Genomic DNA, 230,686 nt, shown 5'->3' with positions numbered 1-230,686 from the left:
TGCGTTCAGCAAGGCTTCCATGATTTCAATGTCACCAGGAACATCCACTTCTGGAGAATCCCAAAGGCTTTCCACCACTTTGATTTTGTGGCCAAACTCTAATGCGCGCAGTTGTTCCAGCTTCTCAATGTTTTCCAAGCGCCCCATTGGCAGCTGGTTAAAAGCATCTACAAAACGCTTGGTATAGGCATAGACCCCCAAATGTTTAAAGGAATCATGATCCCAATAATCTCTACCATGAGGAATGGTTGCGCGTGAGAAATAAAGTGCAAAACCGTTCACATCTGTGACGAGCTTAACGTCTTTAGGGCTAGTGATTTCCGCTTCATTGACGATTTTGAAAGACAGGGTAGACATTTCAAAGCTGCCATCATAGTTGCTGTCCATGAATGGTGAGATAACCGCTTCAATCGACTCCGAGTGCACCAGTGGTTGGTCACCCTGCACATTCACAATCAAATCATCTGGTTGAAGCTGTAGCTGTGCTGCTGCCTGAGCAATGCGGTCTGTTCCTGATTCCGCTTCCGGAGGGGTCATAATGACTTTGCCGCCGAAATCTTCTACGGCTGCTTTGATGCGGTCATCATCGGTTGCGACATAAACCGCTTCAATGCCTTGTGCCTTGGAAATGCGCTCGAAGACATGCTGAATCATCGGATTGCCGTTGATCAGTTTGAGTGGTTTGCCTGGTAAACGGGAAGAACCATAACGTGCTGGGATAAATACATAGGTTTTCATATTGAGTTCTTTTATTGAAAAGTTTTAATTTTTAACACATTCGTTTAGAAGCTTGGCAAGGTAGGCCTAAAGGAGTTGAGTTAATCTCAATGGCTAAAGGCCTAACAAAGCTAAGTAGGAAACGAGTAAGTTAAATTTACATTTTCTCGTAAAGACCGCGTAACAACTCTGGTGTTACTTTCTCTTTCCAGCTCGGGCCGTAAACGTTATCCCAAAGAGGCGCCATGCCTGAACAAACTTGAATCATCTTGTTCATCTGTTCATCGGTCAGGTTTGCACAAACATTCGTCGGTAGATCGATATTGTGTTTTTCCATCATTTTGCGGAAAGTAGCGACGCCTTCTGGGTAGAAATCATCCAAAACGTTAAATGCTATACAGTTACCAATACCATGGTGGTAGCCTAGTACATAAGATAGACCGTATGAAAGTGCATGACACGCACCTACTTGGCTGTAAGCGATAGATTGTCCGCCCATGTATGATGCCATCATCAATTTTTCTTCAGATTCAGGGTGATCTTCTAGGAAGACTTCATGACAAAGTTGGCTTGATTGATCGCCAAATGCGCGCGCAAATTCATTGATATAAGTACCGTTTAAGGCTTCTACGTTATGAATGTAGCAATCCATACCTGTGTAGAACCATTGGTTCTTTTCAACGCCTGCAACCAAGTCTGGATCCATGATGATTTGGTCGAAAACGGTATAGTCCGAGTTCATACCCAGTTTCTTTTCAGGGCCAGTCAGTACTGTTGTACGAGACGCTTCGGCACCCGTTCCGGAGATAGTCGGAATACCAACATGGTGAACCGCTGGATTTTTGATTAGGTCCCAACCTTGATAGAGTGCTGCACCACCTGGGTTTGTCAACAATAGCGCAACGGCTTTAGCGATATCCATTGAAGAACCACCACCAAGGCCGATAATGCTTACCGGATCATTACCATCATTGTGTTCACGGCAGTAAGCTTGCACTTGCTCTGTCAGAGCATCTACATAAGTTGTTTTTGGCTCGTCAGTAACGTCCAACCAAATCAACATGTCTTGATCATGTTTAGGGATACGTTGACCTAAAGGTCTGTCTTTATGAATTTCATCAACTAAAAAGACCACTAGATCTTTGGATGACTTACGCTGTTCAGCCAGCACTTCGTCCAACTGGTCAAATGCGCCACGACCGAAAATCATTCTAGGAACGGTCTTAAAGTTGCGATGTTTCATGTGTGTTATCCCTTACGTTTTAGTACGTTTTAAGTTGTAGATGGTTTGGGGGTAATTCAAAAATCAAAGTTTAACGAAAAATCTTAGCAAATGCCGCGATGCGCTCATTAATTTGCGCTTCTGTCCAAGATAGATTGATTAGCATGGACAAGGTTCTGCTCATAATGGCATCCGATTTTGGTGTTTGCACTTTGCTGTAATCTGGGCGATCGGCAATCAAGTCGATAGGCAGTTTAGCCGGCCCTTTCATTTGGTGAATATGATGCCAGTTTTTCAGATAATGCCAGTTGTTCGCATACCAGTAGAATACGCCAGGAATACCTTGTTCTGCCAGTGCTTTAGCGACTTCTTGTGTACGTTCTTCTGTCGGTAGCATAAAGCTTAGGAACCCTGCGTTGTCACCGGATTCATCTGGAATAACGCGGAAAGAAATCTCTGGGTAACTCGATAGCGCATCTTTCAAAGCTTTTTTGTTACGGCGTTGGGTATCTAAAATACGATCCAATTTTTTCCATTGCGCAACACCGACAGCAGCATTCATTTCCGAAATGCGATAGTTGCTTCCCATAATCGGGTGGGTTTCAGCACCGCGATCCATGCCAATATGATCATGCCCGTGATCAGAATATTGGTGAGCGAAATCATAGATTTTGCTGTCATTGGTTAGGATTGCGCCACCTTCACCGCAAGAAATGGTCTTAACCGAGTCGAAAGATAAGGCACCAACCTGACCGATCGTCCCGAGAGCTTGACCTTTGTAAGTTGCGCCGGTTGCTTGGCAAGCATCTTCCAATAGGATGATGTTGTGTTGATCACAAATCGCTTTGATTTCATCCATTTTACCCATCGAACCACACATGTGGACGAAGTTGATGGCTTTGATGTCAGGATGTGTTTTCAATGTTTCTTGAATGCCTTCAGGAGACAGTGTTAACGTTTCGTCAATTTCCGAAAAAATAGGAATTGCGCCAGCCAGTACGATGGCTTCTACGGAAGCAACAAATGTAAATGGAGGTACGATGACTTTATCACCTGCGCCGATACCTGCAGACGCTAGAGCGGTTGATAGTGCTGTTGTACCACTAGAAACCAAATGGGCATGCTTAACTTGCAAAGTTTCGCAAATCATCCCTTCCAGTTCTCGCGCTTTCCAAACGTCATTACGCATGCCGTCAAAGTTATAGCGAAAGGTGAAGCCTTTCTCCATGACTTCTTGAACTTGTTGTTTTTCACTGTCGTCAAAAATTTCAAAACCAGGCATTTATATGTCCTTTTCTGGAGAGCTGTTTTCCAGCAATTCGTTAATCATATTTCGGTGTTTTTGGTGCTGAATATGGCGGCGAAGGCGGTTTGCCAAAAAGATGCTGTGCAATTCCGCTAAAGCCGTTTCAAAATGGTTGTTAATCACAACATAATCAAATTCGTTGAAATGTGACATTTCATTCACCGCTTTTGCCATGCGGGATGCAATCACTTCCTCACTGTCAGTTCCTCGGCCTTTTAGACGTTTGTTTAGCTCTGACATACTCGGGGGCAAGATGAAAATGCTGATGGCATCCGGAAAAAGTGATTTGACTTGTTGCGCGCCCTGCCAGTCGATTTCTAGGATGACATCTTTGCCATCGGATAACTTGGATTCGACGATGGATTTTGAAGTACCGTAAAAGTTATCGAATACTTCAGCATATTCAAGAAAGTCATTTTGAGCAATTTTCTGTTTGAAAGCGTCAACGGTCACAAAAAAATAGTTTACACCATCTTCTTCACCCGGGCGTGGTTGGCGAGTGGTGGTCGATACGGAAACCTGAATATGCTGGTCGCGTTCCAGAAGTTTGCTGACAAGAGAAGATTTCCCTGCGCCAGAGGGTGCGGAAATGATATATAGCGAGCCTGTCATGTCTTGTTGTGTTTCCAGTTTTTTAACTAAAGTCTCCCATTTCACTGAAATGTGAGGGAATCTTTGTATGTAATTTGGTAGTATTTTTAATTTTGTAGCAAGTTGGGCATTTTAACAGAGTTTAACCAAAATTTAACCATGCTATCTGTAACATACAGCTAAAAAAATTCCTTTCATTTTTGTGCAGTTTGTCGGATTAACGCTTGGTCGGTTGGTAAAAGTGCACTCCATATAATTTTTAAACAAAATTTTAAGTCGTTTCCAGTAGTGGGCTAAAATAACACCATGCATAAAGAAAGTATTTTTTTGGTCGGTCCGATGGGGGTTGGAAAATCCACCGTTGGTCGTTTTTTGTCGGAAAAACTGCACTATGATTTTGTGGACAGCGATCACGAAATAGAGGCAAAAACCGGCGCAACTATTCCGATGATTTTCGACATTGAAGGTGAGGAAGGCTTTCGTGTCCGCGAAGCGAATGTTATTGATGAACTGACGCAGCGCACGGAGACGGTCTTGGCAACAGGTGGCGGGGCAGTGTTAGATCCTGAAAACCGAAGACATTTACGCTCAAGGGGCTTTGTTGTTTATCTCAAATCTTCAGTGGATGCGTTGGTGCAACGTACCAAGCATGATCGCAATCGCCCTCTGCTACAAACGGATAATCCTGAGCAGGTATTGACGGATCTCATGGAAAAGCGCGATCCTCTGTATATGGAAGTTGCGGATTTGGTGATTGAAACCGAGCAAATTCCTGTGCATAGAGTGGTTAAACAAATCGTCGAAAAACTGGAAGAAGAGAACTTGGCATAACTAAGCCAAAGGCCATCGGACCAAATACACTTGCCAGCTAAAAGTTTTAAAGAATTGAGGACAGACTATTGAAAACGCTAAATGTCGATTTAGGAGAAAGAAGTTACCCGATTTTTATCGGACAGCAACTGATTAATGACCCTGAGTTGATTCGCCCTTACGTTCAGGGAACCCAAGTGCTTATTGTCACCAATACGACAGTGGCGCCACTTTATTTAGAACAGGTGGAGAAAACCTTTTCGGATTATGAAGTTCGCGTTGCGGTACTTCCGGACGGTGAAGAGTACAAAAGCCTAGAAGTCCTGAACAAGATTTTTGATGTGGCGCTTGCCAACCGTTTTGATCGAAAGTGTACTTTTGTGGCGCTGGGCGGCGGTGTGGTTGGTGATATGACAGGTTTTGCAGCAGCAGCCTATCAGCGAGGTGTTAATTTCATCCAGATTCCGACGACGCTATTGTCTCAAGTTGACTCTTCAGTCGGCGGAAAAACAGGTGTAAACCATCCGTTTGGTAAAAACATGATTGGTGCCTTTCATCAACCGGAATGTGTTGTGATTGATACCGATGTATTGAGTACTTTGGAAGATCGAGAGCTATCAGCAGGTTTGGCAGAGGTTATCAAGTATGGTTTGATTTCAGATTATCCATTCTTCGAGTGGCTTGAACAGTATATGGATGAATTGCTTGCTCGTGATCCTGTCGCTTTAACTGAAGCGATTGAAAGATCCTGTCAAAATAAGGCGAAAATCGTTGCGTTGGATGAAAAAGAGTCTGGATTGCGTGCTTTGTTTAATCTTGGTCATACCTTTGGTCATGCGATTGAAGCGGGAATGGGTTACGGTAAATGGTTGCACGGTGAAGGTGTTAGTGCTGGTTCCATGCAAGCCATTTACTTGTCCAAATTGATGGGGAATATTTCCCAAGCTGACTTCGATAGAATCGAAAAAATCTTTAAACATGCCAAGCTCCCAACGCTACCGCCAAGTGTTAATGAAATGTCTAACCAACGTTTCTTGGACTTGATGGCGGGTGATAAAAAGGTACAGGCCGGTCACATTCGTTTAGTGTTACTAAAGCGAATTGGAGAAGCCTACGTTACGGGTGATTACTCTCAGTCGATGTTGGAGCAAACCCTGACCGAGTGGCGATAGTTTCAGTCATAATTCCGTTGCCCGCTTTGTCGGCACACCCAGTAAGGAAACAGCATGATAGACGCACTTGCCCAACAGTTTGATGCCGAAGGCGTCTCCTTTTCAATGCAAGATCATCTGATGATGATTGAGATTGATAATCCTTTTGCAACCGCGAAAATCACTACCCATGGTGCCAGCTTGTTGAGTTATGTACCAAAGCAAGGCGCTTCTGCAGGAAAGGACTTGATTTGGGTGTCAGAGTCAGCGGTCTATGATGGCAAAAAACCTGTCAGAGGCGGTGTCCCGATTTGTTGGCCTTGGTTTGGTAAATCTGATGAAGAGGGTTTGCCAGCTCATGGTTTTGTGCGCAATCGTGTGTGGCATTTGGAGAAAGTCCATACCTACGAAAGTGGCGTAACGGAAATTCTATTGGTTTGTGATTCAGATGCAGATTCTCATGCGCTTTGGCCGCATGCCTTTCATTTATCCTTACGGATTGAGATTGGCGAGAAGTTATCCATGGCACTCACCACTCATAATTTGAATTGTTACGATTTGAGTATCACCGAAGCCTTGCATACCTATTTTACCGTTGCTAACCCTCAAGGCATCAAGATTGAAGGATTAGAGGGTTCCACGTTACTTGATAAATTGACCTATGCAGACGCCGTTCAACAGCAAGGCGTGGTTGTGGTTGAACCACCTATGGATAATGTCTATTTGAACCAGTCGGGGAAAGTCAGTTTTGAGGATGTGGGGTTGAATCGTCGCATTGTTATAGAGAAAGATAGTAGCCTATCAAGTGTAGTTTGGAACCCCGGTCCTGAAGGCGTGAAAGCGTTTGGGGATATGAGTGATGATGCCTGGCAAACGATGCTGTGCGTTGAGTCAGGTAATGTACTCGACAATGCGGTTTTGATTCCAAGCGAATCTAAGCATACCTTAACCATGATATTGTCAGCTGAAAGTTTATAGATTGGTTTTTGAGGGAGTATTTGATGGCGAATAAAACCGAAAAACCCCAGTGGTTAATCAATATGTTGTCGATCTTGACGGCGATGTGCGGGCTGATTGCATTTGTGCTGTTTTTACCAGCATTGTTTGTGGTGTTCGGGTTGAATGAAGTTAAGCCTGGCGCGACAGAGTTCAATGCGGCGATTACTTGGGGTGTGCCTCTAGTGATATTTGCCAACTTGTTGTCGTTATTGGTGTTGAAGGGTAGTACGAGTGCTATGCGCGGCATGGTGCAAAAGCTCGGTTTTCTCTTAACCTTGATAGCGGATGCCTGTATTGTTTTGATCATTGTGATGCGATTTATCTAACGCATCATCAAGTGTTTAAAATCGGCCATAAAAAAAGCCCCAACATAGGGGCTTTTTTATTGTGTTGAGTGATGCTTAAGCTTGCATGTTAGCACGCATTTTCAATAAAGCTTGTTGTTCAATCTGACGGATACGTTCCATAGAAACACCGTAAATTTCAGACAACTCTTTCAAGCCGACTTTATCTTCGGTTAACCAGCGTTTGCGGATAATGTCTTGGCTACGTTCATCCAAGTTCGCAAGCGCAGATGTCATCATGCCCATTTCATAAGCACTTTGAGATTCGTTGACCAAGTGTGTTTCTGGATCCAACTCTTGGCTGACCAAGATAGGATAAGTTTTACCTGAGTCTTCTGAATCATCAGAACTCATATCTACCGGTAAATCCTGACCGTAAAGTCTGGTTTCCATTTCCAATACATCACGTCGGGTAACGCCAAGTTCTTTTGCAACCGCATCGGCATCTTTGTCGCCAAACCATTCCAACGATTTTTTTGTGCTTCTTAGTTTGAAGAACAATTTACGTTGCGCTTTGGTGGTTGCTGTTTTAACGATACGCCAGTTTTTAATCACATATTCGTTGATTTCAGCACGAATCCAATGCACAGCAAACGTCATTAGACGAACATTTTCGTTTGGATTAAAGCGTTTTACCGCTTTCATTAGACCGATGTTACCTTCTTGCACCAAGTCTCCTAAAGGTAAACCATAACCTTTATAAGAACGGGCAACAGGCACGACATAGCGCAAGCTCGACAAGATAAGTTGTCTGGCTGCTTCTAGGTCTTGTTGGTAATAAAGTTTTTCAGCAAGCGAGCGTTCTTCTTCTGCACTTAAGACAGGCAGAGTTTGAACGGTTGCCAGGTAGTGTTCGATGTTTTGTCCTGGAGTAAGGCTCGCGCTAAACGGAATCATTTGATTTGTCATACAATCCTGCTCCTGTTGAGTCATCTTTTTCATTAACTCTAATATACAGAAATTAGCACTCAAGTCAAGAGAGTGCTAATCATTTTTTGCGATATTCATTGTATCGACAGACTTTATTAAAACTTTAGAAAAACAAATAGTTATTTTTACTATTTAAAATTTTTCTAGGTTTTAAATGGGCTTATTCTGGCTTAGATGAAGAGCGACCCAATATGCGGTTAAGCACGTCATCTTTGTAAACTAAATGATGTTTCAAAGCACCTGCAATATGTACCATCAAAATGAACGTGATGAAGAACCCGCTGTAAACATGAAGCGGTTTGGCAATGGCTTTAATGTCAGGGTTTTCGCCAACTAAGTTCGGTAATGTAAATAGATTAAAGAAAGGGATGTCGTGTCCGCCTGCGCTGACCATCATATAACCGGAGATCGGCATGACAATCAATGAAAGGTACAAGAAGCCTTTGACGATGTGGCTCAACACGATTTCCATACGATTTTCACCGATGTCTTCTGGGTTGGGTGACATCTTCAACCAGATGACTCGAAGAATCATTAGTAGAAATAAACTGATCCCCAATGAAAAATGCAAATGGAACACGGCGGTTCTTGCCTCACCTTTTGCCATAAATTCTTCGGCAGCGAAAGCGGTGATAAGCGCTAGGATAAATGCAAAAGCTGAAATCCAGTGATTTGCGCGAGAAACTAGGCCGAAGCTATTAGGAGTGTTTTTTAGGCTCATTGGGTAGGCTCTTTGTTAGGTTGAAAGTGCAGAACGATTTAGTCTATAGAGGATTATACAAAGAAAACAGATAAAAAAAAGACCAGCTAAGTAACTGGTCTTGGGAGTAAGTAAAGCCTTCGAGTTTGAAAGGAAAGAAAGCCAAACTTAGTTGCATCAGGCAAGCTAAGCGAGAATTAAGCGTGATCGCCGAGCTCACCTGTTTGATGCATCATTTCCAACCAAGCATCTCTTAGCTCGGTAAGAATCTCAATAGCGCTGTCTAGATAGAAAGTATCTTTTTCAAAGACAGCTTCTTGAATCGCTTTATCAGCATAGTGATAAAGTTCTTCCAGATCGTACGCAATCGGAGTGTGTTCGGTCAAACTCAAACGGTCACGAAGTGCGTCAAGAATCGTTGTCATACGACCTAGGTGGAATCCTTTTTCAACCAAAGCGTTGGATTGATGGCATACTTTTGCCAAATTTCCTTTATCAACAACACCTTGTAATAGTAACAAAACAGTTTTTCTTGGGTTTTCAGCCAAGTGTTTTTCAGTTTGTGGGTTACGGTTGTAATCTTTAATCAGTGGCGCTTTCGCTTCTGATGTCATTGTTAAATTAGTGGTCATGGCTGTTTTCCTTTCTAGTCGAAAAAATAATTAAAGTTTTTCTTTACTTAGCCAACAGCATTGTCCGTGCCAATATAGGTAAAAATTACCAAAATTAAGGTTAATATATTGATTTTAAAAGGTTTTATGGGGTGGAAAAAATTGCCACGTAGGCATGAAAAACCAATGGAAAACTGGCAATTATTGCTGATAGTCAGAAAATTGACGGGGTTTGATGTGGTGATTATGCCCCCAACCTGGCAGATTCTTGACAAATTTCTGCCAGGTTGGGGGTTAATAAAGTATTTATTTAACAAAGCTTTTAAAAAGTAACGGTAACGGCCTGAGAAGCGCGTTTTGCTTTTTCTAGTGCTTCTTCAATAGAGTTTCCTCTGGCGAGCGCAACGCCCATGCGCCGTCTACCGGCGATTTCAGGTTTACCGAACAGTTTGATTTGTGTGTCCGGTTCGCTGAGTGCCTGATATAGGTTTCCGAAAGCCGTTTGTGTCGATTGACCGGTAGGCAAAATGACGCTGGAAGCCGAAGGACCATGCTGGACAATATTAGGAATTGGTAGCCCAAGGATCGCGCGTACATGTAATGCAAACTCGGAAATATCCTGGGAAATCAATGTCACCAGACCCGTATCATGTGGTCGTGGTGAGACCTCACTGAAAATGACTTCATCACCTTTGACAAAGAGTTCAACACCGAATAGTCCGCGCCCACCGAGCGCGTCAGTGATGCTTTTTGCCATCTGCTGTGCTTTTTCCAACGCTGTTGATGTCATTGGATGCGGCTGCCAAGACTGACGGTAATCGCCGTCTTCCTGCAAGTGGCCGATTGGCTCACAGAAGCTTGTGCCGTCAATGTGACGTACCGTCAATAGCGTGATCTCGTAGTCGAAATCAACAAACCCTTCGACAATGACTTTACCCTTGCCGGCGCGTCCGCCTTCTTGGGCGTAATCCCAAGCTTTATCAATGTCTGCAGCGGTTTTGATGACACTTTGTCCCTTACCTGATGAGCTCATGATTGGCTTCACAACGCACGGAATACCAATGTTGTTTACGGCCTGAACAAAGTCTTCTTTATTGTCTGCAAAAGCATAAGGTGAGGTTTTCAAGCCTAGCGTTTCTGCTGCCAAGCGGCGAATGCCTTCACGGTTCATTGTCAATTGCGTCGCTTTGGCAGTTGGGACAACGTTAAAGCCTTGTTGTTCAAGTTCTGCCAAGGTGTCGGTCGCAATCGCTTCGATTTCCGGAACGATGAAGTCAGGCTTTTCTTTGAGGATAATGTCACGTAGTGCGTCACCATCAAGCATGCTCAAAGTGTAGCTTTTGTCCGCAACTTGCATGGCTGGCGCGTTTTCATAGCGGTCAAGCGCAATGACTTCTATGCCAAAACGTTGTGCTTCTAAAGCGACTTCCTTTCCTAATTCCCCTGAGCCACATAATAAAAGCTTGGTTGCGGTAGGTGAAAACTTGGTTCCAATGGTGACAGTGTTCGTAGCCGAATCCTGAGACATGGCATTTCCTTTGCTAAGTGTTTATTAAATTGTTGTTAACTTATTGACATCAAACACTTTAGAATAACGTTAAGAGTCAATTTCGGACGGAAGTCGTTCAAAAGTGTTTACGCAGTTGTAGGCATATTATAGTCAAAGCCCTGTGCAAAAGTGACTAGACAATCGCCAATTACAACCGGGAAATAGAGAGAAATTAGGAAATTACCATGGTAAAAGACGACATGAGCCCTCTTTCAGAGGTTACGCTAAGCGATGCATCCATCGAAAGGCTAGCAAATGAAAGTCGTTTGGCGCATGAACAGCTGGGTGGCCTTGCAAGGGATAACGAGGCATCACTTCAAGCCAGATTGGAGATGGGAAATGTCAAAAATCTGTTGTCTGACTTACGTTATAAATTCTCTGGACGTCAGCAAGATGTCGAAAACCTTATAGAGGCAGAAGTGAAAGCCCGTACGGAAGAACTCTACCGAAAAGCGCATTATGACGCCTTGACGCACTTGCCGAATCGTAGCTATTTCCATGACTTGATGGAGCAGATGGTTCAGCGTGCCACCGAGACCAATACCAAGTTCACCTTGCTCTTTCTTGATTTGGACGGCTTTAAGCAGGTTAACGATAATCTGGGCCATCATGTCGGAGATGAGTTGTTACGCCATGCTGCGGCACGTTTGGTTTCTTCGCTTCGTGAAAACGATATTGTTGCCCGTTTGGGCGGCGATGAGTTTGTCGCTTTATTGACCGATTCAGAAGACAATCGCGATATTGTCGAAGGCATTTGCAAACGCATTATCAACGAGATTTCACGCCTTTATTACTTTGAAGGGCATGAAGTCAGAATATCTACCAGTATTGGTGTCAGTCGCTTCCCTCATGACGGACGTATTGCTTCCGAGCTGTCTGAAAACGCAGATAAAGCGCTATATGTCGCTAAGAACTTGGGGAAAAAACAATTCCGCTTTTATGAAGATGCGCGCACATCGCCAGATTTCCTGAATGAAAAGAGAGAATCTGATATTCGTGCCGCCTTGGAAATGGCGATTGGTAAGGATGAATTGATTAGTTGCGTTCAACCACAAATCGATTTAAAAGAAAGCCGTATCGTTGGTGGGTGTCTGTCCATTGCTTGGAAGAACCCTTTCTATGAAACTTTCTCGGCCAGCGAGTGGCAAGAAAAACTTGAAAATGCCTTGTGGGCGGATACAGCCGGTGATTGGTTGTTGGATACTGCTTGCCACTACTTAAAAGATTGGCAGGTATTGGATCCAGAGTTTGTGGTGACCTTGCCAGTTTTGAAACCTTTGTGGAATGACGCTTTGCAAAAGAAACTCGACGAGGCGGTTGAACGCTACGACATTCCAAAGAACCAGCTACAGCTATCCTTTTCGCTGAGAAGTCTGCAACAAGAAGGGACTGAGGTTAAAGAACTGTTGCAGGCACTGACCGATGCAGGTTATCAATTGACGCTTTCCGATGTTGGGTCGCAGCCTTTGGATTTGAACTTCTTGATGGGTTTGACGATTCAAGAGTTCCGCTTTGATCCGATTTGGTTGGATAAACAAATGCAGTCCGAGCAGGGTAAACAGTGGGTGAAAGCCATTATTCAAATGGTACAAAGTTTGGATGCCTGCATGATTGCCGGCGGAATTCACTCAGAACAGCAAGCGGAAGAGCTGAAGGATTGGGGTTGTGCTTATGGGCAGGGATCTTATTGGTCAGAAAGAATCGAAACCGAAAACTTCAAAACGCTGATTGGGTGATGCACAGTTTTCAAAGTCTTTAAGTGCAATGCCGTTCTAGGCATTGCGACTCATTTTGCATGATTAAACCGCTTCCAATAATGCTTCTTCAGCACGGTTCAACGAAGTCGATTTATTATCATTGTTAGCCATGTCTGGCGCCGCAACTACCTTAACATCTGTAATCCCGATAAAGCCTAAAACCGTATTCAGATAAGGGGTCACGTGATCAAATTGATTATAGGGCGATTCCGTGTAGTTTCCGCCGGAAGTCAAAATCACAATTGCCTGCTTGCCTTCCAACAACCCTTTAGGGCCATTTTCTGTATAAGTGAAGGTTTCGCCAACGCGTACGACTTGATCCAAGTAAGCCTTCAAAGAAGAGGGAATGCCGAAGTTATACATCGGCGCGCTAATCAATAAAGTGTCGGCTTCGCGCATATCTTGTAGCGCTTGGTTTGATTCATTCAGCTGTGCGTTTTGGTCTGCACTACGGCTTTCTGCAGGTGTGTACATAGCCTGAATGGTGGCTTCGGACAAATGTGAAGGTGGGTTAACGCCCAAATCGTGATGGATAACCTTGCCTTGTGGATGGTTGCCCAGCCATTCCGCTTGATATTGATCTGCCAGATATTTGGAATTAGATCCTTGTGATAAAGCGCTGCTGTCGATTCTAAGTAGGGTTGCCATGTGAAATTCTCCTAGAGGGTAATTCAAAGTGAACCCTTATTCTAAGGAGAAGATTAGTGGTGAAAAATAGCGTAATGTGAAAAATACTATTGCAAATACAGCAATAGTATTTGTGAGCATTAGGTGCTCGGGTGTATTTTTTCAGGTACTTAATAGGATAGACGAAAATTGCTGTTGCACTTGTGATTACGCAATTCTGAGATCTTGAATAAGGCCAGACTCTAATTTGATTCGGTACTTAAGCGTAATAGGGCTTCCTTCAAATTTTCCATTAACGGATGCGGTTAAAAGTGCTTCTTTATTAGAAACCTCAATGTTCAAAGGTTTGGTTTGGTGTTGATATCTTTGCTTGTTACGTAAGAACCACTCAATTATAGCTTGCTTGCCTTGTAATTTTTGCCCCTCGTCCAGCACCGTTGCATCTTCCTTGAAACAGGAAGAAAAAGTTTCAATATCATTGTTGTTTGATGATTGGATGTATTTTTCAATTAAATCTAAAGTTTCTTGTTGCGGCATGATTCACTCCTTTTTGCAGTTGAGTTTTTAATTCATTTCTGTATTAAAAAATAGTATACACTTTTAATGCAGTTGTGTTTTAAAATTTCATTGGTACAGAAATTTAAAGGAACTCAATTGAAAACCAAAAAAGGTGAAAAAGAAAAACTGCGCTCAGTTATTTTGGAAAAAGCCATTGCCTACCTAAAAAAACATGGGCAAGGAGGCTCTGGGACTGAGCATATTATGAAGTACATGGGATTAACACGTGGTGCTCTGTACAGTCACTTTCATTCGAAGGCCGACCTTTTTGCGCAGGCAGTTTGTTATGATTTGGCAAAACTTGAAGACAGTCTTTTAATGAGGTTTCAGCGGGATGGCGACGACGCAATAAAAAAAATTATTGAAGACCATTTGTCTGAAAGCAGTTTATATAATGTGGAAACGAGTTGTGCATTTACATCTCTTAGCACGGATATGCAGCGTAGTGATGAAGAGTACCGCAGTCAATATGAAAAATATATGGACAGGATTTATGCTCTCTTCGCGCGCGCGTTAAAGGATCAGTTTCCTAATGACACTGAATTTCAGAGTCATGAGAAGGCGCTAAACTTATACTCAGGCTTAGTAGGGACACTAACAATGGCAAGGACTATGAGCGACCCGAAAAAGGCGAAAGAAATTCTAGAGTCGGGCAAAAAGTTTTTAATCAGTCAATTTATGAAGAATTGATTTTACTGGGCTACGCAACGCAAAAACATCAATTCGAGTTATAAGTTGTAACTTAAAGATTACAACTTATAACATACACTGAGTCTTTGTCCCGTTTGCAGCCTCTATTTAGAGGGTTTTTACAGGTTTTTGGGTTACTTCAATGAGGATAAAATCGCTTTTTCCACGTCATCGATTTTTTGTGTACCGTCTACTTTGATGTACTTGATTGAAGTATCGTTGGCGGCTTCTTTTGTGTAGTAGTCGACCAAAGGTGCAGTTTGATCGTGATAGACTTTCAAACGATCCAATACAACATGTTCTTGGTCATCATCACGTTGAATCAAGTCTTCACCAGTTTCATCATCTTTCCCTTCTATCTTAGGAGGGTTGTAAACCAAGTGGTAAGTTCTACCTGAATTTGGGTGAACGCGACGTCCCGCCATACGGTTAACAATTTCAGAATCTGGCACATCGATTTCAATAACAGCATCGATAGCAACACCAGCAGCTTTCAATGCATCCGCTTGTGGAACAGTGCGAGGAAAGCCGTCCAACAAGAAACCGTTGGCACAGTCCGCTTCCTGAATGCGCTCTTTCACCAAACCGATGATGATTTCGTCTGTTACCAATTTACCGGCATCCATAAAAGACTTAGCTTGTTTTCCTAAGTCCGTTCCCGCTTTGATGGCGGCACGTAGCATGTCGCCAGTAGAGATTTGAGGGATGTTGAATTGCTTGGTTAAGAACTGTGCTTGTGTTCCTTTACCCGCGCCTGGTGCGCCTAGAAGAATGAATTTCATGTGGATTCCTAAATTTTACAGCTTGTATGAATAAGTTTTCGGCAGTGATTTTGTCATCTATGCCTTGCCGCTTTTCTGTTGGAATGGTGTTCAAATTCCAAGATGAATTTCAAGGCGGCTTAAAAGTTTGGGTATTTTATCATAGAGTGTTTTGCGCACCCAATGTGCTTGTAAAAAACTGCCAGGTTGGGGGAGTGATTTAATTTTTAGCGGGGAATTTTCAGCAGGGATTCTATGGTGTGCAGAGACTGTTGCTGATAATGCCCACCGAACAAATTGAAGTGGTTTAGCTGATGGTAGAGTTGATACAAAGGTTTACGCATCTGATAACCTTTGTCGATAGGAAATACGCTATTGTAGCCTTCATAAAATGCTCTGGAGAAACCACCAAACAGTTCAGTCATTGCTAAATCGGTTTCACGGTCACCATAATAACTGGCGGGATCAAAAAACACCGCTTCGCCTGTCGTCAGAAACGCGCTGTTACCGCCCCAAAGGTCGCCGTGCAATAAAGAAGCTTCCGGGTGATATTCCTGAAAAAATTTAGGGAGTTCATCTGCCAACCGCTTACCGGCATCCACTAGTTGGTTGCTGGCACCATTAGTATTTGCCAATTCAAGTTGAGGAAGCAGCCTGGCTTCACGATAGAAACTGATCCAGTCGTTATGCCATGGATTTTTTTGTAAGGTGTGGCCAATGTAGTTGTCTTCAAACCAGCCGAATTGCTTGTCGTCGTTTATTTGATGGTGCAACAAGGCCAAATCTCTGCCGCGTTGATCATCATCTCCTTCCCTAACCATATGAAAATAGGACAAAAGCAAAAAAGCTCTACCATCGGCGATGCCGTATGCAAGTGGCTTGGGTACATCAAGCACGCCTGTATCGAGAATCGCTTGAAGACTGTGAGCTTCTGTTTCAAACAAGGGAAGGCTATCAGTATGGTTTACTTTCAGAAAGTAGGTGTCATCCAGTGTTTTAACATGAAATGCCTGATGAATGTCTCCGCCTCCGATAGGTGAGGCGGTTTCGATATGCAGATTAAGGCCATGTTCAGTGCTTAAAACTTGAGAAAGTGCTGACCAATTCATAGTATCTTCCCTGCGTTATTCAATGAACTATTGAAAGAGCTTTTGCGTCATTTCTTCGATGTTCTTTTCCGATACGTTAGGAACCTTCGGAGCATGCCCTTCTCGGAAAACTTCAAAGAATGCACCGGGGGTGTCTGCCGGAACGGCGTTGCCCGTGGTTTTGTCGATAGGAACATTCACTAAACCATCCGGAATCGCAAAAGGTACATTCGGATAAGGTTTCAAGGCTTCTCTCATGTAGTCAATCCAGATCGGCAACGCCGCACGCCCCGCAAACTCATTACGTCCCAAGGTGCTAGGTTGGTCAAAGCCTACCCAAACACTGGTCGCGATATGTGGGTTAAACCCTGAGAACCATGCATCTTTCTGGTCGTTGGTCGTTCCCGTTTTACCGGCGATATCTTTTCTATCCAATACTCTGGCCGCTTGCGCTGTACCGTGATTGATAACATCTTGCATCATCGTTGTCATGATATAGGCATTTTGTGGCGTGATAATCTTTGGCGCAGTGGTTGGATCATCCGGTGTACATTGCACTGTACAGGCCTTCTGAGGATTCGCCTGATAAATGACGTCACCATCAAAGTTCTGTACTTTGTCGATGATGAACGGGTCAATCAAATAACCGCCATTGGCAAAAGTAGAATAACCGCGAACCACTTCTTCCGGTGTGAACTGTACTGATCCCAATGCCAAAGATAAGTCGCGATGTAGGTTCAGTTGGTCTTTCGGGAAACCGAAACGTTCAATGTATTTGATGGCATATGCAATACCGACATGCTGCAACAAACGGATGGAAACCAAGTTACGTGAATGCATGAGCGCAACTCTTAAACGGGTCGGACCATAGAAACGACCAGAGTAGTTTTCAGGGCGCCAAACATCTTCCAAAGCGGCATCGTGGAATACAACAGGCGCATCATTGATGATAGAGGCAGCAGTCATACCGTCTTCCAATGCACTGGAATACAAAAACGGTTTGATGTTCGAACCGACTTGTCGACGCGCCTGCGTGGCACGGTTGTACTTGCTGCGGAAGAAATCATAACCACCGACTAAAGCTTTGATACCGCCGTTGTCAGGGTCAACGGAAATCAATGCCGCTTCAGTTTTAGGATTTTGGGCGAGTTGCCAACCACTATCGGTCAACTGTAGGTAAATGGCATCGCCAACATTTAATACATCGGTGATTTTTTCCGGTTCAGGACCTGTCTTGTTGACGTCAATGTATGGGTTTGCCCACTTGATGCTGTCCAGAGAAATATGTGTTACCGTACCGTCTTCCAGCATCACTGTCGCATCGTCATCGGTGGTTTCGGTGACAGCACCGACATCCAAGGAGGCAAAAGTTTTCAGGTCACTAAGTTCTGAAATCAATTGTGCATGATCGGTCATGATAGTGGGGGCGAAGTGGGTGATAACACCACGATATCCATGGCGTTTTTCGTAACTTTGTAGGCCGTCTCGCACGGCTTTGTTGGCAACATCCTGCAGATGTGAATCAATGGTGGTCGTGATGGTTAGACCATTTTTCAGTGCATCATCCCCAAAGTGTTCAATAGCAAAGTCACGCGCCATTTCCGCGACATAACCTGCTTCCACATCAATACGGGAACCGGTTAACTTGGCGTGAACAGGAACTGCCATCGCCTGATTCATCTCTTCTTCAGTGATGTAGTGGTTTTCATACATGCGTTTCAGCACGTAATCACGACGAAGTTTGGCTCGCTCAGGGTTGTAAATTGGGTTGTAGCGAGAAGGAGCTTTTGGCAAACCGGCAAGCATCGCAAACTCATTCAACGACAAGTCTTTCAGGTCTTTCCCATAATAGGTTTGCGCTGCGGCGGCAAAACCGTAAGAACGGTAGCCCAAGAACATCTTGTTCATGTAAAGTGCGAGGATTTCTTCTTTACTGATTTGGTGCTCGATTTTGTAAGACAGCACAATCTCGTTCAGCTTACGCAAATAGCTCTTTTTCTTGGTCAGGAAGAAGTTTCTGGCAACCTGCATGGTGATGGTTGAACCACCTGATTTCTTGTGTCCGGTGGTAATCAGTTCATAGACGGCACGTGCCAAGCCCTTGAATGAGATACCGCCATGCTTGAAGAAGTCTTCATCTTCTGCAGATACCAGGGCTTGAGTCATGCGTTCAGGAATTTGGGTGTAATCCAGCGGGATACGCTTTTTCGTACCGATTTCGCTGATGAGCTTGCCATCCGATGTCAGGATTTTCAACGGTACCTGATAGGAAACATCTCTCAGGCTCGAAGCGTCAGGCAGTGTTGGGTAAATTGTGACTGCGTAGTAGATGACACCGGCTAGAAAGAGGAAGAATCCTGAAAAGAAGCTAAACCAAAAGAATTTTTTAAAGAAACCACGCTTTTTCTTTTTTGGGGGAGTGTTCTCTGGTTCGGATGCTTGACGATCGTAATAATCGTCATTTCGCAATTCATCTGACATAAGTTAAGTAATCGGTTGTTATTCAAGGTAAATTAAGGAGCCATTATACGTGATAACCCACTAGCTAAAAAGCATGGAAAGATGACAATATTGTAAAAAGGTATAAAAAAACCCGACATAAGCCGGGTTTTTCGAAAATGACTGTGAAACAGGAAATCTTATTTTTTAGATTTTGAATAACGCCCTGATTTAATGTCATCGTACATCAGGTATAAGTTTCCACCTACGATAATGACGATCGCAGAAATCACACCGAACATACCGATGTCAACTTGTAGTGATTGAGGAAGGATGCCCGCCCAAATCCCTAAAAGTACTAGCAATGGAATGATAACCGCGATTGTTAGCGTTCCAAGCAATTTCATAAAATTGTTCATTTGTTTTTCCTCAGATAGTTGTAAGTCCTTAACAACAACTCGAACTATACTGTTCTGGACGCAAAAATTCAAATAAAAATATTGATTCGCATCAAGAAAGAAACTTTATTATTTAAGAGACGAAAAATCTCTGTGCAAGCAAGTGCTTGCGTCATTTCCGGCTTATTCAATATTCTGGATTTGAATATTGTATGGGATATTAATTGTGTTAAAAAAGATTAACTTAGATAAAATTATATCGCCTATTTGGTTTTTTACCCACCAATATACCCTCCGTTATGTTGATGTAAACATTAATTCTTTATATTTGATATTGAGGTAATTGGAGGTAGTTTTGATCTATTACTATCAAGATCTAAAGAAATATTCCCTGTTTAGGTAATTATAAGTTAATGAATATCATTTCTATTTAAGTCTACTCAATCTCGCTAGTTTTTTATAGCACTTTGAAGAAGTTCTTTGATCTGAGTATTCTTAAATTGCGTTTCAAATCGGACTTCAAAACCTTTCTTCAGTGAGCTGAACAATTTCTGTGCATGTTTGAGCTTTTGCTTTTCATCATCAAACAGAGCGCGTTTTTCTTTGTCCTTTGTCTCAATGATAAGATTAAGCTGTTTCTGACCTCCATCGTACTCAATAACATAAGCAAAGTCAGGCGAATAAGTACCGCCTCCCGCTACAGGAATGCGTATTGAATTACGTGGAATTTTTGTAAATACAGAGACTCCAGTAATCGACTTTTTAATGTTTTCTTGCTCAAGGGGAGAGTCGTAGAAAACTTCTTCAAACAAGTATTGGTCCGCAGGTTTTGAATCATCAAAGTGACCCCCTAAATTATGAGCGGGGATGTTAGTAAGAGGCTTTCCTTTTTCGTTGGTAAACACTGTAGGATGAACTTTGTTAGATACTTGTTGGTATCCAATATGGAATTTACTGAAAGCGTGATCCAATAAGTATTTGTGGAACTGTGCCTTGATGGTTCGGATGGTTTGGTGACTCAAATAATCGTTAATGTTCAAGTCGTCTTTGACCGCCAAGAATGCTTTGTGTAGCGTTATCATGTTTACACCAAGCAATACGGCCAGCTCTTCAATAAACTGTCTGTAATGAAGGGTTACTATCGGTAAAATTTCATTGTTAAGGTCATCTTCTTCTTGTAATGAAGCAAGCCCTTGGTCAAAGGTTAGTCGCTTAGTTTGAGTTATGCTGCCTCGTGGTTTAAATGTTTCTTGGTTGTCCAGAAGGTAAGACTCGAAGATAGTCTGAAATTTGTATTCATCGTCAATCTTATATTCAAGGATCACACGCTGGTTGATTGCTTCCCAAAGCTCTCGAAGTTCGTTGTATTTTCCAATACGGATAGAAGCCTTTGACTTTGTTTTCCCTTCAACGCGAACCTTGCCTTTTTTCAAGCCGCCTGTCGCTTCAAAGGCGTTTGGGAACTCAGCTTTGATAATGTCTAAACCGCCTTCCTTGAAGTTTCCTGAAAAATCAATCGCCCCAGCCTCACCCAGAGTATTGCGAATGGAATCTGCGGATTGTTCGGGATACTTGGCAACAATTCTTTGCACAACTTCATCGGTCAGCTTAGTGAGTTCTTCAACCGGTGTTTGGCCTGATTTTTCATTAATTTCATTGACTAGCTGTTCAGCAAAATCACGCTCTGAAAAGTCCACATAGTAGTAAAGGTCGAAGGATTCATTTTTAACCCGACTCATAAACTCATTTACTGGTAAACGTAACCCACGGCCAACCTCTTGCAGTTTGGATGTCTGTGAGCCGCTTGAACGCAGTTTACAAATCTGAAAAACATTTGGGTTATCCCAGCCTTCACGCAATGTCCACTTTGAGAAAATAAAACGTCTTGTGTTATCTAAGCTCAACAAGGTTTCTTTATCGTGAAGGATTTCAGCAACTTCTTGCTCGATGGCTTCATCGGACTCGCTATTATCTTGTGCAAAATACCCACCATGACAAACCGAAAGGTCTTTCAGTGAGCTTTCCAGATAAGAACGGTAAAACGGCGTTATATCATCCGTTTTCAAAAGCGTTTCAATATGTTGTTTCAGCAGGGCTTCAAATTTGGTTTTAAGGTCGCCGGTAATCTCATGATTGCCACGATACCCTTCAATGTCATCAATGAAAAACAGGGTCAACGGCTTAATTTTTACATCACGAGAAAGTAACGATTTTTCGATTTCAAAATGACGTTTGACTGCCTTGGCAATCATTTTGTCTTGAATGGTTGATGAATAAGAATAGGGGCTAATTTTTTGGTTACTTTTAAGTTCCAGGCCATTAGAAAGCAGAACTTTTTGGGTGTTTAATTTCTCAATATAGATTCCATTCATTTCCGAGTGGATTACAGATAGACTCTCACCCTCGATGAGTTTGAAGGTTTTTTTCTTGGTGCCGTCAAAATACTCAAATGTCGCTTCTGGGAACTCCTTATTGGCGGTTTGCCCTTTATTTTTGCCGGATATGATTTCCACTTCACGAGTGGCTTTCGCACCATAAGAAAGTAACTTGATGTATTCCTCTGAGCCGTCATCAAACATTTCAATATCCGCAACGACACCTTTAACTAGGTCTTGGTTAAAGGCATCAACTGCTGAGAGTTCGTGGATTAAGTTTTCATAATTGTTGTCAAACGTTGCTCCAAATCGTAGAGTGTATTGAGAGCCAAATTTGAGAATGTTTTGCCACGTTGCATTCTCTTGTTTGAACTTGTGTGGTTCGTCAATAATCGTAATCGGATTGACCGAGGCAATTGCATCAAAAAGATTGTCGTAAGCATCGTTAATACGGGTGTCGAATTTTTTGCTTAGGGTATCTGAGTTTATCATTCCGGCATTGATAACCATTACGTGAATGGTTTTGTCCAGTGCTGGATTCGCGTGTTTTTGAGCTTCAACAAATTCGATAATTGAGTGTGGCATATAGGCTTTTTTGCTTCTATTGCCCTTTTGACTTTCAACGACATGGACTTTTAACTGTTTATCGCTGTAACTTTCCATAAAGTGCCGTTTCGTGGCTTCTGCACGAAGAAAGCTGACCGTTCCGGCTTTGATAGAGAGTGTTGGTACAACGACAATAAACTTAGTCATTCCAAAGGCTTTGTTGAGTTCAAAGATAGCCTTGGTGTAGGTGTAGGTTTTCCCTGTACCTGTTTCCATTGAAATATCAAGAATACGGCTTCTCTTATTCACGGTTGTGATGGAATTGGGTTTGATGATTTGATTGTTTTTTTGAATATCAATCACAGTCATGCCAAATTCAACGTCGCTATTAAAAGATGCAACTGGATTACTCAGCATAGCCATAGCCGGTTGTGGATGAATTTCAACCTTGGCCACTTTGCCAAACACCGCCATAATGGATTGGGCGGCATCGGTTTGGTGAGCTAGATCTTTTTCAAAGTTAAATCCAGCCATCATTAGTACCTCACCACAACACTGACATTTTTCTCTTTTCGGTTTTGGTACTGGCGAACCGCTTCATTGATTTCAAGCTGGTTTTTACTGTTAAAGTTGTAGCCAAACAGCACGATTTTTTCAACATCGAAGTCTTTATCAGTGCCGGTTGTTGTATCCAACTTGGATAAGAATTCTTTTAACGATTCTGTCTTAAATCCTTGGTGCATTAAATACAAAACTTTGTCGTGACGGAAAGCTGTGTAACCGGCCAAATCTGTTTCAACAAGTGGTTGTGTGAGAGGAGTGCCGTCATACACTTTCCATGTGGTCAGCAAATGTTCAAGCTGTTCATCTGAGAGTGTTGCACCATCAAATAGGTCTTGAATATCACCTTGAAGGGTTTCGATATTATCCAAATACCCTTCAAAAATTGGCAGAGTTTCAAAGATTTTGAAGCCTAAATCGCCGTTGTAATCGCGATTTTCTGCACGGATTTTTTCAGCGGCTTTTTTAATTCTTGATTTTGATATATCGAAAATAGTTTTGTAACCGACTTTCCTAGCTTCAGATTGGGGTGATGTGGGTTCTGGAATTTGTATCAAAATAAATTTAAGATTGCTGGATTCGTCGAAATTAAATTGCATCACTGCTTGAGCAGTTGTTGCTGAACCGGAAAAAAAATCCAGAATCATATCATTTGAACTGACTCTAGCGATTTCAATCAAGTACTTTATTAACATTGATGGTTTAGCAAATTCGAATGGAATGCCTAAGTCTTTTAACTCAGCTGAACTATGTCGATTCTCCCATTTAGTAATCAAGTTGCCGGGTGTTTTGCCCTTCTCCTGTTGGTCTTTCAACCAAAGTTTAAAGTAAATGTTATATTTTGATCTTTCCCTCTTTTCATTCAGTAAAGGAGAAGTGTCAGTCTCTTTGAAAAGAATTCTTTTCTCAAGGAAGGCTTCTTTATATGTTTCATACGTCCATCGCCAGCACCCATCTTCCGATGTAGGTAAAACTTTTTGACTTTCAACTACTTCCATAGGAAAGTTTTTTCCTGGAGGAATGGCGAAACTTCCATCGGGGCATTCTATCCAATATCTTTGATTTGGTCTTGGCGTTAAACTGGACAAAAAAAGTCGTTCTTCTCCATATTTCTCACCAGTTCTGGGCCCTGATGTTTCGACTTTATTGTAATAATTTCTGATTTGGTCTTCTGAGATGCTTGTTCTAAAATGTTTAGCTCTTTCTATATTTTTCGCATAAACATGGATAAACTCTACATTAGGCGTTACGAATTTAGCTTTTGCTCCTCCTGATTTCATTACTCTTGAAAAAGTAGTTATGAAATTCGATTCGCCAAAAATTTCATCACATAAAATTTTTAATTGTGAGGCCTCGTTTTCATCAATCGAAATAAAGATAACCCCATCATCTTTAAGAAGTTCACGGGCAATATAAAGACGGGGGTACATAAAGGTTAGCCATGCACTATGGCTATTGGCTTTGCTTTGGGTAAATTCCAGAATGCGTTTGGCTTCCTCTGTTTCAATTCCTGCTAATTCAGCCAATTGTTCAGGTGTGAATTTACGGTCATCTTGATAGACAAATCCATCCGAACCCGTGTTGTACGGAGGGTCAATGTAAATCATTTTGATGGATTCAGAATAGGCTCCTTTAAGGTGTTTTAATACCTCAAGGTTATCACCTTTAATTAAAAGGTTTTGACTGTCTTTATTTTCTGGCTTTTGGTTGTGTGTCTTGTCTTCTGCGAGTAGCGTCAGAGGGTTTTCATTTGCCAATAAACGTGCATAAGACTTGCCAAGCCAGTTCAAACCATAAGATTCTTTTGAGAGGGCAGTACCACTATCAGCAACAATTTCATTGAGTTTTTCGGCAATAAAGTTGCCGTCCTTGTCAAAACACTGAGGAAAATGTTTTTTCAAAGTCTCAACTTGTTGGCTATTGATAGTGACTTCAGAGTTGTCCGCAAGAATTTCAGGTTTGATTGTTTTCATTTGATCCGCTGTAAATTATTCGATTTAAAAACTTTTGCAAGCTTATCAAGTTTGCCGAGCATATCAAGCTTTTTAGGAGAGGATAGTAGTTAAAGTGTATGGGCCGTTCTCAGTATTAGGTAAATAAATTTTTTGTTCTAGGACTGATGTTTTGAACCAGAGATAAGGAGTTCAAAATGAAGCTGATGAAATTACAAAAAGTTATCGAATGCACAGGTTTAGCACGTTCGACTATTTATAAATTTATGGATCAAGGAAAGTTTCCAAAACAGATCTGTTTAGGTGGGCGCTCAGTGGCATGGGTGGAAAGTGAGATTGAAGATTGGATTATAGAAAAGATTGAGCAAAGAGATAATGTAGTAGAAGAACAGTAAGTGAAACTGGAGGCGCTTAGGTCTCCAGTTTCATTTGCCGGTTTTCCTTAATGTAGGAAATGTCGATGTGCAAGAGTTTTGTGATGAGAAAAGTCTTCAGTAAGTTTCCAAAGCGCACGATTTAAACGAACATCTTCAGCAACAGACTTGATTGCTCGAGTTCTCGTCAAACGTCCATTGACGGAACGACCTAATAGTCCGCCCTTCATAAAGTTTTCTTGAACTCGATTGAAGATTTTCCAAAGACTCGGTTCTTTATCCTCATTTCTACGAGGAAGTAAAAGCATTTCAGGAGATACGGGACTCTGATTTTTCCAGTTATCGCCGTAACGCATCATTAAAGCAGCTTCAGCAAAGACCCTCGCTTCTTCTTTTGAGATTAATGTCGATTGAAATTTCTCTACTGATTCAGACAGGTTAGGAATTTCAACAGCCAACTGTAAAGAGCCTTCGATAATGTTCTCAACTACCTGTTTGCCGTGACGAACACGGATATTACCTAGGTCCCCGGTTTGTGTCACCATACCGTTGGAACAGACTAAACGGAATAACCCTAAATCCAATTGGTAAGCCGAGCTGCGATCATGAGAATTAGTTAGTATCAGTTCAGCAATGGAATCACCTACCAGTATCTGACGATCAGGGTCTTGTCTAAAACGAATCATGTGTCGAGTCAAATGGTTACGTGCTTTGTTTCTAGTGTTGGTTTGCAGTGCTTTAACTGGGTACCAGCCTTCATTTTGTAAAGAATGCACTATATTTATGGTTGGAACAAATCCATAACGATCAGAAACAGCACGATCCGGTGAGTTCGCGAATATTGCTGGTGCAGATCTGTACAGTTGTTGTTCAGTAAGAATATTCATGCTCATTGAAATTCTCCTTATAGAGAGTGACGTAGGTCTTGATAAGCGCATGGCACTTTGAAAGCTACGATTTATAAAAAGTTGTGAAAAGTGGGTTAATTTTTGCAGATAGAAAAAGTGTGTTTACAGTCTAAACATTGGTAGTTGTCCAGTACCTTTTCGTCAATGTGTTTTCCGATTTCAGCACCAGCGGAGCCGAAAGCAGATGCCCCTATGAGCATTCCCATGATTGCTCCCGAAATTGAACCCACAGCAATACCAGTTGGCCCTGTGATAGCACCTAGCGAACCGCCAATTCGAGCACCAGAAATAACACTGGAATAGCCAGCCGTGGCACCACAGGCTAAACCAATAGAAGCGCCGATATTTCGGGCAGTATTTTTTATTTCAATATTTTTTGAGCCACATTTAGGGCAAGTTACAGACATATAGACTCCTTTTTATAGCTAGAGAAAAAGACATTTGGTTTGAAAGTGTCACTAGGAATATATATGACGTATTTTTGTTAGAAACAGGGTTTGATCGCTGGCGTAGAGTGTTGAGTTGAGTACTTTTTTAACTGAGTTGCTAATTGTTTGAGCAGATAAGGAAATTTAAGAAAATCAATCAAGGATTTCTGTACAAATTTAGAAGGTCAGATCGGGGTTAATAGTGTTATATGTATGAATATTTTCAGCAGTAAATTTATCTAGTGGCCTATATCTAAGACCTATTAATTATCACAAGATAGGATGGGTAAGAAGATGTCAGTTAGTACTGCTTTCAACAATGAAAATCAAAGATCATTAATGCCTAAAAGGCTATTGGAGAATAAGAATCTTAATCTGCACTATGAGAGCTTATTTCATGATAAGCCTGTGTGCGTTAACTATGGGGCGTTGATAGTAAATTATTTGGAGGGATTGGAGAATACTATTAATCTGCAACTTAATCAGTATTCGAAGGTGTTTGCAGTTAGAGTGGATTTGTTTTTCCCAGTAGAGTGGTCAGATGAACAGCGGGTATCTCATGATTACTTTTCTCAGTTTATGGATTCATTAAAAGCAAAACTGAGGGCTTTTAATCATCGGAAGCAGTTGGCTGGAGATGGTCGATCTAATCGTGTTAGGTTTTGCCGGGTCATTGAATATGGTGAGAATGGCAGGGGGGTTCATATTCACGCCGTGCTATTGTTCAATGGGCATGTATTTAGAAGTCTAGGATGTTATAACGAAGGGCGTGAGAATCTATACCAACGAATCCTTGGGGCTTGGGCTAGTGCGCTCTCTTTAATGCATTCAGATGTGAGATATAGAGGGTTAGTTAACTTCAGTAATGGAGGGTATTTATTGGATAGATCGAGTTCGGGTTTTGCTGCCAGTATTGATCAATCGTTTTTCGATTTCTCTTATCTATGCAAGGTGTATACAAAACATTTTTATTTTCCAATAAAAGTTTTTAGCAAAAGTAGAAGGTAGCACAGTGTGTTTTCAGTGAGGGGGTTAAGCTAATTGCGACATTGCTTAAAATAATCATCAATTTCAAGAATTTGATGATTGTTAAAGCAGGTTTATATGTAAAAACTGTATTTTTTCACCGCAATGTCGCATTAAGTTTATGGGTGAGCTGCTTTTTGTGATATGAAAATACTAAGATTTTGTCATCAAAGACTCTTGAAAACCTATTGTTGTACCTACTGAAATCGTCCAATAACTGAGACGGCCTCTCCCTGCATATTCACAGTCAATTCCAAGTTTCTTGAAAAGTGATCTTGCTTGCTTTAAGTCGGCTCCTATTTTTCTAGCCTCAACGCTGCTGAGGTCAATATTTTCATCTTGAGCGTACGGAAGTAGTATTTTTTTCCATTCGCTGATGGTTCTTTTTATGGATGTCTCAGGGTTTTCACTTGCCCATAAGTACAGCAAAAATGCAGTGTCATTATTTTCTAGTTGCATAAAGGAATTTTCAACTGCCCAGGCTTCAAATTCATGCATAAAGCTGTTTTTATTCTTCCTCAGAAGTTCGCTAAGTTCGCAGCCAATGAGTAATAAACTCTCCATCTCAGGGAATGCATTTTTTCCTATAGTGAAGTTTTTCTCATGCCAACTGGGGGAAAAACAGTATGAAACTGCCTTAGTCAATCTGAGTAATTCAATCCTAGCGTGGTTTAAAAGTTGGTGATCGAGTTTAGGGGGACGAGATTTACTTGTATCTGGTAAATTGATAGTCAGGGTGTGAGATTGAAGTGAATGATTCGTAATTAAAGTATCTGGAGCGCTAAGACTAAAAGGCCGTTTGATAAAACATCTAGTTTTTTCTTTATTTTTATCATTTCCAAAACCTCTTGCGCCATTATTTGTAATCATTTCTAGTAGTGTAGATTGGTATTCGTCTGATAGTTTTCTCGTTAAATTAGAGCGCAGGCTGATTAGGTATTCTTCAAGACCGATACGGAATAATTCGTCATGTTTTTTAGGAATTACTTTAATGGGATCGTTGCTTGGGTCTAATAATTGTTTTATTAGTTCATGAGCATAATGTCTTATGGATGAGTCTTCTCCAATGAGTTCCAGAATTATGTGGTCTGATGATAAAAGACAGTGCGCAAGCCAGGATATAACGAGGAAAGTTCTATCTTCAGGAATGTTAGCCGTTTTGAGCAAAGCTAGTAAATTAGTTGTGTATAGCTCAGGAGCTTGTCTTAAGTCCTGTAGTTTTTGGTCTCCAAAATTGTCACTAAGAGTCATATTCCAGTCCCATTTTGCTTCATTTGGCATGAGAGCAGCAAAACCACAAAATCTTGGTTCATAATTCATGGTTGTGAGCTGAACGGTGTTATTAGGGTTGGCGACGTAGTAAATATTTGGGTAGCCATGGTTAATGACTCTGATACATGGGTTCGAACACTCTTCTGAATCTCTTAGCCAGTATTCGGGAGATTCTCTAAGAATGAGTAATGTATTTTTAATCGCTGTTTGACTTGGTTCTCTTATTAATAGGCTTTTTATAACAAAAGCTTTAAGTTTGTCTTCAAATTCAGGTGAATCAAAAAAGATGAACTGAAAATCTTGGATACAGTAACGGGTGCCAAGTTGATTTGTACGTAGACTAAAGCTGTATTTGTAATAATTCAGATTGAGTAAAGCGCCCAAAATAATGTCAAGTTGCTGTCCTGATTTGCCCTTTCGATATGCTTGGGGTATTTTGGGGGTCTGTAGAGTTGTTGCTATATAGGATTGAGATGGGGTTGTGGCTACAGGATACTGATTCATTTTAATTATTCCGACTTACGAATGATCCATATTTTAACTTTTTGTAGAAACTGATCTATTTGTTATTGCGTTGTATTATTGTTAGAGCGTGTTGATAAATTGCTTCACGCCATTCTTTTGGTGCAAGCACTTCTACCTTGCTGCCAAATCCCATCAACCACCATTGTGTTTGTTCATCATTCGAGACGGTGGCTTTTAGGTGTTGGCGAGTAGGGTCATCTGTTTCGGTGATGATTTGATCTTGGCTAATAGGTGTTTCTTTTAAGTGCCACGCGACTTTGTTATCAATCAAAATTTCTAAAGATATGCTTTGATTGTCTATTGGCATGTCAAAAGCGCCAGACTGAGCATAGTTCGCTATCGAAAAATCATCTAGCACCTTAACGGGCACATTAGTAAGTTCAATTGATTGAATGCGATGTACTGCAAATTGGCGTATTTCAGCATATTCTTCAGCCCATGCAACTAAATAAGTAGTGGTATGACGATCCACCAACCCAAGAGGGTGCAGTTTGCGTGATTTCACTTCTCCAGATTCACGGCTAAGGTAATCCACAATTACAACAACTCCTGATAATACGGCTTCAGAGACATTGTGCCAAATTGCTTCATCAATTTTTGCTGGAATCAAAGCTTTGCCATTTGGCAGAGCTTTGATTTTTGCACGCCAATTGCCATATTGATTGTTCGGTTGTGCATCTAAAAAACGTTTTGCTTGTTCAAAAGTTGGGTTCAGTTTTTCCATGGCTATTGAAGGAAGTAAGTGCCTTAGGTGCTCTTCTGCTAGTACCCACACCAATGCTGCCGTTGTATCAAGAGCAGGCAAGCTGCTTTGAAAGCTCTCTTCAAAGCTCCATTGGTAAGGTTTGCTTGAATCATCGCATATAATAGGAAAGGCATAAGATAGCTTGTCTAAATCACGTTGTAACATACGCATGCTTACGTCAAAGCCACCTTGTTTTAAAATGATTCTAAGATTTGTTGTGCTCTTAGTGTGAGGATAGCGTGGGATTGCCTGCAATAAAGCCAGTAGCCTAAAAGCTGTATCTTGTTTTTCATTCATTATTTAAGCCTTGTTTTTGTAAAACACCAGTGTGATTGCCTTTTCCTGATTTTTATAGTTATGTTTTTGGGGCTTTAAATTAATTTATGTCATAAAGCTTTCATGTCCAAAAAAATGTTAATTGTTGACAGGAATGACGCTATTGGTTAACTATTGTTAACCCCCTTTTTTATCGCATTTTGCGGACAAGCCTTAGCTTCAATGTAAAGTCTGCCACTGGAGCGAGATTAAGTTTGGGTAGTTTTTAGATAAATTAGAAGTTTAATTGAATCATGCGTCAATAGTTGACGCTAAATGGTTTTATTATTTTCGTAAGAGTTATGAACTTGATAAAGGATTTGTTATGGGATTTTTTAGAAAGCTAAGTGATGCGTTAGATTCGGCTATTGATTCGGTTGGTGAAACAGCAGGGGAAACGTTCGACTATGTCAAAGAAACAGCTGGTGATGCATATAAGTCAGCGTCTGATTTTGCCGGTGATACATATGAAACAGTTAAGAATAATCCAGGTAAAGCCGCTGTTGGAGGTGTTGTAGGGGTTGCAGCCGTTGCTGCTGCACCATTTACAGGTGGAGGTTCACTTTTAGGTGGAGCTTCTCTGTTGGCCTCTTTAACAGGTGCTGGAGTAGTGGCTGGTGCAGCAGGTGTAGCCGGTGCTACAGCTGCATCTAAGCTGGGAGAGAGAGTCGAGAAAGGCGCAAAAGATAGAGCTAGAACAGAAGGGTATCTTAAGGCAAAGGCTGAAGCTGACATAGTAGAAAAACAACTTAAAGAAAAGCTAGCAAGTGTATTGCAAGAAACAGATGATTGCTTTAGGGCAATAGTTGCAATGTGTGCAGTAGGAATAAGTGTTGCGGCTTGTGATGGTGAAATAGCTCCAAGTGAAAGGGAAAATATTGAACAATTTATTTCAGGAAAAGCGGCCGAAAAACTCCCAACACTTGTGAAGAGTAGAATTGAAGAAATGTATCTCAATCCACCAAATGTTAAAGAAGCATTTGAGTTGGCAAAGCAAGCAGGTGTGGACATGGAGTTTTTTGATGAAATCATCTTAGTCATTATTATGGCAGATGATATTGAGCATGAAAAAGAGATTGCTTATGCAGTCGCTTGGGAACAATTAAAGGCAGAAGTTGTCTGAGGAGTGATTTATGTCTAAGAATATTGAAGCTTTTATGCGCCAACAACAAATATTGAAAGCAAAGAGAAAACCGCTTGTGAGTAGTCTGGTTGATGCTGGACTAGTTACAGAAATGCTTGAAGGTAAAGTTAATCATTCACCAAGCAAGCCATTTTCATTAATTGCCGAGATTACCTCTGCTGAAGGGATTAGTGAGCAAGAAGTGTATGGACTCTTAGATTCTATTAAAGACCGTTTTCATGATGAAAGGCTGGAAAGCATGGTTGATCAGCTAAAATCTGACGTCATGCACGCAATTGTGGTTCCTTTCGGATTGGGTAAAGTTTTGGCAGCTTATGATAAGACGGGAGGGAATGTTACTACTCTTCATAATTTTGAGAAAGGTGTGGTTGCGACTACAGATGACCAGAAAAGATATGAAGAATGGCAAGATTCTTTCAATAACGGTATAGACCGAAAGGGAAAGCATAAAGTTCACGATGTTATAAAGGATAAATGGAAGAAAGAAGAGTTTCAATCTATAGAAAAGGGTGCATCAGTAACTGACGGATACTCAGGTAAGGAACTTGGAGTTAAAGATGGTAATAATGTAAATAAGCATGTGCGGATTGATGGAGAGCATGTAACTTCTGTGAAAGAATTGGAATTAGATCCGAAAAACCATTTGTATGCACAAGGTACTAATGGTGAAGAAAGGTTGGTCGACAGAGCTCAAGTATCTGGGCATAAAGATAACCTGACATTAGTTGAAGGAACTATGAATAATTCAAAGCAGGATAAGGATTTAAAAGAGTGGGCAGACTCAAAAATAACTCAAGACAATGCAAAAAAAACGGGTGATCCCGATATGACGAATGCAGAATTCTACGACCTTGATTCAAAATTAGTTGAGGAAAAATATAAAAAATCAAAAAAACATATTAAAAATGAACAAATAAAAAAGCAAATCAAAAAACAAGGGCAAGAGGTGTTACTAACAAGTGCAACTGAAGCTGCTAAGATGGGGTGGCAACAAGCTTTTGGAATGGTGTTAGTAGAGCTTTTTTCTAATATTATTCAAGAAATAAAAAACCTAATGAAAGAGGGGATAGATAAAAACAAATGGCTTGAAGAAATCTCTACTCGCTTTAAACGAATTGCAAAAAATGTTCTTAGTAAATGGAAAGATGTTTTGCATGCATTTAAAGATGGCGCTATATCAGGGTTTATCTCTAACATTGTCACAACTCTAATTAATGTCTTTGCCACGACAGCCAAGCGCACAGTAAGGATGATTCGAGAAGGTGTTTTTAGTCTTTATCGAGCATTGAAAATGTTAGCTTTTCCTCCAGAAGGTATGTCGTTTGAAGCGGTTGCTCATGAAACCATGAAGTTGCTTTTCGCTGGCGGTATTGTAATCGGTGGCGTCCTGCTAGAGGAGATTATTGAAAAAGCAATTTTGGCAATTCCATTGTTAGTGCCAATAGCAGGAATGCTTACTGCATTGGTTGTCGGTAGTTTAACTGCTATTTCGATGTCCTTAATGGCTTATATTTGGGATAAGTTAGATTTGTTCGGGGCGATTAAAAATCAAGAAGATGACTTTGTTCTAAATCAACTTGAGAACTCAATTCAAACAAACAGGGCAGATATTGACGATATGTTGGCTAGTTTTAGCTACTGATTAAGGTGCGTGTCAGCATGCCATTGATGTTTCGAATATTGGGCTTTGTTGTGTTCGCAGTTGCAGTAAATAGTTTTTTAAAGGCAGGCAAAAACAAAACAACTGTAAATTTAGTTCAAGGTCTAGTTTTGACCTTGTTATGGCTGGTCAGTGTCTTTGGTTTTATTTTGTTTTTGATATTGGTTTTGAGTAATTTTGGGTAAAGCTTATTGAACCATTCAAAAAGAATAAGGTTTAGTCAATTAGTTTGCTTATGGTTATCGACAGTTTACTTAGGGCTGCTTTACGCTCCTTAAAATAGTCATACTTATCGTAAATACCTTCAACACCTTTTAGTTTGTGATTAAGGCACCTCTCGGCAACATGTCCGGGGGTGCCTTGTGCCGCAAGTAGCGTTCGGCAAGTTCTTCTTAAATCATGCACGGTGAAATGCTTTATGTCTCCCATTTTGTTTGGAGGTTGTTTTTTCTTTCCTGCTTCATGTCCAAAGAGTTTGGTAATTGCTCTGTTTAAGGTGTCAGCTCCCATATAAGGTTTTTTTGATTGTCTTCGACTAGGAAAAACATAGTCAGACTCACATGCCCTGACTTTAAGTTCGTTTAACCAAGCAACTACGACTTCTGATAGAGGGATGGTTATTTCCGAATTTGATTTGCTTCTTTCTTTAGGCAAGTTCCAAGTAGCATTGTCCAAATTAAATTCTGACCATTTGGCTTCAGTTAACTCAGTTTTTCTAACACCTAGCGAAACCAATAATCCACACGCTAGGTAGTTTTCGCGACTAAAGCTTGTGGAATTGTTTTTGGCAACCGTAAAGAAAAATTTTAGTTCTTTGATGGTGAGCGCTCGATCCTTGCTCCCTTCAATGCCTCCCGCATCAGTAACGGTAAAGGCGCTAGCAGGGTTGGCACCGATGACATCTAGTTTAATTCCATGATTAAACATTTGTTTGCAGTACCCCAAGGCATCATTTGCGATGCTAGGCCTTCCTGATTCATTAATTTTTTGAAGAATTTTTCTAACATCCCGTGCTTGAATAGAATCTAAGCGGGCATCACCTATATGAGGTTGAATATCTCTGGTATATATTCGTTTTGGAATTTGAGGGTGTTTAAGTCTTTTTAAATTCTCTTTCTGCCAATCTTCAAATAAATCATCCACTGTAACAATGCTTTCTTCTTGTGCACGTTTCTTTATGAGCAATGGATCAGTGCCTTGGCGGTGCTGATGCATGTTTTTTGCCGCTTCTAATCTAGCTTCAGATAAAGAAAAGTCTATTAGCTTTCCAAGAGTCATTTCTCTACGTTTTTTGTTGGAGGTGTAGCGCAACATCCAAAAAGGCTTGCCTGACTTTGGAATAACTAAATAAAGCCCATTACCATCAGAAAATCGACCTGGCTTGTTTGCCCTTACCTTCGCTTCAATGCCTTTAACTGTTAATACACCCATTTACCCACCGTTAACTTCTTTAGTGATCGATTAAACACCCGCCAATTTAACCACCATTTTAGCATAGAAAGTGGTGGGTGATGGTGGAAGTTGGTGGATCTAAAACAGGAGATAATCTTGAATAATCAACTATTTTAGAGCTTAGATGGATTTGCGTGGATTCTACTCTATATTCTGGATTTGTTCGCGCATTTGTTCGATGAGCACTTTGCATTCAACACTCAATTGTGTCAGTCTCGGATCAATAGCTTTTGAGCCGAGTGTATTCGCTTCGCGATTCAGTTCCTGCATGAGGAAATCCAGTCGTCTTCCGACCAATCCTTTGGTGGTCAGTAAGCGTGATACTTCTGTCAGGTGTGTTTGCAAGCGCTCGATTTCCTCAGTAATGTCGGCTTTTTGGGCAATGATCGCCACTTCCTGATGAAAACGATAGTCATCAACTTGTCCTGCGAGTTCCTGAATGCGTTGCTTTAAGGCTTCAGTATGTTGGCTTAAGGCTTCCGGGTAGATGGCTTTGACTGCATCAACTTCATTTTGCAGGCGCTCAATCTTTTCCGACAGAATCATTGCCAAAGCTTGTCCTTCGCGACCACGGGCTTCGTTGAGTTGTTCCAAAGCTTGTTGCAGACAACCAAGAATGGCATCGTTCAGTTGCTCTGCGGATAAGGTCGATTGTTGGGTTTGTAACACGCCGGGCCACTTCAAAATATCCAATGGACTCAGGTTGGTCGCTTCCGGTAAAGAGAGTTGGACGGCTTCGATGGATTGCACCAGTTGGTTGACCAGATTGATGTCCACATGAAAACTGGTTGCAGCTTCTGTCAGATCTACTTGAAGCGTACCTTCCAATTTCCCGCGCCCGATGGATTGTTTGATTTTTTCGCGGGCGGGCATTTCGACGGACTTCAGGTTTTCCGACATTTTCAGATAGATTTCAAGGTAACGCTGGTTGACACTTCGGAGCTCCCAGCTAATTTTCCCCCAATCCTGTTGTTGTTCTACTCTGGCAAAAGCTGTCATGCTTTTCATGCGTTACCCACCTTCTTCGGCATTGATTGAGCCTTATGTTGAATGTTTGTTGCAAGACGGTTTGAGTGCGACGTCATCGTCTCGTATAATCCTTCCATTCTAATAAAAAGTATTCGATAAGGACAAATCAAATGAGACCAAGTGGCCGTCAAACTGATGAAATGAGAGCTGTAAGACTGACAAAAAACTTCACAAAGCACGCTGAAGGCTCGGTGCTGGTCGAATTCGGTGATACCAAAGTAATTTGTACCGCGACAATAGAAGAAAAAATTCCTCCCTTTCTTAAAGGGCAAGGTCAAGGTTGGGTGACAGCGGAATACGGTATGTTGCCACGCTCTACCGGCACGAGAATGCGTCGTGAGGCGAGTGCCGGGAAACAAGGTGGTCGTACTGTAGAAATTCAAAGATTGATTGGCCGTTCATTAAGAGCTGGAGTTGATTTAGCGAAGCTTGGTGAGCGCAGTATCACAATTGACTGTGATGTTATTCAGGCGGATGGCGGTACGCGTACTGCATCCATTACGGGTGGTTTTGCCGCTATGGCGTTGGCGCTGGATACTTTGATAAAAGACGGTACCTTAACTGAAAATCCATTGATTCAAAACGTGGCGTCCGTTTCTGTTGGGGTTTATCAGGGAACGCCTGTGTTGGATTTGGACTATGCTGAAGATTCTACTGCAGAAACCGATATGAACTTGGTGATGACAGAAGATGGTCGTTTTATCGAAGTGCAGGGTACGGCGGAAGCAGAGCCTTATTCTCTGGAAGAGATGAACGCAATGCTGACGTTGGGTGCGAAAGGCATTAAAGAATTGATCCAGAAACAAAAAGCAATGCTTGCCGAGTAATACGGAGCGAGTGAACAGATGAAGAAGGTTGTTTTGGCAACCGGCAATGCCGGTAAATTGGCGGAAATGCAGCACATCTTGTCTCCATTGGGGTTCCAGGTGCATCCGCAGTCTGAGTTTTTTCAGGAAGAAGCGATTGAAGATGGTTTGAGCTTCATTGAAAACGCCTTGATTAAAGCACGTTTCGCTAGCGAAAAAACCGGGCTACCTGCCATTGCCGACGATTCCGGTTTGGAAGTGCCTGTGTTGCAGGGACAGCCGGGTATTTATTCCGCACGTTATGCCGAAGGCTATAAAGGACAAACTGCTTCAGATGCTTTGAATAATGAAAAACTGCTGGAAACCATGCAGGGTAAAACAGAGCGAGAAGCCTGTTACTATTGCGCGATGGTTTATGTTGAGCATGCGCAAGATCCAACGCCGAAAATCGGGTTAGGGCAATGGTGTGGTCGTTTGTTGGAGGCGCCTCAAGGAACGGGTGGTTTCGGTTATGATCCGTTGGTGTGGTTTGATGCATTCGGCTGTACCGCGGCAGAGCTTTCCAAGGTGCAGAAAAACGAAGTCAGCCATCGCGCTCAAGCGTTACAGCAACTGATGGCGCAGCTTAACGGATATCAGAAGTAATAGTCGACGCCGACAGATACGCTGGATAGACCGAATTTCGATTCATTCACCAAACGATTGTATTCCACGTAGCCCGTCATGTTTGTGGTGCCCAATCGGCTACGAGCACCGAAACCAAACGCGAAATCCGTCGATTCCTTATAGCCTTGAACCAAGGCTCCGCTTTCAACCATCCCCGTATCCAGTTTGGTGTAAGCCGCGCCCAAAAGTCCATAAGCCTCAATCCCTTCCATATTCACGAAAGCTTTGCGTAGGCGGATGGTAAAAAGCGTATCGACCTTTTGATATGCCGACTGTCCACTCCAGTTGACCTTATCGTCCGAGATAGGCGTTGCCAACCCGGCTTCAATGGCAAGCGTATCGTTAAGGTGATGTCCGAGTTTCAACATGACAGATTTTGGCGTACTGGAAGAAACATCCGGATTGGCGATGCTGAACACGTGATAACTTAGCCCCCAATAATCGGTCAAAATTCTTTTTGCCGAAGGGTTGCTTGCCGCCACAGTTTGTTGTGTTTGCAGAGGTGCTTTTTGCACAGGCAGTGGTTGAGGCAGAGGCGGAATGTTGGAAGTTGCCGCATTTGCGATACCGAAAATACCAAGCACCAGCCAGCACAAAGCCGCGCCGAACAAGGGTTTTACATAGGAGCTCGTCAATCTTTCTTGCATCGTTTGTTTCCACTCGATTGGTTGATGCTTATGTTAAGCAAAGAGTGTGCAAACTTGCAAAAAAACAAGAATCAGTTGAATTGATTTTCCGGTAAATTGGCGGCAAAGAAATCTTCTTTTGCGGTTTGAACCATCGGCCAAGGCCCACAAAGATAAACGCGAAAATCTGCCAGGTTGGGGTGGCGTTCCAAGACCACTTGGTGAACCAATCCGGTTAATCCCGTATCGGTTTCACTTGGTTCGGACAAGACTTCAACATAGTCCAAGTTATCATGATGTTTCGCCAAGGCAATCATTTGGTTACGCATGTAGAGGTCTTCTTTGTGTCTCGAACCCCAATAGAAGTGAATGGTGTTTTCGCATCCCGACGCCAGCAACTCATCTAACAAAGCTTTCATCGGCGCAAAGCCTGTACCACCGGCAACGAACAGAATAGGTTTTTTGCTTTGGCAAATGTCCTCATCAAGCTGATATTGCGGTTTTGGCCCCTCGACCAATACTTCTTCCCCTGACGTCAGAGAGAAAAGACGGTCGTTCCATGCATTGTCTTCATGCTTGCGGATGTGTAGTTCAATACGACCATCATTGCGCGGTGAAGAGGCAATGGAAAACGGTTTCAGGTCTTCCTGCTCGAAGCCAAGCATAATGTAGTCACCGGCTTGATAACGGAAAGGCTGGGTCGGTTTGAGAATCAGCTGAAGTGTGTCTGCCGTGAAGTGTTCGACCTGAATAACTTTAAAAATTTGACTCATTTTCATCGCTTTTTTGACTCTGTTGTGGCGCTTTAGCCGCTAGTGAGTAGTTTGTGTCTTTGCCGTGCGTTGCAAGATTATCGGTTATAAAATCAAAAGCGGAATTCGCTCCAAACGGGCGCGTGATCCGATGGCTTTTCCATGCCGCGAACCGCATAGTCCACCCCGCTGTCTACGGTGCAGGCATTCAAAGACTCCGTTGCCAGTAGCGTGTCGATACGAAGGCCGCGTTTCGGGTCATCTTCAAAACCTTTCGAGCGGTAATCAAACCAGCTGAAGGTGTTGTCATCGTCAGGGTGAACGGTACGGTAAGTGTCTTTCAAACCCCAACCGATCAGTTTTGCCCACCACTCGCGTTCTTCCGGTAAGAAACTGGTTTTCCCGGTTTTCAGCCAGCGTTTTTTGTTTTGTTCGCCGATACCGATATCGATGTCTTCAGGTGAGATATTGAAGTCACCCATCACAATCAGTTTTTGCTCAGGCGAGCATTCTGTTTGCAGGTAAGTCATCAAATCCTGATAGAACTTTTCTTTTGCCGGAAACTTCACCGGATGGTCTCGATTTTCACCTTGCGGGAAGTAACCGTTGATCACACGGACTTCATTGCCGGAGGCATCGCGGAAGTCGCCGATAATCATGCGTTTTTGCGCCATTTCGTCATCGGTTTTCCAACCGTATTGTGTGTTGACCAGCTCAACGGTGTCACGATAAAGCAACGCAACCCCGTAATGAGTTTTCTGACCCATAAAAACGGCGTTATAGCCCATGGCTTGAATATCCACCAACGGAAACTCATGGTCTTGTACTTTGGTTTCCTGTAAACCGATGATATCCGGACATTGGCTGTCGACCAGCGCTTGAAGCTGGTGGAGTCTCATACGTACGCTGTTGACATTAAACGAAACGACTTTCATAACTAAACTATTCTGGTTGATTAAAACAAAGGCAAGATTATATCAAAGCATAGGGCTTTAAGCAGTGAGAAATCCGACTAAATTACAGGGTTATTGCGGTAAAGAAACGCTCAGAAAAACATGCGACCCTGTTCTTCTACCGCTCGGCGTACCATTGATTGTTTAAGCACTACCGCTTCTTGCGGTAATCTACCGGAGATAATCGCATCAATCAGATAGCGCGGCTTGGTGTTCATCTGTTTTGCCATTTCAACCAGATCAACATATTCCAAATCGGCGGTCAGTTCCGCGTCGATCATGTGGCCGAGAGCACCAAGGGTTTTTTCCGTTTCCGCAACGAAAGTATTCGGGTTGAAGCTCAGGACTTCATGCGACCCCTGCTGTTCGATTTTCGCTAGATTGAACTTAGTGAACTGCACCAATAGTTTTTGGGTGTGTCCCTTGGTGAACCCTAAAATCTGTTGGCTGATGTCAATGATTTTGACAATCGGCACATGTGCTTGCGCATCATCAACGATTTGTAAAGGTTCCTCTTCCTGTGGGTCGGGTTGTCTCGCCCAAGCTGGTGTAGAGGCTGGCTCAGCTGCCGGTTGAGGTGTTGTTGTGACCGTTTGTTTTTGCGTTTGCAGAAACAACATAATCAAGTGCGCCAGTGAAGACAAGGCATGCCCTAGAGTCGATTTCTCTGTTGCGAAATCGTTCAGCGTCGCCACCCGTTTTATCAAAGAATTGACGATGGCACGAAATAAAGGTGGCAGGGTTTCAATCATTTTGTCGACATGCGCCTTGTCGATTTCATAGACTTCCGCATCGGTTTTCGCAATGGCGGATGCCACACGAGGCGCGGAGGAAATCACTGCCATTTCCCCAAAGCAAGCACCTTTCTTCAAGATGCCCAGAGTCACCGCTTTATCATCCTTTTGGGTGCTGATACGGATTTCACCCGTTTTGATGATATAAATTTTGTGTCCGGGTTCACCTTCGTTGAACAAGATATCTCCTGCCTTGAACTTAATCATCTTGTTTTCGGTGGCTTGATTTGGGGTTTGTTGAGACATGATTTCCAGCTTCTCTACGCGGCGAACATAAAGACATTTTTACATAAATTTCGGCATTGAGGTAGCCATGTTATCGCACAAAGCGGATAAAAACGTTTTTGTGGGCGAAAGGGTTTGATATGATTGCAGGCTAATGTTTTTTACGTCCATTCAGTGTGCAGTTTTTTCCTGTATACAGAAAGCTAAGGCATTTGTTTTTCCAGAGTTTCGGGGTGAGGAAAGCAAAGGTCGAGGAAAGTTTTTTTGGAAAGCTTTGATAGAAAGCTTTTGTGGACTACATATCAATTTATTAAAGGTTAATTTTCATGAGCAGAGTGTTTCGATTAGTGATTTCATGCCCGGATCAAGTGGGTATCGTGGCAAAAGTGGCGTCGTTTATTGCCGATCAAGGCGGCTCCATTGTTGAAGCTAATCACCATACCGAAACCATGGATCAATGGTTCTTCATGCGTCATGAGATTTTGGCCAGCTCGTTGAACAACGACTTGGAAGGTTTCAAAGAAAAGTTCACGCCGATTGCCGAAGAGTTCAATATGCAATGGCAAGTGTTCGACTCGGCTAAGCCAAAGCGCATCGCGTTGTTTGCCAGTAAAGAGTCTCACTGTCTGGCGGACTTGCTGTATCGTTGGCATGAAAAAGATCTACCGGGTGAAGTGGCTTGCGTTATCGCCAATCATGATGACTTACGCTCCATGGTTGAGTGGTATCAAGTGCCTTTCCATCATGTGCCGGTCACGCCTGAAACCAAACCAGAAGCCTTTGCCAAGTCTGAAGAACTGGCTGCCAAATACGAAGCGGATGTCATCGTACTGGCGCGTTATATGCAGATTTTGCCACCGAATATGTGTCGTGATTATGCCGGTAAAGTCATCAATATCCACCACAGCTTTTTGCCGTCTTTCGTTGGCGCCAAGCCGTATCATCAAGCTTACGAGCGTGGTGTGAAACTGATTGGGGCGACCTGTCACTATGTGACGGAAGAGTTGGATGCCGGGCCGATTATCGAGCAGGAAGTCATTCGTGTGAACCACTCACAGGATATTGAAGATCTGAAACGTCTGGGGCGTGATGTCGAGAAAATCACTTTGTCACGCGGCTTGCGTTACCACTTGGAAGATCGTGTCTTGATTCACGGCAACAAAACAGTGGTGTTTGCGCCTTAAAGCATGATCTGAAAGTTACAAAAAAAGCGCTCAATTGAGCGCTTTTTTGCTTTAAAGAATGGCGAAACAATCATCTGTTTTTGTTTTTCATGGTGGCTTTCACCAGTTTGCCGAAGTTCTTGTCTTTCTGTCTTTTCTCAAAATAGGTTAATTCATTGAAAGCCGATTCTTTTTTCATTTTGAGATAGTTTTCATAGCGTTGTTTAGAGAGTGCTCCACTTTCTATCGCTGCCAAAATAGCACAGCCTTTTTCATTGGTATGAGTGCAATTACCAAATTTACACTGTTCGGCCAACGCAGATATATCTGAAAAAGTTTCATCCATCCCTGCATCTATTGATAAATTACCAAGCTCTCTCATGCCCGGGGTATCAATTAGCATTGCGCCATTGTCCAATAGAATTAATTCACGGCTGGTCGTGGTATGTTTTCCTTTGTTTTGTTTTTTGCTAACGGATTGAGTTCTTAGTTGCTCGCTACCCAAGAGGTTGTTTAGCAAAGTCGTTTTTCCGACCCCTGACGACCCGAGCAAACAGTATGTTTGGCAAGGAATTAGAGCCTCTTTCACACCATCAATGTTGTCGCCATTTAAACTACTAAAAGCTACTATCCTGACGTTAGGCGCAATCTCTGTAATGCTTTTCTTGAGCTCATCCACTTCACTTTGAGAAACCAAGTCGCATTTACTTAAGAGAACAACAGGAGTGATGCCGCCTTCATTCACCATCACCAAATAGCGTTCCAATCTTCTAAGATTAAAATTGTAATCTGCGGATTGAATAATGAAGGCAACATCTATGTTTGCTGCAATTAATTGAAGATCAACTAACTTACCGGCAACCTTCCTTTTTAACAGAGTTTTTCTTGGTATTACGCCATGAATGATTGCATGAGTATCTTCGTCATAAAAGTCTGCATATACCCAATCTCCGACTGTGGGCAAGTCAGTAGACGAGTCGGCTGTGTAGAAAAGATGTCCTGATAATTCTGCAAAAACATCCATCTCACCGTTAGAAATAACATATCTGTTCTTGTGTACGGCAACGACTCGAGCGACTTCATGAATTTCGGTTTGAGTTGTATCGAGTTGTTCTTGAAACCAGTCATCAAAGCCAACCTTTTTAAGAGTATTTGTCATTCTACGTGCCCATTGAAATACTGTTTAAACTGTTGCTCTAGTTGTTTTCGGCTTGTCATGCCGCTGGCTTTGACCAAACTTTCCCAAGCGGGATTTTGTAGCACGCGCTTTATCCAAAGCGCACGAAGAGGCGCTTCCATTTTTTGTAGAACATCTACATTGGACAGTGTCCATTGTCGTAATGGGTAAGACACCGCTTCAAAGGGTTGGTTGGTTAAATAACCTTCAGGGAAATCCGATTTTGGCAGCGACGCTTTTGCTAAAACACTCAAGACCAAGTCCACAGATAGTGTTTGGAAACTGTCTGTCAGCAACCATGCAAACTGTTGAATGAAAGCGGCATGTTGTGCAGTGACTCGTTCGCTCAATTCATGGCAAAGGGGCAGCGCCATCAATAACGAATGGGTGCCACTGGCTTTGTCACGCTTCTGCCCCAAATGCAATGCGGTAAATCCATTTTGATGCCAAAAATCTACCAGGTTGGGGGTGGCGCCAAAACTGGTAGTGATGGCGTTAATATCCGCAGAATGCTGTTTTACACTGTTGATAAAGTGAGAGAGTAGCGCGGTGCCGATGCCTTGAGATTGGTTGTCGGGTTGCACGGCAAGGCGGACGATTCGAAGTGTTTTATCAGCCAACCAAGCATCATTAGCGGTTTGCTGTTGCATGAGTTGCGGGAACAAATGCCCTTGTTTTCGACCTTGGTTTTCAAAAGGCAAATTGCCTTCTTCCAAGGCAAACAGCACGCCGAGAATCTTGTCTTCCTGTTCTGCAATATAAAGATGCTGATTGGGCGTTTCGAGCAGTTGCATCAAGTCATTCGGCGCAGTTTGGTAGTGGGCGAATGTCAGCAGTTGGAAAAGTTGTGATAACTTGGTTCGGTCGACTATCAATTCCTCAACGGAGATGGCTCGATAACTTAAATCGCCTGTATTGATTTGCGAGGTTTCGGTTTCGTTAGGGTTGTCATCAAGCGTGGCGAACAACAGGCATTGATTGAAGACTTTTTCCAGAGGGTCGCCATCCGCCCAACGAATCGGGTGATGGAGTTTGGCGGTTTTGGTTTGCGGATAGTGCGCTTTGAGTGTGGATAAGAATCTCAGCGTAAAACCACGGCCGGAGCCTTCATAGCCTTGTTGTGTGGTGGCGAAAATCAGGCGATTATGCTGCGTTGCCAAGGTCATGAGAAGCGGCAGGGGTAGGTGTGCGGCTTCGTCCACCATCAATAAATCGTAGTAGGATTCAGTCCTCGCCGCCAGTTCATCCGGTGCGATGAATTGCAGGTTTTTACGTGCGGTTGTCAACTTGTTACCCTGTTGTACTTCCATCTCGAAGCAGACCCAACCTGGCTGATTTTCAATCATGCGGATGGTGTCTGAATACTCTTCTATCAATTGATTCAGCGTTTGAACTGCACCTTGAAATAGGGCTTGGGTTTGATCTAATCGCGCGGCAGTGATGGCAATGGTTTGTTTGCCCTGCTGTAACAGTCGTATCGCCGCAACACCCAACAGTGTCGATTTGCCGCGTCCTCTATCGGCAGTGAGTACCAATGGGCGGTGGCGATGACCGAAGGCGACGGATTGAATTTGTTCCCACGTGGTTTGCTGATCTTCAGTGAGTTGCAAGGCCGGTTTGTCAGGAGAAACATTTGCCAATGGTGTAGCGCTTGGCAATGTTGGCAGTGTTGAGTCTTGTGAAACCCATAGCACTTCTTGCTGCTCTGCATGTGTTTGAAGACCATCCCAGAAAAAGCGATTAAAGCCTTTCAGGCTGTCTTCCAGCGTGAGTGGATAACTTAAAAATCTGGCATTCGCCGGGTTGGGCAGCGCACACCAGTCGGCAGGTAAACTCAGCCAGCAAATGCCGCCGGCGCGAATCATACCACCGGCTTGCCCGAGCGCATTGGCATCCAAACCCTGTTCGCCACTGAAAATGACAAAGTCGGTTTCTTGTCCGAGCTTATGCGGTAGGGTTTTAGTGGTGACGGCTTCGGTGTGCTCAAAAGCTGGGGCTTCATTAGGTTGTATCACTTCCAAACCGGACAGATTCGGGTGGTGTTGTGCCAGTGCCGTTAAGGCTTGATTGATGGTTGCGTGTCGCCACTTGGCATCCCCAATCAATACCACACAAGCGCGATGTCGCTGCTGGGCTAGATGATTGTGCAGGTCACTACACCAGCGAAGCCAGTTTTCGGTAAAAGGGGTTGAGGTGCGAGTGTCTGACATGGCGTTTGTTAGTTGACCTGAAAAGTGATTCGGGTATGCGTTGGAACATAGTCGAGAACGATTTTATCGCCTTTTCGAGCTTTAATGACCTGAATCTGCAAGGTTTGTCCATCGATAAAGCGAGTTTTGATTTGTGTATATCTTGGTGTCCGGGTCTTGAGCTGACTTTCACGCGGCGCTTTGCAGGCGTGTGGTTCAAAGTAGATATGATGAATTTCACCTACTTTGATTGGCAATGGCGTGTGATTGCCTTGCGACGAGCGGAAGCGTGTCAGATGGCTGAGTTTAGGCGTGTAAAAGCGCCAATGGTGTGTGGTGATTTGCCCGGCTTCGCGGGTTTGTACTTCTGCAAGATACTCGGCATTCCAATCCAGTCGGAGTTTTGGAAACAACGCATACCATTCCGGTTTCTTGCCGCGGCTTTCATGGTTTGGGTCGTTGAGGTTGGTCATGGTGCGCTCGATCTCAACGGGTGTTTTTTGTTGTCCTTCCACTCGGTAGAGTTTGAAGCTGCCTTTAACAAACTCGATGCGTCCCCAATAAATCGGGTTGATTTGAATGTGCACCGGGTAGCCGGATGCATCACACTCCGGAAGCGGGTCAGGCATTTCTTCATAAAACACTGGGGGAACGGTGCTACCGTCCTGCGGCCAGATAATCCACTTCGGATTCTGATGGGCGATGGTATAGCGAGCGCGGTCGAAAGACTGTTTGGGAATCATCACATTGCCGCGACAAATACCTTTATAGGCCAGTTCGCCGGGACGAGGGTCGATAGGGTTTTGGCAAAGTTCCGCCAATTTCAGGTTGCTGGTTTCAGCGGTGAAAGCAGATGAAACCGAATTGGCACCGGGTTTTTTGCCATCAACACGGTAAACCCCAGTACCGATTTGATCTATTGTCATATCCAGTAAGCCGAGGCGGTGATAGATGGCGGACATCAAGTCATCGACAAAAGGCTTTGCACTGTCTCGGTTGAAGCTGATGACTTCATTCACGCCGGCAGGATAACCCACTGCATAGGCTCTGTCGGAGGGTGTTTTGCCCGTAAATTCTGCCAGGTTGGGGGTCTGCACATGTTGTTGTATGTTGTTGACGACGCAATAGCGGGAGTGATTAAGGGCTGCTTCTCCGAGTTTTTCGTTCGATTGCAATGGGTTTAAACCTAGTTGGTGGCGAATCTGATTGATATAACGCAATGCATTTTCGGCAATGCGTTCACTAGGTAGAGCTTTGTGTGGCGGTGCAACGACTTCTTTGGGTGCTTGTTCAACTTTACCCGGTTTGCTGAGAAATTCCGGCGGCGTCAGCAATAGCAGGAACAGCTGGTACATCAAAAAAAGCAGTGCCAGTATGAGGATGAGGAGTTTAAGCAGTCTCATTAGGAATTCAATTTACCGAACTTGATTACAACCATTCAGACAAAGGTTTTGGCTTGCCGAGATAATAGCCTTGACCATAAGTGATACCGATTTCGGTCAGGACTTGCAGGTCTTGTTCAGTTTCGACATATTCCGCTACGGTTTTTTGGTTACGCAGTGCGCTGATTTCCTGAATATAGCGGATAACGGCTTTGTCCGACGGATCGGTATGCATGTCTTTGATGAAGCTGCCGTCTATTTTTACCACGTCAAAAGGTAAGCTTTTCAGGTACTCAAACGAAGACATCCCAGTACCGAAATCATCCAGCGCCAAGCCAATGCCGAGGTTCTTACAATACTGGATAAACTGCGCCGCTTGATTGAAGTTGCCGATGGCGGAAGTCTCGGTGATTTCCAGTTCGAGTTTTTGCCAAGGGAAGTGGAAGGTGGTGACCGCCTGTTTGAGTTTTGCCTGAAAGTCGGGATGGTTCAAACTTGAACCAGCTAAATTGACGTGCGCCAGATGCAGGTTTTCCAAATGTTGGGGATGCGCGCTCACGGTTTCGATAAAGTGCCAGAGTACATAGCTGTCGATTTCGCTCATCAACTGGTAGCGTTCCGCTGTGGGTAGGAACCTATCCGGCGGGATGATATTGCCTTCGCCATTACGTAAACGTAGCAGGATTTCATAGCCGAATTGTTGGCTGGCAGCGTCGTCTTCCTGTAGCGGAACAATGGCTTGGGCGTATAGCTCGAATCGTGCCGCATTGCCAGAGCCATCATTGGCAAGCGCTTCTTTGACCATATTGGCGGTTTGCAACTCTTGGTTGTAAAGTGCGGCTTTTTTGTCGTCCAGCTGGAAGATATGTAGTTTATTGCGCCCCAAAGATTTCGCGGTGTGGGTTGCTGATTCCAGTGCTTTGATGAGCTCTTCCAAGGTGTATTCATTCGGTTTGAAAACCACCATACCGAGCGATGCCGAAACCGAATGAGCTTCACCCTGCCAAGTGAAGCGGAAGTCTGACAGGATGTCGAGTAGCCCGTTGGCAAGGAACATGGCTTGCTGCTCGGAATATTGAGGCAGTAGCAGATAGAAGATGTCGCTTTCGACCCGCCCGATCATGGTATCTTTTGGCAGGTGCTGTAGACAGTGCTGCGACACCATTTTCAACAATTCATCGCCAGCCTGATGTCCTGCAGAGTCGTTAATCAAACGGAACTGATCAATATCAATGGAAATAATGGTGTGGTAGCCAACGCTGTCGTCCTGTAGGCAAGCTTGGATTTTTTGTTCGAGATAGTAGCGGTTGAACAACCCTGTTAACGAATCGTGCTCGGACTGGTAGCGCATTTGTTCGGTGGTGGATTCGATTTTCTGAATCATCTGATTGTAGCCATCGAACAACTTGCCGATTTCGTTTTGTGAACTGGTCTCTACGGTGTAGAAGCGATTGCGCACGACATCGTTTTTTTGCATGGAATCCGCAAGCAAACTGAAAGGTTTGTTGTAGCTTCGGCTGATCCACCAAGCCAGTGCCAAGGCAAAAATGAGTTCAAGCGGCAAAGCCAGTATCAAGAAAATCAGGTGTTTTTCGATTTGGGTTGAGAAGTCTTCCATGTCGATAACGTAAGCTACTGAACCAAAACGATGTCCGCCTTCTTCCAGAGGATGTCTGACATAGAGATCAACGCCGGAAAACTGTGGGGTCTCGGTACTTTTTGCAATCAAATCATGGTAATGATGTGTGCCGTGGCGATAGGTGTAAATGGCTTTGTTGTCGTTATCAAACAGTACCACTCTGTCTATTTGCTGGAACCCTGAGAGCGTGAAATTCAAGTCGGAATAGGTGTCGGCGTTGTTGGAAAGCATGCCTTCCAATAAGTCATGTTTTAGAGCGGTGTTGATTTGGTCTGAGAGTTCAATAGCGAGATTCTGGCGTTGTTTTTTATCCAACCAGAAGGCAACGCCCAACGAACTGATAGCAACGGTAAAGGTAACGACCGAGATGAGAACCATCAACTGGAATTTGATGCTGAGTTTGCGCCACATATCGGTTTAGTTGCTCCGTTCTTGCGTCATGGTTTCAGGTCTAATTTTCGTTATCTTTAGAGAAAGAAGGGTTTGCAATTGGCAGTGCCAAATCGTTGCCCCACTGTTTCCAAGAGGCATCGTAGTTGGCGACATCATACCCCAGCTCTCTGAGAGCAAAGTAGTTGGTTGCCGAAATACGCCCGATGGCACAGTAGATAATGACTTTCTTGTTTTTAGGAATGTCCGAATAGACTTTTTCCAACGCATTTACCGGCTGAAAACTTGCCATGTGGTTTTCAAGTTTCAAGTTGTGCGAGGCGGGAATGCTGATAGCCGTAGGAATATGCCCGAATCGTTTGGCAGAAGATTGTTCGCCTAAATACGCCGGTAAAGGACGGGCGTCGATAATCAAGTCATTGGGATTTTTGGTGGCTAACAGTGTTGAAAATTTGGTGGCGAGTCGTTGGTGTTTTACCTCGGCGATGTACTTGCTTGGCGTGACAAACGGTACGCGATCTGTGGTCGGATAGCCTTTATTGGTCCAATAGTCATAGCCGGTACTGAGCACTTTTACCTTTTGCAGACCATAGACTTCCAGCGTCCAAAATAACCTCGCAGCATCGACCAGTGCGCCGTCGTCGTAAATAATGACAGGGGTGTGAATGTCCAATCCAAGCTTGCGGAACAAGGTTTGCGCTTGATTGGGCTCGATGACCTGTCCGTTGGTTTTCTTGTGTGCATAAGTCCAGTTGACCGGAAAGTTCAGCGCACCGGGAATATGGTCTTGTTGGTAGAGTGCTTCCGAGCGGGCATCCAGCACCACGGCAGTCTGATGTTGTTGCTCAATGGCGGTTACCAAGGTGGAAGCATCTACACGAAGTGAGTCGTCAGCTGCATGTGCGGAAAAAGACAGAAAGCCCGCTAAGGCCAGAATAAACCAAGTGCTAAAAATTTTTGCGAACATAGCCGTAACCAAGGTTTGTTGTTTGTGCAGAAAACGCAATAATTTCCTGACAAAATATAATATATTTCAAGTATATCGGCATATGGTTTAAGATTCAATCTGAGTGGATGAGGTTAATCATCACTCGATGAAAATACAATAAAATAAAGTAAAAACGGATACATAAGCCGTTGTACTGAGCAATCAGTCAGAGGGAGGGTTGGAAATGACATGGGGAATCAGTTACAACAATGTGTCGTTGATGAAAGGGATGGAGGGATTGCATCTCTTCAACGAGGCAACCGTCATGGAGGGGCAAAGCATATGAAATGGTTAATGAAAATGATGACAGCCATTGGATTATGGATGGTGATTGGTCAGTCAGCGTTTGCTGCTGTTGGTGAAAGCGCGTTGAGCATCAACCACTATGAGGCGAAAAACCCTGTTGCACAGGTACTGTGGATACCATCGGAATATGGTTTGTTGCCGCAAGAGAAGAAGCTGGCGAAGCAACTGCAAAAAAAAGGTGTTTCCGTGCTGATGCCGGACTTGTTCGACAGTTACTTTTTACCGGCCGCCCCCAGTAGTATGACGAAAATCCCACCGGCAGTGGTTGCGAATCTGGTTGAAAAATTGCGATACGATCACCCTGAATTACCTTTGTTTGTCATTGCGCCGAATCAAGGCGCGGCATTGGCGGTTAAAGCTTTGGTGAAAGTCGAGCAGTCGCCTGTGCAGAATCTCGGGTTGATTCTGCTAAATCCGAATCTTTATGTGAAAACACCTGATGCAGGGAAAAGTGCCGAGTACTGGTCGAGTGTCCTGCAACTCAATTTACCGGTGGTGGTACTACAAGCAGAGTTGTCGCCTTGGCACTGGCATTTAGAGTCGTTAAGTCAACGTTTGTCACACGGTGGATCGGATGTATTCATCAAAGTGATTCCGAAAGTTCGTGATCGTTATTATTTTCGCCCGGATGCGATGAGTATTGAGCAGCAGACCGCAGCTCACTTAGCGACGGATTTAACCAATGCCATGCGATTGCTTTCCAGCTATTTGGCGGAATCGCGTCAGGCGGGAACCAATGGTACCGTTTCTTTGTTGGCAAAAGAGCAGGCGGCTGAACATCTGGAAGCTCAAGCAGAAGCTGAACATGAGGTAACGCCGCCGACAGATGATGCGCTTCCTGTCTATAAAGGTGAGCAGAATCGACGATTAGTGTTGCAGGACATGGATGGTAAAACCATCAATCTAAAAAACTATCGCGGCAAAGTGGTGTTGTTGAATTTCTGGGCGAGCTGGTGCCCGCCTTGTGTGCATGAGATGCCTTCAATGGCGGCGTTGAAAACACGTCTAAAAGGGCAGGATTTTGAAATTCTTGCGGCGAATCTGGCGGAAGACAAGGCGGCGATCAATACTTTTGTGAAGAGCCACCCGGTCAACTTCCCTATTTTGCTCGACCCAAAAGGTTCGGCGGTGAAAGAGTGGAAAGTTTTCGCCTATCCAAGCTCTTATCTTATCGACAAAAAAGGGCAAATTCGTTATGCCTTGTTCGGAGGGTATGAATGGACCAGTCCAGCGGCGATGCATGCCATTGAACAACTGCTTAAAGAGTAAATTAAGAGTGGTTCATGGCCAAGGTGTCTGATGACGGGTTCGACTTTCTCAACACTGAGGATGCGGTTCCGCCGGTAACGGATGCCTTGAGTTTCGCCGATACTTTTGAAACTGCAGGTTTGGCGGACAGTTTGTCTGACGGGGTGTCAGGCTTTTATGCTCTGTCCTCCCCCGTCGATGCGTTAGCGGCACGTCTATTGATGATCGACCGCGCAAAAACGCGCCTTTGTCTGCAATATTATCTCTTCAAAGAAGACATGATTGGCGCGTTGTTGATTGACCGCTTGCTGAAAGCCGCCGATCGAGGTGTCGAAATCCAGTTGTTGCTGGATGACCTTCAAGGCGCAAGGCGCGGCGCATCGTTTGCGTTGCTGGCGAACCATCCCAAAGTCGAAATCCGTCTGTTCAACCCCAATCTGTTTCGTGGCCTATTCCGCGGGTTGGTGCTGCTGTTCAATATGGAGAAGCTAGGTCACCGCATGCACAACAAAGCGATGGTGGTTGATGGAGAAGTTGCGTTGTTTGGTGGGCGCAATATCGGTACCGAATATTTCCTATCCGATGAAGAGCGCATGTTTCTCGATTATGACGTAATGGCATTCGGTCCAATCGGGTTTCAAGTTCAGCTTGCTTTCGATACCTATTGGCAAAGCGGTGAATCCAAGGCGATGAACCAGCTCGACGCCGCGCTGTATACCATCAAAAACCATCAGCGCAATCGCTGGCGTCATCAGCAAGCCATCTCGCATTTTGATGCGATGCCGATTGCCGAGTTGTTAAAACAAAGTCCCTTACAAAACTTTTCAAATAAGTTGCCATTGGAATTGGCGCATGCTGATTTGCTGGTCGATCCACCGGAAAAAATCAATTCATACTATATGGAAAAGCTGAGTTTGGCTTATCAACTCAGCCATGAAATTGACGTGGAAAAGTCTTTGACGCTGGTTTCACCCTACTTCATTCCCACTCAGGAAGGGTTGGATAGATTTCGCCGTTACCGAGAGCAGGGAGTGAAGATTCGAGTGTTGACCAACTCACTGGCATCCACCGACGTGACTTTGGTTTACTCCGCTTATCAGCATTATCAACAGTCTTTGTTGGAAATGGGGGTGGAACTGTATGAACTGCGTCCCAAAGGATGGCTGAAAAGTTGGACGCAGGCGCTACTTGCCAAACTTCATTGGTCGGATTCTGAGTGGTTGCAATCACACCAATTGTTTCAATACTGGCACCGCCATCAGTTGTCGTTGCACACCAAATTGGCGGTGATTGATGATCGCTATCTGCTCACCGGTTCTGCCAATGCCGACCCACGCTCACGAAAGCTCAATACAGAAATGCTTGCCATCATTGATAGCGAAGCCATGGCGAGTCAGGAAACGGCGCAATTGGAATCGGTGTTGTCCGGAGATATTTTCTACAAACTGGCGTTGGAAGATGGGGAAGTGGTTTGGCACTATGAAGAAGATGGACAACAAAAAACCGCAATCAGCCCGCCGGAAGCCAGTCATTGGCGTAAAATAACGACAAAGATGATGGGTTGGTTGCCGATAGAAGGTTATTTGTAGAGGAGAAAAGACGATGCGAACATTCCCCAAATTGTTCTTATTATCTCTTGTATTTGTTGCGTTTTCGGTGGCGAATGTCGCACAGGCGGATGACTGGCAACTGAAAGAAGCGACTGATTTCTCAGTCTTGTCGGCGCAGTCGAAAAAAGACCATCTGCCAATCGCCATCTATTTCAATATGACAAAAATCAACGCGAGCAAAAGACTGAAAGACATGGCGATTCTGCCCATGATTGAAAACGGTATTTTTGACGGTTATGTGCACATGGTGCAAATCACGGTGGATGAACCGGACGAAACTATCAAAGACTTCTATGGTGAGCCGGCGAAGCCGAAGTTCTTTCAGGAAATGTACAATGTAACGTCTATTCCAAGCATCGTTTTCGTGGATGCCGACGGTAATGAAATCAGCAAACGCATGACGAACTCAGGTGCTTACGATTATGTGCCTTACTACCTGAAACAGCGCATCAACCAAGCGCTGAAAGAGCTTGGCAATAAAAAACGTTACGATCTTCAGTAAAATCTACCAGGTTGGAGGTGAAGTATGGGCATGCATTGGGACTTTTCTTTAATACTCGGCATCGTGTTTTTGTTTGTGATTGCCCTGATTATGTACTTCACCAAAAACCGCTGAGTAAACGGTCAGAATCTGCCAGGTTGGGTTCTACCAACCAAGATGTTTAATAAGTCAAAAGTTGGGTTGGCGGGTCAACCTGATTGCCTTGCATATTGTTCAAACGGAACCACCCGGTGATGCTGTAGCGAGATTGCAGCGTCGGCAAAACTTCATGTAATATCTCTTCACTCATAAAGACGGCCAGCGTTCCGAAGTAAGGGGAAACCAGCGTCGGCTGGGTATCTTCTTCATCTTTATAAATCACTAACTCGCCACCTTTACCCGGCTGCCATTCTGGGTTTAGATACAACACGGTGGTGACGATACGAGTCGCTTGCCCACGGAAGCTGTCGTAGTGTTTTTTGTAGAAGTCGCCCGGTTGATAAAGTGCGAAGTGACATTCGTATTCAAACAACCCTAAAAATAATTCGCGATTGAGGCGGAACTGTAAGTCCGCCATTTTTGCCAAATAAGCCTGCTGCGTTGGAGTGGAACCATCCAACCATTTGATTTTATCACGTCGAATATCACGATTGAGCTGATGCTCATCGCCACGTCCTATCCCTGCACGTTTCAACTCACCTTCTTGGTGATGTTCGCTGGCTTCTTCCAACAGGGCTTGGCAGAGTTCCGGTTCGATGGCGTTCGGCCAGACATACCAACCTTTTTCGACTAGGTTGTCCAGCAAGTCATTGATCGATGCTTCGCTTTCCGGGCTGGCAGGGTCAAAAGGCACTAAGGCATCGGGTTCTAGAGCGGAGGAATGCATGTTGTAACCTTCTAAAAAACGCGTTGCACGCTTAGGTTGATGGGGAAGTCAGAGGGAAAATAATGGTGTTTCCCCTGAAGCGAATTATCTTGCGCTTCAGAAAGGAAAGCAATCAAAATCTACCAGGTTGGGTTTACTTGTCAGCGAAAATGGCCTGGCTGCGTTCTTTGATTTCGTGATTGAGAATTCGGTCGTTTTCGCTGTAGTCCATAGGCACTTCGATGACATGTATGCCGCCATCTTCAAAGCAGTTTTCTAACTTTGGAATCAGTTCTTCTGCTTTATGGATGCGATGCCCAATAGCGCCGTAGCTTTGAGCGTAAAGCACAAAATCAGGATTGTTCAAGTCCAGCCCGAAATCCTCAAATCCCAAGTTGGCTTGCTTCCATTTAATCATGCCAAAGGCATTGTCATTGAGAATCAGCACCACCAAGTCGAGTTTAAGACGCACGGCGGTTTCCAGCTCTGCGGAGTTCATCATGAAACCGCCATCACCGCAAATGGCGATGACGCGTTCGTCCGGGTTGACAAGTTTGGCGGCAATTGCGGAAGGCAGTCCGGCACCCATGGTCGCCAAAGCGTTGTCGAGCAAGACGGTGTTGTGACGATAAGCAAGGTAGTTGCGGGCAAACCAAATTTTGTAGATACCGTTGTCGAGCGCAATGATGCCGTTATCCGGCAAGACGCTACGTACATCGTGCACCAGTCGCTGCGGATAGATAGGAAAACGGTCGTCTGTCGCGCCTTCTTGTAAGTTTTCGTCGATGAGAATTTTTTCTTCAAAGAAGTTTTTGAAGTCCCAATGGATTTGGCGCTCTATTTTTTCTTTGATTTGGTAAATCGCATTGGCAATGTCGCCGGTCACTTCGGCTTGCGGGAAATAAACCGGATCGACGGAGGCGTTGGTGTAGTTGATGTGTATTACTTTGAAGCCGTCCGGTTTCATGAAAAAGGGCGGTTTTTCAACAACGTCATGACCGACATTGATAATCAAATCCGTGCTACGGATGGCAGCATGGACAAAGTCGTTGTCGGACAAGGCAGCGCATCCTAAATAAAGGTGATGGCGCTCATCAATGACGCCTTTGCCCATTTGGGTGGTGAAAAAGGGGATGCCAGTTTTATCTATGAACTGGCGTAGCATTTTTCCTGATGTTTTACGATTGGCGCCTGCGCCGACCAGAATCAAAGGTGATTTCGCTTTTTGAATCATCTCCACCGCTTTTTCCACGGCTTTGTTCTCGGCTAGTGGACGACGATGTGTACTGTGTTCAATGATCTGTGCACCGGTTTCTTCAATGGCGATATCTTCCGGTAGCTCAAGGTGCGTTGCTCCGGGTCTTTCGGTTTGTGCCACGTCGAACGCTTCACGAATACGTGCAGGAATGACCTGTCCGCTGGTGATTTGACAGGAGTATTTGGTGATGGGCTCCATCAGGTTCACCACATCGATAATCTGAAAGCGTCCTTGTTTACTGCTCTTGATAGGTTTCTGCCCGGTAATCATCACCATTGGCATGGCACCGAGGTTGGCATAAGCGGCGGCGGTGACAAGATTGGTTGCGCCCGGTCCAAGTGTTGACATGCAAACGCCTGCTTTACCAGTCAAACGACCATAAGTGGCTGCCATAAAGCCGGCGGCCTGTTCATGACGGGTGATGATGAGTTGGATGGGGCTGTGTTTCAAAGAGTTGAGGACATCAAGATTTTCTTCACCGGGAATACCGAAAATATATTCCACGCCTTCGGCCTCGAGTGCTTTGACAAATAAATCAGATGCTTTCATTAGTGCCACCCTTCCTTTGGTGTTGTGCGAGCTTTCATCTTAAAACAGCGGGAGAAATTTTCAAGCTTTTACGTCAAGAAGGTCGGGTGATTTTACTAATTCTTTTATAGGCGAATTTGATTACATTTTTAAATCCAAGAAGCGTATGATAAATATCAAATCGTTTTCTGCACAGTAGGTAGAACAGGCAGATGCATTCTAAATCATCAACCTTAATGAGATGGATTTTCAAGGAGGAACGTCATGTATCATCATCCGGGAAATCGTCCAGTGAATTTGAATCTGGCGGCGTTTCGTTTTCCTTTGAATGCTTATATCTCGATTTTGCACCGCATTTCCGGTGTGTTGATGGTCGCTGGCTTGGTGGTTGGGCTCTGGTGGTTGAACGAGCTTATTCTCTTTCCCGAAAATTTTTCCGATAACTTGGCATTGAGCCGTTCTCTGTCAGGTCAGATTTTATTGTTCGCATGGTTGAGCGGGCTTTGGTTCCATTGGTTGGCGGGCGCAAAGCATTTGCTGGCGGAACATGATTTTCTCGGTCTTTCAAGTTGTCTGGCAAACGCCACACTGGGGAGCAAGATTCTCCTGACGGTATTTGTGGTAGGTGAAGTCATTTTTGCCTGGTTGTTTTGGGGAGGCAGTTTATGATGATGCTTTCCGGCGCTAAAGCACACCTTTGGCAACGCGTCAGCGCGGTTTATCTGTTTTTCTACTTCCCATTTGCCATCGCTTACCTTTCACAATTTCATTTCGAAACTTATCAAGTTTTACAGTCTGCATTGACCAATCCCTATTTCACACTACCGACTTTTTTGGGGTTGGCGATGGTGATGGTGCATATCTGGATTGGTGTCAGGGATGTCGTCATCGACTATTTGCCGCGCAAACTGGTGATGATGAAACTGGTTGGTTTCGGCATTTTTTGGTTGGCAGTGATGCTGGATTTGATTTACCTCGCCATGACGCTGATTGGTCGTTAATTTATTCGTTGGGAAAAACACATGACAAACTTGGACGCCATAGATACTTTTCATTTTGATGTGGTGATTGTCGGTGCCGGTGGCGCGGGCTTGCGTAGTGCATTGGAATTGTCTAAATCCGATCAGCAGGTTGCCGTGGTTTCCAAGGTGTTCCCGACCCGTTCGCACACGGTCGCCGCGCAAGGGGGGATCAACGCCGCGTTGGGCAATATCACCGAAGACAATTGGCACTGGCACATGTACGACACCATCAAAGGGTCGGACTATCTCGGCGATCAGGATGCGATTGAGTTCATGTGCCGAGAGGCGATAGAGATTGTTCGGGAGCTGGAACATTTTGGTGTGCCTTTTTCGCGAACCGATGAAGGTAAAATTTATCAACGTCCTTTCGGTGGGCAAAGCCGACATTTCGGTGAGTCGCAAGCAACACGCACCTGCGCCGCTGCCGACAGAACCGGGCACGCTATCCTGCAAACGCTGTATCAACAAAATATCCATGCCGGGACGTCCTTTTTTGATGAATATTTTGCGATAGATTTGGTATTGGACGACGAAGGCAATGTTGGCGGTTTGGTGGTGTTGAACATCCAGACCGGACAAGTCCAGTTGTTGCGTTCTCATGTGGTGATGATCGCCACTGGGGGCGCTTGCCAGTTATTCAAAACCAATACCAATGCCAAGATCAACACTGGGGATGGTCTGGGCATGGTGTTGCGTGCCGGATTGCCGTTGCAAGATATGGAGTTTTGGCAGTTTCACCCGACAGGTGTTGCCAATAAAGGGATGCTGCTTTCTGAAGCGGCACGTGGGGAAGGTGGCGTACTGCGAAATGCCGATGGCGAAGCCTTTATGGTCAAGTATGCGCCGCATGTGAAGGACTTGGCGTCTCGTGATGTGGTGGCACGCGCGATTGCTATAGAAGTGAAAGAAGGTCGCGGATGCGGACCAAAGAAAGATCATGTGTTATTGGATTTGACGCATATCGACGCCGAGGTGATCAAAAAACGCCTACCGGGGATTCGTGACATTGGTTTGACGTTTTTGGGGTTGGATATGTGCGATGCCGCGATTCCGGTGTATCCAACTGCGCACTATATGATGGGCGGTATTCCCACCAATTTGAAAGGTCAGGTTGTTACTTTGGATGAAGTGGGCAAACCACAGTCGGTAAAAGGTTTGTATGCCGTTGGTGAATGCGCCTGCGTTTCGGTGCATGGTGCTAACCGATTGGGCGGTAATTCCCTGTTGGATATTGTGGTATTCGGGCGTGCCGCAGCCAAAGACATCGTGCATAACTTGGAAACCAAACCCGTCGATCACTTTGATAAAACTTTGAATCTGTCGAAAGCGGCGGAGCGCTTGAACCGTTGGGCTCAACCGCAGGAAAAAAATCATAAAACGGAAACTATTGCCGAAATTCGCCATGACTTGCAGGTAGCCATGCAGGTCGGTTGTGGGGTGTTCCGCAATGAGGAAAGTATGCAATCTCTGCTGAAAGAGCTTGAGGTGTTGCAGGATAGATTGGACTTGGTGCGTTTACATGACCACAGCAATGCGTTCAATCTGGAGCGCCTTGAAGCGTTTGAGCTGGAGAACTTGATGGGGTTGGCGACCGCCACGGTTTATTCCGCATTGGCGAGAACCGAAAGTCGCGGTGCACACTCTCGAGTGGATTTTACCGAACGAGATGATGAAAACTGGATGAAGCATAGTCTGTACTTTTTGGAAAACCACCAGTTGCGATATAAGCCAGTTACCACCAAGCCGTTAACCGTTGAAACCTTCCCGCCAAAGGCGCGAGTCTACTAGTTCACAAGGAGAGAAGAATGGAATTTTTAATCGACCGTTTTAATCCTGAAGTGGACGAGAAACCTCATGTACAGCGTTTCGTGTTGGAAGACTGTGATATCGGCGGAGATATGATGCTACTCGGCGCATTGGAAAAATTGCGCGAGCAAGACCCGACACTGACCTTTCGCAGCTCTTGCAAAGAAGGAGTTTGCGGTTCGGACGGCATGAATGTCAACGGACAAAACCGCCTGAGTTGTATTACCCGTGTTTCCGAATTGACCTCGCCTGTGGTGATTAAGCCTTTGCCCGGTTTGCCGGTCATTAAGGATTTGGTTATCGATATGGAGCTGTTCTATCAGCATTATCGTGACGTCAAACCTTACCTGCAACCAGCACCGAAAGACCTGGATCATGAAATCCTGCAAACACCTGAGGAACGCGAAAAACTGGACGGCAGTTACGAGTGTATCCTTTGTGGTTGCTGTTCGACCAGTTGCCCGTCTTTTTGGTGGAATCCCGACAAGTTTCACGGCCCTGCGGCTCTACTGGCGGCACACAGATTTGTAGTGGATTCACGTGATATTACAACACGAGATCGTTTGGAAGCGTTGGACGATCCTTATAAAACTTTTCGTTGTCGCAATATCCAGAACTGCACCGCAAGTTGTCCGAAAGGCTTGAATCCAAGCCGCGCCATCAATGAATTAAAATCCATGATGTTGGCGAAACAGTTGGACTGAATGGAATTGCCATGTACCAATTGCTGACCCCAACCTGGCAGATTTTGACCGAGGAATTGCAGCGAAAAGCACTGGCGAACGCCTGTCGACGCGGCAATGCTGAAACCGAAGTGCTACTTAAGCCCTATGTCTCACAACTGAAGAATGAAGATGAACGTATCCTGTTTGCCCGGCTATTGGAGCAGGAAGATCAAGCGCTGTTTGAATGGATGATGGATGAGATGCAAGCGCCGGATGAGTTTAGAGAGTTAATCCGTAATATCCGACGCCATTATTTGCAGGTTGAAGGCTCGTTTTAATCCGGCTTGTGTTTTTTCAATGCGGCATTCAGCTGCTTTAGCCAGTCTTCCAAAATCGTTGCCCCTCTGTCCTGAGCCTTTTGAATTAATGTCGCCATACTGGTGTTTTCCTCACCGAATGTCAGTATTGCGATTTGGCGCAAACGCACCAAGTGTTTATACTCAAGAAAGGGGTTGATGCTAAAGGTGCTGAGTTTGGTTAAGATGACATAATTCAATGTGCGTCGCCAGATATCCGGGGAGAGATTGAATCGCTCTTCAAGTGCAGGGTCAAGTCCTTCGAGCCGCATGGTCACCAGTTCATCAAGCAGATAATCACGAAAAAGTGCCCTGCCTGCTTCTCTTGCCGGTATAGGCATTTCGTTCATGAAAGTCAGTTCGATGGTTCTGAGGTTGAAGATTCTTGCAAACATATCGTTACCTAGAGAGTGATGTCAGGGCAACGATAGAGTTGTTGCAGTTCGATTTGACGTTGAATGATATTTTGGTCTTTTCCATTCGGAAAATAATAATCAACAGCATTACATTCTGTTTCTTCACCATGCATAGTGGCGGAACGGACAATCGTTGCTGATAATTTTAATGTTTCATTGGTATCGGCAAAATACAGCAGCACGTTTACCTTGCACCCCAAAGGAAACCGTTTACTGGATTTGATTGCGAGTCCACTGGCGCTGATGTCGACATCTTTTGTGGGCGCTTTTCTGGCGGTTTTTAGCGGTTGTAAATCATTCAGGTATTCAATGTAGGCATTGATGTGCAAGTCTAAATATCTTGCCAGATAAAACAGCGCTTGAGCTAACGGTACTTGTTTGAATTTCGGTTTGCTGAAACTGGCGATGGTGTTGTCCAGCTCGAAATCAGTTTGGAAATCCATGGTTGAGACAAACTTGCCCGGCGATGATTTTTTTAGACTGAAAACCAAATTTTGCGCATAGGATAGGAATTTCTGATTCATTTGGTCAAAGTAATAAAAAGTTTTCGGTGCGGGTTCTTGTAGCGCGAAAATCTTTTGAAATCCGGTAAACAGTTTCTGCAGGATGACAGGGTCTTTTGGGTCACTGAGTTCGGGATTTTTTCCCTGTTGAGCAGCTTTGATGACTTCGCCAAAAGTATCAATCAAGTCGACCGCTTCAATGAAGACAGGGTCGAGAATGTCTTTTTGTTCTTGAATGCGTTTGACCCAATGCCAAACATCAAGCTTGGTTTGTTGAATCTTTTTTTCAACAGATGGTGGAAAGTAATTAATTCCCAAAGCATAGATATCTAGACTACGAATAGGAGTGTCTGGCGTAATGTGGACCTGAATAGACATGTTAATTCTAGGAAAACGTCTAGATTCCCCTTTTTCAAACCAATAGCCCATGTCACCTCACTTAATGTATTACTTCCTAAGATTGTACAAAAGTGTTTGTCGGCTTGCCCGACTATCTATGGGCTTTGAATGCTTATTGTGTGGTTTGAAGAATTTATTCAAAAAGTCTTTTGGAAGGGCGTTAACTTTTCTTTTTGGCGATAGCCGTTTTCAACTGTTTGAGCCAATCAGCCAAAATCGGCGCATGCTCTTGAACTTTTTTAATCAGCTGTGAGGTATTGGCTTTGGGTTCATCTAACGACAAGGCAGCGACTTTCTGCAGTCCGACAAGGTGTGCAGCGGTCAGTTGTGAGTGAATGGTGAAGCTACTGAGCTTGGTGAGGATAACGTAATTAAGTGTCAGCTCCCAAATCTCAGGAGCAAGTTTAAAGCGAGTTTCCAAGTCTTTGTCTATCTGCGCTATGCGCATATTGACTAGTTGATCCAAGCGATATTCTCGAAAAAACAACAGACCTACTTTTCGGGCGGAAAATGGCAGGGCGTTCATATAGAAAGCTTCGACAGGTCTTTGCTTAGCGCGGCTCGACATCATTTTATTTTCCTATAAGCCAAAAGCCAGACAACGGGTAATCTGAAATTGCTCCAGTTGTCGCTGGATTAAAGATTGGTCGGAGCTGGTCGGGAAATCGAAATCCAAGGCATTACACTCGGTCTGCTCTTTTGGGAGCGAGTTGCAACGAACGATGGTGGCTTTCAATTTGAGCACCTCGTCGGTCTCCGAAAAATAGAAGTTGGTTTCCACTTTCGAGTTCAGCGCAAAGCGTTTTGGTACATGGATGGCGATGCCACAGGCACTGACACTAGCGTGTTCCTTTTCCCATTGTTTCGGTAGTTTGACAGGTTGAAAGTCCTTCAAAAAATTTGTATAACCTTCTAGGTGCAAATTGATGTATCGCGCCAAGTAGTACAAGGATTGCGCTAACGGCACTTGCTTGAACTTGGGCTTTTCAAAGTTGGCGATGGTTTTATCAATATCGAATTCAGTTTGAAAGTTGGTATTCAAGGCAAACTGTGTCGGTGTTGATTTTTGCAGGCTTTGCACCAGATTTTCTGCATACACAAGAAACTTCTGATTCATCGAGTCGAAATACTGGAAAGTCTTCGGAGCCGGTTCCCTTAAAGTGTTGATGCCCAAAAAGCCGTTTTGCAAGTGTCGCAATGTGAGCAGTGTTTTTGGATTTGCTGCCGGGTTTTTGCCGATGCAAGCGCCCTTTATGACTTCGCCGAAGGTATCAATTAAATCGACTACCTCAATGAAAACAGGTTCCAGAATGTCTCGTTGCTCCTGAATATGTTTTATCCAGTGCCATAGGTCGAGTTTGGTTTTTTGAATTTTCTTTTCAACGGAGGGGGGAAAGTAATCAATGCCGAGACCGAAAATTTCTTTGTCTCTTATGGGCTTTGCAGGTGAGATATAAATCTGTACCGGCATTTCTATGCGTTGGAAACGCCTGGCATCGCCATTCTCAAACCAAAAACCCATGTTGACTCGCTTTTATTATCATTTACTAAATTGTACAAACAGTTCGTAAAATTGTCTAACCCCATAAAGGAGTTTTATCATAATTTTTACGCAGTTTTATTCAGTATCAACATGAATATTAGCGGATAGGAGATAAGTAGCGTTCCCGTTTTTTTTCTTTGATCTTGTCCAGCTCGACCAGAATCAAACTGTCGATGCAGTTGTTGAAGTCTGGATCAACGCTGAAATCGATGAATCGGCAACCGCCTGGCTCGCAGAGTTCTGCATACTGTTTGAATAGCGTTGGAACCTTTATGCCATATTCATCAAGAATCGTATTCAGCTTTTTATAGGCTTCTTTGTAGTCTCCAGTGAATTCGGTTTCCGCCAAGGTTTTGACCGATTCAGATACTTCAAACGGGCGCTTGCCAACGGCAAAGTCACGATCCGAGCCGAATTGCTTCTTGTAGAAAGCGACGATGATTTCTTTGGCTTCTTGAGAATAGGCGTCCGAAAGGCTGACAGGCCCAAACATGTACTTGATATTCGGGTTGTGGTTCACATAAGCGCCGATACCGTACCAAAGGTAATCTAAGCTGCGTTTACCCCAGTAACGAGGTTGTACGAAGCTGCGCCCCATTTCCAAGGCTTCCGGCAGAATCGGGTCGAACTCTGCTTTCAAGTCAAACAGGGTGGTGGTGTACAGACCTTTTTTACCTTTCTTTTCGAGAATATTGGCAACTTCCCCCATGCGATAAGCACCGACGATTTCCAGGTCTTCGTCATCCCAAAGCACAAGGTGTTTGTAGTCAGCATCATATTGATCCAAGTCCAGCGCATGCCCGGTACCCTCTTCAACGGTGCGGAAGGTCAATTCACGCAAACGACCAATTTCTCGAATGACCGGGGAATCCGCATCGTAGTCAAACAGGTAGATGATTTTACCGTCAGCGGTTTTCCCAAGAAGTTGACCATCTTTCAATGCCTTCTTCAGGTTTTTACGATCAACGGGGTGAGCGATGGTTTCCTCAATTTCAAATGGCAGCTTTTTCGCCGCTTTCTTTTGGTTATCGAGGCGATAAATATGTTTTCTCAGCAGTTGAGCCGCTTGTTTGTAGTTAAATCGACTGTTTTTGATAGACTTCCAAGGAATCAAACCACCGACATGGAAGTGGATGGTTTGGTCGTTCTTATTGAACATTTCCTTCACTAGCATCAAGGTACCCAGTGGCTTGTAAATGGTCGATAAACCATAGAACAGTGCTGAGTTACGGGCATCGGTATAAATTGGCAAAATAGGCGCACCGGTTTTTTCTGCCAGTTTCAGGAAGCCGGACTTCCACTTACCGTCTCGTACGCCATTGGGACGAATACGTGAGACTTCACCCGCCGGAAAGATAATCAATGCCTCTTCATTTTCCAATGCCTGTAACATGGCTTTGAATTGAGATTTGTGGCTGGCTTTTTCCGACATGTTGTCGACGCCTAAGAACAACGATTGAAAAGGGGTGACCAGGTTAAGCAATTCATTTGCGACAATACGTACATCCGGTCTGACTGAGCGAATCAGTTTCAGCAACGCCAGCCCATCCAAAGAACCGATAGGGTGATTGGAGATGATAATCACGCGACCTTCTGCAGGGATATGATTGAAAGAACGATTGTCCGTCTGGTAGCTGAAGTTGAAATGCGCCAGCGACTTATCCAAAAAGGCGAAACCTTTCAGGTGTTGGTTTTCCAAAATGAACTGGTTGATTTCGTCTTGATGAGTGATTTTTTCCAAGAAGCGAATCAGCTGTTTGCCGCCGAGTTTTTTCTCGAAGTTAGGGGATTTTTCTAGAATCGTTTTTCGTATATCGATCATATCTTCGTGTCTTAACCTTTTTTAGCTATCCGACGAATTTTGACGGACAAAGGTGACAAGGAGATGACGGGAATGTGTGTGTTTTGTGAAATCTAGAGAGGCTTTATTGTTCTAGTGCGCAGCGTTTGGCGGGCTTTCCGGTTTCCATGAATATGGCGTTGGCGCCTTTCATCCAAAAGCTAATGGAACCCGTTCGGTATTTAGCGCCGGAAGCAGATTGTACCTGTGGCAATATCCATTGACGGCCTTGGAAAGTGAGTTTGATTTTTTTGCCGATTAACAGCACGGTAAGCTTTTCTTTGCCGCACATAAAGGTCTGAAATTGAGACGCTTTGCGAACCTGCGAGTCGAAAGAATGTACTTTGATATTGATGTCTTGCGTCAGTCCCGGCACATAAGGGTAAGGCTGAGAAGATAACCAATTGATTGCACCGGTGGTAGTGTCTAGAATTTGTGCTCTCAAATTGTATCTATGACCGATCTGTAGTTTTCGTTTGTCATAGTGAATAGCAAAAGTCAGCGGGATCTGCCCTTTGATTTCGTGTTTGTCTTGGGAGATTAGCTCGGCAGGCGCGTCCTGACGACTGACATCTTCTAGCATGACCAAAAGCGTTTGGTTGCCTAGCAGAAAGCGGTTTTCGGTGTAGGTGACAACGCCTTGAATGACCCCCTTGTTTTCATCCAGACTGGACAACGTGTTTTTTGCCTGAGTTTTGGCTTCTGGCTCTTCTAGTTTGGTTGGATTGGCTTGGCACGAGGCGAGCGTAAAACCCAGCAGCGTCAGAGCGATTAGCGAGACAGGTTTCGCTAAAGAAAACATGGCGATGTCCTTGGTCAGTGACTGTTTGATTTTGCCTGAGCAGTAAACTGCATGACAGGCATATCTCTATCAAATAATGTCAGAATATCGTCATTCAACTTGAAGCGGGTAACTTGCCCGATACGCTTGAAAAAAGCATCTTCTTCCGTCATATCCATACACATCATTTTGGTTGAGCCGAGCTGAGAAAAGCTCAGCTTGTCTTGGTGTAGAGTATAACTTCCGAAATAACGATTGCAACCTGCCGAACCGGAAATGCTTTTATTCTGAGGCATAAAGTTCAGGTTGGTGGTGCCGGTGGTCGGGATGTTTTGTCCAAAAAACGCGGTGAGTTGCCACAGGTGACTGGCAAGGTGCTTTTCCATTTGTTCGTCGGGTGCATGGATTTCAGGAAGTTCCGCAGCATGCGCTTCAGAAGTTGCAGGAGAAAATTGGCATGCAGACAGCCAAGCTATCGATAACATCGACAACATTCCAGCAGAGACCTTAATGATTCCTGAACGCAACTTTCCTAAAACCCTTAGACTTTTTGAGTGATTTTGACAGTTTACTCATTGGTCGCTTAAAGTCTACGGGCAAACCTTGACTGTATGATTGAACTATTTTGGACTAGATTATGAAGCATTTCGCCGGGCTTGTGTGCCACAGAGTATCCGGCGAAAGCGAGGTGAGGATTAAGAGGGTGATGGCAGCTGGTTACAGCCCTTTGACTGTTTCCAACACCGCTTGTGCATGACCTTCCGGGTTAACGCCATATTCCACAGACACCAACTTACCGTTCGCATCGGCGATGAACGTGGAGCGAACAATACCCATTTTTGACACGCCGTTTTTCTCTTTCAACTGCCAAACGCCATAAGCTTCACAAAGCTCACCGGAAGTATCGGCAAGCAAATCAATGGTCAGGTCAAATTTGTCGATAAACGCTTGATGGCTGGCACAATCATCTTTGCTCACACCCAGTACCACCGTGTTCGCCGCAGAAAATTCGTTTGCCAATGCGGTAAATTCGTTCGCTTCAATGGTACAACCCGGTGTGTCGTCTTTCGGGTAGAAATAAAGCACAAGGTTCTTACCTTGAAAATCGCTCAGTGAAACGGTTTGCCCGTGATGGTTTTGGCTAGAAAATGCCGGTGCCTTATCGCCTGTTTGTAACATGATTTTTTGCTCCTGAAATGAAAGCGGATTGGATTATTTTTCCCGAAACTGGATGAAGTTTACCTAAAAACCGAGTAAATTAGTAGGGTATTGAAATGGAAATATCGTAGCATGCCCCAAACGAAGATGGATACATTGAACGCTCCAAAACTGGAACAAGATTATACGGATTTGCCCAAAAGCTATTTCTCGCACGTGCAACCCGAGCCGATGGAAAACGCAAAACTGGTCTCGGTCAACCATACACTGATGGCACAAATAGATTGCGACTTAAATGATGAGCAATTGTTGGATCTCCTTTCCGGGTACTTGCAACAAGTGTCCTGTGACCCGTTGGCGCAGAAATATGTCGGGCATCAATTCGGCGTCTATAATCCCGATCTGGGTGACGGGCGAGGTTTGTTATTGGGTCAATGGCGGGATAACAGTGGTCAGGCATGGGACTTTCATCTCAAAGGCGCCGGGCGTACGCCTTACTCACGTCGAGGTGATGGTCGCGCCGTTTTGCGCTCCACTATTCGTGAATATCTTGCTTCGGAAGCTTTGAATGGACTTGGTGTTCCAAGCACTCGTGGATTAGGGATTGCCACCAGTGACGAGCCGGTGCAACGCGAAATTGTCGAACCTCGTGCTACCTTGATTCGTGTTTCTCATACCCATATCCGTTTCGGGCATTTCCAGTTTGCGGCATCGAAGGGAGCGGCACATATGGAAACCCTGTTGAACTTTGTTGTGCAAAAGCATTATCCAGAGCATCAGCAGGATTCCCTTGAAGACAAAGCCTGGGTCGTGTTGCATCAGGCGTGTATCAAAACCGCGAAGCTGCTTGCAAAGTGGCAAACCGTCGGTTTCAATCATGGCGTGATGAACACCGACAACATGTCGATTATCGGTGAGACTTTCGACTTCGGACCCTTCGCCTTTTTTGATGATTTCAAAATCGACTTCATTTGCAACCACTCCGATTATGAAGGCCGTTATGCCTATAACCAACAAGCACAAATTGCCTTGTGGAATTGCAAAGTATTGGCAACCTGTTTTGATGGATTACTCACTGAAGAGCAAGCTCAACAGGCAATGGAAGACTTTGTACAAACTTACAATCGCGCGTATCTGGAAGACATGATAGCGAAGCTGGGGTTGGAAACGGTTCAAAACGGTGACAAGGAATTGATTGGTGATTTGTTGGTGTTGATGGACGAGTTTCAGGTGGATTACAGTCTGTTCTTCCGCCGTTTGGCAAAGTGGCAAACGGATAAAGAAAGTGAATTGTTTGAGTTGATTCACCCAGAGCAATTGCCCGTTGGCTTCAGCCAATGGTTCGATAAATTTAGTGTGCGAGTCGAGCAGGAAGGTGTTGATTTGTCGGTTTGGCGTGAACGCATTCTAAAAGCGAATCCGTCGATTGTTTTGCGCAATTACATTGCACAACAAATCATCGAAAAAGCTGAGAGAGGGGATTATGTCATGCTGAATGAATGGCTGATTGCTTTGCAAAGCCCATTTGAAGAGCACCCCAACCTGGCAGATTTTCAACAACCGCCACGCCCTTATCAAAAGGGCATGAAGTTGAGTTGTTCATCATAAGTCTTGTGTTATTTATCTGTCCAAACCGCAAACTCATTGCCGCTGGGTTCGATAAAGTGGAAGCGTCGACCGCCCGGGAAAGAGAAGATAGGCTTATTGATTTGCGCACCGTTATTTTCGATTTTAGCGAGAGATTTTTCCAAATCTTCACTGTAAAAAATCAACAAAGCACCACCTGCAGCTTGGGTGCTGGTCAGTTTTGAACGGTAAAACCCACCGTTGATTTCTTCGCTGGTGAATGAACAATAGTCGATACCGAAATCGGTGAATTTCCAGTCAAATACCGCATGAAAAAAAGTCTTGGTAGCTTCTAAATCATAAGCTGGGTATTCAACGTAGTTAAGTCTGCCATGTTGTTTCATTGTGCTTTCCTTTCTTATATTTTTTATTTCAACGCATCAGAGACGATTGCTTGTGCCTCTTCTACGATGGCTTCTAGGTGTGCTTGGCTTTTAAAGCTTTCTGCATAAATCTTATAGATGTCTTCAGTACCGGACGGACGCGCCGCAAACCAACCGTTTTCGGTAGTGATTTTCAGTCCGCCAATCGCGGCACCGTTGCCCGGTGCATGGGTGAGTTTTGCCGTGATTTCCTCGCCTGCCAAGTGACTTGCTTTGACCATGTCTGGTGACAGATTGCTCAAGATTGCTTTTTCTTCACGATTTGCCGGCGCATCAATACGGGTGTAGATTGGGTTGCCGAATTGTTGGGTCAGTTCCTGATACAACACGCCCGGGTCTTTACCTGTGACGGCAGTGATTTCCGCCGCCAATAAATTCATGATGATACCGTCTTTGTCGGTGCTCCAAGTGGTGCCATCCAGCCTCAAGAAAGAAGCGCCGGCGGACTCTTCACCACCAAAGGCGTATTCGCCGGAGACCAAGCCATCTACAAACCACTTGAAGCCAACCGGCACTTCCGATAGGTTTTTACCAAGCGACTGCACCACTCGATCAATCATTGAGCTGGAGACCAAGGTCTTGCCGATTTTGACATCATTCGACCAATTTGGACGATGTGTACAAAGATATTGAATGGCCACCGCAAGGTAGTGGTTAGGGTTCATTAGTCCGGCCGATGGGGTAACAATCCCGTGGCGATCGACATCTGGGTCATTACCGAAAGCAATGTCGTAGTTGTCTTTGAGTTGAATCAAGCTCGCCATGGCATAAGGAGACGAACAATCCATACGAATTTTGCCATCTTTATCAACGGTCATGAAGGAGAAAGTCGGGTCGACTTTGTGGTTAACGATGTCCAGATTCAATCCATAGTAGTCGGCAATTGGCTGCCAGTAGTGAATCGCTGCGCCACCAAGTGGGTCAATGCCTAACTTCAAGCCTGCGTCTTTAATCGCCTGCATATTCACGACTTTATCAAGGTCTTTGACATAAGGCATAATCAAGTCAGCCTTGGTGACAAATTCTGACTCTAAAGCATCCGCCAAATCCATCAGGTCAGCTTCTTCCATGCCGTTACGGATGATTTCATTTGCGCGGGCTTGAATGATATTGGTCGCATCCGAATCCGCCGGTCCACCATTAGGTGGGTTGTATTTGAAGCCGCCATCCTGTGGTGGATTGTGTGACGGGGTGATAATCACGCCATCCGCCAAACCATCGGTTTTGCCTTGGTTGTAAGTCAGGATCGCATGAGAGATCACAGGGGTTGGCGTGTAACGCCCATTGTCTTGGATGATGATATCAACGCCGTTGCCTGCAAACACTTCAATCGCGGTGGCATGCGCCGCTTCGGATAGGGCATGGGTGTCCATACCAATATACAGCGGGCCATTGATGCCTTGCGCCGTACGGTATTCAACAATTGCCTGAGACACCGCAGCAATATGCGTTTCGTTAAAGGTACATTTACTGGAGCAGCCTCGGTGACCGGAGGTGCCAAAACTCACGACCTGATCCGGGTTATTTACATCGGGAACCAAGGTGTAATAGTCGGACACCAGTTTCGGGATGTTTTCAAGAATCGTATCTGGCGCTGGCTTTCCGGCAAGTGGCGAAATCGGCATGAGGGTTCCTTTTTTGCGTTCAATTTCGTTTGATTATAGTGATTTGAAGTGACGTTTGCATGACTTCGTGTTTTAAGGGCAGTTCTAATAACGCCAAATAAATTCTGCGGGGCTTAGCCAAGTTTGCCCGCTCTGTGTTGTGAACCTTTGCAAGGTCTAGACATTGCTGCAGCTTCACGCCTTGATCTGACAAACTTGGCGTTGCCATAACTTATTTGGCGTTATTAGAGCTGCCCTTCAGTCTGAAAATCTGCCAGGTTGGGGGTATAAAAGTTTTTTGAAAGTTTCAAATAGGGGTTGACGGGTTTGCTAAAATTGAAAACATGAATCAGTCACTCATTAAACTTTCAACGCTACGCCGAGCGCTTCAATCCGCTTGGCATTCCGGTCGCATGGTGTCGCGCATTGCGGTACTGTTGGCGTTGTTTTTGTTCGCCAAAACGGCGGGGCTGATTCATGATGAGGTTCACCCTTTCCATCATCATACGGATCAGTGTGAAATCTATCAGGCCATGGCGCATCCAGTCAGTGATGATGTCTATGAAGTCGAGTTACACCTTTTCAAACCTGTCTACGCCCTTCAAGCCTCTGAAGCGGTTTCACAGGTTTACACCACAACCTATCCTGCCTTTTGGGGGCGTGCCCCACCATTCCTGTCGGTTTAATTTTTTATTGTTGTTTTCTTGCGTTGAGTCGTAACACGAAAGTGTTCGTCTAGTGTTTGCCGTGTGTGCAGCACTTGCGTGTCACGTGAGAAAACCGTGTTGCCTTGCCTCGTTGAGTGATTCCGAGGGAGGGAAATCTATCCGCTTTGTGTGGAGCAGAGTCGATGAACCGATATAGGAATTTTTATGAAAACAGTTTTTAAAAAGAAGTTGTTGGTTGCTGCTGTCAGTAGTTTGATGATGGCGCCGGTGTCTAATAGTTCTGCTGCTGATCAATTGAGTGAAATCAAGGTCAGTGAAAAGGATGATCAAAAACATGAATCTCGCACCGTTCAGGTGAAAGATTCAATTGTGCATACGGATGTGATTTCCGCCAAAACCATTGAGAAAAAACAGGCGGGGTCGCTAGAGCAGGCAATCAAGGATGAACCGGGAGTCGATGTTCGAACCGAGTGCTCGGTGTGTGGGGCCAAGCGTGTTTCTCTGAATGGTCTGAAGGGAGAACATACCACTTTGATGATTAACGGTGTGCCCAATAGTTCGATTTTGGAAGGGTTTTACGGATATGACGCGATTCCGATGGCTGGCGTGACATCAGTGGAAATCTCTCGGGGTGCCGGGGCGTCTTTGATTGCGCCGGAAGCTATTGGTGGTGTCATCAATGTAGTGACTGCTGCGCCAAAAGACGATAAGTTGTCGTTGGATTTGTCTTTGGGTACGGATGGCTACAAAAAATACCAAGTGGTCGGAACCAAGATCAGTAAGGACAAGCGTACGCAAATGATGACCGGTGCGCAAACCGATAATATCGACCAGTACGACGGTGACAATAATGGTGTCAGTGAATCACCGAAGCTGACCAATCATAGCGTGGTGGCGCAAATCTGGCATCAAGCGGATAAAGACCGATTTGAAGTACGTTTGGCGGATCAACGTTCTGAAATGTTCGGCGGGCCGATGGTTGGTATTTTGGCCAAATCTGAGTCTGATGCCAAAACGCAAGCCGTTGGTACCAGTCCCGGATTTATTGGCGATAACATTAATAATAGACCCAATACCGCAGGTGGTGCGACCACGGCACGAGACTTTGTAGAAAACGTCGTCACGACCAAGCAGGAAGTCACGGGAACATGGTCTCGTGACGTTAATGCTCAATTGACGACCAATCTGACAGGGTCTTATGTCAAAACCAACACAGATGATATCTATGAAGGTACGACTTATCAGGCTGATCAGAATATCTACTATGTCGATGTTCGTGCCGACTATTATCCGTCTTTGCAGCATGCTATCACCGTAGGGACGGATTTCAAACACGACAAGATGTTATCGGTTTCGACGGGGGGAACCTATCCTGCCAACGATTCTTATGACAAGAAATCCAACGGGCTTTATGTCAGAGATATCTGGACACCGAACCAGCGATTGGAAGTCGCCGCTGCGGTACGTATGGATGTGATAGACGTCAATTTCCTTGAGCAAAACCGTAAGTTCAACGATACGATTGTGGTGCCGAGACTGCATGTTCGTTACGACCACAATTTTAACTGGACGTCGCGTTTTTCCGCAGGAATGGGGTATCGCGTACCGTTACAGTTCTTTGAAGCCGAGCATGGTATTCTCGACAATGGCTTCAAGGTAGCGGTCGATAAGTTGGAGAAATCTCAATCTGCTCGTTATGAATTAGCTTACTCGGGCGCTAAAACTACTATGAGCACTAGTTATGCCTGGACGGCAGTGAGTAATTTGGCGGCAATCGATTCCGACAACTATACCGTGCCGACGCTGATTTCCACGCATGGAACAGGGCATGTTCAGCACGCGGATATCAATGTCAGCTACCAATTGACGCATGACTGGACATTGGGTTCATCATTGGAGGGTTTCGTGTATGACAAGACCTACCGAAAAACCTTCAGTGTGATCCCGATAGAAAGTCGCTTGCGCTTGATGGCAGACTATGATGGACACGGTTGGCAAGGTAACCTGACGCTGACGGGAATTGGTTCTCGTAAGTATTCGGACTACCCAACAGCAGCCTATGACAAGCATTACGACGATAACGCCATGACCAAAAGCAAAGGCACGAAGTCTCCTGCTTACTTCACTGCGGATGTGAAAGTCTCGAAAGACATTAGCAAGGAATGGAAGGTCTATGCAGGTGTGAATAACTTGTTCGACTATACACAGATCGGCACAGGAGATTCACCATTGTATTATGACAATACAGGCACTAAGACTTGGGATACCGGCCACATCTGGGGACCACTACGTGGGCGCGTTGTTTATGGCGGGGTGAGAACTGAGTTCTAATCCAATCAATACAAGAACTGTAATCAAAAAAAGAGGCCATTACGGCCTCTTTCTTTTTAGTACTCTTGTTCTCCATCTGCCAAGAGAGGAGTGTTTTTTGTTGGGTTGGAAGATTCATTTTTTACTTCCGCCTCAATGGTATCGAGCAATGCAATGATTTGGTTGGATATCTGTTGAACCTTGTTTTTGTGTGTGGCAGCAGTTTCTTTGTCGCCGATATCGTATGCATCCAATGTTTTACCAACTTCAATATGCATTTGGTTGTGATTTTCGATCAAATCCTGCATTTGAGGAATATAGTCGTATTTCTTGCCATCGCCCATCAACCATTTTCCTAAAGCGCACAGGTCATTTCTACGCGCGGTTTCTTTGTTGATGTCCGTCTCGAGACCAGACATCAGGTTTTCAATCTTAACGTTCCAAGCACGATGTTTCTGCTTGGCATCTTCAAAGTCGAGATTCGCCAAGCCGATACTGTGAGTGGCATGTGCATCTGCATTTTTACTGATTTGGAAACGATTGACGAACTGTTCTTGGTTATGAGCTTGTTCGCTCATGTTTCCTGCCGTTGCTGAGAGTTGCTCAACCAACGCGGCATTTTGTTGGGTCATTTGATCAAGATGCGTGACCGCAGTATTGATTTGGTTCACGCCTCTTGCCTGTTCGTTCGTCGTAGTTGAAATTTCCTGTACCAAGTTTTCCACTTCTCGAATTTGGTTGACCATGGTCGAAAAGACCTCATTGGTTTGCTCTACCAACTCTGTTCCAGTTTTGATTTGGGCAGTTGCAGTGTGAATAAGCTGGGAGATTTCTTTGGAGGATTCCGCAGATTTTTGTGCGAGCGATCGCACTTCACCAGCCACGACGGCGAAGCCTCGGCCATGTTCACCAGCGCGGGCTGCTTCGACCGCGGCATTGAGAGCAAGTAAATTTGTTTGGAAAGCAATGCTATCGATAACACTGGTGATATCTCCAATCTTCTGACTGACCTCATTGATATTTTGCATGGCTTCAATGGTTTTTGCCATGACTTCAATCCCTTCAGAAGCTTCGGTGCCTGCGATATGGCTCAACTGGTTAGCTTTTTCAGTATGTTCTGCAGATTGCTGGATAGTAGCGGTCAACTGCTCCATACTGGCAGCGGTTTCTTCCAAGGATGCTGCTTGTTGCTGGGTTCTTTCCGATAAATCTTCACTGGCTTGAGCCACTTCTGCTGCCATGCCGCCGATTTCGGCAGACCCCTGTTTTACTTTTCCTAGTGTCAACTCAATATTGCGCAGTGCATTGTTGATGGCGGTTTTCATGGCCAGTACTTCACCTTCAACGTCAATATTCATTCGTCCGGTCAAGTCACCATCACTCATACTTGAAAGGATTCCGCTTAAGTTTTGGGTGATGGAAGAGAAGTTCTCTAACAAGTGGTTGATGGAGTTTGATAGCTTCAATTCAAAGCCTTTTAAGCCTTTGGTATCAATACGATCTCTTAATATACCGTTGGAAGCATTTGCGACAAGATGCTCGATATTGTCTTCAATTGCCAGTTGTTCGGTCATGTTCTTCCATTCGGCGACGGTGCCTATACGATGGCCTTGTTCGTCGAAAATAGGGTTGACCACTAAGTCGATTTTGATTTGTCCAATGGTAATGCGAGTTTCAAAAGTTTCTTTCAGATTTTCCAGCAGGTTTTGCTGATGGCGCGGATCTTGATGGAAGATATCGATATTGTGTCGCAATAGATTGTGGATATCAAATTGCGGAAGTAGTGCTTTGATTTCCGGTTCGATGTCTTTGAACATTTCAATAATGGCATCGTTCACAAAGATAATACTACGGAAACGATCCGTGACCATCACGTTGGCGGAAGAGGATTTTAATGCAAGCTCAATCCGTCTAGCATTGGTCAGAGCCTCTTTGACGTCATCGATATCGGTTCCCAAACGGATTTGCATTGACTTCAATCGGTTGAATATTCCGCTGATGAGAGAGTTACCTTTCACATGAATCGGATATGAAAAATCACCTTCGGAAATCGATGTGATGGCCGAGCTTAGTGATTTCAAGCGTTTGCTGTAGTTTAGATTGAGAGCAATCAGAGCTAAAATCATTAAAACGTCAAAAGCTTCAAATAACGCTTTGTGTGCATCGAGAATAAGAGAACTGAAAATGGATGCCAGTAACAACGTACTGATAATAATAGTGAGCGTCGTGAGATTGTAGTGGGATAATAAATCCAGTTTTTGAGTGGGGGTCTTTGGAACACCGTCTTCCAGCACGATTTTACCAGAAGCAATGGCTTTATAGGCGACTTCGGCTTGCTTGATTTGCGTGTCGGATGCTGGTGTACGTACCGACATGTAGCCGGAAATTTGTCCTTTTTCGAATATAGGCGTTGCGTTGGCGACGACCCAGTAGTGATCGCCATTCAATCGCCGGTTTTTGACGATTTGGCTCCAAGGCTTACCGGCTTGAAGCGTGTGCCAAAAATCTTTGAACACTGCGGGTGGAACATCCGGGTGGCGTAGAATATTATGGGGTTGTCCGACTAAATCTTTCCAGCTGTAACCACTGGCTTCAATAAAAGCCTCGTTGGCACTGGTAATATTGCCGAATTTGTCCGTGCGGGAGACGATAACCGTTCCTTCTGGAAGAGGGTATTGCTTTTGTGTGACAGGTCCATTGTCTTTCATCGTCATCATCTCCTGATACGTGTGAACGCAAGTACGTGTTTTTAATCATACAAGAAAAAAATAAGGAAAAATATATACAAAAAGTAGGGTTAATTAATTTTTTGTTAGGTGAGATGAGGCGCGATATGCTAAACGTGTTTAAAATAGATAGCAACAAAATATGCCTGGAACCCTTGAAAACAAAATATTTGACTATATTTTGAAGGTATTCAGATTAAAGAGATTAAAGAGATTGAACGGATTATGGAGTATAAAGATTATTACGAAATTTTGGGGGTAGAGCGAAGCGCTAGTGAAGCGGAAGTCAAAAAGGCTTTCCGAAAACTGGCGGCGAAATACCACCCGGATAAGCCTTCAGGTGATGAAGCCAAGTTCAAGGAGATTAACGAGGCGTACGAAGTGCTTGGCGATAAGGAAAAACGCCAGATGTACGACCAATTAGGGCCGAATTACCACAATGGTCAAAACTTCCAGCCACCGCCAGGCTTTGACGAAATGTTTGGTGGGTTTGGCGGGTTTGGTGGTGCACAAGGTGCCGGTGCCAGCGGTTTTTCAGACTTTTTTGATTCGTTGTTCGGCGGCGGATTCCAACAGACAGGTGGTCGTGGTGGGTTCGGCGGTAGACACCAACAGTTTCAGCAAAAAGGTGAAGACCAGACTGTAAAAGTATTGGTATCGCTTGAAGATGCTGTGCATGGAGCGGAAAAGTCTTTAACGATTCAGATGCCGATGCAGGGACGACAAGGCGGTTTTTCGCATCAGCCTAAGAGTTTGAAGGTCAGAATTCCAGCAGGAGTGAAACAAGGTTCTCGTATTCGTCTGACAGGTCAAGGTCTGCCAGGGTACGGCGGCGGGCCAAATGGTGACCTGTATCTGGAAGTGGACTTGCAAAACCATCCTTTGTTTAAGGTTGATGGCGATGATGTGATCTTGAATCTACCCTTAACGCCTTGGGAAGCTGCATTGGGAACCAAAGTTGAAGTTCCGACTTTGAAAGGGAAGGTAGCGATGAGTATTCCTGCGGGAACACAGTCGGGCGCCAAACTACGTATCAAAGGGCGAGGCCTTGGTAAAGCTGAAAAGGCGGGAAATCAGTATGTTTCAATTCAGATTCATACACCACCGGCAGATACTGAAGAAGCCAAAGCTTTTTACGAAAAAATGGCGGAAACGCTGCCATTTAATCCTAGACATCATTTCTAAATTAACCGAGAGCCCTAAATTTTTAGGGCTTCTTTTGGTGCAAAGGTTGAAATTTCACACGAACTTTCTTATATTCAATGCCACTTGTCTTATTTTTACGTATTTAGGTGTGTACAGTGAATCCATGCTCCGTTGATCTTGAGCAAAGTTATTCTTTCCGAGTGCCATGTTTGTTCAGCTTCCATCACAAGGAGGAGGTCTTAAAAGGACTTAACCTTGGTATTGGTGGGTTTGCCTTGGCATACCCTATTGCGGATGATGGTACCTTTCATTTTTATCGAGGCCAAACTCTGAAGAATTGCTATATTCAAGTCGAAGGGGAAACCATCTATTTCTCAAAAGTGAATGTTTGCTGGTTGGATATTTCAGACGATGGTCTGGTGTATGGCATCAAGATTTCCAGCATTATTGCGCCAGAAAAAGAAAAATATGAAGCGACCTATGAAAAGGTGTTGGCGCATTATCGAGAAAATGGCGTGTTGTCGATTTCAGAACGAGAAGCGCTCAAAAACTTTTCAAGCTGAGAACCGGGCACTTCTCTACAAGGACGGTTTACTTTTGCACTAGCGGAAAGCTATCGAACTGAACACCTTGCCAGCCAGTTGTCATGAAGTTGCGGATATTGCCGTGACTGTCGCCTACTGGATCCTGTAGAACCTCTTCGGTATAAAACTTACCAAAAGCATTTAAGGTGGCTTGTTGCGACAGTTGGTTCATTTGACCAAATGCCAAAAGCTTACAAGAACCATTATTGGTGTTTTCTTCATTTACTTGTTCGCCATTCACGAAACGCGTTGGCGTAAAGTCATAATTAGTATCAATGACCTGCATCACTTTATTAAAATCGACCGGATTTTGGTTTAGTTTTTCAATTAGTTGTTGAGGTGTCATAGCTTTTCCTTGAGTGTTAAGGAGATATTCTGGAATTTATAAAGGGCATATTTTACTTGGAAAGCCAGTAAGCGAGTCCAAATTTACCCCCAACCTGGTAGATTTTATTTGCGAGGCGAGAGGGAATCGTTAGAATGTTTTTAGTTAAAAATGATTCGGCTTAGATTTTACGGAAAGGAACATCATGAAAAGACGCGATTTTATCGGCGCTCTGGCGGGCGCAACGGCAACTACAGCATTAACCGCTTGCGGTCAGCAAGAGTCAGCAGCGCCTGCGGCAGCAAAGCCGATGGAAACAGTACATTGGAAAATGGTGACCACTTGGCCGAAGAATTTCCCTGGCTTGGGAACGGGGGCGAACCGTGTGGCTGAGCTGATCAATCAGATGTCTGGTGGGCGCATTGACGTCAAAGTTTATGGTGCGGGCGAATTAGTCGGTGCATTTGAAGTATTCGACGCGGTTTCCAGTGGACATGCGCAACTTGGACATGCTGGTGCCTATTACTGGAAGGGTAAGATTCCTTCGGCAGTGTTCTTTTCGACAGTGCCATTCGGCTTAACCGCAGATGAAATGAATGCATGGCTCTATAACGGCGGCGGGTTGAAACTATGGGAAGAAGCCTATAAGCCATTCGGTCTTGTGCCAAATCCCGCGGGGAATACCGGAACGCAAATGGGGGGGTGGTTCAATAAAGAAATCAACTCTCTGGAAGATTTGAAAGGTTTGAAAATGCGCATGCCTGGTTTGGGTGGCGAAGTGCTGAAAAAAGCGGGCGCGATTCCGGTTTCTCTACCGGGGGGTGAGATTTTTCCTTCACTGCAATCTGGTGCGATTGATGCGACCGAGTGGGTAGGGCCTTATAATGACTTGGCATTCGGTTTCTATAAAGTGACCAAATACTATTACACACCGGGGTGGCATGAGCCAGGAACCACCATGGAGTGTATGATTAACGAGAAAGCATTCAATGCGTTGCCGGACGATCTGAAAAGTATCGTGCGCAATGCCATGAAAGTGGCAAACTTGGAAATGCTGTCTGAATACACGGCGCGAAATGAAGAAGCTCTGCAAACGCTGATCGAGAAACACAATGTTGAGTTGCGTCATTTCCCGGATGAAGTATTGAAAGAACTGAAAAAATTGTCTTCAGAAGTGATTGAAGCTGAGGCCGCTTCTGATCCGTTGTCGTCAAAAGTGTGGGCGTCGCAAAAAGCCTTTATGAAGCAGGTCACTCAATGGACGAATGTCGGCGAAGGTGCTTTTATCCGCGCTAGAAATTTGTAAACTTTTATTCGTAAATTTAACCATTAACGCCAAATTACAGAAAAACCATACAAAAAATGTACAAAACTACCCGTTTGGGTAGTTACCATGCTTTGCTGGTTTCTGTAATCTATAACCGTTGACTTTAGAGTACTGACGCAAGTATATGGAAGTATTTGTGTTAGTGCTCTAGTTTACGACCTCCTTGCTATTGGAAACCTAGAAATTAGTGCGTGTTTTAGGCGGATCGGTAGCAAGGACTTTTTTTCCTACCTGTTTATATTCCAATTTCTACTTTCTATCTGATACCACTTTGGTGTCTTGAATTTTCCCTTGAATCACTTTCAAATAGCCTAGCATTTGATCGGTGTCCCAGATATTGCCAGCGTTGATGCTATAGCGAATCATCCCATTTCTATCAACTAAGAAACTTGATGGAAAAGCAAATACTTTCCATTTGGAAGCCACTTCGCCTTTTTCATCCAGCAGTACTGGAAAATCGACAGCAACTTTTTCAGTAAAAGGTTTGACGACAGATTTCGGCTCCCTGTAAGACACCGAAACCATTGCGAAATGGTTGGCATCCAATTGGCTTAAGGCGCGGTTCATCGATGGGATTTCTTCAACACAATGTGGACACCAAGTCGCCCAGAAGTTAATCAGCAAGGCCTTACCTTTATAGTCTTTTTTCACATCGATTTTATTGCCATCTAGGTCACGCAACACGATATCGCTTGGCATAGGGATGGGGGGATCAAAACGTTTCATTCCACGGACAACGGTACTCACTGGAGGGTTCTTCAACGCTTCAGAAGCCTCAAGCTTGGCAATGTGATAGCCGATTTTAGTGGCTTGTTTTTGTTGTTGGGCAACACCTTTTATAATCGCATCGGCAGTGACTTTTGCCATTTTGCGCATATTGTTGAAATGGAATTCGCCATCCGTACTGCCTTTCAGCATTACGGTATGCACCAAGCAGCCGCCAGAACGCAGGGCAAAGAGACTTTTATGCACTTCATTTGTCAAAGCGCCTCGTTCAGCAAGAATCAGGGTGATCGGTAATGCCGTTGCACTGGCGATAGGAAATAGTTGGCGCTCAGTACCGGCAACCGGAACCCCAACATACAGGTTCGGGAACATCAATACCACACTTTTCAAACGATTTCTTTTTGCTTTGTCGTCAGTGTCGACTTGCCATTCCCGAATGCCGCGCAGTGTCGGAACTGATGCAGATTCAAGCGAGATGACGACCACTTGTTTGTAGTGTTGAGTCGCAAAATCCAGCATGGCTGCCATAAAACCACCTTTTAGGTTTCGCAAGGCTGTTTTGGTTCTAGGGATAAACATGGCATCTGGTGTGTCGAGATACCAGACGGTTCCCGTTTGACTCAAGTGTTGAGCGAGTAGTGCCGTGCCGTCGTTCGGTGGATAGGAGTTGCCAATCCAGATATAGACACGCTTTTCATCCTGAGGCGTTTTCGACTCAACATTGGTGACGGTCAGTGTATCGCCATTCGGCAGATTTAGGTCTTTGGTCGGCAAGCTATTCCATAAAGCGTAGTCATGATGATTCAGAGGTTTGAGATTTTTATCCGTCTCAGTTTGTGCAAGTGTCACCATGGATGCCGAGAGTAAAAGCAGAGAAATTACCCCATTGAATAGGCGGGAGTGCAAATGTTTGTGCAAAAGGATTTTGAAAGAATTGAACGCCATAGTGGTTCCTTAACACCTTTCAAGTTCGTAAACTGTAATGGTCATTATCGTTTATTATAAGACTTTAAATGGCTACTGCGAGAAAAGCTTGATCTCAAAGGATTGAAATATCCTGCCAATAAGGGCAGAAACGAGAACAGCAAGTAAAAGTGAGAAGTTAGAGGGAAAGGTGATGAGAAATCTAGGTGTTTTGAAAGCAATGACATTGATGATTGGGTTAACTGTTTTGTCGGGTTGTGCCACTATCAAGATCGGGCCTAATTATGATGAGCCTTTGAAGCAACAGGTAATCGAATCCAAACCGGGTGCGACTGGTAAGGTCTTGTTGATCAATATCCAAGGCGTGATTTCCGATCAGCAGCACGAAGGATTTTTTGGTGCCTCTCCAAGTCTGTTAGACCGAGTGATGATGCAACTGAAGTTGGCTGAAAAGAACAAAAGCATCAAAACCGTTTTGCTTAAAATCAACAGCCCAGGTGGTGGTGTGACCACCAGTGACATCCTTTATCATGAGTTGATGGCCTTCAAGAAGCGTACAGGCAAGAAAATCTATGTTCAGATGATGGATGTGACTGCTTCGGGGGGGTACTACATCTCCATGGCCGCAGACCACATTCAGGCACATCCGACAACGGTCACGGGATCAGTAGGGGTAATTACCATCCTTCCTGAGATTGTTGATTTAACGAAAAAAATCGGTGTTGAAGTCAAAACTTATAAAACCGGACCGATGAAAGATACTGGTTCACCATTCCGAAAATTCACGCCTGCGGATGATGCTGAAATGCAGTCTATGGTCGATCAAATGGCACAGCGTTTTTACCATATTGTACAGTCATCTCGCCATCTATCACCTCAAGCAATGAAAGAGGTCGAAACGGCGAGAGTTTATGTCGGTGAAGAGGCGCTTAAAGCCGGTTTGGTTGATTCACTAGGTTACCTGTCGGACGCGGTCAATCAGGCTTGTAATTTGGGTGGTGACAAGACCTGTGATTTGGTAAGTTACCGCTTTGAAACCAATGTTAACGCCACATCTTACAGCCCAACCATGCAGGCGCAAACCAAGCCGATAGAAATGAATCTGATGAAAACCGGGTTGTTGGATTCTGCGCTGTCATTGAAGCCTGGTTCTTATTATCTTTACTTGCCTTGAGGTAGGAAGCTTCTTTTAACCCCTCACTCTTTCCGTTTCGGCTTTGAACGGCCAAAAGTTTGGTATGGTACGTGCTAATGCTTAACGGAATAAAAATAGTACATTTAGTGAGGGTTTAATGTTTTCAGGATTCGGCAACGGAAAATTAAAAAAAGAATTGGCTCAAGCGCAAAAACAGCTGGCAGCCGTAGTTGCAGAAAAAGCAATTTGTGAAGAAAAAATAGTCACTCTTGAAGGGGAATTATCAAAAGTCCCTTCCACATCTAGTTCAGAGCCATGCGGTGAAGGCGTTTACTCAAAAGACGTAACAAAATCATTATTTGAATCGATCGACTTCTACGCTGAAGGCGTGCGTAAATTTCAAGCCAGCATGAATCTGTTGGGATCTAACCTCTCTCATGGACGTGAAGACATTATCAGCTCTCTGTCTGTTTCTAAGGAGGCGCAAAAAGGACTTCAGCAAATTACCGGGGGCGTCAGTACTTTAAGTCGTGCGGCAATTGAAACGTCTGACTCGGTGTCGACATTGGAACAACGCGCGGAAGAAATCGGCGGTATTGTTTCTTTGATTGAGGATATTTCAGAACAAACCAATTTATTGGCGTTGAATGCGGCAATCGAAGCGGCAAGAGCCGGTGATGCTGGTCGAGGCTTTGCTGTTGTGGCAGATGAAGTCCGTGTTTTGTCTTCTAAGACGGCTCAGGCAACGTCGGATATTTCTAAACTGGTGTCCGTTATCCAGTCAGAAGTCAAAGGAGCTCAAGGTCAGATGATCAGTTTATCGAGTGAGGCTTCCAACCTGAAAAATCAGAGTGAAGCAGCGGGCGATAGCATTTCCAAGCTCATTAATGCCAACAAAGATATGGAAGGGGTGATTTCCGCAGGCGCATTGCGAAGCTTTACCAGTGCCGCTAAAGTTGATCATATGGTTTACAAAATGGACATCTATAAGGTGTACATGGGGCTTTCTAATCTGAAAAGTACAGATTTGAGTGATTATAAATCCTGCCGATTGGGTAAATGGTATTACGAGGGCGAAGGGGTGCAGTTCTACGCTAGGCTGGATGGTTATTCACAACTGGAAGCAGCGCATATTGAAGTTCACCAAGCAGGAAATCGTGCATTGGAGCTTTATGAGCTGGGGGATTATGCACAGGGTGTGCAGTTATTGAAAGCAATGGAAGATGCCAGTGAACGTGTTCAGCAAGCGTTGGAAAAGATTGCGATTTCAGCAGAAGCCGACAGTAGCGCACTGTGTTTATCAAGTAATGAAGCGTCTTTCGACGCTTAAATATCACTGAATAGCACGGTCGAGAGCAATTTGCTTTCAGGGCCGTGCTGTTGTTGGCCATTCAGTTTGTATGCTTAGCTTTTAGAGCGTGGTCCGCTAGGACGTTTGGCTTTGTTTTTCAAACGTCGTTTCGGAGCGCCAGCATCTTTAACTTTGGCAATGCTCAATTGTCGGCCACATACCCATGCGTTTTTCAAATCATTGAAAACGTCTTTTGGCATTTGGTCTGGCAGATCGACAAGACTGTAGTTGTCTTCAATTACCAATTTCTGGATATATTCACCATCCAAGCCAGCTTCGTTAGCGATACAGCCGATAATGTTACCTGGCTTCACGCCGTGATTACGGCCAACTTCAATACGGAAGCGCTCCATACCTTCATTTGGCTCGGCTTGACGGTTACGACCTTTGTTGGCGCCACGATCATTACGAGAATCACGACCACCACGGTCATTACGGGAATCACGACCACCACGTTCCGGACGGTCATCGAACTGCGCTTGTTTGATTGGCTTGTCGTCTAGGAAGAATGGAACATCTCCTTGAAGAATTTTTGCCAAACCAGCGGCAATCTCGACTGCAGGAATGTTGTGTTCCGATTCTATGCTTTCGATCATTTCCTGATAAAGCTTCAAATCACCTTCTTGCACTGCATTGACGACTTTATCTTTAAAGCGAAGGATACGGTTTTGGTTGATGTCTTTGGTTGACGGCAACTCCATCGGTGTGATTTTTTTGTTGGTGGTTTGTTCAATAGAACGCAACAAACGTCTTTCACGTGGCGCAACAAATAGAATTGCCGTTCCGCTACGACCTGCACGACCAGTACGACCGATACGGTGAACATAAGATTCGTTATCGTAAGGAATATCGTAGTTGATAACATGGCTGATACGCTCTACGTCCAGTCCACGAGCAACAACGTCAGTAGCGATCAGAATATCTAGCTTACCGGCTTTTAGTTGGTCAACAATACGCTCGCGCTGGTTTTGCGCAATGTCACCATTCAAGGCAGCGGCAGCATAACCACGAGCTTCAAGCTTTTCAGCCAGTTCAACGGTCGCAGTTTTGGTGCGGACGAAAATGATAATACCGTCAAACTCTTCTGCTTCCAAAATACGCGTCAACGCGTCTAGCTTATGTAAGCCACTGACCAACCAGTATTTTTGGTCGATAGTTGAAGCTGTTGAAGTCTTTTGCTTGATGATGACTTCGCTAGGATTGTTAAGGTAAGTATTGGCAATACGGTGAATTTCTTTCGGCATAGTTGCAGAAAATAGCGCGATTTGGCGAGAAGCAGGTGTGTGCTTCAAGATCCACTCGACATCGTCGATAAAGCCCATGCGAAGCATTTCATCTGCTTCATCCAGAACCATATTGGTGATACCGTCAAGTTTCAATGTGCCTTTTTTGATGTGATCCATCACACGGCCAGGAGTACCAACCACAACATGCACACCGCGTTTTAGTGCGCGAATCTGACCGGAATATTCCGAGCCACCGTAAATCGGTAGAACATGCAGGTCTTTGATATTGCGTGAAAAGGTTTGGAAGGCTTCCGCTACTTGGATTGCCAACTCACGAGTCGGTGCGAGCACCAACACTTGAGGGTCTTTTTGTTTCAAATTGATTTTCGACAGGATCGGTAATGCAAAGGCAGCGGTTTTACCCGTACCAGTTTGTGCCATACCAAGAATGTCGCCGCCTTTCAAAATGGCAGGAATGGCTTGTGCTTGAATCGGTGATGGTGTTTCGTAGCCGATTTCGCTCAGTGTTTTTAAAATGGGTGTGGCAAGACCTAGGTCTTCAAACTTAATGTCTGTATTCATGATTTTCCCTAAATGGATGTTTTGGATATCGGCAGCGTTTCATTTGTCATGCGCTGCTTGCGAGATGTCCTGAATATACATTCCATAAGGTACTAGGCTAATTCTGTTTGTGATTATTACGTACAGAGGACAGGAAAGTTCTGTCAGAGCAAGTTAGTCTTGACGGTGGCCGCCCACATTACTAGGTCACCAATTATATTCTGGACATGGGGTTGGTCATTTTTTTGGCAATTATCTTGCCGGTTCAATCGGTTTTTAATCCCAAATGAGCAACCACGCGGTATTGTACTCGAAATTTCGCTAAGGTATTCAAATTTATTGGAAATTTGGCAAAATTGTGGAAATAGCGGTTACCTCAACCTGGCAGATTTTATGCGGAGTGCGCTCGAGAGTTGGATGGCATGACATAGCGGCCTTCAAAGTCTGAGGCTGGAATCGGCTGACTGAAGAAATAGCCTTGCAGCATGATGTCCTCTTTTTTGCTGATGAGGCTGTCGACCTGCTGTTGTGTTTCGATGCCTTCGGCAACCAATTTAAGGTTTTTACTTTGCGCCAGTTGGATGATGGAGTTGACGATAGCTTCATCATCCGGGTTTTCCCGTAAGTGATGAATAAACGACTGGTCGATTTTCAACTCATGAATCGGTAATTTCTGCAAATAACTGAGCGAAGAGTAACCGGTACCGAAGTCATCAATTGAGATCTCAAAGCCTAGGGAAACCAAATGTTGTATTTTCTGCATCGCTAGCTTGGCGTTTTTGATAAGTACGCCTTCGGTCAATTCCAAAGTGACATTTCTTGGGTTCACCTGAGTGAATTTCACCAGCCCGATAATGATTTCAATAAAGCTCTGCTCGTGGAACTGTACTGGACTGATGTTGACGGCAATGCGGAAATCGGGACGGTTTTTGTTCCAGGCTTTGATTTGTAAGAATGCTTTATGCAATACCCAAAGACCGATTTTGATGATTTGTCGTCCCTCTTCCGCAACTGGGATGAACTTGGATGGTGATACTGCCCCCAATACCGGATGGAACCAACGGATAAGGGTTTCGGCTGACACGGCATTACCGTTTCCGTCCACTTGAGGTTGGAAGAATATCTGGAACTCTTCATCCATTTCTGAGTGGTTTAAGGCTTCGATCAGTTCGAGACGTTTTTGCGCTTTTTCAATCAGAGAGGTATCAAACAAAAATGCTTGATTTCCACCTTGTTTTTTCGCTTCAAACATCGCCATATCCGCAAAGCTCAAGATTTGGTCGGCGGCATAATCCAGCTCTTCGCTGATTGGGAAAATGCAGCTTCCGATACTGGCGGAGGTGTGGACCGAGCCTTGCGGCAGTTGGTAGCGTCCATGAATGGCATCAATCATTTCTTCCGAAAACCTTTCGACTTCTTCCTTGACGGTTTGTCTGTCTTGGTTGTTCGAATGATAAAGAATGGCGAAGTTGCTTCCATCCAGTCGAGCTAGAGTTGTGTCATGGGGTAACTGGGATAGTTTCTGGCTGACTTTTTCCGCAACCTGTATCAGCAGGTCATCACCGGCACGGTGTCCGAAAGTATCGTTAATGATCTTAACGCCATCCAAACCGATATAGAGCAATGCATGCTGGCTTTGGTTGACCTCAGCTTGCGTAATGGCAGATTCAATTAAGTCATGCAATAAAGACTTGTTGGCAAGTCCGGTCAGGCGGTCGTAATACGAGAGTTTCTCGATGGTCGCTTGCGCCTCTTCCTGTTCGGTGAGGTCCTGTAGCAACCCAATAAAATGCTCGATATTGTTTTTAGGATCGACCAGCATGGAAATGCTCAGTTGCGCTTTAAACTGTTCGTCCGTTTCCGTGAAGATTTCCACCTCTCCCGCCCAGTGGTGCTGGCTGAGCAGTGTCGACATCACCTTGTCGAACGGCATTTGTAATGAAACCTGTTTTTTCAACCAGTCAATATAGGTCAAAGAAGATAACGTACTCGCATCCAGTCCGGTCAGGTTCAGAAAGGCATCATTTGGATGAGTGATGAATCCGCTACTGCTGGTGATGAATTGCCCGGTATGGTTGGCATTCATCAGTTTTTGTTGTGCATCGGCTCGGCGCTCCCAGGATTTGTCCGACAAGCTCAATAGCCAATAAAGTCGATTATTGAAGTCGATGCGACCCAGGTGTAGGGTGACTGGTAGAGAATTGTTGGAAGGGGATTTTAGCCAGAGTTGAGGCGAGACATGGTTGTCGCCATCGGCATTCGCGCAGGATGTTAACCACTCCAGTAGCGGGAATCGAAGCCCTTTGCGTTTTTCTTCATAAAGGCGGAACATGTCCGATGTCAAAGTATTGGTATCGGCTTCGCGATGAAAGCAACCGTAGCGCTCCAAAGTCTGATTGACCATGACCACCTCGAATTTTTCGGAAAGCAGTACCACACCCTTTTCCGAGTGATTGAGGATTTTTAAAGCGTCCTCAAAAGAAAGGGTCTGTTGTAAGCGGTTTTCAATCGATTGGCTATGGATTGTCATTCAAGTTTTGCGTCATTCAGTTTGCATGGTATGCACCGATTAATACCAGTAATATTAGCCGATTTAGGGGGAATAATGGAATGAATATTTTGTTTTGTTATGGAAAGATCCAATAAACTACCCGAAAGAAAAGATCGTTAAGTGTGAAAAAAACGCTCTTCAAAGGCGGTTGCTTCAAGTGGTTTGCTGAAGTGGAACCCTTGGATCAGTAGCATGCCGCGCAGTGATTCCTGAATGTTTTTGAAGAACTCAACTTGCTCTCGCGTTTCGACCCCTTCGGCGACAATTTGCAGTTGTTTACTTTTCGCAAGGTTAAGAATGGTATCAATGATGGCGATATCTTCCTGACTGGCCGGAATACGGAAAACAAAGCTCTTATCGATTTTCAGCTCTCGAATAGGGAGTTTTTGGAAATAGCTCAGAGAGGAGTAACCTGTTCCGAAATCATCAATTGAGAACTTATAGCCCATTTCCTCGAGTGCAGCCATTTTGCGTAGCGCCAATTCCATTTCTGAAATCAGGATGCCCTCGGTGACTTCAAGAGTGATGAGTTCAGGCGAAACACCGGTTTCTTCCTGTAGATTTCTCAAACTGGCGACAAAGCTCGTCTCATGGAACTGAATAGGACTGATGTTGATGGACAGATTTTTCAAGCCATATTTCTCATGCCATTCTTTGGCTTTTAAGAAAGATTGGCGAATCACATACTGACCGATTTTGAGAATCTGACGACCGTCTTCTGCAATGGGAATGAATTCCGATGGGGATATTAATCCGAGAGTCGGGTGCTTCCATCGCACTAAGGCTTCGGCAGACACCAGCTCCTCATTCAGGTTGAATTGTGGTTGGAAGAAAAGTTCAAATTCCTCTTCAACGACCGCGTTATTCAATGAGCGTTCAAGGGCATGACGGTTTTGGATGCTTTCCGACAAGGTTTGGTCGTAAAAGTGTACACGATTGCGTCCGAGCTTCTTCGATTCGTACATTGCCATATCGGCAAACCCAATGAGTTCTTCCGGCGTTTCATGTTGGTGGAGTGGGAAACAACAAACACCGATACTGACTGAGTTTTTCAAGGTTTGGTCCATGATGAAATAGTCTTCACACAGCGCATCCATGACCTTGTTGCTCAAGGTGAGCGCATGTTGCGTTGCTAACTCCAGGCTGGGAGCATCCATATGTGTCAGGATAACGAACTCGTCACCTCCTAGACGGGCGATGGTGTCTTCGGCACGCAGGTGCTCTTTCAAACGGTAGGCAGTGGTTTTCAATAGTTCATCACCTGCGGTATGCCCAAAGGTGTCATTGGTGTTTTTGAAACGATCCAAATCCAAGAACATCAGGGCACTGTAAGTACGGTGACGCATGTGATGCAACAGAGTGTGCTCAAGGTGTTCAAGCAGCAGGCGGCGATTTGCAAGTCCGGTCAATTCATCATAAAAAGCTAGATACTCGACTTCTGCTTGTGCCTGCTTAATATCGGTGATGTCCTGCAAGGTACCAACATAGCACTCGATGTTGCGGTGGTTGTCGGTGATCATTGACAGGCTCAGCACGGCATAGAAAGTCGTGTCGGCGTTAGGGTGAACTTCCACCTCGCCGCTCCAACGACCATCTTCCAACAACGCACGGAGAACTTGTTCCTCGGAGGTTTTCAGTGTGAGCTGCTTTTGCATCCACGCCAGAATACTCATGGAGGACAGTTCTTCACGCATTAATCCGGTGTAAGCGGAAAATGCCATGTTGGGTCTTGTTATGTAGCCCTTGTCATTCGTGATGAACTGTCCATCAAAACTGTTTAGTGCGGCGTTTAGAATACGGTTTTTCTCGTCGGAATCTGCTTGCAAGCGACGATCATAAATCATCAACAGAATGGATGTGATTTGGTTGTTTTCATCAACAATCGGTTTTGCCGACAGTAGCAGAGGTTTCAAAGGGTGGTTGAAATCGACACGTTGCCAGACGAAGAATTCTTTTGGGTGCTTCGCAACACGACGGCAGATTTGCTGCAACCAATCTTTCAGTTTGAAGGTCAGGGTAGCTTTTTTGTTTTTGAACAGTGTCAGGTCGTCGAAAAAATGGTCTGGATCGTTGAAGAAATCGAGAAGAGAACGTGCTTGTTGGTTAATGACTTGAACAGAGAAATCCGGATTGAAAACAATCACGCCGTCATGTATCGATTCAATGATATCATCTTTTAGATGGCGCTCTTGCATCAAATACGACAAGTTATTGTCGCTATTGGAAATGTTCTGTTCGGAGTCTTGCATGTAATGTCTTTTTAATGGCGGTTAACGCATCCTTATCTTTTCGGCTTGTTATTTACCATAAATAACCGATGGCAGCCAAGTTGCCAACTCAGGCCATAGTGCAAGCAAAATGAGTACCGAAAGCTGAATCAAGATGAATGGAATTACCCCTTTGTAAATGTCCAAAGTCTTGACTGAAGCGGGTGCAACGCCTTTTAAATAAAAAAGTGCAAAGCCAAAAGGTGGGGTTAGAAAGGCAGTTTGCAGGTTAATGGCGATCATGATGCCTAACCAAATTGGGTCAACGCCCATCATAAATAGAACAGGGGCTACCACCGGCACGATGACGTACGTGATTTCGATGAAGTCCAAGAAGAACCCAAGTACGAACATCAACAACATCACAATCAGAATCGCAGTGAACTTACCGCCCGGCAGGTCATTTAGGAAGCCGGCAATCAGGTCATCGCCACCTAAACCTCTAAAGGTCAGTGAGAAGAATGCGGCTCCGATAAAAATCAGGAAGATCATGCTGGTGACTTGCAGGCTACCACGCATGACTTCTTGCAGAATGCCGACGGACAAACGTCTTTTCATTGCCGATAATAATATTGCACCCAACGCACCCAATGACGCTGCTTCAGTTGGGGTGGCGAAACCTCCCAGGATTGAACCGAGTACTAAAATGATCAACGCCAAAGGCGGTAGTAAGCTGTAAAGCACTCGTTTTCCAAAGCCGGGTTCCCGTGCGTTTTGTGCCAAGGCAGGTACTTTTTCGGGTTTGATGATGGCGGTGACGAAAACATACACCATGTAAAGCACAACCAATAGCATGCCAGGGAAAAGCGCACCGACAAACAGGTCACCCACTGACAGTGGTTCTGGCGAGAAAATACCTTGATTCAACTGTGCTTGTTGATATGCCGAAGACAGCACATCACCCAATAGAATCAGAATAATGGACGGTGGGATAATCTGTCCAAGTGTTCCTGAGGCACAAATTGTCCCGGTTGCCAGCTTAGGGCAGTAGCCTTGCTTGATCATGGTTGGCAGTGCCAGTAACCCCATGGTAACTACGGTTGCACCGACAATCCCGGTGCTAGCCGCCAGTAGCGCCCCCACCAGAATGACGGAAATACCCAAACCTCCTTTAAAGCCACGCATGACTTCGTCCATGGTTTGCAGTAGTTGTTCAGCGATTTTCGATTGCTCCAGCATGATACCCATGAATACGAATAAGGGTACGGCGAGCAGTGTCTGGTTGTTCATGATGCTGTAGATGCGGTTGGGAATGCTTTCCAGGAAAGCAGCGTCAAATGCGCCGAATGCGGTGGCCGCCAATGCGAACAGTAATGAGACGCCGGCAAGCGTCAAAGCCACTGGAAAACCGATCAACAGAAAAGCGAAAACCAGTACAAATAAGAGTAAAGACAAGTATTCCATCGTCAGACTTTACCCTCAATATGGTCTTGCGTACTGTCATCTTCAGCAGGCTCGCCTTGTACCAAGGTTAGGTAGGCTTTTGCAATCATCGACAACACTTGGAATATCAGCAGAATTGCCATGATCCAGATAACGGTTTTCAGTAGGTAAACATAAGGTAGTCCACCAGCTTCTGCCGAGGCTTCTTTGATTCGCCAGCTCACCAGAATATAGTGCGCGCTAGACCAAAGGATGAAAGTCAATGTCGGTAATGCGAACAGCAGCCCGCCCAGCAGATCAACCCAGGCTTTGCGGCGAGGTGAGAAGTTGTTGTAAAACACATCGACACGCACATGCTTGTCTTGCTGTAGGGTGTAAGCCATCCCGAGCATGAAAACGATAGCATGGTTATAGAGCACGACTTCTTGTAGCGCAATCGAGCCACTGTCAAAGCCATAACGTAAAATCACCACCGAAGCGGCAATCACCACTAAAGACAGTAATCCCCAGGCAATAAAGTGCCCAAAAGACTGTTGTGCTTTGTCCTGATAGTGAACGAGTCGGGAAAGCGATTGGTTAAAAGATGAGGAGGATGCATTCATGGCGCATATTTTACTTGGTTGCGCGCGCGTTTGCATTAGCGATTTTTTAATTTGAATTGATTAAACGATTTTGCAAGCTATTGGCAAGAAAGGGTTTTTCGAGAAAGTGATGAAAATCTGCCAGGTTGGGAGGATGCCAACCTGGCAAGCAAGCGCGCTATTGGATTTTCAAATAGGAATAGCCTTCAGATTCCAAAATGGCGATTTTAGCAACGCCGGATGGTGTCATCTGGATACCAGGATAGACTTTGCTTTTTGGCAAGTCTACATCGCTACGGGTTTTGTCACATAGCCAGACTTTGACGTCACGCACTTTTATCAGCGTCATCAAGCGGCCTTTCAATTCAGCACGGCGAGCATTCAATGCTTTGTCGGCAACATAAGGCGTGCCTTTCAAATCATCATCGGTGACAAAACGCAGACCATAACCGACAAACACCAATTGCACATCGGCATCCATCAATTGGCTGTCATAGTAGTTCAGGATGTTGTTGATGGAAGTCAGCGTTGCAGAATAGCGGGTCGGGTTTTTGAAGTCGACATGATAGACCACTTTTGCAGCATCATCGGCGGCTTGTGCCAAAGATGAAAAGCCTAGCGTCAGCATGGCAAATAGTGCGGCGAAAATGGAAAAACGGGTCGATCGAATCAAGTTAGATGCGCTTAGAACTCTCATTAAGTTCTCCTAGAAGTAGTAAGTTGTCCGTTATGGGTTTGTTTTGAGTGTTTGTTTTATTTTTAGGTCTCTTCTCTGCTATTGAATGCCAGATGCCATTAAAAATCAACCCGAGGTTTAGGATGGGATTTAGCGTAAATTCGCGCGTCCATGTGGTTGGTTGAAGTTTTGTACAGGGCCTTTTGGCACAATCAATGTCGGATTCAGCTTGTCGTGACTGCCATAGTAGTGGTGTTTGGTATGTTCAATATTCACCGTCTCGGCAATGCCTTTATGTTGATAGATATCGAGCAGGTATTCGAACAGATTCGGGTAGTCGACAATGCGTTTCAAGTTGCATTTGAAGTGCCCGAAGTAAACGGCGTCAAATCGAATCAAAGTGGTGAAGAGACGAATGTCCGCCTCGGTCAATTGTTCGCCGACCAGGTAGCGTTGCATGGTCAAGTTTTCTTCCAGCCAATCCAGTGTTTTAAAAACCTCTGTCACGGCACGCTCATAGGCCTTTTGACTGGTTGCAAACCCAGCACGGTAAACGCCGTTATTGAGAGTGTCATAAACACGTTGATTCACCGCGTCGATTTCATCGCGCAAAATCTCCGGGTAGTAATCTCCAGCACGTGCGCCAACGCCATCGAAAGCGGAGTTGAACATGCGGATGATTTCTGAAGACTCGTTGTTGACGGCAGTGTTGCGCTTTTTGTCCCAAAGCAAAGGCACGCTGGCAACGCCGGTGAAATCCGGTTTCGCTATGGTGTAAAGCTCATGCAATAGGCGTTTGTGGTTGACGGTGTCAGGAACCACGTCAGAGCCATCGTCGAATGTCCAACCGTCTTCATCGTTCATGAATGAGTTAACGACAGAGACGGAAATCATATCTTCCAACCCTTTGAGTTTACGGAAAATCAAAGCGCGATGCGCCCAAGGACAGGCGAGAGAAACATAGAGATGATAGCGTCCAGGTTCGGCTTCAAAGCCGCCTTCACCAGAAATACCGGGAGAACCATCGGGGGTGATCCAGTGGCGAAAAACGGATTCCAGGCGCTTGAATTCGCCTTTGGTGGTTTCGGTATCGTACCAAGTCGGAGACCATTTCCCGTTGATTAAAAAGCCCATCTTGCTATCCCTGTTGCTATTCTATTAAGTGTTTATAGTGCTTGAAGTCATGATTGGCAGAAGCCATCTGGCGACCCAACCTGGCAGATTTTGAGAGGCAGGTTGCTTTCACAACCTCCTCAACGTGGTCGTCTATAACTTGAATCAGAAACGACCACTTCGATAGTCATCAAACGCCTGACGAATTTCTTCCTGAGTGTTCATGACAAAAGGACCACCGCGAGCGATGGGTTCGTTCAAAGGTTGTCCCGAAATCAGTAAGAAACGAGCGCCTTCGCCTTGTGCCATGACCTTTAGGGTATCACCTTGTGACAGTACCGCCAAACTATTTGCCTTGGCAATACGCTGTTGCTCACCAACGGCAATTTGTCCAGTAATTACAAACAGCAGACTATTGTCGTTTGCTGACAGCGTTTGGGTAAAGTCGGTATCGGCCGGTAAAGAAATATCGAAGTAGGTTGGCTTAACCCAGTCATTGACGATTGGGCCTTGCGTTCCTTCATCAGTTTGTCCACTGATAACACGAACTTCCGTGCCATTGTCGCGAATTTCTACCGGCAGTTGTTCTGGATCGTAATCCTGATAATGCGGATCCTGCATTTTTGCATGGCTCGGCAGATTGATCCAAAGCTGAAAGCCGCGCATCGCACCATCGACCTGTTCGGGCATTTCAGAGTGAACAATGCCGCGACCTGCCGTCATCCACTGGATGCCGCCGGGTTTGAGCAATCCGTTATTGCCTAGGTTGTCTTCATGGCGCATGGTGCCTTCCAACATATAGGTCACGGTTTCAAACCCACGATGTGGGTGTGGCGGAAAGCCAGCGATGTAATCCTCCGGGTTTTCCGTTTCAAAGCGGTCAAGCATCAGAAATGGATCGAGCATACTGAGCTCCGGGCTGCCGATGACTCGCGTCAACTTCACACCCGCACCATCCGATGTCGGCATGCCGAGGCTCAGCATACGGATTTCTTTAGTTGTCATAACAAATTTTCCTGCTTTCAGTGGTGAGGGTTCACCACGTTATGTTTTAAAGCGTGTCTTTTGCCTGTTTTCTATTGTCCAAAGAACATGGTCCTGCGCCATGGTGAATCAAGGTTAAGAAACCACCGATGATCGCCATATTTTTCAAGAACATGATTTGTTGGATTTGGTCGGCAAAGTTGTTGTGGAAAATCAATGCCGCCAACAAAGTAAAGCCAGCCAATAAAAAAGCGGCAATACGCGTATGCCAACCGAATGCAATGGCTAAGCCACCCAAAACCTCAGTCAGGATCACTAATGGCAATAAGGCGCCGGGAACGCCCATGGCTTCCATGTAACCTTGCGTGCCGGTGTAGTTGGCAATTTTGCCAAGTCCTGCGATGATAAAAATGGCGGCGAGCATAACACGCCCTAATGGCGCAGAAAGTTTAATAAGTGAATCCATGATTTTCTCCTTAGATCAGTGAGTTAAGTTTTGCGTTGAGTCTATGATAGAGCTTGTTATCCATAAAAAAAACAAGCAAAATTACAACTTACTGTTGCTATTTTAAGAACAATGAGAGGCGATTGGATGATATGGGGCAGCTAGAAAAAATAGAGATATTCATTCGAGTCGTTGAAGCAGGCGGCATCGGTAAAGCGGCGGAGCAATTAAATATGGCGAAGTCAGCCGTCAGCCGTCGACTCAGTGAGTTGGAAGATGAATTGGGTGCAAAGTTAATTCATAGAACGACCCGATCATCTAATTTAACCGAGGCGGGCTTGCGTTTTTATGAAAAGGCGTTAGGCGTGGTGTCGGCATTCTCTGAGTTGACCCAGAGTGTCAATGTGGATGATCAGTCTTTGTCAGGTTCTTTAAGAATAGCGGTGCCGCTATCTTTTGGTATGTTGCATTTGACGAGGGTTTTTGATCAGTTTATGCGTGCCTATCCTGGGATTCATTTGGACATTGATTTTTCCGATGGTGAAGTCGACTTGATTAGTTCGGGATTCGATATGGCGATTCGCATATCGGATTTGAAGGATTCCAGTATGCAGGCAAGAAAGATTGCGCCGATTCGTTTTGGGTTGGTCGCCAGCCCTGAGTACCTTGAACAGCATGGCGCGCCTCAAAGCTTACAAGATCTCAAAAACCATCAATTATTAAAGTATGGAAATGATGGTATGAACTCATGGCGTCTGACGGATATCAATGGCGAAAAGCATGACATCAGCTTTTCCACTCGCTTGCAGGCCAACAATGGCGAGTTCCTAAAAGAGATGGCGAAAGCCGGTCATGGCATTGTGATGGAGCCAACTTTTATTATCTGGAAGGATTTGCAGTCCGGGTCGCTAGTGCCCGTGCTGGAAAACTACTATCGCCCAGAAATCTATGTTTACGCGGTTTACCCTCGTAACCGATTCGTGTCGAAAAAAACACGGATGATGATTGACTTCCTTTTGGATTATTTTAAGCAAGAAGCCTATTGGGATGCGCAATAGTTACTATAAAATGCACATTGCAGACGAGGAGTTGGCAAGCTACTTGCTGCTTGGCTGGTAAGGCAAGAAATCTATAAGGAAGAAATAGATGGTATCCTTCGACTTTAAACAACCTAGTATTCTTCGCAGAATGTTCTTGGTATTTCTCGGATTCGGCCTCGGGATGGGCGTCATATTTCCGATATTTGCGCATCTCTTCGTCATCTGGAAGCCAGGGATGTTGTGGTGGTTCGTGGTGGCATGTATTGCCGCCGGCGTGAGCATTGGTATTTTCAACTACTGGCTGCTTAACGTCATGTTGTTGAATCGCTTGAAACGTATTGGGGAAGTGGCAAACGCCATCAGCAATAACGACATCACCCACAAGTGCAGTCTCATCAGTAACGACTTCATCGGTGATATGGCTCAAAGCTTCAATGGTATGTCCAGCAACCTGCGTGATATGGTGAAGCGTATCGCTCAAGTGTCTGGTGAGTTGAATCGTGCATCGGACGAAATGGCGGCTGTCACCAGAGAAACCCAATCAGGCGTTGTCCGTCAGCAGGAAGGTACTCAGCAGGCGGCGCAAGTCATCGCTAAGATGTCTGCTACAGTGGTCGAGATGTCAAATAATACTCAAGCGGCATCCGAGGCGGCAAATGAGGCGAATATTGCCACCGAAAAAGGGTCAAGTGTCGTAAACAGTACCGTTTTGTCCATCAAGAAGCTTGCAGATGAGGTTGAAGAAACCGCAACGGTTATCCAACGTTTGAAAGAAGACAGCGAAAACATCGGTTCAGTGCTGGACGTTATCAAAGACATTGCCGAGCAAACCAATCTGTTGGCATTGAACGCTGCAATCGAAGCCGCAAGGGCTGGTGAGCACGGTCGTGGGTTTGCTGTGGTGGCGGATGAAGTTCGTGTCTTAGCAAGTAAAACGCAGGAATCAACTAAGCAAATCGAAGGAATGATCGAGAAGCTGCAATATGTTGCTTTGGAAGCGGTAGGCGTCATGAATCAGGGGCGTGAGCAAGCGCACAACAGTGTGTTGCAAGCTAACGAAGCGGGTGAAGCGCTGCAATCTATCGCTGAGGCGGTTAAAACCATCAATCAAATGAACAGCCAAATTGCGATTTTCGCTGCAAACCAACGTACTCAATCCGATGTGGTCAGCGACAACGTTCATCAAATTAATGATATTGCCCAAACCGTTGCGGATGGTGCGGCAAAAACTTCTGAGTCCAGTACTTTGGTTGGCAATTATGCGACCCAGTTGAGTAGCCTGATCGGCCAATTCAAGACAGACAAATAATCTATCAATATTTCATCTCCTGCATTTGCGGGAGATGTTCCTGTCACATTTCCTCAAAAACCTCGCTGAAAACGCGTTCAACCCCTCTGGGTAAAAGCCCACGGTGGTTAATAAGATTGTGTTAATCTATTTTCATAATTCGTCCGTGAGTTGAAGCAATGAGGAGTAACCTGGTGACATGACTGCCGAAATCTTTCAACCTTATCAAGAAGGCATCTTTCAGGAAGGTGCACGACATACCTATTTTCTCGAATATAAACTCGATTTCTCCAAAATTGATGCGGTGCGCCAAGCCATTGCCAAGTGTTTACAATCCCATCCAATAGATGAGGTGGTGATAGCGCGTTATCCCAAGGAAGCACTGAAAGTCCGAACCGTGGTGAGCTTTGGTAAACGTGCGTGGAAAGCCTTGGCTTCAGACAGCAAGATGCCCAAGGATTTGAAAGATTTTGAAACGCTTAGCGGGCAACAAGGGCACACTTCCCCATCGACACAACGAGATGTTTTTTTATGGCTTCAAGCGGATGACTTCTCGGTGCTGTACGATCAAGCGACTTGGATACAAAAGCAAATGAAATCGGTGGCGGAATTGGCATTTGAACAAGTGGGTTTTAATTATTATCACAGCCTCGACTTGATTGGCTTTGAAGATGGCACTGCTAACCCTAAAACCGATGAGTTGAGAGTGTCGGCAGCGGTTATTCCTGAAGGTCAGCCAGGTGCAGGCGGTAGTTTGGTGCTGAGTCAGAAATGGGTACATGATATGGATACCTGGTCTCAAGTGCCTTTGCACTGTCAGGAAGCGATTGTCGGTAGAACCAAACGGGCAAATGAAGAACTGGAAGGCGAGATGATGCCCGATGACTCGCATGTTAGTCGTACTGATTTGAAGGTAGATGGCGTGGCAATGAAGATTTTTCGTCGTTCAAGCGCATTTGGAAATCTCAGTGAGAAAGGACTGATGTTTCTGGCTTTTGGTTGCGAATTACGACGATTCTCGACGCAGCTGGACAGTATGTTCGGTTTGACGGAAGACGGAAAAATCGACCAAATTATCCGTTATTCCAAAGCAGTAACCGGAAGTTATTGGTTTGCACCATCGAAAGAGGATTTAGCAGAAGTATTTGAAACAGAAACGTTTTAACATTCTGGTTTTGCACTCTGCGGGTAATTAAAATATTCTGTACTTTTAAGTACCTTTCACATTATCACGAAAGATGCTGCTAGGAGGGCTAATGAGATTTTTCGATGCGCATGAGAAACATGAGTTTTCCGATCATTATGAACTTCTTGACCACTTGCCTATTGCAGTAGGAATAGTAGAGCTTAATGGTAAGGTCCGTTTTGCCAATAAACGTTTTGCGGAGCTGTTAAAGCGTGATCAGGCAAAGATGATTGGCGTCAATCAATCATCATTTCATCCCCAAGCTGATCAGAGTAAAAACCCATTTTCACAGCATGTCGAAGCCTTGACAAGAGGAGAGGTAATTTCTCTTGAGGCTGAGATGGTACGCGGTGATGACAAGATTGTTCCTGTCGAGATTACGGCTAACAAGATTGTTTGGCATGATGAGTCTTTGATGGTCGCTGCATTCTTTCCTATTGAAAAACGAAAAGAAGCATTAAGGCTGCTACAAGACAGTCAGCAGGAAATGACAGCGATTTTTGAAAACTCGCAAATCGGGATTTTAAAGGTTGATGGTGAGCGCAAAATTACAAGTTGTAACCGTGCTTTCATTAATATTGTTGGCGCCAACTCGGCGAAAGATGTAATTGGTTTATCCGTTCGACAATTCCATGTTTCAGAGGATGAGTTTGTGGAGTTTGGAAAGCTCTATGTACTGGTCAAGCAATTTCGGACACATCACGTTTATAATTTTCATATTCAATAGGACTCATGTCACCATTGCTTGTATGAAGCCTTTCTAAGTTGTAATAACGCATATACGCTTTCACATCGTCAATCATATGCTCATGGTTAGGTTGATGTACTTTGAGCAGCCAGTCATGCTTTAAACTGCCAAAGAACCTTTCAACCACGGCATTATCCCAACACGCGCCAACATCGCCCATTGAGGCTCGGATTTTGAATTGTTTCAGCTGCGCTCTAAATGCGTCACTGGTGTATTGTGATCCACGATCACTATGGAAGATCACCCCTTTGGGCGGCTTTCTAAGCCAGTAGGCTTGCTTGAGCGACTCAAGCACGAGTTCGGTGGTCATGCGCGGGCTGATTGACCAACCGATAATCCGGCGTGAGTACAAGTCCATCACCACGCTCAGGTATAGCCAACCCTGTGCGGTTTTTAAATAGGTGATATCACCGGCCCACACTTGATTCATGCCTGTGGGGTTAAAGTCCATGTTCACAAGGTTATCTGCCACAGCGTGGCTTGGGTCCCGTTTTGTGGTGACTTTGAATGCAACACGCTGTTCAACCTTTAGGTTTAAGATTTCCATTAACTTGATGACTTTGTGGCGCCCAACCTTAAAGCCTTCTTTACGTAATCGCTTCATCAGTTCTCGTGAACCGAGACTGTTTCGACTGGCTATAAAAAGGGCTTTAGCTCGCCGATACAGTCGCAGTTGTTCTTCGGTAATAATAGCCTTGGGACGCTTGATCCAATCGTAATAGCCGGAGCGGCTAAAACTCATCACCTTACAGCTTAATTTAACCGAGTAGCCTTCTTGCGCCAACGTATGGATAAACTCAAATCCTAGTGCATTTCTCGGGCGAAGAAGGCTGAGGCCTTTTTTAAAATGTCTTTTTCCATTCGAAGCCGCTTGTTTTCAGCTCGCAGCTTTTTGAGTTCTTCACGCTCATTATCGCTTAAGGCCGCACCATTGGTTTGCGCTTCAAGCTTGTCTTTCCACTTGTAAAGCAAGTTTGGATTAACGCCTAGCGCTTGCGCCGCTTCAGCAACGCTATAACCTTGTTCAGTGACAAGCGCGACCGCTTCTTGTTTAAATTCTTTGGTGTAAGTTTTATAAACTCGCTTCTGATTCATAACCACTCCTAGATTCGACAACATCTATTGTCTCTCATTGAAGTGTCCGTTTCCATTAGACCAGTTCACTACCACTCAAGTTTGGCAATGAAAAAGGCTAAACATATTGACTACCAGTTCAAACGGATGGACGGCAGCATGTTTTGGGGGCGCATCAGTGGTAAGGCGATTGATGACCATATCCCTGCAGATTTATCGAAAGGGGTTATTTGGGTGCTAGATGATATCTCAGAAGAGAAAGAAATTGAAAACTCGCTGAGAGCGGAAAGAAACCTATTTGCTGGTGGTCCCGCGATTGTTTTACAGTGGGAACCCACAGAAAATTGGCCCATAGTGTATGTTTCAAAAAATATTGAAAATGTGTTGGGGTATACAACCGAAGAAATGATGTCCAAGGATTTTTCCTTTGGAAGCTTAATTCATCCCAGTGACTATGAACGGATCAAGTCGGCGTTGAATGAAAATCTGTTTGGACAGTATTCCTGTTTTGAGCTGTCCTACCGATTGAAAACCAAGGCTGGCGTATATCGTAATTTTTACGATTATAACCAAGCCGAATACCATCGAAATGGGGATGTTAAATCGCTATATGGCTATTTAGTTGATATGACAAGTTACTTTGAAGTTGAGCAAATGAGTAGCTTGTTATTGAACAATACCAATGAAGGAATTTTCGGTTTAGATCTTGAAGGAAATACAACTTTCGCCAACCCAGCGGCCTTGAATATGTTGGGATACCAGGAAGCGGAACTGATCGGGCATCAAAATCATTCGTTAATTCATCACTCTCATCCAGATGGTCATAAAATCCCGGTTGAGCGGTGCAGAATGAGTATGCCAATAAGCACCCACGAAGACTATCATGTTAAGGATGAAGTGTTGTGGAGAAAGGATGGCACCTCCTTCCCTGTGGAATACTGGAGCAAGCCAATTCGACAAGATGACCAGATTGTTGGTGCGATGGTTACTTTTAGGGATATTTCGGAGGATATACAGCAAGAACAAAAGATAAGCCATCTTTCTTTCTATGACAACCTGACAGGCTTGCCGAACCGTAGGATGTTTTTAGATAAGTTAAAAGAAGAATTGGTGGCTGAACGCGATAGCAGCCATCGTGCAGTTCTGTTGTTGTTGGATATTGATCATTTTAAAGAAGTAAATGATTCACTGGGGCATACATCAGGTGATAAATTATTGGTCGATTTGGTCAGTCGTATACAGCGTAAGCTTCGTGATAGAGATGTTTTGGCCAGAATGGGAGGAGATGAGTTTTCGATTCTCCTAAGCCCTGATGAGAGAGGGGTGGATGCGGGACATTTTTCTGATGAAATTCTCCGGATTTTTGATACACCTTTTGATATAGATGGGCATGAAATACAAACATCTGCCAGTATTGGTATTGTCTTTTGTGATCCAAGTAAATCCAGAAATTCAGTGATCTCTGAAGCGGATATTGCGCTTTATCAGGCTAAAAATTTTGGGCGAGGGCGCGCAGTGTTTTTTGAGCCATCGATGTCGAGTAAAGTGCATCAGGACATGGCACTGTTTAATGCTTTAAACCATGCTTTGCAAAATGACGGATTCGAATTACACTATCAGTTGCAGTTTGATCCACAGACGGAAAAAGTAGTTGGAGCAGAAGCGTTGATTCGTTGGCCAAATGCACCAGAGGAACTTCAAGCTGTGAGTTCCCCTGCATCATTTATCCCAGTTGTGGAAAATAGAAATCTTATTCAAGCAATGTGTTTATGGGAAATTGATCGGTTGGCAACAGATCTTCCTGTTTTACGTAAAGCCGGGTTTAATTGCCGTGTTTCAATCAATTTGTCAGGCAAGCAGTTGATGAATTCAGATAATCTCGGTCAGTTGCTAAAAGCGATTCAAGACAGTGATTTAGCGTTTCAGGATCTGGAGTTTGAAATTACTGAAACCGCTTATGCAGAACTATCGGAAGATGTACAAAAACTGATGGATGTGTTCATGCGTAATGGTGTGGATATCGCCATTGATGACTTTGGAACAGGATATTCATCGCTTGCAGTTTTAAGGCAGTTTAAAAGTACACATTTGAAAATCGATAAGCAATTTATTGATCATATGCATTCAAATTCAGATGATTATGCAATTGTTTCTGCAACCATCTCGATGGCGCAAGCATTAGGGAAGAAAGTGGTTGCGGAAGGTGTCGAGTCTGAGATACAGGTTCAAATGCTTAAGGAATTGGGGTGTGACATTATTCAAGGGTTTTACTACGCAAGACCCCAATCTTTGGAAAAGGTCTGTCAGCAGCTTAAAAGTACATCACAAACTTCGCCGTTAAGCTAAGCGGTACGGCACCGAATTCTGAATTGAGTTGCTGGTTACCGCTCAAGCCTTTCCCTTCCGTGAACAGGGCGGAAATCAGTAAACTCGATTCATTGCTGACCGAATAGGTGGCATTGATTTGGTTCAGCCACGAAGCTTCAGTGTTCTGTCGGGAGTCTTTCAACCAACTGGATAGTAAAAGGTATTGCACCTGCCAGAGTGGAGTGACATCTTTTTGGAGACTGATGCCCGCCACCTGACGGCTTAGTTGCGGTAGCAACCCATAACGATACCAAGCTTGCGATGCCACGGTATTGAGTTGGTTGACGTTTTCAGCACCACGCTCGTTGTTATAGACTTCCCCTGCAATCAGAATGCCATTGTCAAATTGATAGTCGATACCGGCTATCCAAAAGTTATAGTCACGCTTCGCATTCTTGTCATAGGTTCGAGTGCCTTCGACACGAAAGCCCATGCCTTGCCAAGTCGTTTCGAAAGAACCGCCGTAGATTTGGTTGTCCAACACGTCTGCGGCAATCAACCCCAGTTCAGAAACATCGCCAACCTGCGCACGATAATGCAAAGCCACATTGTTTTTCCCTTTTGATAGGGTTTGAGCGTCCGATGAAAACACATAGGCCGCTGTCAAAGAGGAAAAAGCACTGGGGTAAAAGTCGAATGTCGCGGCATCAATGCCTGGTTTGAAGTCCGTGTCCAAGTCTGTGGGCGCGAAACTGCCAAAGACGTTCATAGGCTGCCAGAAGCGTCCAGCGCCCCAATCAATCGGCTGACGACCGATAGAAGCACTGGCGGAAGCATCGCCAAACAACTTGGCGATCTGAGGGATTTGCGCTTTGTAAACCGCGCGGTCAATTTCATAGCCGATTTTTGTCTGGGTGTTGGGCGAGGTGTCGGTCCAATCGTCCGACAAGGTTTTTGCCCGGAACAGATCCGAACTGTGGAGATTGCTGATTGGATAATTTTCCACATACTGACGGACGGTTCGCAAATGTATCGACCATTGGTCTTGAGCTGAAGTATCGTCTAGCATCAAACGTAAACCTTGCTGATTAGCATTGAGGTAAGCGTCTTTTCCGTTGCCTCCGGCTTGGTCTGCATCGGCATGTGCTAATGCTCCTAACACTGCGACGCGCCCGGTGAACTGAGGAGAGGCCCAGCTGGCTGACGTGTAACCCAGTATCTCTATGGCTAGCAGGCAGAATGAAAGAGGGTGTTTCAAAGTCCACATGGTGGTTTGACCTTTTGGTTAGCCTTTACCATCGTGTTCGATTTTACCGTCACGTAACCGAATAATGCGTTCTGCTCGTTCCATCACTCGAGGGTCGTGTGTTGAAAACAGGAAGGTGGTTTGTTCTTCATGCGATAACCTATGCATAATGTCCAGCAAAGCAAAAGCGTTTTCGGAGTCGAGGTTGGCGGTAGGTTCATCCGCCAATACTAACATTGGGTTTGCCGCCAAGGCTCGAGCGACGGCAACACGTTGTTGCTGTCCGCCACTGAGCGCTGCCGGACGGCGAAGCATCACATCTTGCAACCCAACTAAAGTCAGATAATGTTCGGCACGAGTTCGGCGCTCCTTTTCATCCACGCCTTGCAATACCATCACCAGTTCGACGTTTTCCAATGCGTTCAAAACCGGAACCAGGTTGTAGGCTTGGAAAATAAAGCCAAGTTGATACAGGCGGAAGTTGGATAAATCCGACTCGGACAATTGGGTCATATCAATGCCGTTGAGATTCACTGAGCCTTCGGAAGGTCTATCCAATCCACCGATGATGTTGAGCAGGGTGGTTTTGCCGGAACCGGAAGGGCCAACCAGTGCCGCAAACTCGCCTCTCTTAACTGTCAGGTTAACATCAGTCAACGCTTCTACCTGTAGCTCGCCTTGCTGGTAGAATTTGTTGATATGTTCCAGCGACAATAGTGGTGAATCATCTGTCTGATGGTTCTGATTCTCTAGGTTGTCCGACATATGTTTTTCCTATTCATTTGGCGATTCATCAACTTCTTTAAGTACTGATTTTTTAAGTTCGCAGAGCTTCTACTGGCGTGACTTTAGCTGCTTTTACCGCCGGGTAAATGCCTGTCACCATGGTGGTGATAAAAACGATTTCCGTCAACTGTTTCACACGATCCCAAGAGAGTTCCGTATAGATGATAGGGTCCATCATTGTGCCCATCAAACTGGTTCCACCTTCCATAAACGAGGAGAAATCAATACCGTGATGGCTGAACCATAAGTGTGTCAGTCCCCCCAGTAGCCAACCGGCGATCATGGCAAGTAAACTCAAAAATAGGGACTCAAACAATACCAGTAACAACAAATGCTGGCGATTCATTCCCAAAGCTCTTAATAGACCAAACTCTCGAGTCCTTTCCAGTACGCTCATTAGCACCGTGTTTAAAATACCAAAAACCACCATAATCAAGATGAACACCAAAAAGACGTAGTTCCCTGCATTATCCAGCGCGATGAATTGAATCAGTTGCGGCATCATTTCCTGCCAGTCGAGCACAACCAGACTATTGTCGTTTTTCAGCAGACTTTTCAGTTTTTGTTTCCAGTCATCCTGTGTGTGAGGGTCTTGTAAGAAAATCGCGATACGGGTAAGCGGCTCGCGGAAGGCGTCTCCACCCTCACCGATCAGAAATTGGCGGGCAAAAGACAAGTGGCTGACGATAAAGAAGTCATTCATCTCATCCATCGGGGCATGGAAAATACCTCGAACTTTAGCTAGATAAGCCTGCGAGTCTCCGCCTTTTTTACCTGCCATCAGCACAATCTTACTACCAATTTTTGCCTTGAGTTTGCGCGCCATGCCGGAGCCGATAATCACCCCGCGTTCATCATCCGGCGTTAACCATGCGCCGGAGATTAAGGTGGGTTTGAGCTTTTCTGCCATGGGGTCAAGCGGGTGATGCAGAGAGCTTTCAGTCTCAATGCCAAGCAGCCCAGCACCCACCGAGTTGTTGGCTGTACTGGCAAGCGTTTGGATGGAAATTCTTGGCATCACTTTTCCAGGCAGGTCTAGCGCCTTTATCGCTGCGACAAGTTGTTTTCCGTTGTGAAGGAAAGAATGGTTACTCGGCGCAGCTAGGTAGTTTTTCGGTTGGACAGTAATATGACCTTCGCCGAGTTGGATGGCATTGCGAATCATCGAGTTGTGGCTACCATCACCAATACCAATGAATAGAACCGCCAAGGCGAAACCGACGGCAATTGAGCTCAAAGTGATAACGGTACGCTTGCGGTTACGCCAAAGATTTCGCCATGCCATAGTGCCTAGCGTGGTAACTAAAATCTGCCAGGTTGGGGTCGAACGTTTTGGGGTCTGACTGGCTTGATTCATCGTATCGCCTCCGCTGTGTTCAGTTTTAGCGTGCGCAGTGCCGGAATCAAAGAGGCAATAACGGTCAATACCAGCATCATAATAACGGCTTGCCAGATTTGCTCCATTGAAATCGCCCCTTTCATGATGGGTTCAAATACGACACCTGCCCAATCGTAACCGTCTGGCAATTGGCTACTGAAATCAATGCCGTGGTGTTCAAAGCGTAGCGCCACAGCGCCGCCAATCACAGCGCCGATGATGGCAGACAAGACAGCTAGGTAAAGGGATTCCAATAAAATCATCACCAATATTGCCCAGCGTTTTAAGCCGATAGAGAGCAAAATGCCGAATTCATGGGTGCGTTCGTGAATCGCCATCATCAGCGTGTTAATCATACCCAAAGCAGCCAAGCTGATAACGATAACACCGATAATCAGCAGCATGGAGCGGCTGAGTGATAGCATGCTGGCAACGGATGGATTGAGTTGTTTCCAGGTTTCGACAACAAATTTCCCGCCAAGGTTTTTAAGTGTGTCGCCGGATTTCACTTGCTGAGTGGAAATCTCTGCCAGCTGTTGCTGCAAGTGTTGTTGGATTTCCGTTAAGTCGGCATCTTCCGGTGTTTTGATCGCAACTTCATGGATGCCGTTTTGCATCGCCATCAAGTCCTGATAGGCGGGTACTGACATCAGGACGCCCATACGGTCGAAGTTAGGGTCAAACGGGCTGAGGATGCCAGTGACCCGGTACAAGGCGTTACCAATACTGCCATCCGCAGCTTGTGTCATCAAAATCAGCTCACTGCCAAGTGTCAGTTGGAGGTTTTTCGCCAATTGTGTGCCGACCAAAACGCCATAACCTTCAGGGTTAATCTCGTCTTGTGTGTCATTCTTGATGGGCGCCATCTCCAAGTCAGCTTTGCCGTTACGGAGGTGTTCGAGCAAATGGGTGACTTGGTTTTCCTGTTTGGGATCGACCGCTTCAATCAATACACCGGTGGAGTTTTGTTTGGAGCTTGCCAAACCAGCGGCATAAAGTCGTGGCGCAAATTTAAGATCAGGATTTTGCTTTTCCAGCTGATCAAGAGTTTGCCATGACAGAGTGGCGTAAAGGTCTTGGTCGTCAAGGTAGGCTTTGCGGTGAATTTGTAACTTGCCGGTGGAAATGTCTGTGGCATAACTTATCATTTGATCGGACATACCCTCAAGCATGGCTGAGTAGAGAATTAACATCACCAAACTACCGGAAAGCGCAGAAACCGTGAGTAGGCTTCGCACTGGGTTTCGCCAGATGTTACGCCATGAGATAAACAGCAGCATGCGCAAAAACCCCGATCCGTGATTGGCGTGAGTGAGTTGGGACTGGGTGCTAGGCGTTTTCATGATGCAGCTTTAAGTCTCTGTGAAGTCTTCATTTCAATGTCTTCTTTTAAGGGATTGCAGTGAAAAGAAACTTTGTGGAACGGACACGTTGAACTCAATCTTGTTATATTCGAGCACGGTGGATTCCGTCGGTTTGTCTTCTGGCTGTAACTTCATAATCATCGGCACGATTTTGTCGTTCACTTTCTTGAAGTCGCTGAAAGTCATGCGACGAATCAATTTACCGTCTTCATCATAATAGTCGGCGCGCGTCGGCGTCAGTGAAGATTGGATGACATCCATCACCACCTTGCCCCAAACGACGGCGGCATTCTCTTTAGGCAGGGCGGTGATTTCATAAATCTTTTGTCCATCACGCATACCTGAAAAGGTCAGGCTGACGTTATAGTCTGCTTCAAAGGTGTTTTCCTTCACCAAATCGTCATTGGTGAAATGACTTCCCATCCAGGAGCCGGACATCATGCTGGGTGGAATCTTGGTGACACGGTTGATCTTTGGTAGATAGTTCCAGATGTTTTCGCCAACTTTAAGGGTAGCAATGCCCCGATCTTTGATCGGATCCTGGATGACGACCAGAGAGTTTTCCGTGCCCCGAGACCAGGCTTCAAGTGTGAGTTCGCGCTGATAATGCTGGGTTTTTACCGTCATGGTCATATCGGCATGAGACGTGGTGCCGCGCCATAGATTGTCGACATGACGAACCAATGCCTGCACATCGACTTTATCCGACGATTCAGCGGCATAGGCGATATGGGGTGAAAATAGAAGCAAGCTTAGAAAAGAAATCAAAAAGCTTTGAGAGAGGCGACACATCCTGCGTCGACCAAAGGGTGTAAAGGACTGTTCCATCAGAAAAATTCTCCCCAGAAAAAGTGGGTGTTATGCATGGATTCTAAACACCGTATCAAATAGAGTCAAATTACCTTTTGAAGAAGCTCAAAATCTCCATGAATCGGTCAGGGTTAGCCGCGATATTTCTTTGCAAAAAAACGGGTTCCGACCTACAATTATTTTCATTTGGTAATGTTTTTCATTCCGGCAATAATCACGTATGGAATGACTTTTGGAATTTCTTTTTTATGGCACTCTTCTCGCGCGTTTTTTCCCATTCGTTTTTACTTTTCGGCACCCTGACAGCGCTTGTATTGAGCGCCAATGTGTCGGCGGCAGAAAAACCGGCGCCAAAGGCAGTTGAGGTCATTGCTTATCAAGTGAAGCCAAAACCGGTTCAGCAAACGCTACGCGCATTGGGAAGCCTGCAAGCAAAAGATTCTGTCAATATCGCGGCCTCGGTTTCTGACGTGTTGAAAGACCTGCATTTTCAAGATGGGCAGATGGTTCGTAAAAGTCAGCTTTTGGTGGAGTTGAATGCTCAAGAACAGTTGGCTTTGTTGGAAGAGGCAAAAGAAGTCTCGGAAGAAGCCAAACGCCAATATGACCGAGTGAAAGAAGTGGAAGGTCGAGGCAATGTTACCAAGGCGATGGTTGACCAGTATTACAGCGACTGGAAAACGGCCGTCGCCAAGCGTAAAGTCATTGAAGCGCAGATTTCCGATAGACGTTTGTATGCCCCTTTTGCCGGGCAAGTCGGTTTTCATCAGTTCAGTGTCGGGGCTTATGTTCCTGCGGGTTCGACCATTGTGAGTTTGGATGATACCAGCCAGATGAAAGTAGAACTCTTGTTGCCGAGCCGTTATCTGAGTCAATTGAAAGTCGGGCAATCAGTGGAATTGCGCACAGCATCTTTCCCGAATCAAGTTTTCAAGGGTGCGGTGTTCGCCATTGCTCCTAGATTGCAGTCCAATCTGCGTATGGTGCAACTGCAAGCCAGAGTGACAAACCCTGAAAATCGTTTGAAGACCAACATGGTGGTCGAAGCGCACTTGTTGATGCCGCCTCAGCAGCAGTTGCGCATCCCTTCCAGTGCGATTTTGGCGATTGGAGACCACCAGTTCGTTTACCGTTTGAAACCGATTAAAAACAAAGATGTGTATCAAATGGAAAAGGTTGAAATCCAAACCGGAGATCGCGGCTTTAAACAAACGCAAGTCTTGAAAGGTATTGCGTCTGGAGACGTCATTGTCAGTCAAGGGATTATGAGTTTGCGCCCTGGTGCTGTGGTGAAAATTAAGGTCATGCAGACCGACCAACCGCAATCACAACTACTGGCACCTGTGAAAAAAGTAAAGCATCCATCTGGCGAAGCGGCGGTGAAATAATATGTGGGTTTCCGATACGTCCGTTAAAAGGCCGGTATTTGCTGCCGTTGTCTCTCTATTATTGTTCGCTTTTGGCTTAATGTCTTTTGACCGCATGAGTTTGCGGGAATATCCAAATGTTGATCCACCGATTGTTACGATCACCACCGATTATCTCGGTGCTTCTGCCGATGTGGTGGATAACCGTATCACCAAAGTCATTGAAGATCAGATTTCCGGGGTTGCAGGGATAGACTCTATTGCATCGACTTCTTCCGATGGGCGCTCAAGCATCAAAGTGGAGTTCACGATTGATCGGGATATTGATGACGCGGCGAATGATATCCGTGATCGTGTTTCACGTGTAACAGATGACTTGCCGGAACAGGCTGACCCACCACAGGTGCAGAAAGCAGATAGTGATGCCAGTCCGATTATGTGGTTCAACCTTGCGAGTGATCGTATGACGGTGCCGCAACTTACCGATTATGCCGAGCGTTATATCGTAGACCGTTTTTCCGTGTTGGACGGCGTGGCGAATGTTCGTGTTGGTGGTGGGCAATCTTTGGCATTGCGTATTTGGCTGAATCCACAAAAAATGGCGACTTATGGTCTGACCACTCAGGATGTGGAAAACCAATTGCGTTCCGCCAACGTCGAGTTGCCGATTGGTTCTTTGCAAGGTAGTCAGGTGATGCTGAACTTGCAAGTCGATAAACCGATGCAAACGGTGGAAGACTTTAAAAACCTTGTGGTCAAACAAGACAAGCAAATCGGTCAAGTGACTTTAAGTGACATCGCGCAAGTGTATATGGGCGCGGTGGAACGCCGCCGAATCTTCAACGGTAACGGTATTCCGATGGTGGGTATTGGTATTGTGAAACAATCCACCGCCAATACGTTGACTGTGGCAGAGCTGGCGCGTGAACGTAAAGATTTGGTGAATAAGACATTGCCGGAAGGCCTTAAACTCCACTCAAGTTATGACGCTTCGGTATTTGTTCAAGAAGCCATCAATGAAGTGTATAAAACCTTTGCCATCGCATTAGCGCTGGTAGTGGGGGTGATGCTGGTGTTCCTTCGCAGTTTCCGTGCCGCGATGGTGCCGATGGTGACATTGCCTGTGTCGATTATGGCAACCTTTTGGGTGCTGTGGATGCTTGGCTTCTCCGTCAACCTCTTGACCCTGTTGGCACTGGTGCTGGCAATCGGTCTGGTAGTGGATGATGCCATCGTGGTGCTGGAAAACACGCAACGTCATATCGAGATGGGGCATAAGCCGATTGCTGCTGCTTACCTGGGAACACGCCAGGTTGGTTTTGCCGTGCTTGCCACCACCATGGTATTGGTGGCCGTATTCCTGCCGATTGGCTTTTTGGAAGGTAATATCGGGCGGTTATTCTCCGAGTTCGCCGTGACCCTCGCGGTGGCGGTGATTTTTTCCATGTGGGTAGCGCTGAGTTTGTCACCCGCATTGGCTTCTATTCTGCTCAAGAAAAAAGCCGATAGTGTCGGCAAGATTGATGCCGTTACTGGTGAAGTGAAACGAGGCAAAGCTGATAAACGTCTGTTCTGGTTTAGGAAATTACTGATTAAAAACCTGCGACACCCTTGGGTGATGCTGCTGGTTTTGGCGGTGCTATCCGCAAGCATGTTGTACTTTGGTAAAGAAGTGCCGAAAGAATATGTACCGAAAGAAGACCGTGGGGTCTTTTTCGTGATGGTCAAAGGGCCTGAAGGGGCGACCTTCGACTATATGCAAAGTTACATGGCGGAAATTGAAAAACGTTTGATGCCGTTGGTGAATGATGGCGAAGCCAAGCGCTTGTTAGTGCGTGCGCCACGTTCATTCAGCAACTCGGAAATCTTCAATTCCGGTTTTGTTATCGTGGTGTTGAACGACTGGTCTGAGCGCCGTTCCGGTTTTGAAATCATGAATGAAGTGCGCAAGAAATTGTCTGATCTAACAGGGGTTAAGGCGATTCCGGTGATGCGTTCCGCCATTGGCGGGCGCATCCAGAAACCGGTGCAATTCGTTATTGGTGGCCCAAGTTATGAAGTGCTAGCCGATTGGAAAGAAAAGATGGATGATGCCATCGCTAAAACCAACCCCGGTTTGAACAGTTTAGATTGGGATTTTGAACCCAATAAACCGCAATTGCGTTTGCATGTGGATTATGAAAAGGCCAAGGCTTTGGGCGTAACCTATCAAGACATCAGTGAGACTTTGCAGACCCTGCTCGGGAGTAAAAAGGTCACTACGGTGAAATATAACGGCGAGGAGTACGATATCATCCTCAAAGCGGATTCCAAGTGGTTCAAAACACCGCAGGATTTGGAACAGATTTATCTGCGTTCTTCAACAACCAATGGTATGGTGCCGCTATCGATGTTTGTGACGGCTAAGATCGAAGGGGTGGCTTCCAGTTTATATCGTTACAACCGCATCAAGTCGATTACCTTGTCCGCGAAATTGGATGATGGCTATTCCCTTGGACAGGCGTTGGATTACCTTACTAAACTCACTCGCAAGACTTTGCCGGAAGATGCGACCATCGATTACAAAGGGGACTCGAGAGATTTCCAATCTTCTTCAAGCTCGATGGTGTTTGTATTCTTGTTTGGTTTAGTGGTGATTTTCCTAGTTTTGTCGGCGCAGTTCGAGAGTTTCATTCAGCCGTTTGTCATCATGCTTACCGTGCCGCTCGCGCTCGCAGGGGGTGTGTTTGCCATGAAGGCCTATGGTCTGACATTTAATATCTACAGTGAAATCGCCATGGTGATGTTGATTGGTCTGGCGACTAAGAACGGGATATTGATTGTTGAGTTCACCAATCAATTGCGTGATAGAGGGTTGTCTCTGTATCCGGCATTGGTAACAGCGACACAATTACGTTTCCGTCCGATTATGATGACGTCCATCGCTACCGTCGCGGGTACCGTGCCCTTGATGTTGTCCAGCGGTGCTGGCTCAGAATCTCGTCAGATTCTAGGGGATGTACTTTTCTGGGGGGTGAGTTTCTCTACGTTGTTGAGCTTGTTCGTGATTCCGGTTGCCTATGCGCTATTGGCAAAACGAAGCGGTTCACCATTACGGTCCACGCGTAAACTTGAAGCAGCTTTGCAGGTTTACAAAGGCACAGAAACGAAGAACTCGACGCCCGAAGGGGTAAGTCGAGCAAAACACTAAAAATCTACCAGGTTGGGGTGCTTTTCGAGCGGGTATAATAAACACCTCTAGCTCGAACAACATCCCAGGTTTTTTCACGCGTTATGTCAATTGACTCTCATTCTTATCAACAACAGGCCTTAGACTGTCTGCAATCGACTTTTGGTTACACCCAATTCCGTTCCCATCAAATCGAAGTGATTGAGGATGTGATGCAGGGCGCAGACTGCTTTGTATTGATGCCGACCGGGGGTGGAAAATCCTTATGCTATCAAATCCCCGCATTATTACGCGAAGGCACGGCAATCGTGGTGTCACCACTGATTTCGTTGATGCAGGATCAAGTCAACGCTTTGAAGGCGAATGGTGTGCAAGCGGCTTATTACAATTCGACCCTCGGTCTGGAAGAAGCCAACCAAGTGTTGATGCAGTTGCATACCGGACAACTGGATTTGCTGTATGTCGCGCCCGAAAGATTGTTGAATCAGGATTTTGTCCAGCAGTTGCAGAGCTTGCCAATCAGTTTGTTTGCGATTGATGAAGCGCACTGTATTTCTCAATGGGGGCATGATTTTAGGCCAGAATACAGTCGTATCGGTCAGTTGCGCCACGTGTTTGCCCAAGTATCTTTTATTGCCTTGACCGCGACAGCAGATGCCGCTACCCGTGAGGATATCGTGCATCGTTTGGCATTGCAGTCGCCCAAGGTGCATGTCAGTGGGTTTGACCGCCCGAATATTCGCTATACCGTGTTGGAAAAACGTCAGCCTTTTAAACAGTTGGTCGATTTTTTAGACCAGCGAAATGCAGCGGAAGAAAGCGGTGTTGTCTATTGTTTAAGCCGCAAGCGAGTCGAAGAAGTGGCGTTGCAATTGCAACAAAAAGGCTATCGTGCGCAAGCTTACCATGCTGGGCTACCGGCTGAAATACGCCACAAAGTGCATCAGCAGTTTATACGGGATGAAGTGGCGATTGTGGTGGCGACGGTGGCATTCGGCATGGGTATCGATAAGCCTAATGTTCGCTTTGTGGTGCACTATGATTTGCCAAAAAACATCGAAGGCTATTATCAGGAAACCGGGCGCGCCGGGCGTGATGGGTTGGCGTCCGAAGCCTTGTTACTTTACGGTGCGCAAGATGTGGTGACGGCTCGGCATTTTATTGAGCAGGTTGCTAATGAAGACCAAAAGCGGATAGAAAGTTTCAAACTCGCCAGCATGGTTGAGTTTGCCGAAGCGCAGACCTGTCGTCGTAGTGTTTTGCTGAATTATTTTGGCGATCCGATGCATCATGCCTGCGGCAATTGTGATGTGTGTTTGAACCCGCCCGTGTTGTTTGACGGCAAGGTTGTGGCACAAAAAGCCTTGTCTTGTGTGTACCGATTACAGCAAGGCTTTGGTATGAGCTATGCTATTGAGGTGTTGAGAGGGGCGGACAATGAACGTATTCGCCAATTGGGGCATCAACAGCTCAGCACCTATGGCATCGGCAAAGAATTTTCGGTTGCCGAGTGGCAAAGTATTTTTCGTCAATTGATTCATCGTGGCTATTTGATGCAGGATATTCGCAACTATTCGGTGTTGAAGTTGACCGCATCGTCCGGGGATGTGCTGAAAGGCAAGGTCGAACTACAACTGGCAAAACCTCGGGTGAAATCGACAAAATCTGCCGGTCAGGGGCGGGCGACTGCGCGAGAAGGACTGACCGAATCCCAGCAGGAAGTTTTTGAAAATTTGAGAGCCTTACGCAAAGAGATTGCCGATAGTGAAGATAAGCCCGCCTATCAGGTCTTTGGTGATGCCACTTTGTTGGAAATGGTGGTAGCTCTACCGAAAAATGATCATGAACTTCTGCAAATCAGCGGAGTGGGTGAAACCAAGCTCAGCCGTTATGGGTTTGAGTTTTTAAACCTGCTTCGTCAAGCTTAGTCAAAAAGTCTCGTCAAAATCTACCAGGTTGGGGTGGGTGAACTAAACGCCAGATATAAAAAACGGCATAAAAAAAGACCCAAGGCAGGCAAGCTGGCTCGGGTCTAATCTTTAGTTAAATGACAGATAAATATAAAAACTAAAGAGAGTCGTACCCCATCTATTCAACTGAAGAGATGAGAATCGTTATGTTCACCTGGGAATAACGGTAAGCATAAAAAAATTGGCGAAGCCAACTGAGTACCCTAATGAATCTAGTGTGAATCTCGTGATTCTTTCTCGATTTTTATGCTTGTATGCTTGTTTCGTTATGTACAATTAAACATAACGTCTGTATTAGAACATGGTGATTTAAAGATTGCAAATGCTTTTTTGTCAAAAAATTTGCTATCCAAAAATCACCTGTTGGTAAGACTTAAAATCCTTCCAATACAATCTTGCCAATAGCGCAGTGGGTTTCAATAAATTCATGCGCAGCCTTGAGATTTTCCAGATTGAGCTTGCCGAAATGATGATTTATGGTGGATTTAATGATGCCTTGATCAACCATCAATGCGGCCTCTTTCAGTATGGTATGTTGTTTACTCATATCATCAGTTTTAAACATTGAACGTGTGTACATGAACTCCCAATGAATTGACACGCTTTTTTGTTTAAAAGGTATTATGTCAAAAGTGGCAGGGTCGTCGATCAAGCCAAACCTGCCCTGAGGCGCAATAATCTCAGCAGCTTCAAGAAAATGCTGATCGGTTTGAGTCAATGAAGCAATATGTGTGATAGCGGGTAGGTGCAATTCCTTGATTTGTGGAATTAACAACTCTTGGTGACTGATGATATGGTGGCAACCCAACTCGTTTAGCCATTCTTCTGATTCGGGGCGTGACGCTGTGCCGACAATAATCTTTTGGCTGATGGTCCTGGCAAGTTGTACCATTACCGAACCTACACCACCTGCGGCACCAATAATCAGCAGACCTTTGTGGTCATCAGGTTTGACTTGTAAGCGATCTACCAACAGTTCCCAGGCGGTCAGTGTTGTTAAGGGCATGGCCGCGGCTTCCGCAAAGTTTAAGCTTTCCGGTTTTAAGCTGACAAGGCGCTCATCCACCAGTTGATATTCGGCATTAGAGCCTTGACGGGTAATTTCTCCTGCATACCAGACGTCATCTCCAATTTGAAAATGGGTGACTTCATCGCCTATTGCAACGACTGTGCCTGCAGCATCCCACCCCAAGACTTTAGGTTCCATGTCATTAGATTGAGCTGCATGACGCTTTCGAACCTTGGTGTCCACTGGGTTAATAGAAACAGCCTTTACTTTTACCAAAATGTCGCGATGTGTGGGGGTCGGTGTGGGTAAAGAAATTTCGACGAGGTTTTTCGTTGAGTTTGTTTCTTTGTCGGCGAGTGCCGCTAGTGCTCTCATTTTGTCAGGGATGACGGGGGATTCAGCTGTGACGTTCATCGCATACTCCTTTGCTCTTGAGCCTCTCTCAGCTTTTTGATGGGCATGTAAACCTATCATTTAGAAATGAATTATTGAACCAACGAGTAGTGCGTTTTAATAATTTTAATTATTTTGAGTCAAATTTCTAGCCTTATGGATGCCAAAGTTGATGACATTTTTTTATAAAGTTATAAAAGTTTTTGTGCGCGGAATAATAAACTCGGCTAAATTAAAACAAGTTGGTTTACTTTGGTATTTAAGAAGTAGAATCGAAAACATAGTTGTGGACGAAAGTTGTCAAGAATTTCTGCTATGGCCAGGAGAGACATTGATGATGCGAACTGACCAAACTTTGCTTCAGCAAATGCAAATCAGTGAAGTGGAAATCAGAAATAGAATGGATTTGCTGGAATTGGGACGGGAACAACTGGCTCAATTATCCGAGCATAAAGCTTTGATTGAAGAGAATATCGATGTCATTGTCGATGAGTTTTATGAAAAGCAAACCAAAATTGATGAAATCTCGTTGTTGATTGGCGACGCAGATACACTTGCCCGCTTACGGTTGGCACAGCAAAAGTATGTGACGGATCTCTTCTCGGGAGATTACGATGTTGAGTACGTCAACAATCGCTTACGCATTGGCATGGTGCACAAAAGAATCGGTGTTGAGCCGAAACTCTACCTCTCAGCGGTAATGACACTCAAAAGTCTCATTTTCCGTGTTCTCAAAAGCAATATTCACGATACTGAAAAGTTAGAAAATACGCTGGAAGTGTTGGACAAACTACTCTATTTTGACACTACGTTGGTGTTCGATACCTATATAGATAGTCTGGTGTCGGAAATCGAAAATGCCAAACGTAAAACCGAACTCTATGCCAAAGGGCTTGAAGAAAAAGTTGCCGAGCGTACAGAACAGCTTGAACGCCAAGCTCGCCTTGACCCTTTGACTAACCTCTATAATCAACGCGCACTTCAAGATCTGATGTATAAGGAATTGCTACTTGCCAAGCGTCATCAGGCCTGTTTGTCATTAATCTATTTTGATATTGATGAATTCAAGGCGGTGAATGACAGCCAAGGGCATATCAGGGGAGATGAAGTCTTGAAGACCATTGGAGATATTTTGTTGAACAATACGCGAGAAACGGATATTGCCTGCCGATATGGTGGGGATGAATTCTGCGTGATTTTACCGGACTGTTCGGCGGAATATGCAGAGAATCTCTGCAAGAAAATCATTCAAGCATTCAGTAAGAAGTGTCCAACACTGACCCTAAGTATGGGGATTTGCGAAACGGGCCCCGTTGAGTTTTTGGAAGGCGATGAACTGATTCGCTTTGCAGATGAGCAAATGTATCTTGCTAAAAAAGAGGCTGGCTTTCAGGTCTGTGTGAAAGCAAACGATTAGAGATGATTGTTCATAAGGGTATTGCAAGATGCCCGAAAACCATTCAGGCATCTTAGGCCGCACTAGGCGGTTCGCGGTTGACGCGGATGAATTAAGCGATACGTTTTACCGCTTTCTTAGCCACTTTACGAGCACTTTTCTTGCTGCTTGGCTTTTTCTTCATAACGACTTTAGCGACTTTTTTCACGACTGACTTCGCTTTTTTCTTAGAGAGCATTTTCTTGCTGACTTTTGATGCGACTTTTTTGACGGCTTTTTTCTTAAGCGCTTTTGACATGATGTACTCCTTTACGAGTTTTGAAAAGTTTGAGTGCTTATGACCATGCATTTTTTTGATTATTTTAAGCAATAAATACATATAATGGTAATAAGTTATTACGATTATGCAGACTTTATTGTGTTTGTCAAACCATTAGCATTTCTTGCGACGGGTTCAAGGCGCTATAATGTGCCAGCTTATTTTTGCGTGGAGCAAACCATGACGTTTGTCGAATTTAAAAAAACATTGTTGGATGCCGACATTTCCCTGCCGAAGTTCAGTCGTCTGATTAAAGTCAGTGATAAGAACCTTCAGGCTTACAAGAAAAAGGGAGAAGTGCCGAATACCATTGCCGTCATCGCAAAAAGCTTTGCGGAGTTTCACCGTTTGGAGGTGGATTACCGGGAGTTGGTTGAGTCTTTGGACTTGAAGGCAAAAACCAAAAAAGGCGTTGGCTTCGCTAAGAAGACGGCAGACAAATCTACAGAGAAGTCATCCGAAAAACCGGATGGCAAAGACAAGAAAAAAGATCCTGTCGAGTAAAATCTACCAGGTTGGGGTTGGCTGAATAAACGCCAGATATTAAAAAACGGCATCCTGCCGTTTTTTAATGAGTTCTTCCTGAAGTCACGAAATGAGATTAAGAGGCGTGTTGCTCCGTTGACTGTTGAGCCGCCGCTTCTTTCGCCAAGCGTTCTTGGTTTTTACGTGCAATCTCATCCCAGTCGATGTTGTTACAAGCTTCGCATTCGTCTTTCAAAATGCCGACTTTCACCAACAAAGCGTGTACTTTACAGCCTACACAGAAGCCCATGACCGCTTCCATCCACATAAAGCCAAGACATACCCAAACCAAAGATAAAGGAATGTAGTAAGACATATATTGGCGATCCGTTGGCAGTACTTCATGTTGGAAAATGGTATTGACCCAGTTTGCGAATACATCAGGGTTGAAGAACACCAAACACGTTGCAATGATTGACGCACCAATTGTCCAAGCAAAACGTTTAGGCGCCAAAGGCTTCCAGATTGGCTTAGCGGTTCTCTTAGCTAGGAACGAAGCAATATAGATGGTTGGCGATAAACGTGCGGTAATGGTCGACATACCAGCCAACATTTCAAATAAACCATACCAAAGCAAATAGGTTTGGAAAGTCCAGTCATACACGCGCTTGATAGCATGTACGCTGTAAATGATATTGTTGTCCCAATCCATATCACCGCTATCAATAGCAGTGTTACCGTCTACTACCCAGTGAGAGACGAAGAAAGCGTTCCAAAGTGTGAAACTCATATAAATAGAAATAAATAAAAGCATCCCGGCACGGATACGAACAGCGACATCATTAATATAAATAGCGTCTTCTTTGGTATCTCTGAACCAAAGATTTTTGACAACGTCTGAGATGTCGTTAAAAAATTTAGACATAGGAAAACTCCATTGTTTTTTTGATCTGCATCAACCTTTTTAATTTTATGGGTAGAACAGAGAGGGTTCAATAGTGTATGGAAGGTCGAAGGGAGTCATATTTAACGGTTTTGCCCTAAAAATGGACAAAACTCTTTTATGGAATATTTTTCAAACGGTTGATTTTACAGGACTTTATGACGTTTTTGTGACAAAAGTTTTTTATATAAGATTGTTGTAATATTAGTTATAAATTATTTGTATTATGGCAAGTAGATTTACTAATAAGTACAAGAAAATAAAAGGGTTTTACTTAGCCTAATCAACTAAGTAGGCGCTGAACGCTCAAGATTGGGTGGATGCGACCACATAGAGGTCATAACGAGTGTTTGGGCTTTGAATACTGGCAGACGGTTTTTTGCCGCTTTCCAGTTGAATTGGTTCCGCCTTAGCGGGACGTTTGACCGCTACGCGTTTTTTGGCAACGGTCATGGCTGCCTCAAGCAGTTTACTTGAGTCGATATCTGGCCCGACCAATCCCTGTAGTGCTGTCATTTCTTTATTGGTCGCCGCTTTCTTTTTCTTTTCCGGATACATTGGGTCGAGGTAAATGGCGTCCGCTTCTGGTTTGGTGTGGTTAAGATAGTCGGCGGCATCCGCATTTACCAACTGCATTCGGCTGATGGTCGCGGTTAAGAAACTGTGCTCATCATCGTCGAAGCGATAGGTTTTACCTTCGGCTTCCAGTTGCAGTTCAAGGTGCGCACGATTCAATGCATCTTGCAGCAAAGCGGCGACGATTGGGGAGCGTTCTATCATCAACACTTCACAGCCCAAAGTGGCAAACACAAATGCATCTCCACCCATGCCAGCGGTCGCATCGATGACTTTGGGGGTAAAGTCGGATGCTATTCCCACAGCTCTGGCAAGCGGTTGTCCTTTACCACCACCGAATTGGCGACGATGGTTTTTTTTGCCCCCAAGGAAGTCGATGAAAACCGGCCCGGTGGTTTTGGAAAAAAGTGCCAGGTTGGGGGGGAGCAGTTCATCTTCGGGATACAACCAGCCCAACAGAAAATCATAGTCGCTGATATTGGTCTGCTTCTTCAACGCCTGCTCACGCGCAACGGATGGTAGTTCAAGCGTTGGTGTCAGCGCCAAAAGTGCATCGTTCAATTGCGTGTCTGATTCTGTTATGAGGGCAAGAGTGGCTTTCATCTAAAGGATTCGAAAATTAAAGGTTCATAATTTATGGATTCATATTATCCGCAATTAGGTGAATAAAGTCTTCTATATAAGGCAGCCTTTGTTCTGAGCGGCGGTTAGCCGCGTAAAGCGTGGACCACAATCCGTCCTTGCCAAGCGGTTTGGTCGGTAAGTGGCTGAACTCCGGCAGGGTTTTTATCAACCACTTCGGTAGGATGCACACACCGCGATTCAAAGCGACATTTTGCAACATCATTACCGTGAGTTGTGAATGACGAATCTCAGCAGGATTGATGCTGGCTGGGTTTAAGAATCGGCGAAAAATATCGAGCTTTTGTTTGTCTACCGGGTACACAATCAAGGTCTGATCTTTGAAATCTTCCGGCAGCAAAACAGCCTTTTGTGCAAAAGTGTGTTGTGGGGGAAATACACAAACCTGTTCATAACTGAACAGCGGCGTGAAAACTCTATCTGCACTGGGCTCAGGGTCGGATGTAATGACCAAATCCAGTTCCTGCTTGTCCAGCTTGGCAAGGGTTACCTCACCATTGTGCCCAGAGTTGTTGCCGAACACATTCAGAATATCCAAGTCCACGCCTTGCCATTTCTCTTGATAGCTTTGCACCAAAGGCAATAACCAGTCAAAACAAGTGTGGCAGTCCACACCAATCAATAACCGCCCAAGATTGCCCTGTTCCATCGCCGTTAGTACTTGCTCGGTATGTTGGATTTTCGGCAGCACTTCTTTGGCACAAGCCAACAGGGTTTCGCCAGCTGGAGTAAAACGAATCGGATTCGATTTTCGCTCAAACAGGTTTTGTCCCAGTTGGGATTCCAACAGTTTTATTTGATGCGACAGTGCAGATTGCGTCATGTGCAACTGCTGTGCGCTGATGTTGACTGAGTGAGTTTCCGCCAGCGACAGGATGGTTTTGAGGTGTTTGATTTCTAACATAATAATTATTATGAATTATTTTCATGTTTGTGTGAATTTTATTCGTTTGTTTTCATGTTTATCCAGTCCTAATATGCGAGTTGTGCATCAAGCAAACCATTTAAGGAGACTGACATCATGGCACTACATAATCTTGGCTACCCTCGCATTGGCGACTTTCGAGAATTGAAGTTCACGCTCGAAGCCTATTGGAAAGGCGAAAAGAGTTTGCAGGAATTGGAGGCGCAAGCCAGAGAAATTCGCTATCAGAATTTTCAAACGCAAATCAAAGCGGGGGTGGAGTTGATTCCGGTTAATGATTTCGCTTACTACGATCAGGTATTGAACATGAGCACGCTGTTGGGCGTGATTCCCAAGCGTTTCCGCCAAGAAAATTTTGATGTGGAAGTGGCTTTTCGCATGGCTCGCGGCCGTGCGCCTTCCGATGACGGACACGGCTGTTGTGCTGGTCATGGTCATGATACTTGTGAGTCCAAAGCGGATTATGCCGGCGCGATGAAAAAGTGGTTCGACACCAACTACCATTACATCGTGCCTGAGTTGGAAGACGATACCGAATTCACCATCACCGACACACGCTTGTTTGATGAAGTTGCGGAGGCGCTGGTCTTAAAACAGGATGCATCGAATATCGATTTCAAGCCTGTGTTAGTAGGCCCAGTAACCTATTTGTATCTGGCTGAAAACAAAGGCACGGAGATTCCCAAACTCAGTCGTTTGCCTGCATTGCTAGAGGTCTATGCGCAAATACTGCAACGCTTGGCGACGCAAGGCGTCGAGTGGGTGCAAATCGACGAGCCGATTCTGGTACTGGAGCTAGAAGCTGAGTGGCAAAACGCCTTTAAAGAAGCCTATCAAACGCTGGCGCAATCTCCAGCCAAACTGCTTTTAGCTACCTACTTTGAAACGCTGGGTGACAATCTTGGTTTAGCATGTCAGCTTCCCGTTGCTGGGTTGCACTATGACGGTTTGCGTGGCGCGAAACAATTGGATGAAGTGATTGAGCAATATCCCGCAGGTAAAGTTTTGTCCATCGGTTTGGTGGACGGGCGCAATATCTGGAAAGCCGATATCAATGATGCCATTGAACAGCTGCAAGAGGCCAAAGCTAAGTTCGGCGACAACCTGTGGATTGCACCAAGTTGTTCGTTGTTGCATGTGCCGGTCAATTTGGAAGTGGAAACTAAGCTGAATCCCGAGTTGAAAAATTACCTGTCATTCGCCAAACAAAAATTGGGTGAAATCAAACTACTGAACGATGCGTTGCATGACAAGGCAGATAAAAAATCGCTAGAAGACAATCGACAAGTATTGGCAGCAAAAGCAAACTCCAAGCTGATTCACAATGAGCAAGTACAAGCCCGTTTAGCCAAGCTGGATGATATTCCGCTGACGCGAGATGAACCCTATGCCGTTAGAGCGATTCTGCAAGTTGCCAGATTTGATTTGCCATTGTTCCCGACCACCACCATTGGTTCTTTCCCGCAGACGCAGGAAATTCGCCAAGCCAGACGCAGATTCAAAAATGGCGAGATTGACGAGTTGGAATATATTGAAGCCATGCAGGCGGAGATTCGCGATGTTTGCGAGCGTCAGGAACGCATCGGTATTGATGTCTTTGTGCATGGCGAACCGGAGCGCAACGACATGGTCGAATACTTTGGCGAGCAGTTGGATGGCTATGCCTTTACGCAATTCGGTTGGGTGCAGTCCTATGGTTCGCGTTGCGTCAAACCGCCGATTATTTTCGGGGACGTGTCGCGCCCGTTGCCGATGACCGTCAACTGGTCAACCTATGCGCAAAGCCAGACCGACAAGATTATGAAAGGTATGTTGACGGGGGCTGTGACGATGTTGCAATGGTCGTTCGTGCGTAACGATCAAACCCGTGAAACCACTTGTAATCAAATCGCGTTAGCGTTGAGAGATGAAGTGTTGGATTTGGAAGCTGCTGGCATTCACATGATTCAAATCGACGAAGCCGCGTTGCGCGAAGGCTTGCCATTGAAAAAATCCGATTGGGATGATTATCTCTATTGGGCGGTCAATAGCTTCCGCCTCACGACTTCCGGGGTGCAGAACGACACGCAAATCCATACTCATATGTGTTATTCCGAGTTCAATGACATTATTCAAGCGGTGGCGAAAATGGATGCCGATGTCATTACCATCGAAACCTCTAAGTCGCAGATGAAATTGCTGGATGCGTTTGTCGATTTTCAATATCCGAATGAAATCGGACCGGGGGTTTATGACATCCATTCACCGAATATTCCAACGGTTGAGCAGATGGTGGATTTGATTCAAAAAGCTGCCAAAAACATTCCAGTGGAAAGACTTTGGGTGAATCCCGATTGCGGACTTAAAACCCGTGGTTGGAAAGAAACCGAACCGGCGCTCGTCAATATGGTGGAAGCCGCGAAGATTCTTAAAAAGCAGTTTGAAGAAAAAATTCAAAGCGCTTAGTTCATTTTAAATATTTAAAAAACTGCCAGGTTGGGTCTGGCAGTTTTCTCAAAAAGCCTCTCTTTTAAATCTTACGATTTACTTCATACAAAAAGCGCATCAAAATCATTATGATAAAACTTTATCTTCCTTTGTTAGAGGTGCGTGATGTCAAAGCTGGTTTTATTGCGACATGGGGAATCTGTGTGGAATTTGAAGAATATCTTTACCGGTTGGGTGGATGTGCCTTTGTCGCAAAACGGCATTAAGGAGGCGGAAGCCGCCGGGAAACAAATCGCGGATATTGCGTTTGATGTGGTGTTCAGTTCCATGCAGATTCGCGCGATGGAAACGGCGATGATTGCTCTTGTGCAATCCCATAGCCAGAAAACGCCGGTGGTGTTGCATGACGACTCGGAAATGAAAGACAAAACCGGCATTTACAGCGAGGAAACGCTGGCGAATATCTTGCCGATTTATCACAACTGGCATTTGAACGAGCGCTACTACGGTGAGTTGCAAGGACGCAATAAAGCGCAAGTGATGGAAGAGTTTGGTGATGAGCAGGTGCATATCTGGCGCAGAAGTTATGATGTGCCGCCACCGAATGGCGAGAGTTTAAAGGACACGTCGGAACGCACCATTCCTTTTTTTGTGGAGAGCGTGATGCCTTTGCTGACGGAGGGCAAAAACGTGTTGGTGTCGGCGCATGGCAATAGTTTACGCTCAATCGTGATGTTGATTGAAAACCTGTCGAAAGATCAGGTGCTTGAGTTGGAGATTCCTACCGGCACGCCATTGTTGTATGAGTGGGCGGATAACAAATTACACAAAAGAGCATTGGCTTAAAACTGCCAGAATAATCGCTAAAATCTACCAGGTTGGGGTAAGTCTATAAGCGTGATAGACATCACTTGAACTGCAACCACTTCGCCGAAGAGTTCGGAAGAACACTGATAGTCGAAAAAATCACCGCAGACACATAGGGCACCATCTGCACCACCAGCACAATACACCAGACCAAGGTTTCCACTGAGCGGAAACCAACATGCCAGCTAATGCCGATAAGCAGAAGAGCGAGGAATGTGAAGAGTATTGCTTCTTGTGCAACATTTCGCAAAGCCTGAGCGATAGGGGCAACGTTGGCTTGCTTTGGCGTGCGCAAAAAAGGCATTTGTCGCCCTACAAACAGACCATAGAGTACCGCTTTTGCAATGGTGTGGGAGAGTGACAATCCGGCGATAGCAGCCGCCACGGCAGTGCTGAATCCGGCATGCATGCGCGTTCGGTAGAGAATCAGCATTTTCGACAGCTTGAAGATGAAAAACAGAATCGGCACCGCAGAAACGAGCATGCTGGGGGCGTTGAAGCGCACAGGGTCGCTAATCATCAATATCGACCAGGCAATGGCGAGCAGGGTGAATACGAAATTAAAACCGTCAGCAATCCAAGGCAGCCATCCGGCAATAAAGTGATAGCGCTGTCCCAGATTCAAATGTGTTTTGTTGAGGAAGAGCGCCCCAGCATGTTCCCGTAGGATTTGCATGGCACCATACGCCCAGCGATAGCGCTGCTTTTTGTAGTCGACAAAGGTGTCGGGCATCAAGCCTTGTCCATAGCTGGTAGGTTCATAAGCGGCTTGGTAGCCGTGCTCAAATATCTTCAAGCCGAGTTCGGCATCTTCGGTGATGGTGCTTTCACCCCAGCCACCGACTTCTTCCAACACACTGCGGCGCACAATGGTCATGGTGCCGTGTTGGATGATGGCATTGCGCTCGTTTCGCGTAATCATGCCGATATGGAAAAAGCCTTTGTATTCCGCGTAGCACATCGCTTTGAAGGCGTTTTGGTCAAAGTCACGATAGTCTTGAGGAGATTGGACGATGGCGATTTCCGGGTCGTCGAAATGCACGGCCATCTGCTTGAGCCAGCCGGGTTTGACCTTATAGTCACTGTCGATAACGGCAATGGCTTGTGCGTCCGCATGAGTGTGTCTGAGGGCGAAATTCAGCGCGCCGGCTTTATAGCCCGCAAGCGGCGAGACATGGAAGAAACGGAAGCGCTCCCCCAGTGTTTCACAATGGTTTTGTACGGGTTGCCATACGGCTTCATCGACGGTGTTGTTGTCGATTACCAGTACTTCAAAATGCGGGTAGTCCAGCTTTGATAGGGCGTTGAGCGTGTCGATCATCATATCTGGCGGCTCGTTATAAGCAGGAATATGGATGGAAACGAACGGCAACTTGTGGTGTTCTACCGGAGTTGGGGATGCTAAATTCAGGTGGCGTCGTTTTTGCAACCATAAGGCTTCCGCCCATTCATGCGCTTCGACCAGAATCACCAACCAAACGCCCATGATGCCTAACATCAGCATCAGCCCGACGGTCCGACTTATCCAGTCCTGATAGAGCAATGAATGTTGGTACAGCACCCAGATGATGACTGACGATGCCATGAACGCCACGCCAACCAAAAAGGTACGTCCACGCTTCTTGAGGCTGCTGCTGTCCATGAGTAAGAAAATCACCAAAAACACGGCGAGGAGGATGGAGGAGATCGCCAGAATACGCCACTGTTTGATGGGAATAATCGGACGGTAGAATTCAAACTTGGGTTTACGTGAAACGTCATAGACACCCCAATAGGATCCAGCAGCGCCTTCCAGCTTTGCTTTCCAAGGTTGGTCGAAGGCTTCCATAACATAGTAGACATAGCCTTCTTCACGGGCTTTGCTGATGAAGCGGCGTAAAAAGATTGCCTCATTTTCTTTGGAAGCATGCGCTCTGCCGATGCTGCGACCGTTACTCGGCCAGCCCACTTCGGCGATGACAATCGGTTTGTTGGGAAAGGCTTGTTTCAATAAATTCATCTTGTTGACGATGTAGCCCACCGCCTTATTGACGGAAATGCCTTCCCAATAAGGCAGCATGTGTACCGCGAGGAAGTCGACGTGTTGTGCCAGCTCAGGGTGTTTGAGCCAGACATGCCATGGCTCAGCGGTACTGACAGGGACTTGGATGTCTTTTCGTAATTGGTCCAGATAGGAAATCATCTGATCAACGGTTAGATCTTGTCTGAGTATGGCTTCGTTACCGGCAATCACGCGAACCACATTGTAAGGGGGGCGTTGCACGATGTTTTTCAGTCGGGTCAGTTCGCGCTCATTGGCATCCAAGTCTGCTCCGAGCCAAGCTCCCAAGGTAATATTGATGTTATGTTTTGCTGCCAGTGCGGTAATGTCACCTAAGACGCCATCGACGGAATAGGTTCTAATGGCATGCACACGTCCAGAGAGCAATGACAGGTCAGCATCAATCGACTTTTGGTCGGGATAGGTGTCTGAAAAAGGACTTTGGTCATCATGAAAAGGCGAGAAGGCAAACCCGGGTATGGTGGCAGGCCATGAAGGCTCTTCAAGCGGCTTATTGAGATAGGCGTATGAACCAAAAGTGAACAGCGTGAACGACAGGACTATCAGCAGGTTGTACACGAGGTCATTTTTTAAGTTTTTCTTTTCGCTCATATTTCTCTCAGGATGGCAAAAATGTTATGGAATCCGGGCAGATTTCAAAATGAAAACAATCAGTCGTTAAAATGCATCAGTTTTGAGAGGAAATACCAAACCTGGAGAATTAATGTTCACCCCGCTCGTTGCGCCATCTCAGTTTTATATATTTGAAAAGCAGTTTTATTTTAGACGGATACATTAAACAAATGTAATGTTAATTCGGTCTTTGTGGAATTATGAGGGTGTCACCTTAAACAAAGCTTAATTAAGGTGACTTTTTTGGTTGGAAAATCACAGATCGCTTAAAAGCGTTCGGTGTCTGCTGTAAATGTCGCTTACGCCTTCAAATAGACAGCAAATGTCGATCTCCAAAACGCCTGCGATTTTGGTTAAATGCTCAATATTGAAGTGTTTGTTGTTCAAACCGATTTCAGCGGTTGAAACGATGCCGACAGAGTCATGCCCAAGTTCATGGGCAAGTGCAACTTGAGAAAATCCTTTTTCTTGTCTGTGTCTTTTGACGTTTTGTCCAATTCTTAGGTGAACATTGCGAATCCATTCCTTCTTTTCATCATTGTTTTTTTTGTTCATAGAGTGCTCACAACAAAACTACCTATTGCTAGGTATGTTTATGCTAGAATGAATTTTCTTCGCCTACCTATAGGTAGTTTTGGAGAAAATAAACGCAGTTAATGCGGTGTAATTTATTTTTTCTATAAGTGGATAAGGTGTTTTTCGGAAGTAAAGGAATACTGAAGAAAGCGTTGTGTAAAACATTTAGAAAGTTACCTGATCGAATGTTTTGAACCTTATTTAGGCGGTTCAATTAAGTATGTTTGATTGCAAGACTAAAACCTGAAAAATACTCATGATGAGGATTAACAGAAATGGCTCAAACAGAGAGCGAAAGTCTAATTGCATGTGATTTTTTGGCAAAGAAGTCGTTCAAGGGTCTAAGGTTCTATCACGTTTTGTTTGAATCTTGTCAAACCCCGGTTGTGCTTCTAAGTCCAAACGGAAAGATCATTTGTATCAATACGCCGGCTTATGAGTTTTTAAGCTTGGCGGAAAGTGCTATCGATCTTTATTTCCATGAATTACTATCGGCCGATAGTATGGAAACCTTTACCAATTTCTTAAATACCGTGGAAGCTTCTATTGTTGATCAAGTGGTGTACCAAAACCATGTTTTCGAGCTTCAAGGTGGTGGTTTTTTTACGCTCAATAGTCAATTATTGAAGCCGGAATCTTCAGGCGACCCCTACTGTCTGGTGTACTTGAACCGGATTCCTGAAGAACCTACGACGATTCATTCTTTATATCTTGCAAATGCTTTAATCGACCAAGTTGCTGATGGCATTTTGGTGATGGATGCACAAGGCAGAATCATCAAATCGAATAAAGCATTTACTGAAACAACGGGCTATGAGCAAAGGGAAGTGCTCAATCAACGGCCCGCCCTATTCCGTTCCGGCGTACATGATGAAGACTTTTACCTAAACATGTGGAAAAGTCTGGATGATTGTGGAAGCTGGAGAGGAGAGATCTGGAACCGACGAAAAGACGGAACCATTTATCCCGGCTGGCTACAAGCCTCAAAAGTTGTGGACAAGCTTTCCGGCAAACCCTTTTATGTTTGCGTTTTAGCCGACATGAGTGAACGCAAAGCGGATGAAAAGCGGCTGGATAGACTGGCTTACTATGATTCTCTGACGGGGTTGGCAAACCGAATGCTACTCGACAGCTTTGTCGAAAACAGTATTCTGGAAACGCAGAAAAATGCGTCTGGAAAAATCGCTCTTCTATTCATCGATTTGGATAAATTCAAAACGGTTAATGATCACTTCGGGCACAGCGAAGGGGATTGGATTCTCGGAGAAGTTTCCAAAAGAATTTCCTTTTACACGAAGACATCAGATTTGGCCTGCCGATTCGGCGGAGATGAGTTCGTGATGGTGATGACGAAAATCACTCGCGACAGGAGTGTTGTAGAAGCGGCGGAGAACCTCATTCGCAGACTGTCTAAACCTTACGTCCGTGGTAAGCACATCCACCGATTGACAGCATCCATCGGCATTGCCTTTTATCCGGAGCATGGTGGCAGTGTAGAGGAGTTGCTACGACGAGCGGACTCTGCCATGTGCAGAGCTAAAACTCAAGGACGAAACAGCTATCAGTTTTTTGAAGAAAGAGATGAGCAAGAACTGATTGAAATGAACAAGGTAGCGCATTTGATCTGGCAGGCGATAGAGATGCCGAAAAACCATATCGAAATGCATTATCAGCCAATATTTCACAAGGACAGTTTTGATTCGCCAGTGGAATATGAAGCCTTGATTCGCCTCAAAAATGAAGAAGGCGAGTTGGTTTACCCGCAACACTTTATTGAGTATTCCGAGCAGAATGGTTTGATTTCTCAGCTGGGCTTCGCTTTGTTTGAAAAGGTGTGCGACGATCTTGTTGCAAAGAAGTTGGATAACAATATCAAGGTCGCCATCAACCTGTCTCCTGTGCAGTTGGACAACCCCAAACTGGTCGAGAAACTCTCTGCGATTGCGCATCAAAAATCAGTACCCATTTCCCGCTTCAATTTTGAAGTGACGGAAACCGCTATCATGCACAACTTGAGTTCCACCATTGCCGTTTTGGAGCAGTTAAGGAAAAAGGGTTGTCATATTTTGTTGGATGATTTCGGAACGGGCTATGCCTCGTTGGCAATTCTGAAAAGCCTACCGGTGGATATTGTGAAAATTGACCGCGCTTTTGTGAACGACATAGAAACCTCAAGCGAAACACAAGAGATGGTAAAAGCCATGATAGGCATGTCGAAAGCCATGAACCTGAAAGTGTTGATTGAAGGTGTCGAGACCGAAGCGCAAAAACGTTGGCTGGAGAACAAAGAAGTGGATTTGTTCCAAGGCTATCTGCTTGGGCGACCTGCGCAATTTATTTGAGAAGATTTACGTTCTTAAAATCTGCTAGGTTGGGTATGGATCGTATTGGCAGTGAGAAAAAGAGCGCTTCAACGAGGTCAATTGAAGCGCATAAATTCTAAGCTAGGAGAGCTTATTTATTATTTTGAGGAAATATCCATTCCTTTCATACGATTAAGGGTGTTGTCCTTATCGATGAAGTGATGTTTCAACGCACCGGCAATATGTAGTGCAATCGCACCGATCAAAATATCACCCACTAAACTGTGAACCACTTTACCCGCTTGAGCCAAAGGCGCATTCAACGGAATCATTTTTGTCGGATCGTCAGGGTTCGGGTTTGGTGCCACCAACTCTAAACCGAAGAACGGAATACCATAGCCGCCTAGGCCAGACATCATCATCCCGGAAATAGGCATCAGGATAGTTCCGATAATCAACAACCAGTGAACGATTTTCGATAGGCTGATTTCAACCGGCTTGTACTGTCTGACAGGCTCCAACCAGCCGCTTTTCATACGGTTGTAGAGGCGCCAAAGAACAAATACCACAATCAGCACACCAAAAGATTTGTGCCAGGAGTATAAAAAGAAGCTCTTGGTCTCGTGCATATAGACACCGACCGCCAAGAGGCCAATCATAAAGGTGGCGACCACCCAGTGAAGAAAAATAGTTTGTTTACTGAGCTTGCTATAGGTATCCACGTTTGACTCCTTAGGATTGAAACAGGGCTGAACGCACGTGTTTTCGCGCGTTGGTCGTTAGGATTTTAGCAAGACATTTTTGCATTTTTGTTAGTGTTTAGAGAATTCATTGTTGTTGAATCAGCAAGAATACCTTTTTGAGGTAGACGTAACTCTATTCTCACCCACAAAATCTGCCAGGTTGGGGGGGAAAGTGGCGACGAAGATGGCGGTGAAGATGTTGGCGAAAGGGCTGACCTTAAACATATTGCCTCAAAGGTTTTGAGTGCGATGATTGAAAAGTGGGTGCCGCCATTCGATTGATTGACCTCTACCAAGAGGGCAACTTGTGTAAGAGTGGCAGTTGTTCGGCACTGTCAGTGTGTCAGTTGCGATTCGCATCGCAGGGTTTTTATAGCGCGGTTACTCAAATATATGATGCATCATGGCATCAAATGCAGCTTTATTGGTCGGCTTTTTTAGAAAACCGTCTATGCCAACTTCATAGCATATCTCAAGTGTTTCCTCATCATCGTTTCCACTTAAAGCGACGATTGGCGTGTTAATACCGGATTGTCTAATGTTTCGAGTGCATTCAAAGCCATCCATACCCGGCATGACCAAGTCCATCATAATGACGTCAAAGGATTCTTTTTTTAGTATTTCTAAGGCCTGTTCACCCGAAGCGGCAACGACGGGATGATGGCCAAATTTCTGAAACATGGCTGACTGAAGTTTTTGCAGTACTACTGCATCTTCAACCAGCAATAGTTTTAGTGAGTGCACTTGTACTCCATTGATTTACTCTAGGCGTCTTTTTTCTTTGTTAAAGCGTATTTATTATGATCCAACACCTCAGCGTCACCTAAAGTGAAAAACGCCATTTCGGTTTGTAAGCTTTCCGCCTGCTCTTTCAAGTGCTCGGCTGCAGCGCTTGTTTCTTCAACGAGAGCCGCATTTTGTTGCGTTAGGCTGTCTATCTGGCTAATAGCTTTGTGGACTTGTTCAACGCCATCGGCTTGTTCTTTAGAGGCTTGAGCGATTCCTGAAACCATTTTTGTAACCGTATCAATGGAGTCATTAATTTCGTGGAGCATTTCACCGGACTCTGAAGCCAGTGTAGATCCTTGATTGACTCGATCGACCGTTTCTTCAATAAGTTTTTTGATGTCTTTCGCCGCATCGGCCGATTTTTGGGCAAGACTGCGGACTTCTGAAGCTACGACCGCAAAACCACGACCATGCTCACCTGCGCGAGCGGCTTCTACTGCAGCGTTGAGCGCGAGTAGATTTGTTTGGAAGGCAATGCTGTCGATAAGCGTGACTATGTCTGCAATCTTGTGGCTGGACTCTTCAATGGCATTCATCGCATGGATGGTTTGTTCCATCGTACTAACACCTTGAACCACTTTTTTCTGAACGTCTACCGAAACTTGGCTGGCTTCTTGTGCATTGTTACTACTACTTTGCACTTGTGAATTCATTTGTTCCATCGTTGCAGAGGTTTGTTCCAGTGCGGCAGCCTGATCTTGAACGCGACTACTAAGATCTAATGAACCTTGTGAAACTTCTTGCGCAGCATGATTAACCGCATCAGAGACCTCTATCGTCATTCCGACGACTTCTTTGATTTTTTGTGTGGAAAAATTGATAGCATTTTTTAGATCGTGAATTTGTCCTTTGAAAATGCCTGGAGGTAGTTCTTTGGTTAAGTCGCCTTGTGCTTGAGCGGACATGACATCTCCTATCGCACTCATGACGCCACCTAAAACGTTCATGGTTCTGTTGATGGTGTTTCCGAGTTCTTCCAAATCACCAGGTAGGACTTCAATTCGGTAATTGAAATCCCCTTCTTCAATGCGCTCAAGTACGCGGATAATATCATCGATATTTTTCATTTCATCGGTTTTATCTATCCACTCAACAACATAACCCACTTTTTGCTCGTTGCGAATAATAGGTACTACTGTCAGTTGCAGAATTAAATCTGAAACATGTAAATCACCAATCCAAGGCTTCATAAGCGTGCTGAGCATTTGTCTCTGGTGCGCAGGATTTTTATGGAATATATCCATATTGGAATTGACGACTTTATCAGCCTTGAAGTTAGGCAGTGCTTTTTGCAAAGCAGCTTCGTTGTGTTTAAACATCTCTACAAGAGATAGGTTAATGCTTTTGATATTAAAATCTGCATCTGCGACCATCAGGTTGGTGCTGGCGCTATTCATCGCAGTGGTTAAAATGGCAGAGTTCTTTGCGGCATCGTAGTTTTTTGCTTCTGATTCGGCAACGCGTGTACGCAACATATTTAGCAGAAAGCCAAGTTCGGTTTTATCGTCTATGGCTTGTTGAAAATTGCCGTTGGCAAGGTTTTCGATTCCAGTTTTTAATTTGGAAGAGATACCTAAAGATTTTAAAGTAAACCATGCTGCGCTGCTAATGGAGATCAAACTTAAAGCAATTAAGCTTGCGGATAGAGTCGTAAGCTCAGAATTAAAGCCTAAAGCAATAATGGTCAAGAAAGTTACTAGGACACTGATGCTCGGTAGTAAAAGCTGCTTGAGTTTAGAGTCTTGTTTCGTCCACGGAAAACTGGCCTTTCCTGCTTTAATATCTGCATAGAGTTTGGAAGCAGACTGTTTTTGTTGCTCAGTAGCAGGATATCGAACGGATAAATAACCTGTGATTTTACCATTTTCTATAATAGGAGTGGCATTGGCCATTACCCAATAGTAATCACCATTTTTGCATTTATTTTTCACTACGCCTTGCCAAGGATGACCAGCTTTAATTGTTTCCCAGAAATCTTTAAACGCTTCTTTGGGCATATCAGGGTGGCGCAGGATGTTGTGAGGTTTACCTACGAGTTCTTTGTCATCATACCCAGAAGCTTCGCGAAATCCTTCATTATAGTCGATGATATTTCCGAACATGTCTGACGTAGATAAAATAACTAAGTCATTAGGCAGAATATATTCTTTTCCTGTACTCATTTCATTAGAGCCTCTCAGAAGTTATGTGGATGAATTCAAACAAGTAAAGTTTTTTAGGTATTCTTACTCAGTTGGAGTTAGTATAACGTTAAAGTTTTTCGATGTGACATAAAAGAATTTGATCAATAGACATAAAAACCACTTCGGGAAACTCTATGGGGTTAGAGGTTGGCTCAAAACGAGAGTAATTGCGCGCCTGTTGACCAAAGTTTCTGGATTTGTTCTTGAAAAAGATTGAAATCACCGTTGCTAAAAAACTCGGTGGTGCCCGTTTGAGAACTATCACTGAGAAGATGTTCAGTTTTCAGGCGTCTAACGGTTTCTTTGGCAACGGCCAATTCCGTGCTAATGACGGACACCTTCTCTCCTGCAACCTTTTCAATGATGGGGGATAGGTGGGCAAAGTGTGTGCAACCAAGGATAATGGTGTCGGCACCTTTGTCGATCAACGGGTGCACATATTCTTCTACGGCTTTCACGGCTTCTTCGCTTTCCAATTTCAAGGCTTCCACCAAGCGTACTAGCTTGGGAGAGGGTTGTATTTCCATATGAGCATTGCCCGCCACGCGCTTTGCCAGTGCATCAAAAGCATGGCTGGTGAGGGTTTTTTCGGTTGCCAGTACGCCAATCACGCCTGTTTTAGTGTGGATGGCAGCGGGTTTGACGCCCGGTTCCACGCCAATAAAGGGTAAATCATATCGTTCCCTGAGGGTTTTGATGCTGACCATGGTCGCGGTATTGCAGGCGACGACGATGGCTTTGACATCTTGGGACATCAGAAAATCCACTACCGCCAAAGAGCGTTGCAAAATGGTGTCCTCGGATTTTTCACCATAGGGGGCGTAAAAGGTGTCCGCGACATAAATAAGTTTTTCGTTCGGGAGCAATTCTCGGATTTTTTGGGCAATCGGCAAGCCGCCAATACCGGAATCAAATACACCAATAGGTCTGGAATCAGTCATATTTTTATTTGTTAGTATCGAATGTGTTTATTTTAATCGTCATGGCGCACTCGTTGCCGGAGATTTTTAATCTGACTGCGCTGTTTTTTCTCGTCCACCCGTTTGAGGCGTGCGCTTTTGCTTGGACGAGTGGCAATGCGTGCTTTGGGTCGCACGGCGGACTCTTCTAAAATCGCTCGCAATCTTTCCAAGGCATCTTCTTTGTTGGCGGCTTGCGTACGGTAAGACTGCGCTTTGATGATAATCACACCATCTTTGGTAATGCGGTGATCGGATTTTCTCAACAAACGCTGTTTAAAGTCTTCAGGCAGAGATGAAGCCTTGATGTCAAAGCGCAGATGAATGGCGGTTTCCACTTTATTGACATTTTGCCCACCAGCACCCTGTGCTCGCATGGCATGCCATGTGATTTCGGATTCTGGAATGATTTGTCCGGTGGAAAGTCTCAGCATCGCTAGCTCTGGTTATTTTGATTCTGTTTACGTAAGCGCAATTTGCCCGCCGCAATCACCAAGCCGATAAAGATCAACGCCAGCCCCAAAAAGTCTGAAGCGGTGATCTGCTCGCCAAGGAAAATGACCGACAATACCAAACCGAATGCCGGAATCAAATGAATAAACGGGCTGGAACGATTGGCGCCGATTAATTCCACTGCCTTATTCCAAAACAAATATGCGAGGATAGACGCGAAAACCGCAACATAAGCAACGGTGAGCGCCAAGCTAGTATCAATATGCACCGGGCGGTTTTGGATAAAGGTTTCCATCAGATAGAAAGGCAACAGTCCGACCACACCGACAATAACGGTCATTGCAAAAAAGCCACTACCACCAATGCCCGCTGGCTTTTTGTGGAGTAACACCGAATAGAGCGCCCAGCTGATAACACCGCCCAGCACCCAAAGCACACCAGGGTCGTTCTCCAGCCCAGAAAGGTTGGCAATGTCTCCATGGGTAAGCACCAATAGCACCCCCGCAGCGGAAACAATTAAGCCCAGCACCTGCAAGAGCTTAAGGCCGTGCCCAAGCAAGATTGCCGACAATAACATGATGAAAACAGGGCCCGCCGATAACAGCAACAATGCGTTGACCGCTGTTGTGGTTTGCAAGCCAAGGTACACCAATGTGTTGAACGCGCCGACACTGAACACGCCGTAAACAATCATTAGCCCCGGATGCTGACGCATCAACGGCCATTGCTGTTTCAGGTCTTTCCACGCCCAAGGTATGATAAAAATCGCCACCGCTGCCCAACGCCAAAATGCCAAACCGATTGGCGGCACATGCGCATGCACGGCACGCGCCAATACAAAATTTCCTGCCCAAAACAAGGTTGTCAGTACCAATAAAAGATAGGCGAGTCTGTGATTTTGCATGGAGTTGTTCCGTGTATTTTTGAAGTCACAATTATAAAAGTTAAATTAGGGTGGAGGGGGGTAATTTGTGGCAGATCCTTCAAGATTATTGAATAAAAAATCAAAACGGTAATCGCAGTTTTAGGAATATTACCTATTGTTTGTTTAAAAAATAAATGTAATATTATCAGTGTATTAGGCAATATCTATGCTTGATACTTCAAAAGACATATAGCCGCTGTTTGATAAATTACATTCTCTAACGTACTTGAATCCAAGGTTTTCACTGCCCACGGGCTTGATAGAAAAGGAGTCAGTCCATGTATTCAAATATCGTCACAAAATTGCTTGATAAAGCCGGTGTCGCCATTAATGGAAGTAACCCTTGGGACATTCAGGTGTACAACCCAAAATTTTACAGTGAAGTCGTGCTGAGAGGGTCTTTGGGGTTCGGCGAAAGCTATGTCAAAGGCTGGTGGGATGTTGAGCAGCTTGAGAAAAGCATATCCAAAATCCTATCCGCCTCTTTGCATGAAAATGCCACTCTGCTGGGTGATTTCTTTTCCAAGGTCAATGCAAAATATCGCAATCTACAAAAAAAATCTCGCGCCTTTCAGGTGGGTGAACATCATTATGATATTGGAAATGATCTATATCTTAAGATGTTAGATAAGAGAATGGTCTATAGCTGTGGTTATTGGCAGGATACCGATGACCTTGATCAAGCGCAGGAAAATAAGCTGGAGTTGGTTTGTCGAAAAGTGCATCTCAAACCCGGTATGCGCATTCTGGAGATCGGCTGTGGTTGGGGAAGTTTCGCTAAATATGCCGCCGAAAAATATCAGGTGGAAGTGATTGGCGTGACAGTCTCCAAAGAGCAAATGAAACTGGCTCAAGAAAACTGTGCTGGATTGCCGGTCGAAATTCAATTGATGGATTACCGAGATTTAACGGGCGAATTTGATGCGATTGTTTCCATCGGTATGTTCGAGCATGTCGGTCATAAAAACTATGCAAAATACTTTGAAGTGGCCGAGCGTTGTTTGAAAGACGGGGGTCTTTTTTTATTGCATACCATCGGTAAAAACGACTGCAATCCCGGCGTTAATCCTTGGACGGCAAAATATATTTTTCCTAATGGCGAACTCCCTTCACTGGAACAGATTACCCATGCCGTAGATAAAACCGGCATGTATGTAGAAGATGTTGAAAACTTCGGGGTTTATTACGAAACCACTTTGATGGCTTGGTTCGATAACTTCAATCGTGCCTGGGATAGCCTTAAAGACAAATACAGCGAAGAGTTTTATCGACTTTGGAAATTCTATTTACTGTCCTGCGCAGGTGCGTTCAATGCGAGAGATATCCATCTTTGGCAGGTGGTGATGAGTAAAGGGAATATGCCGCAGGTCTATAAACGAAATGCGCTTTGAGGCCTAATTGGGAAGACAGCTTTCTGGGTTTATGGATTGCGTGATATTAACTTGCGATACTGGTTTGGAGTGATGCGCACTATCTGTTTAAACTCACGCGTCATGTGTGCTTGATCGGAAAACCCATGTTCCAAAGCCATTTCGGATAGCTCAACATTCGGTTGATGTTTCAGATTGGTTTGTACCCGGCGGATACGAGCAATACGTTGGTAATGTTTTGGGGTGATGCCGAGCAGTTTGCGAAAGCGTCTTTCCTGCTGGCGTTGACTGATGGTCATTTGAGATTGAGCTTCTTCCGATAGTCTCGCAGTTTGTGTTAAATCCAAACTTTCCAACCAACGGTAGAGTCGAATAATACGAGAAAAGTGATTAGGACTTTTCGCCAGAGCATGATGCAGGGTTTTGAGTTCAGCGTTCAAGTCACTTTCCGGCAAGCCAAGCGGCTGGTCGTATAGCTCGCCAAAAATACCAAACCCCACGCCGGGATAAAATCTCACGCCTGCCAACTGAGTACCGGGTTGCCAAGTCTTGGAGTGTGATCGGGTTTCAACCGGCGACAGAATCACTTTTTCCGTAAATAGTGAGTCATCCATAATGATGTTTTCAGTCAGATTGAAAAGAATACTGCTACAGGCGTCTGCCGGTAGCCATTGCGTTTGCGGAGATGTATTTTCGGTGGGCACGGAAAAAGACCAGATGCCCTGCACATAAGGCGATAGTTTTCCTTGAGGCTGAAACAACCTCAAAGAAAAGTTTCTGTTTGATGAAAGGTTATTTTTTGCTGGGCTGATAGCGTCCAACCTCCGGTTTAAACACTTTCACAATGCGATTCCAACTATTGATCGCATTAATGGCGATAGTTAAATCTACCAGACTTTGTTCGCCAAAGCTATCCAACGCTTGTTGGTAACGCTCGTCGGAAATTGGTTGACCGGATGTCACTAATTCTGCCCAGTCCAAGGCTGCTTTTTCACGATCAGAGTAGAGCGGCATATCTCGCCATGCGCTCAAGCCATAAATGCGCTCTGCGGTTTCACCTAGCAGCAAGGTATCTTTGCTGTGCATATCAATGCAAAAAGCACATTGGTTTATTTGCGAGACTCTTAGCTTGACCAGCTCCCAAGTGATGACGGGAACCGTCTCGCTTTGTTTGAACTGTTGGCGAAGGTACCCCTCTTGTTGATGAAGAATTTCAATTGCTTTCGGCGAAATGGCTGCGTAGTTGATGCGTGTCGTCATTGTTGTGCCTCCTGTTGTTACACAGAATTTATGTTAGGCACTTGTTCAATGGATTTATTGAAGAAAAACGACATGTGAAATTTGGCTATGAAAATCTGCCAGGTTGGGGCATAACGAGGTTTTTTGAGGCATGACCGCTATCGTTGATAATTTAGGATAACGCCTTTGAATTCTGTGTCTAGGCTTGCTTGCTGCTGTTCGTCCAGCTTTTGTTGGCTATGGCTGAAACCCTTAGCCACCATTTCCTTGCTGAATTTGGCATGATTGCCGCGGCCGGGGTCTACCAAAATCACTTCGGCTGTCGGATTGGCGTGGCGGTCGATAAACTGCGACAAAAGCTCGATATGGTTCGTTTCATAGAGTAAATCTGAGCCGATTATCAGGTCAAAATATCCTAAACCTGAATGCTCGTCGTTCCAATTTGTTGTTAAAAAAGGAATCTCCTTTTCTTGATTGAGCCGAGCATTTTCCACCAGAAACTTGCCTGCCTGCGGGTGAATGTCCGTCGCTGTAATATCCGCATGACGCGCATTTAGCAATAGGCTAGAAAGCCCCAACCCACAACCGACCTCTAAAATCCGCTTTCCTTTAATATCGAAATGCTCCATCTCATTTGCCAGCACGATGCTAGAAGGCCAAAGCACGCCGAATATTGGCCACTGTGCAGAAGAAATACCCATGCCTTCGGCTTCACCAAACGGGTCATAAAACTGTTGGTTGTCTTTCAGACTGCGGATATGAATATCGAATACATCAAATTCGATAGTTTGATAACGGATACGGAAGCCGGACATATAAAGCCTTTACAGTTGCGATATGTGAATAAAAACGCAACAAGAAAGACTCAGTCGACTAGGTCGCTACGTGGGAAGGTATCTACTATAACTTGTTGAAACTCAGGAGTAAATGGAATTTCCAATCAAGAGAATGTTGAATTGGGGTTTGAATAATTTTGCTCTGACCTCTGTTGTTCCAAAGTTTAGTCAAAATCTGTCAGGTTGGGGCGCCTCTAGATTGGTTATCGAATGCGCTGAGCGTAATCAAGTGATTCGTTATATTCCCAAAACTCTACATTACTAGGGATAAGATGAGAGTAGCGTCTGAAATAATATTCAGCGAGTGTTTCTGTTGTTTTTTCGTTGGTGTCTTTTAATACAAACATGATTTTTCTGAAATTATCAGGAGCAACTAAAAAATAGTACATGGCCTCATTCCAAACGGTCAGCTTTGCACTTGGGACATTTCCTCCTGTTGTCCACTTATGTGATTTACATTCAACAATAATTTTTTCCTGTTCATTGCCTAAATCAAAAGCATGGTCTTTCTTTTCTGAAGTAACCCCAACGGGGACTTTTAAATTTAGAGCTAAGTGAATGCCAATAGATTTGAAAAATTTTTGAGCATTAAGTTCAAAGTTTTTCCCAACTTTGGAGTTTGATTCAGAGCCTATACGTTGGAAGCTGTTTGTCTCATCAGTCATATCATTCACTAAGAATTAAGGGTTAAAAAAGTTTTTATTTATTCAAATGGAGCAATAAAGTCAAAATCACTATTTATATGACGCATCTGTTCCAGTTTGCCTTTCAATCCTTCAGTAAGCATGAAATCTTGAAAATCTTCAGATGATTTTACAAATGTAGTCATGTCGGGAAGTGTTGGCAGTAGCCTATAAAGCTCCTGAAACCATGCTTCACCATATCGATTCATGAAGAACCTTGATAAGTATTTGATGTACTCTTCATAAGTCATATAGATTCAATTTAAACAACTTTAGGATTATGTTATTAATCCTAATACTAACTTAAACTGAATTCTTTGTCTTGGCTGACTCTGTGCCAGTTTAGCCAAATCCTTTGAAATAATCGTACCAATTTTTGGGTAACCGCCAATCGTTGGGTGCTCTTTGAGCATAATAATGGGATGGCCTGATGGCGGGATTTGCACGGTGCCGGGTGTCATACCTTGCGACACCATTTGGGTGTAGGGCGGTTTAATTTCTTGTTCGGCAATCAAACGGCAAGCGGTGCGGTCGAATTCATTCGAGGCTTCAAAGGTTTGTTTGAAAAATGCTTGGCGTTGCGTTTCGTCAAACTCGTAAAGCTGGTGTGCGGGTAGCAATCTCAAGGTTACTACATCACCGAACTCCAAATATTCCATCAACTCGGATTGTGGAAAATAGGGCGTGTCTTTTTCTTGTGTTGAGGGAGTGAAGGGTAGGCAGTCGCCAATCTCGATTGCTCGCCCGATACCTTCACGGAAATTTACCGAACGACTGCCCCAAAATGCTTCGGTTTGAAAACCGCCATCCACTGCCAAATAAGTCCGCACACCATCTAAAGTTTGCGCTTGATGAAAGTCGATTTTATCGCCCTCATGTATTTGTAGTGGTTGGTAACGCAGAATCGGTTCGCCATTGCAGGTGGCACCGAGATTGGCGCCGGTAATGACAATGCGCGTCGGAGCATTCACCTCCAAACTGACATGCCCGTAGGGTATTTCCAACACCGCGGCATTTTCAGGATTGCCGAGCAGTTTATTCGCCCAGTCATAACTTACGCTATCCAGTGCGCCAGAAGTGGCTAAGCCGAATTGCTGATAGCCGAAGCGCCCTGCATCTTGAATGCTGGCTTGGAACCCTGCCTTTAAAACTTTGAAGCACGCCTGTTCGTTCATGAGGCGTCTCCGTTTTTGATTGCGAGGAATTCGTTATATCCAATGGGTTCAAACTTCACTTGGTCGCCCACACGAAAGCGCATGAGATTGTCTGGATTGTTGAGCGATAAATCCCAAGGCGTTTGCCCGAGTATTTGCCAACCGGCGGGAGAGGCTTTGGGGTAGATGGCGGTTTGTCGGTCGGCAATACCGACACTGCCTGCGGGTATGCTCAAGCGTGGTGAGGCATGGCGCGGTGAGGCGATGCGTTTATCCACTTCTCCCAAATACGCGAAGGCGGGCGCAAAACCGATGGCGCACACCTGATAAGTTCGCTCACTGTGGATGCGGATGATGTCTTCAGTGGAGAGTGCTTTTTGTTGGGCAAGTTCGGCTAAATCTAACCCGAATTGCAAGTCATAACACACCGGAATAACATGTGTTTTTCCAGCAGAATCTTGATAAAAATCTACCAGGTTGGGGGTGTCTTGTTGTAGTTGTTCGACCAAGTTTTGAAGCTGTTGTTTTGCCGTTGCATAGCTCAACTGCTGTAAATCGAATACCAATAACAGGCTGTGATAGGAAGGTACCAGCTCTCGTAAACTTTGAGCAAAAACGGTTTCAATTTGGGGAATGAGTTGTTGCAGTAATGGCAAAAAATCCATTAGCCCGGCGGTTTTTTCCGTGCCGGTGTTAAAAGTCAGCAACAAAGCGTTTTCGGAAGCGGGTTGGATTTGATACTGAAACGTCATACGGCAGCCTTAAGCTGGTTGGCAAAGGCAATCAGTGCTGCCACTGATGCAGGATTGTCCGAGTGGAAACATAAGGTATTGGGTAAAGTATGTTGTTGATGTTCCTCGTGAAACATCCAACTTTGTTGGACGATATCTTCTGCCTGTTGATATAAACTATTCGGCTGGCTACGAGGTGCAAGTTGCCCGCTGTCCAAATAGGCTCGGTCGGCAAAGGCTTCAAACAACAGTTCCACACCGAAAGCATCTGCAAGTGCTTGGTAGTCGGCATCTTTAATGCCGCCTTGTATCATCAGTTTTAAGGGTGCGTTTTTACCTTGATTGAAGTCTTGGCAAAAAGACAGGACTTGCTTGAAGAGGTCATCCGAACGCATCATGTCCAAATAGAGCGCTCCGTGAGGTTTGATGTGGTGAAGCGTTAAATCCAATTCACCCGCAAGTTTATCAAGCAGCGAAACTTGGTTGGCTAGAGTTTCGTGCAGTTCGGCTGCGGATAGGTTGATGGATTGACGTCCGAAGTTAGCTTGATCTGGATAGCTTGGATGGGCGCCGACTTTTACGCCGTGCTGTTTTGCGAGGGCGAGTGTTTCCATCATGCTGGCAATATCTCCTGCATGACCGCCACAGGCGATATTCGCAAGATGGATGTGCGGCATGACAGAGGCATCCGGGGTGGGGGTGAGATTTTCCCCCATGTCGCAATTAATGAGAATCATGTTTTGCATAGGAAACTTGGCGTAAAATAAACTCCATTCTAAACCAAATTAGTCTTTATGTTTATTCAGGTCGCCGTGCCAGGGCCGTTTTTGACGCCCTTGGATTATCAATATGTCTATGATGAAAAACAGATTCTGCCTGTGGTTGGCGGACGTGTCTGGGTGCCGTTTCGTAATCGAAAACTAATCGGCGTTGTCATGTCGATAAAGGAGACGACGGATCTCGATGTGAAAAAGATTCGTCTGATTTCCGAAGTGGTGGATGCCGCACCGATTTTTTCCGAGCGCGATTTGCAGTTCTTGCAATGGGCGGCGCACTATTATCACGAACCTATCGGCAATGTGATGCAGACAGCATTGCCTAAACGCTTGAAAGAAGGCGAGGCGGTTGCGTTGGAAGGTGTCACGGCATGGCAGTTGAATGACACGGGTCGTGCCGAAGCGGCAGATAAAATCCGTTCAAATGCCATCCAGCAATTGAATGTGCTGGAATTCCTCAAATCTCATCCTTATCCAGTAACGGAATCGACTTTAACCGCTTGTTTGAGTGGCTGGCGCACACCGATGAAACGTTTCCATGAAATGGGTTGGGTGGACAAAACCGAGAAGAATTGCCTGCATGCGTGGCAGCAAGCGGAAGACCCGAATCACTCATTGAATGAAGAACAACAGGCAGCAGTGGATGCGGTATTAGATAAAGCGTTGCAGACAGAAGATTTTCATGCCTTTTTGTTGGAAGGGGTGACCGGCAGCGGTAAAACGGAAACCTACCTTGGCATGATCGAAAGTACGATTGCACAAGGCAAACAGGTATTGGTGTTGGTGCCGGAAATTGGGCTAACGCCGCAAACCGTAGAGCGATTCGAACGGTTTTTGAATCAACCTGTGGCGGTGATGCATTCGGATTTGACCGACAGAGAACGCCACTGCGCTTGGTATATGGTGCAGTCAAATCAAGTGAAAGTTTTGTTGGGGACGCGTTCGGCATTATTCACACCCTTTGCCAATTTGGGGTTGTGCATTCTCGATGAAGAACATGACCTGTCTTTCAAACAACAGGACAACTTCCGTTACTCGGCACGAGATGCCTTGGTTCGTCGTGCGCAGTTGGAAAAAGTGCCAGTGGTGTTGGGGTCAGCGACGCCGTCTTTGGAAACCTTGCACAATGCCATGTCGGGACGATATGGCTATCTGAAACTGACGCAACGCGCCGGTGGTGCATCCATGCCTGAAATGAGGTTGCTGGATGTGCGTGGTGATAAATCAGTGCAGCAACATGAAGGGGTTTCTTCAGCCTTACGAGAGATGATTACAAATCATCTTGAGCAACAAGGGCAGGTGTTATTGTTCTTGAATCGCCGAGGATTCGCACCGGTGCTGATGTGTCATAGCTGTGGCTGGCAGGCGGCATGCCCGAGTTGCGATGCGAATATGACTTACCATCATCAATTCCGTGAGTTGCGTTGCCACCATTGTGGTTATCAACAAAAGGCTCCACAAGCTTGCCCGAGTTGTGGCGAGCAAGAGTTTGTGAATGTCGGTCAGGGCACGGAAAAACTGGAAACCATTATTCAGAGTTGGTTCCCAAACTATAAGACTTTGCGTATCGACCGTGACACCACCCGAAACAAAGGTCAGATGGCGGAAGCCACGCAGCTTGCCCGTGAAGGTAAGGCGGATATTCTCATTGGCACGCAAATGCTGGCGAAGGGGCATCACTTTCCTAAAGTGACATTGGTGGCGTTGTTGGATATCGACCAAGGCTTGTTCAGTTGTGACTTCCGTGCGGCGGAACGCATGGCGCAATTGGTGGTACAGGTTGCCGGGCGTGCAGGGCGTGCGGAAAGAGAAGGCGAGGTGGTGATTCAGACGCATCACCCCGACCATCCGTTACTGAAAACTTTGGTCGAGCATGGTTATGATGCCTTTGCCAAAGAGGCATTGGACGAACGTAAAGCGGGAGAGCTACCGCCGTTTAGTTATCAGATTCTATTGCGTGCGGAATCTATTGACCCGCATTCCGCTTGGCAGTTTCTTTTGGACATAGAATCAGCATTGCAATTGAAAGCGGTCGACCAGACAAAATCTGCCAGGTTGGGGTCAGCGCCTTTGGAGGCGTTTGGCCCGGTTTCCGCACCGATGTTACGACGACAAGGACGATTTCGTTATCAGTTGTTGCTGCAAAGTTCGCACCGGGGATTGCTACATCATTGGTTGGGTAGTCTGGAGTCGAATATCTACGCGCACCCGCTGGTGAACAAGGTGCGTTGGTCGATAGATGTCGATCCGCAAGAGATGAGCTGAGTCGATTTTGGCATACGGAAAATTGTCTAAAAACACTGTCAAAAGGCTTGGTGTCAGTACGAAAAAGATTTATGATGAAATTATAAAAAAGACCGAATTATTCAGCTGTCGCGGTTGGTAAATTAATAGGAAATTTTAAATGGCACTACTGGCAAAGCTCTTTAAAGCGTTGAATGCAAATCAGTATCCAGGGCAGATTGCATTGTCGTTTGTTCTTGGCATGATCATGGGGTTAACCCCCTTGTTTTTCCCTCATAATTTACTGACCTTGGCGTTGGTGTTCTTTTTAAGAATCAATGTTTCCGCGCTGTTGGTTTCCTTAGCTTTTTTCTCAGGTTTGGCCTATCTTCTCGATCCGGTTTTCAACCAAGTCGGCTTAGCCGTTTTACAGTCTTCATCACTCGAACCTTTATTTACCGAAATGTATAACAATGCGTTCTGGCGTTTCATGCATTTCAACAATACGGTGATCTTGGGTAGTGTGTTGGTGAGTTATGTATTGGCGATCCCAGCGTTTGTCATTTTCTTGGTACTTATCAGAACCTACCGCCATAAATTCCTGAAATGGGTGTCGAAATTTAAAATCGTTCAAATGCTGAAAGGCAGCGAAAAAGTGAAGACAGTTGTGGGGTTGATGGAATGACACAGCAAGCTACGAATACAGTGGAAAACACCGCAGAATCAAACATGCCAAAACAGGATAAGCCAAAAGGGTGGATTCGCTGGTCAGGTCTGGCGACTTTCCTTGTGTTGGTGGGGGTTGTGTTTGCCATGACCTATCTGGCGTTGACGATGGTACTAAAGTCTCAGCTTGAGAAGTATGCTTCGCAGGCTTGGGGTGCGCAAATCAGTGTCGACCGTTTGGATTTCAGCTTTTTGCCTTTGGGCGTGAGTTTGAATGGAATCGACGTTACAGACCCGAAAAAACCGATGCAAAATCTGGTGACGATTGGACACTTGGGTGCGAGCCTGAACGTGTATCAATTGGTGGTTGGACGCACGGTGATTGAGGAAATGAGTCTGCAACGTTTGGCATTTAACCAACCTAGAATGACCTCGGGTGCGTTGAAGCAAAAAGCAAGTAAGACTGAAAAACCGGTAGCGAAAAAAGAAGACAGCAAAGCCTCAAGCGGCTTTGAAGTGCCAAGTATGTTGGTACCGAACCCTCAGGATATTCTTGGGCGTCAATCATTTAAAACGACTGCACAGGCAGAGAAAATCAATTCGCAGTTGAATCAGCTCAACGATAAGTGGACGTCTCTGCAAAAACAAATTCCTGACAGTAAAGTGATTGCCGATTATCAAAAACGCTTCGAAGCATTGACGAAGGGTTCAATCAAGAATTTGAAAGACCTTCAGGCGAAGCAGGCTGAGTTTGAAAAGCTACAAAAAGAAGTGTCGCAAAAAACAGATGCCATCAAACAAGCGCAGACGATGTTTGATAAGGATTTGCCGCAACTGCAAAACCAAGTGAAGGCGTTGAAGAAAATGCCAGCACAGGATTTTGCCAATTTGCAGTCGACTTACAGTTTGGATCAAAACGGTTTGAAGAATTTTACCTACTTGGTTTACGGCGCGAAAGTGCGTGAGTACACCGATCAGGGCTTGGCGATTTACGAGAAGGTAAAACCTTTCATCGAGAAGTTTGCTGCCGAGCGCGCAGCGGCGAAAAAGCAGCAAGCGGAAGAAAAACACAAGCGTCAACTTGGGAAGGATATTGCTTTCGTAGAACATGATCCTGAACCGGATTTCATTATCAAACGTTTCAAGCTATCTTCCGATTTGGATTGGGGGAAAGTGGCAGCAACGGCGAACAACATCAACTTTGATCAACCTCGAAGCAGAATGCCGACTTTGTTCAGTGTGACTGTTCAGCCGATAGCGCAAAAAACGGCGTTGTCGATTAAGGGACAAAGCAACTGGATTCAGGCTGGCAAAGGCTTCACCGAAGCGAAAATCAGTTGGCCGAATTATGAGTTGAAAAACTGGGCAATGTTGAAAGACGATAATTTGCCTTTGAGCATGAAATCCTCGCAAGTGGCTGTGAACGGTAAGATCAAAATTACTCAGTCTCAGAAAGTCGATGGTGTGGTGGATTTGGATTACCAGAAAGTCGATTTCGATATGGGTGCAACCAAATCGAAAGAGGTAAAACAATATCTGGCGCCGGTGTTTGAAGATATTCACCAGTTTACCGTTACGTCTGATGTGAGTGGTGAATTGCTATCACCAAGCATTGGGGCTCGTTCGGATTTAGATCGTAAGGTATCTAGCTCGTTGAACAAGGTGTTGAACAAACAAATTGCAGACGCCAAGGCGCAGTTAAGAAAACAGTTTGACCAGCAAATGGCGAATCAGCTTGGCCCTGTCAATCAAAAGTTGTCGGCTCTATTAGGCGATCAGGTGAAATTGAACAGCAATGCGAAAGGAGTGGATGATATTTTGTCGACCACGCCGGAAAAATTTGTAGAGCAACAAAAAGCGAAATACGAAAAACAAGTGAAAGAAGAAGCTCAGAAAAAAGCGCAAGACGCGATTAAAAAAGAGCAAGATAAGCTGCAAAACCAGCTTTTAAAACAGTTTAAGTTTTAAGGCATGCGATTAGATTTGCAGTAAGTGATGATATTTGGGGGGTGAAAGTGCATCGAGATATGGCGGATGCATTCACTCTTCTTGATGTGGACAAAGGACGGTGTCTTTATGCGTAATAATTCTCCAGTAACCCAAAATGAACATTTGATTCCAGAAGACTATATTCTGGTATCGGAAACGGATTTGGTGGGGAACATGACTTATGCAAATGAGCATTTTGTAGAAATCAGTGGTTATTCATGGGCTGAGCTGAAGGGCCAACCGCACAATATGATTCGTCATCCTGACGTTCCGGCGGTTGTATTCAAAGATTTGTGGGAGACGCTGAAACAGGGGAAATCCTGGCATCAGTATGTTAAGAACCGTTGTAAAAATGGTGATTATTACTGGGTAGAAGCCAATATCGCACCGATTGTGAAAAATGGTGAAATTACCGGTTACAAATCTATTCGCAACCCAATCAAACGCGAGATGGTGCCACAAATCGAAGCGGCCTATCGACAATTGGCTGAAGGAAAGCTGGTGATTCATAAAGGTGCGGTGATGACCAGTTTTTCAGAAAAGCTCGGTCGCTGGAGTCCACTACCTAAGAAGAGTATTCTTGGAAAAACCATGGTGCCATTGGTCATCATGGCTCTTTTGTGGAGTTTTGTGCTGCAGATTTATCTACAAAAAGTGGCGGATGATATGTACAGCAGCAGTGTGCATGAGCGTCAGTCTTTGTTGGTAGATAATCTCAATGCGAAAATTCAAAGTCAGTCGCAAATTGCTGAAACCAATGCCGTGGGATTGGCAGGGAACTCGGCGTTGATTTACGGTCTGCATGACAAGCAGTCGACGGTTATCTGGCAAATCCTGGAAGTTAACTATCAGCAATATGTCAAACGTTCGGGCATGGATCATATCGGTCTGGCAGTGTTTGATGCCGACATGAAAAAAGTATCGAATAGCGGGGTGAATATTTCCGTTAAGACGATGCCGGATCATTTAAACACCAAAATCGTTTCGCAACCTGAAGGCGCATTTATTCAAGCACAGGTGCCGGTTTTGTTTGGTGAGAAGAAAATTGGTCTAGTTGTGTTTAATTTGCCACTGACGCAGATGCTGAGATTGGAACAAAATCGAGATCATCAATATGCGGTTTATCAGTCGGTCGGCAATCAATGGTCGCCAACAAAAGGATTTGAAGATTCGCCAGTGAATCAACAGATTGCAAATGCCGATCTCTCAACTTTAGAAAAAGAAGGGCATGTGGTTACCGGTAACCGTTTGTTGGTGGTTGATCCTTTGAAAGAAAACGGCAAGCTGGTCGCCATGCAGGTGGTTTCCGAATCCACTGGGGTGCTGAACAAAGTTCTGCATGACAGTTACTTCATGATTTATGTTGCTCAAGCAGCGATGACGGGCGGATTTATTCTGTTGCTGATTCAAGTGTTCTGGCGAATGAGAAGCTTTATCCTAAAACCGATGAAGAGTCTGACAGAAAAACTCAAAATCGCTTCGGAAGATGGCTCGCTTTCGGTTCGTGCGGATGTTTACTCTTCAGATGAAATTGGTCGCATGGGCGAAAGCTTCAACCTGTATGTTTCGGAGATTCAACACTTGATGATGAGTGTGTCCGATATGATTGATAAGCTTTCTAAAGGTGAGTTGAGCACACGTATTGATACGGATGTTACTGGGGATTTGAATATCCTCAAGAACAATGTGAACGCTTCTGCGGATAATATTCAGACGGTTATCCAAGAATTGAAACGTGCCATTCACTCTATCAAAGATGCGCAATATCACTTTGAGACAGTACACCAGTTTGAGGGCGAATTTGGTGTGATGGTGGGTGAATTGAAGTTGGCGATGGACGACACCTTGAAAGCGATCACCGGTATCAATGCGACGATGAAAGCTATCTCGGAAGGGAATTTCTCGCAACGCTTGAACGTTGAACTGGTTGGCGAGTTAGCAAGCTTAAAAGAAAACATCAACTCGTCACTTGATCAGTTGGAGTCAGGTATTTCTGAAACAGTAGAGGTGTTGGTCGCACAATCCGAAGGGAACTTGACGCATCGTGTACAGGGCAACTACACCGGTAAACTGGGCGTAATGGCGGAGGCGGTGAATACGTCTTTGGATAACATTTCCAGCGCGATTTCTGAGTTGAAATCGGCATCTGATACGGTCAATAATGCTTCCAGTCAAATTGCAAAAGGGTCTGCTGACCTTTCAGGTCGAATCCAAAATCAGGCGAATACATTGCAGGAAACGGTGAATTCGATGGAGATGATTACCGAAATGGTTCGTCAGAACGCGCAAAACGCGAATGAAGCCGCAGCTTTGGCAAATTCTGCCAAGGAGCAGGCGGACAATGGTTCTGAAGTTATGAACCGTACTAAACAAGCGATGTCAGATGTGTCAGCCTCCAGTCAGAAAATTTCGGAAATCATTGGTTTGATTGACTCGATTGCTTTCCAAACAAACTTATTGGCGTTGAATGCTGCGGTAGAGGCGGCGAGAGCAGGTGAGCATGGTCGCGGCTTTGCAGTGGTTGCCGGTGAGGTGCGTAGCTTGGCTGGTAAGTCAGCGGACGCAGCCAAAGAAATCCGTGCCTTGATTGAAAGAACGGCAGGTCAAGTCTCAGATAGCGCCCAGCTAGTAGAACAGTCCAATCAGGAATTCATTTCAATCGTTAATGTTTTGATGCAAATGCACGAGTTCATCGGCCAAATTGCTCAAGCGAACAGAGAGCAAACGCGTGGCGTTGAAAAAATCAACTCTGCGATGGAGGGGATGGACTCGGTAACGCAGCAGAACGCAGCTTTGGTACAAGAAACTGCTGAAGCGGCGAACATGCTGAATGCCGAAGCGGATGAAATGAAAAACCAAGTTGGCTTCTTTGATACTAAGTCGTCAGAGTTGGGTACGGGGATGACGCGTTCATTAGCGGTTATGGACAGCTTCCATATCGAAGAACCGAAGTCGACTGCCAATGTATGGGATTTGGCGTTAGCTGAAAGATCCTTAAGAACTTGGGTGAACAAACTGCAAGCTTATATCAACGGATTGGGTGATGTGAGTCGGGACGACCTGCAAGAAAACAAAATGCTGGCAGACTGGCTTCAAAATCAAGGTAGGGAAACATTTGGTCATCAATCTGAGTTCCGTTTACTTGAACAGCTTTATCCGACGTTGAGAAGTGAAGTGGCTAAGACCTTTGATATGCAGAATAGTGGTGAGACTGCGGAAGCGCATGTGCATTTCATTATTGTTAAAGAAATGTCGACGAGTGTTTTGGATCTACTCAAGGCGCTCGAACAAGCCGAACACGAAAGTGATTAATAGGATACAAAGCCCAAGTTTACAAGCTTAAAGGTTGTTTTTAGACTTGAAAGCTTGGGCTTTGAAACTTTCCAAACTCACTTCCACCAGACCGCTTCGGTCTCTATCGGGTCCCTTGAAAACTTCTTGTGCCGCCCAAGCATGTCCATGTACCACTTCGTAAGTGGCTGGAATTTTTTCATCTGCTCTAAACGCTTCATAGGCTTCCAGCATACGGGTGAAGTGCTGTTTACCCATTAACCCAACCTGGCGGTTTTTATGTGCGCTGGTGGCGCCAATAGCTTTTAAGTCTTTCAACACGCCAATGGGTTTGTCATAGGTCAATGTGAAGTGCTCAATATCCATGACGGGTTGGCCGAAGCCATTACGAATCAGCGCATCACCAATATCGTGCATGTCAATGAAAGTGTTGATGTGTTGTTGTTCGTCCACTTGTGCCCAGGCTTGGCGCAACTCTTTCAAGGTATCAGGCCCAAAAGTTGTCATCATCAATAACCCTTCCGGCTTCAGCAGGCGGCGAAATTCCTTAAAGACCGTGTCCAGATCATCACACCATTGCAACATGAGGTTGGTGACAATCATATCGGCACAGCCATCGTCCAAAGGAATGTTGTTAGCATCGGCATGGATGAACTCAATCGCATTGGCCTTAATGCCAAGTGTTTTCTTGGTTTTTTGCCAGAAGGAAGGCGGGCATTGCTGCGTCAAATTCAGCTGCGCTTTTGCCAGCATATGCGTAGATAGATCAACGGCGATCAGTCTGCTATCCGGATAACGTTGGCGCATTTTGGCGGTCAGAATGCCTGTGCCAGCGCCAACATCCAAAATGGTTTTTGGCTGAATCTGCACCAGTTCAAGTCGTTCATCCAAATGTGCTGCAACTTGCTTTTGCAAAATGGCGGCGTCGTCATAGGTCGCGGCGGCATGGTCGAAGTGATGTTGAATGTGTTCTCGGCTGAAATGTTGCATAGCGTGCATTATATTAGCTTGTATGTTGTTTGATAAAGGCGATGATGGCCTGCGCAGTTTCTTTCGGATGTGAGAAAAACGGCATGTGGCTTGCGCCTGCTATGATTTCAATTTGTCCTTCCCTTTGCAGGTGGCTTAAATCTTCAATCAAGTCTTTTGGAATCAGTGGGTCGCGTTCACCGAGCAGCCAAAGTGTCGGTTGTTGTAACTCGACCAGTCGCCCGCGGTTATCTATGTTTTTCAGTAGGGTGAGACCTTGCAGAAGACCTTGAAATTTTGGCTGCGTGCGTCCTTGCATTTGATGCTTAAGGCGTTTCATCAAGTCACGCGCATTATCGGAGCCCTGGAGCTGTAGGTTCCAGAATTGTTTCAGCACGCCAGCCGCTTCAAGGCTCATGGCTTTGATGAAATCTCCCATCAGAGAAGGGCTGACGGCCCACTTCCAATTGTCATTCTGCGTAAATCTTGGCGTACTTGCCATGCAAATCAAAGACTCGATTTTGTCGGGGTGAGTCAGTGCCAGTTGCTGGGCAAGCAGTCCACCAAGTGACCAACCCAGTAGATGGCCTTTTTCGGGCAATTGCTCCGCCAAAGCTTCCAGCCAAACGGTATTGATTTCCTCATCTTTCAGGTCAGGAAGTACCGGGCTTAATCCAAAACCGGGTAATTCAATCAGGTAAAGGTTGAAGTGTGGTGCGAGCATTTCCGCTGCCCAGTCTTCCCAAACGGCATTTTCCGCTGCCCAACCATGAATCAGTGTCAGGTTCGGCGCAGAGTGTTCTTCATGACCATTTGTAGGCTGGTGAGGAATGAATGTTCGGTTGAGCGTCAGTTTCATGAACGGTGTCTTATCAAGATTCGATGGATTTAAACAAGAGCGTCATTTTACCTTTTTTAGCGCAGGATTGCTTGTGCCTTGCGGGATGGTGGTCTCGCTAGTAAATCCGCTATGTGGAAGATTTTGCTTGAATTGCGGCAAGGGCCTCAAGCAATTGTTGAATCTGTGCATGCGTATGTGAAGCGGATAGTGTGATGCGCAGACGAGCGGTGTCCTTTGGAACAGTTGGTGGACGAATGGCGGATACCCAGCAACCCGACTGTTTGAGTGCATCAGACCATGCAATGGCAACTTCGCTATCACCGAGCAATATTGGCTGAATGGCACTTTCCGACGGCATGAGGTTCAAGCCAATGGCTTCTGCGCCTTTGCGGAAAAAGGCGATATTGTCCATGAGCTGCTGGCGACGAACATCGGCATCTTTCACCAATTTTAAGGCAGCACGGGTGACCTTGGCATTCACTGGCGACATGGCGGTGGTGTAAATGTAAGGACGGGCGAATTGGATAAGCGCTTCAATCGCCACTTCACTACCGGCGACAAATGCGCCAGAGGTACCGAAAGCCTTACCAAGTGTACCCATTAAAATGGTGTTTTCATCCGCTTGTAGTCCGAAATATTCAAAGCAACCTTTGCCTTGTGATCCCATCACGCCTATACCGTGGGCATCGTCTACGAGTAGCCAGGCATCATATTTCTGGGCAAGTTTTTGTATGGCGGGCAGGTTTGCCAGATCTCCATCCATGCTGAAGACACCGTCGGTCACAACTAGGCATTGGATATTGTCTTTGTGTGCTTGCTTCAAGCGTTTTTCCAATGCGTCCATATCGTTGTGGGCATAGCGCTTGAGTTCTGCCGAAGAGAGCTGTGCACCGTCCAATAAAGAGGCATGATTCAGCTTGTCGGAAACAATCCAGTCACCTTTTTGCATCAGAGCAGGCTGTACCGCAAGGTTGGCCATATAGCCAGTGGAAAACAACAGTGCGCGGTCAAAACCTAGCCAATCCGCCAGTTCATCTTCCAGTAAATGGTGTTCGAGATGATGGCCGGTTACCAAATGTGCTGCACCCGAGCCAACGCTTAAGTCTCCAGTTTCCTGTAGCACGTTTTTCAAGGCAGGATGGTTGGCAAGCCCAAGGTAGTCGTTTGACGAGAAATTGATGGTCTGGACGCCATTGATTTGCATGGCGGTATCTTGAGCGGTGGTCGCCAAGGGACGGCGGCGGTAAAGATGCTCTTTCGCACGTTGCTCAAGGAGAGGTTGGAAGCGGGACTTTATCGACATGGCAAAACACCTTCTCGGCTTACCGAGAAGGAAAGTTCCAGAGAGCGATTAAGCAGTCAGCTCAGTGATTTGTTCTGCCATTTTCTTTGCGGTCATCTCAGCTTTCGCGTTCTGCTGCATGTGGATGCCCAACTTAGCGAACAGCTGCATATCGTGATTGGCTTCCGGGTTTTCTGTCGTGAGCAGTTTGTCACCGTAGAAAATGGAGTTAGCACCGGCTAAGAAGCAGAGTGATTGTGCTTCATCTGTCATCGACATACGACCCGCGGATAGGCGGACATAGGTTTTTGGCATCACGATACGTGCCGTTGCGATAACACGGATGAACTCGAAAGAATCCGTTTGGTCTTTCATGTGTGCCAAAGGCGTGCCTTCAACCGCGACCAATAAGTTGATTGGAACGGAATCCGGGTGATGTTCCATGGTTGCGAAAGTGCGCAATAACTCTGCACGATCTTTATGCTCTTCACCCATACCGATAATGCCGCCGGAGCAGACATTGATGCCGGCCTTTTGCACCTTATCAATGGTGTTCAAACGGTCTTGGTAGTTACGGGTGGTGATGATTTTTGGATAGAAGGCTTCAGAAGTATCCAGGTTGTGGTTGTAGTAGTCCAAACCGGCATCTTTCAATTGTTGTACTTGGTCATCGCTCAGCATCCCCAATGTGACACAGGTTTCCAGTCCAAGTGCCTTGACCACACGAACCATTTCCAATACGCGAGGGAAATCCTGTTTGCTCGGGTTACGCCAAGCGGCCCCCATGCATAGACGCGTTGCGCCACATTCTTTGGCAGCAAGCGCTTGTTCGATGACTTCCTGAACTTCCATCATGCGCTCTTTTTCAACATCCGTTCCATGGTGTGCGCTTTGTGGACAGTAAGCACAGTCTTCCGCGCAGCCACCAGATTTGATGTTGATCAATGTGCTGGTCTGAATTTCATTGGGGTCAAAGTGCATACGATGAACGCTTTGAGCCTGGAAAATCAGGTCATTAAAAGGCTGGTTCATAATGTCTCGAATTTCTTCGAGTGTCCAATCGTTACGGATAGCACCGATGTCTTGAGGACTCATGGGTTTTTCCTTCGCATTTAGTCTCAACGGAGAGCAGCATTCATTGTGCTTCGCCATTGATTTGATAGGTTTATTTCGTGATATTCTATCTATTATAACGGAAACGAAGGCTAGACTGATTCAGTTTTGGTGGTTAGGGGCAATGATGCAAAGTAATAAAAATCATTCGTGGATTCAGCGACTTGAAAACTGGGTGTTGCCACCTGTCGGTAAGGGAAGACATGCGCTGCTATCGACAATACCAGCGGATTTGGATGATGTCTTGTTGGCTGAGCTGGACTTCTGGCAGCAAGGCTGTCCGCGTTGCGCCATGCCGGGGACAAGTCATCATGTTTGCGGGGATTGTTTAGCACATCCTCATTTTGTCGACAGTACCCAAGCCTTGCTGGTGTTCAATGACGCCGCCAAGCAAATGATTCATGGACTGAAGTATCAGGGAGAATTGTTTTGGGTTCGAGTGTTTGCCGAGTTGATGGCGCAGAGAATCACCGCTGAGAAAGTCGACGCGCTGATAGCCGTTCCCTTGCATCCGAACCGATTGGTAGAGAGAGGGTTTAATCAGGCGTATGAAGTCGCCAAACGTTTGTCGAAACATTATGGCGTGCCTTTGATTGATGCCGGAGTCATCCGGCAGATCGATACGCCTCATCAAACGTTATTGGATAAACAACAAAGGCAACGCAACTTGAAAGCAGCATTTTTAGTGGATAACGCGGCTTTGTCTTCCATGCAAAAAGTGGTGTTGATTGATGATGTCATGACAACAGGTGCCACGCTTGAACAACTGGCAAAGACTTTAAAGCAGGCCTACCCTCAGCTACAAGTTGAAGCTTGGGTTTTGGCAAAAGCGGTTTAGGCGTTTTCAGGATTAAAATCTGCCAGGTTGGGGGGATGTCTGTTGAACCCAACCTGGTAGATTTTACTTTTTAGTGACGTTTTAGCGCGCGCAGCCATTTCCATAAATTGAACAGACTGGACAGGGATGCGGAAACATAAGTCATGGCACAAGCAGTAAGGATTCTCTTACTGGTTTTTAAGTCTTTATTACTCAGATAACCGCCTTCTTTCAATAAAGGCAGGGCTCGGTTATAGCTGGCATCAAACTCTACCGGCAAGGTGCTGAGGTGAATGATAACCGGCACACCCATACCGATAAAGCCTGCGGCAAATGTCACCAAACCAATCATTGGCGTATGCATCAACGGAATCAAGATCGGAGTCGCCATTAAAGCGATACCACTCATTTGCTGCATCCATCTCGCACGCTCGATTAACACGGTACGCTGCTTTAGCGGTTCGTAATTCGCTTGGTCTTGCAAGGCATGGCCGATTTCATGGGCAACGGTGGTGATGGCGGTCAGTGAGTTGGCGTGATAATTCTCCGGCGATAGTCTGACGACTTTGTTGATAGGGTCGTAATGATCACCTTCCTGGGTTTCTTCCACTCGAATGTTGAGTTGGTATTTGTTGATGAGGTGTTCGGCGAACTGATGGCCGCTGCCCGGAATGTCAGGATGCGGTTTGCTGTATTTATTGAGGATGTGTTTAGTCCACAAGCTCGGTACGCTGGTGATGATAAACAAAAGAACAAACGCAATAATCAGGAATGCCATGGAATCAGTCAGTGTTGTTTCGACAAGTTAAATAAGACGCATAGTCTAGCGGTGAAGTGCTGAGTTGTGAAGTGGCTTGTGAACCTAGTTGAGAAAATCTGCCAGGTTGGGTGCAGTCGAATATTGCCGTTGGACTGGGGAGTGCACCATCAGGAATCGCCCAGTCACCAACTTGCCCCGGAAGGAGTGGTGCTGAGGTATAAAGCCAACCTTTTGCGGTGAAAAAACGGGTGTTAGCTTGCTTTGAAAGTTTTTGAAGTGTGTTTGTAATGGTGCTGTTATGGGTAGCATTTTGCCAGTCTCTTAACCCTTGAAAGACAAATGCATAATCTTGAATCGTTGCTGTTCCCATGGGCTGATTGTCTTTTGAATAAGCGCGCGGTGTACTGATTTTTTGCCCGGCGTTTTGATTGAAGGCGTCCATCAAACGCTTGGCAAGTTGGCTAGCTTGCTGATGATAATCCTGGTTGTTGGGTGTAGTTTCTACTGCCTCGGCATAGGCAGACAGCATGAGTCCATTCCAGCCTAAAATATTTTTGCTGTCTGTCGGGATGTTGTTAATCGGACGCATCAGTTTGGCTTGAATCGCTTGCCAGTTTTGATGGGTTGGTTTTGGCAGCCAGCCTGGCGTGCCATTTTTTATTGTAAAGGGCGCTGGTTGGTTGAGTTGCCAGTCTTTAACGACCTGTTGGTATTGTGTTGGATTGAGTGCTTTTTGTAATGCGGTTTGTGTCCAAAGATAGTCTCCGCCTTCAATGCCTTGGCGGTCTATTGCCGATTCACTGCTGAGAAAAAGTTGTGTTTTCGGGTTGTAAAGATGCTTTTCCGCATAGGCAAGGGTGGCTTTTGCTGTTTGCAAAAAGTCTTTTCGTTCAAAGCGCTTTGCGGCAATGAAATAGGCTTTGGCTAATAAAGCCTGAGTGTAGAGCATTTTTTCAAAATGTGGCGTTTGCCACTCTGGGTCAATCGTGTAACGAAAGAATCCACCGTTAATGTGGTCTTGAAGTTGTTGCTGCTGCATTTGCGTCAGGGTCAGTTCCAACCAATCTTGTTGTTCTTCCGGTAAGTTCGAGTCATTCAGTAGCGATAACAGCAATGGTGCTTTTGGGAATTTGTTTTCAGTCTTCAAACCGCCGCCCAGCACATCTTCCTGATTACTTAGCGTGAGAAAAAAGTTCTGTTTGAATTGCTGCCATGAGATTTGTTTAGCATCGGTGGCATGAGCGTCATCGGCAATCGCTTGCTTTGCGGCACTGATAATTTTGGTTGGATCAGTCTGCCAAAGCGTCTGTATGCGTTTAAGGGTGTTAATGAATTGCTGGTGCGGCTGGTAAGTTAGCGCAAAGAAAGGATAGCCTTGTGGCGTGAGAAAAACATGTTCAGGCCAGCCGGCATGCCCTGAGGCTTTGTGGGCAAATTCAATCAGATAACGGTCAAGGTCGGGCATAAGTTCCCGGTCAATTTTGACAGAGATAAAATGTTGATTGAGATAAGTGGCGACTTGCGGATTCCGGTAGTTTTCGCGCTGCATGACATGACACCAATGACAAGAAAAGTAACCGCTGGAAATCATGATGATTTTGTTCGATTTTTGCGCTTGTTGAAGAATGCTCGCTTGCCAAGTCTGCCAGTGAACAGGATCGGACGCATGCATTGCGAGGTAAGGTGATGGATTGTTATAAAGTTGGTTGCTATTTAAGTGGCTTGAGAGTTCGCTGGCTTGAGATGGCTGGGCAAAAATGGATGTAAGGAGTGCGAAGCAAGTGAATAAGTGTTTTATGGCGTGCGGCAAACTGCCACGCGCCATCATTTGTGCTCTCAACTGATGGGAGACATATTCTTTAAGATTTAGGCTTCTCTTCTGAAGCGTCATCTTTCGCTTCGTTTTGAGGTTCATCCTGACCGTCGCTATTTTGAGGTGACTCGTCATTTTGACGTTTTTTGTAGTCTTCTTCAAGCGCTTGGAATTCTGCATCGATTTCATCAAAGGCATTATCCCAATCCTCATCCTCTTCTAATGAATCGATTTGATCTGCATAGCGGTCGTCAAATTCAATATCATCCGGTACAGGATTTGGTGTGAAGGTCGAAGCAGCCGCGGCAGAAGCAGTTGTCGCTGAAGTTTTCGCTTCACCTGAAGTTTGTTTCTCTCCAGTTTCGGATTTCGCCTCTTTGGCTTCACGCAGGTCTTTGGCTTTGTCTCGTCGTTTTTTGACATAAGCACCGACGATCACGCCCGTTTCATAAAGTAGCCACATCGGAACCGCCAGCATGGTTTGAGAAACCACATCCGGTGGGGTTAACAGCATACCGATAATGAAGGCTGCCACAATGATGTAAGGGCGCGCGTGGGTTAATTTCTCGGCAGAAACCATGCCTGTCAAAATCAGGATGACAACGACCACCGGTACTTCAAATGCTACGCCAAAGGCAAAGAACATTTTGATAACGAAGTCGAGGTAGAGCGAGATATCAGTCGCAATGGTAACGCCATGCGGTGCAGTGGTCGATAAGAAACCGAATACCAAAGGGAATACTACATAGAAAGCAAAGGCGCCACCTGCATAAAACAGGAACGAGCTGAAAAACAGGATTGGAGCGACCAGTTGTTTTTCATGCGAATACAAAGCAGGAGCAATGAAGCGCCAAGCCTGATAGAGAAGAACCGGCATCGCAACGTATACGCCCAAGACCAAACTCAACTTAAAAGGCGTTAAGAAAGGGGATGCAACACCTGTTGCAATCATGCTTGTGCCGGCAGGCAAAAAGCGTGTCAGCGGTTCGGAAATGTAAGTATAAAGTTCATTTGCAAAAGGAAATAGCGCCAAGAAAGCTACCAGAATGGCAAGAATACCCTTAGTCATTGAGTTTCTCAGTTCAAGCAGATGTTGAACGAGTGTCATTTCCTGATCATGAGGCGGTAGGGCAGATGAACTCATGGACTAAGCTTTCTCTTGTTGTGGAGCGGGTTCTTTTTCAGGTGGCGTGTCAACTTTGACTGCTTTTTCTTCGCTTGGAGCTTCAGTCGGCTTTGCTGGCTTTTTGTCTTGTTCCGAACTTGGTAAAACAGGTTGTTGCGGCGCTTTACTGAACTGTGTGTCGGTAGATGTTACAGGCTCTGAACCACCAAAAGTCGGACGGGAGATTTCATCAATTTCCCAGTCTTGTTGAAGTTGGGAGAAGTCGTCTTTTAGGGTATCTGAAACAGATTCAACGGTTTTCTTCTCTTCTTCCAAGTTGATGGAATCATGAAGCTCACGCACGGCGGAACTGATTTCGCTATTTTCTTTGACGCTATTGATGAAGTGTTTGGTTTTACCGATAAATTGCCCAATTTTTCGGGCAACTTCAGGCATGCGTTCAGGCCCGATGACAATAAGCGCCACCACGAGAACAATTAGGATTTCGGTAAAGCCAATATCAAACATAGGAAATGCGAAATATTAAAAAAGATTGAGAGCTTAAAGATTAAGCGTCAGGCTTTTCTTTTTTCTCTTCAGCCTTTACGTCAAAGACGTTTTCGCCTTCTTTCTTCTCAAGCTTTTGCTCGGTAGTTGCTGTAGCGTCTTTGTTTTCTTCTTCTTCTTTAACGGCGTTTTTGAAGCCTTTGATTGCATTACCTAGGTCTGTTCCTACGTTGCGAAGACGCTTAGCTCCGAATAAAACCAAAACGATTGCTAAGATAATTAATAATTGCCAAATACTAATGCCCATTCTATTTCTCCAGTCATTGAACGCATTTACAAATAGGGGTTCAAAAAATTGATTGCCAATATTAACAGAGTCAACAACTTAACGTACAAAAAACTCGCTTTGAAATAGGCGTTTTTCGTTAAAAAAAGTTTATGACTTGTTTAAAGCATTTAATGCCTATATTTATTTTCCTAATAAGTGGATATGGATGTGGAATACTTCCTGTCCGCCACTTTCTCCGGTATGGATTCGTGTTTGAAAACCATCAAGTCCTTGAGATTCAGCCAGTTGTGGCAAAAGCAGCATCATGTGTCCCATCAAATCTTTGTCTTCTGGTGAAAGGTCAAAGAGTGTGGCGATTTGCTTTTTTGGAATAATAAGAAGGTGGATGCGCGCTTTTGGGTTGATGTCACGGATGACGATACATTTTTCGTCTTCGTAAATAATATCAGCAGGCAACTCACGATCAATGATTTTGCTAAAAATACTTTTTTCAAGAGTCATGATGCTTTCCTTGTGAGAGTCATATTACTTTGTTTTCTAGTAGGCACTTTTGATGCCGTAAACAAAGAAAGGGGTTAAATTCTATTCGCTACGATTGGCTTTTTCAACATGGCCTGAAAGTCCAAAACGCCGTTCAAGTTCTTGAAGGATGTCTTGGCTGGTCAAGCCCTGTTGGTGAAGTAAAACCAAGGTGTGGAACCAAAGATCGGTCACCTCATAAACAAGGTGTGACTTGTCGGAGGCATTGTCGCAGTCTTTTGCTGCCATTACCGTTTCGGTTGCTTCTTCACCGATTTTTTTAAGGATTTTGTCGAGGCCTTTATGGTACAGGCTGGCGACGTAAGAATCCTCAGCAGATTCCTGTTTTCTGTTTTCTAGCACTTCATCGAGTTGTCGCAGAAGTTCACTCATAGTCGTACCTCAATACCTGCTTTTTGCATGGCTTGTTTGGCTTCTTGCACGGTGTGTTGACCAAAATGAAAAATGCTGGCGGCCAATACGGCTTCAGCGTGGCCGGAGACAACGCCTTCGGTTAGGTGTTTCAGTTCACCGACACCGCCAGATGCGATGACAGGGATGTTGACCGAGTCTGCAATGTTGCGCGTCAATTCTAGGTCAAATCCAATTTTTGTACCGTCTCTATCCATGCTGGTAACCAGCAGTTCGCCCGCACCGAGTGCTTCCATTTTTTTCGCCCATTCAATAGCGTCAATGCCGGTTTCTCGGCGCCCACCGTGGGTGAAGATTTCCCACTTGTCAGGATCGCCGGCTAAGCTGACTTTTTTAGCATCAATAGCGACAACAATACATTGAGACCCAAAAGTGTCGCTGGCTTCTTGAACAAAAGCAGGGTTGAATATCGCTGCTGAGTTGATAGCAACTTTATCCGCACCGGCGTTTAGCATGCGGCGGATATCTTCAACCGTACGAATACCGCCACCAACCGTTAGTGGAATAAATACTTGACTAGCGACTTCTTCGACAACATGAACCATCGTTGCACGGTCATCTGCGGTAGCTGTAATGTCGAGGAAAGTGATTTCATCGGCACCTTGTTCGTCGTAACGCTTGGCGATTTCAACAGGGTTGCCAGCATCGCGGATGTCGACAAACTGGACGCCTTTGACGACGCGTCCGTTGTCGACATCTAAGCAAGGGATGATACGTTTCGCTAAGCTCATGGTTTGCCCTTTAATGTGACACAGACAACTGGTCAGAAAGAGTTTGGCCTTCTTTGAAGTTTAGAGTCCCTTCGTAGATGGCTCGCCCGGTAATGGCGCCAATGACACCATCACTTTCAATGGTTGCAAGCGCTTTGATGTCGTCCAGGTTAGTGATGCCGCCGGAAGCGATAATCGGAATGTTCAATGCCTGGGCTAACTGTTGTGTTGCCTCAATGTTGACGCCTTGCATCATGCCGTCTCTGCCAATATCGGTATAGATAATGGCATCTACTCCATCGTTTTCAAATTGTTTGCCCAGTGTTGCGACATGGTGATCAGTAACTTCTGCCCAACCGTTGATGGCGACCATTCCGTCTTTGGCGTCAAGTCCAACCATGATGTGACCAGGAAACGCTTTGCAGGCTTCGGCGACAAATTCAGGGTTGTGGACGGCTTTAGTGCCAATGATGCAATAACTGACCCCAGCGTTTAAGTAGGCTTCGATCGTTTGTAAATCGCGGATACCGCCGCCAATTTGGATTGGCAATTCAGGGAAATGTTCTCTAACTTGGTAGACCGCGTCACCATTAACGGGTTTGCCTTCAAAGGCGCCGTTCAAGTCCACCATGTGTAGGCGTCGAGCACCTTCATCAATCCAACGTTGTGCCATGGCAACGATGTCTCCGGAAAATACGGTTGCATCTTCCATAATGCCTTGGCGTAGTCTGACGCATTGGCCGTCTTTTAAATCAATAGCAGGAATTAGTAGCATATTCAGTACGTTAAATCTTTAGTTTGTTAATTTTAAGGTTGCCAATTCAAGAAGTTTTTGAAGAGCTGTAGGCCAGATTCGGCGCTCTTTTCTGGGTGTGCTTGAATCGCGAATAAGTTGTCTTTGGCAATGGCTGACGTAAACTTGGTGCCGTGAGTGGTTTCACCAGCAATGATCTCTGGCGCTTCCGGCATGACATAGTAGCTGTGTACAAAGTAAAAGCGGCTGTCTTGTGGAATGTTGTGCCAAAGCGGGTGTTCTTGAGTTTGGTGGATTTGGTTCCAGCCCATGTGTGGCATTTTAAGTTCCGGGTATGCTGTTAGGTCGAATTGAACGACGTCACCTTTTAAAATATTCAAGCAGTCAATACCGTTGTTTTCTTGGCTGTGTGTCATTAAAACTTGAAGCCCCATGCAAATGCCGAGAAAAGGTTTCTCATTCGCGGCTTTTTGCAGGCTGTGAATCATGCCGGTTTCATTCAGAGCCTGCATGCAAGCCTTTGCCGCACCTTGTCCCGGGAAGATGATGGCGTCCGCAGAGTCTATGTCCTCAGGGTGACTTGATATGACGATCTTTGTTTGATCATTTGCCATGTGCTCGGCAGCTTTAGCAACCGAGCGTAGATTTCCCATTCCGTAATCAACGACAACGACATGCTTTGTCATTAAAGGGCACCTTTTGTGGATGGCAGAACGCCAGCCATGCGCTCATCATTGGCAAGCGCCATTCTCAGTGCGCGACCAAAAGCTTTGAAAATTGTTTCAGCTTGATGGTGAGCGTTGTGACCTCTTAAGCAGTCAATGTGCAGCGTTACTTGGGCGTGATTAACAAATCCTTGGAAGAATTCATATACCAATTCTGTATCGAAGCTTCCAATAGCGCCTTTTGTGAAGTCCGCATTGAAAACCAGTCCAGGCCTTCCTGATAGGTCGATAACCACTCTGGACAGCGCTTCATCCAATGGTACATAAGCGTGCCCATAACGTTGAATGCCTTTTTTGTCGCCAACGGCTTCTTTTAGTGCCATGCCAAGCGTGATGCCAATATCTTCAACTGTGTGGTGGTCATCAATGTGAGTGTCACCATTCGCTTTGATATCTAGGTCAACCAGTCCGTGGCGGGCAATTTGATCCAACATGTGCTCGAAAAAAGGAACGCCTGTGTCCAGGCTAGCCTTTCCTGTGCCATCTAAGTCGATAGAAACCTTTATTTGTGTCTCAAGCGTAGCTCTTTCGATGAATGCATGTCGCATGTGTAAAAGTCCTGGGTAATCAAGTTGCGAATATTATAGTGGTTTTCAAAAAAAGTTGCTGAGTTTGAATGAATTGTGGCGCTGAGCCTCTGAAACTCTCTGGTAGCTGGGATTGCTCAATTACGAAAAGAATTAAGAAACTCTAATATGTGGTATAAAAAAAATTTGTCTTATTAAGGCTGAAATTATGGGGGTTCTTTGAGATAATTGCCGCGTTAATGAATGTGAAAGCTTCATGAAAAATGAATAAAGTGTTGAGGCTTCAGTGCTTTTTCTTGATTTATATTAATTTTTTGTCTGCTTTGGCACAAGCAGATTTTTGATTAATGTTTATAATGCCGCCTGAGGGACTTCAATAACCAATTTCATTTTTGATTTGGGGTTGAATTAATTTTGACTAAAAGGGGGATCCAGCTAATGGATACTATCGCAAAGCCACAATATGACAATGGTGTGGTTAAGTACCTAACGGTTGGCGCAGTTGTGTTTTTAGTTGTCGGTACTATGTTTGGTACTTACGCTGCTGCAGAACTTGCCTGGCCGGTTTTAAACTTTGATATTCCTGAGATTACGTTTGCTAGATTGCGCGTAATGCACACCAATACAGTTATTTTTGCGTTTGGTGGTATGACGTTGATGGCGACTGCTTTCTATACCGTACAGCGTACAAACGGTATTAGGCTATGGAGCAATGGTCTGGCTTGGGTAACAGCACTTTTGTTCACTGTTGGTTTGTTGGCAGTAGTTGTTACAATCTCTTTGGGTATGACTACAGGTAAAGAGTACCATGAACAAGAGTGGCCTTTGGCTATCGCAATTGCTCTTGTGTGGACACTTTATACTTTGAACTTCGTGATGACGATCGCTTCGAGAAATAAAGAAACGCATCCGAACGTTTATGTATCCAACTGGTTCTTCCTTGGAATGATGATCGCGATCACTTACTTGTATGTCGTAAATGGTTTGGCGATTCCTGTTTCTTTGTTCCGCTCATATTCTTTGTTCTCTGGTGTTCAAGATGCAATGATTCAATGGTGGTGGGGACATAACGCGGTAGGTTTCTTCCTAACTGCTGGTTTCCTTGCAATCATGTACTATTTTGTACCTAAGCAAGCACAACGTCCTATCTATTCATATCGTCTGTCAGTTATCCATTTCTGGGCATTGATGTTCGGTTATGTTTGGTTGGGTGCTCACCATTTGCAATATACAGCACTTCCAGACTGGACAGGTTCTTTGGGTGCGGTAATCTCTCTAGCGATGATTATTCCTTCATGGGGTGGTGCTTTGAACGGTATGTTGACGCTTTCAGGTGCTTGGGACAGATTGCGTACTGACTATATTTTGCGCTTCTTGATCATCTCATTGGCGTTTTACGCAATGTCAACGTTTGAAGGGCCTGTTATGGCTTCAAAAACGGTAAACGCATTATCTCACTACACTGACTGGACTATTGGTCACGTACACTCTGGTGCGTTAGGTTGGGTTGCGATGGTTTCTATCGGTGCGATTTATCATATGGTTATGAAGCTATGGAAAACTGAAATGTACTCAATGAAGTTGATTAACTTCCATTTCTGGTTGGCGACTATCGGAACTGTGTTCTATATCGTTGCAATGTGGGTATCAGGGATTATGCAAGGTTTGATGTGGCGTGCGTATGATGAATACGGTACGTTGGCATATACTTTTGCTGAGTCTGTAGCTGCTATGCATCCATATTATGTTATGCGTACAGTAGGTGGTTTCTTGTTCTTCTCTGGAGCGGTTGTTATGTTGTTCAATATCGTAATGACAATTAGAACTGCTGAAGCAAGACAGTCAACGCCAGTTGCTGCCCAAGCTTAATGCTGAGGTTTGCGGGAGCTATAAGGTCTCTCGCAAGTTAGATAAATTATGAGTTGAGGAGCATAGACTCATGTCAGATAGTAAACCAAGAAATTTGCAAGAACGCCTAGAACGAAATATTTTCGGGTTGTTTTTGGCAACTGCTTTCATGGTATCCATCGCGGGTATCGTAGAAATTGTTCCATTGTTCTATCTAAAAAGTGCTGTTGATTACACTGAACAAACAGATAAATATGGAAACCTGGAAAACAAAAAGTTCCCTGAGCTTGTATGGCACAGAACCTTTACTGTGAATACTGACGGTAAGTTAGTTTCGGATAAGGTTTTGTATAAGCAAGATAAGAATGGGAAATGGGTAATTGGTGATTGGAAACCAGGCGATGGTGTTCGTCCATATACTCCACTAGAGCTTGCTGGTCGCGATATTTATTTGCGTGAAGGTTGCTATATTTGTCACTCCCAGATGATTCGTCCTTTCCGTGATGAACGTGAGCGTTATGGTCACTTCTCGCTAGCAACAGAATCAATTTACGACCACCCAATGCAATGGGGCTCAAAGCGTACTGGTCCTGATTTGGCTCGTGTTGGTGGTAAGTATTCTGACGAATGGCACGTAATGCATTTGATGCGTCCACAGGATATGGTTCCGGAATCAGTTATGCCGGCTTATCCATGGTTAGCTGAAAACCCAATTTCAAAAAGCTTCTTCGGCACCAAACGTGACATGAAAGAGCGTTTGAAAGTCATGCGTGAGTTGGGTGTACCTTATACCGATGCAGAAATCGCAAACGCTGATAAAGCAGTTCAAGGTTATACAGAAATGGATGCTTTGGTAGCGTATCTGCAAGTGTTAGGTACGATGGTTAAACTAGACGATAGTAAATCTTACCGTGAGTAATATCTCGGCATATTTCAGCACAGACTGGGGTTCGATGACGACCTCAGACTGGGTTGGATTAACGATTACGGTTGTTGTGTTTTTCGGTATGCTGATTACTTTTGCGCGTACCCTTCGCCCAAGTAAAAGAAAAGAGCTTGAGCAAGAAAAATACAAAATTCTAGACGAAGATTAAAATTATTCTGAGGAGAATAAATTATGGCACATCATAATCCATGGCCAGACGAAGGAAATACTGGGCATATTTGGGATGAGGATCTCCGCGAATTGGATAATCCGCCTCCTCTTTGGTGGATGCTTTCCTTCTATGCTGGTTTTGTTATGATCATCTTTTATGCGCTTTACTACCCAACTATTCCGTTGGAAAACTCGCATACTAAAGGTTTAGCGGGTTGGACTCAGGTTGGTGAGTACCACGAAGACTATAAAGTCTTGAAGGACTGGCGTAAGAAAAAGTTTGCTGATCAAGAAGAAAAATTGGCGGCACTATCAGTTGATCAAATCCTAAAAGACAAGGATTTGACAACCTATGCGGTTAAAACATCAAAAATGTTATTTGGTGATTACTGCGCAGCGTGTCATGGTGCAGGTGGACAAGGTAACCCTGATTTCCCTGTTCTAGCTGATGATGATTGGTTGTGGGGTGGTAAGCCAGCTCAAATCCAAGCGACTATTACTAATGGTCGTATTGGTAACATGCCAGCTAAAGGCATGATGGGTAACTTGACTGATGAAGATATCAACCATGTTGCTGATTATGTAATTGCTTTATCTAATGGTAAAGGAAATGATCCAAGTGTAGCTGCTGGTAAGGCTGTTTATACTAAAGGTATGTGTTTTGCATGTCACGGACCTGCTGGTAAGCCATTGGCTCCTGCTGGTGCAGCAAACCTAACGGATCATATCTGGCGTTTTGCTGGTGACAAAGATGACATCATCAGAACCATTAAATATGGTGTGAATGTTAAGAAAAATGGTGAGTTGATTCCTCACACAAGAAATGCGGTTATGCCGGCATTTAAAGAAAGATTGCCGAACCCAGAGGTTAATATTAAACGCTTAGCGGTTTATGTTTACTCTTTAGGTGGTGGACAATAGAATTAAAGGAGAACTTAGGTTCTCCTTTTTTTTATGTAAAGAAAATTGATCTAAATCAATGGAGGTTGGGTATGAATGACTTAAATAGCGATATGGTTCTATGGGTCTCAATTGCAGCAGTAGTTGCAACGATCGTTTCTTTAGTGGCTTTTGCATGGAAAGCGACAAGAGGAATTGAAGGACTCGAAAAAAACGAAGATGACTCTTCCAGCAATTAATTTTTAAGGCCTACATTTGTAGGCCTTTTTTATATTCATTTATTTAATTGTATAAAAAACATTGCTTAGAAAATAAGCACGGTTTCTTATACAATTTTTTTGTTTTTTAACTTACTAGGAATAAGTAATGTCAGATGTACAAAAAGAAGTGAAGTCACACGACTCAAACCATATGGCATCATTGCTTGACGAAATGGATACGTCCAACAAGAATCTCCAGAATATTGGCGTTGAGTTGCTGACTGTTCATACAGAAGGGACAGTTCATGCAAAAAGGATTTCGGGTAAGTTTCGCAATGTAAAATGGGTAGTTATGGCGCTATGGTCCATTTTCTTTTTGTCACCGTATTTACGTTGGGATGGCAATCAAGCAATATTGTTTGATTTGGCCGGTCGGCAGTTCCATATTTTTTGGATCACAATCTTGCCACAAGATATTTGGATGCTGGCAATGATTTTATTGTTCTTTGCATTGTTGCTAGCTGCAACCACCGCAGTCGCCGGCAGACTATGGTGTGGTTATGCATGTTTTCATACGGTTTGGACAGATGCCTTTACTTGGATAGAGGAAAAGTTTGAAGGGCAACCTAACAAACGAATCGCACTAGACAATGAGTCAGTTAGTTTTAAGAAAATCAAAACAAAGTTTCCTAAGTGGGTAGCTTGGACCGCGATAGGCTTTTTGACGGGCTTTTCTTTTGTTGCCTATTTTGATCCGGCATTTGATCTTTGGTATCGCTTGTTCAAGTTTGAGTGGACGTTTACAGAAACCTCGATTATTTTAGGATTGGGCGCTGCGACGGTATTTTTCGCGGGTTTTTTGCGAGAGCAGGTTTGTATCGGCTTTTGTCCATACGCTCGTATCCAAGGTGCAATGATTGATACAGAAACAGTTGTGCCAACCTATGACGTTGATCGCGGTGAACCTCGTGGAAGAATGAAACGTGCGAAGCCTGGTGAGGAAGCGCCACTATTAGGTGATTGTATTGATTGTAACCTTTGTGTTGCGGTTTGCCCTACGGGTGTTGATATTCGTAAGGGGCAGCAATTTGGTTGTATTACCTGTGGCTTGTGTATTGATGCTTGTGATTCTGTTATGGAGAAAATCAAGAAGCCTGTAGGGTTGATTCGATACGCATCCTTAGCGGAGTTCGCAGGCAAACCTTTTGTACCGTTGTTTAAACGACCACGAGTTATTGTTTATACAGGTATCATGACTTTTGCAGCGGCTATGCTGATTTGGGGGCTGTTAACAATGTCTCCAATTGACATGAAAGTTCTCCACGAACGTGCGCCGCTTTTTGTTCAAATGAGTGATGGTACGATCCAGAATAAATACTATGCAAAAGTCGTTAATAAAACGGACAAGCCTTTAAACGCGAAAATTACGGTTACAGGTCCTGCGTCATTAATGTATATCGTGGATAAAGAGTTGCGTGTTATTCCTGGTGAGGTTGGGACAGCAGAGATTTTGGTGAGAATTCCTACCAAAGATTTGAAGGAAGTCAATACACCAATTGAGATCCATGTTCAGGATATGGATAAGCCGGCAATTAAAGCCGACTACGACAGTATGTTCATTGGTCCAAAACTACGCTAGTTGTTCAAGACTTTTGTCAGACTAATCGATTATAAAAAAGAAACAATACTATATAATGATAGCCCTAGAATTCTAGGGCTTTTTATTTTGAGGGGAAAACTTTTGGCTGAATCAAAACAAGCACTTTCAAAAGACGGTAAGCAAAAGGATTGGAGCGTTGCTTGGAAAAATCCTTTTGTAGTTGGCTGGTTTGTTATCTTGGTAATTGTTGTTTCCGTGAATTTCTTCATGGTAAGTATGGCAATTGTGACTTTCCCTGGACTGACAATTTCAGATTATTATGAAAAGGGTCAGGATATGGGGCAAATCATTGCCAGAAGAAAGAAGATGGAAGCTCTCGGATGGGATATGGATATTAGCATTCCTATTTTGACGCAAGGTAAGAGCCAACAAATTGTCGTTACCGTGCATGACAAATCCGGAAAGGCAATGGATGTTGATACCGCCATTCTTTACTACTACCGCCCCTCTGATAAGAATTATGATGGTCAGCTTAAGCTGGAGCACTCAAGCAAAACGGGCGTTTATCAGGGAACGATCAATTTACCACTTAAAGGTAAATATGATTTTGTAATGGAAGTGACGAAAGGGAAAGATGTTTTCAACCTTGGCCGTTCTGTTATGGTTCAGGATAAAGGTCAATAAGTGTCTATCGGGTCTTGTTTTCACTGCGGCCAGCAAATTGAAAAAGGAGAGCTTGTATTACAACCTATTAAGGATGTAGAGCGATCTTTTTGTTGTCATGGCTGCGCAGGTGTTTGTGATGCAATCTATGAAGCTGGAATGGAGAGCTTTTACAAACGTACGATAGAAGGTGACCTATTGTCACCACCACCACCGCCAAGCAAAGATGCATCGTTCTTTGACTACGATGAAGTTCAAGCTCAGTATGTGTCGGAACTTTCTTCTAAAAGAGAAATTACTCTTATTTCAGAAGCCATTCACTGTGCGGCATGTATTTGGCTGATAGAGCATACACTCGCGAAAATTGATGGGGTACTGCTAGCAAAAGTTAATTTCACCAACAAACAAATCAAAGTGCGTTGGGATAACGACCGCATCAAACTCTCCGAAATCATAAAAAAGCTTAATAAGATTGGTTATGATGCGACCCCTTATGATCCATCAGCAAGTCAAAAAGCCTTCCGAAAAGCCAATAGAGACTTACTATTCCGCCTAGGCTTCGCCGGATTTGCCATGATGAATGTCATGTGGTTTTCCGTCGCACTTTATTCTGGCGCCGATACTGAAAGTGAATTCAGGAGTTATTTCCACTGGATAGAGTTCGTTATTGCGACAGCAGTTATTCTCTATTCCGCAAAACCTTTTTTTCAAGGTGCAATGACATCCATTAAATCCAGAAGTGTAGGGATGGATGTTTCTATTTCCTTAGGGGTAATTACCACCTATCTGTATTCATTTTGGGTAACAGTGGATTCAAACCATCCGGGTGAAGTGTATTTCGATACCATGGTCGACTTTATCTTCCTGTTGTTGATAGGGCGGTATATAGAAGCCATATCCAAGAACAAAGCAGTCGATGCGACCAGAAGGCTGGTTGAATTGCAGCCAAAGGTAGCACGCCTGAAGACCGAAGATGGCTTTGAAGTGGTTTCAGTCTCAAGGTTGCGTAAGAAAGATTTAGTAATCGTTAAGCCAGGTGATCAGATTCCTGTTGATGGAACGGTCGTTTCCGGTACGGGAAATGTTGATGAGGCTATGTTAAGTGGTGAATCAACAGAAGTGCTGAAAAAAGAAGGCTCAAAAGTTTCGGCGGGTACCAATAACATAGATGGCTCTTTAACCATCGAAGTTGATGCGGTGATGCATGAAACTATGTTAGGAAAAATTGTTGAGCTTGTTGAAGAAGCTCAAGGTGCGAAGGCTAGTATTCAATGTACTGCGGAGCGCATCATGCCATGGTTTGTTACGGTCATTATTACCTTGGCAACTATGAGTTTTGTTTACTGGATTGTGAAGGCTGATATTCAGACGGCGATGATTGCAGCGACTTCAGTATTAATTATTACTTGCCCTTGTGCATTCGGGCTAGCGACACCTATGGCAACAGCCGTGGCGTCGGGCGTGTCCGCAAACCACGGTATTTTGATTAAAAACGGTGCGTTGCTTGAAACTTTGAATGATGTTGAGCATTTTGTTTTTGATAAAACAGGTACTTTGACCAAAGGGCAGATGCGTTTAGTCGATAGTCATTTTGTTGAAGGCGTTGGAGATCAAGCAGAAACGCTAAAAGACATTTTCCGTGTTGAATACCATTCTGAGCACAGTTTGGCTAAGGCTGTATGTTTAAGTCTTGAAGAGATGTATCCTGAGCTGACACATCAGAATATGGATGTAGAATTCTTCCAGGCACATCCTGGTAGAGGGGTTGAAGCCCGCTACCATGGTAAGCACTATCTGATGGGAACGGCAGCTTGGCTACAAGATTATGGCATGGCATTGCCTGAGAAATTTATTGCTTTACAGGATGAACGTGCTGAGAAAGGGCAAACATCGGTTTGGGTTTCAAGGGATAAAGAAATTATCGGCATTTTGTTCTTGGAAGATGAACTGCGCTCAGATGCGCTTGAGCTAATCAATCGTCTAAAAGCAAAAGGTAAAGCTGTTACCTTGCTTAGTGGTGACAGAGAAGCTGTTGCTCGAACGGTTGCTGAAAAGCTTGGCGGCATGGAAGTTATTGCGGAAGTACTGCCAAAGGATAAGCATGAAAAAATCAAGCAAATCCAAGCCACTGGTGTTCGCGTAGCAATGGTGGGTGATGGTATCAATGATGCACCAGCACTGGTTCGATCGGATGTTGGTTTTGCGCTAGGTTCTGGAACAGATATTTCAATGGACAGTGCTGACATTGTATTGCTTAACAATGAATTGTTGTCGATTGACACGGCTGTTGAGTTGTCTGCCAGAACGCTTAGAACGATTAAACAGAATATTGCCAGTAGTATCATTTACAATATTACTTTGGTTCCACTGGCGATGGCAGCGACTTTAACTCCATTGATTGCAGCAGTAACAATGCCGTTAAGTAGCTTGATTGTTGTTGGTAATGCCGCCCGAATTAGAACTTTCTTTAGTAAGCGTGCAATTGCCAAACGTCGCCAAAAAATACATCAGTAGGAGAGTGTTGCAGTGGATGTTATTTTTGGCTTAATCCCCATGATGTTGATTGCCGGCTTTATTTCTGTTGTCGTGTTTATCTTGATGGCAAAATCCGGTCAATTGGATGATTTGGATGGTGCTGCGAATAGTATTTTTCTTGATGATGAATATGAAGAAGATGAAGTTCGAGACACTAAAGAAGCAGCTCGAGAGCAGCAAAGCAGTCCTGAAAATAAGGAAAAAGAACAGCCATAGAAACCTATGGCTGTCAGCTTTTTTGACTAGAACAAACCTGTAATGACGCCATTGTCATCAATGTCTATTTTTTCTGCAGTAGGCGTTTTGGGTAGCCCCGGCATGGTCATCATGTTGCCTGCAATAGCGACAATAAAGCCCGCACCATGCTCAAGCTTAACACTGCTGATTTCAACACTGTGCCCTGTTGGCGCTCCTTTCAAAGATGGATTGGTCGAGAAGGACATTTGCGTTTTTGCCATGCAAATCGGTAGATCACCATACTTTTCCTGAAGCTCGGCAATCTCTCCCTTTACTTTATCACTGGCAACAATTTCCGACGCGCCGTAAAGCTTAGTTGCAATGGTTTCAATCTTGTTCCAGATAGGCATGTTATCAGGATAAAGCAGGTTTAGATTGTCAGGAGAGATGGTTGATCCTTCAACCATGCTGACAACTTCATTTGCTAATGCTTCAGCGCCTGCACCACCTTCAGCCCAGTGCTTCGATACGATACACTTAACACCGAGGTCAGAACATTTTTCGATGATCATGTCGGTCTCAGCATCAGTATCGTAAGTGAAATGATTGATGCAGACTACACAGGGCAGTTGGTAGTTTTTAGTCACATTGGTGATGTGGCGTTCAAGGTTTTCAAAGCCTTTTTCAACAGCCTCAAGGTTTTCCTGGTTTAAGTGGATTCGGTCAACACCACCATGGTATTTTAAGGCACGAACGGTTGCGACTAATACGACAGCAGAGGGTGCGAGTTTGGCTGAACGGCACTTGATGTTCAAGAACTTTTCAGCACCTAAGTCAGCACCGAAGCCAGCTTCTGTAATGGTGTAATCAGCCAGCTTTAATGCGGTCTTTGTGGCTGTCACTGAGTTGCAGCCATGAGCGATGTTGGCGAATGGTCCACCATGAACCAGCGCAATGTTATTTTCCAGTGTTTGGACAATATTCGGTTTGATGGCATCTTTTAGTAATGCAGCCATTGCACCGTGAGCTTTTAAGTCGCTTGCGTAAACGGGTGTAACTTTATCTGTTTTATAGCCGATAACGATTCTTCCAAGGCGTTCCTTTAAGTCTGCTCTGTTTGTTGCAAGGCATAGAATAGCCATGACTTCAGATGCCACAACAATATCAAAACCGTCTTCACGTAAATAACCATTAGCGGGGCCGCCCTGACCAACCGTGATTTCCCTTAGGGCACGATCATTCATGTCCACCACGCGTTTCCATTTGATGCGTCTAGGGTCAATGTCCAGCGCATTGCCATGATTGATATGGTTATCGATCATGGCAGATAAAAGGTTGTGGGCAACGGCGATAGCATGGAAGTCACCAGTGAAGTGCAGGTTAATATCTTCCATAGGAACAACTTGCGAATAACCACCGCCTGCTGCACCGCCTTTCATACCAAAGCATGGTCCAAGAGACGGTTCTCTAAGGCAAATAATCGTCTTTTTGCCGATTCTATTGAGTGCGTCGCCCAAGCCGACAGTTGTGGTTGTTTTGCCTTCTCCGGCAGGTGTTGGGCTAATTGCCGTGACCAAAACCAGTTTGCCTTCTTGTGCTTGATGCGAAAGGCTGTCTACATACTCTAATGAGAGTTTTGCTTTGTAATGCCCATAAGGATCTAAATGCTCTGCTGGAATCCCGAATTTCTCAGCCGCCAATCCGATAATGGGCTTCATCTTTGCACGTTGTGCAATCTCGATATCAGACATCGTCAGTTTCCTAAAAGTAGTAAGAGACTTCTTTTTTTAAAGAAGTTCTATCCAGTGTTTAACCGGTGTGCTAGTCCCCTTTTGGAGGTGTGTTAGACAACCGATATTTGCGGTAACAATGATTTCGGGAGCTTCTTTTAAAAGCGACTGAATCTTGTTGTCTCTAAGTTGATAAGATAATTTTTTCTGAAAGATAGAATACGTTCCTGCAGAGCCGCAGCAAAGGTGCGCATCCTTCACTGGACTCAATGTAAATCCTAAATCAGTTAACAGTGCTTCTACCCGACCTGGCAGTTTTTGACCATGTTGCAAAGTGCAGGGCGATTGGAAAACAATCTTCTGATTGCTCTCCTTTTTAAACTGGGATAAATCCTGATTGAGTAGGAATTCAGAAATATCGCAGGTATGTTCTACAATACGTTTGGCTTTTGCCGCATAGTTTTCATCATCTTTTAATAGATGCGCATAATCTTTAATCATCACGCCACAACCACTGGCATTCGAGATGATGGCCTCGGCACCTTGGTCAAGTTGTGCCGCCCAAGAATCAATGTTTTCCTTGATTTGCTCTAGTGCGGCATCTTCCCCAGACAGATGGTGGTTGATCGCACCACAGCATTGAGATTGCGGTGTTTCGATCACGTCATAGCCAAGTTTATAAAGCACGCTCTTGGAAGACAAGTTGATGTTAGGTGCTAACGTAGGTTGTACGCACCCGGCAATCAATAACACGCTCTTAGTACTGTGAAGAACATCTTTTTGGGACTCTGTCTGCAACTGTAACTTTTTATTTACGTTATGGTGTTTATTCCAAGGGGTCAGCGCAATCAGAAAATTGAACAGTTTTGGAGAAGTGAGTAAAGAGCGCAATGCATAACGGACAATTCGCTGATGCCATGCACGAGGGCTTTGTTGTTCCATGACCTTACGGCCAATATCAAGTAAATGTCCGTACTCAACGCCAGAAGGACAAGTTGTCTCGCATGAGCGACAGGTAAGACATCTATCTAAATGCTTCAGTGAGTTTTCTGAAGTGGCATTGCCTTCTAAGGTTTGTTTAATGAGGTAGATTCTTCCACGGGGAGAGTCGAGTTCATCACCGAGAATTCCATAAGTTGGGCAAGCGGAAAGGCAGAAGCCACAGTGTACACATGCCCTTAAAATTTTATCGGCAGTTTGTGTATCTGAAGGGGAAAGTAAGTCTTTAGCAAGTTCTGTTTTCATAAAGTCAGTAGAAAATTTCATAAGGATCAAACACTGACTTTAACCCCCGTTTTATGTCAGTGATTTTTGTATGTGAGTCAAACGATGGACGTCTTGTCTTTTCTTGCAAGCTCCACAAATCGACATGAGAAACATCTGGCTTGTTTTCGCTGACGACCCAACGCCTTGCGCCAATTTGGTCGACTAATAGGGTGTTGTGGATTGGTGGATGCATGGAGTCGGTACTGACGCGCCATAATTTCTGCTTTCCACTAATCTCTGGTCTAAAAGGGTTCATTTTCTGCCAAATATGGTTGTCTTCCGGCATAGCTGACTGAGGTGGATGAACGCCAATCAATCGATAATAAAGTTTCCCTTGGTAGTATGCGCAACCGGAAATCGGAAGAGCTGTGCCTGCCATTTCGTTCATTTTGACAATCGCGTCGGCTTGACCCATTTCTATGGAGTAGGTTTTTTCTTCCATCAATGGAAGGACTTTTAAACTGATTTCAGTAACGAGGCCAAAAAGTCCTTTTGACCCTACCAGTAGACGAGCAACGTCATAGCCGGCAACGTTTTTGATCATTTGGCCGCCAAAAGTCAGTTGTTGACCTTGTCCATCGACCATTTTAATGCCAAGTACAAAATCTCGCAAAGCACCGAAAAATGGCTGAGAGGGACCGGATAAGCCACAAGCATAATTGCCGCCAATGGTGGAGTCACCGTAGTCAGGCGTGTCAAAAGCCAGCATTTGATTGTGTTCGGCAAGTTCCTGTTTCAAGTCTGAAATTTTAGTTCCCGCTTTTACCGTTACGACTAGTTCGGCAGGGTCATAACTGGTAATGCCCGCATAGCCACTCATATCCAAAGCCTGGTGATCATGATTTAAGGCAACTTTGCTTTGATTGCCTATAATTTGCAAGCGGTGTTTTTCATGCAAAGCCTGTTTTATTTGTTCTTGGAAAGGTGTCAATGGCATTAGAAACGCTCCAAGTCGGCAAAAGGTAGTTGGCCGTTATGAACGTGCATGTGACCGAGTTCTGCGCACCTATGCAAGGTTGGTACTGCTTTACCAGGGTTTAACAGGTTTTCAGGGTCAAAAACACGTTTTATTTTATGGAAGATTTCGATTTCAGGTGCTGAGAACTGTTGGCACATGGAGTCCAGCTTTTCAACGCCCACACCGTGTTCACCAGTGATTGTTCCGCCGACATTAATGCAAAGCTTTAAAATTTCAGCGCCAAACAATTCTGTTTTTTTGAGTTCGCCCGGAATTTGTGCATCGTATAGGATTAAAGGGTGCAAATTGCCATCCCCGGCGTGGAAAACGTTGGCGACTTTCAACTCGTAATGTTTTGACATTCTTTCGATTTCATCCAGCACATGGGCCAATTGATTTCTTGGGATAGTTCCATCCATACAGTAGTAATCAGGAGAAAGGCGACCAACAGCAGGGAAGGCATTCTTACGGCCTTGCCATAGTGCAATTCGTTCTTCATCATTGCGGGACAGTTTTAGCATGTAAGCGCCGTTTTCTTTCAAAACTCTCGATACAGTTTCCGTATCAGCTTCAACTTGATATTGGTTGCCATCAACTTCACATAATAGTAGGGCGGCAGCTTCAAGAGGGTACCCTACATGCGCAAACGCCTCGGCGGCTTTGATGGAAAATTTGTCCATCATTTCCAATCCAGCAGGGATGATGCCCGACTTTAGAATATTTGTGACAGCATTGGCACAGTCGCTGACTTTTTCGAAAGCTGCCATGATGAGTTGAGAAGCATCTGGTTTAGGGAGCAGTTTAACTTTGATTTCGACAATGACGCCTAGTAATCCTTCGGAGCCATTCAGTAGTGCTAAAAGATCAACGCCATCGTCACGATAATCCAGCACCAGTTCTTCGCCATCAATGGTGATGATTTTGATGGCGAGTACATTGTGTACGGTCAAACCGTATTTCAAGCAGTGAACGCCGCCGGAGTTTTCTGCGACATTCCCGCCGATGGAGCAAGCCACTTGAGAGGAAGGGTCTGGTGCGTAGTACAGGTTGTGAGGAGCCGCTTCCTGCGAAATGGTAATGTTCCGTACCCCAGGTTCAACCACTGCCGTTCTGGCTAAAGGGTCAATTTCCAGAATGCGGTTCATCTTAGTTAAGCCTAATACTACGCCATTTTTTAAAGGCAGCGATCCGCCCGAAAGTCCTGTTCCTGAACCACGAGTGATAACAGGTGTGTTATGCTTTCTGCAAATAGCTAAAGCTTGCTTTACTTGCTCAATGTCAGCAGGTAAAACGACAGCTAGCGGTTTTTCTCTATAAGCCGATAGACCATCACATTCAAACGGTGCTTTTTGCTCATCATCAACGATGACTTGGTCTCGTGGTAAGCGGTGTAATAATTCTTGAACAACATTCATTGTTCCAATTATAATTGACCTAGATCAATTTTTTAAACACATTTTTTATAGGAATCTGTTTTTTATGCAGTCATTTAATCCCCCTGTTCGTACGTTGATGGGTCCTGGCCCATCAGATGTTCATCCACGTATTTTGTCAGCAATGGCAAGGCCAACTATTGGACATCTTGATCCAGCGTTTGTTGGCATGATGGATGAAGTTAAAACGATGTTGAAACACGCGTTTCAAACTGAAAATGCTATGACGATGCCTGTGTCTGCTCCAGGTTCCGCCGGAATGGAAACCTGTTTTGCTAACTTGGTTGAGCCAGGCGATAAAGTAGTGGTATGTATCAACGGTGTTTTCGGTATGCGTATGAAAGAAAACGTTGAGAGAGCTGGTGGTGTATGCGTCGAAGTGCATGATGACTGGGGTAAGGCAGTTTCACCGGAAAAAGTAGAAGAAACGCTAGCGGCAAATGCAGATGCGAAAATCTTGGCGTTTGTTCATGCGGAAACTTCTACAGGCGCATGTTCGGATGCAAAAACGCTATGTGAAATCGCACGTAAGCATGATTGTTTGACGATTGTTGATGCAGTAACTTCTCTTGGGGGAGTGGAGTTGCGTGTTGACGAGTGGGGTATTGACGCCATTTATTCCGGTACACAAAAGTGTTTGTCTTGTACGCCAGGCTTGTCTCCTGTTAGCTTCAGCGAAAAAGCATTGGACAAGGTTCGTAACCGTAAAACTAAAGTTCAAAGTTGGTTTTTAGACCTAAATCTTGTCATGGGATATTGGGGGCAAGGCGCTAAACGTGCATATCACCACACTGCGCCAATCAACGCGCTTTATGCTTTGCATGAATCTTTGGTCATGTTGCATGAAGAAGGTTTGGAAAATGCTTGGGCTAGGCATAAGTCTATGCACGATAAGCTTAAAGCCGGCTTGGAAGAAATGGGAATTGGGTTTGTTGTAGATGAAGATATTCGTTTGCCGCAATTGAACTCTGTTTGGATTCCTGAAGGTGTTGATGATGCCGCGGTGCGTTCTGAACTGCTAAACACCTATAACTTGGAAATTGGTGCTGGACTGGGTGATTTTGCGGGGAAAGTTTGGCGTATTGGTTTGATGGGCTTCTCTGCAAAAGAAGAAAATGTTTTATTCTGCTTATCTGCTCTGAAAAAAGTACTGAATAAATAAGTATCAAAGCGGCTTGCCAATTTGGCAAGCCGCACTTTTCCTTTTCGCCACTCTTAAATTTAAAACGGTTCTTTATCGTTGAAAAATAATAATTAATGCTTACTACTTATCGAAGTGATAAGATGATTTCATTATTAATGTTTGTTTCATACGAGTATGTCCAATAGCGAATTCTTCATCGGGCGTCAGCCGATTATGAATAGAGAAAGCAAGCTTTATGGTTATGAGTTGCTTTTCCGTGGTGGTTTCGATCCCAATGAAGCCGTTTTTGACTCAGGCCAAGAAGCTACGGCTGCCGTCATTCATAATTCTATGATGGGGTTGGGACTCGAGAGTATCGTTGGTCAGCATCAAGCATTTATCAATTTCCCCGAAAGTTTTTTCTTAAGTACAGAAACGCCCTGTTTTTCCCCTGATAATATTGTGGTTGAAGTGTTGGAAGATGTTCCGCCAACAGAAGACGTGATTGAAGGAATTAAAGTATTAAAAGGGCAAGGTTACATCATTGCACTGGATGATTTTGTTTTCAAGAAACGTTTGGTTCCATTGATACAATTAGCGGACATTATCAAGTTTGATGTTCAGTACGTAAAGCCCGAAAATATTCCCGCCCTATTTACGAAAGTAAAACAAATTACCAATGTGAAGATTATCGCCGAAAGGGTGGAAACCAAAGAAATGTTCGAAGTCTGTAAACAGGCCGGTGCCGACTATTTTCAAGGGTATTTTTTTGCAAAACCTGAGGTGATTTCCGGTAAGCAACTCAATGTCGGACGGCACAACCTGATCCTGCTATTGGAAAAAATTTCGGACGATAATTTGCATATTGATCAATTGATAGAAATTGTTGAGCGGGATGTCGGTTTAACTCACAAGTTGATGAAAATGGCTGAACAATATCGTTCTCTGAGTATGCCTGAGTTCTCTTCTTTGCGTGATGTGATGATGTTGTTTGGTTTGAAGCGAGTTCAATCCTGGGCAACGCTGGTCTCAATGTCCATATTGGATGATATTGTGCCAGAGGTTTTCAACCTGGCGAGGACACGAGCAGTATTTATGCGAAGCCTTGCACAACATGAAGGCCACGGAGCAGTAGATTCTTATTATCTGGCAGGTTTGTTTTCGATGTTGGATGTTATTTTGCAGCAAGAAATGGAAGATGCTCTAAAGCAGTTGCCAATTAATGAAGAGATCAAGTTTGGGATTTGTAAGGGTGAAAACTCTTATGGACAACTCCTAGCCATTGCTAAACAGTTTGAATCCGCTAGTGATCATGGTATTAATACCGATCACGTTAAGCTTTACATGAAAGCATTGTCGGAAGTCAATGAAGTGAGGTTCTAGCGAGATGAATGTGTTTGCTAAAACGGAATTTAGGATCCGTCTGCTGTTTGCCATTTACTTGTCTTTTCTCACCTTCTTTGCCGCACTTTCATTTTTTCATCAAAAATATGCTAATGCCGTTGTTCTAGTCGTCTTTTTCTTTATTCTGATCGGACTGATTTATGCCATAGACAAACGTGGTCTCACTCTTGGCATAAAGCTTGGGTTTACATTGGTAACCCTGCCGTTTCTCGTTTATTTATCTATCGATGGTGGGCACCAAAATACGGCCTATTTGTGGAGCATCCCCATTTTTATTTCAATACTCCATGTTGCAGGGTTCTTTATCGGTTTTGTGGCATCGGTTCTGTATTTACTATTGATTTTGTTTTTGGCAACTTCCGGCTATATTCACTACTTCATTCCAGATAGGTTTTATGCGGTTGCGCTGGCAGTCATCTTACTGTCGAGTATTCATGAATATTTGATTCATAGGCAAAGTTCCGAGCTAACCAGAAATATGGAAGCGAAAAAGAAACAAAGTGAAACCGACTCTTTAACTGGGCTGTTAAATCGCCGCTTTATTGACGAGAAGATCGACTCTTGGGCACGAGATAATGATATTGGCAGTAAAGCGCTGATGATTGTGGATATCGATTACTTCAAGAACGTCAATGACAAGTTAGGGCATGTAGAAGGCGATCGAGTACTAGAAGAGGTGGCTAAAGCGATTGTATCAGTGGTACGTCCAAATGATTTGATTGGTCGGTGGGGCGGCGATGAGTTTTTGGTGTTTTTGGAAGAGGTACAAGAGTCAGACTTGCGTGCTATCTGCGAGAGACTCTTGTCTAGGGTGCAAGAAATCAAGTTAAGCCCAACAGAATGCGTAACAGTTTCCATAGGCGCAGCCACTGCGGATAGCGAGTTTCATCGCTTGTTTAAGGAGGCAGATCAAGGACTGTATTTTGCCAAAGACAATGGCAGAAACCAGTTTTCTGTCAAGGCACTGTAGCCAATCAAAAAATCTGCCAGGTTGGGGTATAAAAAAAGCGGTGTCGATAAAATCGAAACCGCTTTTTTTATGCGCAAACAGAATGAATGGATTAGACTTTTAAATAGTCTAGAATCCCTTCTGCTGCCGAGCGCCCTTCTGCGATAGCATGAACGACTAGGCTTGATCCTCTTACCATATCGCCACCGGAGAATACTTTTTCATTACTGGTTTGGAATGGATATTGTGTGCTGTCAGCAGCAACCACAGTATTCCAGTCAGTTAGGTTGATACCGAAGTCTTCAAACCAAGCAGGTGGGTTAGGTTGGAAACCAAACGCAACGATAACCGCATCACAGTCAATCACTTGCTCAGAACCTTCAACGATTTCCGCACGACGACGGCCGTTTTCATCTGGTTCACCCATGCGTGTTTCCACAACTTTCAAGCCTGAAACTTGACCGTCTTTTTCAACCACTTCAACTGGAGATAAGTTGAACTTGAATTGAACCCCTTCTTCTTTTGCGTTTTTGACTTCCGCACGTGAACCAGGCATGTTTTCTTCATCACGACGATATACACAGTAAACTTCGCTGGCACCTTGACGGATTGAAGTTCTTGTACAGTCCATCGTGGTATCACCGCCACCCAGAACAACTACTTTCTTACCTTTCATTGAGACAAAAGGTTCAGGTTTTTGTTCATAGCCCAATTCGTTTTTTACGTTGCCGATTAGGAAGTCTAGAGCCTTGTAAACCTGTGGTAGATCTTCACCTGGGAAGCGACCTGCCATTGGTTTGTAAGTTCCCATGCCAAGGAAAACAGCATCGTAATTGTCCAAAAGTTCTTGGAAGGTGATGTCTTTACCGATTTCAGTACTACAACGGAATTCAACGCCCATACCTTCTAGAATCTTACGGCGCTTGCTAACAATGTTTTTGTCCAATTTAAACTGTGGAATACCGAAAGTTAGAAGCCCGCCAATCTCTTGTTCTTTTTCAAAGACGACTGGTTTAACCCCATTGCGGATAAGAATGTCTGCACAACCTAAACCAGCAGGTCCAGAACCTACGATGGCAACCTTTTTGTCCGTCATAGCAATGTTCGTCAGATTTGGTGTCCAACCCATGTCTGTTGCTGTGTCAGTGATGTACTTTTCAACCGCACCAATGGTAACCGCGCCGAAGTTAGTGTCTTCTAAAGTACAAGCTTGCTCACAAAGACGGTCTTGAGGGCAGATACGACCGCACATTTCCGGTAGAGAGTTGGTCTTATGGGATAGCTCAGCGGCTTCAATAACATTTCCTTCAGAAACCAGCTTTAACCAGTTTGGAATGTAGTTATGAACCGGACATGCCCATTCGCAATACGGGTTCCCGCAGTGAAGGCAGCGATCGGCCTGCGCCATAGCATCATTCAGACTGAACTCGGTATAGATTTCTTCAAAATTCTGCTTGCGTTCCATCGCCTCTTTCTTAGGTGGAAGCTGGCGATCAAGCTCTAAAAATTGTCTAACATTTCCCATTTTCTGTTCAATCCTTATGAATTACGCAGCGGTTTGCACGAACAAGGTGAATAAGTCATCAATGCTGATAGCACGTGATTTAACCAACCAGAAGTTTGGAATCATTTTGCTGAAGTTAGCCAAAACGTCCTGTGCATAAGCACTTCCGGTTTTTTCTGCATATTCCGTAATCAATTCTTTCAAATAAACACGGTAAGCTTCAGTTGCTTCAGTATCAATGCGAATGGCTTCAACCATTTCCGTGTTCAAGCGATCAGGCAATGTATGGTCCGTGTCTAGGATGAACGCCATCCCGCCAGACATACCTGCACCAAAGTTAACGCCAACTTCGCCCAAGCTAACCACTGTCCCGCCAGTCATGTATTCACAACCGTGATCCCCTAGACCCTCGACAACAGCAATGGCACCTGAGTTACGAACACCAAAGCGCTCACCACCTGTACCGTTTGCAAATAGCTTACCGCCAGTCGCACCATATAGGCAGGTGTTTCCGACAATAGGTGTGACATGTGGGTCGAATGATGAGTTTTGTGGTGGTCTGATGACAATTTCTCCACCAGCCATACCTTTACCGACGTAATCGTTAGCATCACCTTCAAGGTGTAGGTTCAAGCCATCCACGTTAAACACACCGAATGATTGTCCCGCAATTCCTGTTAGTTTTAGGGTGATAGGTGAATCCTTCATGCCATCATTACCATAGCGCTCGGCGATCTCACCTGCAACACGGGCACCGATTGAGCGGCCAGTGTTAACAAGTTTGAAGTTGAAGATACCACCATTTTTACCTTCGATTGCAGGCAAGGTTGCTCTGACCATTTCTTCGGCAATATGACCATCATCCCATGGATTATTTCTTGAGACCTGAACCGTCTGAGGTTTGTCTTCAGGAACACCACCATCAGAGATGAAGGAGCTCAAATCAATATTCTTTTGCTTGGCCGTCAAAGGTTCATCAATGACTTTCAATAGATCAACACGACCTACCAAATCTTCTAGGCGGGCAACGCCTAACTTAGCCAGCCATTGGCGTGTTTCTTCAGCAACGAAAGTGAAATAGTTCATGACCATTTCAGGTAGGCCGATGAAGTGCTCCTTACGCAAGCGTTCATCTTGTGTTGCAACACCTACAGCACAAGTGTTCAAGTGACAAATACGTAGGTATTTACAACCCAGTGCAATCATTGGAGCTGTTCCGAAACCGAAAGATTCCGCACCAAGGATGGCTGCTTTTACAACATCTAAACCTGTTTTTAGACCTCCATCAGCCTGTAGGATAACTTGGCCACGAAGGTCATTTGCACGCAGCACTTGATGCGCTTCAACCAGGCCCATTTCAAATGGGTTACCAGCATACTTAACAGAGGTTAATGGGCTTGCACCGGTTCCACCGTCGTAGCCTGAGATGGTAATCAAGTCCGCATAAGCTTTTGCAACACCAGCAGCGATGGTTCCCACACCTGGTTCAGCAACCAGCTTGACGGAAATCAAAGCGTTCGGGTTAACCTGCTTCAAGTCGAAAATCAGCTGAGCCAAATCTTCAATTGAGTAGATGTCATGGTGAGGCGGCGGTGAGATCAGCGTAACACCCTGTACCGAATGACGCAGTTTTGCAATCATAGAGTCAACTTTATGACCTGGTAATTGACCGCCTTCACCTGGCTTAGCACCTTGGGCGACTTTGATCTGTAGCACTTCCGCATTACGTAGGTAGTGTGCAGTTACGCCAAAACGACCCGATGCGATTTGTTTAATCTTAGATACTTTTTCTGTGCCGTAACGCGCAGGATCTTCAGCACCTTCACCAGAGTTTGAGCGAGCACCTAGGCGGTTCATTGCAATAGCAAGCGCCTCGTGTGCTTCAGGTGAAAGAGCACCTAAAGAAATACCAGCTGAATCGAAACGTTTGAAGATGCATTCAATCGGTTCAACTTCTGACAAGTCGATGGATTTGATGTCGTCTTTAAAAGTAATCAAATCACGAACAGTCATTGCTGGACGCTTGTTAACCAACTCCGCAAACTTGTCGTAATCAGCTTGCGTGCCTTTTTGTACGGCTTCACGTAGGTAGTTTACAACGTCAGGGTTGTAAGCATGGTATTCACCACCGTGAACATATTTCAACAAACCACCAGGTTGGATGAATTTGCGCGGGTTGAACGCTTCCCAAGCTAACTGTTTGTTGTCAGCTTCGATGTGCTCGAAATTTGTTCCTTCAATACGAGAAGGTGTGCCGGTAAAGCATAGATCAACGATTTCACGAGTTAAACCAACGGCTTCAAATAGCTGTGATCCGCGGTACGACGTGATGGTAGAAATCCCCATTTTTGAAAGAATTTTCATCAAGCCTTTGTTGATCCCTTTGCGATAGTTCTTGATGTAGTCGCTCATTGCTACTTTACTATCAAGTTCTTTCGTGCGAACCATGTCGGCAATACTTTCGTATGCTAGGTAAGGATAAACCGCGGTTGCGCCATAGCCGAATAGCACTGCAAAATGATGCGGATCTCTCGCAGTACCCGTTTCAATGATTAGGTTAGCTTCAGGACGTAGACCCTCTTTAATCAGTCTATGGTGAACTGCACCAGTTGCCATCGCTGATGGAATGGTCAGTTTACCTTGTACTAGATTCATGTCAGAAAGCACTAGCAGAGTAATGCCTGACTTGACGGCGTTAACAGCCTCATCACAAACATCTAGGATAGCCTGTTTTAGTGATGTTGCTTCATTGTCATAATGTAATGAAATGACCTTATGCTGATAGTCCTTATCACCGAAGTTAATCAACTGTTCCATGATGGATGGAGACAGGATTGGTGATTTGACTTCTAAACGACGTGCATGATCAGCACTTTCATCAAACATGTTAAGCTCACGACCAAAGCAGGTGTTCAAAGACATAACAATGCTTTCACGCAGTGGGTCGATAGGTGGATTTGTTACCTGAGCAAACATTTGACGGAAATAGTCAAATACAGAGCGCGCTTTGTGCGAGAACACTGGTAGCGGTGCATCATCACCCATTGAGCCAGTAGCTTCTTGCCCGGCTTCTGCAAGCACGCGGATAATCTGATCTCTTTCCTCGAAAGATACTTGGAAATATTTTTGATAGATTGCTGTTTGGTCTGCATCCCAGTCGCGAGTTTGATCTTTGCAGTCCAATCTCTCGGTAATGTGCATATAGCCTTTATCCATCCATTCACGGTATGGCTTAGCAGCTTTCAATTCATTGTCGATGTCTTGTGGTTTAAGAAGTGTTCCTGACTCCAAATCAACGGCAATGATTTGGCCTGGTTTCAAGCGGCCTTTTTCAACAATATCTTCCGGAGCGTAGTTATAAACACCGATTTCAGAAGCGAAAGTAACATGTCTGTCTTTGGTGATGACATAACGTGTTGGGCGTAGACCGTTACGGTCTACGCCACAGATAGCGTATTTACCAGTGTTGATAACCATCCCTGCAGGGCCGTCCCAAGGTTCCATGTGCATAGAGTTGTACTCTAAGAACGCTTTAAGGTCAGGATCCATGTGCGGCATGTTTTGCCAAGCTGGTGGAATCAATAATCTCAACGCCTGGAAGACTTTCATGTCACCCATCATTAGAACTTCCAACATGTTGTCCAAAGAGTTGGAGTCAGAGCCTGATTGCGCCACTAAAGGTTTTAGTTGTGATAATTCAGGGATTAGTGGTGTTTCAAATTTGCTTTGACGTGCCAATGCCCAGTTGCGATTTCCTCGAATCGTGTTCAACTCGCCATTGTGCGCCAAGAAGCGGAATGGTTGAGCCAAGCGCCACTGCGGTAGTGTATTGGTTGAGAAACGCTGATGGTATGAGATACAAGAGGAGGCAAAGCGTTCGTCATGTAGATCCAAGTAAAACAAAGGCAGCTCTTTAGGCATTACAAGGCCTTTGTAAGATAACAACTGGCTGTTTAGTGATGCAATGTAGAAAGTGGCATCGTTTGACTCAATCTCCATTTCAGCTTTGCGGCGAGCAACAAATAGTGCACGGTTGAAGTCAGCTTCAGACATATCTGTAGGCGCATTGATGAAGACTTGTTCAATCACTGGTTCCATGCCAGCAGCTTGTTTCCCTAGAACTGACGAATTAACAGGAACTTTTCGCCAACCAAGAACATCAAGTCCTTTTTCCTTAAGTAAAGATTCTAGTGTTGTACGTGCAAAATCTGCTTTAGTTGCATCTTGGTTTAAGAAAACCATACCGCAGGCATAAGTAGTCGTTAGAGTGAAGCCTAGCTTAGCCGCTTCGTCTTGAAGGAAATGATCAGGCTTCTTGATAAGAAGTCCACATCCATCACCAGTACAACAGTCTGCAGCAACACCACCACGGTGAGTCATGTTTCCAAGTGACTCAATCGCGGTTTTGACTGCCCAGTGGCTAGGCTGATCGTCCATTTGGGCGATCATACCAAAGCCACAGTTCTCTCTTTCAAACTCAGGAGAATATAGACCTTGTAGTTGGTTTAACGAATTCATAATCAGTTTCCTGTAATACTATTGTTATAACTTATTGTTATATTTGTATTTTTTCAATTTTTCTTGTTCTTCTTTGGGCTTGAAAAAATAAAAAATGGTGCGAAATTATAAATTGTCTCGCGTTAAATTTCAATGCGGATGCCGAGAAGTCGACTCTGTTTAAAGTCAAAAAAGCACGTTCAAGAGAAATGACTCCTGAACGTGCTTTTAAATCAGTAAAAATTCTACGTAGAATTTTAAGGGGTTATTTGAACGAACAAAGCGATTGTCCGGTCATTTCATCCGGTTGACCAATGCCCATCATGTCGAACAGGGTGGGAATGACATCACACAATGCACCACCTGATTTAAGCGTGCATGAGCGTTCGCCGTAGTAAACCATGTCAACCGGGAAGGTTGTATGAGATGTAAGAGGTTTTCCTTTTTCTTCGTCAAACAACAATTCAAGGTTTCCATGGTCAGCAGTAATGATAGCTTCGCCACCGACTTCTTTAAGAGCCTTAAGGATTTCCCCTAATGCTTCATCGACGGCTTCGGCTGCTTTAATACAAGCTCCCATCACACCAGTGTGACCAACCATGTCTGGGTTGGCGATGTTGCAGATAAAGGTGTCATATTCTCCGGAGTGAATCGCTTGGATTAGCTTTGCTTTCACTTCTGGCAGGCTCATTTCAGGCTGTAGATCATAGGTTGCAACTTTTGGTGAGTTGACCAGGATACGGTATTCGTCTCTGTTTGGCTCTTCCACACCGCCATTGAAGAAGAAGGTGACGTGAGCGTACTTTTCAGTTTCGGCAATACGTAGTTGTTTAAGGCCTTTTTTGGCGACATACTCACCATAAGTGTTGCGAAGTTTCGTTGGGCGGTAAGCAACCAAAGCGCCGAACTTTTCAAAATTCTTTTTGTATTCCGTTAGGGTGACGAAAGCTGATAAAACCGGTGTTTTGCAACGGTGAAAATCTTCAAAGTCGTCAAAAATAAATGCTTTAGTCAGTTGTCTAGCGCGGTCTGAACGGAAGTTCATGAAAATGATTGAATCACCATCCTGAACCTGAGTTTTTGAACCATCTTCGAGCGCAATATGAGTTGCTTGGATGAATTCATCATTCTCGCCACGTGCATAAGATGCTTCCACTGCTTCAGTGGCTGAAGCATACTCAAACTCGCTGATGCCGCAAGTAATTACGTCATAGGCTTTGTGTACACGATCCCAGCGGTTATCTCTGTCCAGAGCGTAGTAACGCCCTGTAATCGAGGCAATGCGTCCGCCACCGATTTCTGACATAAAGGTTTCAATATCTTCAATGTATTGAAGTGCACTTTGTGGTGATGTGTCTCGGCCATCGGTAAAAGCGTGTAGCACAACATTGGCACCACGGTCGTGAGCCATCTTGATCGCTGCTTTGATGTGTTTGATGTGGGAGTGAACACCGCCATCGGATAGTAGGCCAAGGATGTGAACAGTACGGTCACGGTCAATGGCGGAGTCAATCGCTTTCAATAAAGCATTGTTTTCAAAGAAACGACCATCATCAATGTCTTTCTGGATGCGAGTCAATTCTTGATAGACCACGCGGCCAGCGCCAAGGTTCATATGCCCAACTTCCGAATTTCCCATTTGACCTTCTGGCAAACCAACAGCAAACCCTGAAGTATTGATTTGGGTGTGAGGGAATTTGGAAAGCAAGCCATCCCAGTTAGGAGTGTGTGCTTGAGCAATCGCGTTGTACTTTGTTTCTTCGCGATGTCCCCATCCATCCAAAATAATTAATCCAGTTGGTCGGTGTTTTAAGTTTACAGTTTCAGTCATGGTATTTTCCGTCGAAAAAAGAGGGTTGTCCTTGAATTTAATGAATTTGGTTAAAAACAGTAAATAGACGTTTATTGTAACGAGTTTCATTGTTAAAATCATTAGCTTTGAAATGAATCATTTGTTAAAGGAACTTTGATGTTTATTGAGTTTGTGCACGAACAGCCGTTTTTGTTTATCGCATTAGCAGTCATTGTGATAATGCTTGGCTACAGCTATTTTGGCGATAAGATGTCCGGTTATAAGTCTGTAAATGCTGATGAAGCGGTCAGGTTATATAACAATGGTGCTTGGGTTTTGGACGTGCGCACGGATGGAGAATATAAAAGTGGATTTATCGGCGAAGCAGAGAATATCTCATCTACCGATATTTCTAAAAGGCTCTCAAGTTTAGAGTCTCATAAAGCTGATGATATTTTGATCTACTGTCAATCAGGCGCACGTTCTGCAGGTGTTGCCAGAATGTTGGTCAAGCAGGGCTTTACCAAGGTGCATAACCTAAGTGGCGGCATTATGTCTTGGAAAAGCGCGGGGCTCCCGGTCAATAAACAAGTGTCGAAAAAGCAGTTAAAAAAAAACAATAAAAAGGAGGGCGTGTAATGTCGGAAAAAGCGATGCCGGAAATTACGATTTACCTAACGTCAACCTGCCCATACTGTAATATGGCGAAAAACTTACTGAACGGCAAAGGCCTAACCTATAACGAAATTAACGTTGGTGGTGACTCTGCTCTTTGGGCTGCGATGCAAGAGAAGAGTGGTCGCAGTACTGTTCCACAGATTTTCATCGGAGAACACCATGTTGGTGGGTTTGATGACTTGTCTGTTGTGGATCGTTCTGGTGAGTTGGATAAAATCCTTGCTGAAAATGCTTAAGTAAAAGAATAGGAAATAGAGTTTACATGTCTGAAAATAACCAAACTGAAGTGCAGCAGCATTTTCAAATCCAAAAAATTTACACGAAAAACATCTCTTTTGAATCGCCAAAAACCCCTGAAGTTTTTCTTCATGAGTTTCAGCCTAAGCTTGATGTTGACTTAAATGTTGAAACGGATGTTTTGGAAGAAGGGGCCTATCATGTATTGATTCGCGTGACAGCGACCACCATGATTGACGATGCAACAGCATTTTTATGTGAAGTTGAGCAAGCGGGTATTTTTACGCTTGAAGGTTTTAATGAACAAGAAATTCAGTACTTGTTGGCTTCTCAGTGTCCAGCTGCGTTATTTCCTTATGCGCGTGAAACCATTTCGAGCTTGGTCGCAAAAGGTGGCTTCCCGCAGTTGATTTTGGAACCAGTTAATTTCGATGCAATGTTTGCAAGTCATTTAGAGCAACAAGCTCAAGGGATGCAACAATAATTTGGTGAAAGGTGTTTCACTAAAATCAGTTTTGAATAGTTGAGCGCGAGTTTATGTCACAAAAAAAAGTGCAAAACGTCGTTGTTCTCGGTGCAGGTGCATGGGGAACAGCCTTGGCTATTCATTTGTCACGCTCCGGGCAGTCAGTATCTCTCTGGGCACATAGTGATGTGCATACCCAGAGTTTGACGCAAGAGCGCAAAAACCAAAAATATTTACCTCAAGTCCATTTTCCAGACAGTCTTCGAGTGGTAAGTGATCTCGCCTCCAGTCTTGAAAGCGCGGATGCCATTTTGGTGGTGGTGCCAAGTCATGTCTTTCGCCAGGTACTAAGCCAAGTTTCGAGTATGGTTGATGTTTCCGAGAAGCATATTGCCTGGGCAACCAAAGGTTTTGAGCCGGAAAGCAAGAAACTTTTGCATGAGATTGCAAAGCAAGAGTTGTGTAAAGATTGCCATTACACTGTGCTTTCAGGTCCTACCTTTGCAGCAGAAGTTGCAAAAGGGTTACCGACAGCCATGGTGAGCGCGTCAACCGATGAGCAGGAAGCTGCTTATTGGGCGAGCTTGTTTCATCATGATGCATTTCGTATGTATACCCAAGGCGATATTGCCGGTGTTGAAGTCGGTGGCGCTTACAAAAACATTATGGCAATCGCTACCGGTGTTAGTGATGGGTTGCACTTAGGGGCAAATGCACGTGCGGCGATTATTTCCAGAGGGATGGCGGAGATGATGCGTTTTGCCGGATTATACGGTGCGACACCAGAAACACTAATGGGGTTGGCGGGGCTTGGAGACTTAGTGTTGACTTGTACTGATAATCTATCACGTAACCGTCAGTTTGGTTTGAAGTTGGCGTCGCCAAAGCAAACTTCTGAAAGTGCGCAGCAGGAAATCGGGCAAGTGGTAGAAGGTGTCAAAGCGGTGAGAGTGGTTAAGGCCATTGCCGATGAAAAAGGCTTGGATCTTCCAATTGCTGAGCAGGTGTATCAGTTAGTGGAAGGAAATATCACGGCTAAGGAAGCAGCAGAGCATTTGTTGGCAAGAGAGTTAAAAGCCGAGTCTTAGGTACCCAAGCCTTGAGTTGATTAAAATCTGCCAGGTTGGGTGTTTAAGTATCTATACCCAACCTGGCAGATTTTTGTGTTTTGAAATGCCTATTTCGGCATGCAGAAGTTAAGTTGGCGCCAAGCCTCATAAGCCATAACTGAAACAGCATTGGCGAGATTTAGGCTGCGCCCGCCAGGAACCATAGGGATGGTTAGTCGCTGTTCTTCAGGTAGGCTGTTGATGACATCCAAGGGTAGTCCTCTGCTTTCAGGGCCAAACAAAAAAGCATCTTCGTCAACAAACGTAGGTTCGGTATAATAGCGAGTCGTTTTGGTGGTTAAAGCAAAAACGCGGTTGGGTTGTACGCTATGAATGCAGTCTTCGAGCGTTTCGTGCTCATGAAGGTTTGCAAGCTCATGGTAATCCAGTCCTGCGCGGCGCACCTTTTTTTCGCTTAAGTCAAAAGCGTAAGGTTTGATCAGGTGAAGATGCGCGCCCATGTTTGCGCTCAAACGAATTAACGCCCCAGTGTTTTGTGGAATTTCCGGTTCATACAAGATGATGTGAATCATAGGTAAATGTTTTTTAGGATCGAGAGTTGATGGATTTATCGGTAAATTTGTGCGGCATTCATTTTAATAATCCGGTGGGCATGGCCTCCGGGAATGCTGGCTACGGCATAGAATACCAGTCTGTTTCCGGTTTTTCCAATAGAGATGTGGGGGCGGTGTTTCTGAAGGGGACTACTTTGGAGCCTAAGTTGGGCAACAAACCTGAAAGGGTGATGGAGTCTCCTTGCGGTTTGCTCAATTCAATTGGTTTGCAAAACCCCGGTGCTAAGGCGGTCATTGAACAATATTTGCCTAAGCTGAACATGGATGAGTCGCGATTCATTATTAATGTGTCTGGTTCATCTATTGAAGAATATGCAGAAGTAGTGCGTTTGTTTGATCAAACCGATTTGCCAGCGATTGAAGTGAATATTTCCTGTCCGAACGTCAAAAAAGGCGGGGCTGCTTTTGGAAACGATCCTGATATGGCGGCAAAGGTGGTTGAAGCTTGCCGTGCAAGTACGACAAAACCTTTAATTGTGAAGTTGTCGCCAAATCAGACGGACATTGCAGAAGGTGCAAGGCGTGTTATTGATGCGGGCGCGGATATGTTGTCGGCTATCAATACCTTGATGGGAATGCAGATAGATATTCACACAGGTAAGCCGACGCTGGGAAATAATCAAGGTGGTCTTTCCGGTCCTGCAGTAAAGCCTGTCGCGTTGCTTAAGGTTCATCAGGTTTACCAAGTTGCAAAACAGTATAATGTGCCGATTATTGGGTTAGGAGGTATTGCCTCTGCTGAAGATGCGATCGAGTTTTTCTTGGCAGGTGCGTCCATGGTTGCGATCGGCACCGCTATGGCAAAAGATCCTTTGTTGGCGAAAAAAGTGAACAAAGGCATTGCGCGCTACATGCAGCAGCATGGTTATACAAGCGTATCGGAGATGACAGGTAAGTTGGCTTTGAATACCGACACTGTCCTTTGTGGTTAAGAATTTTTAGTATTTAATTTAAAGTAAAGAAATGAAGTCAGTAGAAGAACAGTTGGCCATTATTAAACGTGGCGCAGAAGAGATTTTGGTTGAAAAAGAGCTGATTGAGAAGTTGGAATCAGGTAAGCCTTTGCGAGTAAAAGCAGGCTTTGATCCGACAGCACCTGATTTGCACTTGGGTCATACCGTGTTAATTAATAAGCTTAAGCAGTTTCAGGATTTAGGGCACGAAGTGTTGTTCTTGATTGGTGACTTCACTGCGATGATTGGTGATCCTACTGGAAAGAGTGCTACGCGCCCGCCGCTATCGCCAGAAGCAATTGAGAAGAACGCAGAGACTTATAAAGAACAGGTCTTTAAAATTCTTGATCCAGCAAAAACCACGGTCATGTTTAATTCCGAGTGGATGGGGCAAATGACAGCGGCAGATATGATTAAGTTGGCAGCCACACAAACCGTTGCGCGTATGTTGGAGCGTAATGACTTTGAAGACCGCTACAAGTCTGGAACGCCAATTGCCATCCATGAGTTTTTATATCCATTGGTGCAAGGTTATGACTCTGTTGCGATGGATGCTGATATCGAGTTGGGTGGAACGGATCAGAAGTTTAACTTATTGATGGGGCGTACGCTGCAGTCACACTTTGGCAAAAAGCCGCAATGTACTTTGACTATGCCAATTCTTGAAGGTTTGGATGGCGTGCAAAAGATGTCCAAATCATTGGGTAACTATATTGGTATTAAAGACGAGCCGAATGATATGTTTGGTAAAGTCATGTCTGTCTCTGACGAATTGATGTGGCGCTATTATGAATTGTTGTCTTTCTTGTCCTTGGAAGAAATAGAAGAATTGAAGCGTTCTGTTGAGAATGGTGAAAACCCAAGAAACGTTAAAATTAAGTTGGCGCTTGAATTGATCGAACGCTTCCATTCTGCTGAAGCGGCACAATCTGCATTAAAAGACTTTGAAACCAAGTTCTCGAAAAATGCAATTCCAGATGAAATGCCGGAATTTACGTTTAACGAAGCAATGCCGTTAGCGAATTTATTAAAAGAAGCTGGCTTGGTTGGTTCGACTTCAGATGCACATCGTATGATTAAACAAGGCGCTGTTAAATTGAATGGCGAAAAAATCGAAGATGGTCGTGTTACGGTTGAAGCTTGTGAGAAGCAGGTTTACCAAGTTGGTAAGCGAAAGTTTGCACGAGTGACGATTAACTGTTAAAAATCTGCCAGGTTGGGTATTTGGAAAAACCGCTAAATGGCGGTTTTTTCGTATGAGGAGTTTGTAAGTTGTTGATAGTTTTGGTTGGGTGGTAGAAAACGTAAAAAAACTGTAAAAAAGTTAGTGATAGGGCTTGCAAAGATTTCCAGAGTGATTAGAATACGCATCTCTTTCGGAGACACTCTGAAAGAAGTTAAAAACCGATTGAAAGTTTAGAAGTTTGAATCGGGTGTTTTTTGAAAAGATCGAGTTAAAATTTTTCAAAAAACGGAAAAATTAAGTTGACGAGTTAGAGAAAATAAAGCTATAATTCACAGCTTAACGACAGCAAAAATGCTTGGAAAATTCGAGTCTTTTTGCCGGACTTAGTTCTTTAAAAATCAGGTAATACAGAGATAATTTATGTGGGAGCTACTTAAGTAAGTAGTTGCTAAAAACATAAATATCTCGACAACTATGTATATGGTTAATTGTTGAATACTTAGGTATTTAATAATACATGTACCTTGTTAATTTCGAGTGTTTAATTTGTGTTGCAGACAAGCAATTAAAAAAACAAGTCAAAAGATTAAACTGAAGAGTTTGATCCTGGCTCAGAATGAACGCTGGCGGCAGGCTTAACACATGCAAGTCGAACGGTAACAGGAGAAAGCTTGCTTTCTTGCTGACGAGTGGCGGACGGGTGAGTAATGTATGGGAATCTGCCCTCTAGTTGGGGACAACATATGGAAACGTATGCTAATACCGAATGTGATCTACGGATTAAAGGTGCCCTCTCCTTGGAAGGTATCGCTAGAGGATGAGCCCATATTAGATTAGCTAGTTGGTAGGGTAAAGGCCTACCAAGGCGACGATCTATAGCTGGTTTGAGAGGATGATCAGCCACACTGGGACTGAGACACGGCCCAGACTCCTACGGGAGGCAGCAGTGGGGAATATTGCACAATGAGGGAAACCTTGATGCAGCCATGCCGCGTGTGTGAAGAAGGCCTGAGGGTTGTAAAGCACTTTCAATTGTGAGGAAAGCTAAGTAGTTAATACCTGCTTAGTGTGACGTTAACTTTAGAAGAAGCACCGGCTAACTCTGTGCCAGCAGCCGCGGTAATACAGAGGGTGCAAGCGTTATTCGGAATTACTGGGCGTAAAGCGCGCGTAGGCGGACTGTTAAGTCGGTTGTGAAAGCCCTGGGCTCAACCTAGGAATTGCATCCGATACTGGCAATCTAGAGTTTAAGAGAGGGAAGGGGAATTCCAGGTGTAGCAGTGAAATGCGTAGATATCTGGAGGAACATCAGTGGCGAAGGCGCCTTCCTGGCTTAAAACTGACGCTGAGGTGCGAAAGCGTGGGTAGCGAACGGGATTAGATACCCCGGTAGTCCACGCCGTAAACGATGTCAACTAGCTGTTGGCCTTATTAAAAAGGTTAGTAGCGCAGCTAACGCGATAAGTTGACCGCCTGGGGAGTACGGTCGCAAGATTAAAACTCAAAGGAATTGACGGGGGCCCGCACAAGCGGTGGAGCATGTGGTTTAATTCGATGCAACGCGAAGAACCTTACCATCCCTTGACATCCTGCGAACTTTCTAGAGATAGATTGGTGCCTTCGGGAACGCAGTGACAGGTGCTGCATGGCTGTCGTCAGCTCGTGTCGTGAGATGTTGGGTTAAGTCCCGCAACGAGCGCAACCCTTATCTTTAGTTGCTACCATTTAGTTGAGAACTCTAAAGAGACTGCCGGTGATAAACCGGAGGAAGGCGGGGACGACGTCAAGTCATCATGGCCCTTATGGGATGGGCTACACACGTGCTACAATGGGGGGTACAAAGAGCAGCTAGCTGGCGACAGTGCGCGAATCTCATAAAACCCTTCGTAGTCCGGATTGGAGTCTGCAACTCGACTCCATGAAGTCGGAATCGCTAGTAATCGTGAATCAGAATGTCACGGTGAATACGTTCCCGGGCCTTGTACACACCGCCCGTCACACCATGGGAGTGGGTTGCAAAAGAAGTAGGTAGTCTAACCTTCGGGAGGGCGCTTACCACTTTGTGATTCATGACTGGGGTGAAGTCGTAACAAGGTAGCCGTAGGGGAACCTGCGGCTGGATCACCTCCTTTAAGAAAAAAGTGACTGCGAGCTTAAGCTGGCTTCCACATAAATTGTCTCTGTATTACTAGAAGAAAAGACCTGGGTCTGTAGCTCAGTTGGTTAGAGCGCACCCCTGATAAGGGTGAGGTCGGTGGTTCAAATCCACCCAGACCCACCATGACTTGGGGCTATAGCTCAGCTGGGAGAGCGCCTGCCTTGCACGCAGGAGGTCTGCGGTTCGATCCCGCATAGCTCCACCAATATTACGGTGAATAAAGTCTGAGTAAGTATCAGAAATTATTAGCAGTGATATTGGTAACAATATAACTGAAGAAGTTCTTTAACAATTTGGATCAATCTCTGAAAAAGAGAAACCTATGACACCGACATGTCATAGGAGCACGAACCTGCTCCAACGGGTTCGTGCGTAGTAATAGTCATTGATTAAGAAGAAGCAATTCAACTTAATTGATGTACTAGGTAACAATGTCTTAATTGAGTCAATTTTAGTTTTAGTGAAGATCGAAAGATCAACACTGAGTCTACTCAAGCGAAACATGTCAGCGATAAACTTTTAGTTACAGCAATTCACTAGGCTTTGATTGTAGAAATTCTGGATTTTTAAATACTCTAGCAGGTGTTTAAAGAGTTGAAGGGATGGAAGCAACACAAAAGGTCAAGGTTATTTTTGAGTTGTATAGTTAAGTGACTAAGCGTATACGGTGGATGCCTAGGCGGTAGAAGGCGACGAAGGACGTAGTAACTTGCGATAAGCCACGGGGAGTTAGTAAACAAGCTTTGATCCGTGGATTTCCGAATGGGAAAACCCATCCTTTATGGATATCCCCTTGTGGGAGGCTAACCCGGAGAACTGAAACATCTAAGTACCCGGAGGAAAAGAAATCAACCGAGATTCCCTAAGTAGCGGCGAGCGAACGGGGACCAGCCCTAAAGCATTTATTAAGATAGCAGAACACTCTGGAAAGTGTGACGATACAAGGTGATAGTCCTGTATGCGAAATCTTATTAAGTGTTATTCGAGTAGGACGGAACACGTGAAATTCTGTCTGAATATGGGGGGACCACCCTCCAAGGCTAAATACTCTCTACCGACCGATAGTGAACCAGTACCGTGAGGGAAAGGCGAAAAGAACCCCGGAAGGGGAGTGAAATAGAACCTGAAACCGTATACGTACAAGCAGTGGGAGCACCTTCGTGGTGTGACCGCGTACCTTTTGTATAATGGGTCAGCGACTTACGTTATGTTGCAAGGTTAACTGAATAAGGGAGCCGAAGGGAAACCGAGTCTTAAATGGGCGATTAGTAGCATGGCGTAGACCCGAAACCGGGCGATCTATCCATGGCCAGGTTGAAGGTGCCGTAACAGGTACTGGAGGACCGAACCCACGTATGTTGAAAAATGCGGGGATGAGCTGTGGATCGGAGTGAAAGGCTAATCAAGCTCGGAGATAGCTGGTTCTCCTCGAAATCTATTTAGGTAGAGCCTCATGTATCACTCTTGGGGGTAGAGCACTGTTATGGTCTAGCGGGCCGTCAAGGCTTAGCAGCCCATTGCAAACTCCGAATACCAAGAAGTGCAATCATGGGAGACAGACTGCGGGTGCTAACGTCCGTAGTCAAGAGGGAAACAACCCAGACCGCCAGCTAAGGTCCCTAAACACTATTAAGTGGGAAAGGATGTGGGAAGGCTTAGACAGTCAGGAGGTTGGCTTAGAAGCAGCCACCCTTTAAAGAAAGCGTAATAGCTCACTGATCGAGTCGGCCTGCGCCGAAGATTTAACGGGGCTAAATAGTGTACCGAAGCTGCGGATGCCATTTATGGCATGGTAGAGGAGCGTCGTGTAAGCCTGCGAAGGGGTGTTGTAAAGCATCCTGGAGGTATCACGAGTGCGAATGCTGACATGAGTAGCGACAAAGGGAGTGAAAAGCTCCCTCGCCGAAAGACCAAGGGTTCCTACGCAACGTTAATCGACGTAGGGTTAGTCGACCCCTAAGGCGAGGCCGAAAGGCGTAGTCGATGGGAAACAGGTTAATATTCCTGTACTTTTTATTACTGCGATGGAGGGACGGAGAAGGCTAGGCAAGCTTGCTGTTGGTTGCAAGTTCAAGCGTTTAGGCAGAGATCTTAGGCAAATCCGGGATCTTAATGCTGAGGCGTGATGAGGAGTCCTATTTTGGACGAAGTTGTTGATGCCATGCTTCCAAGAAAAGCTTCTAAGCTTCAGGTAATAAAGAATCGTACCCCAAACCGACACAGGTGGTCAGGATGAGAATTCCAAGGCGCTTGAGAGAACTCGGGTGAAGGAACTAGGCAAAATGATACCGTAACTTCGGGAGAAGGTATGCCCAAGCGATTGGGCCGCAGAGACCAGGTGGCTGCAACTGTTTACTAAAAACATAGCACTGTGCAAAATCGAAAGATGACGTATACGGTGTGACGCCTGCCCGGTGCCGGAAGGTTAATTGATGGGGTTAGCTTATGCGAAGCTCTTGATCGAAGCCCCGGTAAACGGCGGCCGTAACTATAACGGTCCTAAGGTAGCGAAATTCCTTGTCGGGTAAGTTCCGACCTGCACGAATGGCGTAATGATGGCCACACTGTCTCCACCCGAGACTCAGCGAAATTGAACTCGCAGTTAAGATGCTGTGTACCCGCGGCTAGACGGAAAGACCCCGTGAACCTTTACTACAGCTTTGCACTGGACTTTGATACTATCTGTGTAGGATAGGTGGGAGGCTTTGAAGCAGTAACGCCAGTTATTGTGGAGCCATCCTTGAAATACCACCCTGATATTATTGAGGTTCTAACCTAGGCCAGTGAATCCTGGTCAGGGACAGTGTATGGTGGGTAGTTTGACTGGGGCGGTCTCCTCCTAAAGTGTAACGGAGGAGCGCGAAGTTACCCTCAGCACGGTCGGACATCGTGCAATGAGCGCAAGAGTATAAGGGTGATTGACTGCGAGACAGACACGTCGAGCAGGTGCGAAAGCAGGTTCTAGTGATCCGGTGGTTCTGTGTGGAAGGGCCATCGCTCAACGGATAAAAGGTACTCCGGGGATAACAGGCTGATACCGCCCAAGAGTTCATATCGACGGCGGTGTTTGGCACCTCGATGTCGGCTCATCACATCCTGGGGCTGAAGTCGGTCCCAAGGGTATGGCTGTTCGCCATTTAAAGTGGTACGCGAGCTGGGTTTAGAACGTCGTGAGACAGTTCGGTCCCTATCTGCCGTGGGCGTTGGAGAATTGAGAGGGGCTGCTCCTAGTACGAGAGGACCGGAGTGGACGATCCGCTGGTGTTCCAGTTGTCATGCCAATGGCATTGCTGGGTAGCTATGATCGGAAGGGATAACCGCTGAAAGCATCTAAGCGGGAAACCCGCCTCAAGATAAGTTCTCCCTAGACTTTAAGTCTTCTAAAGGGCCGTTAAAGACTATGACGTTGATAGGCTGGGTGTGGAAGTGCAGTAATGTATGAAGCTAACCAGTACTAATTACCCGTGAGGCTTAACTATACAACTCAAAAGTATCCTTAGACGAAAGACTAAGATGACATGTTTGAGCTTGAGTAGACAAGACTAGAAAAGACACAATTGAGATAGTGTTTACCAACAGTAAACTGTGCTCTAACAGAGATTGATTCCAAATTCAGTAGGGTGAGTGAGAGATTTTCTTCATTCTACATAACCAAATTGCTTGGGGACCATAGCGAGATGGAACCACCTGATCCCATTCCGAACTCAGTAGTGAAACGTCTCAGCGCCGATGGTAGTGTGGCAGGTGCCATGTGAGAGTAGGTCATCTCCAAGCTTATATTCTAAAAACCACTCTTTTGAGTGGTTTTTTTTTAACCATAAATTAACAAAAATCAATTCCTTAAACGATTATCCTTTCTAGGTTTTTAGTAATTTGTATTCGTTTTCTCGCCTCTGTATAATACCGATACAATTTTATAAAATGGAAACTACATGGAACAGCAGTCTAGCTATACTAAAGAAGAATTATTGAAATGTGGTCGAGGAGAATTATTCGGCCCAGGTAATGCGCAACTTCCATTGCCTCCGATGTTAATGTTTGATCGAATCTCCCATATTTCAGAAGAAGGTGGAGCTTTTGGCAAGGGGCAAATTAGAGCTGAGTTAGATGTCACTAGTGATTTGTGGTTTTTTGAATGTCATTTCAACAACGACCCTGTTATGCCTGGTTGTTTGGGCTTGGATGCCATGTGGCAGTTGATCGGCTTTTTCCTAGGTTGGACAGGTGGGCCTGGACGAGGTCGTGCTCTTGGCTCAGGTGAAGTTAAATTTTATGGACAAGTTTTACCAACTGCCAAAAAAGTTGAATATGTAATTGATATGAAACGTGTGATCAAAAGGAAGCTATACATGGGTATTGCTGATGCACACATGTTTGTTGACGGAAAAGAAATTTATTCTGCGGCTGATTTAAAGGTCGGTTTGTTTACTAATACGGATTCTTTCTAATTATGAAGCGAGTAGTCATCACAGGTATAGGCGTTGTTTCAAGCCTAGGGAATAATAAAGATGAAGTTACCAATTCACTGCGAAAAGGTAAGTCAGGTATAGTATTTGCCCCAGAGTATGCTGAAAATGGAATGAGATCCCAAGTCCACGGAGCTATCAAAGACTTGAGCTTCCAGGAACACATTGACAGAAAACAACTACGTTTTATGGGTGATGCGGCGGCTTACAGTTATATTGCAATGAAGCAAGCTGTTGAAGACTCAGGCTTAAGTGAAGACCAAATTTCAAATCCTAGAACTGGACTGGTTGCAGGTTCTGGCGGTGGTTCTAACTCTAATGCCACTGATGCAGTTGAAATTGCTAAAACCAAAGGCGTTAAACGTGTAGGACCTTATATGGTTACCCGTACTATGGGGTCAACTGTTTCGGCATGTTTGGCAACGCCATTCAAGATTAAAGGTATTAACTATTCAATCAGTTCTGCGTGTTCAACTTCTGCGCACTGTGTAGGTACTGCAGTTGAGCAAATTCAACTTGGAAAACAAGATATTGTTTTTGCAGGTGGTGGTGAAGAGCTTCATTGGACAATGTCGGTATTGTTTGATGCGATGGGTGCATTGTCTTCAAAATATAATGACACTCCAGAAAAAGCTTCTCGGGCCTACGATACCGACCGAGATGGTTTTGTAATCGCTGGCGGTGGCGGTATGGTTGTAGTGGAAGAATTGGAGCATGCCCTAGCGCGAGGCGCCAAAATCTACGCTGAAATAACTGGCTATGGTGCTAACTCTGATGGTTACGATATGGTTGCACCATCTGGTGAAGGTGCTGTGCGTTGTATGCAGATGGCGCTGAAAAGTGTTGATGGTGATGTGGATTACATTAACCCGCACGGAACATCGACTCCAGTTGGTGACACGAAAGAAGCTGCGGCTATCCGTGAAGTGTTTGGTGATAAGATTCCTAAAATCAGTTCGACCAAGTCGATGTCCGGTCATTCATTGGGTGCGGCAGGCGTTCATGAACTGATATATAGCTTGTGCATGCTCGAAAATGACTTTATTGCACCTTCAATTAATGTTGAAAACCTTGATCCAGAATGTGAAGGTATGCCTATCGTAACTGAAGTTATTGAAAATGCAGGCTTGAATCGTATTATGAGTAACAGTTTCGGTTTTGGCGGAACAAATGCATGTATCGTTGTGGAAAAGTATAAAGCTTAATTTTCTTAACGTGATGATATAAAAAAACCGGCATTTGCCGGTTTTTTTATGCCTGTAGTTTAGCAATAGGGCCATGGTGCATTACATTTACCTTTGTTCTTTGGCGTAGATTTCTTGATCACCTTCTCAGGTGGAATTTTATGACAAGCGATAAGTTGTTTTTTATAAAGCTCAGCTCTGTTTTTGACCTTGGTTGCGACATGCAGTAACCATTTCTTTTTAAGGTAGGTTTTTCTTGAATAGCCACCTTGTCCTTCATGATAAGCAAGGTAGAGCCTGTAAGCATCATCCCTTCGAATACGGTTTTTAATGTGTGACTGATAGTTGTACCATCCTATGAAATCCAAGGAATCCTCAACGTTCGTGCGTTTCGCAAAGCGGTTGCCAGTTGACTTTTGATATTCATACCAAGCAGGATCCTGTGCTTGCGAGTAGCCATATGCAGAAGAGTCTCTGGGTAGCGGGATAATACCAAGTGCGTATTCGCGTTTGGGTTGAGCATCATCCTTAAATCTAGATTCTTGGTAGATAAATGCCATTAGGATGTACTCTGGAATGCCCCATCTTTTTGAGGATGCTTTAGCTGCTCCTTCCCAGTCGCTATCATACCCATAAATGTGGCAGATATTGTCATGTGTTTGTTTAGGTGGATTGGTAGTACAACTGGAAACCAGTATAAAGAATGTAAGTAGTAAGGCAGTCTTTAAGGCTGTATTCATGACGTTCATTGTGAATAAATAAAGGTTTTTCGGTATATAGGCTGCTTCTGGCTGTTCAACACCTCGACATCCCAGTGTCCGCTCCATGCGCTACTGAGGCGTTTGCTTGACCATGTGCGGAAATTTTTCCCTTTAATTTTAAGAGGGATTGTAGCCATAACTTTTCCATTGTAACGCCAACGGTGATACAGCACTTCACCATTCGCCTTTTGTATTTGAGTGAAGAAATAAAGCTTTCTGACAAATTTTGGAATGGCGTTTTGATAAATTTTTCCTGGTTCCCTGTTTGCTATTTCAGTCGTAAAAACAGCGCTACGAATTTGAATAGGACTTTGAATTAACTGCGTTCCGGTCAATGGTGGATTTGAAGTAGCTTCTTGCTTGGATAGTTCTAAATCTGTTCGCTCATCGTGTGAGAGTAAGGATAAAGAGATATGAGGTTTTTCATTGCTAGGTTTCTGCGCGGGTGATTGTTTCTCTTCTTGTGGCGAGCTTGGCTTTTTTGTTTGATTTTTAGCGGCGGAGAGAAGACCAAAGTCTCCCGGATCGGGTGCTTGAGGTTGCTGAGAAGGTGGCGCTACTGCAGAAGTGGCGGTGACGTTTTTCTTAGCGATCTTTTGAGGCTTGCTTGCTTGTTTCTCTTGCTGGACGTTATGAATCATGACGCTTGCAGTTGCTAAGCCTGCAACGATTGCCATGACCGTCCAAATTGCCTTATTACGCCATGGAGACTCCTTTTCATTCTCCAATGCCTCGGCAATGTCTTCTTGGTACTGGTGCCAGCCACTTTCAAAGTGTGTTTTCATCGTGCTGTCCAGTTTGATCTGACTGGGCATCAGCGTTAAAGATTTGCCTTCCATAGCTAACCGATAGCCTTTCTTAAAGGCATATAAGTGGTTGGCATTTTGTGTTTCTGGCAATTTCATATTAGCTAATCAAATAAGGCTTCTGAAAAGTCCTTTGCATTAAAAGTTCGTAAGTCATCAATGCTTTCGCCCACACCAATGAATCTGACAGGTAAGCCGGTTTTTTCAGCAAGAGCAAAAATAATTCCACCTTTCGCTGTTCCATCAAGTTTTGTAAGCGTCAAACCTGTCAGCTCCATGGCATCATGGAATTGTTGAGCCTGGTTCATGGCGTTTTGCCCTGTGCCTGCATCAAGCACCAACATAACTTCGTGTGGCGCTGAGTTATCGACTTTCTGAATAACGCGCTTAACCTTTTTTAATTCTTCCATTAAGTTGGATTGAGTATGCAATCGGCCCGCGGTATCTGCGATAAGGACATCGATTTTTTTTGCAGTTGCAGACTGGATGGCATCAAAAATAACCGCAGCAGAGTCTGCTCCGGTATTTTGCGCGATTACAGGCACTTGGTTGCGCTCTCCCCAAGTTTGAAGTTGTTCAACAGCGGCGGCACGAAAAGTATCACCAGCTGCAAGCATGACTGACTTACCTTCGTTTTGGAACTTCTTAGCCAATTTGCCAATGGTGGTTGTTTTTCCAACGCCGTTGACGCCGACCATCAAAATCACAAAAGGCTTGTGGCTCGAGGTATCAATTTCTAAAGGCTGTGCTACGGGTTCAAGTAACGCCATTAATTGAAGTTTTAAAGCACTTATTAGCGCCTTCGGGTCTTTGAGTTCTTTTCTGGAGACTTGTTCAGTTAGGTTCTGGATGATTTTATCCGTCGCGTCTACACCGATGTCAGCACCTAAAAGAACCATTTCAAGTTCTTCAAGGAGTTCGTCATCTATTTCCTTTTTTCCAAGAATCAAGTTAGCAAGATTATCTGTAAAGCCTTGCCTTGTTTTCTTTAGTCCAGATTTTAGGCGGGCGAAGAACGAGGGAGATTTTTCCTCGGTAATTGCCTGGGTTTTAGATGGGGCATCAGTTTGCGAAAATGTTTCATATGAAACATTTTCTTCAGACATTTGCTCAGCGTTCTCTTCTAACGCTTTGTTTAAGTTGTCTTTTCGTTTTAAAAAACTGAACATTTGGTTCCCTTAAATTTTTTGGTGATCACCAAGAAAAATGATTTAAGTAATCGTAGGGGGCTTTCAAAGCTTCGGTCATACTTAGTTGATAAATATGGGCTATTATAAAGCAAATCAAGGTCTTTTTTAGGGGATTCGAGGCGATGAAGCTTGCGATACATTGGATGTTTTTTGGGATTTTAGCTTTTACCAGTTTTGCTGCGATAGCAAAAAACGATGCGGGCATTTTTGAGTATCAGCTTAAAAACGGTTTGAAGGTGGTTATCAAACCAGATCATCGTGCGCCAGTTGTTGTTCAGCAAGTTTGGTATCGGGTAGGCTCAAATTACGAAGAGAACGGTTTGACCGGCATTTCGCATATGCTGGAGCATATGATGTTTAAGGGAACGACAATCTTAAAGCCTGGAGAGTTCTCTGAGAGAGTCGCAAAGCTTGGAGGGCAAGAGAATGCCTTTACCTCTTCTGACTATACGGTCTATTATCAGGTTGTTGGTAAACAGCATTTAGCAGAAGTCATGAAGCTGGAAGCTGACCGAATGAGAAACTTAGTCATAAAAAATAAAGACTTTCAAAAAGAACGTGAAGTTGTTACAGAAGAGCGACGCTGGCGAATTGAAGACAAGCCAGCGAGTAAACTATATGAGCAATTTAATGCGATTGCTTTCATTAATAGCCCGCCTCACCACCCGACCATTGGGTGGATGAATGATATTCGACATTACACCGCAAAAGATGTCAGGCAGTGGTATCAGAAATGGTATGCGCCGAATAATGCGACATTGGTAGTCGTTGGGGATGTAGAGCCTCAGCAAGTACTTAAGTTGGCGAAGCACTATTACGGTGTTTATAAATCAGGAAAAATTGTGCAGCCTAAGCCTCAAGTTGAGATTCCACAGCAAGGCGAACGAAAAGTTGTTTTAAAGGGGGCAACAAAGGTACCAAGTGTCTTAATGGGATTTCATGTGCCAACACTGGCAACAGCAAAAACGCTTGAAGAAAAGCAAGAAGTTTATGCGCTTTCAGTGCTAAGCAATGTGCTAGATGGAGATGATTCTTCTCGATTAACTAAAGATTTGGTCAGAGGTAGCAAGCAGCTGGCAAGTGCTGGTGCAGGTTACGATGAGCTGTCTCGGCTTGAAACTTTGTTTTTAATGGAGGGAACGCCTTCCAAAGGTGTGACTCCTAAGCAGGTTGAAGATGCATTATGGCAAGAAATAGAAAAGCTACAACGAACACTAATCCAACCGGAAGAACTCAATAGAGTTCTGGCGCAAACAGAAGCTCAGTATGTTTACCACCAAGATTCAATCCAGGCTCAAGCGATGGTTTTGGGGGCTTCTATTTCTGTCGGATTACCAGCAGATACCGATGCTCATTGGATTCAACATTTAAGAACCGTGACGCCTCAGCAGGTTCAAGCGGTGGCGAAGAAGTATTTCTCTAAAGATAAAATGACTCTGGGCATTTTGCTGCCGGACGGTAAGGCGCCAACACAGTCGGGATCTTCGGCGATTAATGCAGGAGGGATTCGATGATGAAACGATTCAGTTTGTATCTGTTGTTAGGAGTGGGGCTGTTATTTTTACTTCCTGCGGAAGCTGCTGTAAAAATCCAACACTGGAATACATCAAATGGCGCTCGAGTATACTTCGTTCAGGCAAATCAATTGCCAATGATGGATGTTGAACTGAAGTTCGATGCTGGCTCTGCAAGAGATGGCGATCAATTTGGTTTGGCCTATCTGACGTCTGCGTTGATAGGTACCTCTACCAGTAAGTTGGCAGAGGATGTCATCAGCTCTGACTTCAATAATATTGGCGCACAGTTCGGTACGGATGCCGGGCGAGATAGTGCTTCTATTTACCTCAGAACATTGACTCGCCCCCAAATCCTTAACCAAGCTTTATCAGTATTTGAGCAGGTGGCATCCAATGCCGTATTCAAACCAGAAATTTTGGATAGGGAGCGTAACCGTTTGTATTTGCAGTTGAAGCAAAAAGCTGTCACGCCATCAGCACTAATGTCTGATAAATTGTGGTCTGAATTGTATGGAAAACACCCTTATGCTCATCCACCTGAAGGTACCCAGCAATCGTTGGAAAAATTGACGGCACAATCGTTGAAAGACTTTTATCGACAATACTACGTTGCCAGTAATGCACAGGTAACCATTGTAGGTAAACTTACCCGAAAGGAAGCTGAGCAAATTGCCACGCGGCTGACACAGGCATTGCCTGAGGGTAAAAAGCCAGCCACTTTGCCACCTCCATTACCACTAGAAAAGGCAGAGGTCGTTCACATTCCATTTACCGCGACACAAACGCATTATGCTTTGGCGCAGATGGGTGTTGAGCGAGGTAACCCCGACTACGCTGCGTTATTTGTGGGGAATCAGATTTTAGGTGGCAGTGGTTTCAGTTCACTTCTCATGGAGAATGTTCGTGAAAAACGCGGCTTGGTTTATGGGGTGTATAGTTATTTTGTCCCGATGAAAGTTGCAGGTCCATTTATCATCAGTTTATCAACTAAAAATGCCAATGAAGAAAAGGCAGATAAGGTCGTTAGAGAAACGTTAGAACATTTCATGAAAGGGTTTTCGGATAAGAAGTTGAAAGCCATCAAAAGCAATTTGATTGATGGTTTTCCGCTAAGAATGGATAGTAACAGCAAACTCCTGGCATATGCTTCGATGATAGGGTTTTATGGGCTACCGTTGGATTATTTGCAGAGTTTTCCGAAAGCCATTTCTAAAGTGACCAAGCAGGATATCTTAAAAGCCTGGTCTAAACATGTACACCCGCCAGCTTTGCTTCAAGTTACCGTTGGGCAAAAGTAGAAGAAACCTGCTTAAAAACAGGTTAAGCCATATCTAGGTTTTCTTGGCAGCAAATACAGTTTCTACCATTGTTCTTAGCTTGATAAAGCATCTTATCTGCTTCTTTCAGTAAGGTGTCGAAATTAATCCTGCCAGATGCGGAGGCAATTCCAAAGCTCGCCGTGACCTGAATGTCGCATTCAGGAAACTGTATTGGTGTGGACTCAATTTTATGCCTTATCCGTTCGGCAATGTCTTTGGTTACATCTAAGGTTAAGCTTGGCAATATCAGTACAAATTCTTCTCCACCAATGCGAGCCACTAAGTCTCCCTGCCTTGAAGTCTCTTGGAGAACCTTTGCAACTTCTATTAAAACAGCGTCCCCCACTTTATGGCCATAGCTGTCATTCACTTGCTTGAAGTAATCAATGTCAACCGAGATTACATTTAATAGTGTTTGCTGAACTTCTGTTGTCGACAAAATAATAGGCAATGCTTTTGTCAGACCTCTACGGTTTAAAACGCCCGTTAAAGGGTCGTTGAGCGCCAAGTCCAATAGTTGCCTATGGTCATGAATCAATATTGATGTCAGGAAGCCGATGGAAACAAGGATGAAGCTTGTCGTCGTGGCTGTAAAGGCAATGGTATAAGCTGTACGTAAACTGTTGAACTCGTATGCCAAGTAGAGTTGGATTGGAGCGGTTATGACGATAACTAATGCACTGAGTGCAATTAATCCACTACCGATATTCTTAAGTTTAATGGCGCGTTTCAGTGAGGCGTAGAAGATAATCGGATAAACAAATAACGCATAGATTGAACCAACCAGTATATGTTGGAAAGCGCCTTCAGCGTGAAATATGGCATAGATCGGGATGATGTGAAGTCCGGCGATGAATGCAATTTTCTTAAGGTCGTCAGAGCATTGTTTTACGGCAATCAACAATAAAAAGCTACTAATAATATAGCCTGTTCCCGGAGGTAGGAACTTGTGAGTCGGACCATAAAGGTCTCTTGCAGCCAGTAAAGTCCAACTGATAATTGCAAACAAGAAAAACAATTTGAACAGTCGAATTGAAGCAACAGGAAGTTCTCTGTTCTGCAAAGAGAAAATGACAAGGAGAATACTTGCTGTAGACGTGATTAAAACGGCATGTAACGCATAAATGTATGTGTGAAAATCTGTTTCTAGCATGTTTTGGACTTAATATTCCAAGAGGTTATGGAGGATTATTTTATATGGCCAATATGTTTAAAATTCTTCAAATCATACTTATTCCAAACAGGTGTTGCAGACCATACCCTGTCAAAAAAGCAATGCTTGCAGCAGCACTACCCATTATCAGTGTTTTTATGACGGAAGTCAGCTTGATTTTTCCTAGGGATAAGCTTTTCATCAAACCGATGGAGAAAAACATGAGCATAGCAATTAACGAGCTTGTAGTGAATTGTGTCGTCATACTTAAACCTAGTATTAAATAGGGTATCAAGGGCGTTATGCCGACGGCGATGAATGCCAAAAAGTTGCCAGGGCTGCGACGGCAGAGTTGGGTTGATTTTTTTGAAAGCCTTTTTGCGGGAAGATTTGTAGAACTTCTTCTTTTTCACCTTCAGGGATTCTTATGTGTCCTTTGGAGTTGGCTGGTTCAATTCTACTTAAAATTTATTAATAAGGAATAAATAAACAGAAAGTTCCTATTGATGAAGAGTGTCTTGTAAAGCGTTGAATTTGGGTATTCCCTTATTAGTAGTACGAATTTTGTATGATAAAATGAATTGATAGAAAAAAATTTACGTAAAAACACCTGTTTGAGGTCTTTAAGAAGATGTTTACAAGACGTCAGTTCATGATTCGTAGTTTGGTTTCCGCGGCGGCTGTTGCATCACTTTCCGGCTGTTCTTGTCGCCAGACTTTAAAAATGGCGATTCATCCGTGGATAGGCTATGAGCCTATTTATTTAGCAGAAGATTTCGGTCTATTGCCTCATGAAATCTCTTTAATGAAAGGGCATAACGCTTCAGAAAGTATTCAGCGCCTTAAGTCGGGGGAAGTAGGTGCTGCTGCCTTGACTCTAGATGAAGTGTTGAGAGCTCGGAATCAAGGCGTTGCTTTGACGGTCGTATTGGTTTTTGATAGTTCTGCAGGAGCCGACATGCTACTGACACGCCCTGATATTTTTGATTTGATTCAGTTGAAAGGCAAGCGAATCGGTTACGAAAGAAGCGCTGTTGGTGAGTTGATGATGTCAAAAGCATTGCAAACGGCTGGATTGCAAGAAACGGACGTCATTAGAGTTAATTTATCGCCGGATAGGCAAGTTAAAGCTTGGAAAAGCAATGAGGTTGACGCGGTGATTACCTATGAACCGACTGCAAGCTTGCTGAAAGATTTGGGGGCAAAAATGCTGTTCGATAGTCGCCAGATTCCTGAAACCATATTTGATGTGTTGGCGGTCAAAACTGACGTGTTGGAAAATTGCCCAACAGTAATCAAGGAGTTGGTCAAGGCTGACTTCGATGCGCTGGTGCGTATGAACACTAACTTGGGCGATGCAATTTATCGTATCGCTAACCACGAAAACATTTTGCCGAATGATATTAAATCTGCATTAAGAGGTGTGATTTTGCCGAGTTTGGCGACCAACAGGAATTATTTGAGACGAGGGTCATCTTTTTACCGTGCCGCTCAGACATTGAATGAGCTCATGTATGAAAAAGGCATGATTTCTCGTCTTGATGATTTCAATAAACTGTTATCAAACCGATACTTACCGGAAGATAATGTATGAATTTTTTGCACAAGAGGCTTCAGTCTATACTGTTTGTTTTTATCAGCTTATGGAGCTGGTCTGCTTGTGCGCACCTGAATTTGGATTCCAACCTGAATTTAGGTGTCTATGCCTATCGCGAACCTGAAAAAACGAGACAACAGTACCAGCCATTGGTTGACTTCTTAAACTCACAAGTGTCCGGTTTTCATATTCACCTACAAGTACTAAGCAATGAGGCGTTAAAAACCGCATTGCACCGTCATGATGTTGATTTGTTGTTGGTCAACCCAAGTCTTTATGAGATTGTTCGAAACGAAAATAGCTTAAGTGGTGCGATTGCTACTGTGCAGCGCTCTCGGAATGGCATAACGACCAGTAGCCTTGGTGGTGTGGTGTTCACACAGGCAAACCGAAAAGACATTAAACAGTACAAAGATTTGCTAAATAAAGTCATTGCCATTCCTTCCACCAGCAATATGGGCGCTTATCGTATACCTTTGTTTGAGCTGAAAAAGCGTGGCCTGAAAACAGATGAAATCAGATTTCATTCTGTCGGCACCAATGATGATGTTGTTAAAAGTGTTTTGACAGGCAAGGCGGATGTCGGTTTTGTTCGAACGGGTATCTTGGAAAGCTGGCAAGATGAAGGCAAGTTAAAGCTAACACAGATTAAAGTCATACATCCCCGTAAGTTGATGGGGTTTCCTTATTTGGTGTCCACGCCTTTGTATCCTGAGTGGCCATTCGTTGTGTTGTCGAATGTAGATGAAAATAAGACTCGACAGTTGATTGTGGCGTTGTTCAAGTTTAAGCCGGATGCAGACTATGTTAAGAAGTTTGGGGTTGCCGGCTTTGTTCCACCATCAGATTATTTGCCAGTACAAAATTTATTGAGGTCGCTCCATTTGCCGCCTTACGATGCATTACCAGAATTCAATTGGGAGGACTTCTGGGCGGTCTATCACGTTCCAATATTGTTGTTGCTGGTACTGTTTATCGTCGTTGTGATTGCATTGCTGGGTACGGGAGCCCTAAGTGCAAGCTTGAAAGAGCAGTCAAACAGACTGTATGGGATTATCAAGGCAACTCGTTCCGGTAGTTGGGAGTGGGACATCGCATCCGGAGGTCTGGTTATCAATGAGAGATGGGCAGAAATTGTCGGCTACAAGTTATATGAGTTAGAACCTATTAACATCCATACTTGGGAGCGTTTTGTTCACCCAGATGATTTAAAGAAAGCGAATGAACTTATTCACGAGCATTTTGCTGGAAAGTTGGATTATTACGAAATGGAACTTCGTATGCGGCATAAGGATGGTCGCTGGATTTGGATATTAGACAGAGGAATGGTCACGCGTTGGTCGACAAAAGGCGACCCGATGAAAATGGCGGGAACCCATGTTGAAATCACTAATCTGAAAAAACATGAAGAGCAACTTAAGCTCAATGCTACTCGTGATGAAGCGCTGCTACGTTTGCCTCAGTTGATGGAGTCTTCTACAGAGGCCGATTTCCTGTCTGCGGCTCTTGAGCAAGTCAAAGAGATGGTTCGAAGTGAATTGGCATTTGCCCACATCATCATCCCCGGTAAAAATTCAGAAGAAGCGCACTGGTCCGAGTGCTCTTATCCTGTGTGTAAAACGCATATGGATCAGCAGTTCTCTATCGTGTTGACTGAAGTCTGTCATCAAATTGTGGAATTCGGACAAATGTATTCTAAAGAGGGCGGGGCGGATTTATTCTTGATGCAACGCGACCTGACGACTCAGCCGGTCAATGTTCGTCGTTGCTTTGTGTTGCCTATCTTTGAACAAGATAACGTCATTATGGTATTTGGCATGGGAAATAAGGCTGAGCCTTATGATGAATCGGATATTGAAACGGTACGTATTTTGGGGAGTGAAATTTGGCGCTTGATTGAGAATAATCGTATTCAAATGAAAGCCAACCAACAGCATCAGCAATATCAGCGTCTTGTTAAAGAAATCGGTGACAACTATGTGGTGTTTTCGGTCAGTGCCGATGAAAATATTATTCAGTATGCCAGTGACAGCCTTGAAAAGGTTTTTGGGGTGTCAAAAGAGAAGGCACTTGGATTATCTTGGCCAAACATGGTTGAGTGGAATGAAGATTCTGTGCAAGAGGTTCTGGGTTACAAAGAAGCGATGCGCAGAGGGGAGCTGGACTTCAAAGAATACTATATGCGCTTTACCCACCCGATTAAGCATGAAGAACGTATTATCCACGTCATGTTGCACGCCGTGAGAGATGAGCAGGGTGTTTTGATTGGTACAGATGGTCTTATTGAGCACGTGACCGATAAAATCAAAGCCGAAAGGGAATTAAGGCAAGCCGCCAGTGTGTTTGAGTACGCACAGGAAGGGATCATGATTACCGATGCCAAGGCCAATATTCTGGATGTTAATGAAGCCTTCGTTCGAATTACGGGCTACGAGCGGGAGGAAGTCATTGGGCAAAAACCGAATATTCTGAATTCAGGACGCCAATCAACGACATTTTATGCTGAATTGTGGAAAGAGCTCTTTATGGGCGGGCAATGGTCTGGTGAAATTTGGAACCGCCGTAAAGATGGTGAAGAGTACCCTGAAAAAGTTACCATTAGTGGTATCTTTGATAAAGATGGCAATGCGATTCAATATATAGCACTGTTTTCCGACATCAGCTTACAGAAGCAGCAGCAAGCTCAGCTTGAGCATATTGCGCACTATGATAGCTTAACTGGATTGCCGAACCGCTCCCTGCTTTCCGACCGTATTTCCCAAGCGATGGCTTACTCCAACCGACACCATTTACAAATGGCGGTAGTATTTATTGATCTGGATGGATTTAAAGCCGTCAATGATGTTTATGGACACCAAGTCGGGGATAGACTGCTTGTAGAAATCGCTAAACGTTTTGAGCGCTCACTACGCGAGTCAGACACCATCGCCCGCTTAGGGGGAGATGAGTTTGTTGCTGTTATTTCTGACTTTAAACAGCAGAAAGAACTTGAAGCAGTGCTCAAACGTTTGTTGGCAGATGCTAATGAACCTGTGACAATTGGTGGTTCCAAATTGGGCGTTTCAGCCAGTATCGGGGTCAGCTTTTACCGCCAAGGTGCAGATTTGGATGCAGATCAGATTATGCGTCAGGCTGACCAAGCGATGTATCAGGCAAAACTCAGGGGCAAAAACCAAATTTTTATTTTCGAAGAGTCTTCGAAAATTGCGCAAAGCGCTGATTTGTTGGCATTGGAAAAGGCAATGGAGAACAATGAGCTTTGCCTTTATTATCAACCTAAAGTCAATATGCGCACAGGAGAAGTGCTTGGATTTGAGGCTTTGATTCGATGGGAACACCCGGAGAAAGGGTTGCTTTTACCCGCATCATTTTTAACGCTTCTTTATGACCATCCTTTGGCCAATAAGCTCGGCTATTGGGTGATAGAAGAAGCGATGAAACAAATGTGTGTTTGGTTTCAAGCAGGCAAAAATATTTCGGTGAGCGTCAACGTTGAAGGTAGTTTGCTACAAGATGCCAGGTTTGTAACTCAGTTGAAAAAAATGTTGGAGACGTACCCTAATGTTAAACCGGGTTGGCTGACGTTGGAGATATTGGAAAGCTCTGCCATTGAAGACTTGTTCACCGTATCGCAAATCATCATTGAGTGCCGCAAACTGGGGGTTTATTTCTCGATAGATGATTTCGGCACCGGCTATGCTTCATTGACCTATCTAAAAAGCTTGCCTGTCCATGAGTTGAAGATCGACCGGTCTTTTATCAAAGACCTTGCCAGTGATTTACAAAGTTTGGCGATTATGCAGAGTCTGGTCAGTATGGGGCAGGCTTTTAACCTCAAGGTTATTGCTGAAGGTGTTGAAAATGATCAACAGGCAGCGATGCTACTCAAGTTGGGGTATGAGTTAGCTCAAGGATACCGTATCGCCCGCCCAATGCCATCCGCGAATGTTCTGGATTGGTTGAATGCCTGGCAGGTTTTTCCACACTGGCAGCTTGTAGAGAAAATCAAAGATGCTAAAGGGCTGGCACTGGTTGCAATCATCGCCGAGCATAAAGCCTGGGTGGAAATGATTAAACGCTACGTTGAAACCGCATCAAAAGAATTGCCGCCACTTCACCCGAGTGAGTGCCGATTTGGGCGCTGGCTGCAAGGTGAAGGTACGTCTGTTTTGGGCATGCACCGAGATGAAATCGAGAGTCTGCATCAAAGTGTGCATGTGGTTGGTGAAGAGGCGGTAGCCTTGAAGAAAATCGGTGATATTCAGAGCGCCAGAAAAGAATTGAGTGAGCTGGAAAAACTGAAGAATCAAATCGTGTCTATCATAGAGCAATTGATTTCTGAGCGCGGCGAAGAGCTGTTTTCCGAAGAGATGAATCAATCCTAATCAAAATCTGCCAGGTTGGGGGTGATGGCTTTGCGTTAAAATAACCGTTTCTGTTGCACGTAAAGAAATTAACACGGCAAAAATATCTAAGCATCATGTCAAAATCCAAAAGAAATTCGCATCAAACAAAGAACTCGACGCCCGAAGGGGTAAGTCGAGCAAAAACTGCCAGGTTGGGTAGAGATGATATCGTTCATCAGAAAAACGAAATGGGCGAAGTACGGATTATCGGAGGAGACTTTAAGGGGCGCAAACTCCCTGTTCGCCAAGCGCAAGGCCTAAGGCCGACTTCTGATCGTATTCGTGAGACATTATTCAATTGGTTGCAATTTGAAGTGCCGGGGGCGAGTTGCTTGGATGTGTTTTCCGGTTCTGGTGCCTTGGGGTTTGAAGCCTTATCGCGTGGTGCAGCGAGTGTGGTGTGTTTGGAATTGTCCGCGCAAAACGCCAATCAACTTAAGGCCAATCAGCAGTTACTCAAGGCAGAAAACATCAGTATTATTCAAGCGGATAGTTTGGCTTGGCTGGAAAACCACACCGAAAATCCGTTCGATATTATTTTTATCGACCCGCCGTTTCATCAAGGACTGATGCAGCAGACACTGGATAAGTTGTTTGGAAAGGGTTATGTCAGCGATTCGACGTGGTTGTATCTGGAACAGGAAAAAGCGCTTGATTGGCCGAAACTGCCGGATGGGTGGACATGCTACCGGGAGAAAACGACCTCTCAAGTCCGTTTAGGGCTGTGGTGCATTGAGCGTTGAACTCAATCTTTCGCTCCGTTTAATCTCTCAATAAAGCATCTAGCTGATCGACAGCTTCAATCCACTCGGCATCATCGGCAAATGCTTCGACAATAAATGCGGCCTGACCGTCATTCCAGAAATCCGCCTCAGCAAGTGGTACGGATAAAGGCAACGGTTTATGCATCTCAACAAAGGCTTCTACTTCCGCTTGTTCATTTGGCAAACCCAGTTGCTGGAACAGTGTTTCCAGTGTGTGTTCAGAAACATCCATATCGCCTCCTTCGATGGTTAGCTTTCACTTTGCGTTGACCTCATGATACTCCTTAATCAACATGCATCGCAATCTGAAAAGAATCCCGGTATGATAGTCACCATTAAATATAACTGGTTTGAATTATGAGTATTACCGCTGTTTACCCGGGAACGTTTGACCCGATTACCAATGGGCATTTCGACCTAATAGAACGCGCTGCGCACTTTTATGATCGCTTGATTATCGCTGTCGCGGATAACCGCAATAAGAACACTTTGTTTACCTTGGAAAAGCGAGTCGAGTTGGCACGTTTGGTGACGCAAGGCATTCCGAATGTCGAAGTGATTGGGTTCAGCGGTTTGCTGGTAGATTTCGTGCAGTCGGTGAAAGGAAATGTTCTCCTGCGTGGGCTACGAGCCGTGTCTGACTTTGAGTATGAGTTTCAGCTGGCTTCCATGAACCGTAAGCTGGCACCGGAAATCGAAACCATGTTTATGACTCCGGCGGAGCAGTATGCGTTTATCTCTTCCAGCCTGGTTCGTGAGATTTCTGCATTGGGTGGTGATGTTACCGAGTTTGTTCACCCTCAGGTGGCACAAGCTTTGCAGCAAGCGCAAAACCTTTAGCCTAGTCTTTAGTGGCAACGCGCTGCCAACGTCCTTCGACTTGGTGCATTTCATACTTTGCCCAGCGCGCAAATTCCTGGCGCGTGATGCAGTCGTTTTTCTTCTTTTCCTGCCCGGCAATTTGCTTGAAGATGACGTAATCGGTATTTGAGTGGTCATCGTGACCTTCATCTATGATTTTCCTCATGCTCCAGTTGCTGCCAATCTTTCCATTGCTGTAGACGCCGCCTAAGTGAATTTCTTCCGGCACCATGTTGTGTTGCTTCTGGCTGTGATACACCAAATCCAAAATGCGGTTCAAATCGTATTCGTTGATGTCGACAAAAGAGTCGATTTCTTTCAGGGCTTCAATGAAATCCTGGTGAGAAAGTGATTCAAAATCGGATTGAGCGACAGGTACTTGTTTTTGTGTTTGTTGTAGATAGGCAGGGTAACGACGCCAGTAAAACAAGCCGTTGAACAACATGGCAACCCCGAAAATCACCACTAGGTTCAAAAGCACGGGTGTGAGCATAAAGCCAAACCCAAGGTGCTGAACGGCATCACCGGCGACTACCGCTGTTAAGGCTGTGGCACCACCGGGTGGATGGATGCATTTCAGGTAGTACATCAGACCAATACTAATCCCCACCGCAAGGCTTCCTGCCAAAATCGGATCTTTTATCCAAAGTGCGCAAGCAACGCCCACAAAAGCTGACAGCAGGTGGCTACCAATCAATGGCCATGGCTGGGAGAGAGGGCCATGCGGCACGGCAAACAACAGCACTGCCGAAGCCCCCATTGAGGCCACAATGCCCATGCTGGCCGCCCCTGGAATATAATGATGACTCACTGCCATAATACAGAAAATAGCGATGAAACCGCCCAGTGCAGAGATGATCTTTTCGCTATGGCTCACCGGAGTTTGGCTGACCCCAAAGAAGTGTGAGATATTGGCGATAAGCGGAGAGTTGTTTTTCGATAGTTTCATAAAGACAGCGACCTTGCTGAAAGTTTTGTCGTCGTCGATTCTAGCCTTTTTTATTTGCATTGCCAAAAATTCTCATTTAGAATGCCTCGTTATGTAACTTAGGTAATAACGAAATTTTGGCATTTTTCGAAAGGCAATCGTTTTGACACAATCCTCTCTTCCAGAACAATTAGTGCAGTCTTTTTTGATGGGCAGTAAGCAGTCTCGCTCTGGGCAGAGACGTTTGGAGCTGTTGAGCAAAATCGACAGTCTGGGTTCTTTGTCCTCAGCAGCCAAGGCTTGTGGTATGAGCTATAAAGGGGCTTGGCAAGCGGTGGAAGCGATGAATGAACTGGCCGGAAGAGATTTGGTTTCTGCCCAGAAGGGTGGTAGTGGTGGCGGTGGTACCTTGTTGACGGAGTCAGGGAAGTCTTTGTTGGCAGCCTACCGTTTATTCAACGAGCAGATGCAGCATTGGATGAGGGAGCTGGAAAATCTTTCGCCAAATATGCTGGGTCAGTTAGAACTCATGAGGAAAATTTCGATGAGAACAAGTGCGAGAAACCTGTTTCACGGTACAGTGAGTCATATCGAAAAAGGGGAGGTCAATTGCAATGTCACGCTTTCGATTGGCGAAGGTACGGAAGTTGTAGCCCAAATCACATTAGATAGCTTGGAGCGCTTGGGGGTTGAGCTGGGATCAGATGCTTATGTCTTGATTAAAGCCAGTTGGGTTATTTTGACTGAAGACTTAAATGGTGCTTTGAAAACCAGCGCGCGTAACCAATTCTGCGGTGAGATTTCTCATCTTGAGAAAGGCTCTGTGAACGCTGATGTGACCATCAACTTAAGCGGTGGACAACGTATGTCGGCAATCATTACCAATCAAAGTTTGGAAAACCTAGGGTTTGATGTGGGTGATAAAGCTTGTGCGTTAGTGAAAGCAAGCCATGTGTTGTTGGCGGTATCGGACTGATTGGATAGTCTTCCAAGAGAAAAATTTTTTGGCTATCGATATGTACAAAAGGTTATATGTATAAAAGGTAATATACCTTTTTGTGCCGATAGTCAGGTTGTTAAAAACGGATATTAAGTTGTAGTGACTTGATTTAACAAAAGGAAAAGAGATGAATAAGTTTGTTTCACGTTTATTAGTTGTAGGGCTGTTGTTGACAAGCTCAATTGCTTATGCGGATAGCATCAAGATTGCTGTCGCATCAAACTTCTTGGCGACGCTGACGGCTTTGTCCAAAGACTTTACTAATAAGACCGGTCTTCCCGTTGAGATTTCCAGTGGTGCGACGGGCATGCTGTATGCGCAGATTCAAAAAGGCGCACCCTACGATATGTTCTTTGCGGCCGATGCTAAGCGTCCAAAGCTACTGGAAAAAGAAGGTCTGATTGCGGCTAACTCCCGCTTTACCTATGTGACAGGAAAGTTGGTGTCATGGGCGCCGAAGTCTTCGAATGTGTCAGCAGATTTGGCATCACTTAACCCTAAGGATACGAACCTGCACTTTATCGCTATCGCCAACCCGAAAACAGCGCCTTATGGAGCAGCCGCAGTGGCGGTTCTGAAGCATTATGGTGTGTATGACAAGTTGCAAAGTGCTGGGAAAATCGCCATCGGCGGCAACATTGGTAAAACTTTCCAATATGCCGCTTCAGGTAATGCACAAATTGGTTTAGTGGCAAAGTCTTATGTTTCCAATCCTGAAAAACCTGTGGGCGGAACCTATGTTGAGATTCCTAGCAACCTTTACCCTAAGCTCACGCAGCAAGCGGTGGTGCTGAAAGGCAAGGATTCAGACGCAGTGAAAAAATTCCTGGCTTACTTCAAGTCGGATGCAGCTAAAAAACAAATCGAAGCTTACGGTTACGGGCTGGGTGATTAACCATCAAGCGGTTTGTAAAAGACAGGCATATCGTGGCGAACTCGGCTATGCTATCAGGCTGAATCGATAGTCGAGTCATGATCATATTTAGGAGACAGTTGGAGTGCTAGCGGGGATGGATTTTCAGCCATTGTGGATTACCTTCAAAATTGCGTTTTTAACGACAGTAATCTTGATTGTTCTTAGCACGCCGTTGGCACTTTGGTTAGCTAAAATCCAAGGCAAGAAAAAGGCAGTTTTAGAAGCAGTGGTCGCGCTGCCGTTAGTGTTGCCGCCAACGGTTTTGGGTTTTTATTTCCTCGTGTTGCTGTCTCCAACCGGCTATCTGGGCAGCATCTGGGCGTCTTTCGGGTTTTCACCGCTGACATTTTCACTGAGTGGTGTTGTCATTGGTTCGATTATCTATTCTCTGCCATTTATGGTTCAGCCTTTGATGCAAGGGTTTGAGCAACTTGGCAGACGTCCATCGGAAGTCGCAGCCACTTTAGGGGCTGGGCCGCTGGATCGTTTTTTCAGTGTGACCCTACCTCTGACCAAACGCCAATATCTGTTGGGGGCGACTTTGGCGTTCGCCCATACTGTTGGTGAGTTTGGCGTGGTGTTGATGATTGGGGGAAATATTCCTGGCGTTACGCAGGTTGCGTCCATCGCTATCTACGATCACGTTGAGCAGATGGAATATACTCAGGCACATGTGCTGTCACTGATTATGTTGATATTGAGTTTGACGGTACTCACCATCGTTTACGGTATGAATCGCCGTATGGAGGTCAAAGCCTGATGACTCAAATGACAACAGCTACTCTTTCCGGCAATCTTTCCGTTCAGCTTGGTGACTTTATTTTACAGACAGGCGATTTCTCCATTCCGCTCACTGGCGTGACGGCAATTTTCGGGCACTCCGGTAGTGGCAAGACAACTTTCATTCGCTGCTTGGCAGGTTTTGAAAACCAAGCGGAAGGGACAGTCAATTTCGGTAATCAGCCTTGGCTGCGAACTAAAAAATCCTTACCGATTCACAAACGAAACATTGGCTACGTTTTTCAGGAAGCCAGTCTGTTTCCATATCTTAATGTCGAAGGTAATTTGAATTATGGTTTGAAGCGCGCCCTGAAAGCCGGCAAAGCACAAACCATTACGTTTGAGCAGGTGGTGGATTGGCTTGGGTTGTCTGCCTTGCTTGACCGAGATGTACAAACGCTATCGGGTGGTGAAAGACAACGGGTTGCGATTGCCCGTACATTATTGTCACAACCTGCTATTTTGATGATGGATGAACCCATGGCGGCACTGGATTTGTTTGCCAAGCGAGCCATCATGCCGTATCTGGAGCGTTTGCGGGATGAAGTGGAAATTCCGATTCTTTATATCTCTCACTCGCCTCAGGAGGTTGAGCGCCTTGCAGATCGCGTGATGTTCATGGAGCAAGGCCGCATTGTTGACTTCGAACCGATTGAGCAAGCACTGAACCGTGAAGGCACGCCTTTATACCAAGGTGAAGAGCCGAGAAGTGTGATGAAAAGTCTGTTGGTTGAACAACTTGAATCTGAAGGTTTGTCTCGTGTGCAAGTCGGCGACGAGTCTCTTTTTGTGCCGCACTTGCAACAAGCCATTGGGAGTGAAGTTCGTTTGGTGATCGCGGCGCAGCAAATCAGTTTGATGAAAGAAAAGCCGGCATTCACCTCCATGCTGAACCACTTGCCGGTGACGATTGAATCTATCAATCCGCACAATGATTACAGTGTGTTGCTGAGATTGCGTTTGTCGGCATCCAGTTTTCCGTTGTTGGCGCAAGTGACCAAACGTTCCATGCAAAGTCTTCAGTTGGCACCTGGGCAACATTGGGTGGCGGCAATTAAATCGGTTGCTATTCTGGATTAGTCTTTTCAACTATAAAATCGGCCAGGTTGGGGGGAATGGTACTACCCCCAACCTGGCAGATTTTTGTTCTAAATCCACTTCAGTTTAAACAATTCTTTGAATGCAGATAACACCAGCGTTGGCGTGGAAGAGATGGCAAATGCCAGTGCCAGATCACTGAATGCCAAAGGAACCGTACCCAGTATCGTATGTCCGATTGGGAAATACACCATGATTAACGATAAGCTCCCTGAGCCGAATACCGCAAGCAATAGTATTGAGTTGCTCAAAGGGTTTCGTCGGTAAAGTGTGCTGAATGTCCGTGCATCGAAAACATGGAACAGTTGCCCGAAAATCAAGGTTATGAAGGCCAGTGTCTGTGCATACTCCAAGCTTTGTCCTTGCGATAACGCTAGGGTAAACATCCAATAGGTGACGCCCCCCATTGCCAATCCTCTTAAAATAATGCGAGGGCCGAGTTGGTCGGAAAAGAAACTTTCGGTACGGGTTCGTGGGCGTCGTTGCATCAAATCCCTCTCAGCATTATCAACGCCCAGTGCCAGTGATGGCAGTCCGTCACTAATCAAATTCACCCAGAGAATCATCAATGGCGCCAAGGTTAATAATGGCTCGCCGGACATTAGAACGAAAGCGAAAAGTATTGCCGACACTTCACCGACGTTGGTGGTGAGATCTTGGCGGATGAACTTGCGGATATTGTCATAAATACGACGGCCTTCTCTAACAGCTTTGACAAGTGTGGCGAAGTTGTCATCCAGCAAAATGAGGTCGGCAGATTCTTTTGCGACATCTGTACCGACCAATCCCATGGCAATACCGATGTCTGCTTTGCGAAGTGCTGGCGCGTCATTTACGCCATCTCCTGTCATCGCGACTACATGGTTTTGGGCTTGCAGTGCTTTGACGATGCGAAGTTTATGCTCGGGGGTGACACGGGCAAATACGTTGACCGTTGCAACATGTCTTTCCAAGTCATCATCACTCAGAGTATCCATTTCTGCCCCGGTGATGATTTCCAAAGGGTGATTCGGCGTGGAGAGGTTGATTTGTTTGGCAATGGCTTTGGCGGTGATAGCATGGTCACCGGTAATCATGATGACGCGAATCCCGGCGCTGTGACATTCTTGAATGGCGGCAATCGCTTCCGGTCTTGGTGGGTCGATAATGCCGTGGATGCCGGTGAAAATTAGACTGCTTTCCAGTTGGTCATGTGGCAAGTCCAACTCCGACGGTTCCAAGTAGCGATAAGCGACCGCCAAGGTTCTCAAAGATTTTGAACCGAAGTTCTCCAAGACCCTTTCAATCATTTCAGCGTCACTCAGGGGATCAAGTCTTGAGTTTTGGTAGTCTATGGCTTCGGAATGCTTCAATAAGATGTCAGGAGCCCCCTTGGCAATCAACAGATAGTGTCCTTCATGATCTTTGACGATGACACTCATCATTTTGCGTTTGGGGTCAAATGGAAAGCTGGCGATAGGCTGGTAGTTTTGATGAAGTTCTTGTTTATGTAAATCCGCTTTGGCGGCAGCCACCAAAATGGCACCCTCTGTCGGTAAGCCTTGAAAGCTGTGTTTACCATCCCGGTGAATGAGCTCGGTTTCGCTGCAAAGTGCAGAATAGGTCAGCATTTGTTTTAGATAGAAGTGGCTCGGATGATGTGGTGAGACGATTTCCATCTGTGAGGTTTTGAAGTGACCAACGGGTTCATAACCAATGCCTTCCAGTTGGTATTCCATGCCTGCTGCCCAAATTTCGACAACTTGCATTTTGTTTTGGGTAAGCGTACCAGTTTTATCGGAGCAGATAACCGTGGTGGAACCTAGGGTTTCAACCGATGCCAGTTGTTTGATGAGCGCACTTTCAGACACCAGTTGCTTCGCACCCAGTGTCAATACGATGGTAACAACCGTGAGCAATCCTTCGGGAATAGCGGCAACTGCCAATGAAATACCGCTGTCGATCAGGTTGATGAAGGCCAGTCCTTTCATCAAACCGATGCTGATGATGACAGTGACAATCATCAGCGCTATCCAGATAAGCAATTTGGATAAGGAACCGATACGTTTCTGTAGTGGAGTGAGTTGGTTTTCGGTTGCCTGCATCAGGCTGGCGATTTTACCCACCTCAGTTTGCATTCCCGTTTCAGTGACGATGGCAATGCCATTGCCTTGAGTAATAGAGGTGCTCATGAAAAGTTGATTGAGTTGATCCGCCAAAGGAATGTTTTGGTCGCTAATTGGTTGTATGTGCTTGGCAACCGAATCGGATTCGCCTGTCAGGGCGGACTCGTCTACTTCTAAACGGTGAGTTTCAATCAAGCGACAATCGGCAGGGGTGATGTCACCCGTTTTGAGTTTGATGATGTCACCGGGAACCAATTCTTTTGCAGGAAGTGTTTGCCATTGTCCTTGGCGCTTGGCCGTGCAGATGGGTGAAGACATTTGGCGGAGGGCATCAATGGACTTTTGTGCGTTGTATTCTTGAGTGAAGGTAATCGTGGCATTGATGAGGATAATCACGCCGATGACCATCGCATCCAAGTGATGTCCTGTATAGATAGATAATAAAGCGCCAATCGCCAAAATGATCAGCAGAGGATTTCTGAACTGGGATAGTAAAATCTTGATAGCGGAGGTAGATTGCGACTGGCGGATTTCGTTTGTGCCGAATTTCTGCTGGCGCTCGGTCACCAGTTGTTCGGCAAGTCCGGTTTCCACTGTGCTCTTAAGAGCATTAATAACAGATTCTGCTGTTTGATGACCCCACTTCATCTTTCTCTCCCTGAGCGGAACTCGGAAATCTTGCCTTTACTAAATCAAGACATTTGAGTGTGATTTCATTGTCGATGCTGACAATACCAGTCTGCCATAAAAATCAGGCAAAGCCAATGGAGTGGAGAGGTTAGTGAGATTGTGTTGTTAGAAGGAAAGGTACTTTGGTGATGTGCTTGTCGTTCTGGGTGATAAGTGCTGAGATTTCCCAATCCATTTTCTCACTGGTGCAGAAGGCCAGCATGATTTTGCCTCGGTAAACGTTTGGAGAACCTGCAACGGGAATTAGCGTTGTACGATTGTAGCCCATGTACATGTTGGTACCGATGATATCGATTTGTACATTTTGAGGCGGTTTTTTAAAGCCTTTCAAGGTCAATTTCGCCGTCAACAAATGAGCGACCGGAATGGGGTTGTTAGGCGAAATTTGGAGTTCAACGCTTTGCTTACCATTGGTTGATGAGCAGGTTCCTTGATGCAAATGGCAAGATGGGTCTGTTTTCCATACGTCGACCTGAGGCTCATTGCTGTCGGAAAAAGGAGACTGGCAACCGGATAGCAGTACAGAAGATGCCATCAATAGCATGGACGAGAGGATAAGGTGCCACGTTGAACGTTTCGGCAAAACAAAAGCGCTTTTCATGCGAGACATATTAGAACGAAACCTTGATGTCTGCAATGAGTAGCGCTGATTTTTCAAAATTTTCGTCATGGTTTGAGCGCAGGCTGGCACTTAGGGCAAAAATAGCTTGCGCGTTGGTTTTGGGTGATACGGACGATGGGGGTTCCACAAACGGGGCATGCTTCATCCTGTCTGCCATAAACGTTGAGCTCTTGTTTGAAATACCCGGGTTTACCGTCAGGGGTCAGAAAATCCTTCAGGGTTGTGCCGCCCTGCTCGATGGCCTTGGCAAGCACCAATTTGATGTTTGATACAAGGGTATTTGTTTGTGCCCGGGTCAATGTGTTTGCCGGCGTTTGCGGGTGAATGCCGCTTAAGAAAAGTGATTCATTCGCGTAAATGTTGCCAACACCGACAGCATAGCGATTATTCATGATGATAGCTTTGATGGCGGAGGTTTTGCCTTTCATGTGTTGAAAGAGCTCGTCGGTATTGAACGCATCTGTAAGCGGTTCCGGTGCCAAGTGTGTAAGTAGTGGATGGGTTTCAATTGGCTCATCTGTCCATAAGAAAGCGCCAAAGCGCCTTGGGTCGTGATAGCGCAGCATAAAGCCATTATCGAATAATACGTCGATGTGGTCGTGCTTCTGATGCGGTGTATCTTGAGGCAGAACACGAAGATTGCCTGACATGCCAAGATGAAGAATTAGATGGCTTTCTGTTCCATTGTCATCCGTCAAAGTGAGAAGCAGGTATTTTGCTCGACGAGAAATTTTACTGAGCTTTTTTCCGGGAAGCGTTTCTGTTAAATGTGATTCAACTGGCCAGCGTAATTTTGGGTTTCTGATAATGATTTTTTGGATGTGTTGCCCTTCTGTTTTAGGCTGAATCCCTCTCAGAGTGGTTTCGACTTCTGGTAATTCTGGCATGGAATTTTCTACAATTGATTTAAAGGCAGATTTAAAGTTGACCCTATTTTAGCGACTTTGCTGTAGCTTTGTCATAGGTTTGTCGGAGCGGGTTTGTATTTAGGCTTTGGCAAGCTTGCCGATATAAAAATTAAAGGCAGTGAAAATTATTGATGTCAGAATAATAAAGATAAGAAGCCAGTTGGCGATTAACAAAGTGTCACAAGGGTTTCGAGGAGGTCAAAATGAGTCCTCATCAGTATCACGTAGAATTTGATGAAACGAGTTATTGTGTCACGTGCTTAGATGGCTCGGTTATGCAGTTTGATTCGATGGAAGATGCGATTGAAGCGATGCGGGAATTTGAGCAGAAACGTTTTCCGGAAACGTGGGAAAAAATTCCACCTGCAACGCGTTATGCCAAGCAACGCTATTATCAGGCATAGCTTCTTACTAGGTTGCTAATTCTTGGCTAGAAATGAATTGGCACGTAGTAGCCAAAGCGCTCGTTTTTTGATGGTGAAGCATCTCTTTAAACGGTCAAACAACTCACAATTAAATGGTCATTTGGCCTCATTCCTATCTGCAATTCATAATAGAAATCAGCTCTTGCATAAGTAAAATAAATTATTGTATACAAAAGCTTTCAGGTATATTCGAGCAAGACATAGGGATATTTAATACTCTTAAATTTTTAAGAAATTGAACGTTGTTTGGATAGCTTTGCACTGGATGGTAAGCTTTATGAGAACAAGTTTGAAAACGGTCTTGCCATTTTTCTTGGTTATCATTCTACTGATGCTTGTTGTGTTCCAAATGGACAAAACACAGCGCGAAGATGCCGCGAAGCAACAATTGAACGCTACTGTCCAGCAAGTCACCAAAACCCTGCAGAGTAACTTATCACAAGTGGTCGCGGACCTCGCCTTTCTAGCAGGGCAGACGAAAACCCAAGATGTTTTGATGAAACACATCTCGCCACATGCTAATCATTTGTGCGAGGAGTTTTTTCGCTTCGCCACACTCAATAAACGCTATTCCCAAATTCGTCTTTTGGATGTCACTGGTTATGAAGTTGTTCGAGTAGATTATAAAGATGGGGCAGCCCATTGTGTCCCTGAATCTCAATTGCAGGATAAATCGGATAGATACTACTTTTTAGAGTCAGAGAAGCTTAAACCTGGGCAAATCTATCAATCCAAGTTTGATCTAAATATTGAATATGGTCAGGTTGAAGTGCCTTACAACCCAACCATTCGTTTTGTTACGCCAGTGACCGATTATTTAGGTGGGGTTGTGGGTTATATGGTTTTAAACTTTAACGCGAGGGAGATGCTCTTTGACATTTATTCCGCCTTGAAACGTCAGCGCGGAGATGTACGGATTCTGAATAAAGAGGGCTATTTTTTACTTAGCAATAACTTTAGTCAAGACTGGGGGTTTATGTTCCACCTCCCTCAGTTTTCGGTGGCTAAGCAGTCTCCTGAACTGTGGGAAAAGATCAATCAGACCACTTCCGAAGGCTTTGATTTTGATGGTAAATATTATGCGATTGAGCGGGTTTGCGGTGCTCATAGCTGCCAAAAAGGCAATCTGGACCTTGTATTGCCGACGGACGCTGCAGACTTGCCGTGGACAGTTGTTGGTGCTTTGAGTCAATCAAAAATGGTGGGTTATTCCTGGTGGCAAAGCCAGTGGCCGTATTTCATTTCTGCGTTGTTGATTGCAGTCGCATTTTTCGCGTTGCGCGTTTCGTGGAAATTGAGTAACTCTTTCAAGCAATTGGTAGCAAGAGAGTTCATGTTGGAGAGGTCAAAGCAACGGTTTGAGAAACTACTCGAGTCAGTACCCGATGGTTTGCTGGTGGTGAACGAGCGGGGTTTGATTGAAGCGGTTAACCCCGTCGCAGAAACCATTTTCGAAACAGCTCGTGATCAGCTTGTTGGTCAGTCGGCAGAATCGTTCATATCAGTCGATATTGCTGAGAGCTTGCATAATGACAGCGCGCAAAATACCTCTCAGCCGATTAGAATCACAAGACATGATCCTTTGGAATATCTCTCGAAAACGGGGCAGAAAAAATATTTGGAAATGATGGTTGATCCAGTCGTTTTCGATGATGAGAGATTGGCCATTGTCTTGGTGCGTGATGTGACGGACAGTTTGGCGTTCCAAGACAAACTAAGGCAAACGCAGAAGTTGTTAGCGGTATTGAGAAAGAAACCGCTTAATATCGAGAAGGTGGATATTGAAGAAGTCATGTCCTATGTGATGGACATTCTGAATAGAGGCATCAAGGGCAATGTCAAAATTAGCTGTCATTGTATGCCAAATTTACCTGCTGTCTTGGTAGATTCCAACGAGCTGACAAATGCCTTGATTAATCTGGTTGTCAATGCCAGAGATGCCATGCCGGATGGGGGAGAGATCCAGATTAAGGTTGAACGAACCTATTTGGACGAACAGTATTCGAAATCTGTGGCAGAAGAGATTCTGCCTGGAAAGTATGTGCTGATTGAAATACAGGATACTGGAGAAGGTATTCCAAAAGAATTGATTGGTAAGGTTCTGGAACCGTTTTTTACCACCAAAGACAAAGACAAAGGCAAAGACAAAGACAAAGACAAAGACAAAGACAAAGACAAAGACAAAGGGAAGGGTACCGGGCTTGGGTTGGCTATGATTTATGGCTTTATCAAACTGTCCAAAGGCCATATGAGAATCTATAGTGAAGTCGGTATTGGAACGAGCGTTCATTTGTATTTGCCGATAGATACGCAGACTACCGACACAAACGTGTTTCCTGAGCAGAGCGTGGATTTTCATAACTCTTTAGCAGGATACCATGTACTGATTGTTGATGATGAACTGGATTTTGCAGAGGTGTTGAAAGACTATCTGAAAAGTGAAGGCATGCAAGCAGAGATTGTGGATTCTGTAGACAGAGCTTGGGACAAACTGAAAGAGAAGACGTTTGATTTGGTCTTCTCCGATATTGTGATGCCGGGAGTGATGGGCGGTATTCAACTGTATGACAAGATTAAAGCGGAAGGTGTGGACGTTAAGGTAATTTTATCCAGCGGTTTTTCAAAAGACATGTTGTTGAAGCAATATGAGCTGGACGAGAATATGGTTTTCGTGAGAAAACCCTATAATCGTGAAGGTGTGATGAATGCGCTTATGAAAGCTTTAAACAGGGATGGTTATTAAAATGATGGCGACGAAAGTTTTAGTGGTAGATGATGGCGTTCAATTTGGTGAGCTGATATCAGCACTGGAAGAAAGAGGAGTCGTGATGCATTATCAACCACAAGTGGAATTGGATAGTTTTCAAGTGGTAGGGGTTGAGTCTTTGGTGCGGTTGCTGGATGCCGATGGGAATGTTTGCTATCCAGGTCGGTTTGTTCATTTAGCTGAGTTGGAAGGTCTGAACAAGCATTTGACGGCGTTGGATCTGGTAGCTTAACTTTCCCTGATGAATTGAATCACAAAGTTTCTGGCGTTAATTTAGATCCCTCTCGAGTAATCATTGAGTTGACGGAAAGCAAGGCGGTTGAGCAGTTGAAGAAAGGGTTGGATATTCTTGTTCGACTTAGGTTAAAGCATTTTCAGCTTTCTATCGATGACTTCGGAACTGGGTCGGCTGTCTTGTCAAACGTTAAGAAAATGCCATTTACCCCGAGTTGAAAATAGATAAGAGTTTTGTCGATCAAATTTTGACTAATCAACGTACGGAAGCGCTGACAGAGGACTTGATCAATATGGGGCATCACATGCAACTGAATTTGGTTGCCGAAGGGATTGGGTGTGGGGCATCCATGCAGCTTCTTAAGGTTATGGGGTGTGATGTCGGGCAGGGTACTATTTCGCCAGACCGATGCCAGCAGCACAATTTGTTGCTTGGCTGCAAGAGAACGAAGGCAACCCCTCGGCGCAAGTTGCTGGTGAATGACAAATTTCAGGCATAAAAAAACCCGACTTTTTGGGTCGGGTCGCATCAATAAAGTTTGGTAAAACTTATTTGATTTTTGCTTCTTTGAAAAGTACGTGCTTGCGAACAATCGGATCGTACTTTTTAATTTCAAATTTTCCTGCCATGTTGCGCTTGTTTTTATCAGTTGTATAAAAATAAGCACTCTCAGTGGATTGAAGTTTGATTTTATCGCGCATATCGAGTCTCCTTAAACTTTCTCACCACGTGCACGGATTTCCGTAAGCACTGACTCAATACCGTTTTTATCAATAATGCGCATTCCTGATGTAGAAATGCGAAGCTTTACAAAACGGCTTTCGTTTTCAACCCAAAAACGGTGAGTTTGTAGGTTAGGCAAAAAACGACGACGAGTTTTACGATGAGAGTGGGAAACATTATTACCGACCGCAGGTCTTTTTCCTGTGACTTGGCATACTCTAGACATTTCACTTTCCTCTCAAAAATGGACAGCAATTTTCGCTGAACCACACATTAAAAATATTCGAATA

The 230,686-nt window shown here is 44.8% G+C and carries 199 protein-coding genes, 2 tRNA genes, 3 rRNA genes and 1 pseudogene (1 of these 205 only partly in view); 88 read left to right on the top strand and 117 right to left on the bottom strand.

Annotated features, from left to right (window positions below; all coding sequences use genetic code 11):
- From kdsB to gmk, 4 genes are all read right to left on the bottom strand, one after another.
- Positions 1-738: the 5' portion of a 3-deoxy-manno-octulosonate cytidylyltransferase gene (kdsB, locus tag HVMH_RS11430; RefSeq protein ID WP_029911733.1), read on the bottom strand. It extends 9 nt beyond the left edge of the window; only the first 738 of its 747 coding nucleotides appear in the window; it begins with the start codon at positions 736-738; the stop codon falls past the left edge of the window.
- 136 nt (positions 739-874) lie between these two features.
- The gene (locus HVMH_RS11425) at positions 875-1,960 is read right to left on the bottom strand and encodes an iron-containing alcohol dehydrogenase family protein (protein ID WP_029911735.1); all 1,086 of its coding nucleotides are present in this window, start codon (positions 1,958-1,960) and stop codon (positions 875-877) included.
- 70 nt (positions 1,961-2,030) lie between these two features.
- Complete coding sequence (locus tag HVMH_RS11420; RefSeq protein WP_029911737.1) at positions 2,031-3,221, bottom strand: DegT/DnrJ/EryC1/StrS family aminotransferase; 1,191 nt, start codon at positions 3,219-3,221, stop codon at positions 2,031-2,033.
- Complete coding sequence (gene gmk, locus HVMH_RS11415; protein ID WP_029911740.1) at positions 3,222-3,857, bottom strand: guanylate kinase; 636 nt, start codon at positions 3,855-3,857, stop codon at positions 3,222-3,224.
- Positions 3,858-4,142: 285 nt separating this feature from the next.
- On the opposite strand from gmk, the gene aroK reads away from it, so the two are divergent.
- From aroK to HVMH_RS11395, 4 genes are all read left to right on the top strand, one after another.
- Positions 4,143-4,667 carry a shikimate kinase AroK gene (gene aroK, locus HVMH_RS11410; protein ID WP_029911742.1) on the top strand — a complete coding sequence of 175 codons (525 nt, stop codon included), beginning with the start codon at positions 4,143-4,145 and terminating at the stop codon, positions 4,665-4,667.
- 68 nt (positions 4,668-4,735) lie between these two features.
- Positions 4,736-5,818 carry a 3-dehydroquinate synthase gene (aroB, locus tag HVMH_RS11405; protein WP_029911752.1) on the top strand — a complete coding sequence of 361 codons (1,083 nt, stop codon included), beginning with the start codon at positions 4,736-4,738 and terminating at the stop codon, positions 5,816-5,818.
- 54 nt (positions 5,819-5,872) lie between these two features.
- A complete protein-coding gene (locus tag HVMH_RS11400) occupies positions 5,873-6,775 on the top strand; it encodes a D-hexose-6-phosphate mutarotase (protein ID WP_029911754.1) in 903 nt (300 codons plus the stop codon).
- Positions 6,776-6,798: 23 nt separating this feature from the next.
- A complete protein-coding gene (locus tag HVMH_RS11395; RefSeq protein WP_029911757.1) occupies positions 6,799-7,122 on the top strand; it encodes a hypothetical protein in 324 nt (107 codons plus the stop codon).
- Positions 7,123-7,197: 75 nt separating this feature from the next.
- Here HVMH_RS11395 and rpoH read toward each other — a convergent pair whose 3' ends face one another.
- From rpoH to purT, 4 genes are all read right to left on the bottom strand, one after another.
- Positions 7,198-8,049 carry an RNA polymerase sigma factor RpoH gene (rpoH, locus tag HVMH_RS11390; RefSeq protein ID WP_029911759.1) on the bottom strand — a complete coding sequence of 284 codons (852 nt, stop codon included), beginning with the start codon at positions 8,047-8,049 and terminating at the stop codon, positions 7,198-7,200.
- A 181-nt stretch (positions 8,050-8,230) separates the two neighbouring features.
- Positions 8,231-8,791: a cytochrome b gene (locus HVMH_RS11385; protein ID WP_029911761.1), complete on the bottom strand. Its 561-nt coding sequence runs from the start codon at positions 8,789-8,791 to the stop codon at positions 8,231-8,233.
- Between the two features lie 176 nt (positions 8,792-8,967).
- A complete protein-coding gene (locus tag HVMH_RS11380) occupies positions 8,968-9,402 on the bottom strand; it encodes a flagellar export chaperone FliS (RefSeq protein ID WP_029911763.1) in 435 nt (144 codons plus the stop codon).
- 301 nt (positions 9,403-9,703) lie between these two features.
- Positions 9,704-10,909 carry a formate-dependent phosphoribosylglycinamide formyltransferase gene (gene purT / locus HVMH_RS11375; protein ID WP_029911765.1) on the bottom strand — a complete coding sequence of 402 codons (1,206 nt, stop codon included), beginning with the start codon at positions 10,907-10,909 and terminating at the stop codon, positions 9,704-9,706.
- 206 nt (positions 10,910-11,115) lie between these two features.
- On the opposite strand from purT, the gene HVMH_RS11370 reads away from it, so the two are divergent.
- Positions 11,116-12,666 (top strand): putative bifunctional diguanylate cyclase/phosphodiesterase, encoded by a 1,551-nt coding sequence (locus tag HVMH_RS11370; RefSeq protein ID WP_029911782.1) that lies wholly within the window; start codon positions 11,116-11,118, stop codon positions 12,664-12,666.
- 63 nt (positions 12,667-12,729) lie between these two features.
- Here HVMH_RS11370 and HVMH_RS11365 read toward each other — a convergent pair whose 3' ends face one another.
- On the bottom strand, positions 12,730-13,335 hold the full coding sequence (locus HVMH_RS11365) for an FMN-dependent NADH-azoreductase (protein ID WP_029911785.1): 606 nt from the start codon (positions 13,333-13,335) through the stop codon (positions 12,730-12,732).
- 186 nt (positions 13,336-13,521) lie between these two features.
- Complete coding sequence (locus HVMH_RS11360; RefSeq protein ID WP_029911788.1) at positions 13,522-13,851, bottom strand: nuclear transport factor 2 family protein; 330 nt, start codon at positions 13,849-13,851, stop codon at positions 13,522-13,524.
- A gap of 117 nt (positions 13,852-13,968) precedes the next feature.
- On the opposite strand from HVMH_RS11360, the gene HVMH_RS11355 reads away from it, so the two are divergent.
- Positions 13,969-14,562 carry a TetR/AcrR family transcriptional regulator gene (locus tag HVMH_RS11355; RefSeq protein ID WP_162174189.1) on the top strand — a complete coding sequence of 198 codons (594 nt, stop codon included), beginning with the start codon at positions 13,969-13,971 and terminating at the stop codon, positions 14,560-14,562.
- A 134-nt stretch (positions 14,563-14,696) separates the two neighbouring features.
- On the opposite strand, the gene adk is transcribed toward HVMH_RS11355, so the two are convergent.
- From adk to HVMH_RS11325, 6 genes are all read right to left on the bottom strand, one after another.
- Positions 14,697-15,344, bottom strand: coding sequence for an adenylate kinase (gene adk / locus HVMH_RS11350; RefSeq protein ID WP_029911794.1), 648 nt, complete (start codon positions 15,342-15,344; stop codon positions 14,697-14,699).
- Between the two features lie 206 nt (positions 15,345-15,550).
- Positions 15,551-16,432 (bottom strand): fructosamine kinase family protein, encoded by an 882-nt coding sequence (locus HVMH_RS11345; RefSeq protein WP_029911797.1) that lies wholly within the window; start codon positions 16,430-16,432, stop codon positions 15,551-15,553.
- Positions 16,433-16,459: 27 nt separating this feature from the next.
- Positions 16,460-18,892, bottom strand: a complete 2,433-nt coding sequence (locus tag HVMH_RS11340; RefSeq protein ID WP_051623081.1) for a penicillin-binding protein 1A — start codon at positions 18,890-18,892, stop codon at positions 16,460-16,462.
- 158 nt (positions 18,893-19,050) lie between these two features.
- Positions 19,051-19,269, bottom strand: a complete 219-nt coding sequence (locus tag HVMH_RS11335; protein WP_029911801.1) for a hypothetical protein — start codon at positions 19,267-19,269, stop codon at positions 19,051-19,053.
- A 428-nt stretch (positions 19,270-19,697) separates the two neighbouring features.
- Positions 19,698-22,706 (bottom strand): type III restriction-modification system endonuclease, encoded by a 3,009-nt coding sequence (locus HVMH_RS11330; RefSeq protein ID WP_029911804.1) that lies wholly within the window; start codon positions 22,704-22,706, stop codon positions 19,698-19,700.
- Positions 22,706-24,703, bottom strand: coding sequence for a site-specific DNA-methyltransferase (locus HVMH_RS11325; protein WP_029911807.1), 1,998 nt, complete (start codon positions 24,701-24,703; stop codon positions 22,706-22,708). The genes HVMH_RS11330 and HVMH_RS11325 overlap by 1 nt, the downstream gene beginning before the upstream one ends.
- Before the next feature lie 176 nt (positions 24,704-24,879).
- Here HVMH_RS11325 and HVMH_RS11320 point away from each other — a divergent pair, with 176 nt between their 5' ends.
- Positions 24,880-25,077 (top strand): helix-turn-helix transcriptional regulator, encoded by a 198-nt coding sequence (locus HVMH_RS11320; protein ID WP_029911810.1) that lies wholly within the window; start codon positions 24,880-24,882, stop codon positions 25,075-25,077.
- A 47-nt stretch (positions 25,078-25,124) separates the two neighbouring features.
- Here the strand turns inward: HVMH_RS11320 and HVMH_RS11315 are convergent, their stop codons facing one another.
- On the bottom strand, positions 25,125-25,949 hold the full coding sequence (locus tag HVMH_RS11315) for a DUF932 domain-containing protein (protein WP_051623082.1): 825 nt from the start codon (positions 25,947-25,949) through the stop codon (positions 25,125-25,127).
- 89 nt (positions 25,950-26,038) lie between these two features.
- A complete protein-coding gene (locus HVMH_RS11310; RefSeq protein ID WP_029911817.1) occupies positions 26,039-26,371 on the bottom strand; it encodes a hypothetical protein in 333 nt (110 codons plus the stop codon).
- Positions 26,372-26,686: 315 nt separating this feature from the next.
- Here HVMH_RS11310 and HVMH_RS11305 point away from each other — a divergent pair, with 315 nt between their 5' ends.
- Positions 26,687-27,400 carry a YagK/YfjJ domain-containing protein gene (locus HVMH_RS11305; protein ID WP_029911820.1) on the top strand — a complete coding sequence of 238 codons (714 nt, stop codon included), beginning with the start codon at positions 26,687-26,689 and terminating at the stop codon, positions 27,398-27,400.
- Positions 27,401-27,571: 171 nt separating this feature from the next.
- Here the strand turns inward: HVMH_RS11305 and HVMH_RS11300 are convergent, their stop codons facing one another.
- Together HVMH_RS11300 and HVMH_RS11295 are read right to left on the bottom strand one after the other, a co-directional pair.
- Positions 27,572-29,194: a hypothetical protein gene (locus tag HVMH_RS11300; RefSeq protein ID WP_029911822.1), complete on the bottom strand. Its 1,623-nt coding sequence runs from the start codon at positions 29,192-29,194 to the stop codon at positions 27,572-27,574.
- A gap of 55 nt (positions 29,195-29,249) precedes the next feature.
- Entirely contained in the window at positions 29,250-30,257 is a 1,008-nt protein-coding gene (locus HVMH_RS11295; protein ID WP_029911825.1) for a helix-turn-helix transcriptional regulator, read from the bottom strand.
- Positions 30,258-30,522: 265 nt separating this feature from the next.
- Here HVMH_RS11295 and HVMH_RS11290 point away from each other — a divergent pair, with 265 nt between their 5' ends.
- Positions 30,523-31,398, top strand: a complete 876-nt coding sequence (locus HVMH_RS11290; RefSeq protein ID WP_155837682.1) for a tellurite resistance TerB family protein — start codon at positions 30,523-30,525, stop codon at positions 31,396-31,398.
- 10 nt (positions 31,399-31,408) lie between these two features.
- Positions 31,409-33,061, top strand: a complete 1,653-nt coding sequence (locus HVMH_RS11285) for a hypothetical protein (protein ID WP_029911830.1) — start codon at positions 31,409-31,411, stop codon at positions 33,059-33,061.
- 234 nt (positions 33,062-33,295) lie between these two features.
- Here HVMH_RS11285 and HVMH_RS11280 read toward each other — a convergent pair whose 3' ends face one another.
- Complete coding sequence (locus tag HVMH_RS11280; RefSeq protein ID WP_029911836.1) at positions 33,296-34,510, bottom strand: tyrosine-type recombinase/integrase; 1,215 nt, start codon at positions 34,508-34,510, stop codon at positions 33,296-33,298.
- Positions 34,511-34,672: 162 nt separating this feature from the next.
- Positions 34,673-35,539, bottom strand: a complete 867-nt coding sequence (locus HVMH_RS11275; protein WP_029911840.1) for a YicC/YloC family endoribonuclease — start codon at positions 35,537-35,539, stop codon at positions 34,673-34,675.
- Positions 35,540-35,670: 131 nt separating this feature from the next.
- Between HVMH_RS11275 and rph the strand changes: the two genes are divergently transcribed.
- Positions 35,671-36,387, top strand: a complete 717-nt coding sequence (gene rph / locus HVMH_RS11270; protein WP_029911843.1) for a ribonuclease PH — start codon at positions 35,671-35,673, stop codon at positions 36,385-36,387.
- Between the two features lie 18 nt (positions 36,388-36,405).
- Positions 36,406-37,011 (top strand): RdgB/HAM1 family non-canonical purine NTP pyrophosphatase, encoded by a 606-nt coding sequence (gene rdgB, locus HVMH_RS11265; protein WP_029911847.1) that lies wholly within the window; start codon positions 36,406-36,408, stop codon positions 37,009-37,011.
- Here rdgB and HVMH_RS11260 read toward each other — a convergent pair.
- From HVMH_RS11260 to HVMH_RS11245, 4 genes are all read right to left on the bottom strand, one after another.
- A complete protein-coding gene (locus HVMH_RS11260; RefSeq protein WP_029911850.1) occupies positions 37,002-37,679 on the bottom strand; it encodes an outer membrane beta-barrel protein in 678 nt (225 codons plus the stop codon). The genes rdgB and HVMH_RS11260 overlap by 10 nt on opposite strands.
- Positions 37,680-37,750: 71 nt before the next feature.
- The gene (locus HVMH_RS11255; protein WP_029911853.1) at positions 37,751-38,431 is read right to left on the bottom strand and encodes an NAD(P)H-flavin reductase; all 681 of its coding nucleotides are present in this window, start codon (positions 38,429-38,431) and stop codon (positions 37,751-37,753) included.
- Between the two features lie 92 nt (positions 38,432-38,523).
- Positions 38,524-39,345, bottom strand: a complete 822-nt coding sequence (gene xthA / locus HVMH_RS11250) for an exodeoxyribonuclease III (RefSeq protein WP_029911856.1) — start codon at positions 39,343-39,345, stop codon at positions 38,524-38,526.
- A 110-nt stretch (positions 39,346-39,455) separates the two neighbouring features.
- Positions 39,456-40,403: a cyclic nucleotide-binding domain-containing protein gene (locus tag HVMH_RS11245; protein WP_029911859.1), complete on the bottom strand. Its 948-nt coding sequence runs from the start codon at positions 40,401-40,403 to the stop codon at positions 39,456-39,458.
- Between the two features lie 305 nt (positions 40,404-40,708).
- On the opposite strand from HVMH_RS11245, the gene purU reads away from it, so the two are divergent.
- Positions 40,709-41,566: a formyltetrahydrofolate deformylase gene (gene purU / locus HVMH_RS11240; protein WP_029911862.1), complete on the top strand. Its 858-nt coding sequence runs from the start codon at positions 40,709-40,711 to the stop codon at positions 41,564-41,566.
- 70 nt (positions 41,567-41,636) lie between these two features.
- Here the strand turns inward: purU and rsgA are convergent, their stop codons facing one another.
- Genes rsgA through HVMH_RS11215 form a run of 5 tightly spaced genes read right to left on the bottom strand, consistent with a single transcriptional unit; the run spans position 41,637 to position 49,289 of the window.
- Positions 41,637-42,704, bottom strand: coding sequence for a ribosome small subunit-dependent GTPase A (gene rsgA / locus HVMH_RS11235; RefSeq protein ID WP_029911877.1), 1,068 nt, complete (start codon positions 42,702-42,704; stop codon positions 41,637-41,639).
- On the bottom strand, positions 42,701-44,932 hold the full coding sequence (locus HVMH_RS11230; protein WP_029911880.1) for a GNAT family N-acetyltransferase: 2,232 nt from the start codon (positions 44,930-44,932) through the stop codon (positions 42,701-42,703). Before HVMH_RS11230 ends, rsgA begins: the two co-directional genes overlap by 4 nt.
- A gap of 8 nt (positions 44,933-44,940) precedes the next feature.
- Entirely contained in the window at positions 44,941-46,314 is a 1,374-nt protein-coding gene (locus HVMH_RS11225; protein WP_035629017.1) for a CAP domain-containing protein, read from the bottom strand.
- 25 nt (positions 46,315-46,339) lie between these two features.
- A complete protein-coding gene (locus HVMH_RS11220; protein ID WP_029911886.1) occupies positions 46,340-48,343 on the bottom strand; it encodes an EAL domain-containing protein in 2,004 nt (667 codons plus the stop codon).
- Between the two features lie 40 nt (positions 48,344-48,383).
- Complete coding sequence (locus HVMH_RS11215; RefSeq protein WP_051623246.1) at positions 48,384-49,289, bottom strand: sulfurtransferase; 906 nt, start codon at positions 49,287-49,289, stop codon at positions 48,384-48,386.
- A 210-nt stretch (positions 49,290-49,499) separates the two neighbouring features.
- Here HVMH_RS11215 and HVMH_RS11210 point away from each other — a divergent pair, with 210 nt between their 5' ends.
- Genes HVMH_RS11210 through HVMH_RS11200 form a run of 3 tightly spaced genes read left to right on the top strand, consistent with a single transcriptional unit; the run spans position 49,500 to position 52,976 of the window.
- Positions 49,500-50,885 (top strand): redoxin domain-containing protein, encoded by a 1,386-nt coding sequence (locus HVMH_RS11210; protein WP_051623083.1) that lies wholly within the window; start codon positions 49,500-49,502, stop codon positions 50,883-50,885.
- A gap of 14 nt (positions 50,886-50,899) precedes the next feature.
- Complete coding sequence (locus tag HVMH_RS11205) at positions 50,900-52,453, top strand: phospholipase D family protein (RefSeq protein ID WP_029911894.1); 1,554 nt, start codon at positions 50,900-50,902, stop codon at positions 52,451-52,453.
- Positions 52,454-52,466: 13 nt separating this feature from the next.
- Positions 52,467-52,976, top strand: a complete 510-nt coding sequence (locus tag HVMH_RS11200; protein WP_029911897.1) for a hypothetical protein — start codon at positions 52,467-52,469, stop codon at positions 52,974-52,976.
- A gap of 160 nt (positions 52,977-53,136) precedes the next feature.
- On the opposite strand, the gene HVMH_RS11195 is transcribed toward HVMH_RS11200, so the two are convergent.
- Complete coding sequence (locus HVMH_RS11195; protein ID WP_081822750.1) at positions 53,137-53,841, bottom strand: 2OG-Fe(II) oxygenase; 705 nt, start codon at positions 53,839-53,841, stop codon at positions 53,137-53,139.
- A gap of 133 nt (positions 53,842-53,974) precedes the next feature.
- On the bottom strand, positions 53,975-55,627 hold the full coding sequence (locus tag HVMH_RS11190) for an acetolactate synthase large subunit (protein ID WP_029911903.1): 1,653 nt from the start codon (positions 55,625-55,627) through the stop codon (positions 53,975-53,977).
- A 243-nt stretch (positions 55,628-55,870) separates the two neighbouring features.
- On the opposite strand from HVMH_RS11190, the gene sdhC reads away from it, so the two are divergent.
- Genes sdhC through HVMH_RS11165 form a run of 5 tightly spaced genes read left to right on the top strand, consistent with a single transcriptional unit; the run spans position 55,871 to position 59,437 of the window.
- Complete coding sequence (sdhC, locus tag HVMH_RS11185; RefSeq protein WP_051623084.1) at positions 55,871-56,275, top strand: succinate dehydrogenase, cytochrome b556 subunit; 405 nt, start codon at positions 55,871-55,873, stop codon at positions 56,273-56,275.
- The gene (gene sdhD / locus HVMH_RS11180) at positions 56,272-56,607 is read left to right on the top strand and encodes a succinate dehydrogenase, hydrophobic membrane anchor protein (protein WP_081849417.1); all 336 of its coding nucleotides are present in this window, start codon (positions 56,272-56,274) and stop codon (positions 56,605-56,607) included. The genes sdhC and sdhD overlap by 4 nt, the downstream gene beginning before the upstream one ends.
- A gap of 21 nt (positions 56,608-56,628) precedes the next feature.
- Complete coding sequence (sdhA, locus tag HVMH_RS11175) at positions 56,629-58,416, top strand: succinate dehydrogenase flavoprotein subunit (protein ID WP_029911912.1); 1,788 nt, start codon at positions 56,629-56,631, stop codon at positions 58,414-58,416.
- 17 nt (positions 58,417-58,433) lie between these two features.
- On the top strand, positions 58,434-59,138 hold the full coding sequence (locus HVMH_RS11170; RefSeq protein ID WP_029911915.1) for a succinate dehydrogenase iron-sulfur subunit: 705 nt from the start codon (positions 58,434-58,436) through the stop codon (positions 59,136-59,138).
- An 11-nt stretch (positions 59,139-59,149) separates the two neighbouring features.
- The gene (locus HVMH_RS11165) at positions 59,150-59,437 is read left to right on the top strand and encodes an FAD assembly factor SdhE (protein ID WP_051623085.1); all 288 of its coding nucleotides are present in this window, start codon (positions 59,150-59,152) and stop codon (positions 59,435-59,437) included.
- Here the strand turns inward: HVMH_RS11165 and HVMH_RS11160 are convergent.
- From HVMH_RS11160 to HVMH_RS11125, 8 genes are all read right to left on the bottom strand, one after another.
- The gene (locus tag HVMH_RS11160; RefSeq protein ID WP_029911921.1) at positions 59,434-59,850 is read right to left on the bottom strand and encodes a hypothetical protein; all 417 of its coding nucleotides are present in this window, start codon (positions 59,848-59,850) and stop codon (positions 59,434-59,436) included. The genes HVMH_RS11165 and HVMH_RS11160 overlap by 4 nt on opposite strands.
- 8 nt (positions 59,851-59,858) lie before the next feature.
- A complete protein-coding gene (locus tag HVMH_RS11155) occupies positions 59,859-60,752 on the bottom strand; it encodes a PilZ domain-containing protein (RefSeq protein WP_162178150.1) in 894 nt (297 codons plus the stop codon).
- 181 nt (positions 60,753-60,933) lie between these two features.
- Positions 60,934-61,344 (bottom strand): hypothetical protein, encoded by a 411-nt coding sequence (locus tag HVMH_RS11150; protein WP_051623086.1) that lies wholly within the window; start codon positions 61,342-61,344, stop codon positions 60,934-60,936.
- Positions 61,345-61,353: 9 nt separating this feature from the next.
- On the bottom strand, positions 61,354-62,295 hold the full coding sequence (locus tag HVMH_RS11145) for a PilZ domain-containing protein (RefSeq protein ID WP_029911931.1): 942 nt from the start codon (positions 62,293-62,295) through the stop codon (positions 61,354-61,356).
- Between the two features lie 118 nt (positions 62,296-62,413).
- Positions 62,414-64,138: a lysophospholipid acyltransferase family protein gene (locus tag HVMH_RS11140; protein ID WP_029911934.1), complete on the bottom strand. Its 1,725-nt coding sequence runs from the start codon at positions 64,136-64,138 to the stop codon at positions 62,414-62,416.
- A 103-nt stretch (positions 64,139-64,241) separates the two neighbouring features.
- Positions 64,242-64,958 (bottom strand): YbaY family lipoprotein, encoded by a 717-nt coding sequence (locus HVMH_RS11135; RefSeq protein ID WP_051623087.1) that lies wholly within the window; start codon positions 64,956-64,958, stop codon positions 64,242-64,244.
- 14 nt (positions 64,959-64,972) lie between these two features.
- Positions 64,973-65,464: an META domain-containing protein gene (locus HVMH_RS11130; RefSeq protein WP_155837686.1), complete on the bottom strand. Its 492-nt coding sequence runs from the start codon at positions 65,462-65,464 to the stop codon at positions 64,973-64,975.
- A gap of 190 nt (positions 65,465-65,654) precedes the next feature.
- A complete protein-coding gene (locus tag HVMH_RS11125; RefSeq protein WP_029911944.1) occupies positions 65,655-66,116 on the bottom strand; it encodes a peroxiredoxin in 462 nt (153 codons plus the stop codon).
- Positions 66,117-66,227: 111 nt separating this feature from the next.
- Here HVMH_RS11125 and HVMH_RS11120 point away from each other — a divergent pair, with 111 nt between their 5' ends.
- Positions 66,228-67,703, top strand: coding sequence for a protein adenylyltransferase SelO (locus tag HVMH_RS11120; protein ID WP_232087774.1), 1,476 nt, complete (start codon positions 66,228-66,230; stop codon positions 67,701-67,703).
- A gap of 8 nt (positions 67,704-67,711) precedes the next feature.
- Here the strand turns inward: HVMH_RS11120 and HVMH_RS11115 are convergent, their stop codons facing one another.
- Both HVMH_RS11115 and pgm read right to left on the bottom strand, forming a co-directional pair.
- Positions 67,712-68,065 (bottom strand): VOC family protein, encoded by a 354-nt coding sequence (locus HVMH_RS11115; RefSeq protein ID WP_029911951.1) that lies wholly within the window; start codon positions 68,063-68,065, stop codon positions 67,712-67,714.
- A gap of 23 nt (positions 68,066-68,088) precedes the next feature.
- Positions 68,089-69,729: a phosphoglucomutase (alpha-D-glucose-1,6-bisphosphate-dependent) gene (pgm, locus tag HVMH_RS11110; RefSeq protein WP_029911954.1), complete on the bottom strand. Its 1,641-nt coding sequence runs from the start codon at positions 69,727-69,729 to the stop codon at positions 68,089-68,091.
- 323 nt (positions 69,730-70,052) lie between these two features.
- Between pgm and HVMH_RS11105 the strand changes: the two genes are divergently transcribed.
- Both HVMH_RS11105 and HVMH_RS11100 read left to right on the top strand, forming a co-directional pair.
- Positions 70,053-70,394 (top strand): DUF2607 family protein, encoded by a 342-nt coding sequence (locus HVMH_RS11105; protein WP_029911957.1) that lies wholly within the window; start codon positions 70,053-70,055, stop codon positions 70,392-70,394.
- A gap of 186 nt (positions 70,395-70,580) precedes the next feature.
- A complete protein-coding gene (locus HVMH_RS11100; RefSeq protein WP_029911960.1) occupies positions 70,581-72,707 on the top strand; it encodes a TonB-dependent receptor plug domain-containing protein in 2,127 nt (708 codons plus the stop codon).
- Positions 72,708-72,763: 56 nt separating this feature from the next.
- Here the strand turns inward: HVMH_RS11100 and HVMH_RS11095 are convergent, their stop codons facing one another.
- The gene (locus HVMH_RS11095) at positions 72,764-75,394 is read right to left on the bottom strand and encodes a methyl-accepting chemotaxis protein (RefSeq protein ID WP_081822752.1); all 2,631 of its coding nucleotides are present in this window, start codon (positions 75,392-75,394) and stop codon (positions 72,764-72,766) included.
- 243 nt (positions 75,395-75,637) lie between these two features.
- On the opposite strand from HVMH_RS11095, the gene HVMH_RS11090 reads away from it, so the two are divergent.
- The gene (locus HVMH_RS11090; protein WP_029911967.1) at positions 75,638-76,597 is read left to right on the top strand and encodes a DnaJ C-terminal domain-containing protein; all 960 of its coding nucleotides are present in this window, start codon (positions 75,638-75,640) and stop codon (positions 76,595-76,597) included.
- 116 nt (positions 76,598-76,713) lie between these two features.
- The gene (locus HVMH_RS11085) at positions 76,714-77,121 is read left to right on the top strand and encodes a hypothetical protein (RefSeq protein WP_029911970.1); all 408 of its coding nucleotides are present in this window, start codon (positions 76,714-76,716) and stop codon (positions 77,119-77,121) included.
- A 28-nt stretch (positions 77,122-77,149) separates the two neighbouring features.
- Here the strand turns inward: HVMH_RS11085 and HVMH_RS11080 are convergent, their stop codons facing one another.
- Positions 77,150-77,488: a HopJ type III effector protein gene (locus HVMH_RS11080; RefSeq protein ID WP_029911972.1), complete on the bottom strand. Its 339-nt coding sequence runs from the start codon at positions 77,486-77,488 to the stop codon at positions 77,150-77,152.
- A gap of 184 nt (positions 77,489-77,672) precedes the next feature.
- On the opposite strand from HVMH_RS11080, the gene HVMH_RS11075 reads away from it, so the two are divergent.
- Positions 77,673-78,773 (top strand): TRAP transporter substrate-binding protein, encoded by a 1,101-nt coding sequence (locus HVMH_RS11075; RefSeq protein WP_029911976.1) that lies wholly within the window; start codon positions 77,673-77,675, stop codon positions 78,771-78,773.
- A 270-nt stretch (positions 78,774-79,043) separates the two neighbouring features.
- On the opposite strand, the gene HVMH_RS11070 is transcribed toward HVMH_RS11075, so the two are convergent.
- Complete coding sequence (locus HVMH_RS11070) at positions 79,044-80,465, bottom strand: TlpA disulfide reductase family protein (protein WP_029911978.1); 1,422 nt, start codon at positions 80,463-80,465, stop codon at positions 79,044-79,046.
- A 172-nt stretch (positions 80,466-80,637) separates the two neighbouring features.
- Between HVMH_RS11070 and sppA the strand changes: the two genes are divergently transcribed.
- Both sppA and HVMH_RS11060 read left to right on the top strand, forming a co-directional pair.
- Entirely contained in the window at positions 80,638-81,618 is a 981-nt protein-coding gene (gene sppA / locus HVMH_RS11065; protein ID WP_029911980.1) for a signal peptide peptidase SppA, read from the top strand.
- A gap of 118 nt (positions 81,619-81,736) precedes the next feature.
- A complete protein-coding gene (locus HVMH_RS11060; protein WP_051623089.1) occupies positions 81,737-82,909 on the top strand; it encodes a methyl-accepting chemotaxis protein in 1,173 nt (390 codons plus the stop codon).
- Between the two features lie 74 nt (positions 82,910-82,983).
- Here the strand turns inward: HVMH_RS11060 and HVMH_RS11055 are convergent, their stop codons facing one another.
- From HVMH_RS11055 to HVMH_RS11015, 9 genes are all read right to left on the bottom strand, one after another.
- Positions 82,984-84,738 carry a DEAD/DEAH box helicase gene (locus HVMH_RS11055; RefSeq protein ID WP_029911987.1) on the bottom strand — a complete coding sequence of 585 codons (1,755 nt, stop codon included), beginning with the start codon at positions 84,736-84,738 and terminating at the stop codon, positions 82,984-82,986.
- Between the two features lie 370 nt (positions 84,739-85,108).
- Positions 85,109-87,247, bottom strand: coding sequence for a sensor domain-containing protein (locus tag HVMH_RS11050; protein WP_155837687.1), 2,139 nt, complete (start codon positions 87,245-87,247; stop codon positions 85,109-85,111).
- 137 nt (positions 87,248-87,384) lie between these two features.
- A complete protein-coding gene (locus HVMH_RS11045) occupies positions 87,385-89,517 on the bottom strand; it encodes a sensor domain-containing protein (protein WP_029911995.1) in 2,133 nt (710 codons plus the stop codon).
- 48 nt (positions 89,518-89,565) lie between these two features.
- On the bottom strand, positions 89,566-90,939 hold the full coding sequence (locus HVMH_RS11040) for a TRAP transporter large permease (RefSeq protein WP_029911999.1): 1,374 nt from the start codon (positions 90,937-90,939) through the stop codon (positions 89,566-89,568).
- 2 nt (positions 90,940-90,941) lie between these two features.
- On the bottom strand, positions 90,942-91,520 hold the full coding sequence (locus HVMH_RS11035; protein WP_051623091.1) for a TRAP transporter small permease subunit: 579 nt from the start codon (positions 91,518-91,520) through the stop codon (positions 90,942-90,944).
- Positions 91,521-91,677: 157 nt separating this feature from the next.
- A complete protein-coding gene (locus HVMH_RS11030; protein ID WP_232087773.1) occupies positions 91,678-92,196 on the bottom strand; it encodes a DsrE family protein in 519 nt (172 codons plus the stop codon).
- Between the two features lie 129 nt (positions 92,197-92,325).
- A complete protein-coding gene (locus tag HVMH_RS11025; protein ID WP_029912009.1) occupies positions 92,326-93,309 on the bottom strand; it encodes a glutathione S-transferase family protein in 984 nt (327 codons plus the stop codon).
- A 144-nt stretch (positions 93,310-93,453) separates the two neighbouring features.
- The gene (locus tag HVMH_RS11020) at positions 93,454-94,293 is read right to left on the bottom strand and encodes a pirin family protein (RefSeq protein ID WP_029912015.1); all 840 of its coding nucleotides are present in this window, start codon (positions 94,291-94,293) and stop codon (positions 93,454-93,456) included.
- Positions 94,294-94,339: 46 nt separating this feature from the next.
- Positions 94,340-94,738 carry a DoxX family protein gene (locus HVMH_RS11015; protein WP_029912017.1) on the bottom strand — a complete coding sequence of 133 codons (399 nt, stop codon included), beginning with the start codon at positions 94,736-94,738 and terminating at the stop codon, positions 94,340-94,342.
- 131 nt (positions 94,739-94,869) lie between these two features.
- On the opposite strand from HVMH_RS11015, the gene HVMH_RS11010 reads away from it, so the two are divergent.
- From HVMH_RS11010 to HVMH_RS10995, 4 genes are all read left to right on the top strand, one after another.
- On the top strand, positions 94,870-95,775 hold the full coding sequence (locus HVMH_RS11010; RefSeq protein WP_029912018.1) for a LysR family transcriptional regulator: 906 nt from the start codon (positions 94,870-94,872) through the stop codon (positions 95,773-95,775).
- An 88-nt stretch (positions 95,776-95,863) separates the two neighbouring features.
- Complete coding sequence (locus HVMH_RS11005; RefSeq protein ID WP_029912019.1) at positions 95,864-97,066, top strand: methyl-accepting chemotaxis protein; 1,203 nt, start codon at positions 95,864-95,866, stop codon at positions 97,064-97,066.
- A 178-nt stretch (positions 97,067-97,244) separates the two neighbouring features.
- Positions 97,245-98,210 (top strand): Dyp-type peroxidase, encoded by a 966-nt coding sequence (locus HVMH_RS11000; RefSeq protein WP_051623092.1) that lies wholly within the window; start codon positions 97,245-97,247, stop codon positions 98,208-98,210.
- Positions 98,211-98,301: 91 nt separating this feature from the next.
- A complete protein-coding gene (locus HVMH_RS10995; RefSeq protein WP_029912027.1) occupies positions 98,302-98,958 on the top strand; it encodes a PAS domain-containing protein in 657 nt (218 codons plus the stop codon).
- Here the strand turns inward: HVMH_RS10995 and HVMH_RS10990 are convergent.
- A protein-coding gene (locus HVMH_RS10990; protein WP_155988733.1) for an IS3 family transposase occupies positions 98,912-100,074 on the bottom strand; the annotation gives its coding sequence in 2 pieces (ribosomal slippage) (positions 98,912-99,810 and positions 99,810-100,074; 1,164 coding nt in all). The genes HVMH_RS10995 and HVMH_RS10990 overlap by 47 nt on opposite strands.
- 87 nt (positions 100,075-100,161) lie before the next feature.
- On the opposite strand from HVMH_RS10990, the gene HVMH_RS10985 reads away from it, so the two are divergent.
- Positions 100,162-102,399, top strand: coding sequence for an EAL domain-containing protein (locus HVMH_RS10985; protein WP_051682474.1), 2,238 nt, complete (start codon positions 100,162-100,164; stop codon positions 102,397-102,399).
- On the opposite strand, the gene HVMH_RS10980 is transcribed toward HVMH_RS10985, so the two are convergent.
- From HVMH_RS10980 to HVMH_RS10960, 5 genes are read right to left on the bottom strand one after another with little or no spacing between them, the layout of a single operon-like run.
- Complete coding sequence (locus HVMH_RS10980; RefSeq protein WP_029912031.1) at positions 102,365-103,627, bottom strand: hypothetical protein; 1,263 nt, start codon at positions 103,625-103,627, stop codon at positions 102,365-102,367. The genes HVMH_RS10985 and HVMH_RS10980 overlap by 35 nt on opposite strands.
- 18 nt (positions 103,628-103,645) lie before the next feature.
- A complete protein-coding gene (locus HVMH_RS10975; protein WP_051623093.1) occupies positions 103,646-104,371 on the bottom strand; it encodes an ABC transporter ATP-binding protein in 726 nt (241 codons plus the stop codon).
- 52 nt (positions 104,372-104,423) lie between these two features.
- On the bottom strand, positions 104,424-105,749 hold the full coding sequence (locus tag HVMH_RS10970; RefSeq protein ID WP_029912041.1) for an ABC transporter permease: 1,326 nt from the start codon (positions 105,747-105,749) through the stop codon (positions 104,424-104,426).
- Positions 105,746-107,113, bottom strand: a complete 1,368-nt coding sequence (locus tag HVMH_RS10965) for an ABC transporter permease (protein ID WP_081822753.1) — start codon at positions 107,111-107,113, stop codon at positions 105,746-105,748. Before HVMH_RS10965 ends, HVMH_RS10970 begins: the two co-directional genes overlap by 4 nt.
- 33 nt (positions 107,114-107,146) lie before the next feature.
- Positions 107,147-107,962, bottom strand: a complete 816-nt coding sequence (locus tag HVMH_RS10960; protein ID WP_232087772.1) for an outer membrane lipoprotein-sorting protein — start codon at positions 107,960-107,962, stop codon at positions 107,147-107,149.
- Positions 107,963-108,192: 230 nt separating this feature from the next.
- On the opposite strand from HVMH_RS10960, the gene HVMH_RS10955 reads away from it, so the two are divergent.
- The 3 genes from HVMH_RS10955 (at position 108,193) to recQ (ending at position 114,408) form a co-directional block, all read left to right on the top strand.
- Positions 108,193-109,332, top strand: a complete 1,140-nt coding sequence (locus HVMH_RS10955) for an efflux RND transporter periplasmic adaptor subunit (protein WP_051623094.1) — start codon at positions 108,193-108,195, stop codon at positions 109,330-109,332.
- A 1-nt stretch (position 109,333) separates the two neighbouring features.
- Positions 109,334-112,501, top strand: a complete 3,168-nt coding sequence (locus tag HVMH_RS10950; RefSeq protein ID WP_081822754.1) for an efflux RND transporter permease subunit — start codon at positions 109,334-109,336, stop codon at positions 112,499-112,501.
- 83 nt (positions 112,502-112,584) lie between these two features.
- Positions 112,585-114,408 (top strand): DNA helicase RecQ, encoded by a 1,824-nt coding sequence (gene recQ / locus HVMH_RS10945; RefSeq protein ID WP_029912056.1) that lies wholly within the window; start codon positions 112,585-112,587, stop codon positions 114,406-114,408.
- 415 nt (positions 114,409-114,823) lie between these two features.
- Here recQ and HVMH_RS10940 read toward each other — a convergent pair whose 3' ends face one another.
- Positions 114,824-115,873: a zinc-binding alcohol dehydrogenase family protein gene (locus tag HVMH_RS10940; protein WP_232087771.1), complete on the bottom strand. Its 1,050-nt coding sequence runs from the start codon at positions 115,871-115,873 to the stop codon at positions 114,824-114,826.
- A gap of 313 nt (positions 115,874-116,186) precedes the next feature.
- On the opposite strand from HVMH_RS10940, the gene HVMH_RS10935 reads away from it, so the two are divergent.
- Complete coding sequence (locus HVMH_RS10935) at positions 116,187-117,269, top strand: GGDEF domain-containing protein (RefSeq protein ID WP_029912060.1); 1,083 nt, start codon at positions 116,187-116,189, stop codon at positions 117,267-117,269.
- A gap of 91 nt (positions 117,270-117,360) precedes the next feature.
- Here the strand turns inward: HVMH_RS10935 and HVMH_RS10930 are convergent, their stop codons facing one another.
- The gene (locus HVMH_RS10930) at positions 117,361-117,546 is read right to left on the bottom strand and encodes a hypothetical protein (RefSeq protein ID WP_029912062.1); all 186 of its coding nucleotides are present in this window, start codon (positions 117,544-117,546) and stop codon (positions 117,361-117,363) included.
- Positions 117,547-117,747: 201 nt separating this feature from the next.
- Here HVMH_RS10930 and HVMH_RS10925 point away from each other — a divergent pair, with 201 nt between their 5' ends.
- Positions 117,748-118,071 (top strand): hypothetical protein, encoded by a 324-nt coding sequence (locus tag HVMH_RS10925; protein ID WP_029912064.1) that lies wholly within the window; start codon positions 117,748-117,750, stop codon positions 118,069-118,071.
- 97 nt (positions 118,072-118,168) lie between these two features.
- On the opposite strand, the gene HVMH_RS10920 is transcribed toward HVMH_RS10925, so the two are convergent.
- The 3 genes from HVMH_RS10920 to HVMH_RS10910 all read right to left on the bottom strand — a co-directional run bounded on the left by HVMH_RS10920 (position 118,169) and on the right by HVMH_RS10910 (position 121,097).
- On the bottom strand, positions 118,169-118,957 hold the full coding sequence (locus HVMH_RS10920; RefSeq protein WP_029912066.1) for a DUF4395 domain-containing protein: 789 nt from the start codon (positions 118,955-118,957) through the stop codon (positions 118,169-118,171).
- Positions 118,958-119,281: 324 nt separating this feature from the next.
- Entirely contained in the window at positions 119,282-120,154 is an 873-nt protein-coding gene (locus HVMH_RS10915; protein ID WP_081822755.1) for a class I SAM-dependent methyltransferase, read from the bottom strand.
- 31 nt (positions 120,155-120,185) lie between these two features.
- Positions 120,186-121,097: a LysR family transcriptional regulator gene (locus tag HVMH_RS10910; protein WP_029912071.1), complete on the bottom strand. Its 912-nt coding sequence runs from the start codon at positions 121,095-121,097 to the stop codon at positions 120,186-120,188.
- Positions 121,098-121,214: 117 nt separating this feature from the next.
- On the opposite strand from HVMH_RS10910, the gene metE reads away from it, so the two are divergent.
- Together metE and HVMH_RS10900 are read left to right on the top strand one after the other, a co-directional pair.
- Complete coding sequence (gene metE / locus HVMH_RS10905) at positions 121,215-123,563, top strand: 5-methyltetrahydropteroyltriglutamate--homocysteine S-methyltransferase (RefSeq protein WP_029912074.1); 2,349 nt, start codon at positions 121,215-121,217, stop codon at positions 123,561-123,563.
- 147 nt (positions 123,564-123,710) lie between these two features.
- Positions 123,711-124,391 (top strand): 2,3-bisphosphoglycerate-dependent phosphoglycerate mutase, encoded by a 681-nt coding sequence (locus tag HVMH_RS10900; RefSeq protein WP_029912077.1) that lies wholly within the window; start codon positions 123,711-123,713, stop codon positions 124,389-124,391.
- A gap of 61 nt (positions 124,392-124,452) precedes the next feature.
- Here HVMH_RS10900 and HVMH_RS10895 read toward each other — a convergent pair whose 3' ends face one another.
- Together HVMH_RS10895 and HVMH_RS10890 are read right to left on the bottom strand one after the other, a co-directional pair.
- On the bottom strand, positions 124,453-127,065 hold the full coding sequence (locus tag HVMH_RS10895) for a glycosyltransferase family 2 protein (RefSeq protein ID WP_051623095.1): 2,613 nt from the start codon (positions 127,063-127,065) through the stop codon (positions 124,453-124,455).
- 276 nt (positions 127,066-127,341) lie between these two features.
- The gene (locus tag HVMH_RS10890) at positions 127,342-127,641 is read right to left on the bottom strand and encodes a helix-turn-helix domain-containing protein (protein ID WP_051623096.1); all 300 of its coding nucleotides are present in this window, start codon (positions 127,639-127,641) and stop codon (positions 127,342-127,344) included.
- 296 nt (positions 127,642-127,937) lie between these two features.
- Between HVMH_RS10890 and HVMH_RS10885 the strand changes: the two genes are divergently transcribed.
- On the top strand, positions 127,938-130,004 hold the full coding sequence (locus tag HVMH_RS10885) for a putative bifunctional diguanylate cyclase/phosphodiesterase (RefSeq protein ID WP_029912080.1): 2,067 nt from the start codon (positions 127,938-127,940) through the stop codon (positions 130,002-130,004).
- 119 nt (positions 130,005-130,123) lie between these two features.
- Here HVMH_RS10885 and HVMH_RS10880 read toward each other — a convergent pair whose 3' ends face one another.
- From HVMH_RS10880 to HVMH_RS10855, 6 genes are all read right to left on the bottom strand, one after another.
- Positions 130,124-130,687: a cytochrome b gene (locus HVMH_RS10880; RefSeq protein ID WP_029912081.1), complete on the bottom strand. Its 564-nt coding sequence runs from the start codon at positions 130,685-130,687 to the stop codon at positions 130,124-130,126.
- 402 nt (positions 130,688-131,089) lie between these two features.
- Positions 131,090-131,452 (bottom strand): response regulator, encoded by a 363-nt coding sequence (locus HVMH_RS10875; RefSeq protein WP_029912083.1) that lies wholly within the window; start codon positions 131,450-131,452, stop codon positions 131,090-131,092.
- Between the two features lie 20 nt (positions 131,453-131,472).
- The gene (locus tag HVMH_RS10870; protein WP_051623097.1) at positions 131,473-133,659 is read right to left on the bottom strand and encodes a methyl-accepting chemotaxis protein; all 2,187 of its coding nucleotides are present in this window, start codon (positions 133,657-133,659) and stop codon (positions 131,473-131,475) included.
- A 173-nt stretch (positions 133,660-133,832) separates the two neighbouring features.
- Complete coding sequence (gene murI / locus HVMH_RS10865) at positions 133,833-134,621, bottom strand: glutamate racemase (RefSeq protein WP_029912090.1); 789 nt, start codon at positions 134,619-134,621, stop codon at positions 133,833-133,835.
- A 32-nt stretch (positions 134,622-134,653) separates the two neighbouring features.
- The gene (gene arfB, locus HVMH_RS10860) at positions 134,654-135,073 is read right to left on the bottom strand and encodes an alternative ribosome rescue aminoacyl-tRNA hydrolase ArfB (protein WP_029912095.1); all 420 of its coding nucleotides are present in this window, start codon (positions 135,071-135,073) and stop codon (positions 134,654-134,656) included.
- Between the two features lie 2 nt (positions 135,074-135,075).
- Positions 135,076-135,996 (bottom strand): DMT family transporter, encoded by a 921-nt coding sequence (locus HVMH_RS10855; protein WP_029912098.1) that lies wholly within the window; start codon positions 135,994-135,996, stop codon positions 135,076-135,078.
- 299 nt (positions 135,997-136,295) lie between these two features.
- Between HVMH_RS10855 and cfa the strand changes: the two genes are divergently transcribed.
- Positions 136,296-137,408 carry a cyclopropane fatty acyl phospholipid synthase gene (gene cfa, locus HVMH_RS10850; RefSeq protein ID WP_035629039.1) on the top strand — a complete coding sequence of 371 codons (1,113 nt, stop codon included), beginning with the start codon at positions 136,296-136,298 and terminating at the stop codon, positions 137,406-137,408.
- Positions 137,409-137,437: 29 nt separating this feature from the next.
- On the opposite strand, the gene HVMH_RS10845 is transcribed toward cfa, so the two are convergent.
- The 8 genes from HVMH_RS10845 to HVMH_RS10810 form a co-directional block, all read right to left on the bottom strand.
- On the bottom strand, positions 137,438-138,148 hold the full coding sequence (locus HVMH_RS10845) for a helix-turn-helix domain-containing protein (RefSeq protein WP_332102814.1): 711 nt from the start codon (positions 138,146-138,148) through the stop codon (positions 137,438-137,440).
- A 31-nt stretch (positions 138,149-138,179) separates the two neighbouring features.
- Positions 138,180-138,647, bottom strand: a complete 468-nt coding sequence (locus tag HVMH_RS10840) for a carboxymuconolactone decarboxylase family protein (RefSeq protein ID WP_029912112.1) — start codon at positions 138,645-138,647, stop codon at positions 138,180-138,182.
- Positions 138,648-138,784: 137 nt separating this feature from the next.
- The gene (locus HVMH_RS10835) at positions 138,785-139,441 is read right to left on the bottom strand and encodes a class I SAM-dependent methyltransferase (protein WP_029912117.1); all 657 of its coding nucleotides are present in this window, start codon (positions 139,439-139,441) and stop codon (positions 138,785-138,787) included.
- Positions 139,442-139,665: 224 nt separating this feature from the next.
- Positions 139,666-140,127, bottom strand: a complete 462-nt coding sequence (locus HVMH_RS10830; RefSeq protein ID WP_029912120.1) for a hypothetical protein — start codon at positions 140,125-140,127, stop codon at positions 139,666-139,668.
- Between the two features lie 38 nt (positions 140,128-140,165).
- A complete protein-coding gene (locus tag HVMH_RS10825; RefSeq protein ID WP_174403349.1) occupies positions 140,166-140,354 on the bottom strand; it encodes a hypothetical protein in 189 nt (62 codons plus the stop codon).
- 69 nt (positions 140,355-140,423) lie between these two features.
- Positions 140,424-141,320, bottom strand: coding sequence for a 5-oxoprolinase subunit C family protein (locus HVMH_RS10820; RefSeq protein WP_029912126.1), 897 nt, complete (start codon positions 141,318-141,320; stop codon positions 140,424-140,426).
- Positions 141,317-142,051, bottom strand: a complete 735-nt coding sequence (pxpB, locus tag HVMH_RS10815; protein ID WP_029912129.1) for a 5-oxoprolinase subunit PxpB — start codon at positions 142,049-142,051, stop codon at positions 141,317-141,319. Before pxpB ends, HVMH_RS10820 begins: the two co-directional genes overlap by 4 nt.
- Positions 142,048-142,776, bottom strand: a complete 729-nt coding sequence (locus HVMH_RS10810) for a 5-oxoprolinase subunit PxpA (RefSeq protein ID WP_029912132.1) — start codon at positions 142,774-142,776, stop codon at positions 142,048-142,050. The genes pxpB and HVMH_RS10810 overlap by 4 nt, the downstream gene beginning before the upstream one ends.
- A 48-nt stretch (positions 142,777-142,824) precedes the next feature.
- Between HVMH_RS10810 and HVMH_RS10805 the strand changes: the two genes are divergently transcribed.
- From HVMH_RS10805 to HVMH_RS10790, 4 genes are all read left to right on the top strand, one after another.
- Positions 142,825-145,071 carry a primosomal protein N' gene (locus tag HVMH_RS10805; RefSeq protein ID WP_029912134.1) on the top strand — a complete coding sequence of 749 codons (2,247 nt, stop codon included), beginning with the start codon at positions 142,825-142,827 and terminating at the stop codon, positions 145,069-145,071.
- A gap of 139 nt (positions 145,072-145,210) precedes the next feature.
- Positions 145,211-145,714, top strand: coding sequence for a DUF2062 domain-containing protein (locus tag HVMH_RS10800; protein WP_029912137.1), 504 nt, complete (start codon positions 145,211-145,213; stop codon positions 145,712-145,714).
- Positions 145,711-147,663 carry a TIGR03545 family protein gene (locus HVMH_RS10795; protein ID WP_051623099.1) on the top strand — a complete coding sequence of 651 codons (1,953 nt, stop codon included), beginning with the start codon at positions 145,711-145,713 and terminating at the stop codon, positions 147,661-147,663. The genes HVMH_RS10800 and HVMH_RS10795 overlap by 4 nt, the downstream gene beginning before the upstream one ends.
- A 108-nt stretch (positions 147,664-147,771) precedes the next feature.
- The gene (locus HVMH_RS10790; RefSeq protein WP_081822756.1) at positions 147,772-150,996 is read left to right on the top strand and encodes a methyl-accepting chemotaxis protein; all 3,225 of its coding nucleotides are present in this window, start codon (positions 147,772-147,774) and stop codon (positions 150,994-150,996) included.
- Between the two features lie 27 nt (positions 150,997-151,023).
- Here HVMH_RS10790 and bioC read toward each other — a convergent pair whose 3' ends face one another.
- The 4 genes from bioC to bioB form a co-directional block, all read right to left on the bottom strand.
- The gene (bioC, locus tag HVMH_RS10785; protein WP_035629044.1) at positions 151,024-151,974 is read right to left on the bottom strand and encodes a malonyl-ACP O-methyltransferase BioC; all 951 of its coding nucleotides are present in this window, start codon (positions 151,972-151,974) and stop codon (positions 151,024-151,026) included.
- Between the two features lie 4 nt (positions 151,975-151,978).
- Positions 151,979-152,803, bottom strand: a complete 825-nt coding sequence (gene bioH, locus HVMH_RS10780; protein WP_035629046.1) for a pimeloyl-ACP methyl ester esterase BioH — start codon at positions 152,801-152,803, stop codon at positions 151,979-151,981.
- 109 nt (positions 152,804-152,912) lie between these two features.
- Positions 152,913-154,088 carry an 8-amino-7-oxononanoate synthase gene (bioF, locus tag HVMH_RS10775; RefSeq protein ID WP_029912152.1) on the bottom strand — a complete coding sequence of 392 codons (1,176 nt, stop codon included), beginning with the start codon at positions 154,086-154,088 and terminating at the stop codon, positions 152,913-152,915.
- A 48-nt stretch (positions 154,089-154,136) separates the two neighbouring features.
- Complete coding sequence (gene bioB / locus HVMH_RS10770; protein WP_029912155.1) at positions 154,137-155,162, bottom strand: biotin synthase BioB; 1,026 nt, start codon at positions 155,160-155,162, stop codon at positions 154,137-154,139.
- 142 nt (positions 155,163-155,304) lie between these two features.
- On the opposite strand from bioB, the gene HVMH_RS10765 reads away from it, so the two are divergent.
- Entirely contained in the window at positions 155,305-156,018 is a 714-nt protein-coding gene (locus HVMH_RS10765) for a ComF family protein (protein WP_162178151.1), read from the top strand.
- 70 nt (positions 156,019-156,088) lie between these two features.
- Here the strand turns inward: HVMH_RS10765 and HVMH_RS10760 are convergent, their stop codons facing one another.
- From HVMH_RS10760 to hisB, 11 genes are all read right to left on the bottom strand, one after another.
- The gene (locus tag HVMH_RS10760) at positions 156,089-156,775 is read right to left on the bottom strand and encodes a zinc metallopeptidase (protein ID WP_029912164.1); all 687 of its coding nucleotides are present in this window, start codon (positions 156,773-156,775) and stop codon (positions 156,089-156,091) included.
- A 4-nt stretch (positions 156,776-156,779) separates the two neighbouring features.
- Positions 156,780-158,648 (bottom strand): thioredoxin domain-containing protein, encoded by a 1,869-nt coding sequence (locus HVMH_RS10755; protein WP_162174193.1) that lies wholly within the window; start codon positions 158,646-158,648, stop codon positions 156,780-156,782.
- Positions 158,617-159,714, bottom strand: a complete 1,098-nt coding sequence (tatC, locus tag HVMH_RS10750) for a twin-arginine translocase subunit TatC (RefSeq protein ID WP_035629048.1) — start codon at positions 159,712-159,714, stop codon at positions 158,617-158,619. Before tatC ends, HVMH_RS10755 begins: the two co-directional genes overlap by 32 nt.
- Before the next feature lie 3 nt (positions 159,715-159,717).
- Positions 159,718-160,203 carry a Sec-independent protein translocase protein TatB gene (gene tatB / locus HVMH_RS10745; RefSeq protein WP_051623102.1) on the bottom strand — a complete coding sequence of 162 codons (486 nt, stop codon included), beginning with the start codon at positions 160,201-160,203 and terminating at the stop codon, positions 159,718-159,720.
- A 40-nt stretch (positions 160,204-160,243) separates the two neighbouring features.
- Positions 160,244-160,489, bottom strand: a complete 246-nt coding sequence (locus tag HVMH_RS10740; protein ID WP_029912175.1) for a Sec-independent protein translocase subunit TatA — start codon at positions 160,487-160,489, stop codon at positions 160,244-160,246.
- Positions 160,490-160,651: 162 nt separating this feature from the next.
- Complete coding sequence (locus HVMH_RS10735) at positions 160,652-160,972, bottom strand: histidine triad nucleotide-binding protein (RefSeq protein WP_029912177.1); 321 nt, start codon at positions 160,970-160,972, stop codon at positions 160,652-160,654.
- An 81-nt stretch (positions 160,973-161,053) separates the two neighbouring features.
- Positions 161,054-161,383: a phosphoribosyl-ATP diphosphatase gene (locus HVMH_RS10730; RefSeq protein WP_029912181.1), complete on the bottom strand. Its 330-nt coding sequence runs from the start codon at positions 161,381-161,383 to the stop codon at positions 161,054-161,056.
- The gene (gene hisF / locus HVMH_RS10725) at positions 161,380-162,153 is read right to left on the bottom strand and encodes an imidazole glycerol phosphate synthase subunit HisF (protein WP_029912185.1); all 774 of its coding nucleotides are present in this window, start codon (positions 162,151-162,153) and stop codon (positions 161,380-161,382) included. The genes HVMH_RS10730 and hisF overlap by 4 nt, the downstream gene beginning before the upstream one ends.
- Before the next feature lie 10 nt (positions 162,154-162,163).
- Entirely contained in the window at positions 162,164-162,907 is a 744-nt protein-coding gene (hisA, locus tag HVMH_RS10720) for a 1-(5-phosphoribosyl)-5-[(5-phosphoribosylamino)methylideneamino]imidazole-4-carboxamide isomerase (RefSeq protein ID WP_029912188.1), read from the bottom strand.
- 32 nt (positions 162,908-162,939) lie between these two features.
- Positions 162,940-163,572 carry an imidazole glycerol phosphate synthase subunit HisH gene (hisH, locus tag HVMH_RS10715; RefSeq protein WP_029912192.1) on the bottom strand — a complete coding sequence of 211 codons (633 nt, stop codon included), beginning with the start codon at positions 163,570-163,572 and terminating at the stop codon, positions 162,940-162,942.
- Positions 163,572-164,159, bottom strand: coding sequence for an imidazoleglycerol-phosphate dehydratase HisB (hisB, locus tag HVMH_RS10710; RefSeq protein WP_029912195.1), 588 nt, complete (start codon positions 164,157-164,159; stop codon positions 163,572-163,574). The genes hisH and hisB overlap by 1 nt, the downstream gene beginning before the upstream one ends.
- 417 nt (positions 164,160-164,576) lie before the next feature.
- Between hisB and ccoN the strand changes: the two genes are divergently transcribed.
- The 9 genes from ccoN to ccoS all read left to right on the top strand — a co-directional run bounded on the left by ccoN (position 164,577) and on the right by ccoS (position 173,196).
- Positions 164,577-166,007, top strand: a complete 1,431-nt coding sequence (gene ccoN, locus HVMH_RS10705) for a cytochrome-c oxidase, cbb3-type subunit I (RefSeq protein ID WP_029912197.1) — start codon at positions 164,577-164,579, stop codon at positions 166,005-166,007.
- A 70-nt stretch (positions 166,008-166,077) separates the two neighbouring features.
- Positions 166,078-166,905: a cytochrome-c oxidase, cbb3-type subunit II gene (gene ccoO / locus HVMH_RS10700; protein WP_029912199.1), complete on the top strand. Its 828-nt coding sequence runs from the start codon at positions 166,078-166,080 to the stop codon at positions 166,903-166,905.
- The gene (locus HVMH_RS10695) at positions 166,898-167,080 is read left to right on the top strand and encodes a hypothetical protein (protein ID WP_152832140.1); all 183 of its coding nucleotides are present in this window, start codon (positions 166,898-166,900) and stop codon (positions 167,078-167,080) included. Before ccoO ends, HVMH_RS10695 begins: the two co-directional genes overlap by 8 nt.
- Positions 167,081-167,103: 23 nt before the next feature.
- Positions 167,104-168,003, top strand: a complete 900-nt coding sequence (gene ccoP / locus HVMH_RS10690) for a cytochrome-c oxidase, cbb3-type subunit III (RefSeq protein ID WP_029912201.1) — start codon at positions 167,104-167,106, stop codon at positions 168,001-168,003.
- A 71-nt stretch (positions 168,004-168,074) separates the two neighbouring features.
- Positions 168,075-168,221 carry a hypothetical protein gene (locus tag HVMH_RS10685; protein ID WP_169736213.1) on the top strand — a complete coding sequence of 49 codons (147 nt, stop codon included), beginning with the start codon at positions 168,075-168,077 and terminating at the stop codon, positions 168,219-168,221.
- 127 nt (positions 168,222-168,348) lie between these two features.
- A complete protein-coding gene (gene ccoG, locus HVMH_RS10680) occupies positions 168,349-169,821 on the top strand; it encodes a cytochrome c oxidase accessory protein CcoG (protein ID WP_029912203.1) in 1,473 nt (490 codons plus the stop codon).
- A 102-nt stretch (positions 169,822-169,923) separates the two neighbouring features.
- Positions 169,924-170,466, top strand: coding sequence for a FixH family protein (locus HVMH_RS10675; RefSeq protein ID WP_029912205.1), 543 nt, complete (start codon positions 169,924-169,926; stop codon positions 170,464-170,466).
- Positions 170,467-172,959 carry a heavy metal translocating P-type ATPase gene (locus HVMH_RS10670; RefSeq protein ID WP_029912207.1) on the top strand — a complete coding sequence of 831 codons (2,493 nt, stop codon included), beginning with the start codon at positions 170,467-170,469 and terminating at the stop codon, positions 172,957-172,959.
- Positions 172,960-172,971: 12 nt separating this feature from the next.
- A complete protein-coding gene (ccoS, locus tag HVMH_RS10665) occupies positions 172,972-173,196 on the top strand; it encodes a cbb3-type cytochrome oxidase assembly protein CcoS (RefSeq protein ID WP_029912209.1) in 225 nt (74 codons plus the stop codon).
- A gap of 26 nt (positions 173,197-173,222) precedes the next feature.
- Here the strand turns inward: ccoS and HVMH_RS10660 are convergent, their stop codons facing one another.
- The 4 genes from HVMH_RS10660 to HVMH_RS10645 are packed head-to-tail and all read right to left on the bottom strand — an operon-like array spanning position 173,223 to position 178,526.
- Positions 173,223-174,908, bottom strand: coding sequence for a formate--tetrahydrofolate ligase (locus HVMH_RS10660; protein ID WP_029912211.1), 1,686 nt, complete (start codon positions 174,906-174,908; stop codon positions 173,223-173,225).
- Positions 174,909-174,944: 36 nt separating this feature from the next.
- Entirely contained in the window at positions 174,945-176,153 is a 1,209-nt protein-coding gene (glcF, locus tag HVMH_RS10655) for a glycolate oxidase subunit GlcF (RefSeq protein ID WP_232087770.1), read from the bottom strand.
- Positions 176,137-177,090, bottom strand: coding sequence for an FAD-binding protein (locus HVMH_RS10650; RefSeq protein WP_051623104.1), 954 nt, complete (start codon positions 177,088-177,090; stop codon positions 176,137-176,139). The genes glcF and HVMH_RS10650 overlap by 17 nt, the downstream gene beginning before the upstream one ends.
- The gene (locus HVMH_RS10645; protein ID WP_029912218.1) at positions 177,090-178,526 is read right to left on the bottom strand and encodes an FAD-linked oxidase C-terminal domain-containing protein; all 1,437 of its coding nucleotides are present in this window, start codon (positions 178,524-178,526) and stop codon (positions 177,090-177,092) included. Before HVMH_RS10645 ends, HVMH_RS10650 begins: the two co-directional genes overlap by 1 nt.
- 64 nt (positions 178,527-178,590) lie before the next feature.
- On the opposite strand from HVMH_RS10645, the gene HVMH_RS10640 reads away from it, so the two are divergent.
- The 3 genes from HVMH_RS10640 to HVMH_RS10630 all read left to right on the top strand — a co-directional run bounded on the left by HVMH_RS10640 (position 178,591) and on the right by HVMH_RS10630 (position 182,041).
- Positions 178,591-179,706: a pyridoxal-phosphate-dependent aminotransferase family protein gene (locus HVMH_RS10640; protein WP_029912220.1), complete on the top strand. Its 1,116-nt coding sequence runs from the start codon at positions 178,591-178,593 to the stop codon at positions 179,704-179,706.
- A 156-nt stretch (positions 179,707-179,862) separates the two neighbouring features.
- Entirely contained in the window at positions 179,863-181,050 is a 1,188-nt protein-coding gene (locus tag HVMH_RS10635; protein ID WP_029912222.1) for an EAL and HDOD domain-containing protein, read from the top strand.
- A 10-nt stretch (positions 181,051-181,060) separates the two neighbouring features.
- A complete protein-coding gene (locus tag HVMH_RS10630; RefSeq protein WP_162178152.1) occupies positions 181,061-182,041 on the top strand; it encodes a GGDEF domain-containing protein in 981 nt (326 codons plus the stop codon).
- A 91-nt stretch (positions 182,042-182,132) separates the two neighbouring features.
- On the opposite strand, the gene HVMH_RS10625 is transcribed toward HVMH_RS10630, so the two are convergent.
- The 3 genes from HVMH_RS10625 to gpmI all read right to left on the bottom strand — a co-directional run bounded on the left by HVMH_RS10625 (position 182,133) and on the right by gpmI (position 189,852).
- On the bottom strand, positions 182,133-183,545 hold the full coding sequence (locus HVMH_RS10625) for a glutamate synthase subunit beta (protein ID WP_029912226.1): 1,413 nt from the start codon (positions 183,543-183,545) through the stop codon (positions 182,133-182,135).
- Positions 183,546-183,566: 21 nt separating this feature from the next.
- A complete protein-coding gene (gltB, locus tag HVMH_RS10620; RefSeq protein WP_029912228.1) occupies positions 183,567-188,042 on the bottom strand; it encodes a glutamate synthase large subunit in 4,476 nt (1,491 codons plus the stop codon).
- 244 nt (positions 188,043-188,286) lie between these two features.
- Positions 188,287-189,852: a 2,3-bisphosphoglycerate-independent phosphoglycerate mutase gene (gpmI, locus tag HVMH_RS10615; protein WP_029912230.1), complete on the bottom strand. Its 1,566-nt coding sequence runs from the start codon at positions 189,850-189,852 to the stop codon at positions 188,287-188,289.
- Between the two features lie 138 nt (positions 189,853-189,990).
- Between gpmI and HVMH_RS10610 the strand changes: the two genes are divergently transcribed.
- Genes HVMH_RS10610 through HVMH_RS10595 form a run of 4 tightly spaced genes read left to right on the top strand, consistent with a single transcriptional unit; the run spans position 189,991 to position 192,282 of the window.
- The gene (locus tag HVMH_RS10610) at positions 189,991-190,452 is read left to right on the top strand and encodes a rhodanese-like domain-containing protein (RefSeq protein ID WP_029912232.1); all 462 of its coding nucleotides are present in this window, start codon (positions 189,991-189,993) and stop codon (positions 190,450-190,452) included.
- A complete protein-coding gene (gene grxC / locus HVMH_RS10605; RefSeq protein WP_345917257.1) occupies positions 190,452-190,727 on the top strand; it encodes a glutaredoxin 3 in 276 nt (91 codons plus the stop codon). Before HVMH_RS10610 ends, grxC begins: the two co-directional genes overlap by 1 nt.
- Positions 190,728-190,753: 26 nt before the next feature.
- Positions 190,754-191,212 (top strand): protein-export chaperone SecB, encoded by a 459-nt coding sequence (gene secB, locus HVMH_RS10600; protein WP_029912236.1) that lies wholly within the window; start codon positions 190,754-190,756, stop codon positions 191,210-191,212.
- 53 nt (positions 191,213-191,265) lie between these two features.
- Positions 191,266-192,282 carry an NAD(P)H-dependent glycerol-3-phosphate dehydrogenase gene (locus HVMH_RS10595; protein ID WP_029912238.1) on the top strand — a complete coding sequence of 339 codons (1,017 nt, stop codon included), beginning with the start codon at positions 191,266-191,268 and terminating at the stop codon, positions 192,280-192,282.
- An 89-nt stretch (positions 192,283-192,371) separates the two neighbouring features.
- Here the strand turns inward: HVMH_RS10595 and HVMH_RS10590 are convergent, their stop codons facing one another.
- The gene (locus HVMH_RS10590; RefSeq protein WP_029912240.1) at positions 192,372-192,836 is read right to left on the bottom strand and encodes a tRNA (cytidine(34)-2'-O)-methyltransferase; all 465 of its coding nucleotides are present in this window, start codon (positions 192,834-192,836) and stop codon (positions 192,372-192,374) included.
- Between the two features lie 26 nt (positions 192,837-192,862).
- Here HVMH_RS10590 and HVMH_RS10585 point away from each other — a divergent pair, with 26 nt between their 5' ends.
- From HVMH_RS10585 to fabB, 9 genes are all read left to right on the top strand, one after another.
- Complete coding sequence (locus HVMH_RS10585) at positions 192,863-193,810, top strand: dihydroorotate dehydrogenase (protein ID WP_035629053.1); 948 nt, start codon at positions 192,863-192,865, stop codon at positions 193,808-193,810.
- Positions 193,811-193,841: 31 nt separating this feature from the next.
- A complete protein-coding gene (gene tyrS / locus HVMH_RS10580; protein WP_029912244.1) occupies positions 193,842-195,035 on the top strand; it encodes a tyrosine--tRNA ligase in 1,194 nt (397 codons plus the stop codon).
- A gap of 570 nt (positions 195,036-195,605) precedes the next feature.
- Positions 195,606-197,149: ribosomal RNA gene (locus HVMH_RS10575) — 16S ribosomal RNA — on the top strand.
- A gap of 72 nt (positions 197,150-197,221) precedes the next feature.
- A tRNA-Ile gene (locus HVMH_RS10570) sits at positions 197,222-197,298 on the top strand.
- A gap of 6 nt (positions 197,299-197,304) precedes the next feature.
- Positions 197,305-197,380 (top strand) — tRNA-Ala (locus HVMH_RS10565).
- A 439-nt stretch (positions 197,381-197,819) separates the two neighbouring features.
- A 23S ribosomal RNA gene (locus HVMH_RS10560) occupies positions 197,820-200,654 on the top strand.
- 180 nt (positions 200,655-200,834) lie between these two features.
- Positions 200,835-200,949 (top strand): 5S ribosomal RNA (rrf, locus tag HVMH_RS10555).
- The 16S, 23S and 5S rRNA genes sit together here with 2 tRNA genes alongside, the layout of an rRNA operon.
- Before the next feature lie 158 nt (positions 200,950-201,107).
- Entirely contained in the window at positions 201,108-201,623 is a 516-nt protein-coding gene (fabA, locus tag HVMH_RS10550) for a 3-hydroxyacyl-[acyl-carrier-protein] dehydratase FabA (RefSeq protein WP_029912246.1), read from the top strand.
- 2 nt (positions 201,624-201,625) lie between these two features.
- A complete protein-coding gene (fabB, locus tag HVMH_RS10545; protein WP_029912248.1) occupies positions 201,626-202,846 on the top strand; it encodes a beta-ketoacyl-ACP synthase I in 1,221 nt (406 codons plus the stop codon).
- 59 nt (positions 202,847-202,905) lie between these two features.
- On the opposite strand, the gene HVMH_RS10540 is transcribed toward fabB, so the two are convergent.
- From HVMH_RS10540 to ftsY, 3 genes are read right to left on the bottom strand one after another with little or no spacing between them, the layout of a single operon-like run.
- Entirely contained in the window at positions 202,906-203,565 is a 660-nt protein-coding gene (locus HVMH_RS10540) for a transglycosylase SLT domain-containing protein (RefSeq protein WP_035629807.1), read from the bottom strand.
- Positions 203,566-203,570: 5 nt separating this feature from the next.
- A complete protein-coding gene (locus HVMH_RS10535; RefSeq protein ID WP_051623106.1) occupies positions 203,571-204,491 on the bottom strand; it encodes a DUF2914 domain-containing protein in 921 nt (306 codons plus the stop codon).
- A 5-nt stretch (positions 204,492-204,496) separates the two neighbouring features.
- Positions 204,497-205,561, bottom strand: coding sequence for a signal recognition particle-docking protein FtsY (gene ftsY / locus HVMH_RS10530; protein WP_029912255.1), 1,065 nt, complete (start codon positions 205,559-205,561; stop codon positions 204,497-204,499).
- A gap of 143 nt (positions 205,562-205,704) precedes the next feature.
- Here ftsY and HVMH_RS10525 point away from each other — a divergent pair, with 143 nt between their 5' ends.
- Both HVMH_RS10525 and HVMH_RS10520 read left to right on the top strand, forming a co-directional pair.
- On the top strand, positions 205,705-207,096 hold the full coding sequence (locus tag HVMH_RS10525; protein WP_232087769.1) for a M16 family metallopeptidase: 1,392 nt from the start codon (positions 205,705-205,707) through the stop codon (positions 207,094-207,096).
- Entirely contained in the window at positions 207,093-208,397 is a 1,305-nt protein-coding gene (locus tag HVMH_RS10520) for a M16 family metallopeptidase (protein ID WP_232087768.1), read from the top strand. The genes HVMH_RS10525 and HVMH_RS10520 overlap by 4 nt, the downstream gene beginning before the upstream one ends.
- 22 nt (positions 208,398-208,419) lie before the next feature.
- On the opposite strand, the gene HVMH_RS10515 is transcribed toward HVMH_RS10520, so the two are convergent.
- Both HVMH_RS10515 and HVMH_RS10510 read right to left on the bottom strand, forming a co-directional pair.
- Positions 208,420-209,571 (bottom strand): GGDEF domain-containing protein, encoded by a 1,152-nt coding sequence (locus HVMH_RS10515; protein ID WP_051623107.1) that lies wholly within the window; start codon positions 209,569-209,571, stop codon positions 208,420-208,422.
- Between the two features lie 67 nt (positions 209,572-209,638).
- Positions 209,639-209,896 (bottom strand): VIT1/CCC1 transporter family protein, encoded by a 258-nt coding sequence (locus tag HVMH_RS10510; protein WP_081822760.1) that lies wholly within the window; start codon positions 209,894-209,896, stop codon positions 209,639-209,641.
- A 306-nt stretch (positions 209,897-210,202) separates the two neighbouring features.
- Between HVMH_RS10510 and HVMH_RS10505 the strand changes: the two genes are divergently transcribed.
- From HVMH_RS10505 to rsmD, 3 genes are all read left to right on the top strand, one after another.
- On the top strand, positions 210,203-211,165 hold the full coding sequence (locus HVMH_RS10505) for an ABC transporter substrate-binding protein (protein ID WP_051623108.1): 963 nt from the start codon (positions 210,203-210,205) through the stop codon (positions 211,163-211,165).
- Positions 211,162-215,553 (top strand): EAL domain-containing protein, encoded by a 4,392-nt coding sequence (locus HVMH_RS10500; protein WP_051682476.1) that lies wholly within the window; start codon positions 211,162-211,164, stop codon positions 215,551-215,553. Before HVMH_RS10505 ends, HVMH_RS10500 begins: the two co-directional genes overlap by 4 nt.
- Positions 215,554-215,648: 95 nt before the next feature.
- Positions 215,649-216,317, top strand: a complete 669-nt coding sequence (gene rsmD, locus HVMH_RS10495) for a 16S rRNA (guanine(966)-N(2))-methyltransferase RsmD (protein WP_232087767.1) — start codon at positions 215,649-215,651, stop codon at positions 216,315-216,317.
- 19 nt (positions 216,318-216,336) lie between these two features.
- Here the strand turns inward: rsmD and HVMH_RS10490 are convergent, their stop codons facing one another.
- Entirely contained in the window at positions 216,337-216,570 is a 234-nt protein-coding gene (locus HVMH_RS10490; protein WP_029912275.1) for a DUF2789 family protein, read from the bottom strand.
- Between the two features lie 125 nt (positions 216,571-216,695).
- On the opposite strand from HVMH_RS10490, the gene coaD reads away from it, so the two are divergent.
- On the top strand, positions 216,696-217,178 hold the full coding sequence (gene coaD, locus HVMH_RS10485; protein ID WP_029912283.1) for a pantetheine-phosphate adenylyltransferase: 483 nt from the start codon (positions 216,696-216,698) through the stop codon (positions 217,176-217,178).
- A gap of 1 nt (position 217,179) precedes the next feature.
- Here the strand turns inward: coaD and HVMH_RS10480 are convergent, their stop codons facing one another.
- Positions 217,180-218,208 (bottom strand): HPP family protein, encoded by a 1,029-nt coding sequence (locus HVMH_RS10480; RefSeq protein ID WP_232087766.1) that lies wholly within the window; start codon positions 218,206-218,208, stop codon positions 217,180-217,182.
- Between the two features lie 82 nt (positions 218,209-218,290).
- On the opposite strand from HVMH_RS10480, the gene HVMH_RS10475 reads away from it, so the two are divergent.
- From HVMH_RS10475 to modC, 4 genes are all read left to right on the top strand, one after another.
- Positions 218,291-219,103 carry a TOBE domain-containing protein gene (locus HVMH_RS10475; RefSeq protein ID WP_029912288.1) on the top strand — a complete coding sequence of 271 codons (813 nt, stop codon included), beginning with the start codon at positions 218,291-218,293 and terminating at the stop codon, positions 219,101-219,103.
- 151 nt (positions 219,104-219,254) lie between these two features.
- Positions 219,255-220,022 (top strand): molybdate ABC transporter substrate-binding protein, encoded by a 768-nt coding sequence (gene modA, locus HVMH_RS10470; protein WP_029912292.1) that lies wholly within the window; start codon positions 219,255-219,257, stop codon positions 220,020-220,022.
- A 115-nt stretch (positions 220,023-220,137) separates the two neighbouring features.
- Complete coding sequence (gene modB / locus HVMH_RS10465; protein WP_029912295.1) at positions 220,138-220,803, top strand: molybdate ABC transporter permease subunit; 666 nt, start codon at positions 220,138-220,140, stop codon at positions 220,801-220,803.
- Positions 220,803-221,903, top strand: a complete 1,101-nt coding sequence (gene modC, locus HVMH_RS10460) for a molybdenum ABC transporter ATP-binding protein (protein WP_051623109.1) — start codon at positions 220,803-220,805, stop codon at positions 221,901-221,903. Before modB ends, modC begins: the two co-directional genes overlap by 1 nt.
- Positions 221,904-221,971: 68 nt before the next feature.
- On the opposite strand, the gene HVMH_RS10455 is transcribed toward modC, so the two are convergent.
- The 3 genes from HVMH_RS10455 to mutM all read right to left on the bottom strand — a co-directional run bounded on the left by HVMH_RS10455 (position 221,972) and on the right by mutM (position 226,225).
- Positions 221,972-224,674: a cation-translocating P-type ATPase gene (locus tag HVMH_RS10455; protein ID WP_029912300.1), complete on the bottom strand. Its 2,703-nt coding sequence runs from the start codon at positions 224,672-224,674 to the stop codon at positions 221,972-221,974.
- Positions 224,675-224,804: 130 nt separating this feature from the next.
- Positions 224,805-225,326, bottom strand: a complete 522-nt coding sequence (locus HVMH_RS10450; RefSeq protein WP_155837691.1) for a hypothetical protein — start codon at positions 225,324-225,326, stop codon at positions 224,805-224,807.
- Between the two features lie 56 nt (positions 225,327-225,382).
- Complete coding sequence (gene mutM, locus HVMH_RS10445) at positions 225,383-226,225, bottom strand: bifunctional DNA-formamidopyrimidine glycosylase/DNA-(apurinic or apyrimidinic site) lyase (protein ID WP_029912305.1); 843 nt, start codon at positions 226,223-226,225, stop codon at positions 225,383-225,385.
- A gap of 224 nt (positions 226,226-226,449) precedes the next feature.
- On the opposite strand from mutM, the gene HVMH_RS10440 reads away from it, so the two are divergent.
- From HVMH_RS10440 to HVMH_RS11890, 5 genes and pseudogenes are all read left to right on the top strand, one after another.
- Positions 226,450-226,650, top strand: a complete 201-nt coding sequence (locus HVMH_RS10440; RefSeq protein WP_029912308.1) for a hypothetical protein — start codon at positions 226,450-226,452, stop codon at positions 226,648-226,650.
- Between the two features lie 298 nt (positions 226,651-226,948).
- Entirely contained in the window at positions 226,949-229,414 is a 2,466-nt protein-coding gene (locus HVMH_RS10435) for a hybrid sensor histidine kinase/response regulator (protein WP_162174195.1), read from the top strand.
- A gap of 1 nt (position 229,415) precedes the next feature.
- Positions 229,416-229,670: an EAL domain-containing protein gene (locus HVMH_RS11895; protein WP_162174196.1), complete on the top strand. Its 255-nt coding sequence runs from the start codon at positions 229,416-229,418 to the stop codon at positions 229,668-229,670.
- 11 nt (positions 229,671-229,681) lie between these two features.
- Positions 229,682-229,891, top strand: a pseudogene (locus HVMH_RS11930) (EAL domain-containing protein); the annotation flags it as partial.
- Positions 229,888-230,172, top strand: a complete 285-nt coding sequence (locus HVMH_RS11890) for an EAL domain-containing protein (protein ID WP_051623111.1) — start codon at positions 229,888-229,890, stop codon at positions 230,170-230,172. The pseudogene HVMH_RS11930 and the gene HVMH_RS11890, both read left to right, overlap by 4 nt.
- A gap of 49 nt (positions 230,173-230,221) precedes the next feature.
- Here the strand turns inward: HVMH_RS11890 and rpmG are convergent, their stop codons facing one another.
- On the bottom strand, positions 230,222-230,374 hold the full coding sequence (rpmG, locus tag HVMH_RS10415; RefSeq protein WP_029912314.1) for a 50S ribosomal protein L33: 153 nt from the start codon (positions 230,372-230,374) through the stop codon (positions 230,222-230,224).
- Positions 230,375-230,385: 11 nt separating this feature from the next.
- Complete coding sequence (gene rpmB / locus HVMH_RS10410) at positions 230,386-230,622, bottom strand: 50S ribosomal protein L28 (protein WP_029912316.1); 237 nt, start codon at positions 230,620-230,622, stop codon at positions 230,386-230,388.
- Positions 230,623-230,686: the final 64 nt, after the last annotated feature.

Source organism: Hydrogenovibrio marinus (assembly GCF_013340845.1).
Lineage (GTDB): Bacteria > Pseudomonadota > Gammaproteobacteria > Thiomicrospirales > Thiomicrospiraceae > Hydrogenovibrio > Hydrogenovibrio marinus.
Note: the sequence above shows the minus strand (reverse complement) of the source record. Positions and strands in the feature narration are given on the sequence as shown.

Bases quoted from the DNA above. Each gene is read 5' to 3' on its own strand.
- HVMH_RS10435 (WP_162174195.1), top strand. From the start codon at position 226,949: ATGAGAACAAGTTTGAAAACGGTCTTGCCATTTTTCTTGGTTATCATT.
- HVMH_RS10915 (WP_081822755.1), bottom strand. From the start codon at position 120,154: ATGAAAGCCACTCTTGCCCTCATAACAGAATCAGACACGCAATTGAAC.
- bioF (WP_029912152.1), bottom strand. From the start codon at position 154,088: ATGTCGATAAAGTCCCGCTTCCAACCTCTCCTTGAGCAACGTGCGAAA.
- HVMH_RS10830 (WP_029912120.1), bottom strand. From the start codon at position 140,127: ATGACTGATGAGACAAACAGCTTCCAACGTATAGGCTCTGAATCAAAC.
- tatB (WP_051623102.1), bottom strand. From the start codon at position 160,203: ATGTTTGATATTGGCTTTACCGAAATCCTAATTGTTCTCGTGGTGGCG.
- hisH (WP_029912192.1), bottom strand. From the start codon at position 163,572: ATGACAAAGCATGTCGTTGTCGTTGATTACGGAATGGGAAATCTACGC.
- HVMH_RS11260 (WP_029911850.1), bottom strand. From the start codon at position 37,679: ATGCAAGAAAGATTGACGAGCTCCTATGTAAAACCCTTGTTCGGCGCG.
- HVMH_RS10490 (WP_029912275.1), bottom strand. From the start codon at position 216,570: ATGGATGTTTCTGAACACACACTGGAAACACTGTTCCAGCAACTGGGT.
- adk (WP_029911794.1), bottom strand. From the start codon at position 15,344: ATGAAATTCATTCTTCTAGGCGCACCAGGCGCGGGTAAAGGAACACAA.
- HVMH_RS11090 (WP_029911967.1), top strand. From the start codon at position 75,638: ATGGAGTATAAAGATTATTACGAAATTTTGGGGGTAGAGCGAAGCGCT.
- ccoN (WP_029912197.1), top strand. From the start codon at position 164,577: ATGGATACTATCGCAAAGCCACAATATGACAATGGTGTGGTTAAGTAC.
- pxpB (WP_029912129.1), bottom strand. From the start codon at position 142,051: ATGACGTTTCAGTATCAAATCCAACCCGCTTCCGAAAACGCTTTGTTG.
- modB (WP_029912295.1), top strand. From the start codon at position 220,138: ATGGATTTTCAGCCATTGTGGATTACCTTCAAAATTGCGTTTTTAACG.
- gltB (WP_029912228.1), bottom strand. From the start codon at position 188,042: ATGAATTCGTTAAACCAACTACAAGGTCTATATTCTCCTGAGTTTGAA.
- HVMH_RS10610 (WP_029912232.1), top strand. From the start codon at position 189,991: ATGTTTATTGAGTTTGTGCACGAACAGCCGTTTTTGTTTATCGCATTA.
- HVMH_RS11025 (WP_029912009.1), bottom strand. From the start codon at position 93,309: ATGGGCTTTTTAATCAACGGGAAATGGTCTCCGACTTGGTACGATACC.
- HVMH_RS11160 (WP_029911921.1), bottom strand. From the start codon at position 59,850: ATGTTTGCAAGAATCTTCAACCTCAGAACCATCGAACTGACTTTCATG.
- HVMH_RS10805 (WP_029912134.1), top strand. From the start codon at position 142,825: ATGTTTATTCAGGTCGCCGTGCCAGGGCCGTTTTTGACGCCCTTGGAT.
- sdhC (WP_051623084.1), top strand. From the start codon at position 55,871: ATGTATCATCATCCGGGAAATCGTCCAGTGAATTTGAATCTGGCGGCG.
- HVMH_RS10825 (WP_174403349.1), bottom strand. From the start codon at position 140,354: ATGAATCGATATGGTGAAGCATGGTTTCAGGAGCTTTATAGGCTACTG.
- HVMH_RS11075 (WP_029911976.1), top strand. From the start codon at position 77,673: ATGAAAAGACGCGATTTTATCGGCGCTCTGGCGGGCGCAACGGCAACT.
- HVMH_RS10590 (WP_029912240.1), bottom strand. From the start codon at position 192,836: ATGATTCACATCATCTTGTATGAACCGGAAATTCCACAAAACACTGGG.
- HVMH_RS11310 (WP_029911817.1), bottom strand. From the start codon at position 26,371: ATGTCTGTAACTTGCCCTAAATGTGGCTCAAAAAATATTGAAATAAAA.
- rsmD (WP_232087767.1), top strand. From the start codon at position 215,649: ATGTCAAAATCCAAAAGAAATTCGCATCAAACAAAGAACTCGACGCCC.
- HVMH_RS11205 (WP_029911894.1), top strand. From the start codon at position 50,900: ATGGCCAAGGTGTCTGATGACGGGTTCGACTTTCTCAACACTGAGGAT.
- sdhA (WP_029911912.1), top strand. From the start codon at position 56,629: ATGACAAACTTGGACGCCATAGATACTTTTCATTTTGATGTGGTGATT.
- HVMH_RS11360 (WP_029911788.1), bottom strand. From the start codon at position 13,851: ATGCCGCAACAAGAAACTTTAGATTTAATTGAAAAATACATCCAATCA.
- fabA (WP_029912246.1), top strand. From the start codon at position 201,108: ATGGAACAGCAGTCTAGCTATACTAAAGAAGAATTATTGAAATGTGGT.
- HVMH_RS11165 (WP_051623085.1), top strand. From the start codon at position 59,150: ATGTACCAATTGCTGACCCCAACCTGGCAGATTTTGACCGAGGAATTG.
- rpmB (WP_029912316.1), bottom strand. From the start codon at position 230,622: ATGTCTAGAGTATGCCAAGTCACAGGAAAAAGACCTGCGGTCGGTAAT.
- tatC (WP_035629048.1), bottom strand. From the start codon at position 159,714: ATGAGTTCATCTGCCCTACCGCCTCATGATCAGGAAATGACACTCGTT.
- rdgB (WP_029911847.1), top strand. From the start codon at position 36,406: ATGAAGAAGGTTGTTTTGGCAACCGGCAATGCCGGTAAATTGGCGGAA.
- HVMH_RS11895 (WP_162174196.1), top strand. From the start codon at position 229,416: ATGATGGCGACGAAAGTTTTAGTGGTAGATGATGGCGTTCAATTTGGT.
- HVMH_RS10980 (WP_029912031.1), bottom strand. From the start codon at position 103,627: ATGTGGACTTTGAAACACCCTCTTTCATTCTGCCTGCTAGCCATAGAG.
- HVMH_RS11050 (WP_155837687.1), bottom strand. From the start codon at position 87,247: ATGACAATCCATAGCCAATCGATTGAAAACCGCTTACAACAGACCCTT.
- HVMH_RS11080 (WP_029911972.1), bottom strand. From the start codon at position 77,488: ATGACACCTCAACAACTAATTGAAAAACTAAACCAAAATCCGGTCGAT.
- HVMH_RS10525 (WP_232087769.1), top strand. From the start codon at position 205,705: ATGAAGCTTGCGATACATTGGATGTTTTTTGGGATTTTAGCTTTTACC.
- HVMH_RS10975 (WP_051623093.1), bottom strand. From the start codon at position 104,371: ATGTCGGACAACCTAGAGAATCAGAACCATCAGACAGATGATTCACCA.
- HVMH_RS11150 (WP_051623086.1), bottom strand. From the start codon at position 61,344: ATGATGTCGAGCCGCGCTAAGCAAAGACCTGTCGAAGCTTTCTATATG.
- HVMH_RS11170 (WP_029911915.1), top strand. From the start codon at position 58,434: ATGGAATTTTTAATCGACCGTTTTAATCCTGAAGTGGACGAGAAACCT.
- HVMH_RS10625 (WP_029912226.1), bottom strand. From the start codon at position 183,545: ATGGGAAATGTTAGACAATTTTTAGAGCTTGATCGCCAGCTTCCACCT.
- HVMH_RS11385 (WP_029911761.1), bottom strand. From the start codon at position 8,791: ATGAGCCTAAAAAACACTCCTAATAGCTTCGGCCTAGTTTCTCGCGCA.
- HVMH_RS10885 (WP_029912080.1), top strand. From the start codon at position 127,938: ATGGCTCAAACAGAGAGCGAAAGTCTAATTGCATGTGATTTTTTGGCA.
- arfB (WP_029912095.1), bottom strand. From the start codon at position 135,073: ATGCTGAGACTTTCCACCGGACAAATCATTCCAGAATCCGAAATCACA.
- HVMH_RS11145 (WP_029911931.1), bottom strand. From the start codon at position 62,295: ATGGGTTTTTGGTTTGAGAATGGCGATGCCAGGCGTTTCCAACGCATA.
- HVMH_RS11305 (WP_029911820.1), top strand. From the start codon at position 26,687: ATGTCAGTTAGTACTGCTTTCAACAATGAAAATCAAAGATCATTAATG.
- HVMH_RS10835 (WP_029912117.1), bottom strand. From the start codon at position 139,441: ATGTCCGGCTTCCGTATCCGTTATCAAACTATCGAATTTGATGTATTC.
- HVMH_RS10660 (WP_029912211.1), bottom strand. From the start codon at position 174,908: ATGTCTGATATCGAGATTGCACAACGTGCAAAGATGAAGCCCATTATC.
- HVMH_RS11295 (WP_029911825.1), bottom strand. From the start codon at position 30,257: ATGAATGAAAAACAAGATACAGCTTTTAGGCTACTGGCTTTATTGCAG.
- modC (WP_051623109.1), top strand. From the start codon at position 220,803: ATGACTCAAATGACAACAGCTACTCTTTCCGGCAATCTTTCCGTTCAG.
- HVMH_RS11060 (WP_051623089.1), top strand. From the start codon at position 81,737: ATGTTTTCAGGATTCGGCAACGGAAAATTAAAAAAAGAATTGGCTCAA.
- secB (WP_029912236.1), top strand. From the start codon at position 190,754: ATGTCTGAAAATAACCAAACTGAAGTGCAGCAGCATTTTCAAATCCAA.
- murI (WP_029912090.1), bottom strand. From the start codon at position 134,621: ATGACTGATTCCAGACCTATTGGTGTATTTGATTCCGGTATTGGCGGC.
- HVMH_RS10540 (WP_035629807.1), bottom strand. From the start codon at position 203,565: ATGAATACAGCCTTAAAGACTGCCTTACTACTTACATTCTTTATACTG.
- rpoH (WP_029911759.1), bottom strand. From the start codon at position 8,049: ATGACAAATCAAATGATTCCGTTTAGCGCGAGCCTTACTCCAGGACAA.
- HVMH_RS11420 (WP_029911737.1), bottom strand. From the start codon at position 3,221: ATGCCTGGTTTTGAAATTTTTGACGACAGTGAAAAACAACAAGTTCAA.
- HVMH_RS10910 (WP_029912071.1), bottom strand. From the start codon at position 121,097: ATGTTAGAAATCAAACACCTCAAAACCATCCTGTCGCTGGCGGAAACT.
- HVMH_RS11030 (WP_232087773.1), bottom strand. From the start codon at position 92,196: ATGAGAGTTCTAAGCGCATCTAACTTGATTCGATCGACCCGTTTTTCC.
- HVMH_RS11380 (WP_029911763.1), bottom strand. From the start codon at position 9,402: ATGACCACTAATTTAACAATGACATCAGAAGCGAAAGCGCCACTGATT.
- HVMH_RS10790 (WP_081822756.1), top strand. From the start codon at position 147,772: ATGCGTAATAATTCTCCAGTAACCCAAAATGAACATTTGATTCCAGAA.
- HVMH_RS11015 (WP_029912017.1), bottom strand. From the start codon at position 94,738: ATGGATTCACTTATTAAACTTTCTGCGCCATTAGGGCGTGTTATGCTC.
- purU (WP_029911862.1), top strand. From the start codon at position 40,709: ATGAGCAGAGTGTTTCGATTAGTGATTTCATGCCCGGATCAAGTGGGT.
- HVMH_RS11125 (WP_029911944.1), bottom strand. From the start codon at position 66,116: ATGTTACAAACAGGCGATAAGGCACCGGCATTTTCTAGCCAAAACCAT.
- HVMH_RS11055 (WP_029911987.1), bottom strand. From the start codon at position 84,738: ATGAATACAGACATTAAGTTTGAAGACCTAGGTCTTGCCACACCCATT.
- HVMH_RS11230 (WP_029911880.1), bottom strand. From the start codon at position 44,932: ATGTCAGACACTCGCACCTCAACCCCTTTTACCGAAAACTGGCTTCGC.
- gpmI (WP_029912230.1), bottom strand. From the start codon at position 189,852: ATGACTGAAACTGTAAACTTAAAACACCGACCAACTGGATTAATTATT.
- HVMH_RS11035 (WP_051623091.1), bottom strand. From the start codon at position 91,520: ATGAATGCATCCTCCTCATCTTTTAACCAATCGCTTTCCCGACTCGTT.
- HVMH_RS11040 (WP_029911999.1), bottom strand. From the start codon at position 90,939: ATGGAATACTTGTCTTTACTCTTATTTGTACTGGTTTTCGCTTTTCTG.
- HVMH_RS11135 (WP_051623087.1), bottom strand. From the start codon at position 64,958: ATGTTTTCTTTAGCGAAACCTGTCTCGCTAATCGCTCTGACGCTGCTG.
- ccoP (WP_029912201.1), top strand. From the start codon at position 167,104: ATGGCACATCATAATCCATGGCCAGACGAAGGAAATACTGGGCATATT.
- HVMH_RS11210 (WP_051623083.1), top strand. From the start codon at position 49,500: ATGGGGAATCAGTTACAACAATGTGTCGTTGATGAAAGGGATGGAGGG.
- HVMH_RS10810 (WP_029912132.1), bottom strand. From the start codon at position 142,776: ATGCAAAACATGATTCTCATTAATTGCGACATGGGGGAAAATCTCACC.
- HVMH_RS10995 (WP_029912027.1), top strand. From the start codon at position 98,302: ATGAGATTTTTCGATGCGCATGAGAAACATGAGTTTTCCGATCATTAT.
- HVMH_RS11045 (WP_029911995.1), bottom strand. From the start codon at position 89,517: ATGCAAGACTCCGAACAGAACATTTCCAATAGCGACAATAACTTGTCG.
- purT (WP_029911765.1), bottom strand. From the start codon at position 10,909: ATGTCTCAGGATTCGGCTACGAACACTGTCACCATTGGAACCAAGTTT.
- HVMH_RS10840 (WP_029912112.1), bottom strand. From the start codon at position 138,647: ATGACGACACGCATCAACTACGCAGCCATTTCGCCGAAAGCAATTGAA.
- HVMH_RS11190 (WP_029911903.1), bottom strand. From the start codon at position 55,627: ATGAAAGCATCTGATTTATTTGTCAAAGCACTCGAGGCCGAAGGCGTG.
- ccoO (WP_029912199.1), top strand. From the start codon at position 166,078: ATGTCAGATAGTAAACCAAGAAATTTGCAAGAACGCCTAGAACGAAAT.
- grxC (WP_345917257.1), top strand. From the start codon at position 190,452: ATGTCGGAAAAAGCGATGCCGGAAATTACGATTTACCTAACGTCAACC.
- HVMH_RS10515 (WP_051623107.1), bottom strand. From the start codon at position 209,571: ATGCTAGAAACAGATTTTCACACATACATTTATGCGTTACATGCCGTT.
- HVMH_RS11320 (WP_029911810.1), top strand. From the start codon at position 24,880: ATGAAGCTGATGAAATTACAAAAAGTTATCGAATGCACAGGTTTAGCA.
- hisB (WP_029912195.1), bottom strand. From the start codon at position 164,159: ATGCGACATGCATTCATCGAAAGAGCTACGCTTGAGACACAAATAAAG.
- HVMH_RS10920 (WP_029912066.1), bottom strand. From the start codon at position 118,957: ATGTCTAAATTTTTTAACGACATCTCAGACGTTGTCAAAAATCTTTGG.
- hisF (WP_029912185.1), bottom strand. From the start codon at position 162,153: ATGAGCTTAGCGAAACGTATCATCCCTTGCTTAGATGTCGACAACGGA.
- recQ (WP_029912056.1), top strand. From the start codon at position 112,585: ATGTCAATTGACTCTCATTCTTATCAACAACAGGCCTTAGACTGTCTG.
- HVMH_RS10855 (WP_029912098.1), bottom strand. From the start codon at position 135,996: ATGCAAAATCACAGACTCGCCTATCTTTTATTGGTACTGACAACCTTG.
- HVMH_RS11285 (WP_029911830.1), top strand. From the start codon at position 31,409: ATGTCTAAGAATATTGAAGCTTTTATGCGCCAACAACAAATATTGAAA.
- hisA (WP_029912188.1), bottom strand. From the start codon at position 162,907: ATGCTACTAATTCCTGCTATTGATTTAAAAGACGGCCAATGCGTCAGA.
- HVMH_RS11070 (WP_029911978.1), bottom strand. From the start codon at position 80,465: ATGGCGTTCAATTCTTTCAAAATCCTTTTGCACAAACATTTGCACTCC.
- HVMH_RS11395 (WP_029911757.1), top strand. From the start codon at position 6,799: ATGGCGAATAAAACCGAAAAACCCCAGTGGTTAATCAATATGTTGTCG.
- HVMH_RS10890 (WP_051623096.1), bottom strand. From the start codon at position 127,641: ATGAACAAAAAAAACAATGATGAAAAGAAGGAATGGATTCGCAATGTT.
- sppA (WP_029911980.1), top strand. From the start codon at position 80,638: ATGAGAAATCTAGGTGTTTTGAAAGCAATGACATTGATGATTGGGTTA.
- HVMH_RS11225 (WP_035629017.1), bottom strand. From the start codon at position 46,314: ATGAGACTGCTTAAACTCCTCATCCTCATACTGGCACTGCTTTTTTTG.
- sdhD (WP_081849417.1), top strand. From the start codon at position 56,272: ATGATGATGCTTTCCGGCGCTAAAGCACACCTTTGGCAACGCGTCAGC.
- HVMH_RS10755 (WP_162174193.1), bottom strand. From the start codon at position 158,648: ATGACGCTTCAGAAGAGAAGCCTAAATCTTAAAGAATATGTCTCCCAT.
- rph (WP_029911843.1), top strand. From the start codon at position 35,671: ATGAGACCAAGTGGCCGTCAAACTGATGAAATGAGAGCTGTAAGACTG.
- HVMH_RS10535 (WP_051623106.1), bottom strand. From the start codon at position 204,491: ATGAAATTGCCAGAAACACAAAATGCCAACCACTTATATGCCTTTAAG.
- HVMH_RS10765 (WP_162178151.1), top strand. From the start codon at position 155,305: ATGATGCAAAGTAATAAAAATCATTCGTGGATTCAGCGACTTGAAAAC.
- HVMH_RS11345 (WP_029911797.1), bottom strand. From the start codon at position 16,432: ATGAATTGGTCAGCACTTTCTCAAGTTTTAAGCACTGAACATGGCCTT.
- HVMH_RS10985 (WP_051682474.1), top strand. From the start codon at position 100,162: ATGAAAAAGGCTAAACATATTGACTACCAGTTCAAACGGATGGACGGC.
- HVMH_RS10480 (WP_232087766.1), bottom strand. From the start codon at position 218,208: ATGCAAATAAAAAAGGCTAGAATCGACGACGACAAAACTTTCAGCAAG.
- modA (WP_029912292.1), top strand. From the start codon at position 219,255: ATGAATAAGTTTGTTTCACGTTTATTAGTTGTAGGGCTGTTGTTGACA.
- pgm (WP_029911954.1), bottom strand. From the start codon at position 69,729: ATGCCGATTTCGCCACTTGCCGGAAAGCCAGCGCCAGATACGATTCTT.
- HVMH_RS10900 (WP_029912077.1), top strand. From the start codon at position 123,711: ATGTCAAAGCTGGTTTTATTGCGACATGGGGAATCTGTGTGGAATTTG.
- HVMH_RS11365 (WP_029911785.1), bottom strand. From the start codon at position 13,335: ATGGCAACCCTACTTAGAATCGACAGCAGCGCTTTATCACAAGGATCT.
- HVMH_RS11330 (WP_029911804.1), bottom strand. From the start codon at position 22,706: ATGATGGCTGGATTTAACTTTGAAAAAGATCTAGCTCACCAAACCGAT.
- HVMH_RS10940 (WP_232087771.1), bottom strand. From the start codon at position 115,873: ATGAACGTCACAGCTGAATCCCCCGTCATCCCTGACAAAATGAGAGCA.
- HVMH_RS10740 (WP_029912175.1), bottom strand. From the start codon at position 160,489: ATGGGCATTAGTATTTGGCAATTATTAATTATCTTAGCAATCGTTTTG.
- HVMH_RS10935 (WP_029912060.1), top strand. From the start codon at position 116,187: ATGATGCGAACTGACCAAACTTTGCTTCAGCAAATGCAAATCAGTGAA.
- ftsY (WP_029912255.1), bottom strand. From the start codon at position 205,561: ATGTTCAGTTTTTTAAAACGAAAAGACAACTTAAACAAAGCGTTAGAA.
- HVMH_RS11425 (WP_029911735.1), bottom strand. From the start codon at position 1,960: ATGAAACATCGCAACTTTAAGACCGTTCCTAGAATGATTTTCGGTCGT.
- HVMH_RS10950 (WP_081822754.1), top strand. From the start codon at position 109,334: ATGTGGGTTTCCGATACGTCCGTTAAAAGGCCGGTATTTGCTGCCGTT.
- HVMH_RS10645 (WP_029912218.1), bottom strand. From the start codon at position 178,526: ATGAATGTTGTTCAAGAATTATTACACCGCTTACCACGAGACCAAGTC.
- gmk (WP_029911740.1), bottom strand. From the start codon at position 3,857: ATGACAGGCTCGCTATATATCATTTCCGCACCCTCTGGCGCAGGGAAA.
- HVMH_RS11220 (WP_029911886.1), bottom strand. From the start codon at position 48,343: ATGTGGCGCAAACTCAGCATCAAATTCCAGTTGATGGTTCTCATCTCG.
- HVMH_RS11115 (WP_029911951.1), bottom strand. From the start codon at position 68,065: ATGAAACAACATGGCAGACTTAACTACGTTGAATACCCAGCTTATGAT.
- HVMH_RS10965 (WP_081822753.1), bottom strand. From the start codon at position 107,113: ATGAAAACGCCTAGCACCCAGTCCCAACTCACTCACGCCAATCACGGA.
- HVMH_RS10820 (WP_029912126.1), bottom strand. From the start codon at position 141,320: ATGAACGAACAGGCGTGCTTCAAAGTTTTAAAGGCAGGGTTCCAAGCC.
- HVMH_RS10685 (WP_169736213.1), top strand. From the start codon at position 168,075: ATGAATGACTTAAATAGCGATATGGTTCTATGGGTCTCAATTGCAGCA.
- HVMH_RS11200 (WP_029911897.1), top strand. From the start codon at position 52,467: ATGCGAACATTCCCCAAATTGTTCTTATTATCTCTTGTATTTGTTGCG.
- HVMH_RS11280 (WP_029911836.1), bottom strand. From the start codon at position 34,510: ATGGGTGTATTAACAGTTAAAGGCATTGAAGCGAAGGTAAGGGCAAAC.
- metE (WP_029912074.1), top strand. From the start codon at position 121,215: ATGGCACTACATAATCTTGGCTACCCTCGCATTGGCGACTTTCGAGAA.
- HVMH_RS10500 (WP_051682476.1), top strand. From the start codon at position 211,162: ATGAATTTTTTGCACAAGAGGCTTCAGTCTATACTGTTTGTTTTTATC.
- fabB (WP_029912248.1), top strand. From the start codon at position 201,626: ATGAAGCGAGTAGTCATCACAGGTATAGGCGTTGTTTCAAGCCTAGGG.
- HVMH_RS10760 (WP_029912164.1), bottom strand. From the start codon at position 156,775: ATGGCATTCCTGATTATTGCGTTTGTTCTTTTGTTTATCATCACCAGC.
- HVMH_RS10640 (WP_029912220.1), top strand. From the start codon at position 178,591: ATGCAGTCATTTAATCCCCCTGTTCGTACGTTGATGGGTCCTGGCCCA.
- bioC (WP_035629044.1), bottom strand. From the start codon at position 151,974: ATGCACGCTATGCAACATTTCAGCCGAGAACACATTCAACATCACTTC.
- HVMH_RS11105 (WP_029911957.1), top strand. From the start codon at position 70,053: ATGAATCAGTCACTCATTAAACTTTCAACGCTACGCCGAGCGCTTCAA.
- HVMH_RS10520 (WP_232087768.1), top strand. From the start codon at position 207,093: ATGATGAAACGATTCAGTTTGTATCTGTTGTTAGGAGTGGGGCTGTTA.
- cfa (WP_035629039.1), top strand. From the start codon at position 136,296: ATGTATTCAAATATCGTCACAAAATTGCTTGATAAAGCCGGTGTCGCC.
- glcF (WP_232087770.1), bottom strand. From the start codon at position 176,153: ATGAAATTTTCTACTGACTTTATGAAAACAGAACTTGCTAAAGACTTA.
- tyrS (WP_029912244.1), top strand. From the start codon at position 193,842: ATGAAGTCAGTAGAAGAACAGTTGGCCATTATTAAACGTGGCGCAGAA.
- HVMH_RS11100 (WP_029911960.1), top strand. From the start codon at position 70,581: ATGAAAACAGTTTTTAAAAAGAAGTTGTTGGTTGCTGCTGTCAGTAGT.
- HVMH_RS11120 (WP_232087774.1), top strand. From the start codon at position 66,228: ATGCCCCAAACGAAGATGGATACATTGAACGCTCCAAAACTGGAACAA.
- HVMH_RS11255 (WP_029911853.1), bottom strand. From the start codon at position 38,431: ATGAGTCAAATTTTTAAAGTTATTCAGGTCGAACACTTCACGGCAGAC.
- HVMH_RS11215 (WP_051623246.1), bottom strand. From the start codon at position 49,289: ATGTTCGCAAAAATTTTTAGCACTTGGTTTATTCTGGCCTTAGCGGGC.
- HVMH_RS10730 (WP_029912181.1), bottom strand. From the start codon at position 161,383: ATGAGTGAACTTCTGCGACAACTCGATGAAGTGCTAGAAAACAGAAAA.
- HVMH_RS10650 (WP_051623104.1), bottom strand. From the start codon at position 177,090: ATGCCATTGACACCTTTCCAAGAACAAATAAAACAGGCTTTGCATGAA.
- HVMH_RS10595 (WP_029912238.1), top strand. From the start codon at position 191,266: ATGTCACAAAAAAAAGTGCAAAACGTCGTTGTTCTCGGTGCAGGTGCA.
- HVMH_RS10635 (WP_029912222.1), top strand. From the start codon at position 179,863: ATGTCCAATAGCGAATTCTTCATCGGGCGTCAGCCGATTATGAATAGA.
- HVMH_RS11335 (WP_029911801.1), bottom strand. From the start codon at position 19,269: ATGAACAATTTTATGAAATTGCTTGGAACGCTAACAATCGCGGTTATC.
- HVMH_RS11325 (WP_029911807.1), bottom strand. From the start codon at position 24,703: ATGAAAACAATCAAACCTGAAATTCTTGCGGACAACTCTGAAGTCACT.
- HVMH_RS11300 (WP_029911822.1), bottom strand. From the start codon at position 29,194: ATGAATCAGTATCCTGTAGCCACAACCCCATCTCAATCCTATATAGCA.
- HVMH_RS11005 (WP_029912019.1), top strand. From the start codon at position 95,864: ATGGTATCCTTCGACTTTAAACAACCTAGTATTCTTCGCAGAATGTTC.
- HVMH_RS11020 (WP_029912015.1), bottom strand. From the start codon at position 94,293: ATGACAACTAAAGAAATCCGTATGCTGAGCCTCGGCATGCCGACATCG.
- xthA (WP_029911856.1), bottom strand. From the start codon at position 39,345: ATGAAAGTCGTTTCGTTTAATGTCAACAGCGTACGTATGAGACTCCAC.
- HVMH_RS11400 (WP_029911754.1), top strand. From the start codon at position 5,873: ATGATAGACGCACTTGCCCAACAGTTTGATGCCGAAGGCGTCTCCTTT.
- HVMH_RS11340 (WP_051623081.1), bottom strand. From the start codon at position 18,892: ATGTCAGATGAATTGCGAAATGACGATTATTACGATCGTCAAGCATCC.
- HVMH_RS10925 (WP_029912064.1), top strand. From the start codon at position 117,748: ATGACGTTTGTCGAATTTAAAAAAACATTGTTGGATGCCGACATTTCC.
- HVMH_RS10970 (WP_029912041.1), bottom strand. From the start codon at position 105,749: ATGAATCAAGCCAGTCAGACCCCAAAACGTTCGACCCCAACCTGGCAG.
- HVMH_RS10450 (WP_155837691.1), bottom strand. From the start codon at position 225,326: ATGTCTCGCATGAAAAGCGCTTTTGTTTTGCCGAAACGTTCAACGTGG.
- HVMH_RS11275 (WP_029911840.1), bottom strand. From the start codon at position 35,539: ATGAAAAGCATGACAGCTTTTGCCAGAGTAGAACAACAACAGGATTGG.
- HVMH_RS11245 (WP_029911859.1), bottom strand. From the start codon at position 40,403: ATGTCTCAACAAACCCCAAATCAAGCCACCGAAAACAAGATGATTAAG.
- aroK (WP_029911742.1), top strand. From the start codon at position 4,143: ATGCATAAAGAAAGTATTTTTTTGGTCGGTCCGATGGGGGTTGGAAAA.
- HVMH_RS10930 (WP_029912062.1), bottom strand. From the start codon at position 117,546: ATGTCAAAAGCGCTTAAGAAAAAAGCCGTCAAAAAAGTCGCATCAAAA.
- HVMH_RS10505 (WP_051623108.1), top strand. From the start codon at position 210,203: ATGTTTACAAGACGTCAGTTCATGATTCGTAGTTTGGTTTCCGCGGCG.
- HVMH_RS10455 (WP_029912300.1), bottom strand. From the start codon at position 224,674: ATGAAGTGGGGTCATCAAACAGCAGAATCTGTTATTAATGCTCTTAAG.
- HVMH_RS11095 (WP_081822752.1), bottom strand. From the start codon at position 75,394: ATGAAAGACAATGGACCTGTCACACAAAAGCAATACCCTCTTCCAGAA.
- HVMH_RS11155 (WP_162178150.1), bottom strand. From the start codon at position 60,752: ATGTCTATTCAGGTCCACATTACGCCAGACACTCCTATTCGTAGTCTA.
- rsgA (WP_029911877.1), bottom strand. From the start codon at position 42,704: ATGACAAATACTCTTAAAAAGGTTGGCTTTGATGACTGGTTTCAAGAA.
- HVMH_RS11370 (WP_029911782.1), top strand. From the start codon at position 11,116: ATGGTAAAAGACGACATGAGCCCTCTTTCAGAGGTTACGCTAAGCGAT.
- bioH (WP_035629046.1), bottom strand. From the start codon at position 152,803: ATGAAACTGACGCTCAACCGAACATTCATTCCTCACCAGCCTACAAAT.
- bioB (WP_029912155.1), bottom strand. From the start codon at position 155,162: ATGAGTCCTCAAGACATCGGTGCTATCCGTAACGATTGGACACTCGAA.
- HVMH_RS11315 (WP_051623082.1), bottom strand. From the start codon at position 25,949: ATGAGCATGAATATTCTTACTGAACAACAACTGTACAGATCTGCACCA.
- HVMH_RS10735 (WP_029912177.1), bottom strand. From the start codon at position 160,972: ATGACTCTTGAAAAAAGTATTTTTAGCAAAATCATTGATCGTGAGTTG.
- mutM (WP_029912305.1), bottom strand. From the start codon at position 226,225: ATGCCAGAATTACCAGAAGTCGAAACCACTCTGAGAGGGATTCAGCCT.
- HVMH_RS11195 (WP_081822750.1), bottom strand. From the start codon at position 53,841: ATGCATTCCTCCGCTCTAGAACCCGATGCCTTAGTGCCTTTTGACCCT.
- HVMH_RS10895 (WP_051623095.1), bottom strand. From the start codon at position 127,065: ATGAGCGAAAAGAAAAACTTAAAAAATGACCTCGTGTACAACCTGCTG.
- rpmG (WP_029912314.1), bottom strand. From the start codon at position 230,374: ATGCGCGATAAAATCAAACTTCAATCCACTGAGAGTGCTTATTTTTAT.
- HVMH_RS10955 (WP_051623094.1), top strand. From the start codon at position 108,193: ATGGCACTCTTCTCGCGCGTTTTTTCCCATTCGTTTTTACTTTTCGGC.
- HVMH_RS10870 (WP_051623097.1), bottom strand. From the start codon at position 133,659: ATGAGTACAGGAAAAGAATATATTCTGCCTAATGACTTAGTTATTTTA.
- HVMH_RS10795 (WP_051623099.1), top strand. From the start codon at position 145,711: ATGACACAGCAAGCTACGAATACAGTGGAAAACACCGCAGAATCAAAC.
- HVMH_RS11010 (WP_029912018.1), top strand. From the start codon at position 94,870: ATGGGGCAGCTAGAAAAAATAGAGATATTCATTCGAGTCGTTGAAGCA.
- coaD (WP_029912283.1), top strand. From the start codon at position 216,696: ATGAGTATTACCGCTGTTTACCCGGGAACGTTTGACCCGATTACCAAT.
- HVMH_RS10440 (WP_029912308.1), top strand. From the start codon at position 226,450: ATGAGTCCTCATCAGTATCACGTAGAATTTGATGAAACGAGTTATTGT.
- HVMH_RS10800 (WP_029912137.1), top strand. From the start codon at position 145,211: ATGGCACTACTGGCAAAGCTCTTTAAAGCGTTGAATGCAAATCAGTAT.
- HVMH_RS11000 (WP_051623092.1), top strand. From the start codon at position 97,245: ATGACTGCCGAAATCTTTCAACCTTATCAAGAAGGCATCTTTCAGGAA.
- HVMH_RS10960 (WP_232087772.1), bottom strand. From the start codon at position 107,962: ATGGAACAGTCCTTTACACCCTTTGGTCGACGCAGGATGTGTCGCCTC.
- ccoG (WP_029912203.1), top strand. From the start codon at position 168,349: ATGTCAGATGTACAAAAAGAAGTGAAGTCACACGACTCAAACCATATG.
- HVMH_RS11140 (WP_029911934.1), bottom strand. From the start codon at position 64,138: ATGATCGATATACGAAAAACGATTCTAGAAAAATCCCCTAACTTCGAG.